General features: G+C 70.4%; 213 protein-coding genes, 3 tRNA genes, 1 other RNA gene, 1 pseudogene and 1 riboswitch (2 of these 219 only partly in view). Of the genes and pseudogenes, 95 read left to right on the forward strand and 123 right to left on the reverse strand.

All coding sequences use genetic code 11. The annotated features are described in order from the left end of the window. The 4 genes from glnA (NR112_RS01055) to NR112_RS01070 all read left to right on the forward strand — a co-directional run. Positions 1-1,297 carry the 3' portion of a type I glutamate--ammonia ligase gene (gene glnA / locus NR112_RS01055; protein ID WP_256792133.1) on the forward strand. It extends 128 nt beyond the left edge of the window, so 1,297 of the gene's 1,425 nt are visible here — the last part of the coding sequence; its start codon lies off the left edge, out of view; the stop codon is at positions 1,295-1,297. A gap of 205 nt (positions 1,298-1,502) precedes the next feature. Then, entirely contained in the window at positions 1,503-1,946 is a 444-nt protein-coding gene (locus NR112_RS01060; RefSeq protein WP_256792134.1) for a DUF1810 domain-containing protein, read from the forward strand. Further along, positions 1,943-3,454 carry an MFS transporter gene (locus tag NR112_RS01065; RefSeq protein ID WP_256792135.1) on the forward strand — a complete coding sequence of 504 codons (1,512 nt, stop codon included), beginning with the start codon at positions 1,943-1,945 and terminating at the stop codon, positions 3,452-3,454. The genes NR112_RS01060 and NR112_RS01065 overlap by 4 nt, the downstream gene beginning before the upstream one ends. A 271-nt stretch (positions 3,455-3,725) precedes the next feature. Then, entirely contained in the window at positions 3,726-4,715 is a 990-nt protein-coding gene (locus NR112_RS01070; protein ID WP_256792136.1) for a peptidoglycan-binding protein, read from the forward strand. Between the two features lie 66 nt (positions 4,716-4,781). Here the strand turns inward: NR112_RS01070 and NR112_RS01075 are convergent, their stop codons facing one another. The 4 genes from NR112_RS01075 to NR112_RS01090 all read right to left on the reverse strand — a co-directional run bounded on the left by NR112_RS01075 (position 4,782) and on the right by NR112_RS01090 (position 13,018). After that, positions 4,782-6,050 (reverse strand): MFS transporter, encoded by a 1,269-nt coding sequence (locus NR112_RS01075; RefSeq protein ID WP_256792137.1) that lies wholly within the window; start codon positions 6,048-6,050, stop codon positions 4,782-4,784. After that, on the reverse strand, positions 6,047-9,079 hold the full coding sequence (locus NR112_RS01080) for a bifunctional [glutamine synthetase] adenylyltransferase/[glutamine synthetase]-adenylyl-L-tyrosine phosphorylase (RefSeq protein WP_256792138.1): 3,033 nt from the start codon (positions 9,077-9,079) through the stop codon (positions 6,047-6,049). The genes NR112_RS01075 and NR112_RS01080 overlap by 4 nt, the downstream gene beginning before the upstream one ends. A 49-nt stretch (positions 9,080-9,128) precedes the next feature. Continuing rightward, positions 9,129-10,466: a type I glutamate--ammonia ligase gene (glnA, locus tag NR112_RS01085; RefSeq protein ID WP_056758289.1), complete on the reverse strand. Its 1,338-nt coding sequence runs from the start codon at positions 10,464-10,466 to the stop codon at positions 9,129-9,131. 161 nt (positions 10,467-10,627) lie between these two features. Continuing rightward, positions 10,628-13,018: an immune inhibitor A domain-containing protein gene (locus NR112_RS01090; protein WP_256792139.1), complete on the reverse strand. Its 2,391-nt coding sequence runs from the start codon at positions 13,016-13,018 to the stop codon at positions 10,628-10,630. 274 nt (positions 13,019-13,292) lie between these two features. Between NR112_RS01090 and panB the strand changes: the two genes are divergently transcribed. Beyond that, positions 13,293-14,183 (forward strand): 3-methyl-2-oxobutanoate hydroxymethyltransferase, encoded by an 891-nt coding sequence (panB, locus tag NR112_RS01095; RefSeq protein WP_256792140.1) that lies wholly within the window; start codon positions 13,293-13,295, stop codon positions 14,181-14,183. A gap of 60 nt (positions 14,184-14,243) precedes the next feature. Here panB and NR112_RS01100 read toward each other — a convergent pair whose 3' ends face one another. Then, positions 14,244-14,453, reverse strand: a complete 210-nt coding sequence (locus NR112_RS01100) for a methionine aminopeptidase (RefSeq protein WP_256792141.1) — start codon at positions 14,451-14,453, stop codon at positions 14,244-14,246. A 111-nt stretch (positions 14,454-14,564) separates the two neighbouring features. On the opposite strand from NR112_RS01100, the gene map reads away from it, so the two are divergent. Together map and ppgK are read left to right on the forward strand one after the other, a co-directional pair. Beyond that, entirely contained in the window at positions 14,565-15,443 is an 879-nt protein-coding gene (gene map / locus NR112_RS01105; protein WP_256792142.1) for a type I methionyl aminopeptidase, read from the forward strand. A 109-nt stretch (positions 15,444-15,552) separates the two neighbouring features. Next, entirely contained in the window at positions 15,553-16,311 is a 759-nt protein-coding gene (gene ppgK, locus NR112_RS01110; RefSeq protein WP_256792143.1) for a polyphosphate--glucose phosphotransferase, read from the forward strand. A gap of 80 nt (positions 16,312-16,391) precedes the next feature. Here the strand turns inward: ppgK and NR112_RS01115 are convergent, their stop codons facing one another. The 10 genes from NR112_RS01115 to NR112_RS01160 form a co-directional block, all read right to left on the reverse strand. Next, complete coding sequence (locus NR112_RS01115; RefSeq protein WP_256792144.1) at positions 16,392-17,324, reverse strand: hypothetical protein; 933 nt, start codon at positions 17,322-17,324, stop codon at positions 16,392-16,394. Continuing rightward, positions 17,321-18,064: a cytochrome b N-terminal domain-containing protein gene (locus NR112_RS01120; protein WP_256792145.1), complete on the reverse strand. Its 744-nt coding sequence runs from the start codon at positions 18,062-18,064 to the stop codon at positions 17,321-17,323. The genes NR112_RS01115 and NR112_RS01120 overlap by 4 nt, the downstream gene beginning before the upstream one ends. After that, positions 18,061-18,234, reverse strand: coding sequence for a hypothetical protein (locus tag NR112_RS01125; protein WP_256792146.1), 174 nt, complete (start codon positions 18,232-18,234; stop codon positions 18,061-18,063). The genes NR112_RS01120 and NR112_RS01125 overlap by 4 nt, the downstream gene beginning before the upstream one ends. Positions 18,235-18,358: 124 nt before the next feature. Next, positions 18,359-19,930: a hypothetical protein gene (locus NR112_RS01130; protein ID WP_256792147.1), complete on the reverse strand. Its 1,572-nt coding sequence runs from the start codon at positions 19,928-19,930 to the stop codon at positions 18,359-18,361. After that, a complete protein-coding gene (locus tag NR112_RS01135; RefSeq protein ID WP_256792148.1) occupies positions 19,906-20,712 on the reverse strand; it encodes an ABC transporter ATP-binding protein in 807 nt (268 codons plus the stop codon). Before NR112_RS01135 ends, NR112_RS01130 begins: the two co-directional genes overlap by 25 nt. Positions 20,713-20,734: 22 nt before the next feature. After that, a complete protein-coding gene (locus tag NR112_RS01140; protein ID WP_256792149.1) occupies positions 20,735-21,388 on the reverse strand; it encodes an MBL fold metallo-hydrolase in 654 nt (217 codons plus the stop codon). A gap of 113 nt (positions 21,389-21,501) precedes the next feature. Next, a complete protein-coding gene (locus NR112_RS01145; protein WP_256792150.1) occupies positions 21,502-22,539 on the reverse strand; it encodes an aldo/keto reductase in 1,038 nt (345 codons plus the stop codon). Between the two features lie 73 nt (positions 22,540-22,612). Continuing rightward, complete coding sequence (locus tag NR112_RS01150) at positions 22,613-23,008, reverse strand: MerR family transcriptional regulator (protein ID WP_256792151.1); 396 nt, start codon at positions 23,006-23,008, stop codon at positions 22,613-22,615. Positions 23,009-23,507: 499 nt separating this feature from the next. Next, a complete protein-coding gene (locus tag NR112_RS01155) occupies positions 23,508-24,722 on the reverse strand; it encodes an aromatic acid exporter family protein (RefSeq protein WP_256792152.1) in 1,215 nt (404 codons plus the stop codon). A gap of 82 nt (positions 24,723-24,804) precedes the next feature. Further along, a complete protein-coding gene (locus tag NR112_RS01160) occupies positions 24,805-25,881 on the reverse strand; it encodes a YihY/virulence factor BrkB family protein (RefSeq protein ID WP_256792153.1) in 1,077 nt (358 codons plus the stop codon). 203 nt (positions 25,882-26,084) lie between these two features. Between NR112_RS01160 and NR112_RS01165 the strand changes: the two genes are divergently transcribed. Next, positions 26,085-27,860 carry a serine/threonine-protein kinase gene (locus NR112_RS01165; RefSeq protein WP_256792154.1) on the forward strand — a complete coding sequence of 592 codons (1,776 nt, stop codon included), beginning with the start codon at positions 26,085-26,087 and terminating at the stop codon, positions 27,858-27,860. 142 nt (positions 27,861-28,002) lie between these two features. Here NR112_RS01165 and NR112_RS01170 read toward each other — a convergent pair whose 3' ends face one another. Then, the gene (locus NR112_RS01170; protein WP_256792155.1) at positions 28,003-28,185 is read right to left on the reverse strand and encodes a hypothetical protein; all 183 of its coding nucleotides are present in this window, start codon (positions 28,183-28,185) and stop codon (positions 28,003-28,005) included. Between the two features lie 436 nt (positions 28,186-28,621). Between NR112_RS01170 and NR112_RS01175 the strand changes: the two genes are divergently transcribed. Beyond that, complete coding sequence (locus NR112_RS01175) at positions 28,622-28,858, forward strand: hypothetical protein (RefSeq protein WP_256792156.1); 237 nt, start codon at positions 28,622-28,624, stop codon at positions 28,856-28,858. 51 nt (positions 28,859-28,909) lie between these two features. Here the strand turns inward: NR112_RS01175 and NR112_RS01180 are convergent, their stop codons facing one another. The 14 genes from NR112_RS01180 to NR112_RS01245 form a co-directional block, all read right to left on the reverse strand. Next, entirely contained in the window at positions 28,910-29,182 is a 273-nt protein-coding gene (locus tag NR112_RS01180) for an ANTAR domain-containing protein (RefSeq protein ID WP_256792157.1), read from the reverse strand. 172 nt (positions 29,183-29,354) lie between these two features. After that, positions 29,355-30,062 carry a VOC family protein gene (locus NR112_RS01185; RefSeq protein WP_256792158.1) on the reverse strand — a complete coding sequence of 236 codons (708 nt, stop codon included), beginning with the start codon at positions 30,060-30,062 and terminating at the stop codon, positions 29,355-29,357. Positions 30,063-30,213: 151 nt separating this feature from the next. Further along, a complete protein-coding gene (locus tag NR112_RS01190) occupies positions 30,214-30,786 on the reverse strand; it encodes a DUF664 domain-containing protein (protein ID WP_256792159.1) in 573 nt (190 codons plus the stop codon). Positions 30,787-30,948: 162 nt separating this feature from the next. Continuing rightward, complete coding sequence (locus tag NR112_RS01195) at positions 30,949-31,482, reverse strand: GNAT family N-acetyltransferase (RefSeq protein WP_256792160.1); 534 nt, start codon at positions 31,480-31,482, stop codon at positions 30,949-30,951. Between the two features lie 380 nt (positions 31,483-31,862). Continuing rightward, on the reverse strand, positions 31,863-32,423 hold the full coding sequence (locus tag NR112_RS01200; RefSeq protein WP_256792161.1) for a dihydrofolate reductase family protein: 561 nt from the start codon (positions 32,421-32,423) through the stop codon (positions 31,863-31,865). Positions 32,424-32,542: 119 nt separating this feature from the next. Beyond that, complete coding sequence (locus NR112_RS01205) at positions 32,543-33,196, reverse strand: VWA domain-containing protein (RefSeq protein WP_256792162.1); 654 nt, start codon at positions 33,194-33,196, stop codon at positions 32,543-32,545. A 36-nt stretch (positions 33,197-33,232) separates the two neighbouring features. Continuing rightward, positions 33,233-33,652: a hypothetical protein gene (locus NR112_RS01210; protein WP_256792163.1), complete on the reverse strand. Its 420-nt coding sequence runs from the start codon at positions 33,650-33,652 to the stop codon at positions 33,233-33,235. 110 nt (positions 33,653-33,762) lie between these two features. Continuing rightward, on the reverse strand, positions 33,763-34,293 hold the full coding sequence (locus NR112_RS01215) for a carbon-nitrogen hydrolase family protein (RefSeq protein WP_256792833.1): 531 nt from the start codon (positions 34,291-34,293) through the stop codon (positions 33,763-33,765). A gap of 220 nt (positions 34,294-34,513) precedes the next feature. Continuing rightward, on the reverse strand, positions 34,514-35,176 hold the full coding sequence (locus NR112_RS01220) for a Type 1 glutamine amidotransferase-like domain-containing protein (protein WP_256792164.1): 663 nt from the start codon (positions 35,174-35,176) through the stop codon (positions 34,514-34,516). Between the two features lie 236 nt (positions 35,177-35,412). Further along, positions 35,413-35,979: a cysteine dioxygenase family protein gene (locus NR112_RS01225; RefSeq protein ID WP_256792165.1), complete on the reverse strand. Its 567-nt coding sequence runs from the start codon at positions 35,977-35,979 to the stop codon at positions 35,413-35,415. A 247-nt stretch (positions 35,980-36,226) separates the two neighbouring features. Further along, positions 36,227-36,339: riboswitch (SAM riboswitch) on the reverse strand. Positions 36,340-36,508: 169 nt separating this feature from the next. Then, positions 36,509-37,438 (reverse strand): hypothetical protein, encoded by a 930-nt coding sequence (locus NR112_RS01230; RefSeq protein WP_256792166.1) that lies wholly within the window; start codon positions 37,436-37,438, stop codon positions 36,509-36,511. A gap of 139 nt (positions 37,439-37,577) precedes the next feature. Further along, positions 37,578-38,024, reverse strand: coding sequence for an SRPBCC family protein (locus NR112_RS01235; protein WP_256792167.1), 447 nt, complete (start codon positions 38,022-38,024; stop codon positions 37,578-37,580). Next, positions 38,021-39,619 (reverse strand): NAD(P)/FAD-dependent oxidoreductase, encoded by a 1,599-nt coding sequence (locus NR112_RS01240; protein ID WP_256792168.1) that lies wholly within the window; start codon positions 39,617-39,619, stop codon positions 38,021-38,023. Before NR112_RS01240 ends, NR112_RS01235 begins: the two co-directional genes overlap by 4 nt. A 67-nt stretch (positions 39,620-39,686) precedes the next feature. Beyond that, the gene (locus tag NR112_RS01245; RefSeq protein WP_256792169.1) at positions 39,687-39,809 is read right to left on the reverse strand and encodes a hypothetical protein; all 123 of its coding nucleotides are present in this window, start codon (positions 39,807-39,809) and stop codon (positions 39,687-39,689) included. A 69-nt stretch (positions 39,810-39,878) separates the two neighbouring features. Between NR112_RS01245 and NR112_RS01250 the strand changes: the two genes are divergently transcribed. The 3 genes from NR112_RS01250 to NR112_RS01260 all read left to right on the forward strand — a co-directional run bounded on the left by NR112_RS01250 (position 39,879) and on the right by NR112_RS01260 (position 41,640). After that, positions 39,879-40,298 carry a hypothetical protein gene (locus NR112_RS01250; protein WP_256792170.1) on the forward strand — a complete coding sequence of 140 codons (420 nt, stop codon included), beginning with the start codon at positions 39,879-39,881 and terminating at the stop codon, positions 40,296-40,298. Between the two features lie 177 nt (positions 40,299-40,475). Continuing rightward, entirely contained in the window at positions 40,476-40,973 is a 498-nt protein-coding gene (locus tag NR112_RS01255) for a pyridoxamine 5'-phosphate oxidase family protein (protein WP_256792171.1), read from the forward strand. Positions 40,974-41,025: 52 nt separating this feature from the next. Next, a complete protein-coding gene (locus tag NR112_RS01260) occupies positions 41,026-41,640 on the forward strand; it encodes a maleylpyruvate isomerase N-terminal domain-containing protein (protein WP_256792172.1) in 615 nt (204 codons plus the stop codon). A 238-nt stretch (positions 41,641-41,878) separates the two neighbouring features. On the opposite strand, the gene NR112_RS01265 is transcribed toward NR112_RS01260, so the two are convergent. Genes NR112_RS01265 through asnB form a run of 4 tightly spaced genes read right to left on the reverse strand, consistent with a single transcriptional unit; the run spans position 41,879 to position 47,701 of the window. Then, positions 41,879-43,171 (reverse strand): YncE family protein, encoded by a 1,293-nt coding sequence (locus NR112_RS01265; protein ID WP_256792173.1) that lies wholly within the window; start codon positions 43,169-43,171, stop codon positions 41,879-41,881. 23 nt (positions 43,172-43,194) lie between these two features. After that, positions 43,195-44,085, reverse strand: a complete 891-nt coding sequence (locus NR112_RS01270; protein ID WP_256792174.1) for a polysaccharide deacetylase family protein — start codon at positions 44,083-44,085, stop codon at positions 43,195-43,197. Beyond that, positions 44,082-44,801, reverse strand: coding sequence for a phosphatase PAP2 family protein (locus NR112_RS01275; protein ID WP_256792175.1), 720 nt, complete (start codon positions 44,799-44,801; stop codon positions 44,082-44,084). Before NR112_RS01275 ends, NR112_RS01270 begins: the two co-directional genes overlap by 4 nt. Then, a complete protein-coding gene (asnB, locus tag NR112_RS01280) occupies positions 44,798-47,701 on the reverse strand; it encodes an asparagine synthase (glutamine-hydrolyzing) (protein WP_256792176.1) in 2,904 nt (967 codons plus the stop codon). Before asnB ends, NR112_RS01275 begins: the two co-directional genes overlap by 4 nt. A gap of 171 nt (positions 47,702-47,872) precedes the next feature. Between asnB and NR112_RS01285 the strand changes: the two genes are divergently transcribed. Further along, positions 47,873-48,607, forward strand: a complete 735-nt coding sequence (locus tag NR112_RS01285; protein WP_256792177.1) for a response regulator transcription factor — start codon at positions 47,873-47,875, stop codon at positions 48,605-48,607. Here NR112_RS01285 and NR112_RS01290 read toward each other — a convergent pair. The 4 genes from NR112_RS01290 to NR112_RS01305 form a co-directional block, all read right to left on the reverse strand. Next, a complete protein-coding gene (locus NR112_RS01290) occupies positions 48,523-50,025 on the reverse strand; it encodes a cell wall metabolism sensor histidine kinase WalK (protein ID WP_256792178.1) in 1,503 nt (500 codons plus the stop codon). The two genes, NR112_RS01285 and NR112_RS01290, sit on opposite strands and share 85 nt — an antisense overlap. Positions 50,026-50,087: 62 nt before the next feature. Then, positions 50,088-51,389 (reverse strand): hypothetical protein, encoded by a 1,302-nt coding sequence (locus NR112_RS01295; protein WP_256792179.1) that lies wholly within the window; start codon positions 51,387-51,389, stop codon positions 50,088-50,090. Positions 51,390-51,625: 236 nt separating this feature from the next. Next, positions 51,626-52,789: an acyl-CoA desaturase gene (locus NR112_RS01300; RefSeq protein ID WP_256792180.1), complete on the reverse strand. Its 1,164-nt coding sequence runs from the start codon at positions 52,787-52,789 to the stop codon at positions 51,626-51,628. 42 nt (positions 52,790-52,831) lie between these two features. Beyond that, the gene (locus tag NR112_RS01305; protein WP_256792181.1) at positions 52,832-53,971 is read right to left on the reverse strand and encodes a ferredoxin reductase; all 1,140 of its coding nucleotides are present in this window, start codon (positions 53,969-53,971) and stop codon (positions 52,832-52,834) included. Between the two features lie 86 nt (positions 53,972-54,057). Here NR112_RS01305 and NR112_RS01310 point away from each other — a divergent pair, with 86 nt between their 5' ends. Then, a complete protein-coding gene (locus NR112_RS01310; RefSeq protein WP_256792182.1) occupies positions 54,058-55,293 on the forward strand; it encodes a helix-turn-helix domain-containing protein in 1,236 nt (411 codons plus the stop codon). Between the two features lie 179 nt (positions 55,294-55,472). Here the strand turns inward: NR112_RS01310 and serA are convergent, their stop codons facing one another. After that, complete coding sequence (gene serA / locus NR112_RS01315) at positions 55,473-56,672, reverse strand: phosphoglycerate dehydrogenase (protein WP_256792183.1); 1,200 nt, start codon at positions 56,670-56,672, stop codon at positions 55,473-55,475. Positions 56,673-56,888: 216 nt separating this feature from the next. Between serA and NR112_RS01320 the strand changes: the two genes are divergently transcribed. The 13 genes and pseudogenes from NR112_RS01320 (at position 56,889) to NR112_RS01380 (ending at position 65,280) form a co-directional block, all read left to right on the forward strand. Beyond that, positions 56,889-57,029 (forward strand): hypothetical protein, encoded by a 141-nt coding sequence (locus NR112_RS01320; RefSeq protein ID WP_256792184.1) that lies wholly within the window; start codon positions 56,889-56,891, stop codon positions 57,027-57,029. Positions 57,030-57,086: 57 nt separating this feature from the next. Further along, complete coding sequence (locus NR112_RS01325) at positions 57,087-57,356, forward strand: GNAT family N-acetyltransferase (protein ID WP_256792185.1); 270 nt, start codon at positions 57,087-57,089, stop codon at positions 57,354-57,356. A 602-nt stretch (positions 57,357-57,958) separates the two neighbouring features. Beyond that, positions 57,959-58,081 (forward strand): hypothetical protein, encoded by a 123-nt coding sequence (locus tag NR112_RS01330; RefSeq protein ID WP_256792186.1) that lies wholly within the window; start codon positions 57,959-57,961, stop codon positions 58,079-58,081. A 302-nt stretch (positions 58,082-58,383) separates the two neighbouring features. Beyond that, entirely contained in the window at positions 58,384-59,475 is a 1,092-nt protein-coding gene (locus NR112_RS01335; protein WP_256792187.1) for a sigma-70 family RNA polymerase sigma factor, read from the forward strand. Further along, positions 59,459-60,373: an STAS domain-containing protein gene (locus NR112_RS01340; RefSeq protein ID WP_256792188.1), complete on the forward strand. Its 915-nt coding sequence runs from the start codon at positions 59,459-59,461 to the stop codon at positions 60,371-60,373. The genes NR112_RS01335 and NR112_RS01340 overlap by 17 nt, the downstream gene beginning before the upstream one ends. Then, positions 60,370-60,768 carry an STAS domain-containing protein gene (locus NR112_RS01345; RefSeq protein WP_256792189.1) on the forward strand — a complete coding sequence of 133 codons (399 nt, stop codon included), beginning with the start codon at positions 60,370-60,372 and terminating at the stop codon, positions 60,766-60,768. Before NR112_RS01340 ends, NR112_RS01345 begins: the two co-directional genes overlap by 4 nt. Before the next feature lie 9 nt (positions 60,769-60,777). After that, positions 60,778-61,086, forward strand: a complete 309-nt coding sequence (locus NR112_RS01350) for a phosphatase RsbU N-terminal domain-containing protein (protein WP_256792190.1) — start codon at positions 60,778-60,780, stop codon at positions 61,084-61,086. A gap of 194 nt (positions 61,087-61,280) precedes the next feature. Beyond that, positions 61,281-61,838 (forward strand): ABC transporter substrate-binding protein, encoded by a 558-nt coding sequence (locus tag NR112_RS01355; protein WP_256792191.1) that lies wholly within the window; start codon positions 61,281-61,283, stop codon positions 61,836-61,838. Between the two features lie 603 nt (positions 61,839-62,441). Then, positions 62,442-62,663 carry a hypothetical protein gene (locus tag NR112_RS01360; protein WP_256792192.1) on the forward strand — a complete coding sequence of 74 codons (222 nt, stop codon included), beginning with the start codon at positions 62,442-62,444 and terminating at the stop codon, positions 62,661-62,663. A gap of 173 nt (positions 62,664-62,836) precedes the next feature. Then, positions 62,837-63,242: pseudogene (locus tag NR112_RS01365) on the forward strand (VOC family protein). Continuing rightward, on the forward strand, positions 63,239-63,520 hold the full coding sequence (locus tag NR112_RS01370; protein ID WP_256792193.1) for a helix-turn-helix domain-containing protein: 282 nt from the start codon (positions 63,239-63,241) through the stop codon (positions 63,518-63,520). The pseudogene NR112_RS01365 and the gene NR112_RS01370 overlap by 4 nt, the downstream one beginning before the upstream one ends. Positions 63,521-63,800: 280 nt before the next feature. Continuing rightward, entirely contained in the window at positions 63,801-64,745 is a 945-nt protein-coding gene (locus NR112_RS01375) for a cold shock domain-containing protein (RefSeq protein ID WP_256792194.1), read from the forward strand. 187 nt (positions 64,746-64,932) lie between these two features. Continuing rightward, positions 64,933-65,280: a YtxH domain-containing protein gene (locus tag NR112_RS01380; protein ID WP_256792195.1), complete on the forward strand. Its 348-nt coding sequence runs from the start codon at positions 64,933-64,935 to the stop codon at positions 65,278-65,280. A 509-nt stretch (positions 65,281-65,789) separates the two neighbouring features. Here the strand turns inward: NR112_RS01380 and NR112_RS01385 are convergent. Continuing rightward, positions 65,790-66,251 carry a GNAT family N-acetyltransferase gene (locus NR112_RS01385; protein ID WP_256792196.1) on the reverse strand — a complete coding sequence of 154 codons (462 nt, stop codon included), beginning with the start codon at positions 66,249-66,251 and terminating at the stop codon, positions 65,790-65,792. Between the two features lie 302 nt (positions 66,252-66,553). Here NR112_RS01385 and NR112_RS01390 point away from each other — a divergent pair, with 302 nt between their 5' ends. From NR112_RS01390 to NR112_RS01405, 4 genes are all read left to right on the forward strand, one after another. After that, positions 66,554-68,185, forward strand: a complete 1,632-nt coding sequence (locus NR112_RS01390) for a DUF6056 family protein (RefSeq protein ID WP_256792197.1) — start codon at positions 66,554-66,556, stop codon at positions 68,183-68,185. Positions 68,186-68,306: 121 nt separating this feature from the next. Next, the gene (locus NR112_RS01395; RefSeq protein ID WP_308335976.1) at positions 68,307-68,789 is read left to right on the forward strand and encodes a VOC family protein; all 483 of its coding nucleotides are present in this window, start codon (positions 68,307-68,309) and stop codon (positions 68,787-68,789) included. 245 nt (positions 68,790-69,034) lie between these two features. Then, positions 69,035-69,517, forward strand: a complete 483-nt coding sequence (locus tag NR112_RS01400) for a hypothetical protein (RefSeq protein ID WP_256792198.1) — start codon at positions 69,035-69,037, stop codon at positions 69,515-69,517. A 1,770-nt stretch (positions 69,518-71,287) separates the two neighbouring features. Further along, positions 71,288-72,880 carry an alkaline phosphatase family protein gene (locus tag NR112_RS01405; protein WP_256792199.1) on the forward strand — a complete coding sequence of 531 codons (1,593 nt, stop codon included), beginning with the start codon at positions 71,288-71,290 and terminating at the stop codon, positions 72,878-72,880. A 184-nt stretch (positions 72,881-73,064) separates the two neighbouring features. Here NR112_RS01405 and NR112_RS01410 read toward each other — a convergent pair whose 3' ends face one another. Further along, the gene (locus tag NR112_RS01410; RefSeq protein WP_256792200.1) at positions 73,065-73,412 is read right to left on the reverse strand and encodes a DUF6220 domain-containing protein; all 348 of its coding nucleotides are present in this window, start codon (positions 73,410-73,412) and stop codon (positions 73,065-73,067) included. A gap of 380 nt (positions 73,413-73,792) precedes the next feature. On the opposite strand from NR112_RS01410, the gene NR112_RS01415 reads away from it, so the two are divergent. Then, on the forward strand, positions 73,793-74,317 hold the full coding sequence (locus NR112_RS01415; RefSeq protein ID WP_256792201.1) for a DinB family protein: 525 nt from the start codon (positions 73,793-73,795) through the stop codon (positions 74,315-74,317). Positions 74,318-75,157: 840 nt separating this feature from the next. Here the strand turns inward: NR112_RS01415 and NR112_RS01420 are convergent. Beyond that, positions 75,158-75,790 carry a metalloregulator ArsR/SmtB family transcription factor gene (locus NR112_RS01420; protein ID WP_256792202.1) on the reverse strand — a complete coding sequence of 211 codons (633 nt, stop codon included), beginning with the start codon at positions 75,788-75,790 and terminating at the stop codon, positions 75,158-75,160. A 244-nt stretch (positions 75,791-76,034) separates the two neighbouring features. Between NR112_RS01420 and NR112_RS01425 the strand changes: the two genes are divergently transcribed. From NR112_RS01425 to NR112_RS01460, 8 genes are all read left to right on the forward strand, one after another. Next, the gene (locus NR112_RS01425; protein ID WP_256792203.1) at positions 76,035-76,358 is read left to right on the forward strand and encodes a DUF2249 domain-containing protein; all 324 of its coding nucleotides are present in this window, start codon (positions 76,035-76,037) and stop codon (positions 76,356-76,358) included. A 303-nt stretch (positions 76,359-76,661) separates the two neighbouring features. Then, positions 76,662-77,057: a hemerythrin domain-containing protein gene (locus NR112_RS01430; RefSeq protein WP_256792204.1), complete on the forward strand. Its 396-nt coding sequence runs from the start codon at positions 76,662-76,664 to the stop codon at positions 77,055-77,057. A 138-nt stretch (positions 77,058-77,195) separates the two neighbouring features. Then, positions 77,196-80,981: a nitrate reductase subunit alpha gene (locus NR112_RS01435; RefSeq protein ID WP_256792205.1), complete on the forward strand. Its 3,786-nt coding sequence runs from the start codon at positions 77,196-77,198 to the stop codon at positions 80,979-80,981. After that, the gene (gene narH / locus NR112_RS01440) at positions 80,981-82,672 is read left to right on the forward strand and encodes a nitrate reductase subunit beta (RefSeq protein WP_256792206.1); all 1,692 of its coding nucleotides are present in this window, start codon (positions 80,981-80,983) and stop codon (positions 82,670-82,672) included. Before NR112_RS01435 ends, narH begins: the two co-directional genes overlap by 1 nt. Continuing rightward, on the forward strand, positions 82,669-83,355 hold the full coding sequence (gene narJ / locus NR112_RS01445; RefSeq protein WP_256792207.1) for a nitrate reductase molybdenum cofactor assembly chaperone: 687 nt from the start codon (positions 82,669-82,671) through the stop codon (positions 83,353-83,355). Before narH ends, narJ begins: the two co-directional genes overlap by 4 nt. After that, on the forward strand, positions 83,352-84,101 hold the full coding sequence (narI, locus tag NR112_RS01450; protein WP_256792208.1) for a respiratory nitrate reductase subunit gamma: 750 nt from the start codon (positions 83,352-83,354) through the stop codon (positions 84,099-84,101). The genes narJ and narI overlap by 4 nt, the downstream gene beginning before the upstream one ends. 102 nt (positions 84,102-84,203) lie before the next feature. Beyond that, complete coding sequence (locus tag NR112_RS01455) at positions 84,204-85,448, forward strand: NarK/NasA family nitrate transporter (protein ID WP_306216585.1); 1,245 nt, start codon at positions 84,204-84,206, stop codon at positions 85,446-85,448. Positions 85,449-85,924: 476 nt separating this feature from the next. Next, positions 85,925-86,203, forward strand: coding sequence for an excalibur calcium-binding domain-containing protein (locus tag NR112_RS01460; protein WP_256792209.1), 279 nt, complete (start codon positions 85,925-85,927; stop codon positions 86,201-86,203). A 469-nt stretch (positions 86,204-86,672) separates the two neighbouring features. Here NR112_RS01460 and NR112_RS01465 read toward each other — a convergent pair whose 3' ends face one another. After that, the gene (locus NR112_RS01465) at positions 86,673-87,311 is read right to left on the reverse strand and encodes a hypothetical protein (protein ID WP_256792210.1); all 639 of its coding nucleotides are present in this window, start codon (positions 87,309-87,311) and stop codon (positions 86,673-86,675) included. Between the two features lie 443 nt (positions 87,312-87,754). On the opposite strand from NR112_RS01465, the gene NR112_RS01470 reads away from it, so the two are divergent. Then, positions 87,755-88,204, forward strand: coding sequence for a glyoxalase/bleomycin resistance/extradiol dioxygenase family protein (locus NR112_RS01470; RefSeq protein WP_256792211.1), 450 nt, complete (start codon positions 87,755-87,757; stop codon positions 88,202-88,204). Positions 88,205-88,459: 255 nt separating this feature from the next. Here NR112_RS01470 and NR112_RS01475 read toward each other — a convergent pair whose 3' ends face one another. Further along, complete coding sequence (locus NR112_RS01475; RefSeq protein WP_256792212.1) at positions 88,460-88,714, reverse strand: Smr/MutS family protein; 255 nt, start codon at positions 88,712-88,714, stop codon at positions 88,460-88,462. 447 nt (positions 88,715-89,161) lie between these two features. On the opposite strand from NR112_RS01475, the gene NR112_RS23145 reads away from it, so the two are divergent. Beyond that, a complete protein-coding gene (locus tag NR112_RS23145) occupies positions 89,162-89,686 on the forward strand; it encodes an RICIN domain-containing protein (protein WP_374510995.1) in 525 nt (174 codons plus the stop codon). A 283-nt stretch (positions 89,687-89,969) separates the two neighbouring features. Here the strand turns inward: NR112_RS23145 and NR112_RS01480 are convergent, their stop codons facing one another. The 4 genes from NR112_RS01480 to NR112_RS01495 all read right to left on the reverse strand — a co-directional run bounded on the left by NR112_RS01480 (position 89,970) and on the right by NR112_RS01495 (position 95,965). Further along, positions 89,970-90,608, reverse strand: coding sequence for a response regulator transcription factor (locus tag NR112_RS01480; RefSeq protein WP_256792213.1), 639 nt, complete (start codon positions 90,606-90,608; stop codon positions 89,970-89,972). Between the two features lie 41 nt (positions 90,609-90,649). Beyond that, a complete protein-coding gene (locus NR112_RS01485; protein WP_256792214.1) occupies positions 90,650-92,398 on the reverse strand; it encodes an ATP-binding protein in 1,749 nt (582 codons plus the stop codon). 468 nt (positions 92,399-92,866) lie between these two features. Beyond that, positions 92,867-95,443, reverse strand: coding sequence for a hypothetical protein (locus tag NR112_RS01490; protein ID WP_256792215.1), 2,577 nt, complete (start codon positions 95,441-95,443; stop codon positions 92,867-92,869). A gap of 162 nt (positions 95,444-95,605) precedes the next feature. Then, positions 95,606-95,965, reverse strand: coding sequence for a hypothetical protein (locus NR112_RS01495; RefSeq protein WP_256792216.1), 360 nt, complete (start codon positions 95,963-95,965; stop codon positions 95,606-95,608). Between the two features lie 1,849 nt (positions 95,966-97,814). Between NR112_RS01495 and NR112_RS01500 the strand changes: the two genes are divergently transcribed. From NR112_RS01500 to NR112_RS01510, 3 genes are all read left to right on the forward strand, one after another. Further along, positions 97,815-99,041, forward strand: a complete 1,227-nt coding sequence (locus tag NR112_RS01500) for a twin-arginine translocation signal domain-containing protein (RefSeq protein WP_256792217.1) — start codon at positions 97,815-97,817, stop codon at positions 99,039-99,041. 179 nt (positions 99,042-99,220) lie between these two features. Continuing rightward, positions 99,221-100,747, forward strand: coding sequence for a CYTH and CHAD domain-containing protein (locus NR112_RS01505; RefSeq protein ID WP_256792218.1), 1,527 nt, complete (start codon positions 99,221-99,223; stop codon positions 100,745-100,747). 131 nt (positions 100,748-100,878) lie between these two features. Continuing rightward, on the forward strand, positions 100,879-101,889 hold the full coding sequence (locus NR112_RS01510) for a chloride channel protein (RefSeq protein ID WP_256792219.1): 1,011 nt from the start codon (positions 100,879-100,881) through the stop codon (positions 101,887-101,889). Positions 101,890-102,141: 252 nt separating this feature from the next. On the opposite strand, the gene NR112_RS01515 is transcribed toward NR112_RS01510, so the two are convergent. From NR112_RS01515 to NR112_RS01535, 5 genes are all read right to left on the reverse strand, one after another. Beyond that, on the reverse strand, positions 102,142-102,939 hold the full coding sequence (locus NR112_RS01515) for a hypothetical protein (RefSeq protein WP_256792220.1): 798 nt from the start codon (positions 102,937-102,939) through the stop codon (positions 102,142-102,144). Positions 102,940-103,112: 173 nt separating this feature from the next. Next, the gene (locus NR112_RS01520; protein ID WP_256792221.1) at positions 103,113-103,445 is read right to left on the reverse strand and encodes a hypothetical protein; all 333 of its coding nucleotides are present in this window, start codon (positions 103,443-103,445) and stop codon (positions 103,113-103,115) included. Between the two features lie 357 nt (positions 103,446-103,802). After that, on the reverse strand, positions 103,803-104,825 hold the full coding sequence (locus NR112_RS01525; RefSeq protein WP_256792222.1) for an aldo/keto reductase: 1,023 nt from the start codon (positions 104,823-104,825) through the stop codon (positions 103,803-103,805). Positions 104,826-104,914: 89 nt separating this feature from the next. Next, complete coding sequence (locus NR112_RS01530) at positions 104,915-106,312, reverse strand: HAMP domain-containing sensor histidine kinase (RefSeq protein WP_256792223.1); 1,398 nt, start codon at positions 106,310-106,312, stop codon at positions 104,915-104,917. Further along, positions 106,309-106,959, reverse strand: coding sequence for a response regulator transcription factor (locus NR112_RS01535; protein WP_256792224.1), 651 nt, complete (start codon positions 106,957-106,959; stop codon positions 106,309-106,311). Before NR112_RS01535 ends, NR112_RS01530 begins: the two co-directional genes overlap by 4 nt. Before the next feature lie 94 nt (positions 106,960-107,053). On the opposite strand from NR112_RS01535, the gene NR112_RS01540 reads away from it, so the two are divergent. Genes NR112_RS01540 through NR112_RS01550 form a run of 3 tightly spaced genes read left to right on the forward strand, consistent with a single transcriptional unit; the run spans position 107,054 to position 110,101 of the window. Further along, positions 107,054-108,259, forward strand: coding sequence for a hypothetical protein (locus NR112_RS01540; protein ID WP_256792225.1), 1,206 nt, complete (start codon positions 107,054-107,056; stop codon positions 108,257-108,259). Further along, positions 108,256-109,227 (forward strand): ABC transporter ATP-binding protein, encoded by a 972-nt coding sequence (locus NR112_RS01545; protein ID WP_256792226.1) that lies wholly within the window; start codon positions 108,256-108,258, stop codon positions 109,225-109,227. The genes NR112_RS01540 and NR112_RS01545 overlap by 4 nt, the downstream gene beginning before the upstream one ends. Next, positions 109,214-110,101 carry an ABC transporter permease gene (locus tag NR112_RS01550; RefSeq protein ID WP_256792227.1) on the forward strand — a complete coding sequence of 296 codons (888 nt, stop codon included), beginning with the start codon at positions 109,214-109,216 and terminating at the stop codon, positions 110,099-110,101. Before NR112_RS01545 ends, NR112_RS01550 begins: the two co-directional genes overlap by 14 nt. A 559-nt stretch (positions 110,102-110,660) precedes the next feature. Here the strand turns inward: NR112_RS01550 and NR112_RS01555 are convergent. Next, positions 110,661-111,029 carry a VOC family protein gene (locus tag NR112_RS01555; protein WP_256792228.1) on the reverse strand — a complete coding sequence of 123 codons (369 nt, stop codon included), beginning with the start codon at positions 111,027-111,029 and terminating at the stop codon, positions 110,661-110,663. Positions 111,030-111,091: 62 nt separating this feature from the next. On the opposite strand from NR112_RS01555, the gene NR112_RS01560 reads away from it, so the two are divergent. Then, positions 111,092-111,550 carry a MarR family winged helix-turn-helix transcriptional regulator gene (locus NR112_RS01560; RefSeq protein WP_256792229.1) on the forward strand — a complete coding sequence of 153 codons (459 nt, stop codon included), beginning with the start codon at positions 111,092-111,094 and terminating at the stop codon, positions 111,548-111,550. 210 nt (positions 111,551-111,760) lie between these two features. On the opposite strand, the gene NR112_RS01565 is transcribed toward NR112_RS01560, so the two are convergent. Next, a complete protein-coding gene (locus NR112_RS01565) occupies positions 111,761-112,192 on the reverse strand; it encodes a hypothetical protein (RefSeq protein ID WP_256792230.1) in 432 nt (143 codons plus the stop codon). Between the two features lie 444 nt (positions 112,193-112,636). Here NR112_RS01565 and NR112_RS01570 point away from each other — a divergent pair, with 444 nt between their 5' ends. After that, the gene (locus NR112_RS01570; RefSeq protein WP_256792231.1) at positions 112,637-113,344 is read left to right on the forward strand and encodes a CPBP family intramembrane glutamic endopeptidase; all 708 of its coding nucleotides are present in this window, start codon (positions 112,637-112,639) and stop codon (positions 113,342-113,344) included. Between the two features lie 143 nt (positions 113,345-113,487). Here the strand turns inward: NR112_RS01570 and NR112_RS01575 are convergent, their stop codons facing one another. Next, positions 113,488-114,417 carry an LLM class flavin-dependent oxidoreductase gene (locus tag NR112_RS01575; protein ID WP_256792232.1) on the reverse strand — a complete coding sequence of 310 codons (930 nt, stop codon included), beginning with the start codon at positions 114,415-114,417 and terminating at the stop codon, positions 113,488-113,490. Positions 114,418-114,556: 139 nt separating this feature from the next. Continuing rightward, positions 114,557-115,420 (reverse strand): alpha/beta fold hydrolase, encoded by an 864-nt coding sequence (locus NR112_RS01580; RefSeq protein WP_256792233.1) that lies wholly within the window; start codon positions 115,418-115,420, stop codon positions 114,557-114,559. Positions 115,421-115,927: 507 nt separating this feature from the next. On the opposite strand from NR112_RS01580, the gene NR112_RS01585 reads away from it, so the two are divergent. Beyond that, positions 115,928-116,485: a tyrosine-type recombinase/integrase gene (locus tag NR112_RS01585; RefSeq protein WP_256792234.1), complete on the forward strand. Its 558-nt coding sequence runs from the start codon at positions 115,928-115,930 to the stop codon at positions 116,483-116,485. A gap of 3 nt (positions 116,486-116,488) precedes the next feature. Here NR112_RS01585 and rnpB read toward each other — a convergent pair. Further along, positions 116,489-116,884: RNase P RNA component class A (rnpB, locus tag NR112_RS01590), an RNA gene on the reverse strand. A gap of 92 nt (positions 116,885-116,976) precedes the next feature. Further along, a complete protein-coding gene (locus NR112_RS01595; protein WP_256792235.1) occupies positions 116,977-118,776 on the reverse strand; it encodes a PP2C family protein-serine/threonine phosphatase in 1,800 nt (599 codons plus the stop codon). 66 nt (positions 118,777-118,842) lie between these two features. Here NR112_RS01595 and NR112_RS01600 point away from each other — a divergent pair, with 66 nt between their 5' ends. Continuing rightward, a complete protein-coding gene (locus tag NR112_RS01600) occupies positions 118,843-119,241 on the forward strand; it encodes an ATP-binding protein (RefSeq protein WP_256792236.1) in 399 nt (132 codons plus the stop codon). Positions 119,242-119,280: 39 nt separating this feature from the next. On the opposite strand, the gene NR112_RS01605 is transcribed toward NR112_RS01600, so the two are convergent. From NR112_RS01605 to NR112_RS01615, 3 genes are all read right to left on the reverse strand, one after another. After that, a complete protein-coding gene (locus NR112_RS01605; RefSeq protein WP_256792237.1) occupies positions 119,281-119,658 on the reverse strand; it encodes an STAS domain-containing protein in 378 nt (125 codons plus the stop codon). A 74-nt stretch (positions 119,659-119,732) separates the two neighbouring features. Then, on the reverse strand, positions 119,733-120,479 hold the full coding sequence (locus NR112_RS01610) for a spermidine synthase (RefSeq protein ID WP_256792238.1): 747 nt from the start codon (positions 120,477-120,479) through the stop codon (positions 119,733-119,735). Positions 120,480-120,483: 4 nt separating this feature from the next. Next, complete coding sequence (locus tag NR112_RS01615; protein ID WP_256792239.1) at positions 120,484-122,121, reverse strand: peptide chain release factor 3; 1,638 nt, start codon at positions 122,119-122,121, stop codon at positions 120,484-120,486. 177 nt (positions 122,122-122,298) lie between these two features. Here NR112_RS01615 and NR112_RS01620 point away from each other — a divergent pair, with 177 nt between their 5' ends. Beyond that, positions 122,299-123,075, forward strand: a complete 777-nt coding sequence (locus NR112_RS01620; protein WP_256792240.1) for a hypothetical protein — start codon at positions 122,299-122,301, stop codon at positions 123,073-123,075. A 133-nt stretch (positions 123,076-123,208) separates the two neighbouring features. Here the strand turns inward: NR112_RS01620 and NR112_RS01625 are convergent, their stop codons facing one another. Further along, entirely contained in the window at positions 123,209-123,718 is a 510-nt protein-coding gene (locus NR112_RS01625) for a hypothetical protein (RefSeq protein ID WP_256792241.1), read from the reverse strand. An 84-nt stretch (positions 123,719-123,802) separates the two neighbouring features. Further along, complete coding sequence (locus tag NR112_RS01630; protein ID WP_256792242.1) at positions 123,803-125,239, reverse strand: RNB domain-containing ribonuclease; 1,437 nt, start codon at positions 125,237-125,239, stop codon at positions 123,803-123,805. A gap of 139 nt (positions 125,240-125,378) precedes the next feature. On the opposite strand from NR112_RS01630, the gene NR112_RS01635 reads away from it, so the two are divergent. Together NR112_RS01635 and NR112_RS01640 are read left to right on the forward strand one after the other, a co-directional pair. Beyond that, a complete protein-coding gene (locus NR112_RS01635) occupies positions 125,379-126,128 on the forward strand; it encodes a peroxide stress protein YaaA (RefSeq protein WP_256792243.1) in 750 nt (249 codons plus the stop codon). Position 126,129: 1 nt separating this feature from the next. Beyond that, the gene (locus NR112_RS01640; protein ID WP_256792244.1) at positions 126,130-127,221 is read left to right on the forward strand and encodes an SLC13 family permease; all 1,092 of its coding nucleotides are present in this window, start codon (positions 126,130-126,132) and stop codon (positions 127,219-127,221) included. A gap of 125 nt (positions 127,222-127,346) precedes the next feature. Here the strand turns inward: NR112_RS01640 and NR112_RS01645 are convergent, their stop codons facing one another. From NR112_RS01645 to NR112_RS01680, 8 genes are all read right to left on the reverse strand, one after another. After that, a complete protein-coding gene (locus NR112_RS01645; protein ID WP_256792245.1) occupies positions 127,347-128,528 on the reverse strand; it encodes an O-succinylhomoserine sulfhydrylase in 1,182 nt (393 codons plus the stop codon). Beyond that, positions 128,525-128,938, reverse strand: a complete 414-nt coding sequence (locus tag NR112_RS01650; RefSeq protein ID WP_256792246.1) for a rhodanese-like domain-containing protein — start codon at positions 128,936-128,938, stop codon at positions 128,525-128,527. Before NR112_RS01650 ends, NR112_RS01645 begins: the two co-directional genes overlap by 4 nt. Before the next feature lie 24 nt (positions 128,939-128,962). Beyond that, positions 128,963-129,961: a reverse transcriptase-like protein gene (locus tag NR112_RS01655; protein ID WP_256792247.1), complete on the reverse strand. Its 999-nt coding sequence runs from the start codon at positions 129,959-129,961 to the stop codon at positions 128,963-128,965. Further along, positions 129,958-130,767 (reverse strand): C4-type zinc ribbon domain-containing protein, encoded by an 810-nt coding sequence (locus NR112_RS01660; RefSeq protein WP_308336005.1) that lies wholly within the window; start codon positions 130,765-130,767, stop codon positions 129,958-129,960. The genes NR112_RS01655 and NR112_RS01660 overlap by 4 nt, the downstream gene beginning before the upstream one ends. Further along, the gene (locus NR112_RS01665) at positions 130,695-131,585 is read right to left on the reverse strand and encodes a Nif3-like dinuclear metal center hexameric protein (RefSeq protein WP_256792248.1); all 891 of its coding nucleotides are present in this window, start codon (positions 131,583-131,585) and stop codon (positions 130,695-130,697) included. Before NR112_RS01665 ends, NR112_RS01660 begins: the two co-directional genes overlap by 73 nt. Position 131,586: 1 nt before the next feature. Then, a tRNA-Val gene (locus NR112_RS01670) sits at positions 131,587-131,659 on the reverse strand. Between the two features lie 45 nt (positions 131,660-131,704). After that, positions 131,705-132,232 (reverse strand): peroxiredoxin, encoded by a 528-nt coding sequence (locus NR112_RS01675; RefSeq protein ID WP_256792249.1) that lies wholly within the window; start codon positions 132,230-132,232, stop codon positions 131,705-131,707. 98 nt (positions 132,233-132,330) lie between these two features. Next, on the reverse strand, positions 132,331-132,747 hold the full coding sequence (locus tag NR112_RS01680; protein ID WP_256792250.1) for a DUF3052 domain-containing protein: 417 nt from the start codon (positions 132,745-132,747) through the stop codon (positions 132,331-132,333). Positions 132,748-133,041: 294 nt separating this feature from the next. Between NR112_RS01680 and aceE the strand changes: the two genes are divergently transcribed. The 9 genes from aceE to fabF all read left to right on the forward strand — a co-directional run bounded on the left by aceE (position 133,042) and on the right by fabF (position 144,204). Then, the gene (aceE, locus tag NR112_RS01685; RefSeq protein ID WP_256792251.1) at positions 133,042-135,813 is read left to right on the forward strand and encodes a pyruvate dehydrogenase (acetyl-transferring), homodimeric type; all 2,772 of its coding nucleotides are present in this window, start codon (positions 133,042-133,044) and stop codon (positions 135,811-135,813) included. Between the two features lie 186 nt (positions 135,814-135,999). Further along, a complete protein-coding gene (argG, locus tag NR112_RS01690) occupies positions 136,000-137,424 on the forward strand; it encodes an argininosuccinate synthase (protein ID WP_256792252.1) in 1,425 nt (474 codons plus the stop codon). A gap of 128 nt (positions 137,425-137,552) precedes the next feature. Beyond that, entirely contained in the window at positions 137,553-138,017 is a 465-nt protein-coding gene (locus NR112_RS01695; protein WP_256792253.1) for an SRPBCC family protein, read from the forward strand. 59 nt (positions 138,018-138,076) lie between these two features. After that, positions 138,077-138,886, forward strand: a complete 810-nt coding sequence (locus tag NR112_RS01700) for a class I SAM-dependent methyltransferase (protein WP_256792254.1) — start codon at positions 138,077-138,079, stop codon at positions 138,884-138,886. Between the two features lie 9 nt (positions 138,887-138,895). Then, on the forward strand, positions 138,896-140,242 hold the full coding sequence (locus tag NR112_RS01705) for a helix-turn-helix domain-containing protein (RefSeq protein ID WP_256792255.1): 1,347 nt from the start codon (positions 138,896-138,898) through the stop codon (positions 140,240-140,242). Between the two features lie 46 nt (positions 140,243-140,288). After that, positions 140,289-141,239, forward strand: a complete 951-nt coding sequence (locus NR112_RS01710) for an ACP S-malonyltransferase (protein WP_256792256.1) — start codon at positions 140,289-140,291, stop codon at positions 141,237-141,239. A 126-nt stretch (positions 141,240-141,365) separates the two neighbouring features. Continuing rightward, positions 141,366-142,421 carry a beta-ketoacyl-ACP synthase III gene (locus tag NR112_RS01715; protein WP_256792257.1) on the forward strand — a complete coding sequence of 352 codons (1,056 nt, stop codon included), beginning with the start codon at positions 141,366-141,368 and terminating at the stop codon, positions 142,419-142,421. 138 nt (positions 142,422-142,559) lie between these two features. Continuing rightward, positions 142,560-142,808: an acyl carrier protein gene (locus NR112_RS01720; RefSeq protein WP_020145270.1), complete on the forward strand. Its 249-nt coding sequence runs from the start codon at positions 142,560-142,562 to the stop codon at positions 142,806-142,808. A 145-nt stretch (positions 142,809-142,953) separates the two neighbouring features. Next, complete coding sequence (gene fabF, locus NR112_RS01725; RefSeq protein WP_256792258.1) at positions 142,954-144,204, forward strand: beta-ketoacyl-ACP synthase II; 1,251 nt, start codon at positions 142,954-142,956, stop codon at positions 144,202-144,204. 78 nt (positions 144,205-144,282) lie between these two features. Here fabF and NR112_RS01730 read toward each other — a convergent pair whose 3' ends face one another. The 4 genes from NR112_RS01730 to NR112_RS01750 form a co-directional block, all read right to left on the reverse strand. Further along, a complete protein-coding gene (locus NR112_RS01730) occupies positions 144,283-145,491 on the reverse strand; it encodes an RtcB family protein (RefSeq protein ID WP_374511030.1) in 1,209 nt (402 codons plus the stop codon). Between the two features lie 142 nt (positions 145,492-145,633). Then, entirely contained in the window at positions 145,634-146,512 is an 879-nt protein-coding gene (locus NR112_RS22370; RefSeq protein ID WP_306216587.1) for a WhiB family transcriptional regulator, read from the reverse strand. Positions 146,513-147,007: 495 nt separating this feature from the next. Then, positions 147,008-147,523 carry a DUF3145 domain-containing protein gene (locus NR112_RS01745; RefSeq protein ID WP_256792260.1) on the reverse strand — a complete coding sequence of 172 codons (516 nt, stop codon included), beginning with the start codon at positions 147,521-147,523 and terminating at the stop codon, positions 147,008-147,010. A 175-nt stretch (positions 147,524-147,698) separates the two neighbouring features. Then, a complete protein-coding gene (locus NR112_RS01750; protein ID WP_256792261.1) occupies positions 147,699-148,040 on the reverse strand; it encodes a bifunctional 3-phenylpropionate/cinnamic acid dioxygenase ferredoxin subunit in 342 nt (113 codons plus the stop codon). Between the two features lie 209 nt (positions 148,041-148,249). Between NR112_RS01750 and NR112_RS01755 the strand changes: the two genes are divergently transcribed. Further along, a tRNA-Ile gene (locus NR112_RS01755) sits at positions 148,250-148,326 on the forward strand. 29 nt (positions 148,327-148,355) lie between these two features. Here NR112_RS01755 and NR112_RS23150 read toward each other — a convergent pair. After that, positions 148,356-148,916: a DDE-type integrase/transposase/recombinase gene (locus tag NR112_RS23150; RefSeq protein WP_374511034.1), complete on the reverse strand. Its 561-nt coding sequence runs from the start codon at positions 148,914-148,916 to the stop codon at positions 148,356-148,358. A 117-nt stretch (positions 148,917-149,033) separates the two neighbouring features. Next, a complete protein-coding gene (locus NR112_RS01760) occupies positions 149,034-149,381 on the reverse strand; it encodes a transposase (protein WP_256792262.1) in 348 nt (115 codons plus the stop codon). Positions 149,382-149,995: 614 nt separating this feature from the next. On the opposite strand from NR112_RS01760, the gene NR112_RS01765 reads away from it, so the two are divergent. Continuing rightward, a complete protein-coding gene (locus NR112_RS01765) occupies positions 149,996-152,839 on the forward strand; it encodes a PKD domain-containing protein (RefSeq protein ID WP_256792263.1) in 2,844 nt (947 codons plus the stop codon). Positions 152,840-154,769: 1,930 nt separating this feature from the next. On the opposite strand, the gene NR112_RS01770 is transcribed toward NR112_RS01765, so the two are convergent. Then, positions 154,770-155,576: a maleylpyruvate isomerase family mycothiol-dependent enzyme gene (locus NR112_RS01770; RefSeq protein WP_256792264.1), complete on the reverse strand. Its 807-nt coding sequence runs from the start codon at positions 155,574-155,576 to the stop codon at positions 154,770-154,772. A 343-nt stretch (positions 155,577-155,919) separates the two neighbouring features. Here NR112_RS01770 and NR112_RS01775 point away from each other — a divergent pair, with 343 nt between their 5' ends. From NR112_RS01775 to NR112_RS01795, 5 genes are all read left to right on the forward strand, one after another. Further along, a complete protein-coding gene (locus NR112_RS01775) occupies positions 155,920-157,272 on the forward strand; it encodes a M23 family metallopeptidase (protein ID WP_256792265.1) in 1,353 nt (450 codons plus the stop codon). A 222-nt stretch (positions 157,273-157,494) separates the two neighbouring features. Beyond that, complete coding sequence (locus NR112_RS01780) at positions 157,495-158,223, forward strand: amino acid ABC transporter ATP-binding protein (protein WP_256792838.1); 729 nt, start codon at positions 157,495-157,497, stop codon at positions 158,221-158,223. Positions 158,224-158,288: 65 nt separating this feature from the next. After that, positions 158,289-159,119 carry a glutamate ABC transporter substrate-binding protein gene (locus NR112_RS01785; RefSeq protein WP_256792266.1) on the forward strand — a complete coding sequence of 277 codons (831 nt, stop codon included), beginning with the start codon at positions 158,289-158,291 and terminating at the stop codon, positions 159,117-159,119. A gap of 82 nt (positions 159,120-159,201) precedes the next feature. Next, entirely contained in the window at positions 159,202-159,879 is a 678-nt protein-coding gene (locus NR112_RS01790; RefSeq protein ID WP_256792267.1) for an amino acid ABC transporter permease, read from the forward strand. Beyond that, entirely contained in the window at positions 159,876-160,802 is a 927-nt protein-coding gene (locus NR112_RS01795) for an amino acid ABC transporter permease (protein WP_256792268.1), read from the forward strand. Before NR112_RS01790 ends, NR112_RS01795 begins: the two co-directional genes overlap by 4 nt. A gap of 58 nt (positions 160,803-160,860) precedes the next feature. Here NR112_RS01795 and NR112_RS01800 read toward each other — a convergent pair. The 4 genes from NR112_RS01800 to NR112_RS01815 form a co-directional block, all read right to left on the reverse strand. Beyond that, positions 160,861-160,936: transfer RNA gene (locus NR112_RS01800), tRNA-Asn, on the reverse strand. A 105-nt stretch (positions 160,937-161,041) separates the two neighbouring features. Then, positions 161,042-161,560 (reverse strand): hypothetical protein, encoded by a 519-nt coding sequence (locus NR112_RS01805; protein ID WP_256792269.1) that lies wholly within the window; start codon positions 161,558-161,560, stop codon positions 161,042-161,044. Beyond that, positions 161,560-163,494, reverse strand: a complete 1,935-nt coding sequence (gene dnaG / locus NR112_RS01810) for a DNA primase (RefSeq protein ID WP_256792270.1) — start codon at positions 163,492-163,494, stop codon at positions 161,560-161,562. The genes NR112_RS01805 and dnaG overlap by 1 nt, the downstream gene beginning before the upstream one ends. 51 nt (positions 163,495-163,545) lie before the next feature. Further along, positions 163,546-164,775 (reverse strand): deoxyguanosinetriphosphate triphosphohydrolase, encoded by a 1,230-nt coding sequence (locus NR112_RS01815; RefSeq protein ID WP_256792271.1) that lies wholly within the window; start codon positions 164,773-164,775, stop codon positions 163,546-163,548. A 101-nt stretch (positions 164,776-164,876) separates the two neighbouring features. On the opposite strand from NR112_RS01815, the gene NR112_RS01820 reads away from it, so the two are divergent. Beyond that, positions 164,877-165,008: a hypothetical protein gene (locus NR112_RS01820; protein WP_020142547.1), complete on the forward strand. Its 132-nt coding sequence runs from the start codon at positions 164,877-164,879 to the stop codon at positions 165,006-165,008. 44 nt (positions 165,009-165,052) lie between these two features. Here the strand turns inward: NR112_RS01820 and NR112_RS01825 are convergent, their stop codons facing one another. Continuing rightward, positions 165,053-165,691, reverse strand: a complete 639-nt coding sequence (locus NR112_RS01825) for a YdeI family protein (RefSeq protein ID WP_256792272.1) — start codon at positions 165,689-165,691, stop codon at positions 165,053-165,055. A gap of 45 nt (positions 165,692-165,736) precedes the next feature. On the opposite strand from NR112_RS01825, the gene NR112_RS01830 reads away from it, so the two are divergent. Beyond that, positions 165,737-166,441: a hypothetical protein gene (locus NR112_RS01830; protein WP_256792273.1), complete on the forward strand. Its 705-nt coding sequence runs from the start codon at positions 165,737-165,739 to the stop codon at positions 166,439-166,441. A 3-nt stretch (positions 166,442-166,444) separates the two neighbouring features. Here the strand turns inward: NR112_RS01830 and dusB are convergent, their stop codons facing one another. Together dusB and NR112_RS01840 are read right to left on the reverse strand one after the other, a co-directional pair. Further along, positions 166,445-167,677 (reverse strand): tRNA dihydrouridine synthase DusB, encoded by a 1,233-nt coding sequence (dusB, locus tag NR112_RS01835; RefSeq protein ID WP_256792839.1) that lies wholly within the window; start codon positions 167,675-167,677, stop codon positions 166,445-166,447. A 30-nt stretch (positions 167,678-167,707) separates the two neighbouring features. Beyond that, positions 167,708-168,436 (reverse strand): alpha/beta fold hydrolase, encoded by a 729-nt coding sequence (locus tag NR112_RS01840; protein ID WP_256792274.1) that lies wholly within the window; start codon positions 168,434-168,436, stop codon positions 167,708-167,710. 25 nt (positions 168,437-168,461) lie between these two features. Between NR112_RS01840 and NR112_RS22825 the strand changes: the two genes are divergently transcribed. Continuing rightward, entirely contained in the window at positions 168,462-169,301 is an 840-nt protein-coding gene (locus NR112_RS22825) for a sulfurtransferase (RefSeq protein WP_256792275.1), read from the forward strand. Between the two features lie 273 nt (positions 169,302-169,574). Here NR112_RS22825 and NR112_RS01850 read toward each other — a convergent pair whose 3' ends face one another. Continuing rightward, the gene (locus tag NR112_RS01850) at positions 169,575-170,138 is read right to left on the reverse strand and encodes a HEAT repeat domain-containing protein (RefSeq protein WP_256792276.1); all 564 of its coding nucleotides are present in this window, start codon (positions 170,136-170,138) and stop codon (positions 169,575-169,577) included. 189 nt (positions 170,139-170,327) lie between these two features. Beyond that, positions 170,328-171,722 carry a glycine--tRNA ligase gene (locus NR112_RS01855; protein WP_256792277.1) on the reverse strand — a complete coding sequence of 465 codons (1,395 nt, stop codon included), beginning with the start codon at positions 171,720-171,722 and terminating at the stop codon, positions 170,328-170,330. Positions 171,723-171,800: 78 nt separating this feature from the next. Between NR112_RS01855 and NR112_RS01860 the strand changes: the two genes are divergently transcribed. The 5 genes from NR112_RS01860 to NR112_RS01880 all read left to right on the forward strand — a co-directional run bounded on the left by NR112_RS01860 (position 171,801) and on the right by NR112_RS01880 (position 175,475). Then, positions 171,801-172,091 carry a DUF6703 family protein gene (locus NR112_RS01860; protein WP_256792278.1) on the forward strand — a complete coding sequence of 97 codons (291 nt, stop codon included), beginning with the start codon at positions 171,801-171,803 and terminating at the stop codon, positions 172,089-172,091. Positions 172,092-172,154: 63 nt separating this feature from the next. Continuing rightward, positions 172,155-173,156, forward strand: coding sequence for a metal ABC transporter substrate-binding protein (locus tag NR112_RS01865; RefSeq protein ID WP_256792279.1), 1,002 nt, complete (start codon positions 172,155-172,157; stop codon positions 173,154-173,156). Next, entirely contained in the window at positions 173,153-173,998 is an 846-nt protein-coding gene (locus NR112_RS01870; RefSeq protein WP_256792280.1) for a metal ABC transporter ATP-binding protein, read from the forward strand. The genes NR112_RS01865 and NR112_RS01870 overlap by 4 nt, the downstream gene beginning before the upstream one ends. Further along, the gene (locus tag NR112_RS01875; RefSeq protein ID WP_256792281.1) at positions 173,995-175,050 is read left to right on the forward strand and encodes a metal ABC transporter permease; all 1,056 of its coding nucleotides are present in this window, start codon (positions 173,995-173,997) and stop codon (positions 175,048-175,050) included. The genes NR112_RS01870 and NR112_RS01875 overlap by 4 nt, the downstream gene beginning before the upstream one ends. After that, positions 175,047-175,475, forward strand: coding sequence for a Fur family transcriptional regulator (locus NR112_RS01880; protein ID WP_256792282.1), 429 nt, complete (start codon positions 175,047-175,049; stop codon positions 175,473-175,475). The genes NR112_RS01875 and NR112_RS01880 overlap by 4 nt, the downstream gene beginning before the upstream one ends. A 183-nt stretch (positions 175,476-175,658) precedes the next feature. On the opposite strand, the gene NR112_RS01885 is transcribed toward NR112_RS01880, so the two are convergent. Together NR112_RS01885 and recO are read right to left on the reverse strand one after the other, a co-directional pair. Continuing rightward, positions 175,659-176,438, reverse strand: a complete 780-nt coding sequence (locus NR112_RS01885; RefSeq protein ID WP_256792283.1) for an isoprenyl transferase — start codon at positions 176,436-176,438, stop codon at positions 175,659-175,661. 57 nt (positions 176,439-176,495) lie between these two features. Then, positions 176,496-177,224: a DNA repair protein RecO gene (gene recO / locus NR112_RS01890; protein WP_256792284.1), complete on the reverse strand. Its 729-nt coding sequence runs from the start codon at positions 177,222-177,224 to the stop codon at positions 176,496-176,498. Positions 177,225-177,343: 119 nt separating this feature from the next. Here recO and NR112_RS01895 point away from each other — a divergent pair, with 119 nt between their 5' ends. Together NR112_RS01895 and NR112_RS01900 are read left to right on the forward strand one after the other, a co-directional pair. After that, complete coding sequence (locus tag NR112_RS01895) at positions 177,344-177,994, forward strand: alpha-ketoglutarate-dependent dioxygenase AlkB (RefSeq protein ID WP_256792285.1); 651 nt, start codon at positions 177,344-177,346, stop codon at positions 177,992-177,994. Positions 177,995-178,008: 14 nt separating this feature from the next. Further along, positions 178,009-178,827, forward strand: a complete 819-nt coding sequence (locus NR112_RS01900; protein WP_256792286.1) for a maleylpyruvate isomerase family mycothiol-dependent enzyme — start codon at positions 178,009-178,011, stop codon at positions 178,825-178,827. Positions 178,828-178,844: 17 nt separating this feature from the next. Here the strand turns inward: NR112_RS01900 and NR112_RS01905 are convergent, their stop codons facing one another. From NR112_RS01905 to NR112_RS01950, 10 genes are all read right to left on the reverse strand, one after another. Beyond that, positions 178,845-180,383, reverse strand: coding sequence for a hypothetical protein (locus NR112_RS01905; RefSeq protein WP_256792287.1), 1,539 nt, complete (start codon positions 180,381-180,383; stop codon positions 178,845-178,847). 48 nt (positions 180,384-180,431) lie between these two features. Beyond that, positions 180,432-182,177 (reverse strand): 2-isopropylmalate synthase, encoded by a 1,746-nt coding sequence (gene leuA, locus NR112_RS01910; protein ID WP_256792288.1) that lies wholly within the window; start codon positions 182,175-182,177, stop codon positions 180,432-180,434. Between the two features lie 197 nt (positions 182,178-182,374). After that, complete coding sequence (locus NR112_RS01915) at positions 182,375-182,638, reverse strand: hypothetical protein (protein ID WP_256792289.1); 264 nt, start codon at positions 182,636-182,638, stop codon at positions 182,375-182,377. Beyond that, complete coding sequence (locus NR112_RS01920; RefSeq protein ID WP_256792290.1) at positions 182,635-182,778, reverse strand: hypothetical protein; 144 nt, start codon at positions 182,776-182,778, stop codon at positions 182,635-182,637. The genes NR112_RS01915 and NR112_RS01920 overlap by 4 nt, the downstream gene beginning before the upstream one ends. Before the next feature lie 155 nt (positions 182,779-182,933). Continuing rightward, positions 182,934-183,908 carry a GTPase Era gene (era, locus tag NR112_RS01925; protein ID WP_256792291.1) on the reverse strand — a complete coding sequence of 325 codons (975 nt, stop codon included), beginning with the start codon at positions 183,906-183,908 and terminating at the stop codon, positions 182,934-182,936. Continuing rightward, positions 183,889-185,202 carry a hemolysin family protein gene (locus NR112_RS01930; RefSeq protein ID WP_256792292.1) on the reverse strand — a complete coding sequence of 438 codons (1,314 nt, stop codon included), beginning with the start codon at positions 185,200-185,202 and terminating at the stop codon, positions 183,889-183,891. The genes era and NR112_RS01930 overlap by 20 nt, the downstream gene beginning before the upstream one ends. Before the next feature lie 19 nt (positions 185,203-185,221). Beyond that, complete coding sequence (gene ybeY / locus NR112_RS01935; RefSeq protein WP_256792293.1) at positions 185,222-185,689, reverse strand: rRNA maturation RNase YbeY; 468 nt, start codon at positions 185,687-185,689, stop codon at positions 185,222-185,224. Next, entirely contained in the window at positions 185,686-186,885 is a 1,200-nt protein-coding gene (locus tag NR112_RS01940; protein WP_256792294.1) for a PhoH family protein, read from the reverse strand. The genes ybeY and NR112_RS01940 overlap by 4 nt, the downstream gene beginning before the upstream one ends. 13 nt (positions 186,886-186,898) lie before the next feature. Further along, positions 186,899-188,431 carry a peptidase S10 gene (locus tag NR112_RS01945; RefSeq protein WP_256792295.1) on the reverse strand — a complete coding sequence of 511 codons (1,533 nt, stop codon included), beginning with the start codon at positions 188,429-188,431 and terminating at the stop codon, positions 186,899-186,901. After that, positions 188,428-188,787 (reverse strand): histidine triad nucleotide-binding protein, encoded by a 360-nt coding sequence (locus tag NR112_RS01950; RefSeq protein ID WP_256792296.1) that lies wholly within the window; start codon positions 188,785-188,787, stop codon positions 188,428-188,430. Before NR112_RS01950 ends, NR112_RS01945 begins: the two co-directional genes overlap by 4 nt. A 163-nt stretch (positions 188,788-188,950) precedes the next feature. On the opposite strand from NR112_RS01950, the gene NR112_RS01955 reads away from it, so the two are divergent. Together NR112_RS01955 and NR112_RS01960 are read left to right on the forward strand one after the other, a co-directional pair. Continuing rightward, on the forward strand, positions 188,951-189,598 hold the full coding sequence (locus NR112_RS01955; protein WP_256792297.1) for an RNA polymerase sigma factor: 648 nt from the start codon (positions 188,951-188,953) through the stop codon (positions 189,596-189,598). Next, a complete protein-coding gene (locus tag NR112_RS01960; protein WP_256792298.1) occupies positions 189,595-190,788 on the forward strand; it encodes a Gmad2 immunoglobulin-like domain-containing protein in 1,194 nt (397 codons plus the stop codon). The genes NR112_RS01955 and NR112_RS01960 overlap by 4 nt, the downstream gene beginning before the upstream one ends. Positions 190,789-190,936: 148 nt before the next feature. Here the strand turns inward: NR112_RS01960 and NR112_RS01965 are convergent, their stop codons facing one another. The 3 genes from NR112_RS01965 to hrcA form a co-directional block, all read right to left on the reverse strand. Next, entirely contained in the window at positions 190,937-191,680 is a 744-nt protein-coding gene (locus NR112_RS01965; protein WP_256792299.1) for a 16S rRNA (uracil(1498)-N(3))-methyltransferase, read from the reverse strand. 18 nt (positions 191,681-191,698) lie between these two features. Beyond that, positions 191,699-192,832: a molecular chaperone DnaJ gene (dnaJ, locus tag NR112_RS01970; RefSeq protein WP_020142578.1), complete on the reverse strand. Its 1,134-nt coding sequence runs from the start codon at positions 192,830-192,832 to the stop codon at positions 191,699-191,701. A gap of 82 nt (positions 192,833-192,914) precedes the next feature. Then, positions 192,915-193,958: a heat-inducible transcriptional repressor HrcA gene (gene hrcA / locus NR112_RS01975; RefSeq protein ID WP_256792300.1), complete on the reverse strand. Its 1,044-nt coding sequence runs from the start codon at positions 193,956-193,958 to the stop codon at positions 192,915-192,917. A gap of 167 nt (positions 193,959-194,125) precedes the next feature. Here hrcA and NR112_RS01980 point away from each other — a divergent pair, with 167 nt between their 5' ends. After that, positions 194,126-195,010 carry a DUF3097 domain-containing protein gene (locus tag NR112_RS01980; protein WP_256792301.1) on the forward strand — a complete coding sequence of 295 codons (885 nt, stop codon included), beginning with the start codon at positions 194,126-194,128 and terminating at the stop codon, positions 195,008-195,010. A 46-nt stretch (positions 195,011-195,056) separates the two neighbouring features. Here the strand turns inward: NR112_RS01980 and NR112_RS01985 are convergent, their stop codons facing one another. The 3 genes from NR112_RS01985 to hemW all read right to left on the reverse strand — a co-directional run bounded on the left by NR112_RS01985 (position 195,057) and on the right by hemW (position 199,674). Then, on the reverse strand, positions 195,057-196,775 hold the full coding sequence (locus NR112_RS01985) for a CHAP domain-containing protein (RefSeq protein ID WP_256792302.1): 1,719 nt from the start codon (positions 196,773-196,775) through the stop codon (positions 195,057-195,059). Positions 196,776-196,916: 141 nt separating this feature from the next. Continuing rightward, entirely contained in the window at positions 196,917-198,413 is a 1,497-nt protein-coding gene (locus NR112_RS01990; RefSeq protein ID WP_256792303.1) for an aldehyde dehydrogenase family protein, read from the reverse strand. Between the two features lie 25 nt (positions 198,414-198,438). Next, positions 198,439-199,674, reverse strand: a complete 1,236-nt coding sequence (gene hemW, locus NR112_RS01995; RefSeq protein ID WP_256792304.1) for a radical SAM family heme chaperone HemW — start codon at positions 199,672-199,674, stop codon at positions 198,439-198,441. 63 nt (positions 199,675-199,737) lie between these two features. Between hemW and NR112_RS02000 the strand changes: the two genes are divergently transcribed. Next, entirely contained in the window at positions 199,738-200,463 is a 726-nt protein-coding gene (locus NR112_RS02000) for a peptidylprolyl isomerase (RefSeq protein ID WP_256792305.1), read from the forward strand. Between the two features lie 7 nt (positions 200,464-200,470). Here the strand turns inward: NR112_RS02000 and NR112_RS02005 are convergent, their stop codons facing one another. From NR112_RS02005 to NR112_RS02015, 3 genes are all read right to left on the reverse strand, one after another. Continuing rightward, positions 200,471-200,629: a hypothetical protein gene (locus NR112_RS02005; RefSeq protein WP_256792306.1), complete on the reverse strand. Its 159-nt coding sequence runs from the start codon at positions 200,627-200,629 to the stop codon at positions 200,471-200,473. Further along, on the reverse strand, positions 200,613-202,406 hold the full coding sequence (locus NR112_RS02010; RefSeq protein WP_256792307.1) for a DUF563 domain-containing protein: 1,794 nt from the start codon (positions 202,404-202,406) through the stop codon (positions 200,613-200,615). The genes NR112_RS02005 and NR112_RS02010 overlap by 17 nt, the downstream gene beginning before the upstream one ends. A 66-nt stretch (positions 202,407-202,472) precedes the next feature. Further along, entirely contained in the window at positions 202,473-203,723 is a 1,251-nt protein-coding gene (locus tag NR112_RS02015) for an MFS transporter (protein WP_256792308.1), read from the reverse strand. 96 nt (positions 203,724-203,819) lie between these two features. Between NR112_RS02015 and NR112_RS02020 the strand changes: the two genes are divergently transcribed. Beyond that, positions 203,820-204,641, forward strand: coding sequence for a tyrosine-protein phosphatase (locus tag NR112_RS02020; protein WP_256792309.1), 822 nt, complete (start codon positions 203,820-203,822; stop codon positions 204,639-204,641). Between the two features lie 65 nt (positions 204,642-204,706). Here NR112_RS02020 and lepA read toward each other — a convergent pair whose 3' ends face one another. Further along, the gene (lepA, locus tag NR112_RS02025; protein ID WP_256792310.1) at positions 204,707-206,551 is read right to left on the reverse strand and encodes a translation elongation factor 4; all 1,845 of its coding nucleotides are present in this window, start codon (positions 206,549-206,551) and stop codon (positions 204,707-204,709) included. Positions 206,552-206,749: 198 nt separating this feature from the next. On the opposite strand from lepA, the gene NR112_RS02030 reads away from it, so the two are divergent. Both NR112_RS02030 and NR112_RS02035 read left to right on the forward strand, forming a co-directional pair. Continuing rightward, positions 206,750-207,853 carry a M48 family metallopeptidase gene (locus NR112_RS02030; RefSeq protein WP_256792311.1) on the forward strand — a complete coding sequence of 368 codons (1,104 nt, stop codon included), beginning with the start codon at positions 206,750-206,752 and terminating at the stop codon, positions 207,851-207,853. Further along, complete coding sequence (locus NR112_RS02035) at positions 207,841-208,182, forward strand: cupin domain-containing protein (protein WP_256792312.1); 342 nt, start codon at positions 207,841-207,843, stop codon at positions 208,180-208,182. The genes NR112_RS02030 and NR112_RS02035 overlap by 13 nt, the downstream gene beginning before the upstream one ends. 16 nt (positions 208,183-208,198) lie before the next feature. Here NR112_RS02035 and NR112_RS02040 read toward each other — a convergent pair whose 3' ends face one another. Next, the gene (locus tag NR112_RS02040) at positions 208,199-209,437 is read right to left on the reverse strand and encodes an MFS transporter (RefSeq protein WP_256792313.1); all 1,239 of its coding nucleotides are present in this window, start codon (positions 209,435-209,437) and stop codon (positions 208,199-208,201) included. Positions 209,438-209,562: 125 nt separating this feature from the next. Here NR112_RS02040 and NR112_RS02045 point away from each other — a divergent pair, with 125 nt between their 5' ends. Then, a complete protein-coding gene (locus NR112_RS02045) occupies positions 209,563-210,105 on the forward strand; it encodes a type II toxin-antitoxin system PemK/MazF family toxin (RefSeq protein ID WP_306216590.1) in 543 nt (180 codons plus the stop codon). A 60-nt stretch (positions 210,106-210,165) separates the two neighbouring features. Here the strand turns inward: NR112_RS02045 and rpsT are convergent, their stop codons facing one another. From rpsT to NR112_RS02065, 4 genes are all read right to left on the reverse strand, one after another. Next, entirely contained in the window at positions 210,166-210,426 is a 261-nt protein-coding gene (rpsT, locus tag NR112_RS02050; protein WP_256792315.1) for a 30S ribosomal protein S20, read from the reverse strand. A gap of 226 nt (positions 210,427-210,652) precedes the next feature. Beyond that, positions 210,653-211,612: a DNA polymerase III subunit delta gene (gene holA, locus NR112_RS02055; protein WP_256792316.1), complete on the reverse strand. Its 960-nt coding sequence runs from the start codon at positions 211,610-211,612 to the stop codon at positions 210,653-210,655. A gap of 70 nt (positions 211,613-211,682) precedes the next feature. After that, positions 211,683-213,923, reverse strand: coding sequence for an ATP-dependent DNA helicase (locus NR112_RS02060; RefSeq protein WP_256792317.1), 2,241 nt, complete (start codon positions 213,921-213,923; stop codon positions 211,683-211,685). Positions 213,924-214,023: 100 nt separating this feature from the next. Then, entirely contained in the window at positions 214,024-214,698 is a 675-nt protein-coding gene (locus tag NR112_RS02065) for a TetR family transcriptional regulator (RefSeq protein ID WP_256792318.1), read from the reverse strand. An 84-nt stretch (positions 214,699-214,782) separates the two neighbouring features. On the opposite strand from NR112_RS02065, the gene NR112_RS02070 reads away from it, so the two are divergent. The 3 genes from NR112_RS02070 to NR112_RS02080 all read left to right on the forward strand — a co-directional run bounded on the left by NR112_RS02070 (position 214,783) and on the right by NR112_RS02080 (position 219,144). After that, the gene (locus NR112_RS02070) at positions 214,783-215,376 is read left to right on the forward strand and encodes a TIGR03086 family metal-binding protein (protein WP_256792319.1); all 594 of its coding nucleotides are present in this window, start codon (positions 214,783-214,785) and stop codon (positions 215,374-215,376) included. 117 nt (positions 215,377-215,493) lie between these two features. After that, complete coding sequence (locus NR112_RS02075; RefSeq protein ID WP_256792320.1) at positions 215,494-217,197, forward strand: formate--tetrahydrofolate ligase; 1,704 nt, start codon at positions 215,494-215,496, stop codon at positions 217,195-217,197. A gap of 132 nt (positions 217,198-217,329) precedes the next feature. Continuing rightward, positions 217,330-219,144, forward strand: coding sequence for a hypothetical protein (locus NR112_RS02080; protein ID WP_256792321.1), 1,815 nt, complete (start codon positions 217,330-217,332; stop codon positions 219,142-219,144). Between the two features lie 128 nt (positions 219,145-219,272). On the opposite strand, the gene NR112_RS02085 is transcribed toward NR112_RS02080, so the two are convergent. The 3 genes from NR112_RS02085 to hflX all read right to left on the reverse strand — a co-directional run bounded on the left by NR112_RS02085 (position 219,273) and on the right by hflX (position 222,092). Further along, positions 219,273-220,343 (reverse strand): GNAT family N-acetyltransferase, encoded by a 1,071-nt coding sequence (locus NR112_RS02085; RefSeq protein WP_256792322.1) that lies wholly within the window; start codon positions 220,341-220,343, stop codon positions 219,273-219,275. Continuing rightward, entirely contained in the window at positions 220,340-220,495 is a 156-nt protein-coding gene (locus tag NR112_RS02090; protein ID WP_256792323.1) for a hypothetical protein, read from the reverse strand. Before NR112_RS02090 ends, NR112_RS02085 begins: the two co-directional genes overlap by 4 nt. Before the next feature lie 91 nt (positions 220,496-220,586). Continuing rightward, positions 220,587-222,092 carry a GTPase HflX gene (gene hflX, locus NR112_RS02095; RefSeq protein ID WP_256792324.1) on the reverse strand — a complete coding sequence of 502 codons (1,506 nt, stop codon included), beginning with the start codon at positions 222,090-222,092 and terminating at the stop codon, positions 220,587-220,589. Positions 222,093-222,213: 121 nt separating this feature from the next. On the opposite strand from hflX, the gene NR112_RS02100 reads away from it, so the two are divergent. Together NR112_RS02100 and NR112_RS02105 are read left to right on the forward strand one after the other, a co-directional pair. Then, positions 222,214-222,825, forward strand: coding sequence for a class I SAM-dependent methyltransferase (locus tag NR112_RS02100; RefSeq protein ID WP_256792325.1), 612 nt, complete (start codon positions 222,214-222,216; stop codon positions 222,823-222,825). Then, a complete protein-coding gene (locus tag NR112_RS02105; RefSeq protein WP_256792326.1) occupies positions 222,818-223,576 on the forward strand; it encodes a nucleotidyltransferase domain-containing protein in 759 nt (252 codons plus the stop codon). The genes NR112_RS02100 and NR112_RS02105 overlap by 8 nt, the downstream gene beginning before the upstream one ends. Before the next feature lie 49 nt (positions 223,577-223,625). On the opposite strand, the gene dapF is transcribed toward NR112_RS02105, so the two are convergent. Genes dapF through miaB form a run of 4 tightly spaced genes read right to left on the reverse strand, consistent with a single transcriptional unit; the run spans position 223,626 to position 227,718 of the window. Next, positions 223,626-224,477, reverse strand: coding sequence for a diaminopimelate epimerase (gene dapF / locus NR112_RS02110; RefSeq protein ID WP_256792327.1), 852 nt, complete (start codon positions 224,475-224,477; stop codon positions 223,626-223,628). A gap of 1 nt (position 224,478) precedes the next feature. Further along, positions 224,479-225,444, reverse strand: a complete 966-nt coding sequence (miaA, locus tag NR112_RS02115) for a tRNA (adenosine(37)-N6)-dimethylallyltransferase MiaA (RefSeq protein WP_256792328.1) — start codon at positions 225,442-225,444, stop codon at positions 224,479-224,481. 45 nt (positions 225,445-225,489) lie between these two features. After that, positions 225,490-226,104 (reverse strand): peptide deformylase, encoded by a 615-nt coding sequence (def, locus tag NR112_RS02120; protein WP_256792329.1) that lies wholly within the window; start codon positions 226,102-226,104, stop codon positions 225,490-225,492. Positions 226,105-226,146: 42 nt separating this feature from the next. Further along, positions 226,147-227,718, reverse strand: a complete 1,572-nt coding sequence (gene miaB, locus NR112_RS02125) for a tRNA (N6-isopentenyl adenosine(37)-C2)-methylthiotransferase MiaB (protein ID WP_256792330.1) — start codon at positions 227,716-227,718, stop codon at positions 226,147-226,149. A gap of 197 nt (positions 227,719-227,915) precedes the next feature. Between miaB and NR112_RS02130 the strand changes: the two genes are divergently transcribed. After that, entirely contained in the window at positions 227,916-228,521 is a 606-nt protein-coding gene (locus NR112_RS02130; RefSeq protein ID WP_256792331.1) for a YceI family protein, read from the forward strand. 99 nt (positions 228,522-228,620) lie between these two features. On the opposite strand, the gene NR112_RS02135 is transcribed toward NR112_RS02130, so the two are convergent. Next, positions 228,621-229,358, reverse strand: the 3' portion of a protein-coding gene (locus tag NR112_RS02135) for a regulatory protein RecX (protein WP_256792332.1). Its footprint extends 177 nt past the window's final position; 738 of the gene's 915 nt are visible here — the last part of the coding sequence; its start codon lies beyond the right edge, outside the window; its stop codon occupies positions 228,621-228,623.

A 229,358-nucleotide genomic window follows, 5' to 3' on the forward strand; every position in this document is an offset into this window, starting at 1 on the left:
GGACTTCTTCACCGTTGGTCAGATGTTCGACGGGTCCTCGATCCGCGGCTTCCAGGCGATCCACGAGTCCGACATGAAGCTCGTGCCGGACCCCGCCACGGCCTTCATCGACCCATACCGCGCCGAGAAGACGCTGGTCATGAACTTCTCGATCCTCGACCCCTTCACGGACGAGCGCTACAGCCGCGACCCGCGCAACATCGCGAGCAAGGCCGAGGAGTACCTCAAGTCCACCGGCATCGCCGACACCGCCTACTTCGGTGCCGAGGCCGAGTTCTACATCTTCGACGACGTCCGGTTCGAGACGAAGCAGAACGCGTCGTACTACTACCTCGACTCCATCGAGGCCGCGTGGAACACCGGTCGTGTCGAGGAGGGCGGCAACAAGGGCTACAAGACCCGCTACAAGGGTGGCTACTTCCCCGTCTCCCCCGTCGACCACTTCGCCGACTTCCGCGACAGGATCTGCCTCGACCTCAAGGAGGTCGGTCTCAACGTCGAGCGCAGCCACCACGAGGTCGGCACCGCGGGCCAGATGGAGATCAACTACCGCTTCAACACGCTGCTCCACTCCGGCGACGACCTCATGAAGTTCAAGTACGTCGTCAAGAACTCCGCGTGGAAGCAGGGCCACACCGCCACCTTCATGCCGAAGCCGCTCTTCGGTGACAACGGCTCCGGCATGCACACGCACCAGTCCCTCTGGAAGGACGGCGAGCCCCTCTTCTACGACGAGCGCGGCTACGGCGGTCTGTCCGACCTCGCGCGCTGGTACATCGGCGGCCTGCTCAAGCACGCCCCGTCGCTGCTCGCCTTCACGAACCCGACGGTGAACTCCTACCACCGGCTGGTCCCGGGCTACGAGGCACCGGTCAACCTCGTCTACTCCGCCCGCAACCGCTCGGCCTGCGTCCGCATCCCGATCACCGGCACGTCGCCGAAGGCCAAGCGCATCGAGTTCCGCGTTCCCGACCCGTCGGCGAACCCGTACCTCTGCTTCGCCGCCCAGCTCATGGCTGGTCTCGACGGCATCAAGAACCGCATCGAGCCGCCGGAGCCGGTCGACAAGGACCTCTACGAGCTGCCGCCGGAGGAGCACGCCGCGATCCAGCAGGTGCCCGGCTCGCTCCCCGAGGTGCTCGACGCGCTCGAGGCCGACCACGACTACCTCCTCGAGGGCGACGTGTTCACGCAGGACCTCATCGAGGCCTGGGTCGAGTACAAGCGCAAGAACGAGGTGGACCCGATCCGCTTCCGTCCGCACCCGCACGAGTTCGAGATGTACTTCGACATCTGAGTCGTCACACCAGCACCGGCTGATCCCCGAGGGAAGAGCCACCCCCGGAACGCGGGTCCCTACGGGGACCCGCGTTTCGCGTCTCCTGAGCTCGGGGTGACCGTCTCGAGCGGGCCCGATGGCGACGCCGACATCCGGGACGGGACCCCCCAGACCCTGGACAGCGGTGTGAGGTCGGGTCGGCCTCTCGGGTACGACTGGGTACATGACCGACGACTCCTTCGACCTCCAGCGCTTCGTCCGCGCCCAGGACGCGGGCGGCACCTACTCGGCCGCCCTGTCCGAGCTGCGGGCCGGCCACAAACGAGGTCACTGGATGTGGTTCGTCCTCCCGCAGGTCAGCGGGCTCGGCAGGAGCGAGACAGCCCGGGCGTATGCCGTCTCGGGACTTCCCGAGGCGCGTGCCTACCTGAGCCACCCGGTCCTCGGACCCCGACTGCGCGAGTGCGCGGAGGCCCTCGACGCGCTCGACACCGACGACCCCGTCCAGGTGCTCGGTGCCATCGACGCGACCAAGCTGCGCTCGTCGATGACCCTCTTCGAGCGGGCGGCACGCGACGCGAAGGACGCCGAGCCCTTCGCTCGCGTGCTCGAGCACTTCTTCGGAGGCCGCCGCGACGATGCGACGACGGGGATCCTCGGCTCGTGAAGGACGACCACACCGAGGCTCACGTCGCCACGCACGAGACCGGCCGCGTGCCGGCCCCCGAGGCGACGGGGCGCCCACCGGCCACCGAGCCCGACCCTCGGCGCTGGAAGGCCTTGTGGGTGTGCCTCGTGGCCGGGTTCATGACGCTTCTCGACGTCAGCATCGTCAATGTCGCCCTGCCCTCGATCCAGAGCGGGGTGCAGGCCACCCCCAGTGACCTGCAGTGGGTCGTCTCGGGCTACGCCCTCGCCTTCGGCCTGACCCTCGTCCCGGCGGGACGCCTCGGTGACGTCGTCGGTCGCCGCACCGTGTTCGTCGTGGGCGTCGTCCTCTTCGGGCTTGCGAGCCTCGCCTGCGGGATCGCCCCGAACAGCACCCTGCTCATCGTCGCCAGACTGGTCCAGGGTGCGGCCGGCGGCATCCTCAATCCGCAGGTCTCAGGTCTGATCCAGCAGCTGTTCCGTGGCGACGAGCGCGGCCGGGCCTTCGGTCTGCTCGGCGCGACGATCGGCATCTCGACGGCCGTGGGTCCCGTCGTCGGCGGGGTCATCCTCGACGGTCTGGGCGAGCAGCGCGGCTGGCGGTGGATCTTCTTCGTCAACCTGCCGATCGCCGTGGCAGCGGTGGCGCTCGCCCTGCGCTGGCTGCCCGATCCCCCGACGCGCGACCCCGACCGGCGTGTCGACGCGGACCCGCTCGGCATCGTGCTGCTCGGCGCCGGCGTGCTCGGCGTCCTGCTGCCCGTCGTCGAGACGGGGCGTGGAGGCGCGGGCGTCCCGGGGTGGGTGGCCCTCGTCGGTGCGGCTCTCCTCGTCGCCTTCCTCTGGTGGGAGCGCACGTACACACGGCGCGGCCGCAGCCCTCTCGTCGACCTCGCCCTCTTCCACGTGCCCGGATACGCCTCGGGTGCCGCGGTCGGCAGCATCTACTTCGGTGGCTTCACCGGCATCTTCTTCGTGCTGACCATCTTCTTCCAGCAACAGCTGGGCTACTCTCCCCTCCTTGCGGGGCTGGCCGTGACACCCTTCGCCGCCGGGTCGGCTCTGACGTCCGCGATCGGCGGCCGCCTCGTCAGCCGCTTCGGGCGATCGCTCGTGACGGGTGGGCTCACCGTGGTGCTCGGGGGTCTCGTCGCGGTGGACGTCGTCATCGCTGCGGTCCACGACACCTCGCTGGGCTGGTGGCTCGCCGGACCCCTGCTCGTGGCGGGTCTCGGCAGCGGTCTGGTCATCTCCCCCAACATCACGCTCACGGTCGCCCGGGTCCCGGTCGAGCGAGCCGGAACCGCTGGAGGCCTGCTCCAGACCGGGCAGCGCATCGGCACCGCAGCCGGGATCGCCCTCATCGGGGCCGTCTTCTACGCGGACGCTGCTCACGGCGGCTCGCTCGACGCGTCGAGCGCACTCCGCGTGGCTGCCGCTCTCGTCGCTGTCGCGCTGCTGGCCAGCGCCCTCGACCTGCGTGGGCGCCGGCGACGCGAACGCACGATGAGCCTTCCCGGGCGTTAGACCCCGCTCTCCGGCCCAGTCCGAGCGCGAGCGGCCGCGTCATATCGCACGCCGGACTGCTGTCTCGGGACCCGCACGGCGTGTCGCGGGAGCGACTTTCGGGTTGACTGGGCAGTAATCGGACAAATGGGTTAAATTGCCCACACCCGCGTTCGCAGGTCTCTGACGGCCTCTCTCCACGCGCACGGGATCACAACCCCACACCCCTCGCGCCCCACCACCATGCCTCGGCCCGGGTGGACCCCACCGATCCCCGTCTCGGAGAACCACCATGAACCACGTCCTTCCTCGACGCGTGCGGGCGCTCGGCCTGCTCATGGCAGCTGTCGCGTCGCTCGCCATCGTGTCCGCCGTGGCCCCGTCGGCCACGGCCGGCGGCGGCGCTGCCGTCGCGGTGCCCCCGACCCCGACCGGCCTTCCGGTCGCGATCGAGGGCCTGTCACCCTACGTCCCCCCGACCGGCTGCGACCTGCGCACCCGCACGGGCTCGGCGAAGCTCGCCACGTTGATCCAGGCGACCTACGGCAACACCTACGGCCTCTCGCGCCCCTGCACGTCGGCGACGACCCCCTCGTCGGAACACTTCGACGGACGCGCCGTCGACACCTTCTTCAACGTGCGCAACGCCAGTGAACGCGCCGAGGCCAGTGCCGTGCTGACCTGGCTCCTCGCCTACGACAAGGCCGGAAACCGCTACGCCAACGCGCGGCGGCTCGGCGTCATGTACATCATCTGGAACGACAAGATGTGGAGCTCCTACCGTCCCGCGGAGGGATGGCGCCCTTACAGCACCTGCGCCGACACGCCCTCCTCGGCGTACGACACCGCCTGTCACCGCAACCACATCCACCTCAGCCTCTCGTGGGAGGGCGCGAACGGTCGGACCTCCTTCTGGACCAAGACGGTCGCCCCCGTCGACTGGGGGCCCTGCCGCCCCGCTGACCTCAACTGGTCCGCCGGCCAGGCGACCCCCAACGCGACGCGGTGCCAGAGCTACCCCGTCGTCAAGGCCCCGGGCGGAGCGAGCACCCTGCTCAAGCAGCTCGTCCCCCGCTCGGGCATGGTCCTGCGTCCCGGCATGTCCGGACCGGCCGTGACCACGCTCCAGAACGCCATCGGCGTGTCACCGGCGACCGGCACCTTCGCGTCCGCGACGACGAGCCGCCTCAAGACGTGGCAGACCACGCACGGACTCGGAGCGACGGGCATCGCCTACCCGTCGACGTGGCGCGCCCTGCTCGCCGCCAACGGCATGCACTGACGCGGTCGGGCCCGGTCAGTGGGCCACCGCCGGACCCACACGGGAACGGATGTCCTCTCGGGTCGCTCAGGCGGCGCGGGAGGACGTCGTCGCGTAGGCGGTGTCGACGGCCGAACGGACCCTGCTGTGGGGCCACGTCGCGCCGATGAGAGCGACGAGGGCCAGACACACGCCGGCACAGATGCTGACGGCACGGTGGGGGCCTGAGTGCTGACCGACCCAGCCGGCCGCGAGGTACGACAGACCCGCGGCGGCGATCGAGACCGACCCGGCCAGGCTGAAGATGCGGCCTCGCAGGGCCGGCTCGGTCACGAGGGCGAAGGTCGCCTGCAACGGCACCATGAACGCCTGCAGCATCCCGGACACGAAGAACAGGGCCGCGACGAGCCAGATCGGCGGCTCGAGGGCGGTCAGCAGGAGCGGGATCGGCATGGCGAGGGCCAATGGCACGATGGACCGGTTCTGCTGGTGCACGTCCCGGCGACCGATGAGGATGATGCCGACGACGGCGCCCACGATCGGGGAGGCCATGAGCACGCCACCCCAGCCGTTCTGCCCGGCGATCGGCAGGGCCAGCGCCTCCGGCGCGACGATGCCGAGGCACGCGATCGCGCTCAGCGTCACGAGGCGGGCCAGGACCGGGTGCCGCGCCAGGTCGCCCGCGGCGGTCGTCAGGTCGCGCGCGAAGCCACGCAGACCACGGCCCCGCTCGCCCGAGACGGGCCGCAGCTCGACGACGAAGAGGGTCACCAGTGCCGCGACCACGAACGTCAGCAGGTCGAAGAGCAGCCCCGTCTGGGGACCGACGAGCACGATGAGGCCACCACCGAGGGCCAGTCCGATCGCCTGGTTGAACTGCTCGGACATCGCCCCCAGTCCCACGGCACGCGCGTAGAGATGCCGGTCCTCGAAGAGGTCGGTCACGAGCACCATGTAGGAGGCGGTCGATGCCCCGCCGACGAGCTCGAGCCCGAAGAGCACGAGGAACATCAGCCAGTAGCTCGCCCCCTGGAGGACGAGCCACATCAGACCCAGCACGCACGCGGCCCGCAGCAGGTGCGACCAGATGAGGACCCACTTGTAGGGGAACCGGTCGACGACCGGTCCGATGAGGCTGCGTCCGAAGAAGGTGGGCACGAGGCTGACCGCGAGCGTCGTGGCGGTCGCAAGCGGCGACTTGGTGCGCTCGTAGACGACGGCAGCGATCGTGACGCGCGCGATGTAGTCGCCCCACATCGACAGGGCGTTGGCCAGGAACACCGGCAGGTATCGCGGAACCCGAAGGACGGCGGCGTACGTCGGCGCGCTGTCGCCCTGCCCCTGGCTCGGATTCACGTGACGACGCTACCCCGAGGTGGGGTGTCGTAAAAGTTGAAATCAGTGGCGTGCCTGGAGCGTCGCGCGACCCGGCGCCACAGCTCGGCGAGCGCCGCTCCCTCGCCTGCGGACCGACCCATGATGCGGCCGATCCCGTCGAGGTCACGCAGGTCCGACGGGACGCTGTCGATGGGTCTTCCCCGCCACAGGACGCCGGCGTTGCGCATGAGTGCTCCGAGACGCCAGGCCTCGCGGAGCGCCTTGACGTCCTCGGTCGCGACGAACCCACCGGTCTCGAGCGCCGCGAGCCCCGCCATGGTGCCGGTGACCCGCAGCGCCGGGTGGGCGTGGGCGAGCTGGAGCTGGTGCAGCTGGACGACCCACTCCACGTCGGTCAGGCCACCGCGGCCCAGCTTGATGTGGGTGCGCGGGTCGGCACCGCGCGGGAGGCGTTCGCTCTCGACCCTGGCCTTGAGGGTCCGGATGTCGCGCACCCGGCTGTCGCTGATGCCGCCCTCGGGCCAGCGCAGCGGGTCGATGAGCTCGAGGAAGGCGTCGGCGAGGGACGACGGGCCGGCGATCGGGGTGGCCCGCAGCAGCGCCTGGAACTCCCAGGTGAGCGCCCAGCGCTCGTAGTAGGTGCGGAACGAGTCGACGCTGCGCACGAGCGGTCCGCCCTTGCCCTCGGGGCGAAGGTCGGCGTCGAGCCCCAGAGTCGGGTCGGGACCCGAGCCGGAGAGGAGCTTGCGCAGCTCCTGCACGACCATCGTCGCGCGGGCCTGGACATCCTTCTCCGACGAGCCGGGGTGCGGTTGGTGCACGAACATGACGTCGGCGTCGCTGGCGTAGCCGAGCTCCCGCCCACCGAGACTGCCCATCGCCACGACGAGGATGTCGCCGCCGACGGGTTCACCCTCGCGCCGCTCCACCTCACGGATGGCCTCCTCGAGGGCGACCTGGATCGTCGCACCGGTGAGGTCGGTCAGGGCCGCCCCGACCCCGGGAAGGTCGATGCCGCCGACGAGATCACCCATGACGATGCGGAGCAGCTCGTGGCGGCGGATCGCGCGCACCGCAGCCACCGCGTCGGCAGCCGAGTCGCGCCGTCCGGCCGCGGACTGCATCGTCGTCGTGATCGCCTCACGCGTGCGCGGCGTCAGACCGTGGTCGTCTCCGAGGATCGAGACGCTCTCGGGCGAGCGCACGAGCAGGTCCGCGGCATACCGGCTGCGCGCCAGGCAGTGCGCAAGGCGGTCGGCGGCGCGGCCCTCGTCGCGGAGCATCTTGAGGTACCAGTGCGTCGAGCCCAGCTCGTCGGAGACCCGGCGGAAGGACAGCAGCCCGGCGTCAGGGTCGGCCTCGTCGGCGAACCAGCCGAGCATGACCGGGAGCAGCGTGCGCTGGATCGCCGCGCGACGGCTGACGCCCGTCGTCAGCGCCTCGATGTGGCGCAGGGCGCCTGCCGGGTCGCGGAAGCCGAGGGCGAGGAGGCGCTGGCGGGCCGCCTCGGGGCTCAGACGTGCCTCGGTCGGGCTGAGCTTCGCGGCGGCAGCGAGCAGGGGCCGGTAGAAGAGTCGTTCGTGGAGCCGGCGCACCTCGCGGGCCGAGGCCTGACGGTCGGCCACGACCGCCCGCTCCGGGTGCGTCCGGTGTCCCATGGCACGACCTAGCCGGCGCAGGTCGACCTCGGTCACCGGCATGAGGTGCGTGCGCCGGAGGCGGTGGAGCTGGATGCGGTGCTCGAGGCAGCGCAGGTGGCGGTAGGCGCGGTCGAGGATGGCGGCGTCGTCGCGGCCGACGTAGCCTCCGCGGGCCAGCGCCGCCAGCGCCTCGAGGGTCGTCGCGGACCGCAGGCCCGGGTCGGTGCGGCCGTGCACGAGCTGGAGCAGCTGGACGCTGAACTCGACGTCGCGCAGGCCCCCCGGTCCGAGCTTGAGCTGGCGCGCCGCCTCATTGGCGGGCACGTGCTGCTCGACCCGGCGGCGCATCGCCTGGACGTCCTCGACGAACTTGTCCCGCCCGGCCGCCTCCCAGACCATCGGTGAGATCTCTGCCTTGTAGCGCAGCCCGATCTCCTTGTCCCCCGCCGAGACCCAGGCCTTGAGCAGCGCCTGGAACTCCCACGTCTTGGCCCAGCGCTCGTAGTACGCCTTGTGGCTGCTGATGCTCCGCACGAGCGGCCCCTGCTTGCCCTCGGGGCGCAGTGCGGCGTCGACGGGCCACAGGCTGCCCTCGGGCGTGGGGGTCGAGCACGCGCGCATGACGGCCGTCGCGAGCGCCGTGCCGACTCGCAGCGCGAGGTCCTCGTCGGCGCCGTCGGCCGGCTCGGCGACGAAGATGACGTCGACGTCGCTGACGTAGTTGAGCTCGCCGCCGCCCGTCTTGCCCATCCCGATGACGGCGAGACGGCATACCTCATGGCCCTCGCCGTACTCCTCCCGCGCGATGACGAGGGCGGCCTCGAGGGCCGCCTCCGCCAGCTCGGCGAGGGCCTCGCCGACAGCGGGCATCTCGGCGAGCGGGTCGGCGGACGTGACGTCGAGGGCGGCGATCCGCAACAGCCCCCGGCGGTACGCGATGCGCAGGGCGTCGAGCGGCGTGTGCTCCCCCCGCTCGTCGGTCACCGCGCGCACGAGGTCGCTGCGCACCTGCTCACCCGGGCGTCGCTCGGCACGCGCGGCGTCGACCCAGTGCTCGGGGTGCCGGACCAGCTCGTCGACGAGGGCCGTCGAGACACCGAGCACCCCGAGGACGCGCTCGCGCCCGACGCCCGGGGCCGCGAGCTCGGCCGCGAATGCGGAGATGCCCCAGTCGGGCGGGTCCCCGAGGCGGCCGAGGGACTCCGCCACCCGCACCAGACCGAGCAGGCACTGGTCGGGGTCCGCGGTGTCACCCATGACGGCGGCGAGGGGGTCGAGCTGGCCGTCCTCGACAGCCGCGCGGATCGGCAGCAGCGCGCGGTCGTCGATGAGCCCGACCGCGCGGTCGGGGTCGGCGAACCCGAGCCGGGCCAGGGCCCCCTCGGTCGTGCTGGTGCGTGATGACATCGGTGTCGAATCGCTCGGTGGTCGTCGGCCCCGGAAGGGTCGGGTCCGGTCAGAGCCGCGGCAGGTAGCGGTCGAGCTCGAAGCGGCTGACCTCGTGACGGTAGTCGAGCCACTCCTGGCGCTTGTTGCGAAGGAAGAAGTCGAAGACGTGCTCGCCGAGGACGTCGGCGACGAGCTCGCTCTCCTCCATGACCTCGAGCGCGCGGCCGAGCGATGACGGGAGCGGCTTGATGCCCATGGCCCGGCGCTCGGAGTCCGTCAGGCTCCAGACGTCGTCCTCGGTCTCGGGGGGCAGCTCGTAGCCTTCCTCGATGCCCTTGAGGCCGGCGCCGAGCAGGACGGCGAAGGCGAGGTAGGGGTTGCAGGCCGCGTCGAGCGAGCGGACCTCGACGCGCGTCGACTGTCCCTTGTTGGGCTTGTGCATCGGTACGCGGACGAGCGCCGAGCGGTTGTTGTGACCCCACGTGAGGTGGGCCGGGGCTTCTCCCCCGCCCCAGAGGCGCTTGTACGAGTTGACCCACTGGTTCGTCACGGCGGCGATCTCGGCGCCGTGGCGCAGCAGGCCCGCGATGAACTGCCGACCCACCTTGCTCAGCTGGTAGGGCGCACCGGCCTCGAAGAAGGCGTTGGAGTCGCCCTCGAAGAGCGAGAGGTGCGTGTGCATCCCCGACCCCGGGTGCTCGGAGAACGGCTTGGGCATGAAGGTCGCGTAGATCCCCTGCGTCAGGGCGACCTCCTTGACGACCGTCCGGAAGGTCTGGATGTTGTCGGCCGTGCTGAGCGCGTCGGCATAGCGAAGATCGATCTCGTTCTGGCCGGGCGCCCCCTCGTGGTGGCTGAACTCGACCGAGATGCCCATGTTCTCGAGCATCGTGATGGCGGCGCGACGGAAGTCGTGGCCCGTGCCGTGCGGCACGTGGTCGAAGTAGCCGGCGTCGTCGACGGGGACGGGTCGACCGTCGGGACCACGTCCCTGCTCGAGGAGGAAGAACTCGATCTCAGGGTGGGTGTAGAAGGTGAAGCCGAGGTCTGCGGCCTTGCCGAGGGCCCGCTGGAGCACGTGCCGCGGGTCGGCGAAGCTCGGTGTGCCGTCAGGCAGCTGGAGGTCGCAGAACATGCGTGCCGTGCCGGGCGGGTCACCGCGCCAGGGCAGGATCTGGAACGTCGACGGGTCGGGCTTGGCCAGCATGTCGGCCTCGTAGACGCGAGCGAATCCCTCGATCGCCGAACCGTCGAAGCCGATGCCCTCGGCGAAGGCGCCCTCGAGCTCGGCCGGCGCGACCGCAACCGACTTCAGGGTTCCGAGGACGTCCGTGAACCACAGACGGACGAACCGGATGTCTCGCTCTTCGATCGTGCGCAGCACGAACTCTTCCTGACGGTTCATGTGTCGATCCTGCCGCATGGCTGTTTCACGGATGTTGCGACACACGATCTTTGGGACGAGAGAGCCCTGTCGTATGCCGTCGGGTACGGAGACGGGCCCCCGGGAGGAGTCTCCCGGGGGCCCGTCGGTCGTGCTCGGGGTGTGTCAACCGAGGTGGCGCCTCACGGGGCCGGGTTGGTCACACGCACCGTCATGTTCTCGGCCTTGTTGCTCGTCGAGGTGACGGTCATCTTGACGCCCGCACCGGCGACCGCGGTCGACCCCATGGGGTTGGCCGAGTCCCAGTAGCGCAGCGGGTCGGAGTCGTCGAACGTCGGGATCGCCGGGCTCGACTTGATGTAGACGCCGTAGCCGTTGCGGTGGAAGGTCACGGCATCCGTGCGCTCCTGGCCGAACGTGGCATCGAAGGGCTGACGACGGTTGCCCAACAGGACGGCCGAGCCACCGGCGGTGCCGGGGAACTTGATCGCCTTCGGACGCGCGTCGACCGGGAGGATGAGACCCGCACCGGGGTGCGCCGACGTGTTGTTGTTGGTGTACTCACCGTTGCTGAACCACACGAGAAGACCGTTCTGGTACGGGAACTTCTCGACCCAGTCCGGGCGCGTGTTGGCCCAGCCGAAGTTGTACGGACCGGTCTTGAGCGTCTCGTCGTAACCGGTGTACGTGCGGTTCTCCGCGATGTAGTAGTCCTGCACCATGCGGGACGTCGTGCCGGAGGAGACCGAGAAGCCCTTGGCCGTCCACGAACCGGCGCCGGACTCGACGTCGTCGACCGCACTGGCAACGCCGTCCTTGGTCACCGTGATGTCGTCGATGAACGCCTCGCTGGAGACGCCACCGTCGGTGGACACGCGGAAGCGGAACTGGACGGACTGGCCCTTGTAGGCCGAGAGGTCCCACGACTTCTGCCCCCAGGCGAACTTGCCGTCGATCGGCGCGCCGACCTGCGTCCACGTGGCGCCACCGTCGGTGGACACCTCGCCGTAGAGGTAGTCGTAGCCCTTCTCGAGGTTGCCCTGGACCCAGGCGTCGACGGAGGCGGAGGTCGTCGCACCGCTGAGGTCGACGGTGCGAGCCAGCGTCGAGTTGAGGTTGTCGCCGAAGCCGCTCCACCACTCGGCGGTCCCCGAGTGGGGGGTGTTGCGCTTCGTGACCACCGGGCGCTCGGGCACCGGCACGATGGTTGCCTGCGGCTTGACGCCGTAGGAGGTGTCCCACGTGCTCGACTTGTCGAGGACGACCTTGGAGGCCGGGCCCATCTTGACGTTCTTCGTCTCACCGGGCTTGACCACGGCGTAGTCGAGCCAGCCGAGCTGCAGCTTCTCCCACGCACCCATGTACGACGGGCGGGTGCCGATGTCGGTCTTGCTCTTGCTCATCCACGAGCCACCGCTCATCAGCGTCCAGTAGCCGGTGCCGTTGTCGCCGCCCGCGGTGTCGTAGAGGTCGGGCAGACCGAGGTCGTGGCCGAACTCGTGCGAGAAGACGCCGAGGCCGCCGTTCTCGGGCTCGGTGGTGTAGTCACCGATCCAGATGCCCGACGTGCCGAGCTGCACGCCACCGGACTTGTTGCCGGTCGGGCCCGTCCTGCCGGCGTTGGTCGAGTAGGCGTACCAACGGTGCGACCAGATGGCGTCCTCGCCCTCGGCGCCGCCACCGGCCTCCTCGCCCTCACCGGCATGGATCGCCTGGAAGTGGTCGATGTAGCCGTCGGGCTCGTTGAAGTTGCCGTCGTTGTCGTAGTCGTAGCGGTCGACCTTGTCGAACTGCGCGAGGTACGTCTTGATCTGGGCGTCGGTCTGGCCCGCAGCCTTCTGCGAGTTGTACCAGGCCGTGGCGGTGTCCTGGATGTAGCTCCAGTAGCCGTCCGCCTCGCTCGTGCCGTCGCCCGCGACCGGGTTGTGGCCGTAGCGCGCCTCGTTGAACGGCACGGTCACCCAGTTCGAGACGTCACCCTTGGCGAGGAACCGACCGTTGGACTGCTTGAGGTAGAAGTCGCGGAACGAGTCCTTCTCGCCGAACATCATCTGGAGGTAGTGGTCTCGGTTGAAGTCCGCGAGCCAGTACGTCGAGTTGTTGTCGGTGGCGTTGCCGTCCCACGTGCGGTCGGGGGCGGGGATCTGGTTGTGCGCCGGACCCGCCGTGCCACCCTGGGGCTGCTTCGTCTGGGTGCCGAAGTCGGTGAGGATCGTGAAGATGTCCTCTTCCCGGTCGACGGGGTAGTTGACGTACTTGGACTTGGCGACCGATCGGCCGTTCCTGTCCTTGGCCTTCGACTTGACCTCGATGACACGGTTGCCATTGATGACCTTCGTGGACGCCTCACCGTTGACGAGCTTGGTGATGGCGTCCTGGCGCTCGGCGGACTGCGCCTCGGCGAGCGGGTTGGGAAGGTTGTCGTGGCGGGATGCCTGCGCGGCGGCGGGGTCACCGCTCACCGGCGCCTTGGCGACTGGCGTTGCCTGAGCCTGCATCGGAGCGGTGAGACCGGTGACGACGAGCGCCCCCACGGCCAGCCCCGATACAGCACTCCACTGACGCTTGTTCAAGTTGGGTCCTCCTGGTTCCTGAGCGCCGAAAGCGGCGCCTCGCGTATAACAGCACAGAACACAGACAATCTGGCGCTCAGTGCCAGACGAATCGAAAAAACTTGTGCTAGAAGGCATTTCGGCGCCAAGAACGTAAAATCTTCGTATAGAGAGGGCTGTCCACCCTTCCCAGACCGCCTGCTTTCGGGTAGAGAAGCCCATCTGTCTCAGAGGCATCCGCGAATGCGCCACCAGCCACCGGAGCGATCCCTCGGGGCGCCGATATGCTCCGGCCATGAGCACTGACGCCCCCGAGGAGCAGAGTCCCTACGGATCCGGGAGCCGTGCCCAGGACTCCCCCGCGGCCGCGAGCGCCGCTTCCTCCCCACGGAAGGTCCGCATCCCCCACCTGCACGCCCTCAAGGCGGAGGGACGTCGCTGGGCGATGCTCACGGCATACGACATGTATGCCGCCGAGATCTTCGACGAGGCGGGCATCCCCGTGCTCCTCGTCGGCGACTCGGCGGGCAACAACGTCTACGGCTACGAGACGACCGTGCCGGTCACCCTGGACGAGATGATCCCGCTCGTGCGGGCCGTGTCCTCGGCCGCGCGCCGCGCGCTCGTCGTGGCGGACCTCCCCTTCGGCTCATACGGCGGATCGGTGGAGCAGGGCTTCGCCAGCGCCGTCCGGCTGATGAAGGAAGGGCTCGCCCACGCCGTCAAGCTCGAGGGCGGCACGGCCATGGTCCCGCTCGTCAAGACCCTCACCGACGCCGGCATCCCCGTCATGGCGCACGTCGGCTTCACCCCGCAGAGCGAGCACCAGCTCGGCGGCTACCGCGTGCAGGGTCGGGGCGACGCCGCCGACGCGCTCGTCGACGAGGCGCGCGCCCTCCAGGACGCCGGCGCCTTCGCTGTCGTCCTCGAGATGGTCCCGGCGCCCGTCGCAGCTCGGGTCACCGAGGTCCTGAGCATCCCGACGATCGGCATCGGCGCCGGCAGCGGCACCGACGCCCAGGTGCTCGTGTGGAGCGACTTCGCGGGCCTGCGCGGCGGCAAGGCCCCGCGCTTCGTCAAGAAGTACGCCGACCTGCGCGGCACGCTGCTCGACGCCGCCCGGGCATACGCCGCTGACGTCGAGTCAGGTGCCTTCCCCGACGCCGAGCACTCCTTCGAGTCCTGAGACGCCGCCGCCCGACCGGTCGGACCGGTCGGGCGGGGCACTGCCTGTGGGCTGCGGAGGTCAGGCGTCGCTGTCGCCGCCGGCGGCCGAGCCGCCGCGCTGGTTCCAGTCGCGGTCCTCGGAGTCCCACTGCTCGGTCTTCTTGTGGGCGGTGTCGAGGGCCGCCTGGGCCTCCGCCTCGGTGGCGTACGGGCCGAGCACCTGCTCACCCCGGCTGCGGTTCTCGTCGGTCTCGACCCGACCAGTGTCGACGTTGTACCAGAAGCTCACGTGCGCACTCCTTCTCTCTTCGGACTCTGCGACCTACCATCCGGCTCGAGCGGGTCCGCGTCGTGAACGCCCCTCGTGGACGGCACGCGCTGACGACCTAGACTCCACCGTATGCCGTTGCTCCAGCCGCGGGTGTCAGCACACCCCCTCAGTCCGCGACGACCGGTGCCTGCCTCGATAGAGCGGCCGCACTACGTTGACGTGGCCAACCCGCGCGAGGACGGCGACCTGCGCATCAAGGACTCCGAGACCGTGGAGAAGATGCGCATCGCGTCGCGGATCGCGGCCACGGCCATGGTCGAGGCCTCGAAGGCGATCGCGCCCGGTGTGACGACCGACGAGCTCGACGCGGTCGCCCACGAGTACATGCTCGACCACGGCGCCTACCCCTCGCCGCTCGGCTACAAGGGCTTCCCGAAGTCGGTGTGCACGAGCGTCAACGAGGTCATCTGCCACGGCATCCCCGACGCGCGGCCGCTCGAGGACGGCGACATCGTCAACATCGACGTCACGGCCTACATCCACGGCGTGCACGGCGACACCGACGCCACCTACCTCGTCGGCGACGTCGACGAGGAGTCCCGCCTGCTCGTCGAACGCACGCACGAGGCGATGATGCGCGGTATCCGGGCTGCCCGCCCGGGTCGCGAGATCAACGTCATCGGCCGCGTCATCGAGAGCTACGCCAAGCGGTTCGGCTACGGGGTCGTCCGCGACTTCACGGGACACGGCATCGGGCTCGAGTTCCACTCCGGCCTCATCGTGCCGCACTACGACGCCGCTCCCCACTACGAGACCGTCATCGAGCCCGGCATGACCTTCACCATCGAGCCGATGCTCAACCTCGGCACCCCCGAGTGGGACATGTGGGACGACCGGTGGACCGTCGTCACCCGTGACCGCAGGCGCTCGGCCCAGTTCGAGCACACCATCCTCATCACCGATGACGGCCACGAGATCCTCACCCTCCCAGAGGGCGATGCTCCCTGAGCAGGGCGGGCCACCCACGTCGCCCTCTGCACGGCAGCGGCACCACCGCGTCACCCCGCAGCACCAGCTGACACCCCACGACCACGTCCTCGACAAGGAAGTACGGACCATGGCCAAGCACGGCAAGCCCCTCGGCATCGACATCGGCGGCAGCGGCATCAAGGGCGCCCCCGTCGACCTGAAGGCCGGCGACCTGGCCGGCAAGCGGCTGAAGATCCTGACGCCCAAGCCGGCCACGCCGGATGCCGTGGCCGAGGTCGTCGACCAGATCGTCGAGCACTTCGCCGACGTGACGGGCGACTCCCCCATCGGCGTGACCGTTCCGGCGGTCGTCATCCGCGGCACCGTGCTCTCGGCGGCCAACATCGACCCCTCGTGGATCGACACCGACGCCGAGGCCCTCATCGAGGAGCACACGGGCCGGGCCGTCACCGTCCTCAACGACGCCGACGCCGCCGGTCTCGCCGAGATGTACTACGGCGCCGCCAAGGGCGTGCAAGGCCTCGTCATCCTCACGACCCTCGGCACCGGCATCGGCACCGCGCTGATCCACGACGGGCGGCTCGTGCCGAACTCCGAGCTGGGTCACCTCGAGATCGACGGCTACGACGCCGAGGACCGGGCCGCGTCATCCGTCAAGGACGCCGAGCTCCTGTCGTGGGACGAGTACGCCGAACGTCTCCAGACCTACTACGACACCATCGAGAAGCTCTTCTCCCCCGACCTCATCATCGTCGGCGGCGGCATCTCCAAGGACAGCGACGACTTCCTGCCCAAGCTGAAGCTGCGCTGCCCGATCGTCCCGGCCCAGCTGCGCAACCAGGCCGGCATCATCGGCGCCGCGCACCTGGCCGCCGATCTCGCCTGAACACCGGTCCGAGCGCACCTGTCTGAGCAGCGGGAGGGGCTGCCCTGCGACCGCCGGGCAGCCCCTCCCGCTGTCCCGCCTCAGCGTCGGGTCCGCCACACGAGCCGGTGCACCCCGAGGTGCCGCGGCAGCGTCCGCAGACCGGGGATCCAGGGAATGCAGACGAAGCCGATGCTCAGCAGGATCATGAGGGACCAGACGGCGATGTCGGCGTTCTCCGACGTCGAGAACGGCGGGACCTGGTACCACAGCGAGTACAGCCAGAGCCACGGCTGCCCCGGGTAGTTGCCGGTCTCGTTCATGATCCCCCACTGGTCGCCCCCGAGGTTCTGGGCGCGGGCCGCGTCCTCGAGGTGCGTCCCGTCGGCGAGCAGGAGCAGCGCCCGCGTGCTGTCGACACCGAAGAAGGTCGTGCGCGAGGTCAGCAGGCCCTCGAGCGCGCCGGCGTCGGCCAGGCGCAGCTCGGCTGCCGCGATGATCGGGACCGGTCCGTAGTCACCGGTCGCGACCTTGGCCGGGTCGCCGTCCGGCGCGGCCGCCAGGGCGTCGCCGTAGGCCGCGGACCACGCCTGCTGACGGTCGGCCGACGCCGCGTCCCAGGCGTGGACCGCAGCGACGACGGCCGGGTCCGACGTGAGGCTGCGGACGGGGTCGAGGACGAGGTCCTTCGCGGAGTCGACGGGGACGGTGACCCCGGGCAGCGTCTGGAGGTTGACCGGGCCGAGGCTCTGCCCCTCGCCAGCGGTGTTGTAGGGCGGGCCGTAGCCGGCGCTGGTCGTCGTACCGGCGAGCTCACCCGTAGCGGTGGCGACGACGTCCGCCGGCGCCTGGCGCGCCCACTGCTGCAAGGAGATCGCGGGCTCGTCGGGAGACGAGAAGACGAGGGCGGCGACGACGGACAGCACCGAGACCACACCGAGCGCGATGACGAACTCCTTGACGAGGTCGTAGCGGCGCGTCGGGAAGGCGTGCGAGTCAGGCGTGGGACCCCAGCCACCCGTCCCCCGCTTCACGGCTCCACCCCGGTCCGGGTGGCGAGCGTCGCAGGGCTCTCGGTCGGCGCCGCGCGCGCCGCCGCGGCAGCACCGGGCGGCGACGGCTCCGTTGCACCGATCGGAGGGGCGACACCGCGTCGACGCACGAGGACGATGTGCACGACGACGATCGCGCCGACGACGAGCGGGAGCAGCGAGACGTGCCACAGCATCATCTGGCCGAGGTCCATGACGTTGAACCAGGCCCCGATGCCCGCGGCGTTGAGCCCGTCCTTGGCCTGCGTCGAGATCCACTGTGCGTCGAAGTTCGTCTGGATGAGGTAGCCGGTGAAGGCCGTCCCCAGGGACCCGAAGAAGGCGAGCGCCCCTGTCGCCCAGGTGAGTCCGCGGTCGCCGCGCCACGACGCCATGAAGAACTTGCCCCACAGGTGGATGACCATGGTGGCGAAGAAGAGCTCGACGCTCCAGAGGTGCACGGAGTTGACGAAGTGGCCGAGCGTGCTCACGTGCCACCAGGCCACCCCACCGAGGGACAGGACCAGGCCCGACACGATGATGACGACGAGGCTGGCGAGGCAGGCGACGCCGAAGACGTAGATCCACGAGGCCACGTAGACGGGCTGCCGTTCGGGCAGCCACTGCCCGCGGGGCACGAGGCCCTCGACCCAACGGGTGAGGGCGGCCGTCCACGTGTCGTGGGCGGGGCGCCTCCGCGGCTCGGTCGGTTCCGGACGCAATGACGTCGGGGCCCGGCTCATCGGTCCTCGTCCTCTCGGGGAGCAGGGAAGGGCAGCAGGAGCGCGAGCACGAAGACGACGACCATGAGCAGGATGACCAGGAGGTTGGCGACCGTGATCGTCAGCCATCCCCACTGGACGACAGGACCTGCAGGAACCGGCTGTGACGCGGCAAGGAGCTGGGTGATCATCTCTGGCCTCCGGGGAGTGCGAAGCTGTGAGTCCTCCTGCCCGGCGCAGATCTACTACACAACGTAAGAGTAGATCTGCGCGCCCTGCAGCGACGCCCGAATGTGATCTTCGGCGCCCCGGGGCCTACGACCGTCGCAGTGCCGAGAGCAGCTCGGGCGCCCGCTGCTCGTAGAGCCGGGCGCCGACGCCGACCCCGACGATCCCGACGACGATGCCGAGCAGCACCCCGACGATGCCCGCCCCCCAGCCGGCGCCGACGGAACCCTGCCAGGCCCACCAAGCGAGCAGGATCGTCGGCGAGGCGAGCAGCAGCGTGCCGAGACTCGCCATCGACTGCGCGGCGATGGTGATCCCGGCAGCCCCCGGCGGCGCGTTGAAGGGGCTCTCGCCCGACTCCGCCACGGGGTAGGGCAGCACGACACTCATGACGCTCGACACGGCATACCCCGCTCCGAGCAGGGACACGGAGAGTCCGAGTGCAGGCGGAAGCAGGTCCCAGCGGTCGGGCACCGCGACCCCGACGACGACGTAGAGCGGGACGAGGACGGTGGCGAGGAGGAGAGCGGGCAGGAGGCGCCCGCGACGGTCGTCCCGGCCGGACGTCCCGGACACCACGTGCAGCCACAGGGCGTCGGACTCGTAGGCGACGGCGTTGTGCTCGCTCCAGCCGAGGAGGAAGGCGACGAGCGGGCCCATGAGCAGCGGAGTCCACGCCACGTCGCCCGTGACGAACGGGATGAGGAGCGCGAGCGGGACGACCGGGGTCATGACCATGCTGATCTGGTAGCGGGGGTCACGACGCCAGTAGGTCAGCACGCGCGCCGCGATGGCGCCCAGCGGCGTACCGGGCAGCCGGGCCAGCAGGCCGAGGTCGTCCCCGGACGAGGTGCCCGAGTCGGAGCGCGAGACCGCGCGCGGGTTGTCGACCTCGTCACGCAGCACCCGGGACCACAGCAGGAAGACGACGACGAGCAGTCCCGCGGCCAGTGCCAGACGCACCAGCCCGGTGCCGAGGTCGCCCGCCGCCACGTCACCCGGAGCAGCCCAGGCCCAGCCGAGAGGCGACCATCCGACGACGGCGGCGGCTTCCGTGGCAACGTCGCGCAGGCTCGCTCCGAGGTTGGCCACGACGGAGATCGCCGGACCGATGATGACGAGCAGGAGCAGGCCCAGGACCGCGATGACGTCTCGACCGCGACGGCTGGAGATCGCCTGGGTCATCACCGCGGACACCCACCGGCTCGTCGTGATGGCCGTCAGCAGACCGATCGCCGTCGCGACGACGGCCACGACGGTCGAGCCGAACGTGTGGGACCAGGCGACGACCACCCCGGCCGACAGCACCATGGACGCGATCGCCGGCAGGCCGACGAGGGCGGCGGCCACGAGGCCGATCGTCAGGTCGCGGTGCGGGACGGCGAAGGTCGCGAAGCGACCCGGATCGAGGGTCGGGTCGGAGCCGAAGGAGAAGAGCGGCACGACGGTCCAGAGCACGATGCCGGCGGCGCCTGCGAGCGGGATGACGACGCGCGCCGCGTCGAGCGACTGGCGGAACGAGGCGAGGATGACGGCCAGCCCGGCCACGAGGACGGCGAAGTAGACGATGCCGACGACGGCGCCGATCGCCTGGGCCCGGCTGCGCCGGAAGATGTTGCGCAGCAGGGTGAGCTTCAGCCGGACGAGGTGCGCAACCACGAGAGCCCCACCACCTCGGTGGACCCGCCGACGAGGTCGACGAACCGCTCCTCCAGCGACCGGTCGCCCCGGACGTCCTCGAGACGGCCGGCGGCGAGGACGAGCCCGTCCGAGATGACGGCGACGTGCGTGCAGATGCGCTCGACGAGGTCCATGACGTGGCTCGAGAGGACGACCGTGCCTCCCGACTCGACGAAGCCGGAGAGGATCCGACGGATCGTCGCGGCCGAGATCGGGTCCACCGCCTCGAACGGCTCGTCGAGCACGAGGACGCGGGGACCGTGGACGAGCGCCGAGGCGAGCGTGACCTTCTTCGTCATGCCCGCCGAGTAGTCGACGACGAGCTTGCCCTGCGCCTCGGTGAGGCCGAGAGCGGCGACCAGCTCGGCAGCCCGCTCCGTCGCGAGCTCGCGGGACATCCCACGGAGCAGGCCGGCATACGTGATCAGCTGGAGCCCGGTCAGCCGGTCGAAGACCTTGAGACCGTCGGGGAGCACGCCGAGGAGCCGCTTGGTGGCGACGGGGTCGGCCCAGACGTCGCGACCCAGGACGAACGCCTGGCCGGCGTCGGGCCGCAGCAGTCCTGTCACCATCGACAGCGTCGTCGTCTTGCCGGCACCGTTGGGCCCGACGAGCCCGAAGAACGAGCCCCGCGGCACGTCCAGGTCGATCCCCTTGACCGCGATGAGGTCGCCGAAGCGCTTGCCCAGACCCCGCACCGCGATCGCCGGACCCTCTGTCGGATCGCCTTGTGGTGCAGGCAGATCGGTCACGTCGCTCATGTCCCTCGCCCGAGATCGAGCGTCAGAACGTCGCGGACTCGGCGTCGCGCAGCGGAGTGTACGTGAGGCCGTCGACACCGGAGAACTGCTCGATGTGGCCGGAGTACATCCGGTGCCCGACGTCGCTGAGCAGCGCGTCGTGGATGGGGATGAAGACCTTCGGGGCGATGCGCCCGACGAAGGCGATGGAGTCCCGGCTCGCGGCCCACGGGGCGCTGAGCGGGTGGGCGAGGACGTCGACCGGGCCGGGCTCGCCGTCGTAGGCGTCGCCCGGGTGGAAGAGGGAGGGCTCGCCGACGGCCCGAAGGACGACACCCACGTTGGGGATGCGCGGCATCGCCTCGTGGTTGAAGGCGTGCAGCTCGCCGACCGGGGTGACCGTGACGTCACCGACGCTGAAGTCCTCGCCCTGCTGGGACGGCACCGCTGCCAGGCCCTCGTCGCGCAGCTTCCCGGCCGTCAGGGGGTCGGTGTGCACCGTGGCCCCTGGGTTGGCGCGGATCAGGGCGCCGACCCGCGCCGGGTCGAAGTGGTCGGCGTGGTTGTGGGTCACGAGGACCGCGTCGAGGCCGGTCAGGTCCTCGAAGCCCGTCGAGAAGCTGCCCGGGTCGATGAGGATGCGGCGGTCAGCGGCCTCGACGAGGAGGCAGGCATGTCCGAGGTGAGTGACGCGCATGCCACCACCTAATCACGGTCCTGCTCGACCCCACCGCCGCCGCGCCCCGCCCGCCCCGGAACGCTGCTCCGACCAGGCGCACGTCTGCGCGGGAACGGCCGCCACGCAAGGACTCAGGAGTCGATGCTCGACATGTCGCCGTAGCGGGCACCCTGAACCGCTGCCCTCGGCACGGCCTCCTCGATCGCGGCCAGGTCCTCGTCGGTGAGCCGCACGGATGCCGCCCCGACGTTCTCCTCGAGGTAGCGGACCCGCTTCGTGCCGGGGATCGGCACGACGTCGTCGCCCTGGGAGAGGACCCAGGCGAGGGCGAGCTGTCCGGCGGTCGCCCCCTTCGAAGCGGCGATCTCGCGCACCCGCGCCACGAGGGCCAGGTTCGACTCGAGGGCCTGCCCCTGGAAGCGTGGGAAGTAGGCGGTCCGGCGTGAGTCGCCGTCCTCGAGGTCGTCGGGCGAGGTGATGGCTCCGGTGAGGATGCCGCGTCCGAGGGGCGAGTAGGGCACCAGCCCGATGCCGAGTCCGCGCAACGTCGGGAGGATCTCGTCCTCGACATCGCGGGTGAAGAGGGAGTACTCGGTCTGGAGCGCGGTGATCGGGTGCACGGCGTGGGCCCGTCGGATGGTCGAGGGCGACGCCTCCGAGAGACCGAGGTGGCCGACCTTGCCCGCCTCGACGAGCTGGGCCATCGCACCGACGGTCTCCTCGATCGGGACGGTCGGGTCCACGCGGTGCTGGTAGTAGAGGTCGAGGTGGTCGACTCCGAGCCGCTGGAGGGAGGCGTCCGCCGCGCGGCGGACGTAGTCAGGTCGGCCGTTGATGCCGAGCCGCGTGCCGTCCTGGGCCCGTTCGTTGCCGAACTTCGTGGCGAGGACGACGCCCTCACGGCGACCCTCGAGGGCCCGACCGACGAGCTTCTCGTTGGTGAACGGCCCATACATGTCGGCCGTGTCGAGGAAGGTGACGCCGACGTCGAGGGCGCGGCGGATCGTCGCGACGGCGGCGGCCTCGTCACCCGTGCCGTAGAACTCGGACATCCCCATGCAGCCGAGTCCGATGGTCGAGACGGTCAAGGGCGACGCCGTGCCGAGGGTGCGCGTGCCGAGCGGTGCCGGCGTGCCGGCGGGGGCGGTGGTCGCGGAGTTCTGGGTCATGCGATCGAGTCAAACCCTTCGAGCGTGCTCGAAGTCAAGCGGATCGCACACGAACGGCGCTGCCGCAGGAGCCTCAGGCGTCGGCGCGCTCGAGCGCGGACTGGTAGATCCCGATCTTGTTGTCGATGGCGCCGAGGTGCTCGGTGACCTCGGCGAGCTGCGCCAGCACCCGTGCCCGGTGGTTCTGGAGCAGCGCGAGCCGCTCGGTCTCGTTCCCGTCTCCCGAACGGCACAGGGCGGCATACGCCTTGACCTCGCGGATCGGCATCCCGGTGGCGCGCAGGCGCGTCAGCATCCGGACCCACGTGAGGTCGCGCTCGGTGTAGACGCGATGGCCCGAGCTCGTGCGGCCGACGCCGCGCAGCATCAGCCCGTCGCGCTCGTAGTAACGCAGCGTGTGCGTGGTCAGGCCGGTGCGCTCGGAGGCTTCGGCGATGGTCAGGCCCTGGGGCGGTGCGATGACGGTCACCGGACCATGCTGGCGCTTCGAGCGCACTCGAAGTCAAGCAGGCGGACGACTGTCGTGCTCGCGTCCACCCGACACGGGCCGGCACACGGCGACGCGGAGCAGACGTTGGCGACGACGGCCGACGCCGCGCGTCGGAGCGAGGCGTCGCTCCTGGGCTGCGGGCCACGTCCAGCACTCCCAGCCGGGGGCGCGGTGCGCGGCGCACCCCTCGTGGCTCACGTGGAACCCCTCGCGGTGCGGTGCGCGGCTGAGGGACGTGGCGGTATGCGTGGAGCATCCGCCCGGGTCACGGCGCGGTCGGGCGGGACGACGGTCTCGGATGCGACGGGTGCCGGCACGGGTCGCTCCTCTCTTCCTCGGCAGGCGACCGAACGGGGCGGGCCCGCCGGCCCCCTCACCGGCCCCCGCGGAACGACCGCGCTGGACGCGCACCTCGTGGCCGCGTGCTGTGGGAACGACGTGACACGCCCGAGGGTTACGCGTCGGTAGCCGGACGACGTCAGCGATGGGGCTGCCCGTGACGTCGGAGTCGGGACCACAGCCCTGCTGCGGGTGGCGGCGGCCGCAGCGATCCGGTGTCCCCCGGGACGACCGCCGCCTCGCGGGCGGACTCGAGCTCGGCGACGGCCCGCTGCGAGTCGCTGATGAGCGAGCCGTAGACGGGCCACTGCTCGGGGTCCTCGAGGGGCGTCGTGCGCACCTGCTCGCTCAGCGAGGCGAGGACCTCGCGAGCCCGGGCCGTGCCCTCGTCGAACCGCCGGGTCGCGTCGTGGTCGTGTCGGCCCAGCTGTGACACGGCCTGTGCCATCCCGTCGAGTGCGTCGGCGTACTCCGCGAGGAACGTGGCCGAGGGCGCGGGCCGTCGACGCCGCTCGTCAGCAGCATCGACGAGGGTGCGGCCGATGCCCGTGACCTCCCAGACGGTCCGTCGGAGCGTCGTGACGGTGCGCTCGTAGCCGTCCCAGTCGACGTCTGCGGGACGGATGTTGTCACGCAGGTTGAAGCGCATGCTCTCGCGACCGGTGCGGATGTCGTCGACGATGTACGGCGCCTTGTCGCCGATCTCGCCCCCACGGCGGTACCACCGACGCGCCGACTGGACGTCCCAGTCACCGCGGAGCCCGGAGGCCATCTCCTCGAGGAGCTCACGCACCTGTCGCGCGAGCGCCGACACCCGCTGACGCGGCTTGGTCAGGTGCAGCGGTGCCAGCACGATGGCGTTGGTCGCCACCCCGATGATGCCGCCGACCACCGTCTCGACGATCGTCAGGTAGGTGAAGTGCTCGTCGGTGCCACCGGCGGTGATGAGCGACAGGAGCACCATGGCCGGCACCTGGATGCCGTGCTCCCCCAGACGCGACCACCGTCCGATGACGAGCGCGACGAGGATGACCCCGAACATCGTCCACCACGTGACCCCGAAGACCGTGGCGACGACCCACGCGACGCTGAGCCCGAGCACGACGGCGGCGATGCGCTGGGCGCTGGCCGCCAGGGAACGCACCATCGTGCGGTCGACGACGAGGAGGGCGGCCATCGGCGCGTAGAACGGGACCGGGCTGTCGAGCACCCGCACCGCGAACTGCCACGCGAGGACGGTCGCGATCGCCGCCTTGACGAGGAGCAGCAGGGCGTCGCGCTCCGGCCCGGGCTGGTGCAGCGCCCGACGCAGGGCCCGCAGCCGCTGGTTGGCGTCGTCCTGCCACTGGCTCACGTGCGGACACCCGCCGTCGCATCCGGACGTCCGGCCACCACCGGTCCCCGTTCCCCCGCCCGCGGCATCCAGGCGGAGACGCTCACGAGGACCTGCGCTCCGACGCCTCTTCGACGGCACGCTTGTCGATGTCGTCCATGGCGCGGGTGTCCCGCGGTTCAGCGAACGGCTCGAGGTCCTCCGGGACACCCTCGGCGATTGCACGGCTCCGGTCGAGCTCGGCGTTGACCTCGGCGCCGAGCAGGATCGCGATGTTCGTCAGCCACAGCCAGACGAGGAAGATGACGACACCGGCCAGGGACCCGTAGGTCTTGTTGTACGACGAGAACAGTGCGACGTAGACGGCAAAGAGTCCCGAGACGACGAGCCAGATCAGCACGGCGATGACACCTCCGGGGCTGACCCACTTGACGCCTCCCTGCTTCGCGTTGGGACTGGCCCAGAAGAGCACGGCGAAGAGCACCGACACGAGGACCAGCAGCACGGGCCACTTGAGCACCCCCCACACGAGAAGGGCCGTGTCACCTGCCCCGATGAGGTTGCCGACCTGCTCGGCCACCGGCCCGCTGACGACGACGATCACCGCGCTGGCGACCATGACGACGACGGCGAACAAGGTCACCCCGACGCGGATGGGCACCGTCTTCCAGATCGGGCGACCCTCTGGGATGTCGTAGATGACGTTGGACGCCCGCATGAACGCCGAGACGTAGCCCGAGGCCGACCAGAGCGCCACGAGCAGTCCGAGGACCGCCCCGAAGCCGGCGCTCGTCCGGTTCGCCTGTGCCTGGACGATGAGCGTGCGCACGAAGTCCGCGCTCGACCCGGGCGCGATCGCCTGGACCTGGAGGACGACCTGCGCGGTGGCGTCGCGGCCGAGCAGTCCGAGCGCCGCGACGAGCACGGCGAGAGCCGGGGCGATCGAGAGCAGGCCGTAGTAGGTCAACGAGGCGGCGAGGTCGGTGAGGTTGTCCCGCTTGAACTCGACCCGGGCCCTCTTGAGGGCCGCGACGAGCGAGGACCGTGGCAGGTCGGACGGACTCTCGGGATTGTCGGGGGTGTCAGGCGTGTCGGGGGTGTCGGGGGTGTCGGGAGTGTCGGGAGTGTCGGACCGTGCGTGGCCACGGCTGCTGCGTGAGGGGTCGCTTGCTGGTGCCATTCCCTGCCCGTACCCAGTGGGTGCGACGGCCGCACGGGACGGGCCCGGTCTCGGCTCGTCGTCGGGCAATGGCAGCATGGGGCGCTGCTGTGGGTACGAAGCCCTACGCGTCGCCCGAGAGGGCAGGTGGTCGCCTTCGCACGGCGGGCACGACCGACCGCACGTCGGCACGAGCCGACACGAACCGGAGGGAGAGGCCGCGCATGGTGGACGTATCGCCTGACCTCATCGCCGGACGCTACCGGCTCATGAACCGGATCGGCTCCGGCGGCATGGGCCACGTGTGGCTGGCCTGGGACGAGCGACTGAGCCGCGCCGTGGCCCTCAAGCAGCTGCACTCGCCCGTCGGCCTCGACGAGGCCGATGCCCGCGTCGCCCACGCACGCGCGATGCGGGAGGCCCGCAACACGGCCCGCCTGCACCACCCCAACGCGGTGCCCGTCTTCGACGTCGTCGACCACGACGGCCAGCCGTGCCTCGTCATGCAGTATCTCCCGTCGCGCAGCCTGCACGCGGTGCTGGCCGAGCGCGGCCCCCTGCCGGTGCGTGACGTCGCCAAGCTCGGCGCAGAGCTCGCATCGGCCCTTGCGGCCGCGCACCGCGCCGACATCGTGCACCGCGACGTCAAGCCGGGCAACGTGCTCGTCGCCGAGGACGGCACGGCCCGCATCACCGACTTCGGGATCTCGCACGCCGTCGGCGACGTGTCCCTCACCTCGACCGGCATGGTGACCGGCACCCCGGCCTACCTTGCCCCGGAGGTCGCGCGCGGGGCACCGTCGAGCCCGGCCTCGGACGTCTTCTCCCTCGGCGCGACCCTCTATGCCGCCGTCGAGGGCTCGCCGCCGTTCGGCACCGGAAACAACCCGATGGCCCTGCTGCACCGGGTGGCCTCCGGCTCGATCACGCCGCCCGGGGACGGTCCGCTCGCCCCTGTCCTGCTCGCGATGCTCGCCGCGTCACCCGACGACCGTCCCTCGATGCAGGACGTCTCGGCCGACCTCGCCGAGGTCGCTGCCGGAGGTCCGCCTCGCAGCGGGTCGACGACCCCGTCAGGCGAGGGACCTGCCGACCGACCTGACCGGACCCGTGTCCTCCCCACGGGTGGGGCCATCGGGGCCGAACCCGGCGCGGCCGGAGCTGTGGCCGCGGACGCGAGCGACGACCTCGGCGGCCCCACCCCGGGCACGACCCGCTTGCCGTCGCCCGTTGCACCCGCCGCCGTCCGCTCGCCGGACCCGGCCCTCCCGGCTCCACCGTCCGCGGCGCCGCGGCCCGACGACCACGGTCGCGACAGCGGCGACCGTGGGGAGGCCGGCGATGACGTGGACCAGGACGGACGCGGCCCCGACCGCCGCCGGGTCGCCGTGCTCCTCCTCGTCGTCCTCGTCGTGCTCGGCGGGGCCGGTCTCGCCGTCTGGGGCCTGCAGCGCGACACGACAGACGCCGGCGGGCAGGCGGCGCCGCCCGTCGCGTCGAGCAGCCCGAGGACCACGACCGCCACGCGACCGACGACGCCTCCCACCACGTCCCGCGCCGAGACGCCCTCACCCACGACGACGACACCGCAGAGCCCCCGCCCCTCGACGCCGTCGACCCCGTCGAACCCGCCGGCCACGACCTCGACGGCCCCGTCGACACGCACAGGCGCCACGACGGACGGCGAGCTCGCCCGTGCCGTTCGCGACTACTACGCACTGCTCCCCGGGGACACGGACGCGGGGTGGGCACGCCTGACCGACCGCTACCGGTCCACGACTGCCGGCAGCCGTGCGACCTACGAGCGCTTCTGGGGCTCCGTCGCCTCGGTCGACGTCCGCCAGGCGACCGGGTCGGCACCGGGGTCGGTCGTCGCGACCTTGCGCTACGCCTTCGACGACGGGCGTCGCTTCGAGGAGCGGACGGCATACTCCCTCGTCGACGACGGCGGGATCCTCAAGATCGACCGCTCGTCGGTGCTCAGCAGCCGCCAGCTCTGACGGCAACGGTTCGGCGACGCGTGCGCCGAGGTGTGTCGAGCCCCCGCCGACCGCGTTCGGGTGGCCGTGCCTCAGTTCCGGGGCGGGGCGCCGCGGACGGCGGGGTGCTCGGGGTGTGGCCCGACGATGACGGGCGATCCCGTCAGGGGCAACGCCACATGACCAGTGAACGAGCGGAGTGCCCTGCTCGGTTCCGCGCCGCGCCGACCGGTGCGACCACGCTCGTCGTGCACACCTGCGCGAGACGCTCGAGCATCGCTGCCCGCTCGCTGCCGGTCATCACGGTCACGAACGTCTCGTCGTCGGCCGCCGTCACTGCGCTCATCGTGGTTCTCCCGGGTTCGCGGCACCCGGCTCTACCCTGTGGCCGGTGTCCAGGAGTAGGTGTACCAGCCGCAAAGGGCGGATACGTCCCTATTGCCCGATTTTCTGCAAGAAAGTCTCAAGGAACGTGCAAGGGATGGTGTGCCGACGGCCGCTGTCAGTGGCGCGCGGCCCTCGTGGGCCGTCGACCGACCGCTAGGCGACCTCCAGGCGGCGGCGCTACCTGCGCTCCGCCCGGTCCCGGATCGCCTTGCGGATGCGGGTGGAGGTGCCGCACCGACAGATGGTCGTCTCGGTGAAAAAGTGGGCGCTGCTCATCCTCGCGCTCCTGCTGAGCCGGCTCGTCGTGCGGCGGCTGCTCGAGCCTGTGCCTCGAATTCCTCGGCCGGCAGGCTGAGGCCCTCGACGTACCTCGGCGAGGCTGGGACAGTGGGCTCATGTCACTCGAGACGTGGTGGTCGGCGGTGCGACCCGAGACCCGGGACTGGATCGTCGCCCACAACGGCGAACCCCTCCCGCTCGACGTCGTCGCGGACATCACACGAGTCAGCGGTCCCGTCGACCCCGACGCCTGGTGGGTCGCCGACCGAGGGCCTGACGGACTGGAACTCTCGGACGCGGCCGTCGACTGGGTCGAGACCGTGGCCAACGGCGAGACTCCCCCGGAGCCCTAGCCGACATCGGCCGGCCACTCGCGGACGAGGGCGCGAGATCCGCGGTCGTCGTCAGCGCGGCAGGCGCGAGGTCCCGAGGTCGATGACGTCGCTCGCCACGGCCTCGAGGTCACGGCCGGTCGCCTCGGCGAGACCGCGCAGCAGCTCATGGGCCTCGTCGGCGGTCAGGCCGCGCTGCAGCATGACGAGGTCGACGGCCACGGCGAGGTCGAGGCCGTCGGCCGGTCCTGAGCGACTCGAGGATGCTGTGCTCAGGCCGATGCTGCCCTCCGACCGACCGTGACGGGATCCGGGTGCTGACGACGTGATCACGTCGATGTGCATACCCGACACCATCCGGTTCTCACCTCGGCGGCGACCCTGCAGGCCCTGACCCGCTCGGGTGACGTCGGGCCGGAAGCGCCCGGCCCCGACCGAACGTGGTCACGCGATCTCGGGTCCGCCAGTGGTGTCACCGGGCACGCGGGCCCAGGCCTGGCGCCGACTGCCAGGAGCTTCAGCCCTGCTTCACCGCGGCCACGTCGACGCAGAGGACTCCCCTGTTGCCGTCCTGGTCGGCGATCACGGTGAGCGCGGGCGCGTCGCTGTCGTCGACGACGGTCCCGCCCGCGGCCAGCACGGCGGCGATCCGTTGCTCGGCCGCCTCGGGCGCCACGTAGACCTCGACGTGGAACCGCTGACCCGTGGTCTGCTGCTCGTCAGCATCCCCGAACCACAGGTTGGGCACGCGCCCGGTGGCGTCCCGGATCTCGTCGCTGGGCGTCCCGCGTCCTTGGGACTCGGCGCTTCCTGTGAGGAGGGCGGCCCAGACCGGGGCGATCGTCGACGAGCGCGCGGTGTCGAGGCCGAGCTCGATGTCGCTGACCGACGCCGGGTCGGCCCGGAGCCCGTGGTCGGCGGCGATCTCGGTGATCCGTCGCGCGAGGTCGACGTCCTGCTGGGTCACCCATTCGACGACGTGCTCGGTGCCTTCGTCGTCGCGGTAGATGGCGTCGTCGCTGACGAGCTTGAGGTCGACACACTCCGTGCCGATCGACACGTGCGGGTGGTGCTCGAGCGCGTCACCCGCGTCGCCCACCGCGGCGACGAACCGGACGCCCGCGCCGAATCCGTCGACCAGATAGCGGGCGTGAAGGCCCTGGGCCAGCTTTCGCCACTCGCTCAGGTTGGCCTCGGCGATCTCTGCGCTCCTCAGCATGTCCATAGACGGGGACCATAGCTGCGATCACCACGGCTGACGCCTCTGAGACGTCGGTCCGTTTCCGTCGTCGTCGCCACGGTTCGCGATCGGGTCCCCTCGATGCCAGACGCCACCACCCTTGCTCTGACCGGTGGCCGACCGCGAACCGGCGGTATCAGGGCACCGGGAAGTCGCTCGGGGCACCTTCTCCCGTCGCTCCGTCGACCTGCTCGCGGAGCAGGTCGGCGTGTCCGGTGTGGCGGGCGTACTCCTCGACCATGTCAGCCAGCAAACGGCGCACGCTCATCCCCTCGTGGGTCGTCTGCTCCAGGCCGCCGCGCGACAGCGCCTCCGTCAGCGACTCCCGGGAGCGGTGCACGGTCTCGACCCAGAGCGCACGAAGGGCGTCAGGGGTGTCGTCGGCCGCTGTGGTCCAGGCCCAGTCGTCCCAGTCCTTCTCGAGATCCAGCGCGTCGAAGGGCGACCTGAACGCACGACCGGCGAGCCGGTGCTGGAAGTAGAGCTCCTCGACCCACGCCAGGTGTTTGAGCAGGCCGCCGAGCGTGACGGAGGACGCGCCCAGCCGAAGACTCATCCCTGCGGCAGCGACGTCCGCGCACTTCCACGCGAAGGTCAGCCGGTTGCGCTCCAGGGTGATCACGGCGGTGTCGACCTCGTCGCCCCTCATGAAGCGCTCGATGTCCCACTCCGGTGGCTGGCCGGGCGTGAAGCCGAAGGTGCTCGTCATGCGCTCACCCTAGAAACACATCCGGACGAGCGACGTCCGCAAACCCGATCATCCGCGAACTGGTCGACATCCCGCTGCTGCCGCGGCGGCACCGGTCGTGGCGTCACACGTCGGCATACCTCGTTGCGAGAGTTCGGCAACCACGTCCGGCGGCAGGAAGGCTCAACCGTCCTGGGTCAGCTCGAACAGCTCGCACGGCGTGTCCATGTAACGGGTGGTCGCGCCCACGTGGCGCATGCCGATGCGCCGGCAAACGGCTTGCGAGGCGTAGTTGCCAGGATGGGTCACGGCGATGATCCGGCGCTGACCGCGAACGAACGCGTCGATGGACACCGCCAGCGCTGCCTCGGTCGCGTATCCCTCGCCCCACGCGTCCGGATGGAGCTGCCAGCCGATCTCCACGTCCGCCGGGTGGGCTGGAACTTCGCCTGCGGACAATGGAATGGGTTTGAGCAGAAGGTTTCCCAGCCGGGCTCCGTCGCGGTCGGTGATGATCCAGATGCCGTGGACCGGGTGCCCGCTGATGGCGCGCCGGCGTTCGATCGAGGCGAGCGCCTGACTACGGGAGGTCATCGTCCTCGGGTGGGCCCCCAGGTAGCGCACGACCTCCCATCGGCCTTCGAGGTCGAGGAGGAAGTCGGCGTCGCCGGCCTCCCATGGCCTAAGAACCAGTCGCGCCGAGGTGATGGTCCGCATGGGCGCAACCTAGCGAACGACCCACTGCCTCATCAGTTCGTGGAACACCGGTTCCTCCCGAATCGGATCGAGGTCGGAGTCCGTCCGTACCGACGTCCTGAACTCATCCGACATCTCCCTGGCCTGCCGGAGATGGTCGAGGGCCTCGCTGGTCCGGCCGCAACTGGCTCTCGCAGCCCCGCAGCACGAGGAACAGCTCTTGGTCAGCGGTCAGCCCGCCTTCGTCGTGGTCGTCGACGAGGACGTCACCCTCCGTGCGGGCGGACCCGTCGGCAGTCGCGTCCGGTAGCGGCAGGACGAACTCGCGCGGCTGCCAACGTCCCTGGCGCTACCTGCTCGTCGTCGAGGTGGGCGACGGCTTCACCTCGAACGTCAGGTCGTCACGACCTGGGCCGGTATCGCAGGGCGACCGTCCCCGACCTGAACTCACGCCGATCCACGAGCTCGAGCCGGATGCGCTCGCGCAGACCGGCGAGCAACGTCGGCCCGTGTCCAGCCAGGACCGGCTGCACGAGGAACACGTACTCGTCGATCAGTCCCAGATCTGCCAACGCCAGCGGAAGGGTGACGCCGCCCACGAACAGGCCCTCACCCGGCTGGTCCTTGAGCCGCTGAACCGCCTGCCCCACGTCGCCGTGGACCAGCTCGGCATTCCAGTCGGCCTCGGTCAACGTGCTCGACACGACGTACTTGTCCGCCGCGTCGATGGTCTCGGCGAACGGGAGCTCCAACTCACCCATCCAGTCGGGCCACGTTCCCGTGGCCGGCCGCCTCCACGCCGACTCCATCATCTCGTAGGTCACCCTGCCGAACAGCAGGGCATCGGCTCGTTCCAGCTCAGCGGTCCAGTAGCGCATCGACTCCTCGTCGGGGGGCAGCCCCGCCTCGTGGTGGCAGCAGCCGTCGAGTGTGACGTTGATCGAGTACCGAAGCGGTCTCATCTCGTTGCTCTCCCTTGAAGCGCGCAGCGCGTTTCACCGGACGGTACTCGAACGACCGTCGGCGGTTGTCCCATCGGCGCCCGATTCCCTGGTCGACGCAGTGGCGGCCCGGCGACGCGTCACCCGGTGGCGGCTCGACGCTGCTCGTCGTCGAAAGCGAGGTGCACGGCCGCTTCCTGGGCGGAGGCGCCTGCGGCGACGGCCGAGCGGGTCAGCCCGATGTTGCGCGAGGTGGCCGCCATGGCGGCGGCGACCCGGCCGCGACCGTAGGTCATCGAGTTGGTGGCAGCGACGCCGATGCTCGACCCGACCTCGATGGCGTCCTGGTCAGCGCCCATGTACAGGAACTGCCACGCGAACTCGGAGGTCTGCCGCTCGATGAGCGCCTTGACCTGGGCGTGGGTGAGCTCGTGCGAGGAGTTCTCGTGGCCGTCGGTCATGATGCCGACGATGACGACGCCCGGACGCTCGTGCTCGGGCAGGGCGGCGAGGCGGCCGCCGGCCTCGCCGAGGAGGCGTCCGATGGAGTCGAGCAGGGCCGTGGAGCCCCGCGGTGACAGGGACAGCGGCGGCACGTCGGCCACGGGTACGTCCCGGTAGACCTCCTCGTACTGGTCGTCGAACTGCGCCAGGGTGACCAGGCACTCGCCGGGCTGGTTGCGCTGCTCGGCGACGAAGGCGTCGTAGCCGCCCTCGGTGTCGTCCTTGATCGACTGCATCGACCCGCTTCGGTCGAGCAGGAAGTAGAGGTGCGTGAGGTTCGGGTTCGTCATGGCGTCTCCTCCGTGGTCGGGCTGTGCTGGTGATCGTCAGGTGCTGCTGCGGCGGGCGCGGAAGCGCAGCGGACGGTGCGGCGGCTCGGGCGCAGTCCGGTGGCGTCCTTCTTCGAGGTCGTAGCGGGCACGCTCCACGCCGGCTGCCGTGACGCGTCCGGCCTCGGATCCGTAGGCGCCGAGCAGGCTGGTGCGGGCCAGGCGGGGCCCGACGGCGTTCTCCGACAGGCCGGCCAGGGCGCCGGCCGTCCGGATCGTGCCGCCCTCTGCCACGAGTACCGCCGCCATCGCCTCGTCGACAGCGGATGTCAGGTGCTCCTGAGCGGCTCGCAGGAGTGGCAACGCGTCGAGGGGGTGGGAGGCGTCGGTGCGGTCGAGCGCCTCACGCGCGGCGTCGACCGCCGTGCGCAGGGCCAGCTCCGTCTCGGCCGGGAGGGGCCGTCGTGCGTCGCTCATCCATCCAGAGTAGGCGCAGTAACTGCGGCCCCGCAAGAGTTGAGCCGATGCGGCCGGGGGCGTCGTCTCGCCGAGAGCCCAGAGCCACCAGGGGCCGGCAACCGAGGCCGTCAGGGCCTAGAACGCCGTGCGGGACTCACACTGCGAGGGTCGGTGACCCGATGGTCCCGGTAGACCTCTCCCGCGCGGGCCTGCGCTCTCCACGGTCGCTTGACGGTCAGGGCGTGGTGATTGACCGGCTCGTTCGGGTCGAGCTCTGCCACCCGCAGCTCGTCCGTCGCCTCGACCTCAGCGAGAACCTGGCCGTCCGGACCGATGAGCCCGGAGAGCAAGAGTCCGGTGCTCTGCGCCGGGATGGACAGGGCAACCCAGACGTTGTGGATCGCCGCGTAGGCGCGGGCCTTGGTCGCGAAGATCGAGTCGACGGGGTAGGCGGGAACCAAGAGGCAGTCCACGCCCAGCTGCTCGTACTCGATGAACAGGTCTGGGAAGTTGATCTCGACGCACACCGCGAGACCGAACCGGAAGCCGTCCACCTCGAACACCCCCGGCTCGAAGCCGGGGGCGTAGAAGCGCGTGACCTCGGTGTTGGACAGCAGGCGCTTGTCGTAGCGGTCGACCACGCGACCGTCGTCGGCGATGACCTACAGGACCATCCGTGCTCCTCGCGCCGCGGCGTCCCGCATGAGTCTCCGGACCGTTGCGCCGTTCTCGCGCGGATCCACTCGAATCTCGGTCTGGGCGACGGCGAGGAGAAGGGTCGACATGCGCACACGATGTCACCGGGGAGCGACAACGGGGCCACGAGTGCGTCGCACGCCTGCTCATGAGCGTGACAACCCCCCCAACGCAGGCGATGGGTTACAGCCCGAACGCGTGCCACTCGCCCTCGGAGACCACCTCGACGGAGTCGCCGACGACCTTGATGGCGGTCTGCTCGTCGATGACATAGGCCGGGCCACCGATCTCAGCGGCCCACCGCTCCGCGTCCGCAAGGGTGTTCGTCGGGAAGGCGTTCAGGTGAGGGAAGATCGCGAACTCGACGAGCCCCAAGGTCCGATCGTCGGTGGCCGCCGGCCATGTGACGAAGTCCGAACCGATCCGGGGCGCCATGACCATGCTCCCGGCGCTCACACCGACCCAGGTCGTGTCGGTCAGCGAGGAGAGGTGGTCGACCAGGCCGGATTGCCGCAGCCAGTGACACAGGTACGTGGCATCGCCACCGTCGACGAGCAGAACGTCGGCCTCATGGATCCACTCGACCCATCGCTCCGTGCCGATGGTGGGTAGGGCGGTCAGCTCGAGGACACCCACGGACTTCCATCCCAGCGAGGTCATGGCGTCTCCCGGGTCCCCGCCACCGACGAAGCGGTGAACCGATCGCGGCCCGCACCTGGGATGCCCCCACTGCGCGGTCGGGATGCAGAGCGCGGCCGACTCGGAGATCGGCTTGCCCAACATGCCGACGAGCGCATCGCGGATGCTCGTGTTCCTGATGCCGCCCGAGGTGAGAAGCAGCTTCATGGCCGGGGCTCCTTGGAATGGCTGGGACTCCGCGGCAACGGACGGGCCGGCGGAGGCGCCCGGGATGGGGCCGGGTGTTGACACCGTACACACAGACCATCCCGGCGACGCCGTGGGTGATCAGCCTTTCGCAGCTCCGAAGCCGGCCGCGCTCCGCCGCGGCGGTGTGATCGGCTCGGTAGCGTGGTGAAGAGGTCATCCGGTCGCACCCGGCGCGGCGTCCGGAGCCAGGCCAGTCACCAGTCGACTCCCTTCTGCTGCAGGTCGACCGGTCGGAGGCTCGTGCCGGTGAGCGCGTACGTGGTCATCTCGGTGAGGCGCGGGGAGTACACGTGCAGGCTGACCGCTGGGTCCGGACCCTCGTTGCTCACGTGGTGCACGTAGCGGCGTCCGAACGTGCGCTGTTGGCCGGCCCGCAGACGGCCGACGTCCTCACCGACCTGCGGCGTCCGGTCGGGAGCGGCCAGGTCCGCGACGCGCTCGCTCAGCTGCCCCTGCAGGACGACGAACGAGCCGGCGCTCTGCCCGTGGTCGTGCCACTCGGTCCCCTGGCCCGGGAGCCAGGTGAGCAGCCATGCCTCATGGTCGGGCTCAGCGGCGATCCGGGCGTAGTACCGGCTGATGGGGTCGAAGTCGACGAGACCGGCCCAGAGGGAGCGGTCGCCCGCGAGGCGCCGCGCGATCTCGGCGAGGTTGACCGTGGTCCGCGCTTCGAGCGTCGGCGACGCCCCGGCGCCAGGCGCAGTGAGGGTGGTGAGGGCGGTGAGGGTGGTGGCCCGGTCGGGGCGGGTGTGCAGAGGCATGGCAAGGCTCCTGAAGGTGTGGGGGTGGGTCGAGACGGACCATGGAGACGCCGCGCGCTCCGGCCGGACTCCATCCGTGCCGGCCACGCTGCGCGTGCTTTCGTCTGGTCGTCAGCCCCGACAGAGGGCGCTGCTCACCCGGGAGAGGTCGACGTGCCGGCGGCGGTGAGCCCACAGGGTGTGACCGCGGGAAGGCTGTTCGGTGGTGTGCGTCATGGGAACCCTTGTGTCCGTGGGGCCCTCGTCGAGCCCGCGCTTGCGTCGACCGAGGGGTCGACGCCTGGTCCTCACCCGGGGCACCCCACCGCGGAGGAGGGTTGCCGCCCAGCAAGCCGGGGCTTGTCGCTGGGACTCATGACCTACGGAGAAGTTAACATACTGATTTGGTAGGGATATTGCGGCGCCCACTTCATGAGATGCCACCCAGGCCACGGACCGTGGGGTCCATGGCCTCGGTGCGGGCAGGGGGCCCGCTGCTCGAGCACCTGTGCACGGAAGCAAGACCGCCGCGCTCCCGCTCCGGTCCCGGTCAGGGGGCCATCGCGGCATACCCGGTGGCGTCGTGGATCGCCAGCCCGGCGTACGTGGCGTACGCCCTCGCCCCGGCGTTCACCTGGGCCAGCTGGCCCTCCATGGCGGTGCGGGTCCAGCCGTAGAACGTCTGCTTCGTGTCGACGGACGTCGCGCCGAGATAGTTCGTCTCCTGACCGAGGCGCACGGGCTTGCCGAGCGCGGCGCCGGCGGCGAGGGCGGGGGTCGCGACGTCGAGCGTCCCGTCCGTGCCGGACGCAGTGTTGCGGTAGGACATCACGGTGACCCCCGCCGTGCGCTTCATGATCTCCCGGTCCAGGGTCGAGGCCGCGCCCGTGGAGGCGACGGCATGGATCGTGTTGAACCAGAAGGGGATGTCGGCCTCGATGGGGTAGGTGCCGGCGTTGGCCTTGAGCTTGTCGAGCAGCGTGAGGTACGTCCCGACGACGGCGGCCCGGTCGGCGCCCCAGGCGGGCGTCGAGTAGGGCTCGATGTCGACGTGGATGCCCGTGAAGAGGCCCGAGCTCTTGGCCGGCTTGAGCCAGTGGGTGACGACCCAGGTCGGGTTGTCGACCCAGCCGGGGTCGCCGCCGAGCGCGTCCACCCGGATGCCGGCAGCGCGGGCCCGGTCGCTCAGCGCCTTGATGTCGGGCAGCTGGCTCGACGTCGCGAGGTTCGCCGGGACGGCGACGAAGAGCTGGTCGATGCCGGTGCTCACGGCGAGGTCGACGGTGGCCGCGGGGGTGCTCGTGTCCCACACCCACAGGGCCCGGGTGTCCTGGGCCGAGGACGCGGCGGCGGTCACGGCCCTGCCCGTGGTCGCTGCCGCGGCGCCGGGAGCCATGCCGACCGATGCTGCAGCGGTGCCCGCCAGCGCAAGGACCCCGGCGACGAGGCGGGTGGTGCGGGCACGAGGGGTGCTGAACATGTGGGAGCTCCGGGACGAAGGGCGGGGACCAGCCCTCCGAATTGTCCGGATTGCCCAAGACTCGCGCAGGCGTTTCGCAAGATTGCCGCAAGGTTCGCACACCACCCGGCGGCGCTCGAGGCAGCGAGCCCTCGGACCGTCAGGCCGGGTCCGGCTGGGTGCGCTCGACGAGGATCGCCAGACGCCGGAGCGCCTCTCGGTTGCGGCGGTCGAGAACCACGTCGCGCAACGGCTTCGGGACGATCAGCGCGGGCCCCTTCGTCGCGTCCTCCTCCATCGTCACCTCGGTGTCGGCCCCGCTCGCGCGGCAGGTGATCCGCACGACGCCCTCACCGGACGGCCAGGCACGCACCGTCAGCTCGAGCAGCTCTGGCCGCTCGCAGCGGCGCACCGTCGTCGTGTCGTCGATGAGGAGCGGCCAGGCGCCGACGGAGTGGTGGATGTGCGTGTCCGGTGCCGGCCAGCCGGGAGTCACGTCGCGCACGCGAGAGGCCCCGACGACCCACTGGCTGTAGCTCCACCCGTCGGCGAGAACGTCGAAGACGGCCTCCGGTGTGCCGTGGACGGTCCGTGTCGTGGTGCTCATGTGCGCCTCCAAGGCAGTTGGATCGTGTGGTGCCACAGGGCGGCCCGTGCGGCATTGGCGCCACAGGCACCGTGGACGCCACCGCCCGGGTGCGCCGAGGCGGACGCGAGGTAGAGGCCCTTCACCGGTGTCTCGGCACGTCCGGAGCCGGCGACGGGTCTGAACACGAGCTGCTGCTGCAGTCCCGCCGTGCCGCCGTTGATGGCTCCGCCGACGAGGTTGCGGTCGCGGGCCTCCAGCTCGCGCGGACCCAGGACGCGTCGGGCCGTGATGCGGTCCCTGAACCCGGGGGCCCGGTCCTCGATGCGCTGCTCGATGCGTTCGGCCATGGCCTCGAGATCGCCCTCGTCCCACGAGCCGCGCACCTCGCGGACCCCGGATCGACCAGCTGCCGCGTCACCGCGAACCCGTTGGGGCACATGGGTGTACGCCCAGAGCGCCTCCCTCCCGGTCGGCACTCTCGAGGCGTCGGCCACCCCCATCTGGCCGACGAGGAGGAAGGGCTTGTCCGGGACGAGCCCGGCAGCCACCTGTCCCCCGGTCAAGGTCATCTCGTCCATCGAGTCGGCGACGTGGACCGTGCCGGGAGCCGCCGCAGGTGCGCCGTGCCACGGGACCGGCCCGTCGAGCGCCCAGTCGACCTTGACGGTGGACGGGTCCCACTCGAATCGCGCCATCCGGTGGCGCAGCCGTGACGGCAGGTCGTCCCAGGGCACGAGCCCGCCGTACAGGGCGGGCGCCGACACGTCGGCGAGGACGGCGCGGCGTACGTGGATCTCACGGGACGCGGTGCGCACGGCGACCGCGCGACCGCCCTCCACGCGTACGCCCTCGGCTCGCTCGCCGAGGCAGAGCTCGCCTCCCTGCGACTCGAGCCGACCCACCATGGCCGCCGCCAGGCGTCCGGCCCCACCGCGTGGGACGGGAAAGCCGACGGACTGGCCCAGCAGGGCGAGGAGCAGACCCATGGCCGCCGAACCCGGCGACTCCAGACCGATGTCGGCGTGTCCGGCGTTGCCGGCCACGAGCATCCGTGCCGCCTCCCCGCGGAAGAGCCGCTCGGTCAGGCTGCGGGCCGGCATCGTCATCTCCCGCAGCAGCTCCAGCCCACCCGGTCGGAGCACCTGACGGGCCAGACCGACGCCGCCGCGCACGGGTGGGAAGGGGCTGAGGAGTCCGCGCAGCACGTCGCCGCCGACGCGGTCCCACGTCTCGCAGAGGGCCAGCCACGCCTCGCCGTCGCCGGGTGCGTCCTCGTCGAGCCCGGAGGCGGTGACCGCCCGGTCCCGGTGCAGAACCCCCCACCGGCCGCCGCCGAAGGAGTGGCCGAGGACGGACGGGGCATGGGACCACTCGAGCCCGTGCTCGTCGAGACGGAGCCCACGGATCGTCGGCGACGCGGCAGCCAGGGGGTAGAAGGAGCTGAAGGTGTCGTGCACGTGCCCGGGCGCGACGGCGTCGTCGCTCGACACCGCTCCCCCCGGCTGGTCCTGCTCCTCGAGCACGAGGACCGACCACCCGGCGTCGACGAGGAGGTTGGCCGCCACGAGCCCGTTGGGTCCGCTGCCGATGACCACAGCATCCGTCGTCGTCACGATGTCCCTTCGTCCGTCTCCTGCTCGTCGTACCCCGTGCCGGGCCGGGCGAACCCGAGGGCCGTCGTCACGTCCGCACCGGCTCCGGGGCCGACGGGCGTCGGCGCTCAGGCCGCCCGACCTCGAGCACGTCGTCCTCGAGGACGTCGTCCTCCCGTCCCACGAGGAGCACCACCTGAGGCGATCTCATGCCGACCGGGTGAGGACGGCCCACCTCAGACCGGGCGACGATGAGTCATCGCCTAGCCCGGGAGGACGCATGACCAGCTCACCCATCACCGCTCCGACCCGCCCGCACGGTTGGAGGTACGGGACCGTGCTCTTCGCGGGGACGGTGTTGCTCATCGTCGGAATCCTGGAATTCCTCCGTGGGCTGTCGGCACTCTTCGACAACACGTTGTACGTCAACACGCCCCGGTACATCTTCGCCTTCGACGTCACGGCGTGGGGATGGATCCACCTCGTCTGGGGCATCGTCCTCGTCGTCATCGGAGGACTCATCCTCGCCGAGCGTCCCATCGGCCGGATCCTCGGTCTGGTCCCGGTCTCGATCTCGATGGTGCTCAACTTCGCCTCGCTCCCGGTCTACCCGCTGTGGTCCATCGTGCTGCTGACGCTCGATGCCCTCGTCATCTGGGCGCTGTGCACCGCCGGGTTCGCCGACGACGTCACCTACTGACGCCGGCGCACGTCGAGCGAGCATCCACCGGCGGTCGCCCCGGGTCGGGTCGACCGTCGGTGCGTCCGGCGCTCCCATCGAGCGAGCGACCGGTCGGATGTCGAGAAGCCGTTCCCGGCTCCGTCCCACAGGTGCAGGGCCCCCACCCGGAGGCCTACCCGATGACGGAGGACGACCGTGCAACCGAACGAGATCACCGAGGTCCTGAACCGGCCCGGGAGCCAGCAGATGCTCTTCCGCGACGTGGCCCGCCTGGCCTACGTCGCGATGGACGGCACACCGCGCGTCATCCCGATCGCCTTCACCTGGAACGGGACCCAGCTGGTCATGTGCACCACGAAGAACGCCCGGAAGCTGCCTGCCCTGCGTCGCGACCCGGTGGTCGCGCTCACCATCGACACCGAGGTGCACCCGCCGACGATGCTGCTCGTCCGCGGCACGGCCGAGCTCGAGGTCGTCGGCGGCATCCCGGAGGAGTACCTCCAGATGAGTGGGACGTACTCGATGACGCCTGAGCAGCGGGTCGTGTGGGAGGCGGAGGTCCGCTCGCTCTACGACGGGATGGTCCGGATCGTCGTGACCCCGACGTGGGCGAAGCTCATCGACTTCGAGACGACGCTGCCGAGCGCCGTCGAGGAGCTGGTCCTGGAGCGCGACCGCCGGCAGCGCGCCTGAGTCCGTGCCTTCCCGGTCGGGGACCGTCCGGATCCGGTGGCACGGTCAGGTCATGACCACCGCGACGAGTCCCGGGTCCCTCACCGATCCGCGCCCGATCACCGACCTCCTCCCGTCCGTGGCGGCGGAGTGCCGCCGCGTCCTCGACGCCGCCGTCGACCGCGACTGGCGCGCACCGGCAGGCGACCTCGACTGGTCGTGCCGGCACACCGCGGCCCACGTGGCCGACGTGCTCTTCTCGTATGCCGGCCAGGTCGTCGCGCAGCCGGACGCGGCCTACCTGCCGATGGAGCTCGTGGTCGAGGACGCCGCTGCGCCCGACCGTCTCGTCGCCTCGGTCGTCACGTGCGCAGAGCTGCTGCACCTGGCCTGCCGGGCCGCGCCGGCCGCGGTGCGGGCCTGGCACCCGGCCGGCGTCGCGGACGCGGAGGGCTTCGCGGCCATGGGCGTCGTCGAGGTGCTCGTGCACACCCACGACGTCACCCGCGGACTGGGGCTCGGGTGGATGCCGCCGCAGGCGCTCACGGCCGCTGTGCTGCTGCGGCTCTTCCCGCAGGCACCTGACGGCGACCCGACGGAGGTCCTGCTGTGGTGCTGCGGTCGCGGTGCCCTCGCGGGCCGGCCCCGTCTCGAGACCTGGCGCTGGGACCCGACGGTCCGGGGCTGAGCGGCGCCGCCGTGATCTGCCCGCGGGCCGCACAGAGCCCCCGCTCAGGTGGGCGAGCGGGGGCTCTGTCCGGTGCTGCCCGTCCCCGACGGGCCAGCCTGGGGTACCCCTCCACGAACACCCGAGGCTGTTGCCAGGACGCCCGGGGGCGTCCCTTCCCCCTGTAGACGATCAGCCCGCGTTTTCATGACACGGTTTTTCAGCAGATCTCCGGACCGCGCGACGTCCGGCCACGAGGTCATCGCATGTTGCCCGTGTGACCCAGCGAGAAGCGGCCCGGTTGCGGCCAGACGAGCAGGCCGTGCGGCCCCGGTCGCACCCGGATGCGGTGGGTGACACGGCCCGTCACGGTGTCGATGACGTAGACGCAGGAGTCGTAGCGACCGGAGAACCACAGCTCGCTCCCGTCGGCCGTCACCCCTCCCATGTCGGGGGATCCCCCGCCGGGGATCCGCCACGTCGCGAGCCGGCGCAGAGTGCCGCCGTCGAGGACGCTGACGCTCCCCTCGCCCCGGTTGCTCACGAAGACGCGTCGCGCGTCCCGGGCGGGATAGATGCCGTGCGCGCCCAGGCCCGTCCTGACGAACCGCGTCACGTGGAAGGTCGTCGCGTCGATGACCCAGATGCCGTTGCGCAGCATGTCGGCGACGAGGAAGGATCGGCCGTCCGGAGAGAGACGCACGTCCTGGGGCATCGACGTAGCGCCCGACGCGAGCATGGCCGCGGGACCGCCCATCGACCGGGCATCGGCCGCGCGGGTCGCTCCCGGGGTCCGGATGCGGTTGAGGTCGACGATCCGGACGACCCGAGTGGCGGACGCGTCGAGCTCGGCGAGGTCGCCGCTGAACTCGCAGCTGACGAGCATCCTCGTCAGGTCGGCGGTGAAGTCGGCGTGGTTCAGCCCAGCGCACGGCACCGGCAGGGAACGCCGCAGGGCCATGGTGCGAGCGTCACGGACGTCCACCCGACGGAGCCGCTCGGCCATGACGAGCGCGCTCCGTCCGTCCGGCGTGAAGTAGAGGTTGTACGGGTCGCGCACCGGCACGGGGGTGCCGACGGCACCCGTGCGCGGGTCGATGGGCGTCAGGGCGTTGCCCGCGTCGCTGTTCACCCAGAGGCGACGCAGGTCCGCGGACGGCACCACGTGCTCGGGTGAGCGCGGCACGCGTCGGGTGGCGATGACGGCATACGTCCTCGGATCGATGACCTGCACCGTCCCGGCGAGCTGCTCGGGCACGTAGACGAGCGGCCGCGCCCGACGGGCCTCCGCGGCGAGGCTCCCCGCGCCCGTGAACGCATACGGCTGCATCGTCCCGGCGTCCGGCGACGCGGGCCCGGACGGACGCGCCGAGGGTGAGCCCGAGGAGGTCGGCGCGGGGGCCGTACGGCCCGGCCCGAGGACGGCGACGCCCTGCGACGACGGACTCGGCGCACCGGCGGCGGCTGTCCGGGACGTCGAGCAGTCGGCCAGCAGGGCGCTCGTCGTGACCGTGAGGGCGAGCAGGACCACGACGCCGCGAAGCGGTCCCACGGCGGCACGAGCGCGGGAGGGTCTCACGCCAGGAGCTCGCTGACCGTGACCGCCCGGAGACCGCGGGCGGTCAGCCCCGCCAGGATGCCGGGTAGCGCAGCCACGGTGCCGGCGTGACCGAGGTGGAGGCTGACGATGCTCCCCGCCCGGACGTCTGCGAGCGTGCGCTCCCGCACGGCGGTCGTCCCGGGGTCGAGGTAGTCCTGGGGGTCGACGTCGTAGGAGATGCACCGGGCATAGCCGGAGGCGCGGGCGGCTGCCCGGATCACGGCGGTGCTCGTCGGAGTCCCCGACGGCCGGAAGAGCAGCCCGGCCGAGCCGCGCACGAGGGCCACCTCGGCCGCCCCTCGGCTCACCTCGGCGTCGGCCTCTGCGGCGGTGAGCCTGCGCATGGGTCGGTGGCTCCACGTGTGGTTGCCCAGGTCGTGGCCTCCCGCGAGGACGGCGCGGCCCAGGGCCGGGTTGGCGTGCAGCCACTGGCCCACGGCGAAGACGGTGACCCGGGCGCCGTGGGCGCGGGCGATGTCGAGGACGGTCGCCGTCAGGGAGGCGGGCCCGGCGCCATGGAAGGTCAGCGCCACCTCGTGCCGACCGGACGAGACCGACCGGATGTCGGGGCCGGCGGTCGCGAGGACCGTGTCGGCCTGCGTCGACGTGGTGGGAGCCGCCGATGGCCCGGTCGGAGCCGTGGGTGCCGAGGTCGGGACGCCGGAGGTCGGCGCTGCGGGTGCGCGGGTGGCCGGGAGCGTTCCCTGAGCCTTGGACGGCGGGACCTCCGGGGCTGCCGAGCACGCGGCGACACCGGCCGACCCCAGAGCGCCTGCGGCCGCGGCGAGCACAGCTCTCCGAGACGTGCCCCGTCGGACGGTGGGCACTGCGACGGGTCGCTCAGGGGCCGGCTCCCGTGGACTCATGCGTCTCTCGCCTCTGGCTCGCCGGCGCGAGGACCCAGCCGTCTCCGCAGCCACGGCAGTGCGGGCGTGGCGAGGGCCGTCACCACGAGAACCGACGCCCCGGCGAAGACGACCGAGGCGGCGACATCGGCGAGGTAGTGGACCCCGAGGTACAGCCGCGAGAGGGCGACGGCGGCCACGAAGGGCAGCCCGACGGCCCAGGCGACCCGCGGGGACCGCCCGGTCAGGACCAGTGCAGCCACGACCGCGAAGACCGTCGCCGCGGCGAACGCGGTGTGTCCGCTCGGGTAGCTGTCGGCGGCAGTCTCCGCGACGAGGGCGTGGACAGTGGTGGCCGGCGGCCGGGGGCGGTGGACAAGGACCTTGCCGACCTCGACCGAGAGCCAGCCGACCACGGTCAGGACGCCGATGGTCACGGCGGCGAACCGGTCTCTCGTCCAGACGAGTCCGCAGCCCACGAGCAACAGGACCGGGGCGACGCGCGTGCCGAGGCCGACGTCGACGAACTGGGCGGCCGCGGTCAGCAGACGGTCCCGGTGCCCGGAGATGAGCACGTCCAGCCCCAGCTCTCCGGTGCGGGATGCGCCGACAGCCGTCACGGCGAGGCCGACGGCGAGGCCGACGCCGAGGAGCGCGATCCCCCAGACCACCCAGACCCACCGACGCGCCCGCCGGCGCTTCGCCGTGTCCGGCTCGGAGGTCACGACGGTGGTCATGCGAACCGTCCGCTCGCCCCGGCGGGATCGGCGTATGCCGTCACGAGCGGCGTCGGGTCCGTGGCCCGGGTCGGGTGCGTGGCCCGGGTCGGGTCCGCGTCGGGGCCCGCGTCGGGGCCTGCGTCGGGGCCTGCGTCGGGGCCCGTGTCGGGAGCCCTCGCGGGCCTCGGGTCAGGGAGCCGGAGGTCGTCGAGGACCAGCGCCACCGGGGTGCGCTGCGCCCCCTGGCCCAGCGGGTTGTCGGCGAACATCTGCTCCATCCGGGCCCGGTCGCCCGCGGCGTCGGTCCCGAGGACGTTGCAGCCGAGGTCGTTCGCGTCGATGACGACGGTGCCACCGAAGGTGTCGGCAAGGCCCTGGGGCACTGCGGCGCGGATCGCCGCGGAGATCGTCGCAGACACACGGTCGGGATCCTCGGGGGCGAGCTTGGCCGACAGGTTGGCCGGGTGGACGGAGTACTCGGTCGGCCCGTCGATGGCGCGCACGTCGCCCCCGACGACGGTGTAGAAGAGGCCCCGCCGTCCGACGAGCTTGCCCGCGGCTCCCGCCGCCGCGGCAAGCAGCACCCGCGGAAGACCCGCCTCGTCGATCGCCAGCTGCATCGTGAACGGTGACCCGAGACCGATGCCCGCGGGAGTCCGCGTCACGTGACGGCTCAGCACGCGCGCGGCTCGGCTGACGGGGATGTCCCAGATGAAGAACGAGCGGTGCTGGGTGATCGCGACGACCTTCTCCGAGACGAAGACGTACCAGCGACTGAACCCCGTTCCCGCGACGGACCGGCCGTCACCGAGCGCGTCGAGGTGTGCGCGGACCCCGTCCACGACCATGGCCACGAGGTCGTCGGTGTCGGCCACCTGCGCGGTGCGCACCGGGAGGCGACGGACCCGGGTGCCGTCGGGCAGCTCGATGTCGAGGTCCTTCCCCTCGTTGGTGACGGGGGCCGTCGGGGAGCCTGCCCCACGGGCCGCTCCGCCCGCGGGGCCGGCCGCGCCCGACCTCGCGTCGGACGTGTCGTCGGCGGCGGGCTCGGCACGCACGTCGAAGAACTCGCGCAGCCAGAGCTCGACGTTGAGGATGCGCCAGAAGGCCATGGAGTCGAGCGAGCCCCGGCCACTCAGCCACTGCTCGAAGGCGTTGAGGACCTCGGTCCGGTCGAAGTAGGGCCGGCTCGCGAACGACTCGGAGAGGAACACCCGGTAGATGAACTCGCGCTGTTCGTGGAACCACTCGTTCTGCGGGGTCGTGAAGCCGATCTTGTTGCGCCGTCGGGTGATCGAGGCCGGAAGCACGTGCTCCTCGGCATCGCGCAGGACATGCTTGTTCCAACCGTCCCGGATGATCGCGTCGTCGGGCATCGCGAAGACCGTGCGCACGAGGTCCGGGTCGAGGAAGGGCACCCGACCCTCGACCGAGAAGCGCATCGAGTTGCGGTCCTCGTAGCGCAGCAGAGCTGGCAGCGAGGCCACGAAGAGGTCGTGGACGAGGCGCTGTCGCAGGGTCGCCCCCTCCACGGCGTAGGTGTCGTCCGCGTGGGCGGCCCTGAAGTCCCGTCGGAGGAGCTGGCTCACCGATCCCCCGCCCTGCAGCCGGGTCCGGAGCCGCGAGCGGACCTGACCGACGAGGATGTCGCGAGAGGCGACGATCTCCGAGAGACCGGCGCGTCGGTCCCGGGAGACCAGGCTGCGCAGGTGCGTGACGGTCTGGGGGACGTATCCCGCCAGCATCTCGTCCGCCCCCTGTCCGTCGAGCATCACGGTGACGTGCCGGCTCGCCTCCTTCATGACGCGGTACTGCGCGTACGGTCCGGTCGAGACGACGGGCTCCTCCTGGGTGCGCACGAAGTCGGTGAGGTCGGCGAGCAGGTCGTCGGAGGTCGGCCGGATCCGGTGCGACTGCACGGGACCCGAGCACGCGTCGACGGCGTCGTCCACCCAGCGCTCCTCATCGTTGCGGTAGCCGGGGAAGACCGCAGAGAAGGTCTGCTGCCGAGGCCCGACGGCCTCGGCCGACGTGTCGTGCGTGGTGAGCAGCCGGTCGATCCCGACGGCGATGGTCGAGCTGTCGAGCCCACCCGAGAGCGACGTGCCCACCGGCACGTCCGAGCGCAGCCGCAGCGCGATGGACTCGTTCAGCCCGTCGCGCAGGGCCGCGACCTCCTCCGCACCCGCACCGGTCGCGGCGGGACGAGCGCGCTCGAGGTCGTGCTGCAGGGTGCTGTAGCGCCGACGCTCGAACCCGTCAGCGTTGATCGTCGCCATCTCACCCGGCAGCAACCGCTCGATGCCGTCGAAGAAGGTCTCGGCACCGTCGTCGTGCACCCGATGGCGCAGATAGCGGAACAGGCTCCTCTCGTTGGGCGCCCGGTCGTGACGGCCGCTGACGAGGATCGGCCTGATCTCGCTGGAGAAGAGCCACGACCCTCCGGGGCCGCCTCGTCCTCCGTGCGCCTCAGACACCCGGCTCACGTGGAGCGGCTTGATGCCGAACTGGTCGCGGGCCAGGGTCAGTGTCTGCTCGTCGCGGTCCCAGACCGCGATCGCGAACATCCCGTTGAGGCGGTCGAACGCCTCACGTCCCCACGCGGCATACGCCTGCAGGACGACCTCGGTGTCGCTGTGCGTCACGAACGTCCGTGACGCCGAAGCGAGCTCGTCCCGGAGGGCGCGGTAGTTGTAGACCTCACCGTTGTACGCGAGGACGTACCTGCCGTCGGGCGTGGCCATCGGCTGCCCCCCGCCCTCGCGGTCGATGATCGACAGTCGCTGGTGGGCCAGCCCGACGGGGCCGTCGACGTGGGTACCCGAGTCGTCGGGCCCACGGTGACGCTGGGCCGCGCTCATCCGGGCCAGCAGCGCACGGTCCTCCTCGAGGCCGAAGTACCCAGCGATTCCACACATGCGCTTCCTTCCGACGACGGTCGTCTGATCCACCATCGTGCGACGACGCCGCTGAGAGGACCCTGAGGCCGGTTCTCAGCCACCGTTCAGGCGCGCCGACCTAGGCTCGGAGCCATGACCGACATGCGCGAACCTGCCGTCCCTGGCGTCGACGCTCGGCAGGTCTGATCGATGCGCGTGCTCGTGGTCGAGGACGAGACGTCCCTCGCGGAGGTCGTCCGACGTGGTCTGACGCGCGAGGGGTTCGTCGTCGACGTCATGCATGACGGCCAGGACGGGCTGTGGGCGGCCACCGAGTCCGCGTACGACGTCATCGTCCTCGACATCATGCTGCCCGGGCTCGACGGCTACCAGGTGATCGCACGACTGCGCGAGGCGGGAGTGTGGACGCCCGTGCTCATGCTGACCGCCGTCGACGGTGAGCACGACCAGGCCGAGGCGTTCAACCTCGGTGCGGACGACTACCTCACGAAGCCGTTCAGCTTCGTCGTGCTCGTCGCCCGGCTCAGGGCGCTCATCCGACGCGGCGCCCCGGAACGTCCCGTGGTCCTCACGAACGGCTCCCTGTCGCTCGACCCGGTGCGACGGCGCGTGCTGCGACACGGGTCGGAGATCGCTCTGACCCCCAAGGAGTTCGCACTCCTGACCTTCCTCATGATGCACGCGGGCGAGGTCGTCACGAAAGCCACCATCCTCGACGCCGTCTGGGATCCGGCCTACGACGGCGACGTCAACATCGTCGAGGTCTACGTCGGCTACCTCCGCCGCAAGATCGACACGCCCTTCGCGGAGGCGAGCATCGAGACCGTGCGGGGCGTGGGCTACCGGCTGCTCGAGGCGGGCCCTGCCGGACCTGCCGGACCTGCCGGACCAGCCGAGCCGGCAGAGCCGGCCGAGCCCGCCTGATCCACGGCTTCGGCTCCAAGAGCCGGCGGCTCCGGCACCGGGGGCAACGGCAGCGTCAGCTCGAAGCAGGCGCCGCCGGACGGTGACTCGCGCACCGAGAGTGTCCCACCGTGTGCCCCGGCGAGCTCCCGGGCGATGGCGAGACCCAGGCCGGCTCCCCCGGAGTGGCGTGAGCGGCTCTCGTCGAGCCGCACGAAGCGCTCGAACACGCGCTCTCGGTCCGCGACGGTGATGCCGGGTCCGTCGTCGTCCACCCGCACGACGGCGCGACGGCCCACCTGCTCGACGGTGACGTCTACAGCGGCCACGGCATGCCGGGCCGCGTTGTCGAGCAGGTTGCGCAGGACCTGCTCGAGCTGGTGCTCGTCGCCGCGGACCCGCACGGCGGCGTTCGTCAGACGGACGGTCAACGGAGTCAGCGGGCGAAGTCGCCGGACCTCTCGGTCGACGAGATCGTCGAGGTCGACGTCGCGGCTGCTCACCGTGAGCGCGTGGTCATCGGCCTGCGACAGCAGGAGCAGGTGGTCGACGAGCCGGCTCATCCGCTCGGTCTCGCCACGCAGGATCGGGTCGAGCTGCTCCCAGGAGGTCTCGGGATCGTCGGGGCTGACGACGTCGAGCGACGCCCGAATGGTTGCGAGGGGCGACCGCAGCTCGTGGCTGGCGTCGGAGACGAAGCGACGCTGGGCGCGCTGCGAGGCCTCGAGTCGGCTCAGCATCGAGTTCATCGTCACGGCCAGCTGCGCGATCTCGTCCTGGGTCGGTGGCACGGGCACGCGGTCCTGCAACCTGGAAGCGCTCGTGCGTTCGACGTGGGAGCGGATGGCCTCCACGGAGCTGAGGGCGCGCCCGACCCGCCACCAGGTGATCATCGCTGTGAGGGCCACGAGGAACGGCAGGGCGACCGCCAGGAGGATGGCCGTGGTCCGCACGGCCTGCTCGCGCGCCTCCTGGGACGCCTGGGCCGCGAGGACGTACGTGGCCCCGCCCACCTCGACCCCACGAGCGACCACGAGCGGGTCCTGCAGGTCGAGCGGCAGCGGGAGCGAGGAGCGGCCGGTCACCACGGTCTGGCCGGCCGGCGGTCGCGCGTCGGTGACCGGCTCTGTCCGCGACGCCTTCGAGGTGTAGACCACGTGGGGTGATCCCCCTTCGTGGCTGATGACCTGGACGAGGACGTTGTCGGGACCCTCGTCGCGCTCGCTTCGCGCGAGGCCCGCGGTCCCGTCGACGGACAGCACGGCGGCGTCCTCGTCGACGACGGAGGTCACACTGGCCTGGAGCGTCTGGGTCAGTGCGCCTTGCAGCACGAGGACGAGCACGGCGCTGCCGAGGAGCAGGGCGACGGCCACCACGGCTGCGGCGGCGACCGTCGCCTGTCCCCGGACTCCCGTGGGCAGTCGGAAGCGGGCCGTCATCGGGCTCCTTCCGGTCTGGGGAGGCACGGTCGGTGCCACCACGATTCTGCCCGATCGGCCTGCTAGGCCTTCTTCTCCAGCGAGCCGATCGTCGACTGGAGAGCCTTGAGCGCAGCGGCGCTGTCCGCCGTGGAGGGCGGTGTCGACCGCAGCGCCGTGAGCGCACCGTCGATCGCGGCGTCCATGGTGTGCCAGTCGTCGGGCGACGCCGGCTTCATCGCGGCCTCCCCGTCGTCCCAGGCGACCTCGAGGTCCTTGATCCGCGTCGTTGCTGCGGACAGGTCGCCCGACCGGGTCTTCGCCGCGACGTCGTCGACGATGACGGCGAACGGCCGCAGGTCCCCGATCGGCGACGTCGCGTCCGTCTCCAACGGGTTGGCCCGCGTGGCGGTGGCCCGGGTGCCGGACGATGCACCGGCGGTCGTGCCAGAGGGAGTGGCCGAGGCGGGAGCGGCAGTCGGCGCAAGAGCCGCGGCGGCGGCGATGACGGCCACCGAGCCTGCGGCCGCCCAGGCGTAGTCGCGGCGCGGGTGCACGGCCGGGGCCTCACCCTTGGCGCGGATGCCGTGGCGGTTGACGTTGACCTGCTCGCGAGTGACGAGCACGACGATGACGGCGAGGAAGACGAGGCTCGTCAGGCTGGCGCCGAGACCCAGACCTCCGAAGTCGCGGCTCTGCGTGAGCAGGTCGCCGAGCGAGGCCCCGAGCGGTCGCGTCAGGACGTAGGCGATCCAGAACGCGAGGACGGCGTTCAGTCCGGCGCGACGGGCGACCCAGACGGCGAGGATGAGCCCACCGAAGATGAGAACACCGTTCCGGAAGCCGAGCGACAGGGCCTCGGTGGCAAGGTCACCGCCGGCCGTACCGAGCGCGAAGGTCGTGAGGATCGCGCCCCAGTAGAACCGCTCGCGCCGCGGCGTGTCGATCGCGGTGATCGCCAGGGTGCGCTCCTGGCGCCACCACACCGTGAAGACCGCGGCCAGCACCAGGGCGAACACCGCGGTGCTGACGTAGAGGCTGACCCCGAGCGTGTCGGTGAAGAAGTCGGTGATCTGGGTGCCGACGATGCTGACCAGGATGACTGTCAGCCAGTAGAGCCACGGCACGAGGCGCCGCGTCCGCAGCTGGGCGACCAGGGCGATGACGAGGAGGGTCATCATGGCTGCGTCCGTGACGAGCGTCCCGAGGCCGACCTGCACGGCGAGGTAGTCGGCGAACGTCTCGCCGATCGTCGTCGACAGGATCTTGATGAGCCAGAAGGTGGCCGTGATGGCCGGCACCTTGTTGAGCAGCTGGGCAGACACGGGGCGGGGCACCTGATGAGCTGCCTTCCCTGCGACGGTCGACGTCAGGGCGTCAGACATGCGAAATCCTCCACGGAGAGAGCTGACTCGACGGTCCTGCCGGTCCGGGTGGCCACGGGGTCACGCCGTGGCCCATCCACGTGGAGCGCGTGACGCGGCCACCGGTGGCCGCGCGGGTCAGGACGTCGAGACGCCGGGAGGAGGTCTCCCGGCGTCTCGACGATCTCGTAGCGGCGCTGAGCGCACGCTGAGGAGGATCCACTCGTGCCAGCGCGCCGACACGCGCCGGTGGGTCCTCAGGCGGCCGCGTGCTCCCGCGCTGTCTCCGACGTCGGCAGGTCCGTGACGGACGCGCCCTTGTTGCGGCCCAGGAAGTCGTTCGGCAGGGACAGCCGGATGACCTTCTTCCAGGCCGAGGCGACCTGGCGCGGCAGCGACCCCGTCGTGTAGGTCAGGCCATAGCGCCGGAAGAGGTCCTGGACCTGCGGGGCGATCTCCTGGTAGCGGTTGCTCGGCAGGTCGGGAAAGAGGTGGTGCTCGATCTGGAAGCTGAGGTTGCCGGTCATGAAATGCATGGCCTTGCTGCCGCTGATGTTGGCCGAGCCGAGCATCTGGCGCAGGTACCACTCGCCGCGGGTCTCCCCCACGATCGACCGGCGCTCGAAGGTCTCGACGCCTTCGGGGAAGTGGCCGCACATGATGACCGAGTGCGTCCACAGGTTGCGGATGAGGTTGGCCGTGGCGTTCGCGGCGAGCGTGTTGAGGAACGACGGGCCCGAGAGCAGCGGGTGGATGACGTAGTCCTTCGTCATCTGGTTGCGGATCTTCTTCAGCGTCACCTTGGCACGCGCCCGGAAGTCGGGGTCCTGACGGCGCTCCTTGGTCGCGAGGTTCTTGCCGAGCTCGAGGTCGTAGGCCGCGATGCCGTACTCGAAGAAGCAGGCGTTGACGAAGTTCCACACCGGCTGCGCGGCATAGAGCGGCACCCAGCGCTGGTCCTCGTCGACGCGCATGATGCCGTAGCCGAGGTCGTTGTCCTTGCCGATGACGTTCGTGTACGTGTGGTGCAGCTCGTTGTGCGAGTGCTTCCACTGCTCCGACGGGCTGGCGTTGTCCCACTCCCACGTCGTCGAGTGGATCTTCGGGTCACGCATCCAGTCCCACTGGCCGTGCATGACGTTGTGCCCGATCTCCATGTTCTCGATGATCTTCGCGACCGCGAGGCCGGCGGTGCCCACGACCCAGGCGGGCGGGAACATGGAGACGAGCAGGACTGCGCGAGAACCGAGCTCGAGCTTGCGCTGGGTGGCGATCACCTTGCGGATGTAGGCCGCGTCGTCGGCGCCGCGGGTGTCGATGACGGACTGGCGGATCGCGTCGAGCTCGACGCCGATCTGCTCGACGTCCTCGGGCGTCAGGTGCCCGATCGGGTTGTGGGACTTCTTCTGCAGGACGGTCATGGTGACTCCTCTGGTCAGGGGGTCTGGGGTCTGTGGATCAGGTCAGTGGTCGATGACGCAGGCGCCGGCGGCTGCGGAGATGCAGGTCTGGATCGGGACGCCCTGGCCCTCGGTCTCGCCGGGGGTCGCGGTCGTGACGGCCCCGGTGCGCAGGTCGCGCACGGCTCCCTCGCGCAGGGGCAGGACGCAGCCGAAGCAGATGCCCATGCGGCACCCGGACGGCATGAGGACGCCGGCGGCCTCGGCGGCGTCGAGGATGGGGGTGGCACCGTCGGCGTCGACGGTCGTCCCCGAGCCGGTGAAGTCGACCGTGCCGCCCTCGCCGACGACGAGGGTCGTGGCGCGGAACTGCTCGGTGAGCAGGTCGAGCCCGCGCTCGTCGTGGTGGCGCTGGAGCGCGTCGAGCAACCCGCCGGGTCCGCACGCGAGCGTCGCCCGGTCGTGCAGGTCCGGAACGAGGGTCTCCAGGTCGGCGACGTCGAGGACGCCGTGCTCGTCGTCGTAGCGGGCGACGAGACGGATGAGCCCCGCATCGTCGAGGGCGCGGAGGTTGTCGATGAAGATCGAGTGAGGCTCGCTCGGGGCGACGTGCACGACGACGATGTCGTATGCCGCCGAGCGGGCCAGGCGCACGACGCCGTCGTCGGCCACGGGGAAGAGGTTGCGCAGCATGCCGATGACCGGGGTGACGCCGGACCCCGCCGTGACGAAGAGGAACTTCCCCCCGTCGGTGGGGAGCACGAACTCGCCCTGGGCCTGCTCGAGGTGCACGAGCGTGCCGGGTCGCGACTCGCGCACGAGGTGGGTGCTGACGAGCCCGTCAGGCACCGCCTTCACGGTGATGGAGATGTTGCCGTCGGCGCGCGGGCCGTGCGTCAGGGAGTAGGCCCGCCACTGGCGTATGCCGTCGACGTCGACACCGACGCGGACGTACTGTCCCGGCACGTGGCCGGCCCAGTCGGCGCCGGGGCGGATGACGATGGTGGCCGCGTCGGCCGTCTCGGGGTGGACGGCCACGATGCGCCCGCGCAGGTCGGCACCGGGGCGCAGCGGGTCGAAGAGGTCGAGGTAGTCCGCGGGCAGCAGCGGGGAGGTCGCGCGCTCGGCGAGCCGGAGGAACCGGCGTCGCAACGACGGTCGGGCGGCTCGGGTCGAGGGTTTCGAGGGCGCGGTCAGGCTCATGCCCCCAGCATGACTGACATCCAAGGGTAGGATCCTGACCGCAGGGCGTGAAGTTTTCGGGAACTCTTGTGCGGAGGGAACAGTCGATGGCCTCAGAAGCAAAGAGAGCCACGGTCCGTGGCGCGGCTGACCTGCAGCTGGACCACGCGGTGCTCCGGGTGCTGCGTGAGCGGCTCCCGGCCATCGCGTCCACGACGGTCACGGCCGTCGTCGACGAGGTCCCCGACTACCGCGGTGCCCTCGGTGGGGCCGCCGGCAACACGATCGAACGCGCCGTGCAGATGGCCATCGCCGGCTTCCTCAAGCTCGCGGGTGGCGGGAGCGACGTCGACCCGAGCACGCCGCTCGGCCCGACCCGCGAGGGGGCCTACGCGCTCGGACGCGGCGAGGCACGCGGGGGACGCTCGATGGACAGCCTCCTCGCGGCATACCGGGTCGGCGCCCGTGTGGCGTGGCGCGAGCTCGCCCGGGCCGCGGGAGACGCCGGGTTGCCGGCGGCGACGATGGCGAAGTTCGCCGAGCTGCTCTTCGCCTACATCGACGAGCTGTCGGCCGCGAGCGTCGCAGGCCACACCGACGAGCTGACGACGAGCGGGCGGGTGCGGGACCGCTACCGCGAACGGCTCGGTCAGCACCTGCTGGCCCGGGCCGGCATCGACACGCTGACCGTGGCAGCCGCCCGGGCCGAGTGGGCTCCCCCGGCCACGCTGACTGCCGTCCTGCTGCCGGCGGCGGAGGGACGCCGCGCCCTGGCCTCGCTCGGGGCCGGCACCCTCCAGGTCGGCGAGGACCTGCCGGGCGTCGACGACGTCGACCCGGACCACCCGCTGACGCTGCTGCTCGTGCCGGACGCCGACGGGCCGGGCCGCGTCCACGCGCTTCGCGTGCTCGCCGGCCGCCACGCCGTCGTCGGGCCGCCGCGCCCCTGGGACGACGTGCGCGCGTCCTACGACCGCGCCGCGCGCACGGCACGACTCGTCCGCCCGTCACGCAGCGGGGCCCCCGTCGACACGGAGCGGCACCTGACCGACCTCGTCCTCACCGCTGACCCGGACGCACTCGCCGACCTGCGCGACCACGCCCTCGCGCCCCTCGCCGACCTGCCTCCCGGCACCCGCGACCGGCTCGCCGAGACGCTCCTGTCGTGGCTGCTGCACCAAGGACGGCGGGACGCGGTCGCGGCCGAGCTGCACGTGCACGCCCAGACCGTCCGCTACCGGATGGGCCAGGTGCGCGAGCTCTACGGCGACCGGCTCCTCGACCCGTCCGCGGTGCGCGAGCTCGTCGTGGCGCTCTCGGCTCCCACTGCGGACCGGCCCTGAGCCCCGGTCAGCCCGTGCTCCCGTCGACGCGGAGGATCGGACACGTCGGCCCTGCGTCTCACGAATCCGCAGGTCAGAGTCTCAGACCGGGATGATTCGGGCAGCTCGGATGCTCGCAGGTTCCGACTCCGCGGATGCCGGGGCCGCGGAGCTCCGCGGCCCCGGCGCGGAGCCGTCCGTCAGGTCGCCCAGGTCCGGAGCCAGACGGTCTCCTCGAGCTGCCGCAGCCGCTCCAGGGTCTCGTCCGACAGGGCCACGTCGGTGTCGGTGATGACGTAGCCGAGCTCACCTCGGGTCGAGAGCGACTGCCCGGTGATGTTGGCACCGGCCTCGGAGAGCGTCTGGTTGATCGAGGCCAGCACGCCGCGTACGTTGTGGTGGAGGTACCCGGCCCGGAAGCCGCCGTCCGCCGGCGGCGCCGCGACGTCCGGCAGGTTCACCGACAGGGAGGTGACACCGGACTGCACGAAGCCGAGCAGCTTCGCCGCGACGAAGGACCCGATCTCCTCCTGCGCCTCCTGCGTCGAGCCCCCCACGTGGGGGGTGAGGATGACGTTGTCGAGGCCCCGCAACGGCGACTCGAACGGGTCGCCCTGGGCCTTGGGCTCGGACGGGAACACGTCGATGGCCGCACCGGAGAGGTGACCGGAGAGGATGTGCGCGCGCAGTGCCTGGTCGTCGACGACCATGCCGCGCGAGGCGTTGATGAACACCGAGCCGGGCTTCATGAGCGAGAACTGCTCGTCGCCGAAGAGGCCTGCATTGCCGGGTCGACCGTCGACGTGGAGGCTGACGATGTCGGACTCGGCGAGCAGCTGCTCCAGCGAGCCGAGGCGCCGGGCGTTCCCGTGCGCCAGCCGGTCCGCGGTGTCGTAGAAGACGACGTGGAGGCCGATGGCCTCGGCGACGTTGGACAGCTGGGTGCCGATGTTGCCGTAGCCGACGATCCCGAGGGTCTGGCCCCGCGTCTCGTGGCTCCCCCGCGCGGACTTGTCCCAGATCCCGTCGTGCATGCGCTGGGTCTTCTCGGGCAGACGACGGGCCAGGGCGAGCATCTCGCCGATGACCAGCTCGACCACGCTCCTCGTGTTCGAGAAGGGGGCGTTGAAGACCGGGACCCCGTGCGCGGCCGCGGCGGTGAGGTCGACCTGGTTGGTCCCGATGCAGAAGCACCCGATGGCGAGGAGGTCGCCGGCGGCTGCGAGCACACGCTGGGTGACCTTGGTGTTGGACCGGATCCCCAGCAGCGAGACTCCGGCCAGAGCGTCGATGAGCTCGCCCTCGGTCAGGGATCCGGACCGGACCTCGACGTCGTGGCCGTTGCTTCGAAAGGCTTCGACGGCAACGGGGTGCACGTTCTCCAGCAGCAGGACCTTCACGGGCGCCTCCTTGTCCGGGGCAGGACGGTTTTGTGGTGCTAGCGGGTCGGTGGGCTGCGGCTCGAGGGCGCCTGCCACACCGGGGTCGACCGACCCGATGGTGTCACGCATGCTCCGGTGGGGCTCACCTGGCCACCAGTTGGAAGGGTCACCCCTCGTGCCCCCGCCCCACGCACCGCGCCGGCCCCGCTCTCGTGCGCTAGCTAGGTTCGCCGCGTGGAGGTCACGCGCATCGGAGCAGACGACTGGGAGCGGTTCCGAGCGGTTCGGCTCATGTCGTTGTCCGACTATCCGGCCGCCTTCGCCTCGCGCCACGCCGACTGGGTCGACGCCCCTGTGGAGCGCTGGCGGTCCTGACTGACCCAGGTTCCACTGGCCCTCCCGGCGCACGACGGAACGACCGACGTCGGTGTCGTGAGCACACAACCCGCGGACCCGGACTGGGTCGAGTTGATCTCGATGTGGGTCGCACCGGCAGTGAGGGGCACGGGGCCGGTGGGACGGCTCGTCGGCGCGGTGGTGGGCTGGGCTGCTGGCGAGGGTAGGTCGACCTACCTCATGGTCCGCAGCGACAACGTCGGCGCGCGGACGGCGTATGAACGAGCGGGTTTCGTCGACACCGGAGTCCCGGAGAGGTGGCCGATCGATGAGCCGCCGGAGCGTCGGATGGAGCTGCGCAGCTGACAGCGACGTCCGCGCCGCGTCGACGAGGTGGGGTCCCAGGCGCCCCTCCATGAGCAGGCCCGGGACCCCTGACGCCGGCAACTCGGGGTGAACCGTCGTCATCAGGAAGACGATCGGGGCCCCGGTTCATGACGCGCTTTTCCCATCGGCGTGGCGTGCAGGATTCGCGCAGACTCCTATGGCACTCTCGCTCTCGCGCGCCCGTCGATGCTCCCCTGTCTCGACGGGCGCGCCCACGCCCCAGCGGCAACCCCCCTGCCGCTGGCGCACCCGGCGCGGCCCGCTCACCCCACCCGAGCGGGCTGCGCCCATCTGGTCTCGCGGGAGAGCCGCGCCCGTCCGAGGACGAGGCCCAGGGCCGCATCTCACGCGGCCTGTCAGCTGTACGGTCCGGCCTGCCCGAGCCCGACGGCTGAGCGACCGGCTGACCATCGAGGCCCACCCCGCCTACGCGTTTCGCATGAACCTCGGACTGCCCGCTCACAACAGGGGAATCCACCTACGGATGTCCCCGTCCGTGTGGTTCGGGGTACGTAGGGATCGGTCTGTGCTCTCGACGGAGCGAAGCACCCCGGACCACGTCTCGATGCTAGGAGCTCGCCGTGATCGCGTTGGCCCTGACGGCACCCTTGCTGGGATTCGGCCTCTTGTTGGTTCTCGAGTGGTTCGAGGAACGCGTCATGGCCTCCGAGACCGGCACGCTGCACGTCCGGACGCGTGGGTAGCGCGGCGGACACGCAGCCTCTCCGTGCGGCAGCAAGGAAGAGGTACGCCGCTGGCCGCGTCGCACCCGTTCGGGCGGTCTGGCATTGACGCGGTCCGTGCGCACCGCTGCACCTGTTCGTCGAGCCACGACTCCAGCTGCCCGAGCGACAGAAGTAGAGCGAGTCCTGCGAGGGGCCACCAACATCGTGAGCAGCGTCATGTCCAGTCCTTGTGCCGGTCGACCGCCGTGTCTGGTCGGTCTCAGACTGACGACGCCCACACCCCCAGACCATGACGAGAGCCCTTTGGGTACGGTCACCCCATGAGCGCGACCGAGCGCTCCGGGGACGCCCCCGGCCACACCGCGGACGACGTCGCGGACCTCATTCCGATGGTCCGCCGGATCGTCTACTCCAGGGTCGGGTCGCACCCTTCGGCCGAAGACCTCGTCCAGGAGACCTTGACCCGAGTCCTGTCCGCGGCGTCGACGGTCGAACCCGGCATGCTCGAGCCCTACGCGATCGTGACGGCCCGGAACGTCGTGTCCAGCCTGTGGCGGGACATCGATCGCAAGAACCGGAACCAGCACCGACTCGTCGACCTCAGCGCCCCGGAACCACCTGAGAAGCAGGTCGTTCTCGAGGAGGAGCAGTCGGCGATGGCCGCGGCACTCGCACGGCTCGATGAGCGGGAACGCCGGGCGCTGCTCGACCACGAGGTCGACGGGGCCGACACGCACGCCCTGGCGGCTCGCCATGGCACGACTGCAGGCGCCGTGGCCGCGCAGCTCAACCGGACGCGGGCCCGGTTGCGTGTCGAGTACCTGCTGGCGATCGAGCATGTCGATCCACCGACCGATCGTTGTCGGCCGGTGCTCATCGCCCTGAGCAGCGGGGACCAACGGCGTCAGCGTGAGGTGCAGGCGGCTCAGCACCTCCTCGAGTGCGAGCCGTGCGCCCGGCTCAGCCAGCCGCTGCTCGAGCGGGGCCAGCAGCGCAACGACTGCCTCCGGATCCCGGTGAGCTCCGACGCCGACATCGTGTCGGCCCGCCGCGCGGCGCGCGAGCTCGCCACGCGCCTGGCCTTCGGCGCCACAGACCTGACCGTGATCGCCACGGCCGTGTCCGAGGTGTGCCGCAACATCGTCCGCTTCGCCGGCAGCGGAGAGGTCGTCGTCGAGCTGCTCGAGGCGCCGACACGCGGGATCCAGATCGTCGCCCGCGACGGTGGACCCGGCATCACGGACGTCGATCGAGCGCTCGGCGACGGCTTCAGCACCTACGGCGGGCTGGGACTCGGGCTTCCTGGAGTCAGGCGATTGATGGACGAGTTCGCGATCGCGAGCGAGCCCGGCCACGGCACCACCGTGACGATGACCAAGTGGGAAGGAACTGACCATGAACGACCGACCTGAGGAGCTCCCACAGATGGAGCAGGCACCCGAGCACGACTCCGCACAGTCCGGTCCCGGCGGGCACCTCCTGTCCCAGCTCGTGGCCCATCTTCGAGAGCACCGGACGCGGCTCCAGGAGGAGTGGTCGCAGCGCATCCAGCAGACGCACCTCTTGACGGCAATGACTCCGCAAGAGATGGCGGCCGAGACGACCTCGGTCTACGACAACTACGTCGAGGTCCTCGAGACGGGCAACGTCGAGGCGCTGCAGCACTACGCGAAGGACCTCTCCGAGAGGATCATCCCGCGGGGGGTCGAGACTCACGAGGTCGTCGGTATCGTGCTGCTGCTGCGCGACGTTCTTGCTCGGTCGCTGTTCGAGAAGTACCAACGCGACTTCTCCATGCTCAACGAGGTCCTCGACGCCTACGAGCCTGCTGCAAACCGCATCGCCAACACGGTCGCCGTCAGCTTCGTCGACGAACGTGAACGCGTCATCCGCCAGCAGCAGGATGCCATCCGCGAGCTCTCCACTCCGGTGCTCCCGGTCCGCGAGCGCCTCCTGATCCTGCCCATCATCGGCGTGCTGGACAGCGAGCGCGCCCGCCAGCTCACCGAGCAGCTCCTCTCGGGGATCCGCAAGCATCGCGCCAAGGTCGTCGTCATCGACATCACGGGTTCGCCCGACGTCGACGAGTCGGTGGCGAACCACCTCGTGCAGACCGTCGACGCGTCACGTCTCATGGGCGCGAGCGTCATCATCACCGGGCTCTCCCCGAAGATCGCGCAGACCCTCGTGACCATCGGGGTGGATCTGAGCAAGATGAACACGATCGGGGACCTGCAAGGGGGCCTCGAGGAGGCCGAGCGACTCCTCGGCTACACCGTGACCCGGAAGGAGGTCAGCACCAGCTCGTGAACGGCGGACCGGCGCTCGTCTCCATCATGCGGCAGGGATCGACCCTGATCGCGTCGGTGCACACTGCCCTGAACGACTCCGAGCTCGTCCGGTTCGAGCACGACCTCGTCGACCAGATCGGTGAACACCGTTCCCGAGGCGTCATCATCGACGTCGCGGCACTGGACGTCATCGACTCCTTCGCCGCTCTCACCCTGCGCCGGATCGCGGACATGGCGCGCCTTCGCGGGGCACAGACGGTTCTCGTCGGCATCCAGCCCGAGGTGGCCTTCACCATGGTGCGCCTCGGCATGGGCACGGGCGCCGTCCCGACCGCCCTCGACCTCGAAGAGGGCCTCGCCCTCCTCGCCGAGCAGGGGTCGCACCATCCGCGCCCGGACGAACCCGAGGCGTGACGAACCACAGTGGCCGCACACGGGAGGGACACCCTCAGTCCCGAGGACTTCAGGCAGAACTACCGCCTGACGCTCCGCCGCTTCCTGCCCCGTCGAGACGAGGCCGCGCGGGAGGCGGCATACGACCTGGGGCGCCGTGCCTTCACCGCGGGCATCAGCCTCCTCGAGGTCTGCCGGGTACACCACGACTCGAGCCTCGAGCTCCTGAGCGAGTCCCACGCCGCCGACCACCGTGCGATCTTCGAGACGACGGGCGAGCTGCTGCTCGAGGTACTGGCGGCATACGACATGACTCACCGGAGCGTGCTCGACCCGTGACGCGTGCCCGGACGCCTTGAGCGGGGTGGCATGACGTGCGGGTCGCGGGTTTCCGGAGCGTCACGGCGCCAGCGGCCGTGCACCAGGAGGTGTGTCCTCGAGCCGACCCCGCGTCATCCGACCACGGCCAGGGACTCTTCAGGGGTGACCGACGGCCCACGAGGCCGCCCGACACCGATCAAGGAGTCCCACCCATGAAGTTCACCACCAAGCTCTGCGCCGCCGGCGCCACCCTGGCCACGACTGCCGCGCTCGGGCTCCTGCCCGCCACGGCCGCCACGGCGGCTCCCGCCGCTGCCCCTGCCGCTGCTGCCGCTGCCGCTCCGACGGGTGCGACAGCGACCGCCTCTTCGACGATCTCCCAGGTCATCGCCGGCGTCGGCACCTTCACCGGCACCTTCACGCCGACGCGCTTCGTCAGCCAGCGAGGGCAGCTCGGTGTCACGGGGGTCGTGACGGGCACGTTGACGACGCTGGCAGGTCAGGCGATCCCCGTGACGCAGACGGTGACGACGACCGTCGCCAGCGCCGCGACCGCCGGGTCCTGCGACATCCTCAACCTCGTGCTCGGGCCGCTGCACCTCAATGTCCTCGGACTGGTCGTCGACCTCAACCAGGTCGTCCTCAACATCACCGGCCAGACCGGTGCGGGCAACCTGCTGGGCAACCTCCTCTGCGGCATCGCCGGCCTGCTCGACGGCAACGGCATCTCGGGCTTGACGAACCTGCTCAACCGACTGCTCGGTCTCTGACCGACCTCGTCCCGCTGCGCACTCCGGGTCTGATCTCACCCGTAGTGTGGGGCGCCGGTCCTCAAGGGGACCGGCGCCCCAGCCGCTCGGCGCCCGCGTCACCGTTCTGTCGGCGTCGAGCAGCCCCGGCTCGGTCGCTCTCCATGAGATGAGGCGTGCCGCGCATCGTCAGTCGGCTGCGACGGAGAGCCGGCCGGCAGGGTCGAGACGACGCAGGAGCGCGGCCGCCTCTCGGGTCCTGACGTCATCCGCTCATGGCGCTCGAGGGACGGGAGGTCCGACACTGCCGCTCTCGCGATCCCTGGGGATGTGTTGTCGTCGTCGAAGCGTGAGCACCCTTCCACGTGAACTGCGAGTACCGGTGCTCATGGCCGCCGCCACCGTGCTGTGCTTTCCTGAAACATGGCATCCGATCAGGCGGCACGGAGCGCAGCACGACGCAGTGTCAGCGTCGGTCACCTCCTGGTAGGTGTCGCTGCACTTGTCTTTGCCGGGGCCATGATCGTTGCGGGGTCAGATCCAAACGCCGAACTGGGTGGAGTGCTTCTCCCGCTCGGGCTTGTCCTGGCACTAGCCGCAGCAGGCTTTACGTACACGGCAGTCATGGTCATCCGACGTGCACGGGAGGAAAGTCACAGCCTTTCGCTCGGCCTCAGCATCGTCGAACTTCTCCTCGGCGGCGCCTTGGTCGCAGGGTTGGTCGCCGCACTGCGCAGCTATGGCGAGCCGTGGCGCTCTCCGCTCTTGCTGCCGTCCGCGCTGCTTGTTGCTCTCGGCCTCGCCGGACTCCGTCTCGAGCTGTCTCGACGCGTGCCCACGCCGTGAACGCACCCGTTGCCGCTAGCCGCACCAGTAGCAGGTCGCGTGGCCACCTACGTCGATCGAAGGGTCGCTGCGGACTCTGGTCATGACAGCGGCGCTGGCGAGAAATCACTCGCCCGCCGTCCCCCGCTGAGGTCGGGCCTTGACGCGCCGCTTGCTTTTGCAAGTACGCCGACATGAGCCTCTTCATCACCTGCCCGGTCGAAAGCGTCGACCGCGCGACCGCCTTTTTACACCGCCCTTGGGTGGACTCTCCACGCCGAGATGTCCGATCACAACGTGTCGTGCTTCGCCATCGCGCCAGAGCAATACGTCATGCTCGGCAGCCGCGAGATGTACGCGAACGTCGGCGGCGTCGAGGACCGGGTCGGCGGACCGGACACCCCTTCGAAGGTCACGGTCTCCTTCGACCTCGGCAGCCGCGAGGCGGTCGACGAGCTCGTCGAGCGCGCCGGCGCCGCCGGCGGACGGATCGGCGACACCGACGACTACCCCTTCATGTACCAGCGCCAGTTCGATGACCCCGACGGCTACCACTACTCGCCGTTTTGGATGAAGCCGAACACCGATCCGACCGAGTGACCGACCTCGGCGCGGCACTCGAGGTCGTCGGCAGCCGGTGGGCCCTACTCATCGTGGAGCGCCTGCTCGAAGGGCCGCAGCGCTACGGCGACCTGCAGCGCGACCTCGGAGCGCCGACCAACATGCTCGCGACCCGTCTGCGCGAGCTCGAAGCGGCCGGCGTGCTGTCACGCCTCCCACTTCGGCACAACACACGAGCCTACGCGCTGACGGAGCGCGGGCTCGCACTGCGAGAGGCGATCGTCGCGCTCGGACGCTGGGGCGCCGACGGGGACTAGGCGCGCCTCGTGGTGCGGGTTCACGCCCCGAGCTCCATCGCGTGGCGACATCAAGCCGAGGTCGACGTTCGCCGCGCCAGACCCGACCGCGCAGAACGCCTTTCTATGCTGCGTGGAGGACCGGACGTCCGACTGTGCCGCTGTCGGCGCGGGGTGCCGTGTTTGTCGCCGTCGGGCACCTGCCACGGCAGTGCGAGCACGGTCTGGCGCCGGGCGCTTGTCTCAGACCCGTCGGGGACACTAGGGGAACACCGACCGAAACTTCGACAAGGAGTCAGCCGTGACCGAGGGAACCGTCCGCTGGTTCGATGCCGACCGGGGGTTTGGCTTCATCGCCCTCGGGCAGGATGCAGAGGACCTGTACGTGCATGCGTCCGAGATCGTCAGCGACGACGCGATGAAGCTGCTCCGGGAGGGGCAGGTGGTTGAGTTCGATATCGGCGAGGGGGACCGCGGCCCGCAGGCACGCCGCGTCCGGGTCACCGCCGACCAGGCCGCCGATACACCGCTGGGCGTGCTCGGCACCGTCGCCTGGTACGAGCCTGCCAAGGGGTACGGCTTCGTCACGCCCGATGGCGGTGGTGTCGAGATCTTCGTGCACAGTTCGGCCATCGTGGCCGGCGGTGTGGTCTCGGAGGCACAGCGGGTGGCGTTCCTCGTGGTCGACGGGGACAAGGGACCGCAGGCTGCCCATCTGCTGCCCTTGGGTGCCCAGACCGCCCAGGAGGTCGCGGCATCCGACGGGGCGGACGGCACCGTGTCCTGGTACGACGGGGACAAAGGCTTCGGGTTCATCTCCCCCGAGTCGGGCGGCCCCGATGTCTTCGTCCACGTCCGGGCGCTGGCCGACGGGCTCCCCGAGCTGGGCGAGGGCGACCGGGTGACATACGACGTCGTCGTGAGCGAGAGGGGCCCGCAGGCTCGCGACGTGCGCCTCGCACGCCGCTCGGCACCGCGCGGCGCACCCGTGGCGTCGACGACCCGCGCTCGGTCGGGACACCGAGAGGCGTCCGACGTCCCGGCGCGCGGCGGCGAGGGAGTGGTCACGCGCTACGACCCCGAGCGGGGGTTCGGCTTCATCGCCCCCGACGCGGGAGGCGCGGACCTGTTCGTGCACGTCTCTGTCCTCAGAGGCGCCGAGGCGCTGCACCAGGGCGATCGGGTCCGGTACCACGTGCGACAGAGCGATCGAGGACCACAGGCCGACCGCGTCGAACGGGTGTGAGGGCGACGCCGGTCCGGGCAGGGCGCTGCCTCTCGACGTCCAGGTGCCCAACAACGCAAGCCGAACCCGGCGAGAACGGGCCCGTGATCCGTCCGGGCGTTGATGACGGACGGGGTGGTGGGTATGGCAAAGGCAGATCGTCAGTCGCCCAGCCCAGGGCGACTGACCCCACACACGGAGGCTCCCCATGAAGAGACTGCTCATCGTCACCGCCGGCGCGGTCGGATTCCTGCTCGGATCGCGGGCCGGCCGGGAGCCCTACGAGCAGTTCATGCGCGCGATCGGCCAGTTGAAGGACGACCCCCGCGTCCAGGCGAAAGCGCACCAGGGTGCCCAGCTGGTGCGCGAACAGGCGCCGGTCGTGGCGGACAAGGTGGCCGACGCCGCTCGGACGGCGACCGACAAGGTCACCTCGGCGGTGTCGGGGTCTAGCGACGCCGACGCCGCGGACTCGCGCCAGAAGACCGCGGAGGAGCGGATCGAACAAGGCGTGCAGTTCCAGAAGGATCACGGGCCCAAGGGTCCGCTGCCCTGAGCCCCTGCTGCCTGCTCCATCCCGCGCACTCCGGGTCCGATTCATCGAGCCTCGTTGACGCCTATGACTCCGGCCGGGTTGATGGGACCTCGGCCAGACCCCGGCTTCGTGCGAACCGCGGATCCGCGCTGATATTGCCAGGAGGCGTTCGAAGCGACCACCCCTAGGAGCCGATGAGCTTGACGTCGAGAATCGCGCCAGCCCATCCGGGATTCATCGGCCCTGGGCCGGCACGCCACACCCGGTCCAGCTGATAGCCCGGTCCGCTCCTCAAGGAAAAACGTCGGCGCCATCGCCGCGAGCAGGTCATCACGTGAGGTGAAGTACTGATACACGCTTGAACGCGGGAGCTCGCGCCGTCGACGACCATTTCGAGACCCTGACAGCAGAGGCGCGGCGTGTCATCGACGGGCTCCTCGGGGACTGCAGCATGGCGGCCTGACCGAGACTGACGGCCGTCCGCGATCGCCGCGCCAAGCCGAGGACGCCGGACGAGCCGGCTGCTCGGATCAGAGGTCTGCCCCGAAGACGAGTGCCGGGCCGCCGTTCTTGTGGATCTCCCGCTCCAGGCGGAGTCCGATCTTGCTCGCCACGCCTTGGGAGGCCACGTTGTCCGGGCGGATGATGGCAATCAAGTGCTCAACGTTGCCCGCACGCGCGGCATCACGAACTGATCGCGCGGCCTCGGCGGCGTAACCCAGCCTTCGAAGTGGCGTACGCACGTGCCAGCCCGCCTCGACCATCCACTCGCCCTCGACCTCCTGAAGCGTCAAACCGCAGTCGCCGACGAACTCGCCAGAGTGGGTCTCGACCACCCAGAGCCCGAACCCGTGCTTCGCGTAGCTGGCCCTGGTCCACTCGATCCAACCGCGCGGACCCCGCGAGCCCCCGATCTCGAGAGTGGCGATGTCTGTGAGGTCCGACTCCTGCATCTCCCGGAATCGAAGCCTTTCGGTCGGTTGCGGAATCACAGGCCCACGCTAACGCGCTGGAGCACAGCGCTGATCTGGGGCGAACGGACCGGTGCCGCGTCGACGTCCAGTCCTTCGAGCAGGGCTGACGGGTCGGTGTCCTCCCGACCACGTCTTGCGTGACTGCCACGGCGGCGTCCTGGCGCGATCATCTGGCTCCGGGAACTGGGAGACAAGCCAGGTTCCGCGCCTGCCTTCACGACCCTTTCATCACCCCCTCAATCCGATGAGCCCATGTCGTTGAGGAGTAGCATGTCTGCCGAATCGTCCGTCACGTCGCGCTCAACGCCGCAAGTCCGTCGATGGGACCCGATCTGGTGACTTCTTCAGCCTCTGTCGGGACCGAGCGAGCCGCGGAAACGTCGGTCGCCCACGACGACCGGTCAACCGGCCAAAGCCGGCGGCGGCCGTGGCTGTGGGCGCTGCTGATGCTTCCGCCCGCCATCGTCGCGGTGCACTTGCTCGCGCTGGGCGCGTTCGCCAGCCCGGCCGTTCGCCTGGCGGCGGATGACTGGTGCGCGGCGGCACGGATCCGCGCATACGGCTCACTGGGGTTCATCGACTACTACTACTTCAAGGTGAACGGCCGGCTGGTCTACCATCTGGCCCAGGTGCTGGTCTTCGCCGACGGCCTCCGTGGCGCTCGCGTGCTGCCGTTCGTCCTGATCGTCACGTTGACGGTCGGGATCTTCATCGTGTTGTACCTGGCGCTACGCCACCTGCAGTGGCGCTGGGCCGCGGCGGCGGCTGGGTTCCTGGCGGTCGTCGTGTCGGCGCTCACGTTCTTCGCCGGCAACGTGGTTTACCAGATCCTCTTCTGGCCGGCTGCCACTGTCACGCACACGCTCCCCGCGATCCTGGCCATCTGGAACGTCATCCTCCTCATGGTCGCGGCCCGCAGCCCGCGGCGGTGGGTGCGGGTCACGGCGGTCGTACTCGCGTTGCTCATGGGCTTCGCGATCGGGTCGCTCGGCGAGGCGTTCTTCGTGGTGAGCGGCGTCTATGCGGGGACTGCCTTGCTGTTTGCCCTGCTGGCCCGCCGCGACCGCCGGGCGCGCTTCCCGATCACGTGGCTCGCGGTCTGGCTCGTGGGTATGCTCGCCGGATTCGCCGTCCTGTACCTCTCGCCCGGCCAGCGGTTTCGGACGGTGATCTCGTACACGCAGGAACAGTCGTCGCCCTTGTCGGTCGGCGGCCTCTCGGAGACCGTTGACGGATGGCTCAACTCCTGGGAGATGATCCTTTCCCAGCCCGCGTACTACACAGCGGTCGTCGCGGGGCTCCTGGTCGGCCTGCTCGCCAGCGGCGCGGCTCTGCGCAGGACGTCGCTGCCGTTCGCCGGCGGCTCGTGGACCCTTCCGCGCAGGCTGCTCGTGGCGGTGCTGCCGGCTGTGCTGGTGGCGATCGCATCGTTCGGCGTCATTGCCGGGTTGCGATATGGCTACGGACCCGGCGGCTGGGGGTACCAGCGCGCCTGGACGAGCTTCCTGATCCCCGCCATCGGGACCGCCGCCCTCTACGGTGCCGCGGCCGGATACTGGCTGGGCCGCCGCGTCAGCGGCTGGCAACGGAGCGTGGCGGTTCCGGTCACGGCGGCGCTACTCGGGGTAGCGGCCCTGTTCAGCACGGTGTTGTTGGGGTCCATCGTGCCGCGGAACACGGCGCTCGTACACGAGATGACGCTCCGCGCGGAGGCCTGGGACCAGAACACCGCAGCCGTCGAGCAACAGATCCGAGAGGGCAAGCGCATCGTGCGGTTCACGCCTACTCCGATCGCCACGTCGACCGAGCCGTTCCGCTACACCGCTACGCCCGACTGGGCCGGCAACTGCGCTGCGGTCTACTACGGCGTCGACAAACTGATCCCTTCCGAGGAATGGCTGTCGACACCGGCCTCCGCCGACTGGCGGGCGCAGCACCCTGGGGTGAGATAGGCCCGGCTCCCCAGAGGTAGGAGCGCGGGTTTCATCCGTGCGAATCCACCGGCTCGCTGGACCGTGTCCCAGCCTGCGCGTGCACCGACGAGGGGACGTCCGACCAGGCGACTCACCCCTCGTGCCGATCTGCCTGCTGAATGCCGAGGCCGAGATCTGGCGGCCCCGCCCGCGGGCTTCATATCGTCGCTTCATGAATCCCATACGAATGGTGGTCGTCTTCGACGCGGCTGACCTGCACGCTGAAAGCACCTTCTGGGCCGGATTGCTGGACGGGCACGTCTTCGTCGACGAGAGGTTCCACACCGTCATCGACGCCACTGGCCACTGGCGCATAGGGGTTCAGCTCGCGCCGCACTTCACTCCTCCTGACTGGCCCGACGGCGCGCCTCAGCAGGTGCATCTCGACCTCCACGTCAACGACCCGGTGAGGGCACACGAACAGGCGATGGGTCTCGGTGCCCGTCTGCTCCAGTCCGATGACCTGAACAGCGACGAGGGGCATCAGGTGTACGCGGATCCGGCAGGCCATCCGTTCTGCATCGGCTGGGGTCACCCCTCCCCTGAGGCCCTGGCCGCCTTCGTCAAGGAGAGACTCGGTTAGGGACACGTCCCACGACACCCCTGGTTCCTCCGCCGCCTCGACTGCGTGAAGTGGAGCTGCGCCGTGGTCCGGCGCCTGCACGCCGCCCTGGCGGGCGTTCGTCCGGCCCATGTTCGCGGCTCCAGACCCGCGCCACCAGGGGCGCAGCGAAACTCGCGACCTGCACGAGCGCTATCCGCTTGGCTCACCGGGCAGGATCGGGGGTGGGCGACCTCCGTCACCACCGCACCGAACAGGAGCCGACGATGACCGACACCACCTCCGCGCAGCCCTCCGAGCCGCCTGCGGGCGCTGCGAGCGGCACACCAACCCCGCAGGCCGCACCCCAGGACGCCACCGGGTTCACCGATGCCGAGCACCACACCCTGCGCTCGGCGGCGATGCTGGCCAGCGCATGGGTCTCCCGCGCCGAGAAGGGCATGTTCGACAGCCTCAAGGAGTCCTTCGCCGCCTCGAAGGCGATCGCGGGCTCACCCCCGGAGATCGCCGCCCTGGTCGGCAAGGGCGGGTTCCCCGAGATGCCGAAGGGCACCCCGGCGGACGTCGAGACCCGCACCCTGGCGCTGCTCGGCGAAGCGGTCGCACTGTTGCAGGCCAAGGCTCCCCAGCTCCTCGACGGCTACCGCGCGATGGTCCTCCAGAGCTGCCGGGACGCCGCAGCTGCAGCCGGCGACACCTCGGCCAACGAGACGGCTGTCATCGGCAAGGTAGAAGCCGCGCTGGCCTGACCACAGCCGCGGTTCGCGAGCTGCACATGGTCCGCGACGCGTGGCGACGGACGCCTGAGCGCCCTACCGTGACGGCGCGTCACGAGCCATCGATCTGGGAGCGGGAACGCTTTCGCCAGTTACGAGCCGTCATGCCGAAGTGCTCCGTGAACCATCGGTTGAACCCGCTCGGGGTCTCGAACCCCAGCAGTTGTGAGATCTCGGTCATCGACTGGGTCCGCTTCCAAGGTGGCGTTGTGCCAGAGCGGCCCGGGTGTCGTCCACGATGGCGCTGAGCGACGTCCCTTCCCTGGCGAGGTGTCGCCCGCAGGGTGCATGGATCGAGACGGAGAACGTTGGCGACAGCAGTCAGCGAGCACCGTCCGGCGGGCAGGATCAGCTCGATCAGCTCGATCAGCTCGGTGACGCGGACAGTGGTCCTCGGTCCCTTGCGGGTGACGGCCACCTCGAGGAACTGCTGCGCGTAGGGGCGTAGCAGCGGGTCGGGCAGCCGGTTCGGCGACGCAGGTCACGTGAGCTCAGGACCAGGCCGGTGAACGGCTGCTCGAACCGCAGGCCAGGTCCGAACGCAGCGCCGTAACGTCCGAAGTCGGCGGGCGCGGAGACGCGAAGTAGGCACCGAGAGGGCGCCACGAGTCGACGCACTCACGACTGACGCCGTTGATGGCGGCGACGCCGAGACCTGTCGTAAAGGTCTTGGTCGGTGCAGAAGAACTCGAGGACCGTTCGCTCGTGGACTCACCCTCCTGGCTCCCATAGCGGACCTCCTCGAACAACGAGCCCCGCTCGACCCGGACACGGCGCCCGACACACCTGCCGCTGACACCCTCGAGGCGCCGGCAGACCTGGTCGACGAGGCGGACCGTCTCGAACATCAGGTGGAGGTGCCCGCGAGGCCGAGGACGACTACCCACGCGCGTGACGGACGCTGCCGCAGATCAGCACCAGCGCTCGCCCGCCGACACGGTCAGGCCGGCAGCCCCGGTCGGCTCGAATCCCGTCGGAGATGCACCCCGCGCCCATCACAGGGAGTGCCGCAGCCGGTGCTTGGACCGTCTCCAGTGCCGGACGCACGTCATGCCCCGGGGCTTCGAGCGTCTACGAAGGTGACGACGGTGATTCCCCCCTCCCCCCGTACACCGTCGTCACGGGGCCCCGGGCTTGCCGTACCGCGCCCGGGGCCCTGCTCGCCCGGTCCCCGTCCCCGCTGGAAGCCTGATTGGGGGCTGGGCGCCGGCCACAATCCTGGGAGGGGACCGGAAGGTCCAACGCCATCCCGTCGTCCACCGCCTCTGGTCGCCGGCCCCGCGCGACGAGCCGTTCGGCGGCCAGTGGCGCCAGGCGCGCGACCCGACCGGGCACCCCCGCAGTTCCTGTCCCCGGCCGACGCGGCTACCTCTGGGTCAGGTGGGTGGTGCAGGCCTCGCACGACGACCGTTGGTGGTCGGTGCGTTCGCCGCTGCCGCTGCACGGAGCGATCGCCAGGCGGAGACCCGCCGGGCCGCTGCCGTGCAGGGAGGGCGCTCGCCGCGCTGCCGCGGGTGTGAGCCCCTACCCTGAAAGGGTAAGCACCGTTCATCTGACACATCCCCGGATGCATCGTCTCCGGGTTTCGTCCAGCGTTCACTCGAGTCCCAGGAGCAGTTGAGGAGTTCTCTCACTTCCGGACGAGAGCCTGCGCAAAGCCGTTTCCCCGGACACGGGCGTCCACCCTTCCCAGGAGCGCCGATGATGTCCCTCCCCCCGCGCCAAGCCCGTCCGCTACTGGTGGTGACAGTCAGCACCCTCGCCCTGCTGGCAGCCTCCGTCCCTGCGATCGCAGCGCACTCCGCCGCCACGTCCACCATGTCGCCCGCCGCCGCCGCCGCGAAGTCTGTCGCCGCGAAGTCTGCCGCGGTGGAGTCGGCCTCGTCACCGTGGCGTCCTTCGGCGGCCACCGCCACCCCGATCAAGCACCTCGTCGTGATCTACCAGGAGAACGTCTCCTTCGACCACTACTTCGCCACCTACCCGCACGCGGCGAACACCGCCGGCGAACCCGTCTTCCGGCCGCGACCGGACACTCCTGCGGTCAACGGCCTCAATGTCTCGCTGCAAGCCCCGAACAACCCCAACTCGGTGCAGCCGTTCCGGCTGGCTCGAACACAGTCGCAGACCTGCGACCAGGACCACACCTACACCAATGAGCAGAAGGCGTTCGATCACGGGCTCATGGACAAGTTCGTCGAGACCGTCGGCCGGGGCGCCGGCACCTGCGCGGACTACGGCCACGGCAAGGGCCTGGTCATGGGCTACTACGACGGCAACACGGTCACCGGCCTCTGGAACTACGCCCAGCACTTCGCGATGAGCGACAACTCCTTCAGCAGCACCTTCGGGCCCTCGACGCCCGGCGCGATCAACCTCGTCTCCGGCCAGACCCACGGGTTCACACCCGATGGCACGGCGGTACCCGCTAGCAGCAACACCATGATCGGGGACCCCCAGCCGGCGGGCGACAGCTGTGACACCCGGGACACCAGCACGTCCGTGGACCCCAAGAACAAGAACGTCGGCGACCTGCTGACCGCCAAAGGTGTCAGCTGGGGCTGGTTCCAGGGCGGGTTTGCCGACTGCACCGCCAGCCACGCTGACGTCGGCGGCGTGGTGAGCAAGGACTACATCCCGCACCATGAGCCCTTCCAGTACTACGCCAGCACCGCCAACCCCACGCACACCCGCCCGGCCTCCACGGCCGAGATCGGGCACGCGGGCCCGGCGAACCACCAGTACGACCTGACCGACTTCTGGTCAGCCGTTGACGCACGGAGTATGCCGTCGGTGAGCTTCCTCAAGGCGGCCGCCTATCAGGATGGCCACGCCGGATACTCCACGCCTCTGGACGAGCAGCGCTTCCTCGTCGAGACGATCAACCGGCTGCAGCGGACGCCACAGTGGAAGGACACCGCGGTGGTCATCGCCTACGACGACAGCGACGGCTGGTACGACCACCAGATGTCCCCGATCGTCAACCAGTCCCAGGAGGCGAACGATGCCCTGACCGGTCCCGGTACCTGCGGCAGCAACCCGGCCCGGGTGGCCGGGGGCTACCAGGACCGTTGTGGCTACGGGCCCCGACAGCCCCTGCTGGTCATCTCTGCGTATGCGAAGAAGAACTTCGTCGACCACACCATCACCGACCAGACCTCGATCCTCAAGTTCATCGAAGACAACTGGACCACCGGCCGGGTCGGGAACTTCTCCTTCGATGAGAAGGCGGGCCCCCTGACCAACCTGTTCAGCTTCTCGACCCACGGTGACGGCGATGGCCGCGCGCCGCGCCTCTTCCTCGACCCGGCGACGGGTCAGCCTGCCAAGCGCTGAGCCCACCCGCAGCCGCAGACCGCCCTACCGGCACCAGAGGGACACCTGACCTACGTCGCGCGTCGGTCAGGTGCCCTCGCTCTGCCCGGGGCAGGTGATCAACCGGACCGCCCTCCGTGCGTCGTGCAAGGTGCGTGACTCGCCGCGAGTAGACCCATCACGACTGACGATTTCGATGGCCCCGTCAGGGCTGCGCCGAGGCGCGGGCGCCCCTCCCGATGAGCGAGCCGTCGAGCCCGGCGATCGCGACGGCAACGGCCGCATGCAGGACCCCGTACCAGGGGTTGGTGTCGGCGCCGAGGCCTGCGAGCAGCGGCTGCAGGATCCCGAGGACCACGAGCACGACCGCGCGGACGATGGTGTCGCGTCCCTGCCGGGTGACGAGGGAGACGACGAGGACGGCGATGAGCGACAAGATCGTGAGGTAGCCGACCGCCTGGTGCGGCTCAAACCACCCGTCGTCCGCCTTGTGGAACTGCCGTTCGAAGATGCCGTAACCGGCGAGCACGAACTGCAGGGCGATCAAGGCCATCGCGACACCCGCAACGATCACGAGCGGACGGCCGGGTGCGGCTCTCGACGTGCGTATCGGACCTGCTGCCTCGGACATCCCACTTCCTCCTGGTCAGGGTCGGTCGCCGAACCACCCGTCCCGTGGTGGACGACATCGTGCCCCCCGAGTCACTGTCGCAGCCCGTCCTGCGCAGCCGATGGCTGCGATCCGCGGCGCAGACCGATCCTAGGCGCGTCCCGTGCGATCCCACTAGCACTGGCGCGCACGCAGACGCGCCTGGACCTGCGGCCGCGGCGAGATCTTCGACTTCACCGTCGATCGCCTCGACCTCGAGCGCCGGACCGGACAGTGCCGGGGCCTAGCGTGGAACCCAGGTTGCACATCTCCGGAGGCGAGAAATGGACCAGCAACAGATCTGCGCAGAGATGGACCGCGTCCGCGACGACTACCGGGATCTTCTCGACAACGCCACGGTCGCTGAACTTCGCAAGCCATCCGACGGCACCAAGTGGAACAACGAACAGTTGCTATTCCATATGCTCTTCGGCTATCTGCTGGTGCGGAACCTGAGGATCCTCGTCTGGGGCTTCTCCCGTCTGCCCGAGGGTACATCCAGGCGGTTCGCCGGGCTTCTCAACGCTGGCACCCGGCCGTTCCACGTTGTCAACTACGTCGGCTCCCTGTTCGGTGCTCGCACCCTGGGATTTGCCCGCATGGAGCGACTCATGGACCGCGTGCTCAGCGACCTACAGCAGTCCGTTCGAGCGCAGTCGGAGCGCGCGCTAGACCGGGGCATGCACTTCCCGTCCGGCTGGGACCCGTACTTCAAGGACTACATGACACTGCGCGACATCTACCACTACCCGACCCAGCACTACCAGCACCACCGGCGGCAACTGACCCTTGAGCGAGCGCGGGGATAGCTCACGGATGTGCCGCTCGGAGGACGTTCGTCCGGCCATGCCCCCGAGCAGCAGTGCCCCACCTCGCGGAGTGGATCAGGACCGTTCCAGATCGCGCCCGAGGTGCAAAGGCGTGCGTAACCAGCGGGCGCGCCAGCTCAATCGCTGAGGCAGCACGTGGACCAGGGCTGCGCACCACAGTTCGTGAGCCCAAAGTCATGGGCGCCCGAGCCCCCGAGGGCGTATGCCGCCGGGCGGGTCAGCGCGGCGGCCCGTCGACCGCGCGGTGGCGGGTGAAGCCCTTGTAGCGCGTACCCTGGTGGACGCACAAGCCCAACGGGTTGCCCGGTGCGCGATAGCCATACCAACTCTTTACCGTCGCGCAGGACTTGTCCTGATTTCCCCTCCGAGACCCAGAGAGTCGTCGCCTGTCACCGCAGGAGGGCGCGCAGTGCCCGCGCTGCGCGCACGAGGCTCGGGCCGACGGAGCGCACGTCGAGGGGGCCAAGCGACACGACGCCAAGCGAGGCCTCCACCGGGGCCGTCGTCTCGGGGCGACAATGGGCTACTAGACGATTGTCGGTAGGGCCCGTGTCTGGCCAGACTCGCCAGGCGATCGGCGGGCGGCCGCCTTTGCGGCTGCCCACCAGCGTCACCGGTGTGGCTCTCTATCGGTCTGCGGCCCGCCGGTCGCCGTGAAGGGGCGTGGCTCAAGCAGGGACTGCCCCGCTCGTGGTAGCATTGTCCACCTCGGCGTCCCCGTCGGAGGCGAAGGCACGCGCCAGAGCGCGACCAAGCACTCCGGGCCCGTATGACGTCCGCCGCTCCCAGGTGGCACCGTGACCGCCCCGGCAGGTCGGCTCAGCGGACGCTGGGCGACGAGAGCTGGACGAGGCAGGCGCCCTCGCGGGCGAAGGGCACGAGGCGTACCTCCGTGTCGGCGGCGCTCGACCGCTCCAGGGTGGCGCGCAGCATCTCCTCGTGCATCGTGCACACGACACCAGGATGGGCGCGGGCCGATGAGAGCACCGGGCACGTGCGCAGTGCGACGTCGCCGTCCGGCTCGACCTGCGGCGAAAAGCCCGCTGTTGTCAGAAGCCCGACGACGAGGTCGAGGGGTGGCGTCGCTCGTGCGCCCGGCGACGGCAGCGCGCCAAGTTGGCCGGCCCAGCGGCGTCCGATGGCGCGGGCATGGACCTCGGGGTCACGGGTACCAGCGAGGTGCTCGGCCATTGCCGTGACGAGCTCGTCGGTCGAGACGGGCCGCGACACGCGCAGCGCCTGGACGACGAGCTGTCCCCGGTCGGTCAGGTGGTGGCCGAGGGCGGGACGGCCCCGCGTGCCGGCCTCGACGGTCGTGCGCCCGACAAGACCGTCGGCGACCAGCCGGGCGAGGTGGGCGCGGGTCGTGTTGGGGTGCCCGCCGAGGGTCTCGACGAGCGCGCCGATCGTCCCCGGTCGCTCCGGCTCGTAGCCCGCCAGTGCCTCTAGCACGCGCTCGCGCGCCGCAGGGACCTCGGGCAGGGCCTCCGGGCCACGAGGGCCCGGCTCCGCCCAAGGCCGCCCGCCGGAGTCCGGACCGGATGGCCGGACCTGCTCGGAAGCCGGCCCGAGGGCCCGGGTTGGCGCGGCATCGTCAGATCGGCTACTTTTCACATGGGGAGTGTAATAAATAGTCGACCTCGGCGCATCCCGGCCGAGACGGCACCCCAACCTCGCCCCAATCCCAGGAGCCACCGTGAGCGTCCACGAGTCCCTTCCCGTCTGCGACATCAGATCGACCGGCGGCGCCTGCGGGTGCTCCGACGACGGCGAGCCGGAGCTCGACGTCCGCGCGATCCCGCACGCGATCCGCCAAGCGACCGTCTTCAGCGCCTTGGCAGCCGTGCCGGCCGGTGGGTCGCTGCGGCTTATCGCACCCCATGAGCAGGAGCCCCTGCTCGCCCAGATCGAGGATCGCGAAGGCGGCACCATCGGGGCCGACTACCTGGTGCGCGGCCCGCATGCCTGGACCCTGCGCCTCACCCGTCAGCCTGACCTCAGCTCCGACGCCACGTTCTGACAGACGCCCCGACAGACGCCGCGATGAGCATGCGCCAGCTCGAGCGCTCCTTCGCCGCTGCCCTGCCGGAGCGAGGGGTATGGCCGCTGCGCGATCACCGCCCGACGGTGTCGTCTTCCACTCCGCCGCTCGCAGCCACGTCCGAGACCACGCCCAAGACCACGACCACGCCCCAGGGAGATCCTCGCCGTGGTCGAGGGGCTCATGAACGACCTGCGGTCGCAGCGTGAACACCACCGACGACGGGAACCGATGATGTGCAGCTACTGCGGATGTGCCGACCTGGAGGTGGTCGGCCGGTTCATGGCCGAGCACGAGCACATCATCAACCACCTCAGCGCCCTGCGGAGCTCGCTCGACGACGAGCCGCGCCGGCGAGCAGCGGCCCGCGAGCTCGAGGCCCACCTGACGCCGCACGTCGTGGCCGAGGAGGCGGGGTTGTTCACGGTCATGGCTCGTGACGAGCTCTTCACCGACCACATCGCCCGGCTATGCGGCGAGCACCACGAGCTCGACGAGCTGCTCGCGGCGGTCGCGGGCGGTGACGTGGCCCTCTTTCCCCGCTTCGAGGACGCCCTGCGCGACCACATCGACCGCGAGGACAACGGACTCTTCCCGGCCGCAGCCATCCACCTCGGCGGCCCCGAGTGGGACGAGGTCGAGCATCTCACCCCGACGGCAGAAGGAGCACACCCATGACAACGAGCGGGGCACAGGAGACACCAACTACAGGGGGTCGTAGGTCTGGTCACTCCGGTCTCACCCGTGACAGGGTGCTGGGCATGGCAACCCTCGAGGTGACCCGGCCGCGCAACGAGGCACGGAAGGGGGTGCGTCGTGGCTGAACGGTCATCGACGAAATCGGCTGGCCAAGCTCGCACGGCAGGAGCTCCTGGCCTCGACGGATCGGCGACGGCGGCGCTGCTCAAGGCCGGCCGCTTCTTCACCCGGTGGGACGAGTCCGCTGACGGACGAGCCGTCTTCCGCGAGGGTGGGCGGGCCGGCGACGTCTTCTACCGCGACCGGTGGAGCCACGACAAGGTGGTCCGTTCGACGCATGGCGTCAACTGCACCGGCTCCTGCTCGTGGAAGGTCTACGTCAAGGACGGGATCATCACGTGGGAGACACAGCAGACCGACTACCCGTCCGTCGGCCCCGACCGCCCGGAGTACGAGCCCCGCGGCTGCCCGCGCGGGGCCGCGTTCTCCTGGTACACCTACTCCCCCACGCGCGTGCGCTACCCCTACGTCCGCGGTGTCCTGCTCGAGATGTACCGCGAGGCCAAGGCCCGCCTCGGCGACCCCGTCGACGCCTGGCACGAGATCACGACCGATCCCGAGAAGCGCCGGCGCTACCAAAGCGCCCGCGGCAAGGGCGGCCTCCTGCGCGCGTCGTGGGGTGAGGCCGTCGAAATCGCGGCAGCGGCTCATGTCCACACGATCAAGGAGTACGGCCCCGACCGCGTCGCCGGCTTCTCGCCGATCCCCGCGATGTCGATGGTGTCGCACTGCGTCGGCACCCGCTTCATCCAGCTCATTGGCGGCGTCATGACGAGCTTCTACGACTGGTACGCCGACCTGCCCGTCGCGAGCCCTCAGGTCTTCGGCGACCAGACCGACGTGCCGGAGTCGGGCGACTGGTGGGATGCGACCTACCTCATGATGTGGGGCTCCAACGTCCCGGTCACCCGCACGCCGGACGCGCACTGGATGGCCGAGGTCCGCTACCGCGGCACGAAGGTCGTCACCATCAGCCCCGACTACGCCGACAACACGAAGTTCGCCGACGAGTGGATGCCCGCCCAGGCCGGCACCGACGCCGCGCTCGCGATGGCGATGGGCCACGTGCTCCTGAAGGAGTTCTTCATCGACCGCGAGGTCTCCTTCTTCACCGACTACGTGCGCACCTACAGCGACCTCCCCTTCCTCATCCGCCTCGACCCACCGGAGGAGGGGTATGCCGCTCCGTCGGGTGAGGGTGCCACCGCTCCCCTCGTGCCCGGCAAGTTCCTCACCGCGGCCGACATCGCCGACGAGGGCACGACCGTGCCCGACGAGGACGCTTGGAAGACAGTGCTGCTCGATGACTCAACGGGCCAGCCCGTCGTGCCGAACGGCTCGATGGGTTTCCGCTACGCCGACTCGGGCAAGGGGCGGTGGAATCTCGACCTCGACGGTGTCAGCCCCGCGCTGACGATGGCGGGTGAGGCTGCCGAGCCGGTCGAGGTGCTGCTGCCGGCCTTCGTCGAGCCCGACGGCACTGGATCGGTGCTGCGACGCGGCGTGCCGGCCAGGCGCGTCGGCGGCCACCTCGTGACGACCGTCTACGACCTCATGCTCGCCCACTACGGGGTCGAGCGAGCGGGGCTGCCCGGCAGCTGGCCCACGGGCTACGACGACGTTACCGCGCCCTACACCCCGGCATGGCAGGCCGAGATCACCGGCGTGCCCGCAGAGCAGTGCATCCGCATCGCTCGTGAGTTTGCGACGAACTCGGAGCAGTCGCAAGGGCGCTCGATGATCATCATGGGCGCGGGCATCTGCCAGTGGTTCCACGGCGACGCGACCTACCGCGCGATCCTCTCGCTGCTCGTCCTCACCGGCTGCATGGGCCGCAACGGTGGTGGCTGGGCGCACTACGTCGGCCAGGAGAAGTGCCGACCCATCACCGGCTGGATCTCGCTCGCCAACGCCCTCGACTGGGGCCGCCCGCCGCGCACCATGACGGGCACGTCGTACTGGTACATGCACACCGACCAGTGGCGCAACGACGGCTACTCCGCCGACTCGCTCAACTCGCCTCTCGCCAAAGGACATCTGGCCGGCAAGCACACGGCCGACACCATCGCGCAGTCCGCCCGGATGGGGTGGATGCCGTTCTACCCGCAGTTCGGCACGAACCCGCTCCAGGTGGCGGAGGACGCCCAGGCCGCCGTCGACGCGGGCACCGCCCCCAGCCCGGCGGCCTACGTCGCCGGCGCCCTGCACGACGGCACGCTGACCTCGGCGATCGAGGACGTCGACGCTCCGGAGAACTGGCCGCGCACGCTCGTGCTGTGGCGAAGCAACCTCATGGGGTCCTCGGCCAAGGGCAACGAGTACTTCCTGCGCAACCTGCTCGGCACGCACCACAACGTCCTCGGCAGCGAGAACCCTTTGGCACCAAGGCCGTCCGAAGTGAAATGGCATGAGGAGGCGCCGGAGGGCAAGCTCGACCTGCTGCTCTCGGCAGACTTCCGCATGACGTCAACGACGCTGCTCTCCGACATCGTCCTGCCCGCAGCGACGTGGTACGAGAAGCACGACCTCAGCTCGACCGACATGCACCCCTTCGTGCACGCCTTCACGCCCGCCATCGACCCGCCGTGGGAGGCCAAGAGCGACTTCGAGCTCTTCCACCTCCTCGCCGAGAAGCTCTCGGACCTCGCGCGCAACCACCTCGGAGTCCGCAAGGACCTCGTCAGCGTGCCGCTCATGCACGACACACCCGGCGAGACGGCCCAACCCGGTGGGCGCGCGGTCGACTGGCGGGCCACGGGGCACCCTGGCGTGCCGGGCAGGACGATGCCGGTCTTCCAGCTCGTCGAGCGCGACTACACCGCGATCAGCGAGAAGCTCGCCACCGTGGGCCCGCTCGCCGAGAGCCTCGGCTTCACGGTCAAGAACGTCACCTACCGGGTCGACGAGGAGGTGGCCCGGCTCGCCGCCAAGAACGGCGTCATGCTCGGGGGCGCCGGTGACGGCCGTCCCGCGATCGACACTGACGCGAAGATGGCCGAGGCGATCCTCACCTTCTCCGGCACGACGAACGGCCACCTCGCCGTGCAGGGCTTCCGCACCCTCGAGGAGCGGGTCGGCAAGAAGCTCGCCGACCTCGCCGAGGGCTCCGAGGAGAAGCACGTCACCTTTGCCGACACGCAGAGCGCGCCGGTCGCCGTCATCACCTCGCCCGAGTGGTCGGGATCCGAGACCGGCGGGCGACGCTACGCGCCCTTCACCGTCAACATCGAGCGGCTCAAGCCCTTCCACACCCTCACCGGTCGCATGCACTTCTACCTCGACCACGACTGGATGCAGGACCTCGGCGAGGCCTTGCCCATCTACCGGCCACCCCTCGACATGCACCGCCTCTTCGGCGAGCCCAAGCTCGGGCCCGACGGCTCGAAGCAGGTGACCGTCCGCTACCTGACGCCGCACTCGAAGTGGTCGATCCACTCGGAGTACCAGGACAACCTGCTCATGCTGTCGCTCTCGCGTGGCGGCCCGACGGTGTGGATGAGCCCGCAGGACGCCGCCTCGATCGAGGTCAAGGACAACGAGTGGGTGGAGTGCCTCAACACCAACGGGGTGCTCGTCGGCCGGGCGATCGTCAGCCCCCGGATGCCCGAGGGCGTCGTCTACGTCCACCACGCCCAGGAGCGCACCATCGACGTGCCGAAGTCGGAGGCTACCGGTCGCCGCGGCGGCATCCACAACTCGGTGACGCGGCTGCTCGTCAAGCCGACCCACCTCATCGGCGGCTACGCCCAGCTGTCCTACACGTTCAACTACCTCGGGCCGACGGGCAACCAACGCGACATGGTCTCGACGGTGCGCAGGCGCTCGCAGGAGGTGACGTACTGATGCGTGTCATGGCTCAGATGGGCATGGTGATGAACCTCGACAAGTGCATCGGGTGCCACACGTGCTCGGTCACGTGCAAGCAGGCCTGGACCAACCGCGCCGGCACGGAGTACGTCTGGTTCAACAACGTGGAGACGCGGCCGGGACAAGGGTATCCGCGCCGCTACGAGGACCAAGAGACGTGGAAGGGCGGCTGGACGCTCACCCACCGCGGCAGCCTCAAGCTCAAGGGCGGAGGTCGGGTGCAGAAGCTGCTCGGCATCTTCGCGAGCCCCGTGCAGCCCAAGCTCGCCGACTACTACGAGCCGTGGACCTACGACTACCAGACCCTCATCGAGGCACCGCTCGGCGACGACTTCCCTGTCGCCCGGCCGAAGTCGCTCATCACCGGCGAGAACACGAAGATCACGTGGTCGGCCAACTGGGACGACAACCTCGGCGGCGCGAGCGAGATGGGCCACCTCGACCCGATCGTCGCCAAGCTCAACGCCTCGGTGCGGCGAGAGTCCGAGGAGAAGGTCCGCCTCGATCTCGAGAAGACCTTCATGTTCTACCTCCCCCGAATCTGCGAGCACTGCCTCAACCCCTCCTGCATGGCGTCGTGCCCCTCCGGTGCGATCTACAAGCGCGAGGAGGACGGCATCGTCCTCGTCGACCAGGACCGGTGCCGCGGCTGGCGGCAGTGCATCACCGGCTGCCCGTACAAGAAGATCTACTTCAACCACAAGAGCGGCAAGGCCGAGAAGTGCACTTTCTGCTACCCGCGTGTCGAGGTGGGCCTGCCGACGGTGTGCTCCGAGACGTGCGTCGGACGGCTGCGCTACCTCGGGCTCTTCCTCTACGACGCCGACCGGGTCACGGCCGCGGCCGCGACTCCGGAGGAGGGCGACCTCTACGAGGCCCAGCTCGACCTCCTGCTCGACCCGAGCGACCCCGCGGTCATCGCGGCGGCCCGGCGCGACGGCATACCCGACGACTGGATGGACGCGGCGCGGCGCTCGCCCGTCTACGCGCTGGCCAAGACCTACCGTGTAGCGCTGCCGCTCCACCCGGAGTACCGCACGATGCCGATGGTCTGGTACGTCCCGCCGCTCTCGCCGATCGTCGACGTGCTGTCGTCGCAGGGGCACGACGCCGAGGACCGCACCGTCCTCTTCGGCGCCATCGAGGCGCTGCGCATCCCCGTCGACTACCTCGCCGAGCTCTTCACCGCGGGGCGCACCGACATCGTCACGGGAGTGCTGCAGAAGCTCGCGGCGATGCGGGCGTACATGCGCGACGTGTCGCTCGGGCGTGACGGTGACCCCGCGATCCCGGAGGCCGTCGGCATGAGCGAGGAGACGCTCTACGAGATGTACCGCCTCATGGCGATCGCGAAGTATGCCGACCGCTACGTCATCCCGACCGCCCACGTCGAGCGCGCCCACGAGCTCGAGGAGATCGGCTGCTCGCTCGACTTCGACGAGGGTCCGGGGATGTACGAGTCCGGACCCTTCGGCGAGGCCAGCGGCCGGCCCGCGCCGGTGGCCGTCGAGACGTTCAACGCGCTCAAGCAGCGGCAGACGTCCGACGCGGCCATGGCGACGACCGAGTCCGGCTCCCTGACCGGTCGGGTCAACCTGCTCAACTGGGACGGCAACGGCGCTCCCCCCGGGCTCTTCCCGGGCCGCTCGGACGGGGACGCACCGTGATCGGGCTGCGCCGGCGCGCGACACCACGGGACCACCGCGTCGTGCACCTCGTGGCCGGTCGCTGCCTCGACTACCCCTCGGCCGAGCTCGTCACCACCCTCCCCTCGATGCGCGATGCCCTCGCGGAGCAAGGCGACTCGGCCGCCGCCACCGGACTGACGAGTCTCGTCGCCTACCTCGGCGGAACCGACCTGCCGGAGCTCCAGCAGGCGTACGTCGACACGTTCGACCTCAGCCGCAAGCACGCGCTCTACCTGTCGTACTGGACCGACGGCGACACCCGCCGACGGGGGGAGGTGCTGGGACGGTTCAAGACGGCATACCGCAGCAGTGGTGCGGTCGTCGACACGCACGGGGAACTGCCCGACTACCTCCCGATGGTGCTCGAGTTCGCGGCGCGAGTCGATCCGGAGGCCGGCGTCGCGCTGCTCCAGGAGTACCGCGCAAGCCTCGAGCTGCTGCGGATCGCCCTGCAGGAGAAGAAGAGCGCGTACGCGGCCGCGGTCGTCGCCGTGTGCGCGACCCTCCCCGGCGAGTCGCCTCCCGACCGCGCCGCGGTCATGGAGATGGTCGGCCTCAGCGGGCCGCACCCGACCGAGTCGGTCGGGCTAGAGCCCTACGACCCGAGACTCCTTCCGCTGCAGACGGCCTCGTCCTTCGAACCGACCGGGGCCCGCCCGTGAGCACCTTCCTCTGGGGCGTGCTGCCCTACCTCTGCATCGCGAGCCTCGTCGGCGGCACCGTCTGGCGCTACCGCTACGACAAGTTCGGGTGGACGACCCGCTCGTCGCAGCTCTACGAGTCGCGCCTGCTCCGCATCGGGTCCCCGCTCTTCCACTTCGGCATCCTGCTCGTGTTCTTCGGGCACGTCGGCGGACTCGTCATCCCCGAGTCGTGGACCGAGGCCGTCGGTGTCAGCGAGGGCCTCTACCACTTCAACGCGCTGCTCTTCGGCGGCATCGCAGGCCTCTGCACCCTCGTCGGCATCCTCATCCTCGTCTACCGCCGTCGCACGACCGGGCCGGTCTTCATGGCGACGACGAAGAACGACAAGCTGATGTACGTCCTCCTCGTCGCAGCGATCGTGCTCGGGCTCTGGACGACGCTCGTCAGCGTCGGTGCCGGCAGCGAGGCGCACAACTACCGCGAGACGGTGTCGCCGTGGTTCCGGTCGGTCCTGCTCCTCCGGCCCGACGTCGCCGCGATGGCGGCAGCGCCCGTCCAGTTCCACATCCACGCCATCGTCGGCATGCTGCTCTTCGCCCTGTGGCCTTTCACCCGACTCGTGCATGCCTTCACGGCGCCGCTGCACTACCTCTTCCGGCCCTACATCGTCTACCGCTCGCGAGACCGCCAGGTCTCCGGAGCGAGGCAAGCCCGCCCCGGCTGGAGCGGCATCGGCACCACCGACCGCGACCGGCAGCGATGAGGCGCACCTGCGGCACCTGATGGCCAACCGTGCGACGCGGCATACGCCCGGCGGACGTCGAACGATGAGACCTGACAACGACAACGCACAGATGAGGACATCATGAGCAGGACCGCACCGACCGCGCCCTCGCCGAGCGCGGACCTGAGCGGGCAGGGGAAGAACCTCGCCCTGGCGACCTGGGCCTTCGCCATCACCTTCTGGGCCTGGAACATCATCGGCCCGCTGGGCGTGAGGTACACCGGCGAAATGGGCCTCAGCAGCAGCCAGAAGGCGCTGCTCGTCGCGACGCCCGTACTCGTCGGCGCGGTGGGCCGCATCCCGGTGGGCGCGCTGACCGACCGCTACGGCGGCCGGGTCATGTTCCCGATCCTCACACTGGTGACTGTCCCCTTCGTCCTGCTCGTGGCGCTGGCCGGCAACCTGAAGTCGTTCCCGCTGATGCTGGTCTTCGGCTTCTTCCTCGGCATCGCCGGCACGACCTTCGCCGTCGGCGTGCCCTTCGTCAACGCGTGGTACCAAGCTGACCGGCGCGGCTTCGCCACCGGCGTCTTCGGCGCCGGCATGGGCGGCACCGCCCTGTCGTCCGCCCTGACCCCGCGGATGGTGACGTGGTTCGGCTACACGATGACCCACATCATCATCGCGCTGATGCTCGTCGCGACGGCCGCCCTGTGCTGGACCGCGATGCGCAACTCCCCCGCGTGGAACCCCAACACCGATCCGGTCGTGCCGAAGTTGAAGGCGGCGATCAAGCTTCCCGTGACGTGGCAGATGTCGCTGCTCTATGCCGTGGCCTTCGGCGGCTTCGTCGCCTTCTCGACCTACCTGCCCACCCTGCTGAAGGACGTCTACTCCTTCGACCTGACCGCAGCCGGCACGCGGACGGCCGGCTTCGCGATCGCCGCCGTCATCGCCCGTCCCATCGGTGGGTCCCTGTCCGACCGCATCGGCCCGCGCGCCGTGGTCGGCATCTCCATGGCCGGCACCGCGGTGCTCGCGGCCGTCCTGGCGTTCGAGCCGCCGCTCGAGGTGCCTGCAGGCGCGGCGTTCGTCGCCATCGCGTTCTTCCTCGGGCTCGGCACGGGCGGTGTCTTCGCGTGGGTGGCGCGCCTCGCGCCCCCGGAGCGGGTCGGCAGCGTCACGGGACTCGTCGGTGCGGCCGGCGGCCTCGGCGGTTACTTCCCGCCGCTGGTGCTCGGGGCGACCTACGGCAAGGTCTTCGACCACTACGGCTTCGGTTTGATGCTGCTCTGTCTCGTCGCAGTTGCCGCTCTGGTGTTCGCGCTCGTCGGCGTGAAGGACGCCCGCGGCAAGCAGGCTCGGACGGCGGCCGCCACGGTGTGAGCCGGCTTGTTCGGGAGGCTCCCCAGCGAGATCGCTTCAATCCACGCCACACGCGACAGCGCACGCCAGACGCCTGGGCCGCTCTGGCCGGATGCATGGTCAGGGCCACTCCGGCGGACGTACGCGCGCTGCCAGTTGCCCTCTGGGAAGCCGAACGAGCAACAGCGGAAGTGGCAAAAACTTGTTGCCCAACCCTTTTCAGATCACCGATGCAGCTCCCAGGTTCAGCCGCCCGCAACTCTGACTGGGGCTGCAGAGGCTCGGCGCCAACAGGTTCACCACGAGCCCGAGACGCCCATCCCGCCCACTGTGGGCGGCCCACTACGGCCAGTTGGATGAAGGCAGATCGAGCCGCAAGGATGCGCGCTTAAGTCAGCGATCCGTGGGTCGGGCCAGCCGCGAAGGATCCTGCCACAGCCTGCTAATATTGCCCTATCAGCCTTTTATTACTTCCCTATCGACCCTAGGACGGATCCATGAAGAATTCTGTACTGCGCGGCCTCGCCGTCGGCGCCGTCGCCGCGCTCGCCGTCGCCACCGCCGCCGCGAACGCGCAGGCTGCCGTCTCGTGGAAGAACTGCACGAGCGTCAACAAGACCTACCCGCACGGCGTGGGCCGGACCAACGCCAGGGACCACACGTCGGGGCGAGCGGTGACAAACTTCAAGAAGAGCAACACGCTGTACGCGGCTGCGATGAGGGCCAACAAGGGCCTTGACCGCGACAAGGACGGCATCGCCTGCGAGAAGCGCTGACACCACGATGAAGAGGATCGCGCTAGCCTCGCTCCTGCTCGACGCGAACGGCACCGCCAATACAGGCTTTGGTTCCGCGGCCGCTGCAGGGTGTCTAGTCCGAAAGTGAACGGTGACCGGGCACCAGGGGTATTCAAGCGCTCCGCATGGCTCGAGCGGCGTCAGGCCGCGGGTTCGAAGGTGACCCGGTAGCCGAGGGCTTCGAGCTGTCGGATGGGTTGCGTTTACTGGTCTCGGTGTTGATGGTGCGGGCGTAGTGCTCGTCGCTCAGGTCGTGGAACCGGGCGGCTGGGCCGCGACTACGCGATGGACGCAGCTCGCGCCGGCATCGTCACGGACGGCAACCTGACCCTCCGCTGACCCACGGCACCGCCACCGGTCCCTGAGTGGCACCTGGCGGCGCACACCGGTCCTGAGGGCATCGTCTAGTAGCCACGAGTGGAAGGACGAGCGGAAGCCACCCACCTGTTCAGTCGGATGCGCGACTCCGCCTGACGCCGACGACCACTTGTGCGTCCTTGGATACCAACCACGTGAATCCTCCGTGGAGGATGGCGACGACAGCCACTCTGTCCGCGGCGCCAAGTTCTCCATCCGCTTTCGCGACAGCCAACGCAGCGCGGATATCAACCTCGAGGGACGCATCGTCGAGGTCCCTCAGACCATGCAGTTTGGAGAACGCGGTGAGCGTCCGCGAACTGAGGAAGGCCGCTCCCGGGTTGAGGGTCGCGAGAACAACCCTGGCTGGAAGATCAGGACCCCTCTCGGGCGCTGGGCCGGTGGATTCTCTGGACTTATGACCAAATCGGGACAGGACTCCGGCCTTGACCTGCTCCCATGTCCGTTCCTTGTGGGCTGTTGAGTAGTTCGTGATGACGGACATCGAGGGGTCCACAACGAGCTCGTACCCCTCTCGGGACAACGTCACGTAGCCGCTGCGGTGCACGTCACGCGCGCTCTTGAGGATGAAGTCCTCCAGCATCATCCGGAGCTGCTCCTCTGCCTCCACATCAGGCCCGCCGTGATGGAAGCGGAACGACTCGCGGGCTGTCAGTGACACCCGAACGTCGTCTACCTCATCAACCTCGACCGAGAGTGGAACTGACATCGTCGAGGCAACGTGGGACATCGTCCCGCGAGGCTTGCGATCCTTGTGTCCGTCGGGCGCCGTGGGTCTGGAGCGCGTAAACCCCGGACACTCAGGCTGGTGGCACCAACCATCGGCGAGCCGTCCCCCGTTTGGTGCATCGTGCCCCGTCCCGCCGGAAGCGACGGCAGCGATCTGCAAAGCCGTCCCCTTGCTCCGGCGGCGGCTCCCGCGTCCCAGCGTCCATTCCTGCCCCCGGTCTCACATTCGGTGGACTGTCATCGTCCCAGACTCTGTCTGACCGAGCCGCCCGGACGCATACGTCCACCGGGGGTCACCGATCGCATGGAGCTGTACCCGCGACTCCGACCCATGGCCTTTGGGGTGCGTCTCGGCGCCGCCTGCCGGGCGACCCTACGGGCACGGTTTGAGCGCACGTGACCGTACCGATCTACTGTGGCTGGATGCTCAACAACCGGTCGGCGCCGCATGCGCGGGTGACACCCGTTCTGACCGTGGCCGATGTTCGGGCGGCGGTGGCGTGGTACGCCGATGTCTTCGGGTTCGTCGAACACGTCCGGATCGGCGAGGGGCACCGCTCGCAGCTCGGGCTGCCGGACGGGCCGCCGGCCGAGCTCGTGGTGGCCGAGGTTCGGCCCGGGCGGCGAACGCCCCAAGAGGGGCGTTCTCACCAGGTCATGCTCAAGGTCGCCGACGTCGCGCGCGTGGTCGGGACAGCGACGGCTCGAGGCGCCGTCGTCGTCGACCCACCGCACGACTGGGAGTACGGCGAGCGACAGGCCACGCTCGATGACCCGTTCGGGCACCAGTGGGTCCTCAACCAGACGATCGACGACGTCGCGCCCGAGCAGTGGGGCGGTCAGACCGTCACCCCGCGCCCTGGATCCCAGTAGCCCCGGGGGCCTGGTCGCCGCCGGCCATCCCAGCCGCATGCCGCCCCCGCAGACCTCGGCCCGTACGCAGCCTTGGTCGACGATCCCGATGGCAACGTCGTCCTCCCGACGTCCGAGGAGGCGGCGCGGGTCGACAAGAACGACGCGTAGCATCCCACTGCGAGCGGGGAGTCTCCGATCTTGTCGAGATACTGCTGGGGTACGCCTCGATCCACTGTCTCGGGATCTGCGGCTGGCCCGCAGCAGGGCGGGTTCCTACTTCCACCTGAAGTGGACGAAGACGCGGCCGAAGTTGTCGGAGTCCTTTTCGGCCCGGTGGTAAAGGCCCTTGATGTCCCTGCGGTCCAGGAAGCGCAGCACCCGCTTCTTGAGCTGACCCGAGCCCTTCCCCGGGATGATCTCAACCAGGGGCGCCTTCTTCTCGATCGCTTCGTCGATGACGGCTCGGAGCGCTCGCTCGATCTCATCGCCCCTGTTGTAGATGTCGTGCAAGTCGAGCTTGAGCCTCACAACACGATCCTCCAGCCACCCGCACGGACAGCGCCAGGTGCACAGCGCCCCTCTTCGTTCCCCAGCCGTGACCACCGTATGCAGCACCGGCATCGTTGAGCCCCTTTCCCGGCCGGGTCAGCAGCCCGACCGTCGACTTGCGTCACACCGCCGCCTTGGACTGCCAGACCCAGGCTGCTGCCGCTCCACTCACGCCCGCGGATCCCTGCGAGCGACGTCGGAACGGGTGGGCCACCGAACTGGGCATCCGGTGGCGTAACGGTCTCGTTGTCTCCGACGACCACCGCAGTCAGTACTCGTGTCACGCCTTCGGCCGAGGGCAAGGCGGCCTGGAGGGGGCTAACACGGACCGACGACGAGTGCCAGCCCGGATCACACCTGCTGCAAGCCCAGGGACGGTTGATGTCATCCGGTCCCGTCCCGGGGCCTCGGAAGGGAGAATCAGAAATGAACACAAGTATTGTGCCCGCCCGTCGTGTCGCGTCTAGCTTGGCCATCGCTGCCGCGGCTGCGGCTCTGGCGTTGCCAAGCGCCCATTCAGCGCCGATCAGTGGGCTGTCGAGCCCAGGATTGACTGCAAGTTCGGTGTCCCTCCCGTCGGTGACGTATCTCCGGTCGCTCGCAACCGGGTTCGCGCTCGACAGCAACTACAACGGGGATGTCTACGCCATCCCGAGCAACAACGGCGGTTTCCAGCGGTGGATCGTAGGGCCTGGCGCCTATGGAGGTGTGACGCTTCGGAACTGGCAGACCGGTCGATGCCTGGACAGCAACACAGCGCGCAAGGTGTACACGTTGCCGTGTAACGGTGGCTCCTTCCAGAGCTGGGCGCTGGAGCAGTCGAGGTACGGGACCTTGATCCTGCGTGATGTCGCGACTGGGTTTGTGCTCGACGGGAACGCCGCCCATTCCGTGTACACGGGCCCGTGGAACGGTGGTTCGTACCAAAGCTGGATGCCCGCAGGAGCTTGAGCAGTCCCGTCGAAGGTCAGTCGCGCCGCGAGCAGTGTCGGCCAAGACCAGTTCCCTGAGTGACCTCGCGGGAGGCGAACAGGGTGGCGGGTCCCGGGCGCAAGTCCCGGGCCCCGCCATCTGGTGTTCGGGGCAGTCCAGTGCCCGAGCACGAACGGTGAAAAGCTCATCAGCCCGGGGACGCCGTGTGGGCGTTAGCTCGCGGGAGCGGTGATGACGCGAGTCGGGCACGAAGCGAGGTCTTGTGTGACCACGCCTGTGATGGGGCCGCACCGCTGGCGGCTTACGGGTGGTCGTCCAGGTAGGTCAGGACGGCCAGAACCCGGCGGTTGAGCGCCTTGTCGTCGCTGTCGAGGGGAAGCTTCTCGAAGATCGCTGCGATGTGCGTTTCAATGGTTCGTGGCGACAGGAAGAGCGCCTCGCCGATCCCGCGATTGGAGCGTCCCTCGGCCATGAGCTTAAGAACGGCTCGTTCGCGCTCGGTCAGTCGCGACACTGCAGAGGTCTGCCCTCCGGTCTCCATGAGGTGGACGACGACCTCAGGGTCCATCACTGTTCCGCCGGCGGCAATCCTGCGCAAGGCCTCGACCAGGGACCCGACGTCGTCGACGCGGTCTTTCAGAAGGTAGCCCAGCCCGTGCGAGCCAGACGAGAAGAGATCTCGTGCCCAACGAGTCTCCACGTAAGTGCTCAGCACCAAGGCGGCGACGGGTGGCTGTGCAGTGTGCAGCTGCAGTGCCACGCGGACTCCCTCATCGGTGTGGGTGGGCGGCATACGAACGTCGAGGATCACGGCATCCGGTCTCGTCGACGTCACCAACGCCATGAGCGCTTCGGGTGACGAGAGCTCGCCCACGACGTCGACGCCGGCTCGCTCCAGCAGTGCTGCGACCCCGCGCCTGAACAGTGCTGAGTCGTCCACGAGGACCACCCTCAGGGGTGCGCGGCGCGGCTCCGGACCCGTCATTTCGGTGTCACCCGCTCGCGCGGAAGCCACACGGTCACATTCGTGCCCTGACTTGCCTCCGCAATGTCGAGCTGTCCTCCCATTGCCTCCACGCGATCCCGAAGCCCTGTGAGGCCCCCATGCGTGGTCAGCGTGGCTCCGCCCCGACCAGCATCGGACACGCTCAGGGTGATGCCGTCCCGTTCCGCACGAGCGGTCAGGACCGCTTGGTGCACGCCCGAGTGGCGCGCCGCGTTGGTCAAAAGCTCGGCAACGACGAAGTAGGCGGTCGAGGACACGTCCGCCCCGACGTGGTCGACCTGGGGGTCGAGCTGACACGTCACGTCAAGTGGGGAGCGGTGAGCCACGTTGGACAGTGCGGCCGTGAGGCCACCGTCCTGCAGGTGCGGGGGGTGGATGCCACGTGCGAGCGCTCGCAGTTCCGTCAGCCCCTCTCGAAGGCCGGTTCGGGCGTCCCTGACCAGCGCGCGCACGTCGGCGTCACCCACGAAGTCGGCTTGCGCAAGTGTCGCGGCCACGGCGAGGAATTGTTGTTGAGCGCCGTCGTGGAGGTTGCGCTCAACGCGTCGGCGTTCCTCGAGTCCGGCCGCCACGATGCGTTCTCGCGAGGCCCGGAGCTCCGAGAGGCTGGCCACCAGGTCGGCGTGTAGGCGGTGGTTGCTGGCGCCGGCGCGCACGGCGGAAACGCAGGAGGCGATCAGCTGCTCGTCGTCCACGGCGCGCGGGTCGAAGGTCAGGCGCATCAACAGGATGCCGTCATCGTCTCGGATCTCGACTCGCCCGTGCCTTGGATCCTCCGCGCCGAGGCTGGACTGCAACGTGCCGGTAGCTGAGCTCCAGCCGCCCGCTGGGGTCGGAACCTGGACTGCGGCGCTGGGGTCGGCAAGGACGTCTCGGATCACCTCTTGGACACGCTCGAGGCTTCCTGTGCGGGACGTTTCGTACACATGGCGAGCGACTGCTGCGCCCGCTGCCCTTCGTCTGAGTAGATCTGCAAGCAGCGCGAAGGGGAGAATCGCGGCGGTGAGGTTGCGCACGATCGCTCCCGGCAGGTCGATGAGATCTGGGCCGACGGCCCAGACAAGTTGATCTGCGGCGGCCCCAACGGCGCAGAGACCTCCGATGAGGAGCACCGGGGCGCGGGCCTGTCGGGCAAGGCCGCGAGTCCGCTGGAATCGGACGGTCAGGATCCCTGTGACCGCCAGAAGGAGCACACACACGACGGCGCGTCCCACGCGGACGAAAGCCAGGTCGTGCCACAGACTTGGCAGGTCCACATATGGAGCGCCCTCCGGACGGTAGAAGTCGTCCGCCGCTGGGCCGATCGTCATGGCTGCACCGAGTCGGGTAAGGAAACCAACAGCAAGGAGCGCTCCCACAACGAGACGAGCCGGCCGGGTCAATGTCGGTTGGGGGTAGCGCAGGACGAGTGCAGCCGCAGCAGCCAGATAGACCGGCTCCAGCACGAACCCCACACCAGATAGCCCCGTTCCCACATAGTGTGGGTCGTTGAGGTCACCGGGCACGCTGGCCAGCGCCACGAGCAGGCAACCCCAGGCGTTGACCGGGGGCACGTCGGTAAACAGCAGTAGCCCCCCGACCACAATGAACGCGAGCGTGACCAACACCGTGATCGACACCCAGGCAACCGCACCGTCGAACTGGGGTGACGACGCAGCGATCTTGAGCGCGAACGTCGCTGCCCCTGCCGCTGCATAGACGGCCCGAAGGTGGTGAGGCGCCATGACGACATCTTCCCGCGTCCCCTGGGGATAGGAGTCCAAACCACCTCAATATGGCCGCACCGTTACGGGTTGTAGGCGAATGGAGCCCTGGCTCTCGCCGGCCCGCTCCGTGCTGGGCCTCGAACACCCCGAAGTGCCTAAGGTGGCGGTCGGTCGGTCACGGACCGATTGACCGGGCGACCTGGTAGCGCCGGGATCGCCTCGGCCGCTGATGACCTCGGAAGTAGGCACTACTTCCGCGCGGCTCCCTCCCGCGGGGCCACCTCAAAGTCGAGGTCTTCTTGGTCTCGCATACGTCGATGCCAGGGTTTCATGGATATCTCGCCTATAGCCCCGCGCTCCAAAACGTGCTCCAAAACGTGCTCCAAAACGTGCTCCAGGATGGGGGCAACGGCACCCGCGGCCCGCGCCTTTAGCGCCGGGGTCAGCTGCTCGATCTTCGCCCGCCCGGTGACGTCGATTCCGTTGTCAACTGTCGCGTTCCCGCGTTGACGTCGTTGACGTCGTTGAACGAGCGTCGACGGCGAGTGGCGCGGGTAGGTCTTTGGGAGCCGAGGGGCGCAGCGCGGCGCGGCGAATCACCTCGTACCCCAAGTGGTGGAAGGCCTCGAAGTCGAACTCGTCGTACATCTCTAGTGAGCTCGAGGTAGCCGGAAAGTCTTTGTGTTCCAAGCGATACGCCTCGAGGTCCCACGGCATTCTCGGCGGCAGGACACATTTGATGTAGTCGATCCGGCATGTGTGTCCCCCCTCGAACTCGGCATATGCCACGACGTGCGCCTGCTGGGGCCGCTCGCCCTTCCCGCGCATCATGACCGATGGGTCGAAGTCGATGTTCACGCCGAGATCCATTCGCGCGGTCGCGATCGCTCGGCCGATGGTGGGGAATCGGTCCTCGGCGTCGCCAGAGCCGTCGAGGACGATGACCCTGTCCGGCCTGTCCCGGAGGGCCTCGACCAGTCCCAGGTTGTCGTAGTGTCCGCCATCGCTGACGTACAGGTACGGGTCTGTGAGCCCGATACGCGAAAAGGCCTCGGCAAGCACCTGCAAACCGGAGGGGGCGGAGAGCTTCCGGTCAACCGACATGACCCACCTGTCCAGCCCGCGGTAGTCACGACTGTGGTTCCAGTAAGGGTTCGGCAACCACACGCCGAGCCGGACGTTGACCAGAGCGAACAGGATCCGAAACGGTCGCATACGTCCCTCCCGGCCGGCCACCGGCGCGACAGCGGCGCCGGAGATCGCCATGGCCTGGGCCACGGTGACGTCTCGGCCGACCCGCTTGCGGTACTGGCTCATCGTCAGGGAGCCGCCGGGAGGCAGCTGCCGGGGTGCCTGAGTCTGCACTCCACGGTTGGGTGCGAGGTCCTGCGGCATCCGACAGGCGCTGAGTCCGACTTCATCCGCAGACATGAGAAAGGACGTGCCGTTGCGACCTGTGGGAACCAAGTCGTCATCCAAGAGGTTCGCGGTGCCGCACAGGACGAGACGCGGCCCGCGCGAACAGTCTCTGTGGGGCGTCGGTAGGCAGTCAAAGCCAAGGCCAAGACCACGCTGCTTACCTTCAGGTGGTGATGGTTCGTTGAGGTACGCGTAGGCCAGCCGGTCCCGGTAGAAGATGTGCATGCTCGTGTGGTTGGCCAGGGTGCAAAAGCCCACCAGGACGAAGACCCCCATCGCGAGTGCGATGACCGTCCAGCTTTCCGAACCGGCCCACTGAGGCTCGACGGCTCCCCTCACGACGGGCGTCGTCATGGCGTAGGCGCCATAGGCGGCAGCGCATCCGAGAACGAGCACCAAAATTAGCCCAAGCGCGAAAAGCGGCGCGATCGAAGAGCGAATACCGGCCAGTACCGACCCCCAGAAAGTGGACCGGTCTGGTCTGCGTCGCAGGCCCTTGATCGCCGATCTGACAAACGCCCAGATGCTCCCCACCGTTAGTCCCCCGAGGACGACTTTGTGCTCGTCGAGAATCGCGCCGACGGGTAGTGCCGGGTTCAACGACGTGTTGTGCGCAGCGATGGACAACCAGAGCAGACCGGGCACCACCAGCAGCCACACGAGAGCCGCGGACACAAGGGTGTTGGGAGTATTGCTCCACCAGTTGTCCGGCGCTCGACCACTCAGGGCTAGCGTCCAGGGCTTCTCGGCTCCCGTCCGGTCCCAAATGAATAGGCAAACTGCCAAGCCGCCGAGCACGACGGTCGGCGCCAGCGCCCACCACCAGCGTGAGGGGTCGCCGTAGGTCCACGGGCAGTGAGCCGCCAGCGGAGCGTGCGCGGCAATCTCCACCGCGCAGACGTCCCCCGGCGGATGCGGTGCCGCAGTGGCAACCAGGCCGAGGGCGGACGAGTAGTTGACGATGAGCCAGACGAGAGCAACCCCCGTGGCGGCCAGCATCAACACGTTCAACACCAGCCCCGCGAGCAGGGAAGTCGTCATCTCGAACCGCGCCCGAGAACTTCCGGCGAGGTAATTCGTTCGGTTGCGAAGACGCAAAAGCTCTTCACTGGTGGGCAGGAACGGCTTCTCTTTGTCAGCAGCCAAAGCACTGAACGCCGACGCCGCATAGCCGCCACCACTTACGGCCACGAGTGCCTTCGCGTCACGGTAGATCTTCGCGTCGTCCAGTGCCGCGAGCGCGCCCAGGCAGAACGAGGCTGACTTGATCCCCCCTCCCGAGCAGGTGATCACCGTGCCACCTGCCGTCGGGAGACGGCTCGGTTCGCGACCAAGGTCGGGCCCGGTGCTGTCCTGATCCTGCGGCCCGCCCTCTCTGGCCTTCGCCTCTGCCTCGGCCTCCCCCACTCTCGCTGCCCTCACTGCCCACGAGCGAATCGCCAATATGGACATGCACACGACAAGGGCCGCGCCGAAAACGATGACCATACGCGCCTCGAGGCCACTCGAGGTGGCCACAGAGACGGACAGGGCGGCGTACCCAAAGACGAGGAGAACTTCAACTAACAACACTGTGGCTTGGCGCCGCCGCATCACCCTTCCGTGCGCCTCGACCCCCCAGGCGTTGGCGAAACGTGTAGTCACGATGACCTCCTTGTGCCGTCTCTCGATCGTGGATCGAACCGCCCCATCAGGTGAGCAAATCGCCCAAATTGGGTAGACCGGCGGTCGATCAGGTGGGACTCGACCGCCGGTCTGGTCATGCGCATTGCCGTGTCGGCAAGGACACCGACTCCCCGGCATCTCTCACGGACCGATGGGGAACGTGACCTTGAGTGGGGAGTATCCCCAGTTGTGCATCCCGATGCGGATGCCGGCGAAACTCTTCGTCATGCAGTACGTGGAGCCCGGCCGGATGCCCTCGACGTTTCCCGTGCTAGTTCCGGACCACCACTGAAATTTGCCCTCGCCCGAAGAACCGGTGTTCGTCAGGCAAACCTGCGTGCGGCCAAAGAACCACGTGGCGTAGTCCTTCGTCTGGCCGACATACAGCACGTCGCTCTGCGTGGCGGATGCTGCGCCCTCGCTGGCGATCATCACAGCAAGCGCGGCACCGAGGGCGGCCGTGGCGCGGCGAAGCTTCTTGGTTGATACAGGTGAAGTCATGGCTTCAGCTCTTTCTCTTTGGACTTCCACTCACGGGATGTGAGCCACAACAAGAGAGTGCTGGAGTCCTCTAGCCACGACCTCCGTGTTAGCCCGCGAAACGGATGAGGAAAGCCCGCGTGACGCGCTCCTGACCAAGCCCAGCGCGACCGTCTACCAGCGCGCACAGATTGTGCGGAGCCAGGTCGAATCCCTCCCCAAGCCGTCTCCAGATTCCCTCGAAATGACGCAGCCCGCTCATCCACCGTCGATGCCGGGCGCGTCTCTCCGCCGCCTGCAGACCGGGCCGAAACGTTGGCACGTGGCTAGCCTCGACAGGTCCACCCCCTGGCCGCCGGCAGCGGGCAGGGTGTGGGTCAGTGAAGCATCGCCGCGCGAGGTGACTTCATGTCCGGCCCGTCCACCCTTCTACCGTTCCAGCCCGCGACCATGTCGAGGGCCCAACTCGCCGCCGTGTCCTTTCTGGCGCGCTACGTCGGGCGCACCCAACTCCCTCTGCGCGTTCCAGCTGCGGGAGTGGTTCGCCTGTGCGAGATCAGCGGACTCGACCCGCTCCTCGGAATCCAACGAGCACACATCGAGCTCTACATCCGTCACCTCGGCGAGCGGAGCCGCCGTCCGCGGCTACGTCCGCTTCGCCCCACATCGATGGCCTCATCACCGCCGACCCAGCCGTCTATGCGCGGCTACTCAAGATCCACTGCGACGAGTCGCGCACCCAAGGACTCGACCGCCTCGAGCTGATCCGTTTCCTCCATGTCGCCCAGACCATCACCGTGCACCACGGCGCGCTCGCCTACCTGCTCGGCATCAACGCCCTGCGCGCCTCAGAAGCCGCCGCCGTGCGGATCGGGACTACGCCGACACCCTCCGCGGACACCGCGTCCTGGACCTGGTCGGCAAGGGCAACAAGCCCGCCACCATGCCACCGTCACTGTCACTGTCAGCGTCACCGTCACAGTCCCCCTTGCTCCGAGCGCTTGAGGCTTGCCGTGGCCAGCGCACCACGGGACCGCCTCCCAAGAGGGCCTCGGCGTTCTCCTCGACGCGTTCAGGGTCGGGGAGGTCCATCCGGCTGGACCGGACCGATCGTCTTGTCGTGCAGGGCCACGACGACGATGGACTGCCGCGGCTCGAAGCCCTCGTGAACTCTTCCCAGGGGGTTTCCAGTCCGCGGGTGGACGTGGTGTCCCCATGCCACATGGTACACGTGCCATAGCGAATCCTCTTGCGGCAGAATGGGATCGAGCGGCAGGAGCGGTCGGTTCGGAACTGTCGCATCCGTCCTGCACGGCCTTGGTGGCCCTCCGGGACCATTCACGACAGCGGCGCACCCCTGCGGGCGGTTGGGCGTCATCGTGGCTCTTGGGGGCCGCAGCGCCCCAACCTGGGCAGGTCTGCAGTCGGCGGGCGGGAGGGTGCGCTCCGCCGTCGGCGGACCGCCGGGAGCGTGAAGACCGTCCCGACGACACTGTGCTGCTGACCTGTCGTCGCTGCGGGCAGGCCGTCGTCGTCGAGGGCGGGTCCGGCGTCTGGCCACGGGAGAGCGGGTTCTTCGGCTACCTCGGGGCAGGCGAGTTCGGCGGGGACGTCGGCGCGGGCGATGACGGATCGAACGGAGGGAGCTCCTGGTCGACCTCACAGCTGGCGAACGCGACGAAAAGAGACATGGCCAAAAGGGGTGTTTCCTAGCGAAAGCGGGGAGGTCGGACCACCATGGAAGTGACCGTGGTCAACGGAGGAGGTGCCCTGCGAGCGGGCCGGCGTTCTCGCCCCTGCATCGCCACCGCTGTACCCAGCTACGCGCCGACCAGCTCGTCAGTGCCGAGACCACCAGAAAGAGGAAACCATGGACCTTCCCACCACCCGTCGCAACGTCTTGACCGGTGCCGCCGCAGCGGTGGCCGCGGTCGGCGTTGCCGGTGTCGCCCCCAACGTGGCCCAAGCCGCCCGGCCGCCGATCCCCGGAGGGCGGGGCGCTGGCGACGTTGACCGAACCCGGTTCCTCGACGAGTTCCACGGTCAGACCGACGACGAGAAGTTGACGGCGGCCATGCAGTGGCAGCAGTCCACTCCCGGTCAACCAGCGTTGCGCCTGTTGCCTCGGGCCTACAACTTCAACCAGCCCCGCCAGCTCTACTCGGGGCTGAAGCTGGTGGGCACCCCCGCCGGTCCTCGGAACCTGGAGATCAACGACACCGCCCACGTCCCCTCCCGCTGCTTCCTCGGCAACGGCATAGGCTCAGGCACCAGTTCCTGGTGGAACGGGGCCGGAAACCTGTTCGACGTCTACATGGCCGACTTCGGCGTCCAGGGCGACCAGGGCTCGTCCCGTCAGCAGTTCATGGACGTGCCCGTGACGGCCGGCACCCTCTACGCCTGCCAGTTCCAGGCCCTTTCCTTCGACTTCATGCGTTCCGTCTTCGGCCGCAAGGACCGGGTGTGCGCCTTCACCCAGGTCGTGCTGTCGGGCCACTGGACGGCCAACAACCTCTGGGACACCCAGTTCACGATCGGCGGCTCGGACAACAGCCTGTGGATGGGTGGCTACGTCAACATCGGCACCTCACAATCCCCGGTGCAGACCGGCACGTACGCCGACAACGACTACCAGATCATCCTGTCGTCACTGTCCAAGACCGACATCGGCTACGTGTACTGCACCGCCCTGAACGGCTGGCGCGGCATCAAGGTCACCGGCTCCAGCCACGGCGGCCTCAACTTCTTCGGCGGGGTGTACGAGGGCTACAACGGCACAAACCTGCGCGCCCCCGGCACCGTCATCCGGCTCGAAGGAGGCAACGGCACCTTCCACGGTCCCCGCATCGGCCAGGCCATGGCCAACCCCGACCCGGCCGAAGGCGGTTACGTCCACATGACCGACGGCCAGTGGAACTTCATCGGCCCCAGCTTCTTCCGGGGCGACACCCCGGCCAACGTCCCGGCCATCCATCAGAGCGGAGGTCGTCTCATCATCATGGGCGCCACGGTCGCCAACGACGAGAACTGGCCCACAGAGCCCATCCTGTCCACGGTCGGCGGTAGAGCCATCGTCCTCGACGGCTCGATGGGCTAGCCCAGATCGCGTCGCCGGACACCCCGGTCGCTCCGTGTAGCCCCCTGCGCTTTCCTCCGTGGATCACGAAGCAATCCGCGCCGGCGTCCTCGACAGACAGGGACTGTCCGGTGAATGGTCTCCGAGCAGGGCCAGCGCCAGCCTCCCCAAGGCAACCGAGAATGCGCCAAGATCGTGACATGGCCGCTTCGCACCATGACGAGACAGAGCGAAAGTTCGACGTCGAAACACGAACCGTCTTGCCGAACCTCACCTCCGCTGAGGGGGTGGTCTCGGTCGACCAACCCAGCGAGTTCCAGCTCGAGGCCGTCTACTTCGACACCCCGGACTACGACCTCGCCCGCAACCACATCACGTTACGGCGCCGCACCGGTGGCCCGGACGACGGATGGCATCTAAAGCTGCCCGCTGGCCCAGACACCAGGACCGAGGTTCGCGAGCAACTCGGCCCTGCAGGAGGTGACGTCCCTGACCCACTACGGACACGGGTGCGTGCCATCGTCCGGGATCGACCGCTCGCGCCGATCGTCATCGTGAACACGACGCGGCGTGAGTACGCCCTGCGTGATGCCGAGGGAGCAGTCCTCGCCCGCGTCTGCGACGACTCGGTGCTCGGTCAGCTGCTCGGCGACGACGAGCCGGACCAGACCTGGAGGGAATGGGAGGTCGAGCTCGATGTAGGCCCTGCCTCAGTGCTTGACGCCGTCACCGCGGTCCTGCTCGCCGCGGGCGCCGCCCCTGCGAGCGCCGGGTCGAAGCTGGGTCGCGTCGTGGGCGAGATCCCAGTCATCGAGGTGCGGCCATCGAAGAAGCAGCTTGCCAGGGGCAGCGCCGGCCAACTGCTGTCTGCGCACCTGACCGAACAGACTGCTCGGCTGAACGAGCACGACGCCGGGGTGCGGGCCGGCCAACCCGAGTCGGTGCACCGCCTACGGATCGCCGCCCGGCGGTTGCGGTCCGCGCTCAGCACCTTCCGACCGATCCTCGATCGAACCCTCACCGATCCCGTTCAGGAGGAGCTGCGCTGGCTCGGCCAGTCGCTCGCGCCGGCGCGGGACGCGCAGGTGCTACGTGAGCACCTGCTCGCCCTGGCCTCGTCGGAGCCGGATGAGCTGATCATCGGCTCTGCCGTGACGCGCATCGACGACCAACTGCGCGCTGATCACCAGACCGGGCTCGTGGGGGCCCGCGAAGCACTCGACAGTGAACGCTATCGGCGCCTGCTCGACGCCCTCGACACTCTCGTCGCCAGCCCACCGCTGCGACAGCACGCGGACACGTCGGCCCGCACCTTGATGCCGCGTCTGCTCGCCCGTGACGTGAAGCGGCTTCGTCGCGCGGTGCGAGCGATCGAGGCAGCCCCGGACGCCGCCCACCGCGACGTGGCGTTCCACGAGACCCGGAAGAAGGCCAAGCGCCTGCGCTACGCCGCCGAGGTCGCAGCACCCCCGCTGGGCAAGCGGGCTCGTTCACTCGCGACGTCCGCCAAGCGGGCGCAGAAGGTGCTCGGCGCGCACCAGGACTCGGTCAATGCGCGCGGTCGTCTGCGCGAGCTGGGAGTGCAGGCGCACCTGGCCGGGGACAACAGCTTCACCTTTGGTCGGCTCCACGCTCTGGAGCAGGTTCGCGCCGAACGTGCCGAGGCCGAGTTCGAGACGGTCTGGAACAGGTTCAGCCACAAGCAGATCCCGCGCTGGACCGCGTAGCAGGGACCCGTCGACGGCCCAACTCGATACACGTCTCATCCGCCACATCTGTGCCGCATTCAGGTGCAACCACGAGCCACGTCGTCTGAGACTGCTACGCCAACAACAGGGCTGACCGCCGCCGCCAACACGTGGGGACTACCGGAACGGCTTCCGCCCCGCGGGACGCATGGGCGTCTTCGTCCCCCCGTGACGGGAGAGAGCTCCATCAGCGAGGCGCGAGCATCCATTCGCTCATACCGGGCAGCATGCTGCGCCGTAGTCGTTCAGACGTGCGGCTCCTCGTCGCAGCCGGCGCCGCAGCCGGCCTCGCGACCGCGTTCAACGCACCGATCGCCGGCGGCGTCTTCGTCCTGGAAGAGCTGGTCAGGCGGTTCGACCCACGGACAACCCTTGCCACCCTGGTGGCCTCTGGGGCGGGCTTCGCCAGCGCTCATCTGCTTCTGCACCACTCCACCGCATCCAACTTCCACGTACCTCCCCTGGCCGACCCCTCCTTGAGGCAGGCCCCTCTGGTGGTCGCCGTCGGCGTGTTCTGCGGCTTGCTCGGCGTCCCCTACAACGCAGCCGTGATGAAGAGCCTGCGGGTCGTCGACACGAGCCGGTGGCCAGTGGTGGCGCGTGCCGCACTCATCGGGGCAATCGTCGGAGCGATCGGCTGGATCGCCCCGACGGTGGTCGGCGGTGGAGACAACCTCTCCCAGCAGGCCCTGTTGGGCGCGGGCACCGTCGCTGGGGTGACGGGCTTGCTCGTGCTCCGCTTCGGGCTCGGTGTGCTCTCGTACGCTGCCTGCACGCCCGGGGGTCTCTTCGCGCCGATGCTCGTCCTCGGCTCGCACCTCGGGCTGCTCGTCGGGCTGGTCGGCCAGCTGGTGGCGCCCCACCAGACCCCGGACCCCGCGGCGCTGGCGCTCATCGGGATGGCGGCATTCTTCACCGCGACGGTGCGCGCGCCCGTCACCGGCATCGTGCTGGCCACCGAACTGACGGGATCGACGACCCAGCTGGCGCCGATGCTCGGCGCCTGCGCGATCGCGATGCTGACCGCCACCGCGTTGCGGTCCGCGCCGATCTACGACCAGCTCACCCAACGAGCGGTCTCGGCGTTCAAGGTGAATGCCGCCGAAGCGCACGAGACCTGACCACACCAGACCTTCAGAGACCCGGCCAGGCGATCGCGGCCGCCGCGCTGCACCGCGCACGTGCCGCCAGCCGCCCGCCCGCAGCAAGCTTGCGGCGTCTCTCGGAAGCGGCTTCGGCGGTGAACGAGCCTATTGACTGGAGCTGGGAATAGAGGTTGCTGGGCCACCATGCCTGCATGCGACTGGGCCCGGTGGACTGGGCCTTTCCGGAGGACGCCGCCTGGACTGGCCTCCCGTTATCGCCGCCTCTCCTCACATGGCCGGCGATGCGCGGCCAAGCAGGGCCGTCGCTGCGAAGGCTAGGCCCCACGCAATCAACACGATGCCTCCGAACACCCCCAAGCTTCCGGCCAGGTCGGGGTAGAGCGCACACACGGATCCGAACCAGATGGCCGAGACCGAGGCCGGAAGCACACTGAGTCGAGAGCCTCTCGCCCCGACCGCTCTCGCGACCACAGCAATGAATGCCGCTGCAGCGACCGCGAACCCGAACGCCGCCTGCATGGGGAGGTGCATCAGCCCCCACGTGTTGTCGTCCACCGCGTCCGACCGGATGGCCGCCACGACCGCCGCCGCATGACCGACGCTCCCGATCCCGGCGACCATCGCCAAGACGAGGGGTAGCGCGGGACAGGCCCGAAGCCTGGGTCGCGCGGCGGGCCACAGAGTGCGCATGGACATCACGAGCGGGCCTGTGGCCGAGAGGACGACCAAGCCTCCCGCGACAGCCTGCCCGGGGATACGTCCGACCAATCCGACGATGAGGACGGCGCAGCCCGACGCGCCGGCGATGTGGAGAAAGATCCACCATCGGGCACGCACCGCGAACATCATGAGAGGCCAAGCCACGAGAGCGGTGTACAGAAGCCCCCACGAGGTCTCCACCACGTAGTGCGCGCTGAAGCCCGCATCCTGAAGGGGGACGACCAGAAGGTCGACGAGCCCGAAGAATGGGACTGACCAGAGTAGAGCGGTGATGGCAGCCACCGTCCTGGCCAGCCAGTGCGACGCCGCGGCCTGAGGCGCGACCTCCCTCGCGTGCGCTGTCATCTCCGACAATCCTTTCCTTCAGTCGATTGTCGGCGTCAGAGCGCTTCGCGTCCGGTGTTGAGCAAAAGGAGGATCTGGTTCTCGGTCCGCCCCTTGCCAGCCGGTGAGTCCGTGTTCCACGCGCCACAGAAGCGGGAACATGGCGCCTCGTTCTGCCGCATCCAGCGGCACTCTCAGGGCACAATCCCCTCGTTCAAGCTCAGAGGTGCCTCCCACCGCCGCGAACTGGCCGTGGCCGCGACGCGGCGCACACGGCACTTCAGGACCTCCAGCTCGGTTAATAGCCTGAGTGAATGCTCGAACTGAGCGACGTCGACGTCGTCGAGATCGCAACCGCACTCGCGGATCAGACGGGCTACGACCACCGATGGCTGCTCGACCCGCGAACAGGTCAGGTGGCGTTCTGGACCAGCGACACCGGCATCGACGGCGAGAACCCCGTCGAAATCGACGAGCTCGACCTCATCCCAAGTAGACCCCATCCCGCCGTACGCCTGGTACAGCACCGGCAACAACGTCGCCGTCTACCGGGTACCGATCCGGTGAGCAAGCTCCTGCGAGCAGGTACCCACCACCGCCGTCTGCACTGGCTTGCGGGCAGCCGCCCGGCCCGTCGCCACGGGCGCAGGACCCTACCCCTGAGTCGCATAATCCTGTGCACACGGCTCGGCCACCACCGGGACGGCACGGCTCCTCCCGCCGTCCCGAGACCGGCGGGTGCCCCAGGTGCAGCACCTGAGCCATCGAACAACTGCCCGATCTGCATGGGGAGTGCACACCATCGTGGCCACCAGGTCCGCCGGGCGCGATCCCAGTTTGGCTGCGATCGCCCGAGTGAGGACGCGGCCGCTCGCCGCGGGCGCTCACCCGATGACGCGGTGGCGCTGGGCGATACCGGCGGCGCCGTAGGGGTAGTCGTCCATGCGCGGGCTGCTGACCGCGCTGAGGTGGGAAAGCTGGTCTGCCGCCAGATCGAGGTCGGCGGCGGCGAGGTTGTCGGTGAGCTGCTCGACGGTGCGGGCACCGAGGATCACCGACGTGACCGCCGGCTGCGCCGCGACCCAGGCGAGGGCCACCGCTGCGGAGGTGACGCCCTGCTCCTTCGCGACCTCAGCCACGGCGTCGATGACCGCCCAAGTGCGCTCGTCCGAGTTGCGGGGCCCGTAGGCCTCCATACCGCGCTCCGGGTCCTCGCCGAGGCGCGAGGCTCCGGTCGGGGTGGTGTTGCGCTGGTACTTGCCGGTGAGCCACCCGCCCGCGAGGGGCGACCAGGGCAGGAGGCCGAGTCCGCCATCGAGACAGGCCGGCACGACCTCGTGCTCGATGTCGCGAACGAGGAGGTTGTACTGCGGCTGCAACGTCACCGGCGGCGTCCAGCCGTGCTCACGGGCCGTGTGCACTGCCTTGGTGACCTGGTAGCCGAGGTAGTTGGAGAAGCCGTAGTAGCCGATCTTGCCCGCTGCAACGGCGTCGTCGAGGAAGCGCAGCGTCTCCTCGAGCGGCGTGACGGCGTCCCACGCGTGCATCTGGTACAGGTCGATGTGCTCGACCCCGAGCCGGGTCAGCGACGCGTCGAGCGCCTGCCGGAGGTGGCGTCGTGAGAGACCGACGTCGTTGTGACCCTCGCCCATCGGGAAGCGGCCCTTCGTCGCCACGACCATCCGGGCCGCGTCCTCGGGGTGGGACCTAAGCCACCGGCCGGTGATCTCCTCGGAGACGCCCTTGCTGTAGACGTCCGCCGTGTCGAGGAAAGTGCCTCCAGCCTCCGCGAAGGCGTCGAGGATGGACCCGGAAGCCTCCTCATCGGCCTCCGCACCGAAGGTCATCGTGCCGAGGCACTGGGTGGAGACGATGGTGCCGCTGGTGCCAAGAGTGGTGTATCGCATGAGTGCCACCGTATGCCGGATGAGCCTGAGCCCAGGTTTGGTTGCGTGCCAGCTTGGCGTCATGCGGAACACTTGTGCGCCAAGCAGGATCAGTGGTCCGTGGGCAGGCGGACCACGACTCGCAGGCCCGGGGCGGCGTCCTCGAGTCTCACGTCGCCTCCGCTGCGCCGCAGCAGCGCCTGGGTGATCGGCAGGCCAAGTCCGCTGCCTCCGCTGTCCCTGTCCCGGGCCTCGTCGAGCCTCGTGAAGCGGTCGAAGACCCCGTCGCGGTCCTCGACGGAGATGCCGTGGCCGTCGTCGGTGACGGTGACTTCGACTTGGTGGCCCACCGCGGTGGCGTCGAGGACGACGGCGGTGCGGGCGTGTCGGACCGCGTTGTCGACGAGGTTCGTCAGGGCTCGGGTCAGTTCGCCCCTCGGTGCTCTCGTCTGCAGTCGGCGTCCGGCGAGGCCAGGCGCGGTGTGCACCGGTACGCGGGCGCTGGCGTAGCGGCCGGCGACGTCCGAGAGCAGTGCGGTGACATCGACCGCGGAGGACGTGCGTGTCGCCGCGGCGTCATCGGCACGCGCCAAGATGAGAAGGTCGTCCACGAGCACGGTCAAACGGTCCACCTCAGCGAGCAGCTCCGCCGGCAGGTCCCCGCCCTCGCCGAGGCGCTCTGCCACCTCGAGCTGGGTGCGCAGACTGGCGAGCGGGCTGCGCAGCTCGTGGGCCGCGTCCGCGATGAAGGCGCGCTGCTTGCGCCGAGCGGCCGTGATCCGGTCGAGCATCGCATTGAGGGTCGTCGCCAGGGCGCTGACCTCGTCGCGGGTAGGTGGCACGGGCAGGCGCTCGCCCTCCGATGACGACTCGTCAATGCGCTCGGCACCCTGTCGGAGCGCCTCGACCGGAGCGAGGGCCGCTCCGATCACGCGCCACGCGATGACTGCCAGGACGGCGAGCAGCAGCGGGAAGATCCACAGCAGCAGCGCGCGAAGCGTCCTGGCGCTCTGCTCGACGTCCCCGGTGGGCGCCGCTGCGACCACCGAGTACTCGCGGCCCCTCGGCACGGCTGCTCCCGCCGGGACCGCCACGACCTGCAGCCGGCCCGAAAGTCCGGAACGGCTGCCCGGCACGATCACCTGCTCCCCCGCGAGGGCGCGGCGCAGCTCGTCCGGTGTGACGAGGGAGGTCAGCCGGTCGGCAGCCACCGACCCGGTGACCACTCGTCCTTGCGCCTCGAGGACCTGGACGACCTGGGAGCCGGAGACCGGGACCGGGTCGGGCATACGGCCCGAGTCGACGAGCAGGGCCACCTGTTGGGCGCTGGCCCGGGCCGTGCCCTCGATGGAGCGACCGAGCGAGGCTGTGAGGACGGCGTAGAGCAGGAGGCCACCGATGAGGAGCGCACCGGCGAGTCCTGCGAGGCCGATGAGCAGCAGCCGGGCCCGGATGCTCAGCCGGGCGAACCTGTTTCGCACGGACCGCCGGCGTGGGTGGTCGGTCACGACGCCATCCGGTAGCCGACTCCGCGAACGGTCTCGATTCGCGTCCTGCCCAGCTTGCGACGCAGGTAGGCGATGTAGACCTCGACCACGTTGGCATCGTCGAGGTCCCCCCAGACCTTTTCGAGGAGGTCCTCCTTCGGGACGGCCGCGGGATGGGCGCGAAGGAGGTGCTCGAGCAGGACGAACTCTCGGGGGGCGAGCGCCACCTCCGAGCCGTCGACCTCCACGCGGTGGGCCGCCGGGTCGAGCATCACCCCGGCGGCCTTGAGGACCGCTGGACGCGGCGCGGGGTCGCGGCGGAGCAGGGCCCGGAGCCGAGCCACGAGGACGACGAAGGAGAACGGCTTGGTCAGGTAGTCGTCCGCGCCGTAGTCGAGTCCGTCGGCCTCGTCGTACTCCCCGTCCTTCGCCGTCAGGAGCAGCACCGGCACCCAGTTCTGCTCGGCCCGAAGCGTTTTGACGACCGTGTAGCCGGACACACGCGGCAGCATGATGTCGAGGACGACGACGTCGTAGGCGCCGAAGCGTGCGGCCTCGAGCCCCGCCTGACCATCCCCGACGTGATTGACGACGAACCCCTCAGCCGTCAGCCCGCGCACGATCGCAGCAGCCATTCGGGCCTCGTCCTCCACCAGCAGCACGCGCACACTGCCACGATGCCACGGGGTGACGGCGGGGCGCGGCTCCTCGCTGCGGCAGGGTCTCAGGCGGCTCTAAGCAAGCGGGGCGCACGATGGGGACATGAGCTTCTTCATCGACCACCCCAAGGCCCGCTGGATGCTCCCCGTCGCGGCGATCGGAGTCATCGGCGCCACGGCCCTGACCGTCACCCAGACGGCGAACGCCGACAGCGGACTACAGGCACGCACCGCGGCCCAGCTGCTTGCCGACGTCCGCTCGGCGAACGTCTCGAGCCTCTCCGGGACCGTCGTACAGACCTCGGACCTGGGCCTGCCCGAGATCCCCGGCCTGGGCAGCTCGGGACGACCCGGTTTGGCGAGCAGCTCCCTGACCTCACTCATCTCCGGCACGCACACCTGGCGGGTCTGGCTCGGCGGTCCCACACGTCAGCGGCTCGCCCTGATCGGCAGCAACGGCGAGTCCGACGTCATCCACAACGGCATGGACGTCTGGCTATGGTCCAGCGCGGACAAGACGGCGGTGCACCACAAGCTGAGCGCCGACCAGGTGCGTGCCGGCTCGGCCGACAAGCGCCTGCCGAGCGGGCTGCCGAGCGGAGTCCCGAGCACGCTGCCGTCCGGCGCTCCCCGCACGCCGGACGAGGCGGCCCGCGCGGTCCTGGGTCTGATGGGCAAGGACACCACGGTGACCACCTCGGGTACGGCCTCGGTCGCGGGCCGGTCCGCGTACGAACTAGTGCTCACCCCGAACGACAAGACCACCCTCGTCGGGTCGGTCCGGATCGCCATCGACAGCCAGGAACACGTCCCTCTGCGCGTGCAGGTCTTCTCTACGAAGCTGGCGAACCCTGCGTTCGAGGTCGCCTTCACGGCCGTGGACTTCGCGCAGCCCGACGCTCGGCAGTTCGCGTTCACACCGCCGGCCGGTACCACGGTCACCGAGTCCGGCGACCTGACCACGCCCAAGGCTGGCGCCAGCGCCGACCCCGCGCCGGTCAAGACGTCGGCCGACCCGTCGGCCAAGGTGCAGGGAGCGCCCACGATCGTCGGATCCGGGTGGAGCACGGTCGTTGTGGCCCCGTACACCCTCCCGAGCCCGCAGAACGGCGGCGCGGGGGGGTCCGCGGCCGACAGCGCGGCCCAGCTGGGCGGCATCCTCAAGGCCCTTCCAACCACGTCGGGTGCCTGGGGCAGCGGGCACGTCCTCCAAGGCACCCTGTTCTCGCTCGTCCTGACGAACGACGGCCGGGTCGCCATCGGAGCTGTCCCGCCGACCCAGCTGTACAGCGCCCTGGCAGCGAAGTGACCCATCGACTCGACCACCTGCAGACGTCAGTCCCCGGGGGCGATCTCGCGATCGCGACCCGGGGTCTGACGAAGCGATTCGGCGCGCGGGCCGCAGTGGACGACCTCGACCTCGTCGTGCCGCGGGGCTCGGTGTATGGCTTCCTCGGGCCGAACGGCTCGGGCAAGACGACGACGATACGGATGCTGCTCGGTCTCGTGCGACCGTCCGCCGGCACCAGCAGCCTCCTCGGGCAGCCGATTCCACAGGGGGCCCAAGTCGTGCTGCCCCGGGTCGGATCCCTCGTTGAGGGTCCCGCCTTCCATCCCTACCTGTCAGGCCGGGCCAACCTGCAGCGGCTCGACGCAGCCGACCTGACCGCAGACCCGCGTACCTCGAGGCAACGGATCGACGCCGCCCTCGACCGGGTGGGCCTCTTGGCGACCGCGGGCAAGCGTTACCGCGCATACTCCTTGGGGATGCGCCAGCGGCTCGCCATCGCCGCCGCACTGCTCATGCCCCGGGAGCTGCTGGTGCTCGACGAGCCGACGAACGGCCTTGACCCGCAAGGAACTCGCGAGGTTCGCCACCTCGTCGCGTCGTTGGCGTCGGACGGGACGACGGTCTTCGTGTCGAGCCACCTGCTGTCGGAGGTGGAGCAGATGTGCACTCACCTCGGCGTCATGAGTGACGGTCGACTCGTCGCCCAAGGCTCCACCACCGAGGTCCGCGGAGGTTCGGAGCCAACGGCCCGGGTCCTCACGGAGCAGCCCACTGCGGCCGTGCGGATCATGACCGAGCTCGGGCTGGGCGGTGTCGAGGCGGTGCCCGGCGGGGTCCGCGGGACGCCCATCGGTGTCGCGCCGGAGGAGATCGTCGCGGCGCTCGTCGAGGGCGGCGTCGGCGTCAAGGAGTTCACCGTGACCAGTCCCAGCCTCGAGGACCTGTTCGTCGCGCTCACCGGGGAGGGTTTCGATGTCAGCGGCTGAGTCGGTCCTCACCGACGGTCCCCAGCGGGTTGCGGGCAGCGACGGGGTGCCCCTGTCGCGGCGGCTCTCCACCCGCCTGCTGCGATCGGAGCTGAGGCTGATCGCCGGCCGCCGACGCAACCAGATGGGACTGCTCGTCCTCGCCGCGGTGCCGGTGTTCATCGCGGTCGCGGTGCGGATCTCGTCGCCACGCGAAGGTCGCGGGCCCGACTTCCTCTCCTCGATCACCTCGAACGGGCTGTTCGTGCCGATCGCCGCGCTCAGCGTCGAGCTGGGACTATTCCTCCCCCTCGCCATCGCGATGCTCGCCGGTGACGCGGTGGCCGGTGAGGCGAACCTCGGGACGCTCCGCTACCTGCTGACCGTGCCGGTGGGGCGGACCCGGCTGCTCGTCACGAAGTACGTCTCTCTCCTGATCGGCGCTGTGTGGGGGGTCGCCGTGGTGGTCCTCGCCGGCGCGATCGCCGGGATCGCCCTCTTCGGCACCGGACCGATGCTGACGCTCTCCGGCACCGAGATCTCATTCGGCTCGGCAGTCTGGCGGGTCGTGCTCGTCAGCCTCTACATCGCTGTGGGGTTGGCCGCCCTCGGCGCCGTGGGGCTGTTCATCTCGACGCTCACCGAGCAACCGCTCGCCGCCACCGTCGCGCTCATGATCTTCACCATCCTCTCCTGGATCGCGGACTCGGTGCCACAGATCTCGTGGCTGCACCCGTGGCTCCTCGTCGACCAGTGGATGGCGTTCGGAGACCTGCTCCGCGACCCACCCTTCTGGGACAACATCGCCCAAGGCCTCCGGGTGGACTTGGCCTATGTCGTCGTGTTCTGGTTGCTCGCCTGGGCACGGTTCGCAGGCAAGGACATCACGAGCTGACTCCGCCCCCTCATCCGTTCCAGGCCCATTGAGCGAACCGCCCGGACTGCTGACCGCGCCGTGCTGCGTCTGGCGCTCGTGGCGCCCCGGAGCAGACCCGAGCCTTGCAAGCTGCCGTGTCCGGCCGCATCGGGTGGGCTTGCCGGTCATCTGTCTGCCTCTGTCACGACGTTCCCCGCCGCACGCGTGTCCCGTACTGACGGCCGGGACAGTACGCCGAAGGAATCGTCGTGGCCGATGCCCTCACATGGCACCATGCGCGCCCGGACCCTCCGCGCGGCCGTCGGCGTGCCCGTCGAGGCGGCATCACTCGGACTGCTCTTTCCAATCCACACCGCAAACCCTTCTCGGCGGCAGCGAGGGGGACGACCAAGCGACCCGCACGAAGACCACCCAGTGCGCCGCCAGCGCTGACGCCTTGGGACTTGAGCAGACGCACCGGCGCGCTCGCCGGGCCCCACCCGGGCAGCAAAGCATCTCCTTGGGTGTGTCCTTTCGCCGCGATCCGGCCACCGTCATGGCGGCGGGTCCGCTGAGATCGTCGGGCGGCATTGGCCTCTCAGGCGCGGTCGTGAAGAGTGACCTGGTAGCCGTCGGGGTCGGCGAAGGTGAATGTCCGACCGAAGGGGCCGTCGATCGGTGCGGACACGATGGTGTGACCGTCGGCGACGAGAGCATCGTGGATGGTCTGGACGTCTGTGGCGTGGAGCCAGATCGCTGCACCGATGCCGGGCTGAGCCACGGATGCGAGATCGGTGCCGGGAACCACGTCTCGGAGTGCGAAAGCGATCGGCTTCGTCTCGAAGACGACGGCGTGCGGAGGTCCGGCCTGCGAGCGGACGAGGCCGAGGTACTGCTCGTAGAAGGCCTGCGAAACGTCGAGGTCGCGAGCTTGGAGCGAGATGAAGTCGGGGCCGGTGGCGGGCATGATGTTGCTCCTCGTCTAGTGTCAGTTTGCTGACACGCCGCAATCTATGTCAGAATGCTGACATGAGTCAAGAGGGTGTCGGCGTCGACCTGGAGACGTCACTCGGCTACCTGCTGAAGGAGGCGTCGAGCGCCCTCCGCGCAGCCATGGAGGAGGTTCTGCGACCGCTCGGGATGAGCGTGACGCACTACTCCTGCCTCGAACTGCTGGCTCAACGACCGGGCTTGTCGAACTCCGAGCTCGCGCGGGGCGCGTTCGTGACCCGGCAGTCGATGAACGTGCTGCTCCAGGCCCTGGAACGAGAGGGCTACGTGACCAGACCTGCGGAGGCGCCCGTCGGGAGAGTTCTTCCCACGCGGCTCACGCCACGCGGCCGAGCGAGCCTCGAGACGGCGACCGTAGCGGTCCGGTCCGTCGAGATCAGGATGTTGGCTGGCATGACCGAGACCGAGCAGTCGGACGCGTTCCGGCTCCTGCGGAGCATGACCCTCTCCCTGCGTGGTGGCGACGACGGTGCCTAGCCCGCGTCCCGGAGCACGTCTCGTCGCGTCCGGATAGAAGTACAGCCGAGCGCGAAGATCCGTGCCGGACACCTCGAAAGCCGACAGCCACGACCACACCCACTGGTGCGACGAGCCCGTTGTGACCCGTCCGCACATGCCCCAGTGGGTGCGTCTAACCGCGGCGTCCGGGCGCCGGAAAGGTACGGGGACCGACGCCGGGCCCGTACATCATTCGGGACGAAGGTAAGCCTCGATGTCCTCCGCACGTCTCCTTCGCGCCGCCCGTCCCCAACCCGTGGCGTGGGCGTATTCCTCGTTGGCCGCGCGGATACCGAGGCTGCCCATCTCCAGGTACCAGCGGGTGTCATTCGCCCTCACCGCGTACCTGTGGCCAGCAGGGATCTCGTCGCTCTCTGCTTGGCTGAAGGCGGCGATGAACTTCTCTTCCACCAGCGAGCCGATCGTCGCGTCCGTCTCGTCGGTGGTTACCAAGATCGAACCGATGAAAGTGGTCAATGCGGCCGTGAGCGCCGCGAGCATCTGCTTGGTCTTGTCATCGCTGACGTCGTCAACCCACGCGAACTCGACCAACAGGATGATGGAGACGGCAGCGACAACGGCGGTGAGCCCGATGTAGACCCAAGCAAATCGGTTGTACAAGGCGACAGCGCGCTCGGGGTGCTGGTGCGCGCACCAACGTGCCGGGCCCCTGTCTCTCAACGGCAGGCGAAGCAGCGAGTGCCGACGGCGAGGCCCACCGCCGCCACTCGACCGCCGCGGTGGGCCCAAGAGATAGCGCTGGCTGCAGCGAAGTCGGTCAAGGTGGCGGGACCGGGCCCACATCTGGGTAGTGTGCGCCCCTCGCGCGAAGGCCGGATGAACCCCGAGTCCGGGGAGCTCGGGGTTTACGGCCGACTGGGTGGCAGCTCAGGGTTGGTTCGGGATCGACGTCAGGGTCATGCCGGATGTGGAGCGGTGGCCGCGGGGCGCATTCTGCGGAACATGCACGATGTCGACCGAACGTTGAAGCGCATGGCCGTCCCGTCTGAGGGCAGGTCCCCGTCAGCAGCGAGGGCCGCGCCACCTCAGTACAGCCTGCGCCAGGTGCTGGGCGTGTGGGCGTTGGCGGCACTGCCGATGGCGGTGCTGGCTTGGCTGGTCACCCCGGCGTTGGCGGATCGGCTGAGTGGTCCTGCCGCTTGGCCGAAAGCACTGCTGGCATGTCTGACGGTGGGCCTGATGTGGCAAGGCGTCGTGGTCCTGGTTCTGCTGCGACGCGAGATCGGTCCCCTTCACTGGGGCGCCGTCAAGGACGCACTGTGGTTGCGTCCGCCACATAGCCCGCGCACCGGCCGCATTGGCGGACGGCTGTGGTGGGTGCTGGTCCCGGCGATGCTCGTCGTCGGCATCGAACAGCTCCTCCCCTCGCTGCCGGTCCCGGCCGATCGAGACCTCGGGGTTCTCCTCCGGTCCTCGGAGGGGCACGACTTCCTGTCGGGGAACTGGCCGTGGTTCGCGGCGATCGTTGTGATGGCCGTCTTCAACACGATTCTCGGAGAGGAGCTGCTCTTCCGCGGGCTCCTGCTGCCCAGGATGCACGGCGTCTTCGGCCGCGCCGACTGGCTGGCAAACGGGGTCCTGTTCGCGGCTTATCACCTGCACATGCCGTGGGCCATCCCCAAGATCCTGTTGGACAGTCTGGCGCTGGCCTATCCCGCCCGCCGGTACACCAGCGCCTGGCTGGCCATCATCGTGCACAGTCTGCAGTCGGTGCTCATCGTGGCGGCGTCACTCGCGCTCGTTCTTCATTGACCGCATGATTCACCCCTTGGCCGACCAAGCGGCTAGACAACCCTGCCCCTTCCGCCGCCAGTCGACCCATGGCGGATGCCAGTCTGACGGAGGCCGGACTCCTGCTCGCGTCCTTGAGGATGTTCCTTGGGTGGGTCACAGCATCACAGCGACTCGGAAAGCCGATCCATCAGTGTTTGAGGCTCGCGGTTGTAGAGCGCGATCGGCCACGCGCCGGCGTCGAGGTACTTCTGGATCCGAGCACTGCATTGTGTGGCCGACCCAGCTGCGACCCTCGCCTCCACGAGGTCATACGTTACGGCGGCCTCAGGCGACAGATGCATCTCGGCGCGAAGCACGGCAGTGCTCTCGATGAGTGAGCGCATCTGCTCGACGGCTCGGTGTTGGTCATCATCGGCCAGCACGATCAGGGCGATGGGGAACTTCAGCGTGCCGGGTTCGCGACCCGCTGCGGTGGCCGCTGACGTCACGAGCTCAATGATCTCGCGGACTCGCTCAACAGGGGTCAGGTAGTTGATCATTACGCCGTCAATCAGGCCTGTGGCCGCGAGCTCGGCTGCGGCAGCGACCATCCGCGGACCGTTGGCCCCCCATAGCAGTGGCACCTCAGCCACGCCGGTTCGGCCGGGCATGGCCAGGTCGTCAACCGCGTACACGCGTCCCGCATGCGTCACGGTCTCACCACGCAGCAGGCCGCGGACGATGATCGTCGTGTCCCGCATGGCATCGATCAAGTGATGCCGTCGCACGCCCGCGTAGGTCGCCGCCGGCTCGTGCCACGGTCCGAGAACGACCCAATGGCGGCCGGCCGCCAAGGCAGAAACGTTTGCCACGGTGGTCGCCAGAGACGCGGGCAGCTGCCTCCAGACATTGACCAGGCCGACGCCGACGACAAGCGACTTGCTCAACACCGATGCCGCGGCGGCGTGCACGATCGGGTCGCGGACCAGGTCGGTCTCGGTGAACCACACGCTGTGATACTGCTCGTCCTCAAGACGCCGGATCGCTGCGGCGAGGGCCGCTCGGTCGATCGTCGCCGGAAGGTGGACCCCCAGATCGCTCCGCCGCACCACAGCCGCTCCTGCTCGCTCACCTGCAGTAACTCTGACAGAGCCGCCGGTTCACGCGCACGACTCCAGCGAGCATTTGTGCGGCTGCATCACGTCAAGGGCGATGACACATGACCCACTTCGCCGCAACGGGTCCGTTTGGCTAATCGACGACGAAGTCGTGGATGGCGTTGGATAGAGCCAGCCGGTCGGGGCCCACCCAGTAGAAGTGACTGGGCGCGTTGGTGTCGAAGAGGTGGGTCCTGGGTACCGTGTGCACGAAGTCCTTGGCGTGTTCGAAAGTCACGCCACGATCATGTGGGGACGCCGTCACGAGGGTTGGGCAGGGAACCGACCGCAGAACCGCGCGGCGATAGCACGCCCGGTCTGCGACGCCTTGGCGAAGGTCCGTGACAAACCCCGATCCGGAACCCATGGCCGCGAAGGTCGCCCGAGCGGAGGCTCGGTCCGCAGGCGTCCACGTGTGCCACCACGCGTCGACCGGTAGCGTCGACAACGTCGACATCATCAGACGCAGACCCCTGTCCGACGACGTCATCGCGCGGATGGCCCGCCAGGTGAGTCGTTGCGTCCCCGGAGAGAATCCCAGCGGGCCCGCCGCCGCCTCCAGCCTGCTGTCGGGGTAGGGCAACGTCGACGGAGCGCAGCTGTGCAGTACCAGCCGAGGCGCCAGGTGCCCCAGCGCGACAGCGACGTGCACCGCCTGGAGTCCCCCGAAGCTGATTCCCACGGTTGCGGCGGCTTCGCTGATCCCAAGCCCGTCGCAGACCTCCGCCACAGCAGAGACGAACTCGGCCGCCATCAGCGGACCCACGCGGGTGCGGCCATAGCCAGGCCGGGAGAAGGCCAAGACCCGAAACCCCAGGTTGGTGTAAAGGTCTGAACCGAGCGGGGTGGCCGCCGAGGAGTGTCCACCGGGAAAAGCGAGCACGACGGCTCCGCCGACGGGACCGGCCAAGGACACTTCCACAGGACCGAGTGACGTCGACACCACCTGCGTCTTCACAGCCCGAGCATGCCACCGCCTGGAACGCAACACAGGTGGCGACTCGACAAGCTCCGAAGCGGGACCTGAGCGCCGACCCCCCTGCGTCGTTCTGCCGCGTCGTGGCGCTCAAGCCGCAGTCCCCCATCGGGCGAGGCAGGACTGCTGAAGAAGAGGCACCAACAGATCGAGCAGCTCCTGAGGCTTTTCTTGCACCTACCAGGCCATGACGTCCCGCGCGGCGGTCGGGAAGAGCAGGAAGCACATCAGGAGATTGCCGTGAGTTCGCGTAATCGATGCGTGTGCCCTTCGTGTCGCTACGCGTACGCGGTCGCCGGGCTTTGACGCTGTCGAGCCACAGCAGCGCCGCATCGAGGTTCGGGATCGAAGACGCCGCATGCTGAGTCGATACGCAGCCGGCTTGGGGAGAGTTGGCGTACGACATGGCTCCGTTCTGGACGCTCACCGCCATGGGCGCCGTTGGCAGTCTGTCGGTACTCCCTTCAGGCAGTCACACCTGGTATTCCGGTGCTGCCGATCACCGAGGACCAGCTCGCCGCGATCGTTGCGCACATGCCCCGGAGGCATCAGGCGCTCGTGATCCTCGCCGCCGGCACCGGACTTCAACAGGGCGAGATCTTCGGCCTCACCGTCGACCGCCTCGATCTCGAGCGGCGCAACGTCCTCGTCGACCGCCAGCTCATCAACTTCAACGGCCGCGAGCTTTCTTCGGCCACCCAAGTCCCAGGCCAGCCTCCGCGTCGTCCGCTACCGGGCGTCGTCGCAGACGCGCTCCAGGCGCACCTCGAGGCCTACCCCGCGACCGCCCTCGTCTTCACGAACAACGTCGGCGCCCCGCTGCGTCGGTCAGCCTTCTGGACCGAGTGGAACCGAGCCCTCAAGCAGGCCGGCATCCCAGCCATCGGCTTCCACGAGCTGAGGCACTACTACGCCTCACTGCTCGTCCGTCATGGCGAGTCCGTCAAGACCGTCCAGGGCGCCGTCGACGGAGTCCTCCGAGATTTTGCGGACTCAGTGCGGACCAACGGGGGTGACCAAACACATCACCGCAGTTCAGAGGCCTGAAAGTGGATGAGTCGGCCGATACGCCGGGTTCTGTTCCGCGTCCCCGTTACCGGTGACGTGGCGACGGCCATCCATCTAGGCCGACCATTGCTGGTCGGCTCGAGCGTCCTACCCGCGCACTCGACCGGGCCGGTCTCCTCGGCGCCCGAGGGCGCCGTGCATACGCTGTCTGGACTTGCTCCGGGTGGGGTTTACCGAGCCGCTCCAGTCACCTGGAGCGCTGGTGGTCTCTTACACCACCGTTTCACCCTTACCGGCTGCCGAAGCGGCCGGCGGTCTGTTCTCTGTGGCACTGTCCCGCGGGTCACCCCGGGTGGCTGTTGGCCACCACCCTGCCCTGTGGAGCCCGGACGTTCCTCGGCAGGGCCGAGGCCCTGACGCGACCGTCTGGCCGACTCATCCGCGCACCAGCATAGGGGCGTATGCCGTCCGCTGCGCCCGCGCCCACCGGCGAGCCACTCCCCCGGCACGGACGAAAACCGGGCGTCCGCTCAGACGACCCGGCGGAACGCCAGGACGGCGACGTCGTCGTGCCGGTCGGGGTCGGAGACCGCCTCGGTCAGCCCGTCGAGGACCTCGTCGAGGTCGGTGTCGTCATTGACGCCGGTGAGGAGCTCATCGGCGGCAGCCTGCAGGCGCTTGAGCCCGATGTCGATGCTCTCTCCGCGGCGCTCGACGAGGCCGTCGGTGTAGAGCAGGAGCAGGTCCCCGACGGCGAAGGGCACCCGGGCCGAGGCTCGGGGGACCTCACCGAGGCCGTGGACCGGCGAGCCGTCCTCGCTGACGAACCGGGTGCGACCGCCCTGGACGAGCAGCGGCGGCGGGTGCCCGGCGACGACGACGGCGAGGTCGTCTCGCTCCGGCTCGAAGAGCAGGTAGACCGAGGACGCCATCTGGGTCGGCGGCTCGGTCGCCATGAAGCGGTCCATCGCGCCGGCGAGCGCCGCGGGCTCCGGGTCCTGGGTCGCCAGCACCCTTGCAGCAGAACGCATCCGTGAGCCCGCGACAGCCGCGTCGACTCCTCGACCCATGACGTCACCGAGGACCACCGTGACACGACCGCCGTCGAGCCCGCTGACGTCGTAGTAGTCACCACCCACGTCGGTGCGGCCCGCCTGTCGGTAGACCGTCCCGATCTGCCAGCCGGGGATCTCGGGAAGGTCCTGGGGCAGCAGCGTCGCCTGGAGCACCGACGCGACACGGCGGGTCTGGGAGTAGAGGTCGGCGTTGTCGATGGCCAGGCCGGCCCGCCGGGCGAGGTCCTCTGCGAAAGCGACGTCATCGCGCGTGTAGCGGCGCCCGGACTCGGCCGCGACGAAGGTCAGCACCCCGAGCATCCGGTCCTTGGCCATGAGCGGCACCGTCATGGCGCTTCGCAGTCCGAGCTCTCGCGCCACCCTGAGGTGCTCCTCGTCGCGGGCCGCGGCGACGAGCATCTCGTCGGTGACGGTGTCGACGAGCAGGCTCTTTCCGGTGCGCGCGACCTGGGCCGCCCCGCCGGGCCGCTCGGGGTCGGGGGGCCATCGGGTCTCGAGCTCCTTGGCGAGCTGCACCTTGTCGGGATCGACGTGCGCGACGGCGAGCGTCCGCAGGACACCGTCGTCGACCATCTGGACCGAGCACCAGTCGGCGTGCGTCGGCACGGCGAGCGAGGCGACCTGGCGCAGCGTCTGTCTGTAGTCGAGGGTGGTCGCGAGCGCCTGCGACGCATCGGCCAGGAACTCCAGCTGGGCCGCCCGGGTCGCGATCTGCTCCTCGGCCCGCAGGCGGAGCACCGTCTGCGCGCACATGTCCGCGAGCACCCCCAGCACCCACACCAGATCCGGGTCGATCGGTCCGGCGAGCCCGTCGAAGCGGAAACCCACCGCCCCGATGGCCGAGCCGTCGGCTCGGGAGATGAGCGGCAGCGTCACCGACGATCGCTCCGTGTCGTCGTCGAGGTCCGGGTAGCGCTCGAGGAGCTCGGCCCGACCGGTGACCGACACGATCTGGGTGGTCCGGACGGCGTCGGTGAGCGGCGACCGGGCATCGAGCTCGAGGCTGGCCCACTGCCGTGCCTCGGACTGGGTGAGGCCGTGGGTGGCGATGGTGCGCAGACGGGTCGGGCCGTCCTGGACCGCCAGCACGGCCCGCGAGGCGCCCATGACCGTCGACGCGCGCTCGGTGATGGTCTCGGTGAGCTCCTCCAGCGTCGTGGCCGCCGCGACCTGGGCCGCAATGCCTGCCAACGCCGCCAGCCTCGGGGCGACCGACGCACGGCTCGCCGCCGGGCTCTGCCATGGCGCGTTCATGGGGCCATCCTGACAGTCGAAGGGCTTGGGCACCCACGGATGCCGCAGAAGTGGGAGCATGCAGAGGTGACGGGTCAAGGGGTGGCCAGGGGACGCGAGCTCCGTCGAATGGAGTTCGGCCCCGACGACCTGCGTCGCGTGCGTGAGATCGTGCGGGCCATCGCGGGCGAACGCATCCCCGACCGGGCCGACAACGCCGTGCTGGCCGTGCACGAGATCGCGGTCAACAGCATCGTCCACGGCGGCGGTCACGGCGTCCTGCTCATCGACGAGACCGCCGACTCGCTCGTCTTCACGGTCGAGGACGACGACGGCACGGGGTCGGTGCCGGAGGTCCTCCCGCTCGACGACCACTCGACGAGCGGCCGCGGTCTGTGGATCGCGCAGCGGCTCAGCGACCGGCTCACCATCGAGGCCCGCCCCACGCGTACGCGCATCGGCGTGCACCTCAGACTGGCGTCCTGAGCCATCCAGGTCCCGGACGGGCCGAACCGCCAGGTCAGGTCAGGATCGTTCCGCGTCGACCCGGCCCGCCGACTCGGCGGGAGCAACCTCGAGCGGCGCGACGTCGACGTCGGGCGCCTCGACGACGTCGATGACCTGGTCGAGGTGCATCAGCCTGACGAGCCGCAGGGTGATGTCGCCGCAGACGAGCTGGAGCCGAGCGCCTGCCGCCACGACGCGGTCGTAGAGCCCGATGATCGCCCCGAGACCCGAGGAGTCGAGGAACGTGACGTCTCGTAGGTCGACGACCACCAGGGCGTCCGGTGCCACGGCGATCTCCTCGAACGTCGACCGTACGTTCGGCACGGTGTACGTGTCGATCTCGCCCGCGAGCCGGGCAGTGGTGACGGCGCCGTTGACCGAGACCGTGACGCTCATCGGACCTCCTGTGGACGTCGGTGTTCCCGCCCTTACGGTAAGGCGACTTCGGCCGGTGTGGGAGCAGATGTGGCTCAGGCGCTGGGCTGACTGTCGAGCTCCGTGGTCGCGACGTAGACGCTGTTGGACGAGGTGCCTCCCGTGAGGGGGTTCGGGAAGGACACCTCGTGCGCGGCGACGTCGGCGAAGACCTCTGCCAGCAGGCCCGTGAAGGCGTCCTCGGGCGGGTCGTCGGACCACAGCGCGAAGACCCCACCGGGGTGCAGCGTCGCCGCCAGACGCGAGAGGCCGTCCCGGGTGTAGAGGTCGGCGTGGCTGGGGTGGAGCACGTGGTGGGGCGTGTGGTCGATGTCGAGCAGCACGGCGTGCAGCAGGGCCGGAGCGTCCCCGAAGCCGTGGCCCTGACGCGCCAGGGCGAAGAAGTCGCCCTCGAGCAGGGTGGTCCTGGGGTCGACGGTGAGGGACACGGTGTCGGGGAGCAGCTGCCGCTCGTGCCACGAGATGACGGGTCCGAGCGCCTCGACGACGGTCAGGGAGCGCACCCGGGCGTCCTCGAGAGCGGCCACGGCCGTGTAACCGAGACCGAGCCCGCCGACGACGACGTCGAGGCTCGCACTGTCGCCACCGCCCTCCCCCACGGCGGCGAGCCCGAGGCGGGCCAGCTCGACCTCCGCGACCGTGAAGAGGCTCGACATGAGGAACTCCTCGCCGAGCTTCACCTCGTAGACGTCGACGAGCAGCGACGGCTCGAGTCGCCGACGGAGGCTGATCTCGCCCATCGGCGTCTGCTGCCAGTCGATCTCCTCGAAGCGTCGGCTCACGAGGTCAGCCGAAGATCGGGGTGAGCGAGCCGGCGGGCAGGTCCTTCTCGACGGAGGCGAGCCGCCACTTGTCGGCGAACACGGCGACGTGCAGGCCGTCCTCCCGCGTCAGCGACTCCGCCCCGGGCCGGCTGTCGACGATCGGCATCGCGGCCGCCGTGACGGCGCGCGCCACGGAGTAGGCGAGCGGCTCGAGGCGGATCGGCGAGCCGAACTCGTGCTCCATCCGGTGCTTGGCGACGTCGAACTGCATCGGACCGACCGCCGCGAGCACCGGGGCCTGCGCACCGCGTCGGTCCGAGTGCAGCACCTGGACGACGCCCTCCTCGCCGAGCTGCTCGATGCCCTTGCGGAACTGCTTCTGCTTGCCGGTGACCGCCGCACGGGCGACGGCGAAGTGCTCGGGAGCGAAGAGCGGGATGCGGGGGAAGGCGACCTTCTCGTCGGCGAAGAGGGTGTCGCCGACCCGGAGGGCGTTGGCGTTGACGAGACCGATGACGTCGCCGGGGAAGGCCTCGTCGAGCGTCGACCGGTCGCGCCCGAAGACGCTCTGCGCGTACTTCGTCGCGAAGGGACGGCCCGTGTCGGCATGCGTCACGACCATCCCGCGCGTGAAGCGGCCCGAGCACACCCGGACGAATGCGAGCCGGTCGCGGTGCGCCTTGTCCATGCCCGCCTGGATCTTGAAGACGAAGCCCGAGAACGGTGCCGACACGGCGCGCGGGTCGCCGGAGCGGTCGGGGCGCGCACCCGGGGCCGGAGCGAGGGTGACGAGCGTGTCGAGCAGCTGGCGTACCCCGAAGTTGAGGACGGCCGAGCCGAAGAGCACGGGCGAGGCGGCGCCCGACAGGAACAGCTCGAGGTCGAGGTCGTGGCCCGAGGAGCGGAGCAGGTCGTACTCCTCGACCGCGTCGGTCCAGACCGAGCCGAGCAGCTGCTCGGCCTCGTCGGCGGGCATCCGGGTCGTGATGGCCTCGGTGGCGCCGCCGGGCGTACGCGTGAACTGGACGAAGTCGCCCGTCGCACAGTCGAGCACGCCGTGGAAGTCACCCGCGACACCGACCGGCCAGGTGAGCGGCATCGGGTGCAGGTCGATCCGGGTCGTCAGTTCGTCCATGATCGCGAGCGCGTCCAGGCCGGGCCGGTCCCACTTGTTGACGACGGTGATGACGGGCACGCCGCGCGCCCGGCAGACCTCGAAGAGCTTGAACGTCTGGGGTTCGATGCCCTTGGCGGCGTCGACGAGCATGACGGCGGCGTCGACCGCTGCGAGCACGCGATAGGTGTCCTCGGAGAAATCGGCGTGACCCGGGGTGTCGAGCAGGTTGATGACCGTGCCGTCGTAGGCGAACTGGAGCACGGCGGAGGTGATCGAGATGCCTCGGTCCTTCTCCATCTCCATCCAGTCGGACACGACGCCCCGCCGGTTGCCCTTGCCGTGCACCGCTCCGGCCTCGCCGATGGCGCGCGCGTGCAGCGCGAGGGCCTCGGTCAGGGTCGACTTGCCGGCGTCGGGGTGCGAGATGACGGCGAACGTGCGGCGTCGGGCCGCCTCCTCGGCGACGGCTCCCCCGTGGTGGTCCCCACCGTCGGGGTCTCGGCGGTCCGCGAGCTCGCGGTCGTGCAGGGCGGTGGCGTCCATGGTCCTCCAGTGATCGCCCCGAGTCTGTCACCGTCGGGCCCGATCGCCCGAATCGGCACCGCCCCTCGGAGCGCGCTGCCGGGAGTGACCCGAGTCACACCTCGCCGGTCCCGTCAACGATCCGGGCCTGTCGTTCGTCGTGCAGGGGAGATGACGATCGCAACCGACCCCAGGACCATGACGGAATCGCTGACCGACGACCTGCCCGACACCCGACCCGGCGGCCCCCCAGACGCGGAGCCCGCCGCACGGCCCAGAGCGAAGCTGCTCGATCTCTCCCTGACCCAGCTGCTCGGGGGGTCGATGGCCGCCGCCACGGCAGCGGCCCTCGGCTCGCGCCTCGGCGTGGTCGGCACCATCGCCGGGGCCGCGGTGCTCAGCGTCATCTCGGCGATCGCGGCCAGCCTCTACACGAACTCCATGGCACGCGCCAAGGAGGCCGTCGTGCTCGTGCGTTCGCGCCGGGGGCCTGACGGCGTGGACGTCGAGGTCGTGCGGGAGACGTGGTGGCGCCGTCCCGATCGCCTGACCACGCGACGGGTCCTCGTCACCACGGGTGCCGTCTTCGCCATCGCCGCGGCCTTCCTCACCGGCCTCCAGCTCGCCACCGGCGCCCAGGTGACCGGCACCCACCTCGGAGGCCGCACGAGCGCGGGCGCCGTGGTCGACCGCCCCACAGGCACCACGGGTGAGAAGCCTTCCACCGACAAGGGCGCGCTCGACCCGGCGCCCACCGCGCCCGCGACTCCGACCGGCGCGGCGACCGCACCCGCGGGGTCCGGGTCTGGTCAGGCGACCTCCACCGGGACACCGTCCGCGACGACCCCCGTGACGCCGGCCACCCCGGCCGCTCCCGGCGGGGCGACGGGGTCGACCGAACCGGCCGCGCCCACGGCGCCGCCCGCGCAGGACCCGGGCACGAGCACCCCGAGCGCCCCCGTCACCGCTCCCTGAGCGTCCGAGCCACCTGCTGACGTACGCCGTCCGCCCCGCCGGGCGTGACGGCATACCTCGTCTCCGGCCGGTTTGGGGTGTGCAGGCAGTGGGGTCCTGACGCCGCTGGCTGCACACAAGGCGGTCCCGCCGTTCAGCGTCGCTCGGGCCAGGGCCAGTCGACGTCGACGGACTCGCCGACCGCGAGGCCGGACCACTGCGCCGACAGCCGGTCGAGGTCGGTGAACACCTCGCCGAGCTGGCGGGCGCCGAGATCGGTGGCTGCTCCCCCGGTCGGATCGTGGTGGAGGTCGGGCGTCATCCCCCGGTGTCGGAGCCACGCCGGGTAGACGGCAGCGGCGAGCTGCTCCGACCGAGCGATCTGCGTGCCCCGAGACTGGTTCCGGCGTTCGACGCGACGGGCCCACGCCTTCGTGCGGGTCTCCTGCGTGGGCACGAAGGTGCCCGCGTTCCCGCCCGCGGCGATCTGGCCGAAGATGCCGTCGCGCAGGCCGAAGCGGTGCTCGACGACGAGGTGGACGAGGTCGTGCGGCGCGAGGTCGCTCCACCCCGGCGCCGGGCTCATGACGAGGTCCGTCGCGAGGTCACGCTCCACGCGCACCTCGTAGCGCCGTTCACCCGTCCTCACGAAGCGCACCCGCATGCCGACGAGGCTAGGAGCGCTGCACAGCGCCGGGCCAGTGGTTTTCGGCGGGCTCCGTCGCACCCGCCGCGCCCCCACGTGGCCTCAGGCGACCGAGAGTGTGATCGTGCCGGTCCCGATGTCGGCGGCGTCGACCCGCAGGGTCACCGTCTCGCCGGCCTTCGCCGACCCGCTCGCCTTGGCCACGACGGCGAGGTCGATGAGCTGGACGATGACGCCCTTGTCGTTCTCGTCGACGACGACGCCCTGGACGGTGCTCCCGATGAGCGGGTGCACCTCGGCGGCCTCGACGGCGTCGGTGCACGCACGCTCGACCCCGTTGGTGCGCCGGTCCGAGGTCGACATGATCTCGGGAAGGGTGGGCAGCGCCTCCCGGACCCAGCCCGGCACCTCCGCCCCCGCCGAGAGCGCCTCGCACACGACGAGGCCGAAGCGGTCGACGAGGCGCCGGAGCGGAGCCGTCACGTGCGCGTACGGGTTGGCGACGGCCGCGTGCGTCGCCTGCGCAGGCAGCGCACCGTCGAAGGGGGTGTAGCCGGCGCCGCGGAAGAGCGACGTCGCCTCGTGGATGAGCGCGAGGTGCCGCGGGTTGCTCCGGTCCAGCGTGCGCAGCAGCTCGCCGTACGACAGGTCCTTCGGCCAGTCGACACCGGCGGCCGCCGCCTGCCGGCGGAAGCGTGCCTGGTCGCGCGGGTCCGGCGGCGGCATGGTGCGCAGGATGCCGATCTTGCCCCGGATCATGAGGTCGGCCCCGCCCATGCCGGTGAGCAGCGAGATCTGGGCGTTCCAGTCCTCCGCGGCGAGCAGCGGCCGGAACGAGATCCGGAAGCCGCCGTGCTCGTCCTCCTCGACCTCCTGCTCGGGCATCGGCAGAGTCGCCCCGCCCCGCTGGCGCTCGAGCAGGACGCGCTTCTCCCCGACCTCCTTGAGCAGGACGAGGCACTCCTCGGCGGTGCCGGCGTCGACCTCCTTCTGCACCTGCTCGTAGTCGTAGCGTCGGACGCTGCGCACCATGGCGCGGTAGACCTCGACCGCTGTGCCCTCGCCGTCGGCGGCGAGGGTCATGTCCCAGACGAAGGCGGGGCGCACCTGGTCGGGCAGCAGGCTCGCGGCCCCTTCGCTCAGCTCCGGGGGGTGGAGCTGGACGCGCTCGTCGGGGCAGTAGACCGTCTGGCCACGGCGGCGCGCCTCGGTGTCGACGGCACCACCGGCGCGGACGAAGGCGGGGACGTCGGCGATGGCATAGCGCACTCGGTAGCCGTCGCCGCTGCGCCCGATCCACATGGCCTGGTCGAGATCCATCGACGTCGGCGGGTCGATGGTGATGAACGGGACGGCAGTCTCGTCCCGCTCCGGCAGCGTTGCGGCGCCGGCGGCCGCAGCGGCCTCGGCCAGCACCTCGGGCGGGAACCGGTCCGGCACCTCGAACTCCCGGCGCACTGCCTCGAAGCGCGCCGTCAGCTGTCGTGCCACGTCGCCGGGCTTCGTCGCCGGGCGGAAGACGATGTGTCGCTGGGCCATGGCGTCACCCTACGCACCACGACGCGATCCCGGACGTGGCGCACCCGGGCCACTGCGCTGCCGGCCGGGGCGATCCTTCGTCGACCACGACACGCGCGGGGATGAGACATCGCTGTCCCGTTTGCCTAGGCTGACCCCCGTGCTCATCCTGCTCCCCCCGTCCGAGGGCAAGACCTCACCCCGGCGGGGGCGGTCGCTCGACCTCGGCAGCCTCTCGTTCCCCGAGCTGACACCACTGCGCGAGTCGGTCGTCGAGACGGTGGAGCGCCTGAGCGGCGAGCCCGACGCAGCGCGCGTCCTCGAGATCAACCCGAACCTCGTGGCCGACCTCGAGCGCAACACGCTCCTGCGCAGCGCCCCCACGGCGACCGCCTCGCACGTCTACACCGGCGTGCTCTACCAGGCCCTCGACGTCGACTCGCTCGACGCGGCCTCCAAGCGACGCGCCAACCGCTGGGTCGTCGTCGTGTCGGCCCTCTTCGGTGCGCTCCGGCTCGGTGACCGCGTGCCGGCCTACCGCGTCAACATCTGCAGCACCCTCCCGGGCATCGGCTACCTGTCGCACGAGTGGCGCCAGGAGCTGCCGTCGGCGCTCGACGCGGCGGTGAAGCCGCGCGAGCTCGTCGTCGACTGCCGGTCGAGCACGTATGCCGCCGTGTGGCGTCCCACGGGCGAGCGCGCCGAGCGCTGGGTGCACGTCACCGTCCCCGGCGCCTCGCACATGGCCAAGCACACCCGCGGCCTCGTGACGCGCGAGCTCGTGCAGGCCGTGGCGCCGGGCACGCCGCAGGCCCTGGCCGAGCGGCTCTCGGAGCGCTTCGACGTCGAGCTGACGCCCCCTCCGCGTCCGGGCCGTCCGTGGCAGCTGGCCACGACCCCGAGGGCCTGACGTGCTCGACCTCAGCCTGCTCGTCGAGCGCGTGGCGCCGATCCTCGTCTTTCTCGTCGCGATCACCCTCCTGGCCGAGATCTGCGACCTGTCGGGGCTCTTCGACGTCATGGCGCACCGCGCCGCGCGCGTCGCCAGGGGACGCGTGCTCGTGCTCTGGCTGCTCATCGTCGGGATCGCCGTCGTGTGCACCGTCGTGCTCAGCCTCGACACGACCGCGGTGCTGCTGACCCCCGTGGCCATCACCGTGGCCCGTCAGGTCGGCGCTCCCCCGCTGCCGTTCGCCATGACGACGCTTTGGCTGGCCAACACGGCGTCCCTGCTCCTTCCCGTGTCCAACCTCACCAACCTGCTGGCCCTGCACCCGTTCGCGGCGCTCGGCGTCGGGACCTTGGGCTACATCAAGCTGATGGCCGTGCCGGCCGTCGTCGCGATCGTCGCGACCGTCGTGGTGCTCTGGCTGCTGCACCGGCGCGACCTCGGCAGCACCTACGACACTCCACCGGCCGCCGAGCCGCACGACCGGGTGCTCATGCAGGTCGCCGGCGGGGTCTGCGTGCTCCTCGCCCCGGCGTTCGTCCTCGGCGTCCAGCCGGCCCTGGCGTCCGTGCCGGCCGCCCTCGTCCTGCTCGCCGCGACCTACTGGCGAGCGCCCGAGCTGCTGCGCCGGATCAAGATGCCGTGGCTCACGGTCATGGGCATCTGCATCCTCTTCGTCGTCATCGACGCCGCGCTGCGCCTGGGGCTCGAGGCGTGGCTGCGCACCATCGTCGGGCACGGCACCGGTATCGGCGACCTCTTCAGGGTCAGCGGTCTCGGCGTGCTGACCTCCAACGGCATCAACAACCTGCCGGCCTACCTCGCGCTCGAGCCGACGGTCGCGGACGCGCCCTCCCGCCTGGCCGCCCTGCTCATCGGGGTCAACGCCGGGCCCATCATCACGATGTGGGGCTCGGTCGCGACGCTGCTCTGGGCCTCACGCTGCCGGTCCGCCGAACTCTCCGTCGACGTCGGTCGCATCGCGCGCACGGGCGCCCTGTGCGCGGTCACGGTCGTGACCGCCGCGACCCTGGCCCTGGCCGCCACCACCTGAGCGGCTCACCACCTGACCGGCTGACCGGGCCGACGGCATACGCCATGTCGTCGACCAGACACCCTCGGGCCGGGCGCACGCCGTACGCGGGGTGCGGCCGACCGCGGGGTGGGTCGACGCTGGACTCAGCCGAGAGCGCGCCGGAGGTCGTCGACGAGGTCCCGGACGTCCTCGAGACCCACCGAGACCCGCAGCACGCCGTCGGTGATGCCCACCACGGCTCGCGCCTCGGGCGTCAGGCGGCGGTGCGTCGTCGTCGCGGGGTGCGTGATGAGCGACTTGGAGTCCCCGAGGTTGTTGGAGATGTCGATGACCTGCAGGGCGTTCATGAGCGCGAACGCCTCGTCCTTGCCCCCGTCGAGCTCGAAGGTCACGACGGTGCCCCCGGCGAGCATCTGGCGCTTGGCCAGGTCGTGCTGGGGGTGCGACTCGAGGAAGGGGTGCACGACGCGCCGGACGCTCGGGTGGCCCTCGAGGAATCGCGCCACCTCGAGGGCGCTGTCGGCCATCCGCTCGACGCGCAGCGACATCGTCTCGAGCCCCTTGACGAGCACCCAGGCGTTGAAGGGCGACATCGACGGTCCCGTGTGCCGCATGAGGTTCTGGACCGGCCCGTCGATGAACTCCTTGGGCCCGAGCACCGCGCCGCCCAAGGTGCGCCCCTGGCCGTCGATGTGCTTCGTGGCGGAGTAGACGATGATGTCGGCCCCGAGGTCGAGCGGCTTGGAGAAGACCGGCGTGCCGAAGACGTTGTCGACGACGACCTTCGCGCCGGCGGCGTGGGCCAGCTCGGTCACGGCGGCGATGTCGACGAGCTCCTGCATCGGGTTGCTCGGTGTCTCGAAGAAGACGGCGGTCGTGGGCTCGGCGAGCGCCTCACGCCACTGGTCGAGGTCGGCGCCGTCGACGAAGACCGTCTCCACGCCCCAGCGCGGCAGGATCTCGTCGAGGATGACGAAGCACGACCCGAAGAGAGCCCGCGACGAGACGACGCGGTCGCCCTGGCCGAGGAGCGCGGCGAGCGCGACGAAGACGGCGGACATGCCCGACCCGGTGGCGAAGCACGCCTCGGCGCCCTCGATCTGGCGCAGTCGCTCCTCGAACATCGCCACGGTCGGGTTGCCGTAGCGGGAGTAGACGAAGCGGTCGACGTCACCCTTGAAGGCCGCCTCGGCGTCCTCCGCGGTGTCGTAGACGAAGCCGGACGTCAGGTAGAGCGCCTCTGAGGTCTCCTCGAAACCACTGCGGGACAGGCCTCCCCGCACGGCAAGGGTGTCGGGGCGCCACTGCTGGCTCGCGTCGCTCATCCCTGCACCCACGGCAGCCCCGCGACCTTCCACCCGGACACCGCGCGGTGGCGCTGCTCGTCGTGCGGTCCCTCGAAGCCCTCGAGGACGTTGTGCGATCGAGACCACCCGCTGCGCGCGGCCGCCTCGGCCGCGGCGACCGAGCGCACCCCGGATCGGCAGAGGAAGTAGACGGGAGCGTCCTTGGGCACGCCGGCGGCCTCGAGGTCGGCGGTGAACCGCTCGTTGACCGCGCCGTCGGGATAGGTCTGCCACTCCACGAGGACGACGTCCTTGCCGATCTCGCCGAGGTCGGGGAGCCCGACGTAGGACCACTCCGCCCTCGTGCGCACGTCGACGAGCGCCGCACCGGGCTCGTCGCGCAGGACCGTCCAGGCCTGCTCGGGGGTCACGTCACCGGCATAGCTCATGCCCCGAATATCGCACAGCGTCCGTCAGGCGAGATGGTCGGTCCGATTGGTGAAAGCCACCGACGCGGACCCGTCCTCCCAGACCTCCACCGCGGTGAGGCTGCCTGCCGCCGTGGCCAGGGCCCAGAAGCGCCCGACCGGCGTGCCGAGCACGTCGCTGAGCACCGAGAGCACGCCTCGCCGGCTCGTCACCGCGACGACGGTGCCGCCGGTCGCGGCGAGCGAGTGGTATGCCGTCCGCACCCTCTCGTCGGCACCCTCGCCGGGTGCCTGGCCGGACCAGTCCCCCGACGTCTCCGCCTCGACGTCGAGGGCTGCACCGAGGTCGGCCGCCAGACGCGTCGCGAGCTCGTCGTCGGCGCCGACGACCCGCGTGCCCGCGACGACGAGGCGACGCACCGCCGTGACGATGCGAGGCGCTGCGCCTGCGTCGTGCGGCTCCTGGACGAGCAGGAGACGCAGCGGGCGGGCTCCGGGCGCGGGAGTGGACACCTCGGAGACGTCCTGAGCCACAGGCGATCCCGCGTCGGCCACCGAGTCTGTCCCGCCGTCAGCCTCGGCGATGACGACCCGGTGGACGCTCTTGCCGTCCATCGCGTCGTTGCTGAGCGCGTCGGCGTCCTTGTTCTTCTCCCGCGGGATCCACTCGAAGTCGACGCTGCCACCGGCGTCGGAGATCTCGGCGCACAGGTCCCGGGCCTCCAGCGCGAGACGGCGCATGTCCTCGTGCTTGATCTTCCAGCGCCCGGACATCTGCTCGACGACGAGCTTGGAGTCCATCTTGACGCGGACCGACGCCTTGGGGTCGAGGTCGAGCACGGCGCGCAGGCCGGCGAGCAGGCCGGAGTACTCGGCGACGTTGTTGCTGGCCTTGCCGAGCGGCTCGGCGAGCTCGACGAGGACCTGGCCGGTCGCGGGGTCGCGCACGAGGGCGCCGTAGCCGGCCACCCCCGGGTTGCCCCGGGACCCGCCGTCGGCCTCGATGACGAGCCGGCGTCCCGACCCGCGAGACGCAGCGGTCACAGACCGGACTCGCCCGTGCGGATCATGATGCGGCGGCACTCCTCGCACCGCACGACCTCGTCCTCGGGGGCGTTGCGGATGCGGGAGAGGTCCACGTTGCCGAGCTCGAGCCGGCACCCGCCGCACCGGCGGTGGCGCAGCTCGGCGGCGGCCATGCCACCGCTGCTCGCGCGGATCTTCTCGTAGAGGGCGATGAGCTCGTCACCGACGCCCGCGACGATGTCGGCGCGTCCGGAGGCGACCTTCTCAGCCTCGGCATCGAGCGTCGTCAGGGCCGCGGTGCGCTCGGACTCGAGGGTCTCGACACGTGCGGCGAGCTCGACGTGGCGCGCCTCGAGCTCGGCGACCCGGGCTGTGAGCGACTCCGACCGCTCCATGACCTCGAGCTCGACGTCCTCGAGCTCGGCCTGGCGGCGCGCCAACGACGTCAGCTCGTGCTGGAGCGCCTGGAGGTCCTTGGCGCTGCCCTGGCCGGCGTCGAGCCGGGCCTGGTTGCGGGCGGCCCGGTCACGCACGAGCTGGACGTCCTGGTCGGACTTCGTCAGCTCGCGCTGCACGTCCCCGGCAGCCGTGCGGGCGTTGACGATCTCCGTCTCGAGCGCGCCCAGCTCGCGCCGGGCCGCCTCGACCGCGGGGGTCTGCGGCAGTGTCGCCTTCGCGTGCGCGATCTGGTCGAGGCGCGTGTCGATGGCCTGCAGGTCGAGCAGGCGCCACTGGCGGGACGGGTCGGCTTTCAGGGCACACCTCCGGTTTCGGGAGCCGCGCGGTCGACCCGGGCGGCGTTCGCACCGACGACGAACGTCCACGGCTCGGTGCGGATGGCTGAGACTCTGGACTCGACCCTAGTCGCTCCGGGGACCTGTTCCAGCGCCGTCATCAGACGCTCGCGGCCGCTGGCGAGCCACAGCGACTCCGTCGCCCAGTGACCCGCGTCGATGAGGTAGGGCGGCCCGCCCCGCGCCTCTTCGCGCGCCTCGAGCACCGGATGGTGGCGCAGGTCGGCCGTGACGTACACGTCGGCGCCGCTCGCGCGCACCTCCTCGAAGCGGTCGTCGCCCGAGCCGCCCATGACCGCAACGGTCCTCACGTCCCCGTCGGGGTCGCCGCTGACCCGGATCCCCCCGGCCGTGTCGGGCAGGGCTGCGGCCACGGCGGCAGCGAAGTCAGCGAGGCTCACGGAGGTGGCGAGCTCGCCGACCCGACCGATCGCGTTCGCACCCTCGGTCGACAGGGGACGCTGGTCGATCAGCCCGAGGGCGTCGGCGAGCACCGTGGAGACCCCCGGGTCGGCGACGTCGGCGTTCGTGTGGCCCACCCAGAGTGCGACACCGGCGCGGACCAGGGCCGTCACCGAGGCGCCCTTGGCCGAGGACGTCGCGACGGAGTGAACCCCGCGCAGGAGCAGCGGGTGGTGCGTCACGAGCAGGTCGGCGCCCCACTCCCGCGCCTCGGCGATGACCGCGAGCGTCGGGTCGAGGGCGAAGAGGACGCGGCGTACCGGCTGGTCGAGGTCGCCGACCACGAGGCCGACCCGGTCCCAGTCGGCCGCGCTCTCGAGGGGGTAGAGCGACTCGAGCGCCGCGACGACGTCACGGAGGCTGAGGGTCGGGGCGAGGTCGTCCACGTGGGCCCGGCCGGGCTCGAACCGACGACACCCGCGGTGTAAACGCGGTGCTCTACCAACTGAGCTACAGGCCCTCACGTGCCCGGCGGTGACACGTGGGGCTCACCGGCAGGCGGCGGTCAGCCTACGGCATCGGACCGGGCAGCGCGGAGCGCCGCGAGCGCCGCGCGGTAGGCCACGAAGTCGCGTCCCTGACCGATGCCCCGCACCTCGGTCCAGACGATGTGTCCCGTGCGGTCGACGAGGAACGTGCCCCGCAGCGCGAAGCCGTCCTCGTCGTTCAGGATGCCGTAACGCCGCGCCACCTCGCCGTGGGGCCAGAAGTCGGACAGGAGCGGGAAGAAGTGCCCCTCGGCGTCGGCCCACGCGCGCAGCGTGTACATGGAGTCGCACGAGATGGCGAAGACCTGGATGTCGTCGTCCTGGAAGTCCTCGAGCCCGTCGCGGATCTCGCGCAGCTCGCCGCGGCAGATGCCCGAGAACGCAGCCGGGTAGAAGACGACGACGGCGTTCTTGACGTCGCGAACGGCAGAGAGGCTGACGTCGACGCCGTACTGGTCGACGAGGGTGAAGTCGGGCGCCAGAGCGCCGACGCCCAGCGGGGCAGACGCCTGGACCGGGGACTCGGTCGGGTGCGCGTTCGTCATGGCGGCAAGTGTGACACCACTGCCAGAGTGTCGCCGCCACCCTCGACAGCGGGACGCCCCGGACCGTCGGACCCGTCCGGACGGACGTCAGTCGTGGGTCAGCGGCGCGGACCCTTCGGGGGCATGAGTCGGGTGGCCGCCCAGTCGGCAGCGACGTTGACCTGTCCGCCGGTCGTCAGGCCCGCGGTGGACGCGGCCTCCTCGACCTCGCTCGCGTCGACGTGGCCGGCCCGTCCGGACTTCGGCGTCAGCAGCACGATGAAGCCCTGGTCGAAGAGCTTCGTCAGCCCGTCGACCATGAGGTCGACGAGGTCGTCGTCGCCGTCGCGGTACCAGATCAGCACCCCGTCCGCGCCGTCGTTGAAGTCCTCGTCCTCGAGCTCGGTCCCGATGGCGTCCTCGAGCTCGAACCGCAGGTCGTCGTCGACGTCGTCGTCATAGCCGAACTCCTGGATGACCTGCCCCTTGGCAAATCCGAGCTTGCTGAAGGACGCCGCTCCCGCGGTCTCGCTCACTGTCACCGGTCCTTTCGATCGTTCGCACCTCGTGTCGTGGCATGGGTGCCACGACATCAGTGCACTGGCTCCGACGCTATCGCGCAAGCCCGACCCGGTGGGTGCGCAACGCGCATGCCGCGCCCGAGGGAGCACACGGCATACCACCGGCTGGGACGGCGGGGTCGCCGAAGCGGCCGTCCCGGGGCTGGACCCGAGTGTGACGGCCACCACGGTTTGGTAGAGGATGGGTGGGTGCAGCGCCGTGGCCGACCGGCCGCGGGCGCCGCCTCGCGACGAGAAAGGACCCACGACGTGGCATCCGAGGCCGGACCGATCCTCAACGGCATCCCCAGTCAGCTCCCGGACATCGACCCGGACGAGACGCAGGAGTGGATCGACTCGCTCGACGCCGTCCTCGACGAGAAGGGCCGGACGCGGGCGCGCTACATCATGCTCAAGCTCATCGAGCGCGCGCGCCAGCAGCAGGTGGGCGTCCCCTCCCTGACGGCGACCGACTACATCAACACGATCCCGCCGGAGCGCGAGCCGTGGTTCCCCGGCGACGAGGACGTCGAGCGCGAGATGCGCCGCTACATCCGCTGGAACGCCGCGATCATGGTGCACCGCGCGCAGCGGCCCGGCATCGGCGTCGGCGGGCACATCTCGACGTACGCGTCCGCGGCGACGCTCTACGAGGTGGGCATGAACCACTTCTTCCGCGGCAAGGACCACCCCGGCGGCGGCGACCAGATCTACTTCCAGGGCCACGCCTCCCCCGGCATGTACGCCCGCAGCTTCCTCGAGGGCCACCTCACCGAGGCGCAGCTCGACGGCTTCCGGCAGGAGAAGAGCCACCGCGTCGACGGCACCGTCGAGGCGGTCCCGTCCTACCCCCACCCGCGGCTGCTCCCGAACTACTGGGAGTTCCCGACGGTGTCGATGGGCATCGGCCCGATGAACGCGATCTACCAGGCGCAGTTCAACAAGTACCTCCACAACCGCGGCATCAAGGACACCAGCCAGCAGGACGTGTGGGCCTTCCTCGGCGACGGCGAGATGGACGAGCCCGAGTCGCGCGGCCTGCTCCAGCTCGCGGCCAACGAGGAGCTCGACAACCTCAACTTCGTCATCAACTGCAACCTGCAGCGCCTCGACGGACCGGTCCGCGGCAACGGCAAGATCATCCAGGAGCTCGAGGCGTTCTTCCGCGGCGCCGGCTGGAACGTCATCAAGGTCGTCTGGGGCCGCGGGTGGGACCCGCTGCTCGCCGCCGACCGCGACGGCGCGCTCGTGCACATCATGAACCAGACGAGCGACGGCGACTACCAGACCTTCCGCGCCAACGACGGCAAGTACGTCCGCGACCACTTCTTCGGTCGCGACCCGCGCACCGCCAAGATGGTCGAGGGCTGGAGCGACGACCAGGTGTGGTGGGACCTCAAGCGCGGCGGCCACGACTACCGCAAGGTCTACGCGGCCTACAAGGCGGCCCGTGAGCACACCGGCCAGCCGACCGTCATCCTCGCCAAGACGATCAAGGGCTACGGCCTCGGCTCGCACTTCGCCGGCCGCAACGCCACGCACCAGATGAAGAAGATGACGCTGGACGACCTCAAGGCCTTCCGCGACAGCCTCCGCATCCCGATCACCGACGAGCAGCTCGAGGCCGACCCCTACCAGCCGCCGTACTACCACCCCGGTGCGGACAGCGACGTCATCAAGTACTCCGTGGACCGGCGCCAGAAGCTCGGTGGCACGCTGCCCAGCCGCCGCGTCGACTTCGAACCCGTCAAGCTGCCCGGTGACGAGGCGTACGCCCAGGTCAAGAAGGGCTCGGGCAAGCAGGAGGTCGCCACGACGATGGCCTTCGTCCGACTCCTCAAGGACCTGCTGCGCGACAAGGAGTTCGGTCCGCGCATCGTGCCGATCATCCCCGACGAGGCGCGCACGTTCGGCATGGACGCGTTCTTCCCGACGATCAAGATCTACAACCCCAACGGGCAGAACTACACGCCGGTCGACGCCGAGCTGATGCTCGCCTACCGCGAGAACGTCAGCGGTCAGATCCTGCACCTCGGCATCAACGAGGCGGGCTCGCTCGCGGCGTTCACGGCGGCCGGCACGTCCTACGCGACGCACGGCAAGCCGATGATCCCGATCTACGTCTTCTACTCGATGTTCGGCTTCCAGCGCACGGGTGACTCGATCTGGGCGGCCGCCGACCAGATGACGCGCGGCTTCCTCATCGGCGCCACCGCCGGCCGCACCACCCTGACCGGTGAGGGTCTCCAGCACGCCGACGGCCACAGCCCGCTCCTGGCCGCGACCAACCCGGCCGTCGTGCACTACGACCCGGCCTACGCGTACGAGATCGCGCACATCATGCAGGCCGGCCTCAAGCGGATGTACGGCGAGGGCAACACGCCCGAGGAGTCGAACGTCATCTACTACCTCACCGTCTACAACGAGCCGATCCAGCAGCCGAAGGAGCCCGAGGCCGTCGACGTCGAGGGCATCCTGCGCGGCATGCACCGCATCTCGGTCGCCGACACCGAGGGCTGGACGCACGAGGCGCCGCGGGCGCAGCTGCTCGGGTCCGGCGTCGGCGTGCCGTGGGCGCTCGAGGCACAGCAGCTGCTCGCCGACGACTGGGGTGTGGCCGCCGACGTCTGGTCGGTCACCTCGTGGAACGAGCTGCGTCGTGACGGACTCGCAGCCGACGAGCAGGAGTTCCTCTCCCCCGACGGCCCGCCGATCAAGCCGTGGGTCACCCAGTGCCTCGAGGGCACCGAGGGTCCGGTCGTGGGCGTGTCCGACTACATGCGCGCCGTCCAGGACCAGATCCGCGAGTGGGTCCCGGGCACGTATGCCACGCTCGGCGCCGACGGCTTCGGCTTCTCCGACACCCGCGCCGCGGCCCGCCGCTTCTTCCACATCGACGGCCCGTCGGTCGCCGTGCGGACGCTGCAGCTGCTCGCCAAGGAGGGCAAGGTCGACGCCGACGTCCCCCGTCGCGCGGCGGAGAAGTACCAGCTCGACGACGTCACGGCCGGCACGTCGGGCAACGCGGGCGGCGAGAGCTGACGCCCCTCGCTCACGCATGCCGTGTGGCCCGGTCCCTGCCCAGGGACCGGGCCACACACGCGTACGGGGTCGATCCGCCGACGCCGGTTGCTTCACCGGCCGGCCCCGCGGCCCTCCAGTCGCGACGCCCTGCCCACGGCATCCGCGATTGGATAGGTATGCGCGGCTGTGCATATACTTACATCCATGTCCAAGGTCCTGACCTCGCTCCCCGTCGGTGAACGTGTCGGCATCGCCTTCTCCGGCGGCCTCGACACCTCTGTGGCTGTTGCCTGGATGCGCGAGAAGGGGGCCGTGCCGTGCACCTACACGGCCGATCTCGGTCAGTACGACGAGCCCGACATTGACTCCGTCCCCGGCCGCGCCGGCCAGTACGGCGCCGAGATCAGCCGCCTCGTCGACTGCAAGGCCGCCCTCGTGGAGGAGGGCCTGTCCGCCATCGCGTGCGGCGCCTTCCACATCCGTAGCGGCGGCAAGACGTACTTCAACACGACCCCGCTCGGCCGCGTCGTCACCGGCACGCTGCTCGTGCGGGCCATGCAGGACGACGGCGTCTCGATCTGGGGCGACGGCTCGACCTTCAAGGGCAACGACATCGAGCGGTTCTACCGCTACGGCCTCCTGGCCAACCCCAGCCTGCGCATCTACAAGCCGTGGCTCGACGCCGACTTCGTCACCGAGCTCGGCGGTCGGCACGAGATGTCCGAGTGGCTGACCGCGCGCGAGCTGCCCTACCGCGCCTCCGCCGAGAAGGCGTACTCCACCGACGCGAACATCTGGGGCGCGACGCACGAGGCCAAGACCCTCGAGTTCCTCGACGAGTCGATCGAGGTCGTCGAGCCGATCATGGGCGTCAAGTTCTGGGACCCCACGGTCACCATCGAGACCGAGGACGTCACGGTGCGCTGGGAGCGCGGGCGCCCCGTCGCCATCAACGGCACGGAGTACGCCGACCCGGTCGCCCTCGTCGACGCCGCCAACACCATCGGTGGCCGTCACGGCCTCGGCATGAGCGACCAGATCGAGAACCGCATCATCGAGGCGAAGTCGCGCGGCATCTACGAGGCACCGGCCATGGCCCTGCTCCACATCACGTACGAGCGGCTCGTCGCAGCGATCCACAACGAGGACACGATCGCCAACTACCACGCTGAGGGCCGCAAGCTGGGCCGCCTTCTCTACGAAGGCCGCTGGCTCGACCCTCAGGCGCTCATGGTTCGTGAGTCGATCCAGCGCTGGATCGCCTCGGCCGTCACGGGTGAGGTCACGGTCCGCCTGCGCCGTGGCGACGACTGGTCGATCGTGGGCACCGCCGGGCCGGCCTTCAGCTACCACCCCGAGAAGCTCTCGATGGAGCGCACCGAGGACGCCGCGTTCGGTCCCGTCGACCGCATCGGGCAGCTGACGATGCGCAACCTCGACATCGCCGACTCCCGCGCCAAGCTCGAGCTGTACGCCGCCCAGGGCCTCCTCGGCGCCGACGCGCGCGACCTCGTGGGCGAGCTGACGCCGGGTGGCGCGGCCGCGATCTCGGCCAACCCGGCCGCCCTGGGCGTGGACAACGAGGACGACGCCCTCGACCGCGCCGCCATGGAGTTCGGCACCGACTGACGCCGCGACGCCGGCCACCCCGCCGGCCCACTGCTTCGAGGTGATCCCGGTAGCCGCCCGACAGCGGGATCACCTCGACCCGGTGAGGAGACGGTCCCGCGAGCACACCGATCGGGTAGGGGCCCTGCATGAGCGACAACGGAAGCATCACCGTCCAGCGCACCATCGACGCCCCGGCCGCCGAGATCTTCGACGTGCTCAGCAACCCGAAGCGCCACCCCCAGCTCGACGGGTCCGGCTTCGTGCGGTCCGACGAGAAGGCCGAGCGCCTCCAGAAGGTCGGCGACGTGTTCCGGATGAACATGGCCGGCGACCACATGGGTGGCGAGTACCAGACCGACAACACGGTCACGGGCTACTCCCACAACTCCCTGCTCGCGTGGAAGACGGCACCGGCCGACACCCCGCCGCCCGGCTGGGAGTGGATGTGGGAGCTGTCACCCGAGGGCCCGAACGCCACGCGCGTGACGCTGACCTATGACTGGAGCCACGTCACCGACAAGGAGATCCCCTCGAAGGTCAGCTTCCCGCTCGTCGCGAGGAGCCAGCTCGAGGACAGCCTCGGCAACCTCGCCTCAGCCGTCGCGAGCTGACCGACGAACCCCGCGGCGGTCATGGGATCTGCCCGTGGCCGCCGCTAGGGTGCCCCTTCATGGACTCGACGACCCACCTCACCGAGGGCGACCACGTCGCCCGCCAGTACGCCTCCGCCGACAACCTCCGCACGCGGCGTGGCGTATGGGGCCCCGGGCCCGAGGGCGTGTCCCCGGTGGACGTGCTGCGTACGCTCGTGGTGTCCTCCGAGCCGAAGCAGCTGGTCGAGATCGGCTGCGGCACAGGTCAGTTCGCTCGCTCGGTGCTCGACGAGGCGCCTGGCCTCGACTATCTCGCGACCGACCTCTCACCCGGGATGGTGGAGGCCACACGCGCGCTGGGCGTCCCGGCCGAGGTCGCCTCCTCGGACGTCCTGCCCGTCGGTGACGGCTCGCGCGACGCCGCCGTCGCGGCCTGGATGCTCTACCACGTGCCCGACCTCGACGGCACGCTCCGCGAGGTGCGCCGCGTCCTGCGCGACGGGGGCACGCTCTTCGTCGCGACCAACGGCCGCGAGCACCTCGCGGGCCTGCTGCGTGAGGCCGGCGGTGAGCCGCTCGCGACCCAGTTCATGTCGGAGAACGCCGCCGAGGTGCTCGGTCGACACTTCGAGCGCGTCGTCCAGCGCGACGTCGAGACCCGCGCGACTTCGCCGACCACGCAGCCGCGAGCGCCTACCTCGCAAGCTTCTCCCCGAGGCTCGCGGAGGCCCTCCCCCACTTCGAGGGCCCACGGACGTATGCCGGCCACACTGCCGTCCTGTCGGCCCGCTGACGCACCCGGTCGCCTCCGCACCCCAGCCGCGACGGTCAGGTGCGCACCGATGGTTTGTGAGCGGCATACAAAGTCCGGGTGGCCGCAGACCTAGGCTGGGCCCGTGAGCGGACCGCGCCAGCACCCGAGCGAGGCGACGTCGCGCGCCGTCGAGCGCAGCGCCGGCGAGCTCTCGACCCTCGCCTCGCAGCGCATGGAGGAGCACCTGCGGTGGTACCGCGACCTCTCGGCCGAGGAGCGGTCGCAGGTCGGGCTCGTCGCCCAGGCCGGCATCTCGCAGTTCATCGCGTGGTTCCACCAGGAGGAGAGCCACCCGCCGTCCGCCATCTCGATCTTCGCGAACGCGCCGCAGGAGCTGACCCGGTCGGTCAGCCTGCGCCAGACGCTCGACCTCGTGCGCACCGTCGTCGACGTCGTCGAGTCACGGGTCGAGGGCCTCGCGGCGCCGGGCGACGAGCAGCTGCTGCGCGAGTCGGTGCTGCGCTTCTCCCGTGAGATCGCCTTCGCCGCCGCCGAGGTCTACGCCGGCGCGGCCGAGGCCCGTGGCGCGTGGGACGCACGGCTCGAGGCGCTCGTCGTCGACGCCGTCCTGCGCGGTGAGGCCGACGACTCCATGCAGTCCCGTGCCAGTGCGCTCGGGTGGGGAGAGCTCGCAGACGTGACCTTCGTCGTCGGCAGCACCCCGACCGCGAGCGGCGGAGCGGTACCGGCCGTCGATGACCTGCGCCGGGCGGTCCGGCAGCGCGGGGTGGAGGCGCTCGCCATCGTCCAGCGCTCGCGGCTCATCGCGATCCTCGGTGGCACGCGTGAGGCGCCGCAGGTGGTCGAGGCCGTCGCGGACCGCTTCGGGCCCGGACCGATCGTGCTCGGGCCGACCGTCCCGCACCTCTTCGCGGCCGGGCGCTCTGCACGCGCGGCGCTGAGCGGGCTGGCTGCCGCCCCCGCCTGGCCCGACGCGCCGCGGGTGCTCGAGTCGGACGCGGTGCTGCCCGAGCGCGCCCTCGCCGGCGACCCCCCGGCCCGCCGCATCCTCGTCGACCGCATCCACCGACCGCTGTCCGCGGCCGGTCACGCACCCCTCCTCCAGACGGCGACCGCCTACCTCGAGCACGGAGGGTCGCTCGAGGCGACGGCGCGGGTCCTCTTCGTGCACCCCAACACCGTGCGCTACCGGCTGGGGCGCATCTCCGACGTGACGGGCTACGACCTCACGACCCCACGCGAGGGCTGGGCCGTGCGGATCGCGCTCGCCCTAGGGCGCCTCGCGGCGACCCCGGGCTCTGCCGCAGCCGGACCCGCCGGGTCGTCCGGGCCCGTCGTCGTCGGCGCCCACGACAGCGCGGGCGACGGTGGCGCGACCGAGACCTCGCGGGTGCCCCGACTGCGGCCCCGCACGACCGATCGTTCTCCCTTGGAGGAAACCTCCAAACTATCGCCGACGACTTCGTGACATTCGGTGGCGAGGTCCTCACCGGTAACCCGGAAAGGTTGAGCACGTGCTAGCGATCGTCTGCCCTGGACAGGGCTCCCAGACCCCCGGCTTCCTCGCCCCGTGGCTCGAGCTCGACGGCGTGCGCGAGCAGCTGTCCGCCCTCGGCCGCGCCGCCGGTCACGACCTCGTCGTGCACGGCACCGAGTCCGACGCCGAGACGATCAAGGACACCGCCGTCGCGCAGCCGCTCATCGTCGCCGCCGGCCTCGTGACGGCCTCGGCGCTCTTCTCCTCGCGCGCCGAGCTGGCCGGCACGGGCGCCGTCCTCGCTGGACACTCCGTCGGGGAGCTGACCGCCACCGCCCTCGCAGGGGTCATCACCGACGACCAGGCGATCGCCCTCGTCGCGACCCGCGGCCGCGCCATGGCCGAGGCCAGCGCCGCCACCCCGACCGGCATGGCGGCCGTGCTCGGCGGCGACCCGGAGGAGGTCCTCGCTGCCCTCGAGACCCACGGCCTGACTCCGGCCAACATCAACGGCGCCGGCCAGGTCGTCGCTGCCGGCACCCTCGACCAGGTCGAGGCGCTCCGGGGGGCGGCGCCCGCCAAGGCTCGGGTCATCCCACTCCAGGTCGCCGGGGCGTTCCACACCAACCACATGTCCCCTGCCGTCGACGCGCTCGCCGCCGCCGCGGCTGACGTGACGCCGTCGGCGCCGACCGTCCGCCTGCTCTCGAACGCCGATGGCGCCACCGTGGCCGATGGACCCGACGCCCTCGACCGACTCGTGCACCAGGTCAGCAACCCCGTCAGATGGGACCGCTGCATGGAGACGATGCTCGCGCTCGGCGTCACCGGGCTCCTCGAGCTCGCGCCCGCCGGCACGCTGGTGGGACTCGCCAAACGTGCCATGCCGGGCGTGGAGACCCTGGCCGTCAAGACGCCCGACGACCTGGAGGCGGCGCGCACGCTCGTCGCCGCCCACGCGACCCCTGACGACACCGACGTCCCATGACTGGCGCACCGACCCCGACAGGGGCACGCTCGTGGAGAGGTCCCCGTCCCGCGGCGACCCCGCCTCACCAGGACCTCCCCGCCGCACCACGACCCACCTGAACCCTCACCCTCGAGAAGGCCTCACGTGACATCCCCCAGCGCCACAGCGCCCACGCCCAAGGGCACCGGCACCCTCGTCGACACCGGCGCCGCGCGCCACTCGCGGATCCTGGGTGTGGGCGCCTACCGCCCCTCCCGCGTCGTCATGAACTCCGAGATCGTCGACAAGATCGACTCGAGCGACGAGTGGATCCGGGAGCGGTCCGGCATCATCAGCCGCCACTACGCCGCCCACGACGAGAGCGTCATCGACATGGCCGAGGCCGCCTCCCGCCAGGCCCTCGAGCACGCCGGCGTCACACCGGAGCAGATCGGCTTCGTCCTCGTCGCCACCGTCACGCACCCCTACCAGACGCCGGCCGCGGCGCCCGAGCTCGCCTCTCGGCTCGGCTCGACGGCCCCGGCCCTCGACATCTCGGCCGCGTGCGCCGGCTACTGCTACGGCGTCGCGATGGCGAGCGACATGGTCAAGGGCGGCTCGGCCGACTACGTCCTCGTCGTCGGCGTCGAGAAGCTCAGCGACTTCACCGACCCCTACGACCGCGGGAGCGCCTTCATCTTCGGTGACGGCGCCGGCGCCTGCGTCATCGGCCCGAGCGACACCCCGGGCATCGGCCCGACGGTCTGGGGCTCCGACGGCACCCAGCGTGACGCCATCACCCAGAGGCAGGCCTGGACCGACGTCCGCGAGTCGTGGCAGTCCGCGCAGGCCGACAAGAACGTCTGGCCCGCGATCGGCATGGCCGGTCAGACCGTCTTCCGCTGGGCCGTCTGGGGCATGGCCCCGGTGGCGCAGCAGGCCATCGACAAGGCGGGCATCAAGGCCGACGACCTCGACGCCTTCATCCCGCACCAGGCGAACATCCGCATCATCGACGCCATGGTCAAGCAGCTCAAGCTGCCGGCCGACATCCCCGTGGCCCGCGACATCGTCACCACGGCCAACACCTCCGCCGCCTCGGTGCCGCTCGCGATGACCCGCATGCTCGCCGAGAAGGAGATCCCCAGCGGCGGCCTCGCGCTCCAGATCGGCTTCGGTGCCGGTCTGGTGTATGCCGCGCAGGTCGTCGTGCTGCCCTGAGCACTCCCAGCACGGGCAGTCCCAGCACTCCCGCCGGTCCCGACGGGTCATTCGGGCCACGGAATGCCATCCACGACGGATGACAGCCCCGAGCACCACCGCAAGCACGAACCGCCAACACGAACAAGGAGCAGACAGATGGCTCAGTCCGAGCAGGAGATCCTCGAGGGTCTTGCCGAGATCGTCAACGAGGAGACCGGCCTCGACACCGCGTCCGTCGAGATGGACAAGTCCTTCACCGAGGACCTCGACATCGACTCCCTCTCGATGATGACGATCGTCGTCAACGCCGAGGAGAAGTTCGGCGTACGCATCCCGGACAGCGAGGTCAAGAACCTCAAGACCGTCCGCGACGCCGTCACCTTCATCGCCGGCGCGCAGTCCTGATGCAGCCGGTCGGCGCCCGGCACCACCGGGCGCCGACCGAGCCGCACGGGCCGCTCTCGCCACCCAGGCACCACCGCAGCAGCCTCGACAGACCCAGCACCCCTCGCACCACCCCACCCCACTCGACTCAGAGGAGCACGTCACCATGACGTCCAATCGCGACCGACGCATCGTGGTCACCGGTCTCGGCGCCACGACGCCCTTGGGCGGCACCGCCACGGAGACGTGGGAGGCCCTGCTCGCCGGCCGGTCCGGCGCCCGCACGATGGACTTCGACTGGGTCGCCAAGTACGAGCTCCCGGTCACCTTCGCCGCGACGATCGCCACGCCCCCCATCGACGTCCTCGCCAAGGTCGAGACCCGCCGCCTCGACCCCTCGAGCCAGTACGCCCTCATCGCCGCCCGGGAGGCCTGGGCCGACGCCGGTGCCCCCGAGATCGACCCCGAGCGCCTCGGCGCCGCGATCGGCTCCGGGATCGGCGGCGTCTGGACCCTGCTCGACCAGTGGGACGTGCTCAAGGAGAAGGGACCGCGGCGCGTCTACCCGCTCGCCGTCCCGATGCTCATGCCGAACGGCCCCGCCGCAGCCGTGTCGCTCGACCTCGGCGCCCGAGCCGGGGCGCACACGACGGTCAGCGCCTGCGCGTCCGGCGCGGAGAGCATGGGCTACGCCATCGACATGATCCGCACCGGTCGGGCTGACGTCGTCGTCGCCGGCGGCACCGAGGCGGCCGTCCACCCGCTGCCGATCTCCGGCTTCGCCGCGATGCAGGCGCTGTCGACGCGCAACGACGACCCCGAGCGGGCCTCGCGGCCGTACGACACCGGCCGCGACGGCTTCGTGCTTGGCGAGGGCGCGGCCGTCATCGTCCTCGAGTCGGAGGAGCACGCGCGCGCCCGCGGTGCCCGCATCTACGCCGAGCTCGCGAGCGTGGGCATGTCGGCCGATGCCCACCACATCACCGCCCCCGAGCCCAACGGCTCCGGCGCGTCGCGGGCGATGCTGTATGCCGTCGAGCGGGCCGATCTGTCACCGACCGACATCATCCACATCAACGCGCACGCCACCTCGACCCCTGTCGGTGACGTGGCCGAGTACAACGCGATCAAGCGGGCGTTCGGCGACCACACGGACAACATGTCGGTGACGGCCACGAAGTCGATGACCGGGCACCTGCTCGGCGCGGCCGGCGCGCTCGAGGCCGTCATCACGATCCAGTCGATCTACCACCGGCTCGTCCCGGCGACGATCAACCTCGACGACCAGGACCCCGAGATCCCGCTCAACGTCGTCACGGGCGAGCACCAGAAGCTGCCCGACGGCGACATCGCCGCCCTGAACAACTCGTTCGGATTCGGCGGCCACAACGTCGCCCTGGCGATCCGCAGCATCTGACGCACCCGCTTCACGGAGTGCCCACCCGACGTGTTCGTCGGGTGGGCACTGCGTGTTCCGGCGCTCTGCGTCCGCGGGTCAGCCCTTGACGCAGAGCAGGGTGTTCAGCCTCGCGACGACCTCGACGAGAGGGCTCGGCCCCGTCGCCTGCGCCGCGATGACCGACTCGAGGTCCTTGTAGGCAGAGGGGATCTCGTCGATGACTCCAGCGTCCTTACGGCACTCCACCCCGGCCGTCTGGGCCTCGAGGTCCTCGACGGTGAACTGCCGCTTGGCCGCGTTGCGCGACATCCGACGACCAGCACCGTGGCTGGCCGAGTTGAAGGACGCCTCGTTGCCGAGCCCGCGGACGACGTAGGACCCGGTGCCCATCGAGCCGGGGATGAGCCCCAGGTCGCCCGCGCCGGCGCGGATCGCGCCCTTGCGGGTCACGACGACGTCCACCCCGTCATACGTCTCCTCCGAGACGTAGTTGTGGTGGCAGCGCACCGGCTCGTCGAACACGGCGTGCGGGAAGTGCCGCAGCACGACCTCGCGCGTCGTCGCCATCATCACCTCACGGTTGAGCAGCGCGTACTCCTGGGCCCAGTAGAGGTCGTGGAGGTACGCCGTGATCTCGGTCGTCCCGGCGAGGAACACCGCGAGGTCCCGGTCGGGTAGCCCGAGGTTGTGCTCGAGCGTCTTGGCCGTGGCGATGTGCCGCTCCGCGAGCTCCTTGCCGATGTTGCGCGACCCGGAGTGCAGCATCAGCCACAGGTGCCCGTCGTCGCCCTCGCACACCTCCCAGAAGTGGTTCCCAGATCCCAGCGAACCGCACTGCGCCAGCGCCCGACCGCGGCGGTCGGCGATCTGCGGCGCGCGCAGCTCGCCGAAGCGCGCCACGAGTCGGTCGAACCGCATCCCCAACGCCCGGTCACGCCCCAGCACCGGAGCCGTGCCGTCGTGCGCGTTCCAGCCGACCGGCAGAACGGCCTCGATCGCCGAACGCAGCGGGCCGAGGTCGTCCGCCAGGTCTGCAGCGGTCAGGTTCGTGCGCACGCCGGTCATGCCGCAGCCGATGTCGACGCCGACGGCGGCCGGCGACACGGCATCGCGCATGGCGATGACCGAGCCGACGGTCGCCCCCTTGCCGAGGTGCACGTCCGGCATGACGCGCAGGCCGTGCACCCACGGCAGCCGGCTGATGCTGCGCAGCTGCTCCAGGGCTGCGGGCTCGACGTGCGCCGGGTCGGCCCACATGAGCGTGCGGGCCTGCGCGCCTGGGAGCGCGACAGGGAAGGTGGTCATGGTCGTCATCCTTTCGCGGTGCCGGGCGGTGGCCCGGACTCGTGGTCCTCGTGTGGTCCTCGTGTGGTCGTCGGTCGGGTGAGGGCGTATGCCGGGTGGTGGCGTCCGTGTGGACCCCGCCACCCGGCATACGTCGTCGGTGTCAGGCGCTGCGCGCGGTGTCGTGCGTCGAGGGGCGCACGTTGCCGGGGAGCTCGGTGGTCGGGCGACCCTTGGCGAGCAGCTGCCCGCCCCACACGCCCCACTCGAGCCGCTGCTGCGCCACGGTCAGGCAGGCCTCCCTGAGCGGGCAGGCCCGGCATACCGTCCTGGCCTGCTCGGCCTCGGGCTCGGTGGCCGGCCAGAAGAGGTCCGGATCCTCCTCCGCGCAGAGCGGCAGCGCGTCGCCCAGCTCGAAGGGATGCTCCGACGCCGCGCGGAAGATCCACGCGTCGAGCGCCTGGCCGCCCCGGGAGGCCGGGCGGAGACCGACCTGTCCGAGGGACTGGGTGCGAAGGGTCGTGCGGTGCCTCGTCATCTGGCGGGCTCCTTCCCGGGATCGGGTGACGCGCGGCGCGGTGGATGTGGTGGCTCGGGCGAAGTGCAGCTGCACGCGGGTCGGGACGTAGGGCTCCCAGCGCAACGGCATCCGTACCTCGTCCGGGGTGCGGTCGCCCTTGCGGAGATTGCACCCCTCACACGCCGACACCGCGTTGGTCCACGACGTCGCGCCGCCACGCGATCGCGGCAGGACGTGGTCCATGGTCGTGGCCGTGAAGCGGCCGCAGTAGGCGCACTGGTGCCGGTCGCGAAGCAGCACGCCCTCACGGGAGTAGGGGGCCCGGGTGCGCGAGTAGAGCCACTTCTGCTCCACGTAGCGCACCAGCCGCACGACGATCGGCACCTGGTAGGGACCGAACCGTGCTGTCTCGTGGACCTCGACGGGGGTTGCGACGCCACGCCAGATCATCCGCACGGCGTGCCGCACCGAGACGCGGTGCAGCAGCGTCTCGTCGGCGTTCCACACCTCCACCTGGGTCATGGTCGGTCCTCCTCTCCGTGGTCTCGTCGTGTCGTCGTGTGTCGTCGTGTGTCGTCGTATGTCGTCAGGTCGACGGGCGGCACGAGAAGAGCCGCCCGGTCCGGGGTCATCCCGGGGGGCGGCTCGACGATGGGAGCGGGTGGGGCTCGTCGCGTCAGCGAGGTCGCAGGCGGGGATGCCGTGGCTGGGGGTGCCGGATGCCGCACTCCCCGTAGAACGGGTAGGCCACATCGGCGAGGCACAGGCTGCGCTTCGCTTTCATGGTGGGTCCCGTTGTCATGACAGGCCTTTCGTCCGCGGACGGTGAGAAGTGTCGGGGCACAGCGGTCACGGCGCCCCGGTCGATGATGACAGGCGACACCGCTGCTCGGCCAACGGTTTTGCGAGGACCGGTCGATGCGCCACGCATGACGAGGGCCCGGGAGCACGAACCGCCCGGGCCCTCGTCATCTCGTGCGCCGCGCTGGAGGCCGCGGCGGGCGAGACGTCTGGTGGTCAGCCCACCTTGTGCAGCCAGCGCACGGCGGCGCCGTCACCGGCGTAGCGGAAGACCTCGAGCTCCTCGTCCCACGGGACTCCGAGCAACAGGTCGATCTCGTCCTGGAGCGCGTCGACGTCGCCGCGTGTGCGCAGGATCGCCTCCCGGAGGCGGTCCTCCTGGACGACGGCATCTCCGGACGCCGACGTCATGGCGTGGTGGATACCGAGCCGCGGCGTGTAGGACCATCGAGCCCCGTCGCAGCCGGGGGACGGCTCCTCCGTCACCTCGTAGCGCAGCCCGTCCCAGCCGCGCAGCGCGCTGGCCAGCTCCGCCCCGGTGCCAGGGGCACCGGTCCAGGTCAGCTCGGTCCGCACCATGCGAGGCGCGGCCGGCTGGGGGATCCAGTCGAATGTCAGCGGCTGGTCGAGGACGGCCTCGATCGCCCACGTGATGTGCGGGCAGAGCGCAGCCGGGGCTCCGTGTACGAACAGAACCCCGCGTGTCGTGGTGCGCGGCGTCGCGACAGCCATCCGAACCTCCTGAAGTTGCAGGGACGTCTTCCCCAACGCCTGCTGCTTCACGTGCCGGTGGACTGACTCGGTGGTGCCGGACGAACGTGCTCGACGGCGAGCACTCGCCCATTGTGCACCATGAGGCACATCGGCACCAGCAGTCTCAGGGACCGATATGCGGCTTTCGCTCCGCTCAGGCGCCTGCGGGAACGCCTGGGAAGACGATGATCTCGTCGCCACGGAGCTCCACCTTGTGGGTGCGCACCGGCTTCGTGGCCGGCAGGCACATCGGCTTGCCGTCGCTGAGGCAGAACCGGGTGGCATGGAGCGGGCACTCGACCTCGCCGGCCTCGACCCACCCGTCGGCCAGGGAGGCGTCCTCGTGCGAGCACGTGTCGTCGAGGGCGTAGTACGTGCCGTCGTCGTCGCGGAAGAGCGAGATCGGCTCGTCCGTGCCCGTGACGGCCGTGTCGAGGACGAGTGCCTCACCGGGCTCGACGTCGTCGACCGCTGCCACGCGGATGCCGTCACTCATGCTCGTCGTCTCCTCACGTGCCCGGGGTCGGTGGTCACGGCGAGCCTAGAGGTTCCGCGTCCCTCGGCTGCGGCCACCCTCGCGGCGCCCCGCGGGGCGCCGCCGCGCCAAGCGGCCGTCCTTCGCCCGCCACGCGCCCGCCTCCACGACGGTCGCCGACCGGTCGCTAGACTCCGACCGATCTCAGCGGCCCGGCCGCTGACGGTCCCGGGGCAGTAGCTCAGCCGGTCAGAGCAGCGGACTCATAATCCGTCGGTCGTGGGTTCAAGCCCCACCTGCCCCACCATGAATCCCCTTGCGGCACAAGTGGATCAATCATCGATCGGACGACCGCAACGCGATGACCGTCGCGTCCATGCACACTCCATGCACACGCGCGGCATCGAGCCGACCATGCCGTGACGCTGGAGTTGGTGGACCAGCTTCCTGGACCGGAACTGCGACCCTGCCGACACCGCGGTCGGTGTGTAGGACGCAGCCGGCCACGTCGGCGCCGTCAGCGTGGCGCCGGGCGACGGCGTTGTCCAGGGCCGCGACAGCGAGGGAAGACTTCATCCGTGAGTCGATGGAGTAGCCGACGATCCGGTTGGAGTACAGGTCCTTGACGGCACACCGGTAGAGCTTGCCCTCGCCGGTCCAGTGCTCGGTGATGTCGCTGAGCCACAGTCGGTTCGGGGCGGGCGCGGTGAAGTCGCGCTCGACCAGGTCGTCGTGGACCGGAGGGCCCGGCGTCTTTCCGTTGCGTCCGGGCTTCTTGCCGAACGACGGACCACGAGCCCAGCTGCGAGCAGAGCTTCCACGCGGTCCGCTCGGCCATCGCCTCGCCGGCGTCGCGGGCCTCGCCGACCAAGAACCAGTACCCGAACTCCGGGTCATCGCGGTGGGCGTCGAACAACGCGTTCGCCCGGTACGCCGCCGTCAGCTCAGCAGCCGTGACCGGCCCGGCGAGCCAGCGGTAGTGGGGCTGGCGAGCGATCTTCAGCACCCGGCACGTCACCGTGACGAGGATCCCGTCCCGTCGATCAGCTGGCCAGCTCGCGGACGAGCGGATACATCATTTTCCCGGCAGGTGCGCCTGCGAAAGATAGGCGGCCGCAGGACCTCGTTCTCCTGCTCGAGCAGCTTGATCCGCTTGTTCGCCTCCCGCAGCGCATCGGACTCGCTGGAGGCCCGGGCCGGGACCGACGCACTGGCAGAGCGTCGCTCATCGATCGTCAGCCACCGCCTCAGACACGACGGCGAGATGCCGAAGTCCTTCGCGACCTGGGCTACGGAGGCATCCGTCTCCTTGAAGACCCGGATCACGTCCTCGCGGAACTCGGTGGGGAACGCCTTGGGCATGGTGCACATCCTTCCGGCGCCGACACACATCGACGCAGATCAGATGTCACCCGTCCGTGCAGCAGACCCGGATGGCGCAAGAACCCGACCGGACCGCACGTCGGCATCTGGCAGCCGGTCGATGGTCACCATGACGAGACCGGTGGTCGAGGTGCGTTGAAACCATACGGTCGTTCACGTTCGGTCCTCGGTCCATCGCCGCCCTGGGCAAGGGTCAGTCAGCGGTCCGTGGGGCAGGATGCCCACGAGCGAGCAGAAACCGACAGAGGCCGCTGGAACGATCCGCAAGCCAGCCACCGCGTTCCGGCCGGTCCTCAGGCCAGCGAACGGGCTGAAACGCGCGCCTGCCCACCCAGCATGCAAGAAGCATTGGATGTTCGCCGACGATCGACGATATGAGCAATTCGCACCGATTCAGCGCCGGTCTCCAAGAGATCGGCTGTGCGACTTCGAGGCATTCCCTGTGCTGCAACGCTTTCGGGTCTAGATTGGCACCCTCGGCGCCTTACAACGAAGGACCCGCCATGCAGCCGCGAAGACTCGTCGTGTCCGGGCTCACGAGTGCGGCCCTTATGGCGGGCACCGTCATGGCCGCACCGGCAGCTCGAGCCTCGGTGACCACCGTGCCTCGTCCTGACCACGTCGTGGTGCTGATTCTGGAGAACCATTCGTCAGGCGAGGTCCTGGGGAATCCGGCCGCCCCGTACATCAACTCCCTGGCGGCCTCGGGGGCGAACATGACCTCCTCGTTCGCTCTCACCCACCCCAGCCAACCGAACTACGTCGCGCTGTTCTCCGGCTCGGTGAATGGAGTCACCGACGACTCCTGCCCGAACACCCTGAGCGCGGACAACCTCGGTGCCCAGCTCACCAACTCCGGGCAGGGCTTTGCCGGCTATGCCGAGGACCTGCCCAGTGTGGGCTACACCGGATGCACGAGTGGGTCGTACGCACGCAAGCACAGCCCGTGGGTGAACTTCACCAACGTGCCGGCCTCGGCCAACCGACCGCTGACCCAGTTCCCCGCCGACTACTCCACCCTGCCGGCGGTGTCCATCGTGATCCCGAATCTGCAGCACGACATGCACGACGGATCGATAGCCCAAGGAGACGCGTGGGTCCAGGCGCAGCTGGACGGCTACGTGCAGTGGGCCAAGCAGCACAACAGCGTCTTCCTGCTGACCTTCGACGAGGACGACAACACCGCGAACAACCAGATCCCGACCATCTTCCAGGGGCAGAACGTCCAGCCCGGGCAGTACTCCGAACACATCGACCACTACAACATCCTTCGCACCCTTCAGGATGCCTACGGCCTTGCCCCGATCGGCAACAGTGCAACGGCTTCGCCCATCCTCGACATCTGGAAGCCAGACCTGAACGCGCCCCAGGCAAGTTTCACCACAACGTGCGTAGGGCTGACCTGCTCCGCGGACGGCTCGGGCTCCACTGCTGCGACGGGTTCGCTCACCGGCTGGCGATGGACCTGGGGGGACGGCAGCGTAACAACGGAACCCACGCGAGCCAGCCATACCTACGCGGCATCGGGCGACTTCACGGTGACCCTGCAGGTCACTGACGACCAAGGTCGGACCGGACAGACGACACGATCGGTCTCCCCTCGTACGCCTGGTCCGGTGGTCTTCGCCTCTGACGCCTTCAACCGCACCGTGACCGCGGGGTTGGGATCCGCCGACGTGGGCGGCGCCTGGGCGCTGGTCGGAAGCGCCAGCACCTTCTCCGTCACACCGGGAGCCGCGTCTCTCGTCCAGTCCAAGGCGGGCGCTGGGCTGACCGCTTACCTGCCCTCCGCCAAGAGCACCGACACCGACGTCCAGATGGCCGTGGCCACCAACCCGCTGCCCAACTCCAACGGTCTCTACCTCACCATGCTCGGCCGCCGGGTCGGCACGAACATGGAGTACGAGGGCAAGGCTCGGGTTCGGGGGGACGGCTCCGTGGTGATCAGCCTCAGCATGCTGACCGGCACCGCGACGGCCGTGACTCTGAAGAGTGAAGTGGTGGCGGCGGGAGTGTCGCTATCCGCGGGTATGCCGCTCAACACCCGACTGCAGGTCACCGGTACCTCTCCGACCACCCTCCGATGGAAGGTGTGGTCGGGCGCTTCAGAACCGGCCACCTGGCAACTCACCGCAACCGACAGCACTGCGGTCCTTCAGGCCGCCGGAGCCGTGGGCATCACGACCTACCTGTCCAGCAGCAGCACGATCGCGCCGGTCACCGCGAAGCTCAGCGCATTCAGTGCCCGAGGAACGGCCCCACCGGTGAACCAGCCGCCGACGGCGGCGTTCACCGCTACCGCGGCGAATCTGGTGGCGACGTTCGACGCGACGGCTTCGAGTGACCCCGACGGGACGGTCACCGGCTATGCCTGGGACTTCGGGGACACCGGCAGCGGCACCGGCAGCAGGCCGACTCACACGTACGGCAGCGCCGGCAGCTACCCGGTCAAGCTGACCGTGACCGACGACCAGGGCGCGACCAACTCGGTCACCAAGACGGTCACGGTGACGGCCCCACCGGTGAACCAGCCGCCGACGGCGGCGTTCACCGCTACCGCGGCGAATCTGGTGGCGACGTTCGACGCGACGGCTTCGAGTGACCCCGACGGGACGGTCACCGGCTATGCCTGGGACTTCGGGGACACCGGCAGCGGCACCGGCAGCAGGCCGACTCACACGTACGGCAGCGCCGGCAGCTACCCGGTCAAGCTGACCGTGACCGACGACCAGGGCGCGACCAACTCGGTCACCAAGACGGTCACGGTGACGGCCCCACCGGAGGCGCCGATCGCCGCGGACGACTTTGGCAGGACGGTTGCCATCGGCTGGGGTTCGGCTGACGTCGGCGGAGCGTGGACGACCTCGAGTGGGAGCAACTTCGCTGTCTCCAACGGAACAGGGTCGCTGACCATGAAGACCGCCGGGTCCGGTCCCGCGATATATCTGAACTCGGCGTCGGCCAGCGACGCCGATCTGCAGTTCACCTTCGCGCCGGACAAGGCCGCCACCGGCGGTGGCTACTACCTCACGGCAGTCGGGCGCCGGGTCGCCAACATCGGCGAGTACCGGGCGAAGGTGCACGTGTTGGCCGGTGGCTCCGTCCGAGTGGCCCTCACCTTCTCGAGCTCGACCAACGTCGAGTCGACCATGGTGGCCGAGGCCGTCGTCCCGAATCTGACCGTGAGCCCCGGAGACGTTGTCCAGGTACGTTTCCAAGCGTCCGGTACGAGCAGCACGACCCTGCGCGCCAAGGTCTGGAAGGTGGGTAGCGCCGAACCGGGGACCTGGATCGTCTCGACCGTCGATGCACGAGCGGGGATGCAAACATCGGGTGGCGTGGGACTGTGGACCTATCTCTCCTCCACAGCAACGAACGCCCCGCTCGTCCTCCGCATCGACAATCTACGCCTCGTCCGGCCGTCCACCACTCCCTGAGGCTGAGGCCGCCTCGCGACGCCACTGGCGGGGTGCCGCGCTCGGACCGCCCTATGCGGAGACAGTCGACCACCCGAGTGCGAGCGACCTCACCTCAGCCCAGCGCCACGACCGACGTTGGCGCACAGGTCGATGCCGGCCACGGTGTGTGGGTTGTGGCGCCTCCCAGCGCCCATGGGTGCCCCCCGGGGTCCCTCTGGCTGTCAAGGCCCCTCTGTGGCCCGTCTAGCAAGCCAGGGGTTCAAGACTCACGAGAATGTGGGCCCTGCGGCGCTCGGTCGTTGAAGCGCGAGGCGGGCTCGGCGGGGGTTCTCGTTCGCGAAGCCGAACCACCGCACCGGAACGGGCCCAGCGTGCTGATCTGATCGGAGCAGCTTCACCCAGCAGCGCGCCACCCTAGTGCTCGACCTCGCCGTGGAAGGGTTGTTCCAGCGCCGTTCGTTCGTGCTGCGGGATGCCCCAGGACCCGGCGGACCGCACTCCGTGACAGCGCAAGGAAGTGACGCAACGGCGGCCGGTTTGCAGACGGCTCAGGCTGTCGTTTGCCTAGGGCCCTGCTCCCCAGTGGGCGATCAGTGGGCTGATGCGGGAGTTGATGGCAATAGGCGGTTCCTGGCTGCTAACAAGGCAAGCGGCAGACGTCACGAGGTGGGCATGGTACGAGTGTACGAACTCATAATCCGTCGGCCCAGGGCTCAAGCCCCTGCTGCCCCACGGGACACCCGGTCGCACCGGCCGGGGCCACGGTGGGGCTGACCGGCGGAGTGCGACCACCGCCGGCCAGTCCTGCACCGAGTGGTCCGCTCGCGGACCACTCGGCACCCGGACGGTTTGAGGGGTGAGCACGGACCCGGGGGTGGGAGTCGGGCCGGGTGCTCCTCGGCCACGAGGGCCGCGCCGTCCGCTGGGCCACGCCGACCCTTCTCCCGAGAAGGGGCCCTGCGGGCCTGTTCCCAGTGTCCCCCGCCCACCCGCGTCCCGTGAGGAAACCGCACAGATCGGGCCAGTGAGGACACCGGCCCACCCCGGCCCAGACGTCACCGGACAGCGGTCGGGGCGGGTCCCGCCGACTCCCCCGGCAGAACCCACCCCGTCCTCACCCCCCGGCGGCTCCCCACCGGTCCTTCCCCGACCCGTCCCCCCACGGTTCTGGTCGGGCTTCCTCCCCCACAACGACCACTGTGCCGTGCGGACTGCAAGATCGAAACCCCCAAATGCCGTCGTTTCCGCAAGATTGCCGCAAGCCGGCCACGGGATCTGTCGCGTCACGTTGCTCGGGCCGATCCTTCCGCCGGTCGCCTTCGTGACCTGCCCAGGCGACGCGGCGGGCCCGCGTTCAGCGTCGTCGCCGGGTCCTCCAGCGCGACGGCCAGCGACGCCCGTTCGGTGCCCCCGACCACGCGCTCTCGGTCACCGAGAAGTCACGATGGCAGCGGCTCATCACCGCGCAGATCACGGTGCTCGACGACTCGTACGGCGGCAGGACGGCGCCCGACGCCGCCGACTCGCTCGAGGAGTCCATGCCGGGCGGACGGCCGGCACGTACGCCGATGGCGAGGCGCTGACCCACGAGCTCTACCACCGGCTCATGCTGAGCACACCTTCAAGGGTGCCTGCTCCGCGAGCGGCGACCTCGTGGCCGACACCTCGCGAGAAGCCGTCCCGCAGTTCGACTGCCCCACGCGCGCCGACACGGGCAGCGCGCCGGAGCTCGACCCGATCCACAACGTCACGGACTCCACGCAGGACTCGTGCATGAACATGTTCACCCGGGCCAGGTCGAGCGATGAACGACGCTCGGGTCGCCTTCCGCAAGGTCCCGACCACCTGACCGTGGCTGCCCCGCACCGCAGATGGCGTATGCCGTGTGCTGCAGACGTCCGAGCCCGCCGGCCTCGTGGCCGGCGGGCTCTGATGCGTTCCGTTCCGGTCAGAAGCCCGGGAAGATCGCACGAAGGGCCGGTAGGTGCTCGGCGCCGGTGACGTCGTCGGGAGTGTGCTCGGCATCGAGCCGGCCGTACACGAGGCGAACGAGCGACTCTGCGGGCAGCACGACGTCGGTGGTGCCGGCAGAGGACTCTCCGCCGGACGCCGTCGCGGCGGCCGCGTCGACGGGCTCCAGGCGGATCGCGTCCGCGTCGACGTCGAGCCGGAAGCGGCGCTCGGTCTCGTGCGTCTCGAGAACGACCGAGGTGGGGGCGACGTCCGCCGACGGTCGGCCGGCGAAGGCGACCGTGCCCGGCAGCCGGTCGACGAGCAGGTCCACCGCCTCAGGCCCCACGGTCGCGGCAGGGTCGAGGACGACCTCGACGTCCCACGTGTGCACGGCGTGCTCGGCCAGCCGGGCGGCGGCGACTCCCGAGAGGTCGGACGGTCCTCCGAAGAGCTCCACCTCGAACGGCGCACCGGACGACGCGACCTCCTCCAGCCGCGCGACGAAACGGTCGTTGGCGACGACGCTCTCGCTGACCTGGTCGGCCGGCGCCATGGCGTCCCACCGCGCCCACACGGCCTTGAAGTCGTCACCGTCCGGGGCGGTGCCGGCGGCGAGACCCGCGTCGAGGAAGAGGCCGAAGATCTCGGCCTGGCTCCCGAGGTGGGACGCGACCTGGGCGATGCTCCAGTCGGCGGGGTAGGCCCGATGGCCGTACTGCGTCGGCTCGACGCGGTCGAGGACGTCGCGGAACCTCTCGTGAGACGTGCGGACGGCGTCGATCCAGGCTGCCTGCGGGGTCATGCTGGCTCCATCTGCTCCACGGGATACGGTCTCAATCGCCAACCGCCCGACGGCGTCCCTGATTCCCGCCCGGCCGAGAGACGGACATCGTGCCCATCAGTCACATGCGTCACATGCGTCACATGCGTCACGGATTCCCGACGCATGTTGGCGGGAACCGCCCCGTGCGCAACGGCTCGACCTATGGTGGTCGAGACCGGCCGGTCAGGACGTGGGGGCCATCCGGTTGCGGCGGCATGACCGCCGGGACAGTGTCGATGGTGACAGCGGACGTGCCTCGAGGGGTGGCTTGACGGTGACAGATGCCAATGAGCACGGTGGTCCGTTCGTCCTGAACATCAGGATGAGCGGTCGTCTCGTGCCCTTCGCGACGTTGCTGCTGATCTTCGCCCTGCTGCCTTTTCTCGGGGGCAGCGCCCCTACGACCCCGACGGCGTCGGTCGTGCTCGCGGCCGGCTCACCCGCCGCGGTCCAGGATGCCGTCGCCGCAGTCGGCCAGGCCCGCAAGGAGCTGACGGGATCAGTGGCCAGCTCGCAGACGGTCGCGCTGGCCCCGGTCGACTCCGCGTTCAGCGCCGCCATCGGAGGCGGCCTTTTCATGTTCCCGGCCATCAGTCTGGCGCCCGCCACGGCTGAGGCCATCGCCGCCCCGATCATCGGCGGTCCGCTGTTCATCCACCCGGTCCCCGGCGGCGAGACCTCGCCCTTCGGACCGCGCATCCACCCGCTCCTCGGCCGTCCGATGTTCCACACCGGCATCGACCTCGCTGCCGCCTGTGGGACCCCGATCCACGCAGCCGCCGACGGCACCGTCATCTACGCCCGTGTCTCCGCGTCGTGGGGTGGACGCACGATCATCCAGCACACCCCGACGCTCAAGACGGCCTACGGCCACCAGTCGAAGTTCCTCGTCACCGAGGGCCAGCACGTCAAGCAGGGCCAGGTCATCGGCCTGAGCGGCACCACGGGATGGTCGACCGGCTGCCACCTGCACTTCGACGTCATCGTCAACGACCGCTACGTCGACCCTGCGCCGTACCTCGGCTTCCCGCCGTCAGACACCGCTTCCGTGCCGTATGCCGTCGTCCCGCACCTCGTGCTCGACCCGGGCGGCCGCGTGATCCGGACCGTCGCCGACGGCGATGTGCCGATCCCGCAGGCGACGCAGGCCCCGACCGACACGAGGAGCACGGGCGGTCGGCCGCCGACCACGACCCCCACCACGTCGCAGCCCGGGACCACGACGGGCACGCCGACGACGCGTCCCTCGACGACGACGAGCGCCCCGAGCCCGACGACCACGTCGAAGCCCACGATGACCAAGCCGTCGCCCACCACGACGACGAGCTCGCCGTCGACGACGGTCCCGCCGACGACGCCTGCTCCGAGTACGACCACGACGACGACGGTCCCGCCGAGCACGACGACGACGGCCCCGCCGAGCACGACCCCGACGACGAGCGACCCGTCGAGCACGACCCCGAGCGACCCGCCGCCGCCGTCGTCGGTGTCTCCGAGCGATCCCACGGACGCCCCCGTCGTGGTGGACCCGACGTCGACGGGGACTGTCACCGCGACGGCGACCCAGGTGCTCAAGACGGCGACGGAGGTCGCGACCGCGATCGCCTCGGCCGGCGACACCTCGACCAGCCAGCCGACCGCCTCCTCGACGACAGCGGCCGAGGGCGGCGCCTGAGTCGTCCTCAGGCGTGGCGCGGGGCCACCCGGCGACGGTTGCCGGTCCTGTTTCGGCAGACGATCGGGTGCGCGTGCGTCCTCGGCACTCCTCACGATTCGGGCACGCTCGGCGCGGAGGGTGCTCCGCGGTCCCCGGAGCCGATAGGTTTCCGGGATGGACGACGTGAACCCCGACACCGCGGCGCCGAGCGATCGCACCCCGGACCCGCCCCGCGACCCTATGGTCGTCATCGACGGCGTCAACAAGCACTTCGGCGACCTGCACGTGCTGCGCGACATCAACCTCACCGTCGGCAAGGGCGAGGTGGTCGTCGTCCTCGGGCCGTCCGGCTCGGGCAAGTCGACGCTGTGCCGCGCCATCAACCGCCTCGAGACCATCGAGTCGGGCACCATCTCGATCGACGGCACGGCACTGCCCGAGGAGGGCAAACCGCTCGCGCAGCTGCGTGCCGACGTCGGCATGGTCTTCCAGTCCTTCAACCTGTTCGCGCACAAGACGATCCGCGACAATGTGACGCTCGGACCGATGAAGGTCCGCAAGAAGTCCAAGTCCGACGCGGACCAGCAGGCGACCGACCTGCTCAAGCGCGTCGGCGTCGAGGCGCAGGCCGACAAGTACCCCGCCCAGCTCTCCGGCGGACAGCAGCAGCGGGTCGCCATCGCGCGCTCCCTCGCCATGGGGCCCAAGGTCATGCTCTTCGACGAGCCCACCTCGGCCCTCGACCCGGAGATGGTCAACGAGGTCCTCGACGTCATGGTCGGGCTCGCCAAGGAGGGCATGACGATGATCGTCGTCACCCACGAGATGGGCTTCGCCCGCAAGGCGGCCGACCGGGTCGTCTTCATGGCCGACGGCCAGATCGTCGAGGTCGGCACGCCGCAGGAGTTCTTCACCCACCCGAAGAGCGAGCGCGCCAAGGACTTCCTCGGCAAGATCCTCACCCACTGAACCAACCAAGACAGGGCACGTCCGGCACGTGGCGGGACGTGAGCAACCACCAGGGAGGAACCCAGATGAAGGCACGACTCGGAGCAGTGGCCGCGGCTGCGGCACTGGCTCTCACGCTCGCCGCGTGCGGATCAGGTCAGCCCAGCGCCACCGGCGGCGGCGGCGACAGCGGGCTCAAGATCGGCATCAAGTTCGATCAGCCGGGCATGGGCCTGAAGAAGGGCAGCGAGTACAGCGGCTTCGATGTCGACGTCGCCAAGTACGTCGCCAAGGCGCTCGGCACGAGCGAGGACAAGATCACCTGGGTGCAGGCACCGAGCGCCCAGCGCGAGACGCTCATCCAGACGGGTCAGGTCGACTTCGTCGTCGCGACCTACTCGATCACCGACGCCCGCAAGGAGAAGGTCTCCTTCGCCGGTCCGTACTTCATCGCCGGTCAGGACCTCCTCGTCCGCGCCGACGACTCGTCGATCACCGGCCCGGACAGTCTCGACGGCAAGAAGCTCTGCTCGGTCACCGGCTCCACCTCGGCCCAGAAGGTCAAGGACAAGTACCCCGGTGTGCAGCTGCAGGAGTTCGGCACGTACTCCGAGTGCCTGCCCGCTCTCCAGACCGGCGGTGTCGACGCCCTGACGACCGATGACACGATCCTCGCCGGCTACGCCGCGCAGGAGCAGTACAAGGGCAAGTTCAAGGTCGTCGGCAAGCCCTTCTCCCAGGAGAACTACGGCATCGGCCTCAAGAAGGGCGACACCGCTCTCTGCCAGAAGGTCACGGACGCCATCAAGAAGATGGTCAGCGACGGCTCGTGGCAGAAGGCGCTCGACGCCAACCTCGGACCGGCCGGCTACAAGCCCGGCGCGGGCAACCCGCCCACCCCGGCTGCCTGCTCCTGACTCCTTCCTCGCGCGAGCCGCGGCGCCCCACGCCGGCGCCGCGGCTCGCGCGGGCCAGATCCCTTGTGCGTGAAGGAGGGACATGCTCGACATTCTCGAGAAATACAACATCCTCGAAGCCTTCTGGATGACCATCCGGCTGACGTTCTTCTCGGCGATCGGTGCACTGGTCATCGGCACGGTCCTTGCGATCATGCGGGTGTCCCCGGTCGCGGTGCTCCGCCGGCTCGGCGCCTTCTACGTCAACATCGTGCGCAACACCCCCCTGACACTCATCATGTTCTTCTCGCTCGCGGGGGTGGGGATCGTCCTCGAGGTGAGCCTCGTCGACCCCAGCTCGCCCACGTCACTGCGCGACAACGCGATCCGCTGGGCCATCGTGGCCCTGGCGGTCTACCACGCGGCTTTCGTCTGCGAGGCGATCCGCAGTGGGTTCAACACGGTGCCACTCGGCCAGGCCGAGGCGGCCCGCTCGATCGGGTTGACCTTCGGCCAGAGCCTGCGTGAGGTGATCCTCCCCCAGGCGTTCCGCGGCGCCATCGCGCCGCTCGGCTCGGTGCTCATCGCTCTGACCAAGAACACCACGGTCGCCTCCGTCATCGGCGTCGCCGAGGCCTCGGCCCTCATGAAGGTCATCATCGAGAACGAGACCGCGAGCGTGGCCGTCTTCCTCGTCTTCGCGCTCGGCTTCGTCATCCTGACGTTGCCCGTCGGCGTGTTCTTCACGTCCCTCTCGCGTCGACTGGCGGTGAAGCGATGAGTGCCCAGAACGTCCTCTTCGACGCCCCCGGCCCACGTGCCCGTCGTCGCCACGCGATCCTGACGGCGTTCGGAGTCGTCCTCCTCGTCGCGACGCTCGCGCTCGTGCTGTGGAAGCTCAATGCCCAGGGTCAGCTGACCGCCGAGCTGTGGTCGCCGCTCGTCGACCCCGAGGTATGGACCTCGTACGTCGTGCCAGGCCTGCTCAACACCCTCAAGGCGGCCGCGGTCTCCATCGTCGCCGCAATGGTGTTCGGCATCCTGTTCGGCATGGGACGGCTGTCCCAGAACGCCGCGATCCGCTGGGTCAGCGGGATCATCGTCGAGTTCTTCCGGGCCGTCCCGGTGCTGCTGATGATGTACTTCCTCTTCCAGCTCTTCGCCTTCAACAACATCTTCGCCGCAAGCCTGAACTCGTTCATGGCGGTCGTCATCGCCCTGACGCTCTACAACGGCTCCGTCATCGCCGAGCTCGTCCGCTCGGGCGTGTACTCACTGCCGAGCGGTCAGTCCGAGGCCGGCCTCTCGATCGGTCTCACGGCCCCGCAGACAATGCGTTCGATCCAGCTGCCACAGGCGCTGACGGCCATGCTGCCGGCCCTCGTGAGCCAGGTCGTCGTCATCCTCAAGGACAGCGCGCTCGGTGCGGCGATCACCTATCCGGAGCTGCTCCAGAGCATGCGGGACATGGGCACGGCCTACGCCACGGTCCTCCCCGCCTACGTCCTGGCCGCAGCCATCTTCATCGCGCTCAACTTCGGTCTCAGCACCTTGGCCGGTCGCGTCGAGAGCCGGCTCAACCGTCGGGGTCGCGGTCCGCGCAAGGCAGCACCGGCGACCGGTGTCACCGGGGCCGGCACCGTGGACACCCCCACCGACGGCATCGGTGGTGCAGGCGTCCACACCGGCGACGCCCGGCGCTGAGCCGATCGGCATACGAGAAGGGCCCCGACACCGGTGGTGTCGGGGCCCTTCTCCGTGCTGGCTCCCCCGATTGGACTCGAACCAATAACCTGCCGGTTAACAGCCGGCTGCTCTGCCAATTGAGCTACAGGGGAATGCTGCTGCGCAACCATAGCAAAGCATCTGGGCGGACAAGAAATCGGGTTCGGCGCGTTGACGCCAGCCTCTCGAAGCGTGTCAGACCGCGCCGCCGGGAGCCCTCAGAGACCCACTTCGGAACGCAGCCGTGCCATGCGTTGAGCGGCCTCGCGGGCCACGTGCGGGTCGCCGAGATCGGCACCCTTGCCCGGGATCGTCTGCTCGAGCAGGGCACCGCTGGCGAGGTCCTGACGGATCACGACCCGAACCGTGCGGCGCCCGGCGGTGCGGAACTCGTCGGCGAGCACGACGCTCGCCTGGAGCCGCTCACGCAGAGCCTGCTGGATCAGCGAGGGCTCCGTCAGGTGCCAGTGCGCCGGGACGCTCCGGTCGACCCACGTGACCGTGAGCCGGGAGGACTCGCCCTGCCACGTGCCGGACTCCGCCTCGTGCCAGGGTCGGCGCCAGACGAGGCGGACCTCGGCGTCGACGAGTGCCAGGTGGTAGGTCGTGGCGACGACGTGCGCGCCGGTCGTCTCGTCGCGCGCCCAGGCGAGCACCTGCTCGCCCGGGTCGAGTGCGACGACCGCGCGGACGGCCGCGGGCAGGGCCGGCCGACGCCGCCGTTCGAAGAGTGCCATCAGCCCATTCCCGCCTTGATCGCCGCGAGCTCGCGCTGGAGCGTCTGCAGCTGGATGCCGAGCTCACGCGTGCGCTCGGGCGACGGTGTCTCGGCGTGGTCGAGCCGGCGCATCTCGCTCATCGAGTCGGCGATCTGTCGGGTCAGGGCGATGGTGCGCACCCGGTCGAAGAGCTCGTCGACGTAGCGCGAGGTGGGCAGGCCGGTCGAGGCGTCCATCCGGGTTGGCAGGGTGTCGACGGCGAGCTCGCTGACGAGTCCGGCGACGGGCGACGGCGCGGCCTCGGTGACGGCCGAGGTCCAGGCGCGGGCGTTGCCCTGGTCGCCGCTGTGGTGGGCGATGCGGATGCCGTCGAAGACCGCTCGGTGCGCCGGCGCCGAGAAGGCCTCGGGGGTCAGCAGGTCGATGGCCCCCGGCTTGAAGACCGCCGGGAACTGGAGCAGAACCTGGAGCAGCTGCCGCTCGGCGTGGATGACGGGGTCGCGGCGGTCGGGCACCGGCATGCCTCCGCCGTCGGCCACGTGCGGTTCGGCGTCGTCCCGGCCGTCGCCACGGTCCCCGCGGTCGCTCCGTTCCGTTCGGGCGTCCTCGTCGACCTTGATCTTGCCGGCCCGGGACACCTCGGTCGCCACCTGCTCGACGTCGAGCCCGAGCATCCCGGACACCTCGCGGGTGTACTCCGGCCGGAGCGACTGGTCACGGATCGAGGCGATGATGGGGGCGACGGCGCGCACGGCCTGGATGCGCCCCTCGGCCGTCCCGACGTCGAAGCGCTTGATCGTCGTGCGCACCGCGAACTCGAACATCGGCACGGCGTCCTCGATGAGTGCCTGGACGGCCGGGTCTCCCCCGGCCTGACGCAGCTCGCACGGGTCCTTGCCCGACTTCTCGACGGCGACGAACGACTGCGAGGTCCACTTCTCGTCGTCGGCGAAGGCGCGCATGGCCGCCTTCTGGCCGGCGGCGTCGCCGTCGAAGGTGAAGATCACCCTGGCCGGGGCGAGACCGGCCTCGTCACGCATGAGGCGACGCAGGGTCTTGATGTGGTCCGCACCGAAGGCCGTGCCACACGTGGCGACGGCCGTCTCGACGCCGGCGAGGTGGCAGGCCATGACGTCGGTGTAGCCCTCGACGACAACGGCCCGACGGCCCTGCGAGATCTTCTTCTTGGCGAGGTCGAGACCGTAGAGCACGGTCGACTTCTTGTAGATCGGCGTCTCGGACGTGTTGAGGTACTTCGCGTCGATGCGGTCGTCGTCGAAGATGCGGCGCGCGCCGAAACCGACGGTGTCGCCCGTGATGTCGCGGATCGGCCAGACGAGACGCCCGCGGAAGCGGTCGTAGAGCCCGCGCGCACCGCGCCCGGCGATGCCGCCGGTGACGAGCTCGTCGTCGGTGAAGCCCTTGGCACGCAGGTGGCGCACGAGGTCCTCTCCCCCGCGCGGCGCGAAACCCACCCCGAACTGCTTGACGTGCTCGCTGTTGAAGTCCCGGGCGCGGAGGAAGTCACGGGCCTGACGGGCGGCCGGGCTGCCGAGGAGCAGCTCGGTGTAGTACTCCTCCGCGACGCGGTGGGCCTCGACGAGCCGGCTGCGCCGGCCGAGCCCCTCCTCGCGCGGTCGGTCGCCGTTCTCGTAGCGCAGCTCCATGCCGAGCTTCTGGGCGAGCCGCTCGACGGCCTCGGAGAAGCTGAGGTGGTCGACCTTCTGGACGAAGGAGATGACGTCGCCGCCCTCGCCGCAGCCGAAGCAGTGCCACGCCTCGACGGCCGGGCGGATGTTGAAGGACGGCGACTTCTCGTCGTGGAAGGGACACAGGCCCTTGAGCGACCCGGGACCGGCGGAGCGGAGCGTCACGTGCTCGCGCACGACGTCCTCGATGGACGACCGCGCCTTGACCGCCGCGATGTCCTCGCTGTTGATCAGCCCCGCCATCTGCCTCCTGTCGCCATCCGTGATTCTAGGTGCTCGCCCGGGTGCGGCCGGTCACCGGCACCACCGGCTGTGGAGGGACAGAGCGCGCACGTCGGTCAGCGAGGCCACCTGGTCGATGACGACGCGCAGCCGCTCCCCGTCGTCGGCGGCCGCCTCGTGGTCGAGCCGGAAGGCCACGTCGAGCCGCTCCTCGGGCGCGGCGGCATACGCCTCGACGACGGCGCGCACGACATCGCGCTGCCCCGACATGATCGCGAGGCGCTCGTCGGTGGTCATGACGAAGTGGTTCGCGATCGCCTTGAGCACGGAGCACTCGGCGCGAGTGTCGTCGGGCACGACGAGGTCGGCCTCGAAGCGGCACAGCTCTCCCGGGCCGTGCCGCTCGCGCGTGGCCTGCTCGACGACGAGCACGAAGTGCCCGATGAGCCTGCTCGTCATGTCCTTGAGGCGCGCGAGGTCGCCCCGCGAGCCGTCGTATGCCGTCGGCACGGCTCCCGACGCGAGGATGCGTTCCAGCGCGGCCCCGAGCGCGTCGGCGCCGAGGTCTGGCGCGTAGGTGCGGCCCGCGACGTCGATGACGTCGGCCATGTCGCGGGCGTGGAGCAGCCGGGGGTCGATCCAGCCCGAGGCGATGGCGTCCTCGACGTCGTGGACGGAGTAGGCGACGTCGTCGGACCAGTCCATGACCTCGGCCTCGAGGCACCGCCGCTGCTCCTGCGCGCCGTCGCGGATCCACTCGAAGACCGGCAGGTCGGACGGGTAGACGCCGAACTTGTGCGTCTCGTGAGGGCCCTCGCCGCGAGCCCAGGGGTACTTCGTCGTCGCGTCCAGGCTCGCCCGCGTCAGGTTCAGCCCGGCAGACGTGCCGTCGGGGTGCGCGCGTTTGGCCTCGAGTCTCGTCAGGAGTCGCAGTGTCTGCGCGTTGCCCTCGAAGCCGCCGATCCCCGAAGCGATCTCGTCGAGGACCATCTCTCCGTTGTGCCCGAAGGGCGGGTGGCCGAGGTCGTGGGCCAGGCAGGCGGTGTCCACGACATCGGCGTTGCAGCCGAGGGCGGCCCCGAACTCGCGGCCGATCTGTGCGACCTCGAGCGAGTGGGTCAGCCGGTTGCGGACGAAGTCGTCGTGCCCGGGGGCGAGCACCTGGGTCTTGGCGGCGAGCCGCCGCAGCGACGACGAGTGCACGACTCGCGCCCGGTCGCGGGCGAAGTCGTCACGGTCGGCGCGCTTCTGGGCAGGGTCCTCCGCGACCCAGCGCTCCCGGTCCCGACCCTCGTAGCCCACACCGGAACTCTATGCGGCGCGGCGCGGCCGACCACGGCGCCGCTCCCGGGCGCATACTTCAGGGATGGAGCCGCTCAGGCTTCCGAACTCAGGAGCGCGCCATGGGCGACAAGTCACCGAAGTCCCACATGTCCACGAAGGCCAGATCGCTCAAGGAGAAGCGTGCCGACAAGCACGCGAAGTCCGCCGCCAAGGACCACACCGAGATCATCCCGCCCAAGGCCAAGCGCTGACCCGGGTCTGACGCGGCACGGACCCGATCCCACCTCGCCGCGGTTCAGCCGAGCTCGGCCTGCATGCGTCGCACCCAGGCCGGCTCGGTGCCGTAGCGCTGTGTCTTGATGAGGCGCAGCTGTGAGCAGTCGTCGACGAGCTCGGCCATGCGCTTGTCGCGAGTCGCCTCCTGCTTGGCCGTGAGCACCCAGTTCGTCGCGAGCTTGCGGTAGGAAGGCGTGGCGCCGTCCCAGAAGGCCGAGGCGCGGAGGTCGGCGCGCAGCATCGCCTCGTAGTCGTCGGACCAGGTGAGCGCGCGGTTCTCGTAGGCGTAGACGCCGGAGCGGTCCTCGCGCCGCTTGGCGAATGCAGCGAGGCCCGCCGGACGCATGCGCCCGGCGGCCGTGAGCTCCGCGACGGCGTTGATGTTGATGGCGCTCCAGTTGCTGCCCGGCTTGCGCGGCGTCCACCGCTGGCGCACCGTGTCCTCGTCGATGCGCTGGGCCATCGAGTCGATCCAGCCGAAGCAGAGGGCCTCGCGCACGGCCTCGGCCCACTGCAGCCCGCGGGGCTCGACGTGCTTCTTGTTGAGGCCCATCCACAGCTCGCTGGCGCTCTCGTGGTGGACCTGCAGCCAGGCCCGGAAGTCCTCGGCGTCGTCGAAGAAGATCGCGGGCCGCTCGCCCGATCCGCCCTGTCGCATGCCCCGATCCTGCCACCGGCCACCGACGCTGGGAGGATCGTTGCCGTGACCGACCGGATCCTGCTCGCCGCCCGCAACAACGCCCTCTGGTGCGACGCCGTGGCTCGTTCCCACGGTGTCGCGTGCACGCTCGACGACGTGGGGTGGACGGCGTCCACGCGCACGCCGCCCTACTACCCCGACGCCGTGACGCTGTCTCCGGACACCGGCGAGTACGACGTCCTCGCGCGCGTCGACGACTCGGACGGCTGCTCCGTCAAGGACTCGTGGTCGCGTCTGGACCTGTCGATGGAGGACTTCGCGCGGCTCGTCGTGGGCGAGTGGGTCTGGCTCGACCCCTCCGGACCGGCGATGCCCGCTCCTTCCGGCCGGTGGCAACGCGTGACGACGCCCGACGCGATGGCGGCATGGGTGCGCGCGTGGGCGAGCGACCCCGACGCCGAGGCGATCCTGCGACCCTCGCTCCTCGAGGTGCCCGGTGTCACGTTCCTGGCGCAGCGCGCGTCCGACGACCCGCAGTCTCCCGTGGCCGCGGGGGCGATCGTCAACGTGACGGGTGACGTCGCCGGCCTCGGCAACGTCTTCACGCTCGACGGCGACGTGGAGCGGGCCTGGGGCGCGGCCGCTGCCGCTGCACGTGACGTCGTGGGCGGCATACCCCTCGTCGGCTGGGAGGCCGGCGCGAGCGTCGCTGCGGCGGTCGCGGCCGGCTGCGAGCGGATCGGCCCGCTCAGCGTCTGGCTGAAGTGAGGCTCAACCGCCGCTGACGGACAGCTCGGCCTCGGCGATGGTTCGGCGGTGCTCCTCGGACAGCTCGCGCGACTCGAGCCAGCGGTCGGGCAGCGCCACGGTGCGCGACGACCCGGCTCGCCCGCGCTGGCCCTCGGCGGCCTCACCGGGCCACGGCAGGTCGGGGTCGAGGGTCGCGAGCAAGCGGTCGAGTGCTGCCATCGAGTCGACGAGCGCGAGCGAGTTGCGGATCGTCGAGCCGGCCGGGAATCCCTTGAGGTACCACGCGATGTGCTTGCGGATGTCGCGGCAGGCCCGATCCTCCTCGCCGTAGAAGTCGCAGAGGTATGCCGTGTGCTTGCGCAACGTCTCCGAGACCTCTCCCAGCGTGGGCGTCACTCGTGCCGAGGTGCCGGCAAACGCCGCCGCGAGGTCGGTGAAGAGCCACGGCCGACCGAGGCAGCCGCGACCGACGACGACGCCGTCGCAGCCGGTCTCGCGGACCATGCGCACGGCGTCCTCGGCCGACCAGATGTCGCCGTTGCCGAGGACGGGGATGCTCGTCACGGTCTCCTTGAGCATCCGGATGGCGCTCCAGTCGGCCGTGCCCGAGTACGCCTGTGCGGCGGTACGACCGTGCAGGGCGACGGCCGCGACGCCCTCGGCCTCGGCGGTCAGGCCCGCGTCGAGGTAGGTGAGGTGGACGTCGTCGATGCCCTTGCGCATCTTGACGGTGACCGGGATGTCGCGCTTGGCGCCCTCCTCGACGACGGCGCCGACGATGGCCTTGAAGAGGTCCTTCTTCCACGGCAGGGCGGAACCGCCACCCTTGCGGGTGACCTTCGGGACGGGGCAGCCGAAGTTGAGGTCGATGTGGTCGGCCCGGTCCTCGCTGACGAGCATCCGGGCGGCGGCGCGCGCGGTGGCCGGGTCGACGCTGTAGAGCTGGATGGAGCGGGGGTTCTCGTCGGGGTCGTGCTCGATGAGGCGCATCGACTCGGGGGTGCGCTCGACGAGGGCGCGAGAGGTGATCATCTCGCTGACGTAGAGGCTCGTCGCGCCGCTGGCGCCGCCGATCGCGCGGCCCTCGTTGCCGTACTCGCGGCACAGCCGGCGGAAGGCACGGTTCGTGATGCCGGCCATCGGCGCGAGCACGACGGGTGACTCGATGACGTGGCGGCCGATGCGCAGCGGGGGCAGCACGGCGCCGTTCGTGTCGGTGCGGGCGGCCTCACCAGCCTGCGTCACGGGGGTCATCACGTCGGTCACGGGCTCGATTGTCCCCGATCAGGCGCGCTCGGCCGAATCGGTGACCCTGCGCGTGAAGCGGAGCAGGGCGTCGGCGAAGGCCACGGGCTGGTCGAGGCCGGACAGGTGCCCGGCCCTGCGGACGATCTCCTCGCGCGCGCTCGGGCACGCGCGCAGGTAGGCCCGGGCCCCGATCCGCAGCTGGTCGAACTGGCCGTTGAGGAGCAGCACCGGACAGTGCACGTGCTCGAGCATCGAGGGCCGGCACAGCGCCATGACCTCGCGCCACGCCGCTGCCGTCGGGGCGAAGAAGTAGCCACCGGCGATGACCGGGTCGATGCGATCGGGTGGGTAGAGGCGATGCAGGACGCGGTCGTTGACGCGCGTCATCCGCTCGGGGCCGAGTCGGTCCGTCAGCGCCGCCACCCCGCGGTAGACGGCGGCTCCGGGACCGGTCGGGACCGCGCTGGACCCGGCGAGGACGAGGCCGCCGAGCGTGTCGGGCCGGGCGGCGGCATACGCCATCGCGGCGTAGCCGCCGAGCGAGTGGCCGACGAGCACGACCGGGCTCCCGGCGGGGACGGCTCCCACCGCCTCGCCGATGACGTCCACGCACCGCGCGAGCGTGAAGTCCTCGTCCGCGCGGGCGCCGTGCCCGGGCAGGTCGACGAGGCTCAGGTCGACGTGGTCGCGCAGGAGCGGCACCTGGGGCGCCCACTGGGTGCTCGACAGGCGCGACCCGTGCACGAGGACCAGGTGAGCACGCACACGGTGAGGATGCCACGATGGCCCGGTGACCCACCTCATCACCGCCACCGAGCTCGCCCACGAGATCGAGGACGTCGTCGTGCTCGACGTGCGCTGGGCCCTGACGACGGCGAACACGCCCGCGGGCCGGGCGGACTACGACACCGGCCACGTGCCCGGCGCCTACTTCGTCGACCTCGACACCGAGCTCGCCGCTCCCCCCGGGGACGGCGGGCGCCACCCGCTCCCGGACCCCGGTGTCGTCGAGGCGCTGCTCCGCCGCGCCGGCATCACGGCGCACACCCGCGTCGTCACCTACGACGGCAAGGAGTCGTATGCCTCCGCGCGCGCCTGGTGGGTGCTTCGCTGGGTGGGCATCCCCGACGTCCGCGTGCTCGACGGGGGGTACGCCGCGTGGCTGGCGGCCGGACTTCCCGTCTCGACCCAGGAACCCGCCGACCGGCACGGCGACGTCGTGGTGCGGCCGGGGCACCTGCCGACGCTCGACGCCACCGGTGCGGCCGCCGTGGCCCGCGACGGGCTGCTCCTCGACGCGCGCGCCCCGGAACGCTATGCCGGCGACACCGAGCCGATCGACCCCGTCGCCGGGCACGTGCCGGGAGCGGTCAACAGCCCCACGACCGCCTGGGTCACGGCCGACGGCACGTTCCGGCGCGACCTGGCCGAGCACTGGGGCCGGGTGCGTGCGGGTCACGACGGGGGCGACGGTCTCGTCGGTGTCTACTGCGGCTCGGGAGTGACCGCGGCCCACGAGATGCTCGCGCTCGCCGAGCTCGGCGTCGACACGGTGCTCTACCCCGGCTCCTGGAGCGAGTGGATCCGCGACCCTGCACGCCCGGTCGCCACCGGCCACTCCCCCGGCTGACCAGCTCGCGACCTGCTCCGTTTTCGGGAGCAGGATCCGAGTCCCCGCCGGATGAGTCCGGGAGCTCGCCTATCGGATCCTGCTCCGTTTTCGGGAGCAGGATCCGAGTCCCCGCCGGATGGTCCGGGAGCTCGCCTATCGGAACCTGCTCCGTTTTCGGGAGCAGGATCCGAGTCCCCGCCGGATAGGTCCCGGAGCCTCCCTATCGGATCCTGCTCCGTTTTCGGGAGCAGGATCCGACGAGATGACAGGCTTGCCGTCCGCCCCCGTGGTTCACAGATGGCGATCGAGGCGGCGTTCGAGGGTGGTGAGTGCTCGGGCGGCCGCCACGCGCACGGACTCGTCCTGGTCGTCCACGGCCTCGTGCAGCGCCTCGGCGTCCTCGGCCTCCCCCACGGCGCCGAGCACCCGCGCGGCCGCGGCTCGAACCCTTGGCACGTCATCGGTCGTGACGAGGTCCGCGCAGGTCTCGGCTGCGGGGCCGACCTCCCAGCGGGCGGCCACCTTGGCGCACATCTCACGGACCCGCCATGCCGGATCATCCAGTCCTGCAACGACATCCGGGGTGCATCGGTCCGACCAGACGTAGAGCAAGGTGCGTGCCGCCCACACCCGGGACCAGTAGCGGGTGGCGTCGTCGAGGTGGTCGGGCGACCCCCAGCCGAACGCGATACGGCCGCCGACCCAGCCGATGTCGGGCAGATCGGGGTCGCCCCAGGCCGCACGTCCGGCGAGCAGGTCGGCGCACCATGACGTCAGCACTTCGTCGCCGAGCGCGTCAGCCGCCGCCCGCGCCCGGTCACCGGGCGTCGCGCGCAGCACCTCGGGCTCGACCATGCCAGCAGTATGCCGCCGATCCCGGACGGGGGGCGCCCGGGTCGGACCCGGTGAGGCATGGAGGTCGACGGCGCCGGGGCCGGTCCCGCTCGACGTCAGGTCGAGCGGCGGTCACGTCGCCCCGGGACGGACGTGTGCCGCCCGCCCGGGTGGGCGGACGGCATACGTCGGCGGTGCCGTGGGGCGGCGTCAGCAGCCGATGAGGCGCTGCGCGAGGTAGCCCTCGACCTGGTCCAGGGCGACGCGCTCCTGGGCCATCGAGTCGCGCTCGCGGATCGTCACGGCGTGGTCCTCGAGCGTGTCGAAGTCGACGGTGATGCAGAACGGCGTGCCGATCTCGTCGTGGCGGCGGTAGCGCTTGCCGATGGCCCCGGCGTCGTCGAAGTCGATGTTCCAGTGCTTGCGCAGCGTGGCCGCGAGGTCGCGGGCCTTGGGCGAGAGGTCGGCGTTCCGCGAGAGGGGCAGCACCGCGGCCTTGACCGGCGCGAGGCGCGGGTCGAGGCGCAGCACGACGCGCTTGTCGACGCCGCCCTTGGTGTTGGGCGCCTCGTCCTCGTGGTACGCGTCGACGAGGAACGTCATCAGCGAGCGCGACAGACCGGCCGCCGGCTCGATGACGTACGGGGTGTACTTCTCGCCCGTCTGCTGGTCGAAGTAGACGAGGTCGGTGCCCGAGTGCTGACTGTGCGTCGACAGGTCGAAGTCGGTGCGGTTGGCGATGCCCTCGAGCTCGCCCCACTCCGAGCCGACGAAGTTGAAGCGGTACTCGATGTCGACGGTGCGCTTCGAGTAGTGCGAGAGCTTGTCGGCGGGGTGCTCGAAGTGACGCAGGTTGTCGGGGTTGATGCCGAGGTCGACGTACCAGCGGGTGCGCTCCTCGAGCCAGTACTGGAGCCACTCGTCGTCCTCGCCCGGCTTGACGAAGAACTCCATCTCCATCTGCTCGAACTCGCGGGTCCGGAAGATGAAGTTGCCCGGCGTGATCTCGTTGCGGAAGCTCTTGCCGGTCTGGGCGATGCCGAACGGCGGCTTCTTGCGCGAGGCCTGCATGACGTTGTTGAAGTTGACGAAGATCCCCTGGGCGGTCTCGGGGCGCAGGTAGTGCAGGCCCGACTCGTCCTCGATGACGCCGAGGTAGGTCTTGAGCATCATGTTGAACTCGCGCGGCGCGGTCCACTGGCCCTTGGTGCCGCAGTCGGGGCACACGATGTCGGACATCGGGATCGAGTCGGGATCCTCGATGCCCTTCTTCTCGGCGAGCGCCTCCTGGAGGTGGTCCTGGCGGCGGCGCTTGTGGCAGCTGAGGCACTCGACGAGCGGGTCGGTGAAGGTGCCGACGTGGCCCGAGGCGACCCACGTCTCGCGCGGGAGGATGATCGAGGAGTCGAGGCCGACGACGTCGTCGCGGCTCGTCACCATCGACTTCCACCACTGCCGGCGGATGTTCTCCTTGAGCTCGACGCCGAGCGGGCCGTAGTCCCAGGCAGACCGCGTGCCTCCGTAGATGTCGCCGCTCGGGAAGACGAAGCCCCTGCGCTTGCAGAGGCTGACGACGGTGTCCACGATGGATGTCTGCTTGGCCATGCGGGACAGGTTATCGGGCCGGCGCCACTGCTTTGCCACGCGGCCGGGGTATGCCGTCGCGTCCCCTAGGCTCGTCGCGTGGCCCTGAGCTTCCGTTCCCGTCTCGAGCACGCCTCCTACCCGTGGGTGGAGCGGCTCAACGCCGTCCCGCGTCCGGTCGCGTTCGGCGCCCTCGTCGTCCTGCTGGCGCTCGGTATCCTCGCTCCCCGCCCGTGGGGTGGCATCGCCTTCCTCGTCGTCGCAGCCTTCGTCGGCTGGCTGCTCTTCCTCACGTGGCAGCGACTGACCCTGCCAGAGCGACTGATGCGGATGGCGGTGCTCGTGCTGGCCGTGGCTGTCGCGGTGGTGAGGATCGTCCCGGCCGGCTGACCGGTCAGCCCCTTCACGAGAACGGTTTTGACAATCATTCTCACTTTGAGAATGATGGGTGCCATGCCCTCCGCTCCCCCACGCCGAGCCGTGTCCGCGATCCTCACCGCGACGGCACTGGCGCTCACGACGGCCGCCTGCCAGAGCGGTTCGGACACCGGTTCCGGCGCCGGCTCCGCGGACGGCTCGATCGTCACGTCCTTCTACCCCATCCAGTTCGCGACGCAGCAGATCACCAGCGGCAGGCTCCCCGTGACCGTCCTGACGAAGCCCGGCGCCGAACCGCACGACCTCGAGCTCGCGCCCCAGGACATCGGCGGCATGACGAAGGCGCGCCTCGTCGTCTACGCCGACGGTTTCCAGCCGGCGGTCGACGAGGCCGTCGGGCTCGTCGACGCCGCCAAGGTGCTCGACGTCGCCGACGTCGCGAGGCTCATGCCCGCGTCGACGGACGACAGCGACCACGCCGACGAGTCGGGCACCGAGACCGACCCCAACGGCCCCAGCGAGGCCGGCGACGGGCACGACGGGCACGACCACGGGGCGGACGACCCCCACTTCTGGCTGGACCCGTCGCGCTACGCGGCCGTGGCGCAGGCCATCAGCGCGCGCCTGTCCGCGGACGACCCGGAGAACGCCGCGACCTACGCGAAGAACACCGCGGTCTTCGTCGAGAAGCTCTCCGAGCTGGACGACGAGATGCGGACGGGCCTGCGCCAGTGCACGGTCAAGGAGCTCGTCACGAGCCACGCCGCCTTCGGCTACCTCGCGGCGCGCTACGGCTTCCACCAGCGCGGCATCACCGGCGTCTCGCCCGAGGCCGAGCCGAGCGCGGCAGCCCTCAAGGCCGTCGGTGACCTCGTGAGGTCTGCCGGCGTGACGACCATCTACCAGGAGACGCTCGTCGAGCCGCACTTCGCGCAGACGGTCGCGGAGTCGACCGGAGCGAAGGTCGCGACGCTCGACCCCATCGAGGGGATCACGAGCGCGTCGGTCGGCACCGACTACTTCGAGGTCATGCGGAGCAACCTCGTGGCCCTGCGTGACGGTCAGGAGTGCTCATGAGGTCCGCACCGCTCGTGTCCCGGGATGTCGCACCGTCGGACGCGGTGCTCACCCTGCGGGGCGCCAGCTTCGGCTACGGAGACGGCGCCGTGCTCAGCGACGTCGACCTGTCCATCCGCAAGGGTGAGATCGTGGCGATCGTCGGACCGAACGGGTCGGGCAAGTCGACGCTCATGAAGGGCGTGCTCGGCCTCAACGAGCGGGTGGGCGGCACCGTGACGCTCTTCGGGACCGACAGTGCCGAGTTCCACGACCGGGCCCGGCTCGGCTACGTGCCGCAACGGCACACCCTCTCGGCGTCGGTCCGGGCGACCGCCGAGGAGATCGTCGCGACGGGACGACTCCCCCGCATCGGCTGGCTCGGCCGGCTCCGCGCCACCGATCGGCAGATCGTGGCCCGCTCGCTCGACGTCGTCGGCCTCGCCGACCGCGCCGCGACCGAGGTGAGCACGCTGTCGGGCGGCCAGCAGCGCCGGGTCCTCATCGCACGCGCCCTCGCCGGGCAGCCCGAGGTCCTCATCATGGACGAGCCCACCGCCGGGGTCGATGCGGCGAACCAGCACGTGCTCGCCGACGTCCTCGACCGCCTCGTCGAGCGAGACGTCACCATGGTCATCGTCACGCACGAGCTCGGGGCCCTCGAGCGACTGCTGACCCGCATCGTCGTCATCGACGGCGGACGCATCCGCTTCGACGGGACACCGAAGGCGTACTCCGCAGCGCGCGACACCGTGCACCACGACCACGACAGCCACCACCACGACCTCGAGCTCGACGGGCACCACCCGTCGCTGGGCCACGGCCCGCTCGACGTCGACCACACCGACAGGAGCCGTCCGTGATCGACCTGCTCTCCGTCGACTTCATGCAGCGGGCGCTCATCGCCGCGCTCCTCGTGGGCACCGTCGCCCCCATGGTCGGGATCTTCCTCGTCCAGCGCCGGCTCTCGCTCATCGGTGACGGCATGGGGCACGTCGCCCTCGCCGGCGTCGCGATCGGCCTGGTCTCCGGGACCGCGCCCGTGCTGACGGCGCTCCTGGCCGCCGTGGTCGCCGCCGTCGTCATCGAGCTGCTCCGGGCCCGCGGCCGCACCAACGGTGACGTGGCGCTCGCGGTCATCTTCTACGGCGGCATCGCCGGCGGCGTCGTCATCATCAGCAAGTCCCCGAGCGGCACTCCCGCGAACCTCATGAAGTACCTCTTCGGGTCGATCCTGACGACCCAACGCACCGACCTCTACGTCTTCGCCGGACTGGCCCTGCTCATCTCCGTCACCACGTGGGCACTTCGCCCGCGCCTCTTCGCGGTGGCCAACGACGAGGAGTACGCCCGCGCCGTGGGCCTGCCCGTGCTCACGCTCAACATCGTGCTGGCCGTGCTCACCGCGACCACGGTGGTCGTCGCCATGCGCGTCGTCGGGCTGCTGCTCATCAGTGCGCTCATGATCGTGCCCAACGCGGCGAGCCAGCTCGTCGCACGGTCGTTCAGCGGTGGCGTCCGGTGGGCCATCGCCTTCGGTCTCGTCTCCTCGGTCGGCGGCGTCGCGCTCTCCTACCCGCTCGACACGCCGTCCGGTGGCACCATCGTCCTGCTCGCCGTGGCGCTCTTCGTCGTCACCGCCGTCGTCACCAGCGTGATGGCCAGAGTCGGCGGGAGGAAGCACGACGTCGCCGAGACCCACGAGCACGAGCACGGCGCCGAGTGCGGGCATCCCGCGGTGACCCACGGCGACCACGTCGACTACGTCCACGACGGGCACCTGCACGCCGCCCACGAGGGCCACTACGACGAGCACGGCGTCCACCAGGACCACCCCGCACCGCGAGGCCCGGAGACGGCGAGCACGGGCCCGGCCGGCACGACCTCCGGCCCGACGACAGGATCGAGAACATGATCAGCGGCACCAACACCTCGAGCTCCGCGGCGACCTCACGCAAGCCGACCCGGCAGCAGGTGGCCGTTGCCGAGCTGCTCGAGCGCTCCGACGACTTCACCTCCGCCCAGACGGTGCACGCCCGGCTCCGCGACGCGGGGGCCGGCGTCGGGCTGGCGACGGTCTACCGGACGCTCCAGTCGATGGTCGAGGCGGGCACCGTCGACGTGCTGCGCACCGACGACGGCGAGGCTGTCTACCGGGCCTGTTCGACCCACCACCACCATCATCTCGTGTGCCGCGCCTGCGGTCGCACCGTCGAGGTGGAGGGTCCCGCCGTCGAGAGATGGGCCGACAAGGTCGCGAGCGACCACGGCTTCAGCGGCGTGACGCACACCCTCGAGATCTTCGGCACCTGCGCCGACTGCACGGCCGCCGGCAGCTGACGCCATCCTCGACGCCCGACGCCACCTTGGCGGTGGCGAGCCACCGGCAGGCGGATGGCTCCGTGCCACGAGGGCGGCCCAGCCCGACGGTGCGGAGCCGTACACACCCCCCACGCGTCTGCGGCCCGCGTCGAGGGCACCAGGATGGCGTCGACCCGACAGGGTGGCTCCTGCCGTCGTGGATCAGGGGGCGGTCGTCGGGATGTCGACGGCTCCGCCGTAGCGGCGGTCGCGGTCGACGTACTCCTCGATGGCGGCCCAGAGGTCGCGACGGTCGTAGTCGGGCCACAGCCGGTTCTGGAAGACCATCTCGGCGTAGGCCGACTGCCACAGCAGGAAGTTGCTCGTGCGCTGCTCGCCGGAGCTGCGCACGAAGAGGTCGACGTCGGGCATCGTCGGTTCGTCGAGGTAGCGCTTGATCGTCTTCTCGTCGACCGAGCCCGGTCGGAGGCGACCGTCCTTGACGTCGTGGGCGATCCGCTGCACGGCGTCGGCGATCTCGGCACGACCGCCGTAGTTGACGCAGAAGTAGAGGGTGAGCCCGGTGTTGTGCTGCGTCAGCTCCTGGGCGATCTCCAGCTCCTTGATCACCGAGCGCCACAGGCGCGGCGCGCGTCCGACCCAACGCATCCGCACGCCCCACTCGTGGAGCTGGTCGCGTCGGCGGCGGATGACGTCGCGGTTGAAGCCCATGAGGAAGCGCACCTCGTCAGGAGAACGCCGCCAATTCTCCGTCGAGAACGCGTAGGCCGACAGGTGGGTCACGCCGATGTCGATGGCTCCGGCGACGACGTCGAGCAGCGACGCCTCCCCCGCCTCGTGGCCCTTGGTCCGCGGGAGTCCTCGCGCGTTGGCCCAGCGGCCGTTGCCGTCCATCACGATCGCGACGTGCTTGGGCAGCAGGCCGGCCGCGATGGCGGGCGGGGTGGCGCCGGACGGGTGCGGGAAGGGCTTGGCGTACATGGGTCTCCGGTCGGTCGGGATCGGGTTCGCTGCTGGCTCGGGCGCGTTCGGACTGGGTCAGGCACGCTCTACGAGGCGCAGCGACCGCAGCCCTCGCTCGATGTGCCACTGGAGGAAGGCGGAGACGAGACCGTTGCCCTGTCGACGGCAGCGCTCGTCGCTGGCGTCCGCGACGTCCCAGTCGCCGGTCAGCAGTGACGCGAGCAGCTCGAAGGTCTCGGGGGCAGGAGCGCTCGAGCCGGGCGGACGGCATACGGAGCACACGGCGCCGCCGGCCTGGACGTTGAAGGCCCGGTGGGGGCCCGGGGCTCCGCACTTCGCGCAGTCGACGAAGCTCGGCGCCCAGCCGGCGACGGCAAGGGAGCGCAGCAGGTAGGCGTCGAGGACGAGCCCGGCGTCGTGGGTGCGCTCGGCGAGCGAGCGCAGCGCGCCGGCGAGCAGGAGGTACTGCTGCGTCTGGGGCTCGTGCTCCTCGGTGAGCTGCAGCGCCGTCTCGAGCATCGAGGTGGCGCACGTGTAGGCGATGTAGTCGCGGGCGATGGCGTCGCCGTAGGGCGCCAGGGTCTCGACCTGCGTGACGGTGTCGAGGTTGCGACCCTCGTAGCACTGCACGTCGATGACCATGCCGGGCTCGAGGCGCGACCCGAAGCGCGACTTCGTACGTCGCACCCCCTTGGCGACGGCGCGGACCCGACCGCGCGTGCGGGTCAGCATCGTGATGATGCGGTCGGCCTCGCCCAGCTTGTGGGTGCGCAGGACGATCGCCTCGTCACGGTAGAGGGGCATGCGCCCATTCTCTCCCCCGCCGGGCCTCGGCGGCACCGCACGCGCCGGTGTCCACGGGGTCGACACGAAACACCTCCACCATTCGAACACCCGTTCGACGGTTGGGCTATCGTGGGGCCATGGACCTCTCTCTCCAGGGTTCGCTCCTCGACCTCACCGACGCGATGACGCTGCGCGACGTGGGCACGGGGAAGACCCGCCACCACCTGGCCCACGGCGCGTGGGTCGATGTCCGACCCGGCTGGCTCGCGGCCGGCGACGAGCTCCTCACGGCCCTGCTGCGAGACGTGCCCTGGCACGCCGAGCGCCGGCAGATGTACGACTCCGTCGTCGACGTACCCCGGCTGACGAAGTTCTACGGCGGCGACGAGAGGCTGCCCCACCCGATGCTCGTCGAGGCCCGCGACGCCCTGAGCCGGCACTACGCGCCCGAGCTCGGCGAGCCGTTCGTCACGGCCGGTTTGTGCCTCTACCGCGACGGTCGCGACAGCGTCGCCTGGCACGGCGACCGCGTCGGGCGCTCGCGCGACAGCGACACGATGATCGCGATCCTCTCGCTCGGTTCCGCTCGCACCCTCGCCCTGCGTCCCCGTGACGGCGGGCCGATCCCCGGCTCGACGACAAAGAGCTTGCGCTATCCCCTGGGACATGGTGACCTCGTCGTGATGGGCGGCACGTGCCAGCGGACGTGGGACCACGCGGTCCCGAAGACGTCCGAACCGATGGGGCCGCGCATCTCGGTGCAGTTCCGCGTAGCCGGCGTTCGCTGACAGGAGACCCACGTATGCCGTCCAGCCGTTCAGGTGGCCCCCTGCCGTTCCTCGACCACCTCGCGGCCGACTCGGCCCGCTTCCGGACGGTGCTCGCGTCGGCACCAGCCGAGGCCCGGGTGCCGACGTGTCCCGACTGGGACGCCGACGACCTGCTGTGGCACCTCGGTGAGGTGCAGTGGTTCTGGGGCGAGATCGCCGAGCGCGGGCTCACCGACCCAGCCGAGCTCGACGGGATGAACGCGACCCGTGAGGAGCGTCCGGGCGACCGCGCCGGGCTGCTCGCCTTCTTCGACCGCTCGAGCGAGCGGCTGCACCGGGTGCTCGGCGAGCTCGCGCCCGAGACCCCGCTCTGGATGTGGTACGACGACGACAGGACCGCCGGCTACATCCGCCGACGTCAGGCCCACGAGGCGATGGTGCATCGCGTCGACGCCGAGCTCACGGTCGGTGAACGGACACCGCTCGACTGCCGGCTCGCCGCCGACGGCATCGACGAGGCCCTGCGGATCATGCGCGGCCACGAGCCCGAGCCCGACCTGACGCACGTGCCGGTCTCGGCGCCGGTGACGATCGCGACGGTCGATGCCATGCACGCCTGGACGGTCACCCCCGTGCGCATCACCGGCACGTGGCACGGCGACGAGATCGACGTGCAGCGCTTCCTCGTCAGCGACGGACCGGACGATGCCGCAGCAGCCGAGATCAGCGGGTCCGCGGCCGACATCGACTGCTGGCTCTGGAACCGTCCGGTCGAGAGCGAGATCACGCGCGACGGCGACGCGGCGGCGCTGGCCGCCGTCGACGCCGTCCTCGCCGACTCGATCGACTGACCGACAGGGCGGACGGCTCAGCCAGTTCGGCGACCGAGGCGTCGCGCTCGCCTCGGGACCGGGAGCCAGGCGTGGACCATCGCGGCCAGCACCACGACGAGGGGGACGAACGCGAAGAGGTAGCGCGACCGTCCCTGGAGCACGAGCGTGAAGGCAGCGATGCCGAGCACCGAGGCCGCGACGAGGAGCGTCTCCCGCCGGTAGGGCGCCCGAAGCAGCCCGATGCCGGCCACGAGCAGCACGGCCAGCCACAGCGCCTGGCTCACGTCGGCCCGAAGCTGGTAGGCCGCCCCGTGGAAGCCGTTGAGGTCGTGGACGATCCCGGTCACGCCGGTCGCCGGCGCGAGCGTGCCGGGCAGCGAGTCGGGGCCCTCGCCCCACGCCCAGAACATCCCGTCGCCCCAGTTCCAGGCCGCCTTGCTGCCGTAGAAGGCGAGCGTGCCGCCGAGACCTCGCTCGGCCCACCTGTCTGCGAGGACGCCTGCCGCATACGCCTTCATCTCGGCCTGGCTGCGCCCCGCCAGGGCGTGGACCATCTCCCGTGAGTACGCCCCGTAGGCGACCGCCCCGGTGCGCGAGTGCTGCTCGTCGGCGCCGAGCGCGACCCACCAGAGGATCGGGGGCGAGACCGCGGTGTCGATGCGCGTGGAGTCGACGCCGGAGGCCGTCGTGGCCGCAGCGCCCAGGCCCACCCCGAGGACGACGAACGCGAGGGCGGAGGCCGCGCAGGCGACGATGACGCGCGCGCGGCGGGCGGGGAGGAGGTCGTGGTCGAAGATCGCCACGACGGCCGTCAGGACCGCCGCGATGGCGATGACGACCGGCGTGGTCTTGATGGAGTAGGCCACCGTGACCGACGCGACCGCGAGCAGCCACAGGACGACTCGTCCGGTGCGCGGCCGCGGGGTCATGGCCCGGACGGCCAGGGCCACTCCCCCGACGACGAACGGCATCGCGTAGAAGTCCGTGTAGGGCACCGCCAGCCACGGGCTCGTGCCGACGAGAACGAGGGTCGCGAGCTGGGCCCCGACGGAAGGACCTCGACCCGCCACGCGCACGACGAGGTCATGGACGGCGTACAGCGTCAGGCCCACACAGATCCCGTTGAGCGTGATGAGGACGGCGTCGGGTGCGAGCGAGAATGCCTGTCCCACAGCGACGCCCATCTTGTCGATGGCGAGCAGTGGGAGGTTGTTGGGGTAGAGGGAGAGGTAGTCGTACTCCCCCTGGCTGAGCGGTTGCCCTGCCTGGAGGCGGCGCGCCATGCCCATCACGAGCCGCGCATCCCAGCCGTAGCGGTAGCGCGTCATGAGGCCGACGAGCGTCGCCACGACGCCTCCGCCGACCGCGATCACCAGAGGCACCCAGCGCCGCTTCGCCCACCCGGGAAAGCGGACGACCGCAGCGAGCAGCAGCAGCCCGAGCGTGACGGGCACCACCACCTGCCAGCGGTGCTCGACGTTGACGGGTCGGGGCGCGACGAGACCGACGACGGCGACCGCTACGAGAGAGACCCCGGCCAGTCGAAGCAGTGCTCGACCGACCGGGGACTCCATGGCGCCAGACGCTACCCCACCCGCATGGGCGTCCGATCAGGCGTCCGATCAGGCGGCCGGGACGGCGTCACGGTGGGCGCGGTTGACGGCCGAGACGATCGCCTTGATGGACGCCGTGACGATCGACGGGTCGACGCCGACGCCCCAGAGGACGCGGTCGCCGACGGCGCACTCGACGTAGGCCGCGGCGCGGGCGTCCCCACCAGCAGAGAGGGCGTGCTCGGCGTAGTCGAGGACGCGGACGTCAGGGGTGCCCTCGACGGTCGAGAGGGCGTCGACGAACGCCGCGATCGGGCCGTTCCCCGTGCCGGTGACGGTCAGGGACCCGCCGCCGTCGCGGACCGTCGCCTCGATCGTGCTCGCCCCGTCGACGGTCGAGTCGGTGACGACGTTGACGAGCTCGAAGCGACCCCACGCGCGAGTCGGGTCGGGGAGGTACTCGTCCTGGAACCTCGCCCACAAGTCGGCGGGTGCGACCTCTCCGCCGTCCTGGTCGACACCGCGCTGGACGACACCCGAGAACTCGATCTGCAGCCGGCGCGGCAGGTCCATCTGGTGCTCGGTCTTCATGATGTACGCGACGCCGCCCTTGCCGGACTGGCTGTTGACGCGGACGACGGCCTCGTAGGAGCGGCCGAGGTCGTGCGGGTCGATCGGGAGGTAGGGCACGCCCCAGACGAGGTCGTCGATGCCCGTGCCCTTCTCCTTGGCCTCGGACGCCATGGCCTCGAAGCCCTTCTTGATGGCGTCCTGGTGCGAGCCGGAGAAGGCGGTGAAGACGAGGTCGCCGCCGTAGGGGTGGCGCTCGCCCACGGGCAGCTGGTTGCAGTACTCGACGGTGCGGCGTACCTCGTCGATGTCGCTGAAGTCGATCTGCGGGTCGATGCCCTGGCCGAAGAGGTTCATCCCGAGCGTGACGAGGCAGACGTTGCCGGTGCGCTCACCGTTGCCGAAGAGGCAGCCCTCGATACGGTCGGCGCCGGCGAGGTAGCCGAGCTCGGCCGCGGCCACACCGGTGCCGCGGTCGTTGTGAGGGTGCAGGCTCACGACGATGGACTCTCGGCGCTCGAGGTGGCGGATCATCCACTCGATGGAGTCGGCATAGACGTTGGGCGTCGCCATCTCGACGGTCGCCGGCAGGTTGACGATGATCTTGTGGTCGGGCGTCGGGTCGATGACGTCGACGACGGCGTTGCAGATCCGCATCGCGAAGTCGAGCTCGGTCCCGGTGTAGGACTCCGGCGAGTACTCGTAGTAGATCGTCGTGTCGGGGATCGTCTCCTCGAGCTTCCTGCACAGGCGCGCGGCCTGGACCGCGATGTCGATGATGCCGTCCTGGTCGAGGCCGAAGACGACCTTGCGCTGCAGTGCCGACGTCGAGTTGTAGAAGTGGACGATGGCCTGCTTGCTGCCCCGGATCGCGTCGTAGGTGCGTTCGATGAGGTGGTCGCGACACTGCGTCAGCACCTGGATCGTCACGTCGTCGGGGATGTGTCCGCCCTCGATGAGCTCGCGGCAGAAGTCGAAGTCGGTCTGGCTCGCCGACGGGAAGCCGACCTCGATCTCCTTGTAGCCCATCTTCACGAGCAGCTGGAACATCCGGAGCTTGCGCTCGGAGTTCATCGGGTCGATGAGCGCCTGGTTGCCGTCGCGCAGGTCGACGGCACACCAGCGCGGGGCCGACTCGATGCGTTTCGTCGGCCACGTGCGGTCCGGGAGCTCGAACGGGATCTGCTCGTGGAAGGGGACGTACTTCTGGAACGGCATTCCCGACGTCTGTTGGGGGTGGATCATCGCGTCACTCTCTCGTCTGCGTTTCGCTCGGTGTCCGGCCGGACACGGGAAACTCCGCGACGAGGAGGGCCGGGGTCAGGCCTCGCCGCGGCAGAGAAGAAGGAGGCTCACCGCTCGCACCTGTTCACCGTATGCCGGGTGCTCCGTTCGCGTCCACCCCTCGGGACCGCTGCCCGGATCGTGAGACACGGGTCTCGTCAGGGATACGGGATGCCGTCCGGACCGGTGTGCGCCACACCTCCGCGTGTGCCGGGCGGGTCCACGACGCCGTAGTTGACGTCGTCGCGGTCCGAGCCCATCGCCGCCCATCCGGGCGCGTCGAGGTGCCCCAGTTCGGGGGCGGGCAGCCGGTCACCTGAGTCGAGCGCCTGAGGGATCTCGGTAAGGACCCCGGGAAGCGGCTCGAGGTCCGCCTCGGCGGTGGCAGGTGGCTCGTGGAGTCCCCAGGGGTCCTCCGTCACGGCGCGGAGGTGGGGTCAGATGCGTCGGCTTCGGGGGCTTCCTCGCGGGCGTCCGCGATCTGCTCCTCCGGACGTGGGGGCACCGTCTGGTCCTCCTCGAGGACCTCGAGCTCGTGGTCGTGCGCAGCCGTCTCAGACATGTCGGCCTCCTTGCCGGGAGTCTAGGACCGCACGCCGGCCTACAGGCGGACTCGTGCCAGCCCGGTGCGCCGGCGTCGCCACGCACGCACTCCACTCGGCTGAGCGGGCACCGCAGCGTTGGGCTCAGCAACGTGCGCGGTCGACGTCCGTTGGATCAGAAGCCGAGGCGCTGGAGCTGCTTGGGGTCGCGCTGCCAGTCCTTGGCCACCTTGACGTGGAGGTCGAGATAGACCTTCTGCCCGAGAAGGGCCTCGATGCCCTTGCGGGCGTTCGTGCCGACCTCGCGCAGCCGGGACCCGCCGCGTCCGATGACGATGGCCTTCTGGCTGGGGCGCTCGACGAAGACGTTGACGCGCACGTCGAGCAGCGGCTTGTCGTCGGGCCGGCCCTCGCGCTGCACCATCTCCTCGACGACGACGGCGAGCGAGTGCGGCAGCTCGTCGCGCACGCCCTCGAGCGCCGCCTCGCGCACGAGCTCGGCGATCATGACCATCTCGGGCTCGTCCGTGAGCATCCCGTCGGGGTACAGCTGCGGCGAGCGGGGCAGGAAGGACGCGAGGACGTCGCGCACCTCCTCGACCTGGCTCCCGGAGACGGCGGAGCACGGGATGATCGCGTCCCACTCCCCCAGCTGGTCGATCGCGATGAGGTGCTCGGCGAGCCGTTCGCGGTCGACGGCGTCGGCCTTGGTCGCGATGGCGACGACCGGGCGGCGCCGGACCGAGCGCAGCTCGGCGAGCTCGTGGGCGATGAAGGTGTCGCCGGGACCGATGCGCTGGTCGGCCGGCAGGCAGAAGCCGATGACGTCGACCTCGAGCAGGGTCTCGCGGACGAGGTCGTTGAGGCGCTGGCCGAGGAGGGTCCGCGGCTTGTGGAGACCGGGGGTGTCGACGAGGATCAGCTGGGCGGTGGCGGTCGTCGTGACGCCCCGGATCGTGTGGCGGGTCGTCTGCGGCTTGGAGCTCGTGATGGCGACCTTCTGGCCCACGAGCGCGTTCGTCAGCGTCGACTTGCCCGCGTTGGGCCGCCCCACGAGGCAGGCGAATCCGGCCCGGTAGTCGGCGGATCGGTCGGTCGTCCCGGAGGCCGAGGTGTCGCCGTGCGTCGGGTCAGCGTCCTGGGTGCCCATGGGCGTCCTCCGTCTCGGTGTACGCCGCGTCGTCCTCCGGCACCGAGGCCCGGTGCACGATGACCGACGCGACGCGGTGGCGGCGTCCGGCCATGCGTTCGGCCGTCAGCTCCAGCCCAGCGACCGTACCGGACGACCCGACGATCGGGACCCGTCCGATCACCTTCGTGAGGAGGCCACCGACGGTGTCGACGTCCTCCTCGTCGATGGTGACGTCGAAGAGCTCGGCGAGGTCGTCGATGTCCATCGACGCCGGCACCCGCAGGGTGCCGTCCTCGAGCTGCTCGACGCCGGGAGCCTCACGGTCGTGCTCGTCGGCGATCTCACCGACGATCTCCTCGATGATGTCCTCGATCGTGATGAGGCCGGCGGTGCCGCCGTACTCGTCGACGACTATGGCGAAGTGGTTCTGGTCGCGCTGCATCTCGCGCAGCAGGTCGTCGACGGGCTTGCTCTCGGGCACGAAGTGCATGGGCCGCATGACCTCGGTGGCGGGGTGGCGGCCGTCCTCCGGGGCGGCGTTGAGCCTGCGGGCGACGTCCTTGAAGTAGAGCAGGCCACGGACGTCGTCACTGTCCTCGCCGACGACCGGGATGCGGGAGAAGCCTGAGCGCAGGAAGAGCGACATCGCGCTGCGCAGCGTCTTGTCCGCGTCGAGGACGACCATGTCGGTGCGCGGCACCATCACCGCGCGGGCCAGGGTGTCGCCGAGCTCGAAGACCGAGTGGATCATCTCGCGCTCGTCGGCCTCGATGACGTCGGAGTCACCGGCCATGTCGACGAGGTCGCGCAGCTCGGACTCGGTCTGGAACGGGCCGTCGGTGTATCCCTTGCCGGGCGTGACCGCGTTGCCGAGGACGACGAGGAGCTTGGCCACCGGCCCGAGCACGCGGCGCAGGCCGACGGCGAAGGGGGCGCTCCACAGCGCGACCGTGTCGTAGTTCTGCCGGCCGAGGGTGCGCGGCGAGACGCCGACGACGACGAACGACACGACGGCCATGATCGTGATGCTGATGAGGGCGCGGCTCCACGTCGACTCAAACCGCCCGGCGACGGCCAGGGTGACGAGGACCGCCGCGGTGGCCTCGGCGACGACGCGCAGGAAAGCGATGACCGAGAGGTATGCCGGTGAGTCACCGACCACGGTGATCAGCGACTTGGCGCCCGACCGCCCTTCCTCGAACAGCTCATGGGCGCGCACGCGGGACATGCGGAAGATGGCTGCCTCTGCGGCCGACAGCAGGAACGCCACGACGATGCTGATGAGGGCCGGGAGCGCGAACTGCGGGAACATCTCGGTCTCTCGTCCGCGGTCAGGCGCTCGGGCGGTTGCGCGTCGCGAGGAAGGTGAGCAGCAGCTGACGTTGGAGCTCGAACATCTCGCGCTCCTCGTCCGGCTCGGCGTGGTCGTAGCCGAGGAGATGGAGGATGCCGTGCGTCGTGAGCAGCAGCATCTCCTCCATCGGCGCGTGACCGGCATCGAGCGCCTGCTTCGTCGCGACGGACGGGCAGAGCACGATGTCGCCGAGCGTGCCCTCCTCGGGCTCCTGGCCCTCGCGACCGGGTCTCAGCTCGTCCATCGGGAAGCTCATGACGTCGGTGGGCCCGGGCAGGTCCATCCACTGCACGTGGAGGACCTCCATGGCGTCCTCGTCGACGAGCTTGATGCAGAGGTCGGCCTGCGCGTGGACACGCATCTGCGCCATGACGTAGCCGGCGCAGGCCAGCAGCTCGAGCTCGTCGACGTCGTGGTCGGTCTCGTTGAGGACGTCGATGCTCACGCGCCGGCCTCCGTGGCGTTACGACGGCCGCCGTGGTCATCGCGGTCGTCGCGGTCGGACCCCCGGTCAGGGGAACGCTCGGAGGGACGTCGCGACCCGCGATGGTCACGATGGTCGCCCGACGCGGCTCGGGCCCGCGCCCGACGCTCGGCACGCACCTCGTCGCGCTCGTAGGCGTCGACGATGGCGCTGACGAGTCGGTGGCGCACGACGTCGTGCGAGGTCAGCTCGGCGAAGTGGACGTCCTCGACGCCCTCGAGGATGTCGCGCACGACGCGCAGACCCGACCGGGTGCCACCGGGGAGGTCGACCTGGGTGATGTCGCCCGTGACGACCATCTTCGAGCCGAAGCCGAGACGTGTGAGGAACATCTTCATCTGCTCGCTCGAGGTGTTCTGGGCCTCGTCGAGGATGATGAACGCGTCGTTGAGCGTGCGACCGCGCATGTAGGCGAGCGGGGCCACCTCGATCGTGCCCGACGCCATGAGCCGCGGGATCGTCTCGGGCGAGACCATGTCGTGCAGCGCGTCGTAGAGCGGGCGCAGGTAGGGGTCGATCTTGTCGTTGAGCGTGCCGGGCAGGAAGCCGAGACGCTCACCGGCCTCGACGGCGGGACGGGTCAGGATGATGCGGTTGACCTGCTTGGCCTGCAGCGCCGCGACCGCCTTGGCCATCGCGAGGTAGGTCTTGCCGGTACCGGCGGGGCCGATGCCGAAGACGACGGTGTGCTCGTCGATGGCGTCGACATAGCGCTTCTGGTTCAGCGTCTTGGGGCGGATCGTGCGACCGCGGCTGCTGACGATGTTCATCGTCAGCACGTCGGCCGGCCGCTCGGAGGTCTGTCCGCGCAGCATCGAGATCGACCGCTCGACGGCGTCGCGGTTGAGCGGCTGGCCGGTCGCGACGATCGTCAGCAGCTCGTCGAGGAGGGTGTCGATGATCTCGAGCTCCCCGGCCGGCCCCGCGAAGGTCATCTCGTTGCCGCGCACGTGCGTGTCGACGAGGGGGAACTGGCGCTCCATGGTGCGCAGCAGCTCGTCCCGGGGGCCGAGGAGCGTCACCATCTCGATCGGCGGCGGGATCTGCCGGGTCAGCACCGGCGCGTCTCCGCCGCTCTCGGCTCCCGTGGGGAGCTGCGTGCCGTCAGGGGCGTCAGGGCCGTCGCTGTAGGATGGTCGAGGTTGCGCGTCATTCATCGTGGTGACGAGTCTACGTGTCGCGGCCCGAGCTCCTCACCACGAATTCCGCCAGGTCCTTGCTCTGCTGCACGCGTGACGGCTCGTGGACGTACATCATGTGGCCCGCCTCGTAGTAGGCGTGCTCGACGTTCGCGAGCAGGTCGGCAGGCAGCTGCAGGTGGGCCACGACGTCCTCCGCGGCGAAGTGCGGCGTGGCGCCGTCGTAGTAGCCGTAGGCGATGTGGACCTTGAGGTGCGGGTTCTGGCGCATCGCGCGTTCGAGCTTCGGGGACACGTCGATGGGCCGCCCCTCGAAGTCCTTGAAGCTCCACGGGTGCACGAGACGCGAGATCTGCTCGTAGTGCAGGTCGCTGACGTAGCCGAGCTCGTCGCGGACGTAGTGGTTCCAGGCCGCGGCGTAGGGGCCGGCGATGGCGTCGTGCGACGGGTCGGCGTCCATGTTCTCGGCGATGGCTGCGGCGGCCGGTCCGGTGAACCGGGCGTCCAGGCGACCCACCGACAGGCGCTCGTCGCGCAGCAGCTCGGTGAAGTAGCGCCAGTGCTCGATGCGCAGGTCGGCTCGGTCGACATAGTCCTCGGTCAGCCCGGAGAGCCGGGCCAGGGTCGAGACCGCCTCGGCGCGCTCGGCCTTCGTCAACCGGTGGCCACGCGAGAGCACCCACGGGTAGTCGCGGCCGGCATACGCCTCGGCCTCGTCGAGGACGGACCGCAGCGAGCGGCGGCCGTGCTTGCCGTGGTAGTGGGCCACGGCGGCATACGTCGGCAGGTAGAGCGCGTGCGCGCGGTCGTTGCGCTGGTTCTCGAAGTCGACCGAGCTGAGGTCGAGGACGCTGCTGATGAGGACGATCCCGTTGACGTACATCCCGTAGCGGGACTGGAGGTGCTCGGCGAGCGCCGCGCCGCGGAGGGTGCCGTAGGACTCACCTGCGACGAACTTCGGCGACATCCAGCGGCCGTGGCGCGAGGTCCAGAGCCGGATCAGCTCGCCGACGGACTCGATGTCCTTCTGGTAGCCGTGGTAGTCCCCCGGTTTGCCGCCCTCCACGGCTCGCGAGTAGCCGGTGGACATGGGGTCGATGAAGACGAGGTCGCTCACCGCGAGGAGGGACTCGGGGTTGTCGACGAGGTCGTAGGGCGGCGGCTCGAGAGCACCGACGTCACCGCTGACGACGCGGCGCGGGCCGAGCAGGCCGAGGTGGAGCCAGACGCTCGAGCTGCCGGGACCACCGTTGAAGGCGAAGGTGACCGGACGTGAGCGCGCATCGGCGTCGTCGAGGACGTAGCTCGTCATGGACAGCTCCGCGCGCGCCTTGTGGCCGCCGAAGGTGCCGTCCTTGTGCTCCTCCTCGCGGAGCACGACCCGCCCTGTCGTCGCGGTGTAGCGCAGCCGGCGTCGGCCGACCTTGAGCGTGTGGTGGGTCGTCACGAGGTCGTCGACGGGGTCGACCGGCTTCGCCTCGGCGTCAGCGGCCTTGGGCTCGGTGTCCGCCGATCCCTTTGTCGCGGAGGTCTTCTCGTCGGTGGTGGGGCTCTCTTCGCTCACACCATCCTCCCCTCGGTGAAGGCCGCGCCCCCGAGCACGTGGACGTGCGCGTGGAAGACGGTCTGGCCGGCGCCGCTGCCGGTGTTGACGATCATCCGGTGGGCGTCGGCCACGCCCTCCTGCTCGGCCACGCGGGCCGCGAGCCGGAAGACGTCGGTGAGGTCGTCAGCGGAGGCCGCTGCCAGGGCCCCGACCGTCGGCTCGTGGCGCCTCGGCACGACGAGGACGTGGACCGGGGCGGCTGGGCTGATGTCGCGGAAGGCGATCGACCGCTCGCTCTCGGCGACCCGGTCGGACGGGATCTCACCGGCGACGATCTTGCAGAAGAGGCAGTCACTGGGGGTCTGCGAGGTCATGACTGCACCCTAGGCAGGACGTGGTCGGCGCGCACCCGTCCGGCCCGGCGCGGCGCTGCACGACGCGGTCGCGGAGCACGGCCGGACATCTGGGACATTTCTGTCGCCGACGTGTCAACCCTGTGCTCCCGTTGCGCGTCATCTGTCCGTGAGAACGTTGGGTATGCCGGCCGGCCAGCTCAGCGACCCCGCGGCCTCCGGGGCCGCTGGTCGTCCCGCCACGGGCGGTGGTGGGGCTCCCGCCCCGGACGCCGCGGGGGTGGTCACCCCCGGCGGGTCCGAGCTGCCGACCGACCCCGACGTGGCCATCACCGAGCTGTACCACGCGCACTGGCACCGCCTCGTCCGTCTCGCCTGGCTGCTGCTGCGCGACCAGCTCGCTGCGGAGGACGTCGTGCAGGACGCGTTCGTCGCGACGCACCGCAGCTGGTCGGCGATCCGGGACGGCGGCCGCGTCGTCGGCTACCTCCAGACCGCTGTCGTCAACGGGTGCCGGTCGGTGCAGCGGCACACCGTCGTCGTCGACCGCCAGAACGTCCGCGACGCGGCCGCTGCCGACGCCCCCGGACGGGGCAGCCACGGCAGCGCCGAGACCCAGGTGCTGCACACGGCCGACCGCGACGCCGTCCTGGACGCGCTGCGCACCCTGCCGTCCCGCCAGCGGGAGGTGCTGGTGCTGCGCTACTACTCCGATCTCTCCGAGGCCCAGATCGCCCACGCCCTCGAGATCTCCCCCGGCGCCGTGAAGACCCACGCCCACCGCGGCCTGACAGCCCTGCGCCGCACCATCGACCCCCTGGAGCTGTCATGAACACCGACCCGACGCGACCGGGCGAGACCCCCGACGAGGAGCCGACCCTCATCGGTGCCGGCCTGCGCCCCGTCGAGGACCGGGTGCGCCGCGCTCTCGATGCCGAGGCGCGGTCGATCACCCCGACCGACCGCCTCGGCGCGATCCTCGCCGACGCCCACGCGTCGGACGAGTCTTCTCGGGGCACCGGCACCGGCCACGGCTCGGGGTCCCGGCGCCACCGGTGGCTCGTGCCAGCGGTGGCGGCGGCCGCGGCCGTCCTCGTCGCCGGCACCGTCTGGGCCGTGAACCGGCCGCCTGCGCCGACGCCGCCGGTCGCCGGGACCCCGACCGCCGTGGCCACGTCGACCGCGCGGGCGTCGTCCCCGACGTCGTCCGGCGCACCGTCGAGCGTGCCGACGCAGACCGCGCAGCCGCCGACCTCCCCGGCGACGACCGCGGTCCCGCCTCCGGCCACCACGATCGCGACCGTGCCGGTCTACTACCTCGGCCCCGTCGTGGCCGGCAGCGACCAGCTCCGCCTCTTCCGCGAGTTCGTGTCGACCAGCGTCCCGTCGCCGTCGGTCGTCGGCGGGAAGGGGCTGTCCGCGCTACGCCTGGCGATGGGACCGGCACCGGCCGGGAGCAGCTACCAGACCGCGTGGTCCGGCGTGACCGCCGAGTCGGTGGCGCTCACCTCGGGGGCCATCACCGTCCGGCTCTCGTCCGGCACGACCTCCTCCGCGTCGCTCGCGACCGAACAGCTCGTCTGGACCGTCCAGGCCGCACTCGGCACGGTGCTGCCCGTCCGCTTCGAGCTCGCGGACGGCGGCAGCGAGGTCTCACCTGGCCACCCGGTCTCGGCGTCCTTCACGCGGCCCACCGACCCGATGACGGTCCTCGAGCAGGTCGCACCCGTCTGGGTCGACGAGCCGGCCCGGGGCTCCGCCGTCAGGGCCGGCGCACGGCTCACCGTCACGGGCGTCGCCAGCACGTTCGAGGCCACCGTCGAGTGGGAGCTCCTCCGCGACGGCCAGCGCGTCGACCACGGCTTCACGACGGCCTCGGCAGGTGCCCCGGACCGCGGCACGTACCGGTTCACCACGAAGACGTCGCTGACGCCGGGCGCCTACGTCGTCCGTGTCTTCGCCAGCAGCGCGAAGGACGGGTCGCCGGTCGCGGAGCAGCTCGTCCCCGTCACCGCTCGCTGACGGGATCCGCTACTTCCCGGTTCGAGGTGATCTCGGCACCGACGCCCCTGACGACATCACCTCGAACCGGGAACGGATTCGGCCGGTTCGAGGTGATCTCGGCATCCACCCCGTGACGAGATCACCTCGCACCAGGGCGCGTATGCCGTCAGGTCCAGCGGGTGCGTGCGCTGAGGACGGCGAGGGCGGCGGGCCCGGCGGACGACGCCCGCAGGATCGTCGACCCGAGCCGGACCGGACGCGCCCCGGCGACCGTGAGGGCCTCGATCTCGCGGTCCGTGATGCCACCCTCCGGGCCGACGACCACGAGCACGTCGCCCGACGCGGGCAGCTCGACGGAGGCGAGCGGCTCGGTGGCGCCCTCGTGGAGCACGAGCGTGAGGGCCGCCTCCCCGACACGGGCCACGAGCGGAGCGAGCCCGACAGCAGGGGACGTCACCGGCATACGCGACCGGCGCGACTGCTTGGTCGCCCGCGCCACGACCGCGGCCCACTTGGCGAGCGACTTGGCGGCGCGGTCTCCGCGCCAGACCACGACGGATCGCTCCGCCTGCCAGGGCACGACCTCGTCGACACCGAGCTCGGTGGCGGCCTCGACGGCCTGCTCGTCACGGTCGCCCTTGGCGAGCGCCTGGACGAGGACGAGGCGTGGGGCGGGCTCGGCCTCCTCGCTGACCTCGACCACGCGTCCGCGGACCCACCCCCGGTCGACGTCGGTGGCCTCGAGCAGGACGCGCCGGCCCGCCCCGTCGGCGACGAAGTAGTGCTCACCCGGGCGGATGCGCACGACCGTCGCGGCGTGGCGCCCCTCGTCACCCTCGAGGAGCACGGACGCCCCCACTTCAGCCCCGGCGACCGCGGAGGGCTCGCCGAGGAAGAGCTGGTGGGTCACCGGGCACTCACGTGGGGGTCACTTCTCCTTGAAGGCGTCGCGCAGCTTGCCGAACAGCCCCTTGTTGGCCGGGGTGAGACGACCCTCGTGCCGCTCCTCGCCGCGCAGGGTCGCGAACTGGTGCAGCAGCTCCCGCTGCTCCTCGGTGAGGCGGGTGGGCGTCTGCACCGTGGCGTGCACGAGCAGGTCGCCGCGACCCCCGTGGCGCAGGTGGGTGACGCCGAGACCGCGCAGGGTCAGCACGTCACCGCTCTGCGTGCCGGGCTTGATCTCGAGGTCCTGCATGCCGTCGAAGGTCGACAGCTTGAAGCTCGTGCCGAGCGCGGCGGCGGCCATGGGCAGCTCGACGTTGCAGTGCAGGTCGTCACCGCGACGGGTGTAGGTGTCGTGGTTGACGACACGGATCTCGACGTAGAGGTCGGCCTTGGGTCCGTTGCCGGGGCCGACCTCGCCCTCTCCGGTCAGCTGGATGCGGGTGCCGGTGTCGACGCCCGCGGGCACCTTCAGCTTGAGGGAGCGACGGGTGCGCACGCGACCGTCACCCGAGCAGTCGTGGCACGGGTCGGTGAGGGTCGAGCCGTAGCCCTGGCAGTTGACGCACGGGCGCGAGGTCATGACCTGGCCGAGGAAGCTCCGCTGGATCTGCTGCACCTCACCGGCACCCTTGCAGATCTGGCAGGTCTGGCGACCGGTGCCGGGCTCGGCGCCGTCGCCGTCGCAGCGCTTGCAGCCGACCGCGGTGTCGAGCGTCAGCTCCTCCTCGGAGCCGAAGACAGCCTTGGACAGGTCGATGTCGAGGCGGACGAGCGCGTCCTGGCCGCGCTGCACGCGCGCCCGGGGTCCGCGCGTGCCGGCCTGGGCGCCCGCGCCGAAGAAGGCGTCCATGACGTCGCTGAACGAGAAGCCCTGTCCTGCACCGAAACCGGCACCGCCACCCGAGGCGAACGGGTCGGCGCCCATGTCGAAGGACTGGCGCTTCTGCGGGTCGGAGAGCACGTCGTAGGCCTGCGAGACCCGCTTGAACTCCTCCTCGGCCTCGGCGCCGGGGTTCACGTCCGGGTGCAGCTTGCGGGCGAGTCGACGGTAGGCCTTCTTGATCTCCTCCTGGCTCGCGTCGCGCGAGACCCCGAGGACGGCGTAGTAGTCGTTCAAGCTGAGATTCCTTTTGGTACGTGGTGCTTTCGGTTCCGGCGCGGCGCTGCGCCGGCGGACTGGCCGCTGTGCTGCAGGTGGGTCAGGTGGCCTGGTTCTCGTCGAGGATCTCGGAGACGTACCGCGCGACGGCGCGGACCGAGGCCATGGTCGTGGGGTAGTCCATGCGGGTCGGCCCGAGCACTCCGAGGCTCGCGACTCGCTCGGCGCCGGAGCCGTAGCCCATCGACACGAGGGACGTCGACTGGAGGCCGGTCACGGGGTTCTCGGAGCCGATGCGTACGGAGACGAGCTCGGGGTCGTCGCCGAGCTGTCCGAGCAGCCGCAGCAGGGTCACGTGCTCCTCGAGTGCCTCGAGGATCGGGCCGATGGTGCGGGGGAAGTCGGTGCCGGCGCGCGCGAGGTTCGACTGCCCTGCGAGGACGACGCGCTCCTCCCGCTCCTCGACGAGCGCGTCGCCGAGCGCCGACACCACGGCCTCCATGGCGGCGCGGTCGGCCTCGTCGGCCTCGTCGACGAGGCGGCGAAGGCGGGTCGCGGCCACGGTGAACGGGACGCCGGCCGCCACCTCGTTGATGCGCGCGCGGATCGTGGCGACGAGCGACTCGCCCGTGCCGTCGGAGAGCACGCGGCCCGTGTCGACGACACGCTGCTCGACGCGACCGGTGTTGACGATGAGCACGATCATCAGGTGCGAGGACCCCATCGGCACGAGCTCGATGTGGCGCACCGTCGACCGCGTGAGCGAGGGGTACTGCACGACGGCGACCTGGCGGGTCAGGCTCGCGAGCAGGCGCACCGTGCGGTCGACGACGTCGTCGAGGTCGACGGCGCCCTCGAGGAACTGGCCGATGGCCCGGCGCTCGCCCGACCCGAGGGGCTTGACGGCGCTGAGCCGGTCGACGAAGACGCGGTAGCCGGCGTCGGTCGGTACGCGCCCGGCCGACGTGTGCGGCGCGTGGATGAGGCCCTCCTCCTCGAGCAGGGCCATGTCGTTGCGCACGGTCGCGGCGCTGACGCCGAGGTGGTGGCGCTCGACGAGCGCGCGGCTCCCCACGGGCTCGGAGGTCTGGACGTAGTCCTGCACGATCGCGCGCAGCACCATCAGCCTGCGGTCCTCGCTCATCGCGTCCCCTCCTTCACGGGTCTGGCACTCTCGATCGACGAGTGCCAAGTCTACGACGTGCCTCGCGGATCTCCGATTTCATCCAACCGTATGCCGTCGGGGGACCTCCGCCCCCGCCCGCGTGGCGGCTGCGTCCGACCCCACCCGGCGGCATACCCTCCCTAGTCGTGCCCCCCAACGATCGCTACGGATCCGACGTGCTCAGCGGCGACTGGCGTGCCCCGCGGCGCGGCCGGTCGACCCCGACACCGGCGGAGCCCGACCTCGTCGTCGAGGAGGTCGAGACCGGCTGGGTCGGCGCCGTCGTGCGGGTCGAGAAGGCGGGCGGGATGCACGTCGTCCACCTCGAGGACCGCCGCGGACGCACCAAGGCCTTCCCCCTCGGCCCGGGCTTCCTCCTCGACGGCGCCCCGGTGACGCTCACTCCCCCGCAGGCCGCCGCGGGCGCCGCCCTCGCCGGCGCACGCCGGGCCGCGTCCCGGACCGCGAGCGGCTCGGTCGCCGTCGAGGGCGCGCGAGCGCGCGTCGCGAGCGGGTCGCGGATCTACGTCGAGGGTCGTCACGACGCCGAGCTCGTCGAGAAGGTCTGGGGCGACGACCTGCGCGTCGAGGGCGTCGTCGTCGAGCTCATGGACGGCGTCGACGACCTCGCCGGCATCATCGCCGACTTCCAGCCGGGACCCGGACGGCGCCTCGGGGTGCTCGTCGACCACCTCGTCCCCGGCACCAAGGAGGCCCGGATCGTCGCGCAGGCCCAGGCCCTCCCGGGCCTGTCCCAGCACGTGCGCATCCTCGGCCACCCCTACGTCGACGTCTGGCAGTCCGTGCGGCCCGAGCGGCTCGGCTGGCAGCAGTGGCCGGTCATCCCGCGCGGCACGTCGTGGAAGCACGGCATCTGCGCCGAGCTCGGCTGGGCCCACACGAGCCAGGCGGACATCGCCAACGCGTGGAAGCGGATCCTCGGCACGGTGCGCACGTACGCCGACCTCGAGCCCACGCTGCTCGCCAGTGTCGAGGAGCTCATCGACTTCGTCACCGAGCCCGGCGCCTGAGCCTCGGCGGCCCCGCTGGGCGCCCTGGGCGTCCTGGGCTCCCGGGTCACTTCTTGAGGTAGCCCTGGACGTCGACGACGAGGTAGGACGCCGCACTCGTGTGCACCGTGATCGAGCCGTCGGCGCCGACCGGGACGACGACGGCGTTGACCCGGGTTCGGCCCGAGGCCACCGTGACGTTGGCGGGGGTCGGTCGGGTCGTGCCCGAGGCATACGCCGTCACGGCGGTCGTCGCCGTCGGTGCGATGGGGGTCAGGGTGATCGACACCGCCGCCACCCCGACGGTGGGCACCCCTGCCCGGCCGAGGACGGGCACCGAGACGGTCGAGCCCGCCGCGACGCGCCCCGTCGGGGCACCGAGCCCGATGCGGGTGTCGAGCACTCGCGACGGGGCGAGCGCCACGTGGTCACCGCCCGTCCTGAACCAGCCGACCACGTCGACGAGCAGGTCGGTCTCGGCCGTGGACTGGATGGTCACCTTGCCGCCGGTGCCCATCCGCGACACGACGACACCCGTCATGGCGGCGTCCGCGTCGTAGCGCACGTGCGCCGTCGTCGGTCGGGTCGTCCCCGTCGGGTATGCCGTCAGCCAGCCGCCGGCGCTGGGCGCGACCGCCGAGACGGCGAGGACGACGGCCGACGCCCCCGTGCTGGGGACGATGCCGGCGCCGGCCACCGGCAGGTCGACGCTGCCGTTCGCGGGCACGCGCACCTGGGGCGTGCCGAGAGCGGTGCGCGTGTCGAGGACACGGGTCGGTGTGACGGAGACGAGGTGCCCCGTCGTGGGGTACCACCCGACGACCTCCGCGACGAGGTGCGCCGCCGCCGAGGTGTAGAGCCGGACCTTGCCGTCGGTGCCGAGTCGGGCCGGGACGAGCTCGCTGATCGTGCCGGCGGCCGGGTAGGTGACGCTGCGGGATCCGGGGCGGGTCGCACCGGACGGGTAGCTCGTGAGGTAGCCGGCCGCGGCGGGCGCGGTGACCGTGACGTTGAGGATCGCGGTGCCGACGCCGCCGCTCGGGACGCCGGCTCGGCCGCTGACCTGCAGGGCGAGCGACGCACCGGCCGCGACCTTGGCCGCCGGGGCCCCGAGGCCGGTGCGGGTGTCGAGCAGCCGGGTGGGGGTCAGAGGGCGGTAGACGTCGGTGTCGATGACCGTCGCGCCCTGGTCCCGCAGGTGGATGAAGCCGTTGGGCCACTTGCCTCCGGCCCTCGTGACCTTGCGCCACCTGAAGTCGCCACCCCAGTTGTCCTCGGACACGAGGACCTCATCGGCCGACACCACCTTCTCGACGTAGGCGACGTGTCCCGTCGAGGAGAAGGAGGTGTTCCACCAGGCGACCGAGCCGACGGCAGGGTCGTCGTTCGTCTGGCCCGGAAAGGCCGGACCCCAGTTGTACGCGTTGCCGGACAGGGTGGCGGGCCTGGTGTTGGGCAGGCCGTTCTTGACCAGGCGGTAGGCGACGTAGTTCGTGCAGTTGTGCCCCGACGACTGGCGCCAGTAGCTCGTGGCGCTGTTGTCCTTGTAGCCCGAGTTCGGGTAGCCGGCCGCCTGGCACGGGTCGTAGCCGGTGCACAGCACGATCCACTCGGCGGAGCGGGCCGGTCCGGCCAGACCGACCGTCCCGACCGCCCCGAGCAGGAGCGCGACCACCGCGAGGAGCACGGCGCCGGTGCGCGTCCCTGCGGCACGAGAGTCCCGACCGGAGGCGGTGCCGGGTCCGGAGAGACGGGGCACGGCCCCGAGGTCGCGCTCGCGTGGCATAGGTGTCTCCCGTGGTCGCCGTGGGTGCACTCGGCAATCTAGGACAATCGGGCCACACGATCACTGGTTTCCCAAAAATCCCAGGCGACACGCGAGAGATCTACGTGACCTCCGGCCACTCCTGTGTTAACGACACCACTGTCATTTGTCCCGTGGTCGCACCGAGCGGTCCCCGCTTCGCCGGCGGCCGGGGACGGCCACGCGGGCGATGACCTGCTCCTTGAGCGAGGTGAAGGGCGGCCGCACCCAGACCGTGGTGTCGGGTCGGGTGGGCAGGGCGAGCACGGCCTTGTCGTGCGAGAAGAGCGCGACGGAGCGCTCACCGTGGTACGCGCCCATGCCACTGGGTCCCACCCCACCGAAGGGAAGGCCGGGGACGGCGAGGTGCGCGAGGGGGATGTTGAAGCCGAGCGCGCCGGACGAGGTGTCGCGCACGAAGCGCTGACGCACCTCGTCGGAGCGTGTGAAGACGTAGAGCGCCAGTGGCTTGTCACGCCGGTTGACGACGTCGATCGCCGCGTCGAGCCCGTCGACGGCGACGAGGGGTAGGACGGGACCGAAGATCTCCTCACGCATGACGAGCTCACGCGGGTCGTCCGCGTCGTCGACCTCGACGAGGGTCGGCTCGAGGTAGCGCGTGGAGGCGTCGGACCGACCGCCGGCAACGACCCTGGCCGGGTCGACGAGAGCGGTGAGCCGCTCGAAGTGGCGCGCGTTGACGATCCGGCCGTAGTCGGCGCACGTGGACGGGTCAGCACCGAATGCCTCCCGGATCGCTTGCCCGAGAAGGGGTTTGAGGGCATCGAGCGTCGAGCGGCTCGCGAGCACGTAGTCGGGCGCCACACACGTCTGGCCGGCGTTGGTGAACTTGCCCCAGACGAGCCGGCGCGCGGTCACCTCGAGGTCGGCATCGTCGGCGACGTAGGCCGGGGACTTGCCCCCGAGCTCGAGCGTCACCGGCGTCAGGTGCCGGGCGGCGGCCTCGAGGACGACCCGACCGACGGCTCCGTTGCCGGTGTAGAAGATGTGGTCGAACCGCTCGGCGAGCAGCGCGGTCGTCTCCGGGACCGCCCCCTCGACGACGTGGACCGCCGAGTCGTCGAGGAGCTGCGGAACCAGGCGCGCGAGCACCCGTGAGGTGGCCGGGGCGAGCTCGCTCGGCTTGAGGACGACGGCGTTGCCGGCAGCGAGCGCGCCGACGAGCGGGGCGAGGCACAGCTGGACCGGGTAGTTCCACGGCGCGATGACGAGGACGACGCCGAGCGGCTCACGCACGACCTTGGCGCGGCCGGGTGCGAGCGAGAGCGGCACCGGCACGCGGCGCGGGGCGGTCCACGACCGGAGGTGTCGCAGCGTGTGGTCGATCTCGCGCACGACGAAGCCGGTCTCGGTGACCCAGGCCTCGGTGGCGCTCTTGCCGAGGTCGGCGTGCAGCGCCTCGGCGAGCTCGTCCTCGTGGTCGACGAGCAGCGAGCGCAGGGCCCGCAGCTGGGCGACCCGCCAGTCCCGGGGCTTGGTGACCCCGTCGTCGAAGGCGCGTCGGGCCGCGGCGACGACCTCCGCCGCGTGCGAGACCGCTCCGCGGCTCGCGTGGGAGTCCGCCGCGTCACCGGTGGTCGTCGACAGGGTCTCGCTCATCGGGGCCTTCCTCGTCGGGGGCCCCTCAGGAGGCGAGGAGCCGGTGCACCACCGTGTCCGCGAGCAGGCGCCCGCGCCGGGTCAGCACGAGGCGCGAGTCCCGCAGGACGGCCGTGCCGTCGAGCAGACCGTCGGCGATGAGGCCGGCCACGGCGGTGCGACCCGATCCTCGCAGATCGGAGACCGGCAGTCCCTCGACGAGGCGTGTGCCGAGCAGCACACGCTCGTCGTAACGCTGGTCGTCGGTGAGCAGCTCGCGCGCCTGGGCGGGCGACTCCCCCGCACCCAGCCGGGCGGCATACGCACTCGGGTGCTTGACGTTCCACCAGCGGAGGCCGCCGACGTGGCTGTGCGCGCCCGGCCCGACGCCCCACCAGTTCGTCCCCGACCAGTACGCGACGTTGTGGCGGCACCGGGTCTGCTCCGTGCGCGCCCAGTTGCTCACTTCGTACCACCCGAACCCCGCGGCGGAGAGCAGCTCGTCGGCGAGCTCGTACTTGTCGGCCTCGTCGTCGTCCTCCGGCGCGGGTACGACTCCGCGGCGCACCTGGGCCGCGAGCTTGGTGCCGTCCTCGACGACGAGCGCGTAGGCCGAGACGTGGTCGGGCTCGAGGGCGACGGCGGCCTCGAGGCTGCGGCGCCAGTCCTCGAGCGACTCCCCCGGCGTTCCGTAGATGAGATCGACGCTGACCTGCATCCCGGCGGCCTTCGTGGCGGCGACGGCTCGCGCGACGTTGTCGGGGTCGTGCGTGCGCTCGAGGGTGCGCAGCACGTGCGGCACGGCCGACTGCATCCCGACGGAGACGCGGGTGAAGCCGCCGGCGGCGAGCTCCCGGAGCGAGTCGGGCGTCACGGAGTCGGGGTTGGCCTCGGTCGTGACCTCCGCGTCGGGGGCCAGCCCGAACCGCGTGCGTATGCCGTCCAGCACCGTCACGAGGTCGGCGGACCTCAGCATCGTGGGAGTGCCACCGCCGACGAACACCGTCGACACCGGGGGCGCTTCGTCGCCCAGCACCGAACGGGCGAGGTCGAGCTCACGCAGGGCCGCATCGGCGTACGTGTCGATCCCGATGCTCGCCCCCGGGCCGCCGAGCTCGGTCAGCGTGTAGGTGTTGAAGTCGCAGTAGCCGCAGCGGACCGTGCAGAACGGCACGTGCACGTAGACGCCGAGGTCGGTGCCCGGGAGGTCGACCAGCGCCGCGGCGGGCAGCTCACCCGTGCTGGGAGCGGGGTCGCCGTCGGGGAGGGCGGAGGGCGGCATACGTCCATTGTCCCAGCCCGGTGGGCATGTCCCGTCCACTCCCCGCGGTCGTACGCTGCCCCCATGCCCCAGTCGCCGTCGTCGCGGCGCAGGAACGTGCCGTTCCTCGCGACGCTCGCGCTGGTCATCGCCGCACTGGCGGTCGTGCTGTACGTCGCCGTCGTCGCACAGCGCGGCGGGGAGCAGGCATCCGCGCCCGCCGCGGACGACGTCTCGTGCACGGCTCCCCCGCTGCCGCCCACGGCGTTCCCGACCTTCACGGCGGCTCCGGACGCGTCCGTGGCAGCAGGCTCGATCTGGACCGCCCACGTCCGCACGACGTGCGGCGACCTGACGCTCCGCCTCGACGGAAGGCGCGCCCCCAGGAGCGTCGCCTCGTTCGTCACGCTGGCTCGGGCGGGCTACTGGACCGACAGCGTCTGCCACCGGCTCACCACGGACCCGGCGCCGACCGCCTTTCTCCAGTGCGGTGACCCGTCGGGCCGCAGCACGGCCGAGCCCGGCTACGACCTGCCCCTCGAGAACGTGCCCGCGGACCGCACCTACCGGGTCGGCGACGTCGGACTGGCCCGGGGAGACGGCTTCCCCGGCACCGCAGGCGAGTTCTTCGTCGTCCACCGCGACTTCACGGTGCCGGCCGGGGCACCCGTCTACTCCCTCATCGGCAGCGTCACGTCGGGTCAGCAGATCGTGCGGCACATCGTGAGTCTCGGCGGCGAGGACTTCCGGTCGGACGGGCCACCCTTCACCTCCATCAGCGTGCTCACCGTCGAGGTGCGCCGCGGCTGAGCCGTGATCAGCCGCGGCGCCGGGACAACGGCCCCAGGGCCTCCGCCCGGTCGAGCCGATCGGCGAGGAAGCGCCCTTCGTCGGCGAAGTCGAAGGTGAAGCTCGATGCGAAGGCCTGCTGGGTCCACGAGCCGTCAGGGTGCTCGAGGTCAGACCTGCTGCGCACCGCGGTGAGGTCGTGACCGCGCAGGGCCGCGATGAGGAACTCGTTGCGGGCCGTGTAGGCGTCGGGCCCGAGGGCGAAGACACGCTTCGGCGTGCGGCAGAACGCGAGCGAGAAGAGACCGCTCCCCGCGAATCCGGCGATCGTCTCGGCGGCGCGGGAAGAGCGCCACTTGCTCGGCGAGCGGGTGGTCCTCGGGGTGGACGATCGCGAACCCCCGTTCGACGAAGAACGCCTCGACCTCGGCGACGTTGTGGCACGAGCGCTTGAGCGAGGGCCGACGGGACACGAAGATCCGGCGGGGTCGCTCGCGCTTCTCGGCCGAGGCGACGACGTGGTCGCCGACGCGGTCCCAGATGCTCGCCATCGAGGGGTGGACGAAGCGAGGGAGTGAGAACATGCCCGTCGAGGTGTAGAGCCGCTCGGGCCGACACGGGGCCATGAAGACGTGGACGTCGTCTGGCGTGATCCCGAAGGCGCCGAGGATGTCGATCTCGAAGGGTGCGAGGACGGCCGGCTCACGGTCGTGCTGGAGCGTCAGGAGCACTTTGACGTCGGGCTCGAGCTCGCGGACCCGCTCCCAGGCCCACATGCGGCCCAGCTGCTCGGTCATCAGGTGGCCGAAGTGCCCCGGCCACTCCGAGTCGAGGTGAAACCAGGCGCCGGGCAGCTCGTCGGGCGCGCTGATGTCTCGGCGCACCGTCCCGAACCGGGGCGCGCGCTCGACGACGTAGACGTTGGCGATCCGTTCCATCCAGCTCTGCCGGAACGTCTCGGGGAAGAGGAGGTCGTCTCGGGTCACGATCTGCCCCCGCGAGCATGTCGGGCCGTCGTAGCGACGCAGCACCATCTCCGGCACGGTCAACCGGGACTGGACGTAGGGATCGGCTACCCGGTTGACGTCGTAGGCGCAGGTCGCGGTCCACGTGACGGCCGCCAAGGCATCGAGCCGCTCCCCCAGCTCCGGTCGACCCGCGAGGACGGTGTCGACCTCCTCCTCGCGCAACTTGGGTGCGACGCGCACGCCGTTGACGACGCGGAGCACCTTGCTGTGCACGTGGACCTGCTCGAGCGAGCGCCCGAGCCCCTCGACGTCCCGGTAGGCGGGCGCATCGATCCGGTCGTCCTGGAAGTCGCGGGTGCGAGCCTCCTGGGCTCTGGCGACGAGTCCCCACAGGTCGCCGGCAAAGGGGGCATCCGGAGGCAGGTTCTCGTTGGGCAGGGCGTCGTCGACGGCGATCCGGGAGCCGCCGTCCGAGGCGGTCAGCGCTGCCGCCTGTCGTTCGGCGAGGGACTCCGTCGGGCACGAGGCGGGCGCTGGCGCCTCGAGCGCCAGCGGGACGAGACGTCGGGCGACGTACTCGCCGCCCCGGCGCAGGTGCATGAAGACCCGCTCGAAGAGCAGGGCCTGCTCGTTGCCGTTCTCGTCGGATGCATCGACGACCAGGTCGAAGGGCCCTTCGACGGTGAGCCGCGCATGGGTCGTCGAGGCGTCGTCGGGCAGCTGCACCGTCGACACGCGAAGGCTCGGCCACTGGTCCGCGAGGATCGCCGACCACGGCGCGGCGTCGCGGCCGCCCACGACGAGCACGGCGCCGTCGGTGCGCCCCTGCAGCGCGTCGACGACGACCTCCATGGCGGCGAGGTGCGGCCGCACGTCGGCCCACCGCTGCTGGTCGGCGCGCCTGACCAGCTCGCTCGCCGGGTGCGTCGCCGGCTCCCCCACGGCGGGGTCGGCGGCATCACCGTCCGTGGGTCGCGTGGCTGGCACAGGGGACATCCAAGCACGCCCTCGCCACCGGGAGCGTCAGGACGGGGCGGTTGCCGGAGAGCTCACAGGGCGGGCTCAGCCCGAGTGTGTCGTGACGCCGTAGCGGCCCCGGGAGGCCAGCGCCCAGCGGGCCGCGGGCACCGACACGAGCGCGATGACGACCATGAAGGCTGCCAGGACCAGCCAGCCGGTTTCGCCGAGGTCGACGCAGAGGTAGGTGACGACCGGCGGTGCGACGACCGCGAGGACGCTGAACCCGAGGCCGGCGAAGCCTTGGTACTGCCCCTGCCGCTCGTGAGGCGCGAGACCCATCTGCAGTCCCCACTGCCCACCCGAGCCGATCATCTCGCCGACCACGTGCACGAGAGAGCCGGCGACCAGGGCGGCGACGGCGAGCCACATCGACCCCCGGTCGGCGACGGCGACGATCGCGAAGCCCGCAGCGATCCACCACGCCCCGCGCACGAGGGCCCGGGCGCCGGCCACGACGGAGTCGGCGCGACGTGAGAGCCGGACCTGGAAGAGCGCGACGGCGGCGGTGTTGATGATGAGCAGGACGGCCACCATGACCGTGGGCGCGGCCGTGTGGGCCGAGACGTAGAGCGCCAGGCCGAGCTCCATGACGAAGAAGTGGAGCGAGAAGAGCCCCGTGATGACGGTGATGACGACGTAGGGCCAGTCGCGGATCACCGCGAGCCGCGGCTCGCCGACGGCCCGGGCATGAGGGGCGATCTCGGGCAGCCGCGTCGAGTTCCAGGCGGCGAACCCTGTGAACACGGCGTTGAGGACGAAGACGCTGACGTAGGCCCACCGCTGGTCGAGGATGAGCGCCGCACCGCCGAAGACCGATCCGAGGCCGAGCGCCGTGTTCGTGACGGCCCGGAGATACGCCTTGAAGAGCACCCCTCGACCGCCGGTGGCGAGCTGGGCGATGACGCCCTGGTTGACCGCGCCGGCTCCGCGCTCGAAGAACGCGAGGACGCCGAGCAGGAGCGCCAGCATCCATGGGGTCGTCGCGAGCACCGGCGGCGCGCTGAAGACAGCCGCGCCGACCATGAACGCCGTGAGCACCCGCCGCGGGCCACGCGTGTCGCCGAGGTGCCCGGCCGGCACCTGGACGACGATGCCGACCACCGCCGACACCGACATCGCGAGCGCCACCTCGGTGGCGCTGAAGCCGACCTGGCGAGTGAAGTAGAGGGCGCTGGTCGTCAGGACGGCGCCGGCCCCGAAACGATTGGCGAACGACCCCAACGCGAGGATGCGCAGGTCGCGGTCCACCGGGATGCCCCGGCTGGTCAGCGGTTGGGTCGTCGTCGCCGTCATGACACTCTCCTCGTCACGCATTTCTCTCGACGTCAAGATATCTGGCGGTGGGCACATCGGTGCAAGTCGTTGTGGAGAGTCGCATATGGTGCTGGGGTGTACAGCCCGAACTGGATCGAGCTCGACGGCGTCGTCAACATGCGTGACGTGGGCGGCATGGTGACCGCCGACGGCGACACCCTCCGACCGCGTCGGCTGCTGCGCTCCGACAACCTCCAGGACCTCACACCCGGCTCCGTCGACGCCCTCGTCAACCGCTACGGCGTCAGTGACGTCGTGGACCTGCGCACCGATGTCGAGGTCGCGAAGGAGGGCGACGGCCCGCTCCGCGCGCTGGACGGCATACGACACCACCACCACACGCTCTACCGCGAGGACACGACCGAGTCGGGCATCCCGGCCGCCGAGCGCGCCCTCCCCTGGGAGACCGACGAGCGTCAAGACGCCGCGGCTGCCGAGAGGAACGGTGGCCACTCTCCGAGCCACGACCAGTTCTGGTCGGAGCACTACCTCGGCTACCTCGCGAGACGGCCCGACTCGGTCGTTGCCGCTCTGCACGCCATCGCCGCGAGCGAGGGTGCCGCGATCGTGCACTGCGCCGCCGGCAAGGACCGCACCGGCACGGTCGTCGGACTCGCACTCAAGGTCGTGGGCGTGCCCGACGACCTCGTCGTGGCCGACTACGCGGCGTCGGCCGAGCGCGTCGCCGCGATCATGGACCGGCTGCGCGCCAAGGAGGCGTACGCCGCGAACCTCAAGGACAAGACCGTGGCGCAGCAGTCGCCGACCACCGACACGATGCGCCTGCTGCTCGCCGCACTCGACGAGCGCTACGGCGGCCCGCTGGGCTGGCTCGACTCCCAAGGCTGGACGGCGGCCGACACGGAGCGCCTGCGGCGCAAGCTGCTCGAGGCCTGAGTCGCCACGGCCCGTAGCATTGGGGGCGACAGCCCCGACCGAATCACAGAGGGCTGCGGCTGTGGCTACTTCTTCTTGTCGCCCTTGTCGCCGTCGCTCGACAGCGCAGCGACGAAGGCCTCCTGCGGCACCTCGACCCGACCGACCATCTTCATCCGCTTCTTGCCCTCCTTCTGCTTCTCGAGGAGCTTGCGCTTGCGGCTGATGTCGCCGCCGTAGCACTTGGCGAGCACGTCCTTGCGGATGGCGCGGATGTTCTCTCGGGCGATGATCCGCGAGCCGATGGCGGCCTGGATCGGGACCTCGAACTGCTGACGCGGGATGAGGTCCTTGAGCTTGCTCGCCATCATGACGCCGTAGGCGTAGGCCTTGTCCTTGTGCACGATGGCCGAGAACGCGTCGACGGTCTCGCCCTGGAGCAGGATCTCGACCTTGACGAGGTCGGCGACCTGCTCGCCGTCGGGCTCGTAGTCGAGCGAGGCGTAGCCGCGGGTGCGGGACTTCAGCTGGTCGAAGAAGTCGAAGACGATCTCGGCGAGCGGCAGCGTGTAGCGCATCTCGACGCGGTCCTCGGAGAGGTAGTCCATCCCGCGCAGGTTGCCGCGCTTCTGCTGGCACAGCTCCATGATCGCGCCGACGAACTCCGACGGCGCGAGGATCGTGGCGCGCACGACGGGCTCGCTCACCTCGCGGATCTTGCCGTCGGGGTACTCGCTCGGGTTGGTCACGTGCACGGACTTGCCGTCGTCCATCGTGACGTCGTAGACGACGTTGGGCTGGGTCGAGATGAGGTCGAGGTCGAACTCGCGCTCGAGCCGCTCCCGGACGATCTCGAGGTGCAGCAGTCCGAGGAAGCCGACACGGAAGCCGAAACCGAGAGCCGCGGACGTCTCGGGCTCGTAGACGAGTGCGGCGTCGTTCAGCTTGAGCTTGTCGAGCGCGTCGCGCAGCGCGGGGTAGTCGGACCCGTCGATGGGATACAGGCCCGAGAAGACCATCGGCTTCGGGTCCCGGTAGCCGCCGAGGTCCTTCGTCGCGGGCTTGCTCGCGTTGGTCACCGTGTCACCGACGCGCGACTGACGCACGTCCTTGACGCCGGTGATGAGGTAGCCGACCTCGCCCACACCGAGCCCCTTGCCGGGGACCGGCTCGGGGCTGATGACGCCGATCTCGAGCAGCTCGTGGGTCGCCCGGGTCGACATCATGACGATCTTCTCGCGCGGGCTGAGGTTGCCGTCGACGACGCGGACGTAGGTCACGACACCGCGGTAGGTGTCGTAGACCGAGTCGAAGATCATGGCGCGAGCCGGGGCGTCCGGGTCGCCCACGGGGGCCGGCAGGGTGCCGACGATCTTGTCGAGCAGCGGCTCGACGCCCGCACCGGTCTTGCCGGAGACCCGGAGGCAGTCCTCGGGCTCGCAGCCGATGAGCTTGGCCAGCTCCTCGGCGTACTTCTCCGGCTGGGCGGCCGGCAGGTCGATCTTGTTGAGGACCGGGATGATCGTGAGGTCGTTCTCCATCGCGAGGTAGAGGTTCGCGAGGGTCTGTGCCTCGATGCCCTGGGCTGCGTCGACGAGGAGGACCGCGCCCTCGCAGGCGGCCAGCGACCGGGACACTTCATAGGTGAAGTCGACGTGCCCCGGGGTGTCGATCATGTTGAGGGCGTACGTCGTGCCGTCGAGCTCCCAGGGCATCCGCACGGCCTGGCTCTTGATCGTGATGCCGCGCTCGCGCTCGATGTCCATCCGGTCGAGGTACTGCGCGCGCATCGCGCGCGCGTCGACGACGCCGGTCAGCTGCAGCATGCGGTCGGCCAGGGTGGACTTGCCGTGGTCGATGTGCGCGATGATGCAGAAGTTGCGGATCAGGTCCGGCGGCGTTGCGTTGGGTGCCAACGCGGAGCGGGCCATGGGCGACACGTGGGACGAACCTCGCAGAGTCAGGGTGACGGGGATGGTGCTGGTCGGTGGGCGGGCGGCGCTCGAGTCACTCGAGCCGCTCGGAGAGCCCCGCAGCCACCACAGTCTCCCATGCTTTGGGGATCCGCTGCTCACGCCCTCGTGGCCCGCGCCCACCACCGACCCGAGTCGTGACGCACAATGGCGGCCATGCGCGCCCAACCCATGCAGGTCCTGCCCGTGGCCCCCGGGTCGCACCTGCCGCTGCGGCGTCACGTGCGGCACCCGCGGGAGATCCTGACGCTCGTCGTCGCGATCATCGCCTCGTTGCTCCTGCTCCTGGCCGCCTTCGCGGAGGTGTCGGCCGCCATCCACGAGCAGCGCACGCCCGACGTCTACGCGCTGGCGCTCGTGTTCGCCCCGCTGCTCGTCTGGTTCGCACGCGGGCAGCTGTGGGCACAGCAGCGCCTGACCGGCATCAAGCTGACCCCCGAGCAGTTCCCCGAGGCGTACGCGATGCTCGTCGACGCCGCGGGACGTTCCGGCCTCTCCTACGTGCCCGACGCGTACGTCGTGCTCGGCAACGGTGTCATCAACGCGGCGGCGTCCGGACACGGCCTCCGGCGGTTCGTGTTCGTCAACAGCGACCTCCTCGAGGTCGGTGGGGCGGCGCGCGAGCCCGATGCGCTCCGGTTCGTCATCGCCCACGAGGTCGGGCACATCGCCGCGGGTCACGTCAGCTACTGGCGCGTCCTCGGCACGTTCGCCTCGCAGTGGATCCCGCTCGTCGGCTCGACGCTGAGCCGGGCCCAGGAGTACACCGCCGACAACTACGGCCACGCTCTCGCGCCCCAGGGCGCCCGGTCGGCGATGGCGACGCTCGCCGGGGGCAAGTACCTCGGGCGGTCGGTCGACGTCGACGCGATGGCAGACCGCGCCGTCACCGAGCCGGGCTTCTTCGTGTGGGTGACCAACGCGGCTGCGAGCCACCCGGTGCTGCTGTGGCGCATGCACGCCCTGCGCGACCGGCGGCGTCCGGGGCGGCTGCTCTGGCGCCCGCGGGAGCCGTGGCTGTGGGGCGCCCCGGCCGCGCCCGGCGCGTACGCCCTCCCGGCGATGGTCGGCTTCTCGCCCACTCCACTCCCCGCGACGGTGCCGAGCCGCGAGGTGACCCAGGGCGTCCCGGTCGACGCCGTGTCGAACGGCGTTCCCGCCGTTCGACGAGGGAGTGAGGGCGTCCCCGCGCCCTACCCCGACGCGACGGCCCCGACGACGGCGCCGACGGACCGAGAGGACGAGCGATGGAGACCCTGATCGAGCGGGCCGACGGCCGCGACGACGGCGAGGACTGGACCGAGAACTACGAGGTGCTGCCCGGAGGTGCGGGCATCAGCATCATCCTCGAGTCCACGACGCGAGAGGGCGTGGGTCCCCGCCTGCACCGGCATCCCTACGCCGAGACCTTCATCATCCGGCGCGGGTCGGCGACCTTCACGGTCGGGGCGGACGAAGTCCTCGGACACGCCGGTCAGGTGCTCGTCGTCCCGGCCGGCACGCCGCACCGGTTCCGCACGGGGCCGGGCGGCTACGAAGCGGTCCACATCCACGCCAACGACCGCTTCGTCACCGACTGGCTCGAGTGAGCGACGCGCCCGGCCGTCAGGCGTTCGTCGTGGCCGAGACGGTGGGGGCCGGCTCGACCTGACGGTCGGCTTGGGTTGCTGCGACCCGGGAACGCCTCTCGAGCACCGCTGACAGCACCGCGACGCCGACGCCCATCACGGCGAGACCCGCACCGACGAGACTCGGGGCACCGTAGCCCCAGCCCGCGGCGAGCACGATCGAGCCGAGCCATGCGCCGAGGGCGTTCGCGGTGTTGAGCGTCGAGTGGTTGAGCGCGGCGGCCAGCGACTGGCCCTCGTGCGCGACGTCCATCAGGCGCGTCTGGAGCAGCGGCACGACGATCGAGGGCAGCAGGCCCAGGACGAAGACCATGAGCACCGCGAGCCAGAGGATCTGGGCGGCCCACCCGAAGAGGGCGAGGAGCACGGCGATGGCGGCGAGCGCTCCGATGATCCCCTTGAGCACGCCGACGCGGTTGGCGACCCGGCCGCTCAGCACCATGCCGACGACCATGCCGACGCCGTAGACAGCGAGCACCCACGGGATGTAGCCCTCGTCGAGCCCGGCGAGCTCGGTCATGGTCGGCGTGATGAAGGAGTACATCGCGAACATGCCGCCGAAGCCGACGACGCCGATGAGGAGCGCGAGCCAGACCTGGGGCCGGCGCAGTGCCTGCACCTCGGCCCGCATCGACTCCTCGCCGCTCGGCGGCTGGTGCGGCAGGAACACCGCGATGGCGGCGACGGTCACGGCCGCGATGACACCGACGAGGACGTAGGGCAGGTGCCACGAGAAACGCTGTCCGAGCAGGGTCGCGAGCGGCACGCCGACGACGTTGGCGACGCCGAGGCCACCGAGGATGGCAGCGACGGCCGCCGTGCGGCGCCGGTGCGACACGAGGGACGCAGCCACGACCGAGCCGATGCCGAAGAAGGCACCGTGCGGCATACCTGCGAGGAAGCGGGCGGCCATGACGGTCGGGTACGTGTTCGCCGCGAGGATCGCGAGGTGCGCGACGGCGAAGAAGGCCATGAGCCCCATGAGCAGACCCTTGCGCGGCGCCTTGGCGAACGCGATGGCGATGAGCGGCGCACCGACCACGACGCCGAGGGCGTAGGCGGAGACGTAGTGACCAGCGGTGGCGATGCCGACACCGGTCCCGTCGGCGACCTGCGGCAGCAGGCCCATCGTCACGAACTCCGTCGTGCCGATGGCGAAGCCGCCGACCGCGATGGCGAGGATGGCGAGGGTCGTGCGGCGTGCGGCGGGACTCACAGGGTTCTCCGGGTTCGGTCGTTCGTCGACATCCACGATGGGGGCGGGGTGCATGAGTGGTGCGGATCGCCGTCGACCCGGTTTCGGACCCCAACGGTAACGGTGACGCGGCTACGGTGATTCCCATGCCCAGCACCTTCGAACGCCTGGTCGGCCGCCTGCGCGGCCTCGTGCGAGCCTCGCCCTCCACGACCCACACCCGTTCGTCCGCGCCCAGCGCGCCGGAGCGTCCGCGTGCCGCGACCTGGTCCGCAACTGCGACGCCGTACCCCGGTGACGCGACGAGCCTGCCGGACACGACGTATGCGCCGCGACCCGACGGCCGCCCCGATCCCGGCGAGATCGTCTGGACCTGGGTGCCCTACGAGGAGGACCACAGCCAGGGCAAGGACCGGCCGGTGCTCGTCATCGGGCGCGAGGGCGACTGGCTCGTGGCGCTGCCCCTGACGAGCAAGGACCACGACCGTGACGAGCAGCAGGAGCGACGCTCGGGCCGCGAGTGGGTCGACATCGGCACCGGCGCGTGGGACGGCCGAGGACGCCCGAGCGAGGTCCGGGTCAACCGGCTCGTTCGGGTCGACCCCGACAGGGTGCGCCGTGAGGGTGCCGTGCTCCCCCGCGACCGCTACGACGAGGTCGTGGCCGCCGCGCGCGGCCACCACGGCTGAGACGCAGATCGGGCCCGTCACCACGAGGTGACGGGCCCGTTCAGACGAATGGGTGGTGCGTCAGAGCGACGCGACCTTCTTCGCCAGCGTCGACTTCTTGTTGGCAGCCTGGTTCTGGTGGATGACACCCTTGCTGACAGCCTTGTCGAGCTTCTTCGAGGCGGTCTTGAGGGCGTCGGCAGCAGCGTCCTTGTCGCCGGAGGCCGTGGCCTCGCGGACCTTGCGGACCCACGTGCGAAGCTCGCTCTTGACGGCCTTGTTGCGCTCGGTGCGCGTCGCGTTCGTCTTGATGCGCTTGAGCTGCGACTTGATGTTTGCCACGTTGATGGTTTCTTTCGTTCGGTCGGATGGTTGCCGTTAGAGGGCGGCAAAGCTGCTCGGGACCGGGCGTGGGGACACCCTGCGTGAGCGGCTCTGGATGGTGCATGCATGCGCGCACGACCTGAGCGCGCACGCAAGGGTCAAAGTTACCAGCGGGCGGGGCGCTCGACCAAACCGGAGGTATGCCGTCCGCCGCGGTCCGCGCGGTCGTCCGGTGCGCTCGGCCTCAGCGGGCCGCTCGCGCGCGGGAGATGGTCAGGATCGCCCGCTCGACGGCATACACGGGGTCGCGGCCGCCGCCCTTGACCTCGAAGTCCGCTGCGGCCACGGCCTGGACGGCGACCGCGAGCCCGTCGGCGGTCCAGTGGCCGACGGCGCGGCGAGCCTTGTCGACCTGCCACGGGGCCATGCCGAGGCTCTTGGCGAGCTGGGCCGAGCTGCCCCGGCCGGCCGCGCCGACCTTGATGAGCTGGCGCAGCTGCGAGGCGATGACGGCGACGATCGGGACGGGGTCGACCCCGGTGGCGATGGCGTGTCGGAGCAGGCGCAGCGCCTCTGCGGAGTGCCCGGCGATCGTCGCGTCGGCGACCCGGAATCCCGTGGCCTCGACCTTGCCCCCGTGGTAGGTGTCGACGACGGCGTCGTCGACGGTGCCCTCGGTGTCGGAGACGAGCTGGGAGCAGGCGGCGGCGAGCTCGCGGACGTCCTTGCCCACGGCCTCGATGAGCGCGCGCACGCCCTCGCTCGTGATCTTGCGCCGAGCGGCCGAGAACTCCTTCATGACGAAGTCGGTCTTGTCGCGGTCGGTCTTGATGGCGGGGCACTCGATGACGCGGGCACCAGCCTTCTTCATCGTGTCGAGGACCTTCTTGCCCTTCATCCCTCCCCCGTGTGCGACGACGAGACCGACGTCGGGGTCAGGCGCCGCCAGGAGCGCCAGCAGGTCGAGCTGGAGCTCGTCGGGTGACTCGTGCAGGTCGCGCACGACGATCGTCTTGGTGCCGCCGAAGAGCGAAGGGCTGGCGTGCATCTGCAGGGCGCCGGACTCGTAGGTCGCGGCCTCGATGCGGATGACCTCGACGTCGGCCTCCTTGGCGCCGGCGAGGACGCCCGCGACGGCCCGCTCGACGAGGACGCCCTCGGGGCCGGTCACGAGCACGAAGGGAAGGATGGCCGGGTCGGTCATGGCGGCAACTCTGCCATGGGACGCCGACACCCCGGGACCCCCGGGATCCCGGCAAGCCCGGTGACGCGTGTCAGTCGAAGAGGGCGCCCGACGCGAGGGTGAGCCCGAGCTGCTCGACGCGAGCGACGATCGTCTCCTCGGGCAGCTCGAAGTGGTCGACGAGCTCGTCGAGCTGCATGCCGGTCTCCGCCGCGTCGCGCAGCTCCTCGTCCTGCTCGTCGGTCCACGCGTGCCCGGACGTGACCGCGCTGCGCGAGGAGATCGGAGCCGGCGGGGCCACCGCGACCGGCCTCGGGTGCTCCGTGCCGTCGGCGTCGGAGCGCGCCCCGGTCAGGGACCGCAGGGCCGGCTCCTCGACGGGGACGGGCGGCGGTGCCATGGCGTCGAGCCGGGACAGCGCGGACAGCACCATCTTCTGGTCGGTCGTCGGGTAGAAGGGCGGCAGCGAGCGCTGGAGGAAGCCGGCATACCTCGCCGTCATCATCCGGGAGTCGAGGAAGGCCACGACGCCCCGGTCGTCGGCGCGGCGCACGAGACGCCCGGCGCCCTGGGCGAGGCGCAGCGCCGCGTGGGTGGCCGAGACGGCCATGAAGCCATTGCCGCCCATCCGCGCGATCGCCTGCGACCGGGCGGAGGCGAGCGGGTCGTCGGGTCGCGGGAAGGGGATGCGGTCGATGATGACGAGCTGGCACGACGAGCCCGGCACGTCGACGCCCTGCCACAGGGTCAGCGTTCCGAACAGACAGGTGCGGGGGTCGCGCGCGAACTGGCGCACGAGGGTCGTGATCTGGTCCTCGCCCTGGCAGAGGACCGGGATGTCGTCGCCGAACCGCGCGCGCATGACCTCGGCGGCCGTCTGGGCCGCGCGCATCGACGAGAAGAGGCCGAGGGTGCGGCCGCCGGCGGCACGCACGAGCTCCTCGATCTCGTCGAGCGTGTCGTCGCCGGCGCCGTCACGTCCGGGCGGCGGCAGGTGGGCGGCGACGTAGGCGATGGCCTGCTTCGGGTAGTCGAAGGGGCTGCCGACGTCCAGGCCCTGCCACCTCGGGGCGCCCTCACCGCGCAGCCCGATGGTGCCGGCCACGGCGTCGAACGTGCCGCCGAGCTCGAGCGTCGCGGACGTGAGGACGACGGTGCGCTCCTCGAAGACCTTGTCGCGCACGAGCATCGCGACGCTCATCGGAGCGACGCGCAGGACCGGCCCGCGGCGCTGGTCGCGGCTGAGCCAGACGACGTCGAGCTCGCGCTCCTCGAGGATCCGCTCGGCGTTCTCGTGGATCTCGTCGACGGCCGCGCGGGCCACCTGACGGGCGCCGTCGGCCTCCTGCCCGGCTGGTGGCTTGAGGTCGCTCTGGACGGTGCGGGCCGTGTCGCGCACGCGGGCCAGCGCGAGCCCGACGGAGTCGGGGATGCCGAGCATCCGCCCCTCCTCGAGCGGCTCGAGCGCCTGGGCGAGCATCTCCCCGGCCTCGTCCATGGCCGCAGTGTTCTCGGACATGCGGCCGGCCTTCTTCGCGGCCGTCATGACCATGGTGCCGGTCAGCTCGTCGGTGATCGTCGCGGTGACGCGGTCGACGAGCTCGTGGGCCTCGTCGACGACGAGCACGTCGTGCTCGGGCAGCATCTGCCGGCCCTCGAAGGAGTCGATGGCCATGAAGGAGTGGTTGGTGACGATGACGTCGACGTCCTTGGCGGCCTCGCGGGCGCGCTCGACGAAGCACTCGGCGACGAGGGGGCACTTGCCGCCCATGCACTCGTGCGCCGACACCGAGACCTGCCGCCACGCGCGCTCCGAGACGCCGGGCACGAGCTCGTCGCGGTCACCGGACTCGGTCGTGCTCGCCCACTCCCGCAGCCGGACGACCTCCTGGCCGAGACGGCCGACGGCGGCGTCGACCTGCCCGACCGACAGCAGGCCGTCCTCGTCGTCGGGGAAGCCGCCCTCGAGCTTGTTGAGGCACACGTAGTTGCGCCGCCCCTTGACGAGGGCGTAGGTCGGTCGTCGCCCGAGCACGGGCGCGAGCGCGTCGGCGACCCGCGGCATGTCGCGGTCGACGATCTGCGCCTGCAGCGCCAGGGTCGCGGTCGCGACGACTGCGGGCTTGCCCGCCTCGAAGGCGTGCGCGACGGCAGGCACGAGGTAGGCGAGCGACTTGCCGGTGCCGGTCCCGGCCTGCACGAGCAGGTGCTCGCCGCCGTCGATGGCGTGCGCGACGGCCTTGGCCATCTCGACCTGCCCGGGGCGCTCGACACCTCCGACCCCCGACACCGCGGCGTGGAGGAGGTCGTCGAGCGCGGGTCGCTGAGGCATTGGATCAGCGTATGCCGCGGGGCCGACTCGCCGTGCCACCCGTCCCCCGCGTCGCGTGACCCGCGGTCCGGTCTGCCCGCAGTGGCTGTGGCGCGGAGGCTCAGTGACTCCGCGCCCATCGTTCGCCGAGCTCGGTGCCCGTCGGCGCGGTGGCGTCGAGCGTCGAGGGCTCGGGCGTGCGCAGCGCGTCGAGCTGAAGGGCGAGGTAGCGGCGCCGGAGGGCGACGGTCCGCGCGGGGTCGTCGACGCGTACGGCGGTCAGCTGCTCGAGCAGCATGGGGACGTCTGCTGCCTCGACGTCGCGGCGCAGGCGACCGGTGGCCTGCGCTCGCCGCACCAGGTCGTCGACGAGGTCGCCGCCGCGGACGGCGAGCTCACGCAGCTCGACCGTCGACCGGAACGTGCCGCCCAACCGGACGGTCAGGGCGTGGACGTCGGCGTCGACCACGTGGCCGAGAAAGGCCTCGAAGGCGGACCACGCGTCACGGTCGTCGGCGAGCGCCTGCTCGGCCAGCTCGACGAAACGACGCAGCCCGTCGCCACACACCCGCTGCAGCAGCTCGTCGCGGCCGGCATACCGACGGTAGAGACCACCGACACCGACTCGCGCCGCCTGGGCGATCGCGGCCATCGAGGCCTCCGGGTCGCGCAGCAGCACCTCCCGCGCGGCCTCGACGATGGCAGTGTCGTTGCGCGTCGCCTCGGCGTGGCGACCGCGTCGCGGGCGGTCCCGGGCCTCGTCGGTCGTGGGCTCTCCTGACGTGCGGCTGGGCATGGACCGACCGTACCACTTGAACGGAACGTTCCATTCCGATAATGTTTTTTCGGAACGAACCATTCCGTAAAGAGAGGCACCCTGATGGAGACGACGCCGACCACCTGGACGATCCTCGACGGGGCGCACACCGCCTTGCGCGAGACCGTGACCAGGGTGGGCACCGACCAGTGGGACGGTCCCACGCCCTGCTCCGACTGGACCGTGGCGCAGGTGCTCCAGCACGCAACCGGCGACCAGCAGGCCTACGCCGCGCTGCTCGGCGAAGGAGACTTCCCGGCCTACGACCCCTTCTCCCCCACGGGCATCCTGGAGACGAGCGCGCTCGAGCTGCTCGACGCGCCGCTCGCGGCCGCCCGGGTCGCCTTCTCGCGCGTCGACGCCGCCGACCCCGCCGTCCCCGTGCCGCTGCCGCAGGGACGGCTTGCCGCCCCGGTCGCCGTGGGTGGGGCCGCGCTGGACGCAGCGGTGCACGCCTGGGACATGGCCGTCGCGACCGGCCAGCCGTCCCCCCTGGACGCCGCGCTCGCCGAGCAGCTGTATGCCGTGGCTCTCGAGATCGTCGAACCCCTCCGCGGATTCGCTTATGCAGCAGCCCTTCCCGGGGTCGGCTCAGACGGCGTCGATCGGCTGCTGCGCTACCTCGGACGCGATCCCCGCTGGTCACCGAAGGCCTGAGCGACGCTCCCCCGTCGTCCTCGACCCTCCCCCCGGTCATCCCCTCTGGGACGCACGTCACGCCACCGTTTCGCCGATCTCGTTGTGCCGAGGCAGGTCCGGGAGTTGTATCGAGGCATGAGCGCACCCCTGCCCACCGACCTCGACATCGCGAACGCGGCGACCCTGCGTCCGCTCGCCGACGTCGCAGCCGATCTCGGCGTCACGTCCGACCACCTCGAGCCGTGGGGTCGTGACGTCGCGAAGATCGACCTCGCCGTCCTCGACGAGCCACGCCGCCAGCCCGACGCGAAGTACGTCGTCGTCACCGCGATCACCCCGACGCCGCTCGGCGAGGGCAAGACGACGACCTCGGTCGGGCTCGCCCAGGCGCTGCAGCGGCTCGACAAGCGTGCCGTCGTCGCGCTGCGCCAGCCGTCGATGGGGCCGACGTTCGGGATCAAGGGCGGTGCGGCCGGCGGCGGCTACAGCCAGGTCGTCCCGATGGAGCGGCTCAACCTGCACCTGACGGGCGACTTCCACGCCGTCACGTCGGCCCACAACCTGCTCGCCGCGATGATCGACAACCACCTGCACCACGGCAACACGCTCGGCCTCGACGTCCGCAACATCACGTGGCGCCGGGTGCTCGACGTCAACGACCGGGCCCTGCGCAACGTCGTCATCGGGCTCGGTGCACGTCAGGACGGCGTGGCCCGCGAAACGGGGTTCGACATCACGGCCGCGAGCGAGGTCATGGTGCTGCTCACCCTCGCGACCTCGTTGCACGACCTGCGCGAGCGCCTCGGCCGGATCGTCGTCGGCTACACGACGGAGGGCAAGGGCGTCAGCGCCGACGACCTGCACGCCGCCGGGGCGATGACGGCGGTCCTCGCGGACGCCCTCAAGCCCAACCTGCTCCAGACGCTCGAGGGCGGACCGGCCATCATCCACTGCGGGCCGTTCGGCAACATCGCGACGGGGACGTCGTCCGTCACGGCTGACCTCATCGCCATGCGCGGCAGCGACTACGCCATCACCGAGGCCGGCTTCGGGGCCGACATGGGGGCCGAGCGCTTCTTCGACGTCAAGTGTCGCGTCAGCGGGCTCAAGCCCGACGTCGCCGTGATCGTGGCGACGGTCCGCGCGCTCAAGACCCACTCGGGGAGGTATGCCGTCAAGGCCGGGAAGCCGCTGCCCGCGGGCCTGCTCAAGGAGAGTCCCAAGGACGTCGAGGCCGGGTTGGCCAACCTGCGCAAGCACGTCGAGATCGTGCGGCGCTTCGGCGTGCAGCCCGTCGTCGCGATCAACGCGTTCCCGGACGACCACGACTCCGAGCACGCCGTCATCCGCCGCTTCTGCAACAGTCTCGGAGTGCGTTCGGCAGTGACCCGTCACGTCGCCGAGGGCGGGGCGGGGGCACTGGAGCTCGCCCAGGTCGTCATCGAGGCCGCGCACGAGCCGACGAGCTTCGAGTTCCTCTATCCCCTCGACCTGCCGCTCGAGCAGAAGATCGAGGCCATCGCCACACAGATCTACGGCGCCGACGGCATCGACGTGAGCCCGGCGGCGGCCAGGGCGCTCAAGGACTACGAGCGCCTCGGCTACGGCGGCCTACCCGTCGTCATCGCCAAGACGCACCTGTCCATCTCGTCCGACCCCTCGCTGCGCGGGGCGCCGCGCGGATGGCGGATGCCGGTCCGCGAGGTCAGGGCTGCGGTCGGCGCCGGCTACGTCTACGCGATCTGCGGAGACATGCGGACCATGCCGGGCCTGCCGACCTCCCCCAACGCCGAACGCATCGACATCGACGAGGACGGCTCCGTCACCGGCTTGTCCTGACGACGACCGCGACGCTGAGGACGTGCACGAACCTGCACGCCGGACCTCCTCCGTACGTCGCCCCGCGGCGCTACAGTCTGCTCGTCAGTCCGCGCCGCTTCGCCGAACACCGCACGACACAGGGGCCTTCCGTTGATCTCGTCTCGCTCTTGCACGCCTGCCCACCCACCCGGTGACACCCGGTTCCGCCGGGGCCTGCGCGCACGACCACAGCTGCGCGGACGCGCGCTCGTCGGTGGCGTCGCCGCCGCCGTGGCGACGACGCTGCTGACGGCGTCCCCCGGTCTCACGGCGCCGCAGTCGGCCACGGTCGACCTCCTCACCTCCGTGACGTTGGCGGGAACACCGACGATCGGTGGCACGCTCAAGGCCGTCACGACGCCGGCGCTCGACGGAGCCGACCCGAGCGTGCGCTACCGCTTCGTCTGGAAGGACGGCGACGTACCGCTCACCGGCTACACGGGTTCGACGATGTACCTCAACTGGCTGCAGTACGGGTCGACGCTGAGCCTCACGGTCACCGCGACCGGCCCCGACGGCGTCGAGCAGTCCGCGACGTCGACACCCGTCGGTCCGATCACTGCGGTGGGCACACCGTCGGCCGTCACGCTCGGGTCGACGGGCGACGACGTCACGGCCGCCGGAACCCCGACCGTCGCGGCGACGACCGTCAGCACGAGGCACGGGGATGTCTCCCTCGAGCGCACGTGGCTCCGGGACGGGGTCCCGGTCGCGGCGACCGGGCAGACCGAGAAGCACGTCTTCGGGCAGGGCGACAGCGGGCACCGACTCAGCTTCCGACTGACCGCACGACAGCCCGCCTCCGGATACACCGGATCGCTGGCGAGCCCCAGCACCCCAGTGGTGGGGACGATCACTCCGGCACCGTTCCGTCTCACACCGACCACCAGCGTCAAGCAGCTCGAGACCATCGACATCGACCTGGCATCCGTGTCACGCACGCTCTATCCGCCCACGGACGCGGACTGCACGTGGACCCCCACGTGGTATCGCGACGGGCAGGCGATCCCGAACTTCCCCTACGTGTACAAGCAGGTCCAGACGACCGAAGGTGGGGCTCGCATCACGGCCACGATCCGCACCACCTGCAAGACCCTGGGTGGGGTGACGTTCACCCCGTCGGTCAAAGCGGCCTCGAACACCGTGACCGTGACCGGCCGCCCCGTGACCTGGACTCCCTGGGGCCCCGACTCGTACCGCGACGTCGTCGTCCGTCGCTCCCAGCAGAAGCACTACCAGGCCTTCTACGGCAACAAGGACTACGGCCCCTATCAGCTCGACTACGTCGAGGAGCTACCAGAGTTCGACGGCATGACGCGTGTCGTCACCGGCGGCGACCTCAACGGCGACAGCGAGGGCGACGCACTGGCCCAGACCTCCACGGGCGACCTCTACCTCTACACCGTCGGGGGCGACACGTCCCGGCGCCTCTGGAAGGTCGGCAGCGGCTGGGGCTCGATGAACCTCGTCTTCCTCGCCGGCGACCTCGACGGCAACCACGCGGGCGACATCCTCGCGCGGCGGGCCAGCGACGGGGCGCTGCTCCTCTACAGCGGCAACGGCGCGCGGGTGCTCCCTGGACGGGTCGTGGGCACCGGTTTCCGCACCGCGACGAAGATCGCGGTGAGCCCCGACGTCACGGGCGACTCGATCCCCGACCTCTACGCCACCTGGCCCGACGGCTCTCTGCGGATGTACCCGGGCACGGGACGCGGTGGCTTCAGGTCCGGTGTCGTCGTCGGCTGGAGCGGCTGGAACTCCATGGCGTTCATCACCGATGGGGGTGATGCCAACGGCGACGGCAAGGGTGACCTCTACGCCGTCGACCGGAGCAACCGGGCCTGGGTCTACTACGGCAAGGGCAACGGCACGCTCGGCTCGCGTGCCGTCATCGCGAACGGCTGGTACTTCACCGCCTTTCGCTGACCTCGCGCTACCTGCGCCGCTGCTTCCATCCCCGGCGGCCGTCCCGTCGCCGTGGCCTCGGCATGGCGACCTGCCCAGTCGTGACCGTCTCGCAGCCGCGCTGAGGGCGACGAGCGGTGCGTCGACGCTCACGACAGCGGAGTCCCGTCCACGCGCCGCGCCATCGCGACGTCGTCGCGGTAGTCGGTGGCACTGAGGCGAAGGCCGCGCGGCACCCGACCGACCTCGCTCCAGCCCGCCCGGGCGTAGAAGTCTCCCAGCCCCAGACCGTCGCGGTAGTCGAGGCGCAGCAGCTCGACCCACGGCAGCTCTCGTCGGGCGATGCCGACCATGCCACCGAGGAGGATGCGCCCGAGGTTGCGGCCCTGGGCGGCCGGGTCGACCATGAGGCGTTTGAGGCCTGCCACGTGGTCGTAGGGAAAACCTCTCGAGTGCTCCCAGAAGCCGAGGCCGAGCAGGGACCCGTCAGGCTCCCTGAGCACGCAGAGCTGCGAGCGCCGCTCGTGGACGTCGGCGAGGTGCCGGTCGAGCGCGGCCGCTACGTCGCGTCGTGCGGCGCCGGGTAGGAAGCCGACCGACCCACCGGCGTCGTTGACCCGCACCCAGAGGTCGACGGCATCCTCACCGAGCTCGGCGCCGAGGCCTTCACGAGGCACGGAGGCGACGCTCGGCGCCTCGAAGTACGGCATCGGCTCGCCGTCCGGCTCGTCCTTCATCCGGCGCGAGCCGACCTGGACGAGTCCCGCCGACACCGCCGTTCGCATCGACGCCGTGTTGACGGCGTCGACCATCGCCGTCACGAGCGCGTCCGGGCGGTGCTCGACGCCCCACGCCACGACCGCGCGCGAGATCTCCCGCCCGAGTCCCGCACCCAGGCGGTCGTGCGCGAGTCGGTAGTAGAGGTTGAGACTCGAGGCGTCGGAGTCCTTGTGCCGCAGGCCCGCCCACCCGATGACCGCACCGGTCGCGCGGTCGACGGCGGCGGCATACCCCAGCTCGTCCCGCTCCCAGTCAGCGATGTCGTCCGCGAGACGCTCACGGCAGCGCTCGGGGCTCGGCATGCTCGACGGCGAGTGGGCATAGGTGCGCGGGTCGCTGTGGAGGCGCACGTAGTCGTCGAGGTCGTCGGCCCGCGGACGCCGCAGCTCGAGGCGCTCGGTCGTCAGCCAGACCCCACCCCGGTCATCCGCCGCGGTCACGGCGCCTGTCGCTGGGGCGCGCGCGTCTCGCAGACGCCCAGGGGTGCGCCGTCGCAGCAGGGCTCGATGTAGAGGCACTTCGGGCAGCGGTTGTGCGCCTGCTCGGCATACATCTGGGTGCCGCAGTAGGGGCACGGGATCTCGAGGGCCATGGCCCTCATCCTCCCCGACAGCCCCGACGCCAGGACACCGACATGCCGAAGGACCCCCCGGTGGAGGGGTCCTTCGACGGTGCCTTCGACGTCAGCTGGCGACGACGGTGTATGCCGCGAGGTCGGGCTCCATGCTCGGCGTGACCTTGGCGCGCAGCCGGGTCCCCTCGGCCACGTGCTCGCTCTCGAGGATCTCGCCCTCCTCGTGGAGCCGCGAGATGAGGTCCCCGCGCTCGTAGGGCACGAGCACCTCGACCTCGATGTCGGGCTTCGGCAGCTCGTGGTCGATGAGGGCACGCAGCTCGTCGAGCCCGGCGCCGGTACGAGCCGAGACGGTGATGCAGTGCTTCTCGTGGCGGCGCAGCCGGTCGAGCACCTCCGGGTCGGCGATGTCCGCCTTGTTGACGACGATGATCTCCTTGATCTGGTCGCCGCCGACCTCCGCGAGCACCTCGCGCACGGCCGAGATCTGGCCTTCGGGATCGGGGTGCGAGCCGTCGACGACGTGCAGGAGCAGGTCCGAGTCGCCGACCTCCTCGAGCGTCGAGCGGAACGCCTCGACGAGCTGGTGGGGCAGGCTGCGCACGAAGCCGACGGTGTCGGCGAGCGTGTAGACGCGCCCGTCCTCGGTCTCGGTGCGGCGCACCGTCGGGTCGAGGGTCGCGAAGAGCTGGTTCTCGACGAGGACGCCGGCGCCCGTGAGGCGGTTGAGCAGCGAGCTCTTGCCCGCGTTGGTGTAGCCGGCGATGGCGACCGACGGGACGCCGCCAGCGCGGCGCGAGTGGCGACGCGTGTCACGGCTCGTCTTCATGCCCTTGATGTCGCGGCGCAGCTTGGCGATCTTCGTGTTGATGCGGCGGCGGTCGAGCTCGATCTTCGTCTCACCGGGTCCACGCGAGCCGATGCCCTCACCGCCGGCGACACGGCCACCGGCCTGACGGGACATCGACTCACCCCAGCCACGCAGGCGCGGCAGGAGGTACTGGAGCTGGGCCAGCTCGACCTGGGCGCGACCTTCGCGGCTCTTGGCGTGCTGGGCGAAGATGTCGAGGATCAGCGCCGTGCGGTCGATGACCTTGACCTTGACGACGTCCTCGAGGGCGCGCCGCTGGCTCGGGGCCAGCTCGCCGTCGCAGATGACGGTGTCGGCGCCCTCCTCGACGACGATGTCGCGCAGCTCGATCGCCTTGCCCTTGCCGAGCCAGGTCGCCGGGTCGGGCTTCTGACGACGCTGGACGACGCCCTCGAGCACGGTCGAGCCGGCGGTCTCGGCGAGCGCAGCGAGCTCACGGATGGAGTTCTCGGCATCGTCGGCGGTGCCCTCGGTCCAGACACCGGCCAGCACGACGCGTTCGAGGCGCAGCTGGCGGTACTCGACCTCGGTGATGTCCTCGAGCTCGGTCGAGAGGCCCTGGACGCGGCGGAGCGCGGCGCGCTCCTCGCGGTCGAGCTGGTCGCCGTCGTAGAGCGGGTACGCCGTCTCGTCGGTCTCGTTGAGCTCGTCGGCCAGCGCGTCGGCGCGGGTGGCGAAAAGGGTGCGCTCGCGCTGCGCGGCGCGGTCGGTGTCGCTGGTGTGGTTCGTGTGGTTGCTCGTCATGTTCTCCCTATGGTCCCACTCGTCCAACGCCACGAGCCACTCGTTTGTGCCCGAACCGGAGTGCAGGGCACCACGATCAGGGTTCCGCAGAGGACGGCTCGGGGCCGATACCGTGACCGTGATGAGCGAGCCGACCGACCACTACTTCACCGCCGAGCCGGCCACCCCGGACGAGCGTCGCACCATCGAGGTCACCCTCGACGGGCAGCGGTTCACGCTGACGACGGCCCGGGGCGTCTACTCCCCCGACCGCCTCGACCCGGGCACGGCCGTGCTGCTCCACGGTGCTCCCGCCCCGAGCCCGACCGGCGACCTGCTCGACATCGGCTGCGGGTGGGGCCCGATCTCTTTGACCCTCGCGCTCCGCTCCCCCGGCGCCAGGGTCTGGGGTGTCGACGTCAACCGCCGGTCGCTCGACCTGGCCCGCACCAACGCCGCGGCGGTGGGGGTCGACAACACGACCTTCTGCGAGCCGGACGACGTGCCGGACGACGTGCGCTTCACGACGATCTGGTCCAACCCGCCCATCCACGTCGGCAAGGCCGCCCTCCACGCCCTTCTCGAGCGGTGGCTCCCCCGCCTGGCCGACGACGGCGTCGCGCACCTCGTCGTCCAGAAGCACCTCGGCTCCGACTCGCTCCAGCGGTGGATCACCGAGCAGGACTGGGGCCTCAGATGCACTCGCCTGTCCTCCGCCAAGGCGTTCCGCATCCTCGAGGTGCGTCGTGCCTGACGTGGACCTCGCCGTCGACGACGCGCGGGACCTCGTGGCGCGCTGGTTTCCCGAGGCGCGGGCTGCCTGGCTCGGCGGCAGCGTCGTCCTCGGCTCCGCCACCCCGGGCTCCGACCTCGACGTGACGGTGCTCCTGCCCGGACCACCAGCGCCGTATCGCGATGCCCGGCGCTTCCGCGACTGGCCGGTCGAGCTCTTCGTGCACACCGAGACGTCGCTGGGCCACTACGTGCGGCGCGACGTCGCCGCAGGACGGCCCACCATGGTGCGGCTCCTCGGGCGCTCGGTCGTCCTCCTCGACCGCGACGGCTCCGGTGCCCAGTGGCAGCTCACGGCGCAGCAGCTGCTCGCTGCAGGACCTCCCCGGCTCACCGGCGACGACCTCGACACCATGAGGTATGCCGTCACCGACCTGCTCGACGACGTCACCCACGCGCACGACGCCCACGAGCGGCTCGTCTGCGCCGTGCTGCTCGCCGACGAGGCCGCCCACCTGCTCCTGCACGGATCCGGTCACTGGTGGGGCCGCGGCAAGTGGGTGTCGCGCGAGCTGGCCGACTTCGACCAGCGCGAGGGCGGCACCTGGCGGGAGCGACACGAGCAGGCACTCGTCACCGCGGCTGCCGGCGACGTGTCGCTGCTGCTCGGCTTCGCCGACGACGTGCTCGCCCGCAACGGTGGACCGCTGTTCGAGGGCCATCGGCTCGCGGGCACCGACCCTGCTGCGCCAGCGGCTCCCGGTTCGACCTGATCCCGAGCCGCGGGTGGCTGCCGCCACCACCCGAACTGGGCGACGGTCGTCAGAGCGGGAAGTCCCCGTCGGCGACGAGGACCGCGGGTCCTGCGAGCTCGACCCGCTGGCCTGCCAGGGGCGTCACCGTCAGGCGCCCACCCGGCACGTCGACCGTCCACGGGGTGAGGTCCTCCACGCCCGACCAGAAGCGCGTCGCGAGGGCGGCCGCAGCAGCGCCCGTGCCGCACGACCGCGTCTCGCCGACCCCACGCTCGTGGACGCGCATGGCGATGTGACCGGGTCCGACGGCCCGGACGAACTCGACGTTGGACCCGTCGGCCGGCTCCGGATGGAGCTCCGGGGCCTCACCGAGGTCGAGGTTCTCCAGGGCGATGCCCTCGGGCAGCATGACGACGGCGTGCGGATTGCCGAGGTCGAGGGTCAGCGCCGGCACGGGCTTGCCATGGCGCGGCTTCACCATGACGTCGAAGCCGTCGCGGCGGGCACCCTCCTCGTCGCCGAGACGCCACGGCCCGAGGTCGACGGCATACCCGTCCTCGACGACGCGCACCGTCTTGACGCCGGCGCGCGTGGCGATGCTGAAGGTCGAGCCGAAGGCGAGCCCCTCCCGGCGCAGGTACTCGGCGAAGACGCGCGTGCCGTTGCCGCACATCTCGGCGAGCGACCCGTCGGCGTTGCGGTAGTCCATGAACCATTCGGCCTCGCGCGACTGGGCGCGGACGGTCTCGTCGGTCGACAGCGCCGTGCGCACGACCCTGATGACGCCGTCGGCGCCGAGCCCGGCGTGCCGGTCGGCGATGCGCTGCACCTGGGCGGGGGTGAGCTCGAGCGAGCCCTCGAGGTCGGGGACGAGCACGAAGTCGTTCTCGGTGCCGTGGCCCTTGGTGAAGCGCGTCATGTCAGTCATTCTCCGGTATGCCGTCGCGCACCCGCGCATCCGCCTCGCGAACCGCCGAGAGGGCCCGGTCGAGCAGGTCCGGGCTCGTGGCGTCGAGCCACTCGATCCGCGGGTCGGGCCGGAACCACGACTCCTGCCGACGCGCGTAGCGGCGCGTCGCCTGGGCCGTGTCGCTGCGCGCCGTGGCCTCGTCCAGGGTGCCGTCGACGACGGCGATGGCCTGGCTGTAGCCGATGGCCCGGCTCGCGGTGACTCCCTCGCGCAGACCCTGCGCGAGGAGGGCCTCGGTCTCGGCACGCAGCCCCTCCTCCCACATGCGCTCGACACGCCGCTCGATGCGTTCCACGAGGAGGTCGCGGTCGACGCGGAGGCCCAGGACCACTGCCGGAGAGACGAACTCGCGCGTCGGCATCGACGCACTGAACGGGCGGCCGGTGAGCTCGATGACCTCGAGGGCCCGGATCACGCGTCGGCGGTTGCCGGGCAGGATCGCGGCGGCGGCCTGTGGGTCGAGAGCGAGCAGCCGGGCGTGCATCGCGTCTCCGCCGACCGCCTCGGCCTCGGCCTCGAGGCGCCCGCGCACGGCGGCGTCGGTGGGCGGGATCTCGAGCCGGTCGAGGGCGGCCCGGACGTAGAGTCCCGAACCGCCGACGAGGAGTGGCCGGTGGCCCCGGCTGCGGATCGCGGCGATGTCGGCGCGCGCTGCCGCCTGGTAGCCGGCGACGCTGGCCTCCTCGGTCACGTCGAGGACGTCGAGCTGGTGGTGCGCGATGCCGCGCCGCTGGACGGCGGGGAGCTTGGCCGTGCCGATGTCCATACCACGGTAGAACTGCATGGCGTCGGCGTTGACGACCTCGCCAGCGAGCCGCGCGGCGAGGTCGAGGGCCAGGTCGGACTTGCCCGTCGCCGTCGGGCCGACGACCGCGACCACCGGGGCGGCCACCGTCGGCGCGCTCTCAGGCGTCACGACGGTCCGGGCGCGAGCAGGTCGGTGCTGTCACGAGGCCGGTGCTCAGCCGATGAGGTCGTCGGCGTACTCGTCAGCCTCGTCCTCGTCGTGACCGAACGGGTCCTTGTCGACGCCCGGGTGCCACGAGCTGCCGGGCTTGCCCCAGCCGTTGCGCTTGACGGCCTTGCGGGCCTTCTTGGACTGACGGTCGTCGAGACGGTCGACGTAGAGCGTGCCGTTGAGGTGGTCGTACTCGTGCTGCATGCACCGCGCGAACCATCCGGTCGCGTCGAACTCGACGCGGTCGCCGTCGACGTCGAAGCCGATGACGTGGGCGCGGTCGGCCCGCTTGAGGGGGAAGGCCTCGCCGGGCACCGAGAGACAGCCCTCGGTCTCCTCGTCGGGGTTCGGGCGCTCCTGCGGGATCTTCGAGGTGGTGACGGTGGGGTTGATGACGTGCCCCTGCTCGGGCACGCCGTCCTCGTTGGCCATCTTCCAGATGAAGACCCGCAGCCCGACCCCGATCTGGGGTGCCGCGAGGCCGACGCCGTTGGCCGCGACGTTCGTCTCGTACATGTCCTCGACGAGGGTGCGGAGCTCGTCGTCGAAGTCCGTGACGAGGGCCGCGGCCCGGTGCAGGACGGGTTCGCCGGTGATGACGATGGGGCGCACACTCATGCGCCAAGTCAAGCACGTGGGGACGTGCTGGCCCGAATCGGCTCAGACGACAGAGCAGCCCGGGGCCACCGGGGTGACGGCCGGTCGCCCGATGGACGGCATGCCGAGGCTGACGGCCGGCTTGCCCGTCCCCTGCGGCGCGTCCTGGAGCGCCGCCCAGGCGTCGCCGCCGGGAGTGCGCCGGACGGCATACGTCCCGCCTCCGAGACCCGAGTCCGCCACGAGGTGGTGCGGCGCGCCGTAGGTGACCTCCACGGTGACCATGTCGCCGGGCCGGGGCACCTCCGCGCCCTCGGGGACGGCGAAGTGGACGAGCCGGTTGTCGCGGGCCCGCCCGGACAGCCGCTTCGTCTCGACGTCCTTGCGACCCTCGGACGGCGCTACGAGCACCTCGACCTCACGGCCCTCGACGGCCCGGTTGCCGGCCCAGCTGACCTCCTCCTGCACGGCGATGAGTCGCTCGAAGCGCTCCTGCACGACGGCCTTGGGGACCTGGTCGTCCATCGTCGCCGCGGGAGTGCCGGGGCGGATGGAGTACTGGAAGGTGAAGGCGCTGGAGAAGCGTGACTCGCGCACGACGTCGAGCGTGCCCTGGAAGTCCTCCTCGGTCTCGCCGGGGAAGCCGACGATGATGTCGGTCGTGATCGCCGCGTCCGGGATGTGCCGGCGGACGTTCTCGATGATCCCGAGGAACTTCGTGCTCCGGTAGGAGCGGCGCATGTCCTTGAGCACCTTGTCCGAGCCGGACTGGAGCGGCATGTGCAGGCTCGGCATGACGTTGGGCGTCTCGGCCATGGCGAGGATGACGTCCTCGGTGAAGGCGGCCGGGTGCGGGCTGGTGAAGCGGACGCGCTCGAGGCCCTCGATCTCGCCGCACGCACGCAGCAGCTTGCCGAAGGCGAGCCGGTCGCCGAACTCCACGCCGTAGGTGTTGACGTTCTGACCGAGCAGGGTCACCTCGACGACGCCCTGGGCCACGAGTGCCTCGATCTCGGCGAGGATCTCACCCGGGCGACGGTCCTGCTCCTTGCCGCGCAGGCTCGGCACGATGCAGAAGGTGCACGTGTTGTTGCAGCCGACCGAGATGGAGACCCAGGCGCTGTAGGCGGAGTCACGACGGGTCGGCAGGGTCGAGGGGAAGACCTCGAGGCTCTCGAGGATCTCGACCTCGGCGCGCTTGTTGTGGGCCGCCCGGTCGAGCAGGGCCGGCAACGAGCCGATGTTGTGCGTGCCGAAGACGACGTCGACCCACGGCGCGCGCTGGACGATGGTGCCGCGGTCCTTCTGGGCCATGCAGCCGCCGACGGCGATCTGCATGCCCGGGTTCTTCTGCTTCGCCGGGCGCAGCTGCCCGAGGTTGCCGTAGAGCTTGTTGTCGGCGTTCTCGCGCACGGCGCACGTGTTGAAGACGACGACGTCGGCGACCTCCGGCCGCTCTCCCGTCGGCAGGCTCGCGAGGTCGACGTAGCCCGCCGTCTCGAGCAGCCCGGCGAGTCGCTCACTGTCGTGGACGTTCATCTGACACCCGTGCGTGCGTACGTCGTAGGTGCGGGGCGAGCCGGCGGGCGCGGTGGTGGCGGCCCTGGGCGTGGGCGCGAAGTTCTGCGTTGTCATGGCACCGACAAGGGTACGTCGTGCAGCCGGCTCCCACGTGCGGGCGCGGTCGACGCTCCGGTCCGGCCTCGATCCCAGCGCGCGAGACGAAGGAATAGGGGCGGTGGTGGACCCGTTGAAGCCATTGCTTGACAGTTCAACAACTTGGAGGCATCATAGTTGTTGAAGATTCAATAACCTACTCCGAAGGACACATCATGGGCCTGTTCAACCGCACCAAGGACGAGACCGTCTCCGAGACCCCCTCGGTCGCTGTCGAGAACATCTCCGGCGACTACACCCTCGACCCGAGCCACACGCGCGTCGGCTTCTCCGCCCGCCACGCGATGGTCACGAAGGTCCGCGGCCACTTCGACGAGTTCGAGGGCTCGGCCCACGTCGACACCGTGACGCCGGCGAACTCTTCGGTCACCGTGACGATCCAGGCCGCCAGCGTCACCACCGGCAACGAGCAGCGCGATGGTCACCTCAAGACCCCCGACTTCTTCGACATCGCCAACTACCCGCAGATCACGTTCGTCTCGACGAACGTCGAGCGCGACGGTGCCGAGTGGGACATCACCGGCGACCTGACCATCAACGGCGTCACCAAGTCCGTGACGATCCCCTTCGAGGAGACCGGCTCGGCCAAGGACCCGTTCGGCAACACGCGCGTCGGCTTCGAGGGTGACGTCACCATCGACCGCACCGAGTGGAACCTCTCCTTCAACGCGGCCCTCGAGACCGGTGGCGTCCTCGTGAGCGAGAAGGTCAAGCTCGAGTTCGACGTCTCCGCGATCGCCAACGTGCCCGCCGAGGTCTGAGCAGCACCGCACCGCAGCACGCCCAAGGGGGTGAGGACCACACGGTCCTCACCCCCTCGTGGTGTCCTCAGAGCGTGGCGTGAAGGACCGCGCCGCCCCTCAGTCGCGACGGTGCTCGGGCAGCCCGTCGACCGCGTCGCGGATGATCGGCCACGCGACCTCCCCCGAGTAACCCTTGCGAGCGAGCAGCCCGGCCAGACGTCGGGTCTGGACCTCGGGAGCCAGCCCGCGCATCGAGCGCAGCTTCTTGGCCACGAGCTGCTCGGCCCGCAGCCTCTCGTCCCCGGCACCCACCTGACCGAGCGCCTCGTCGGCGATCTCCTGGTCGATGCCCTGCTTGCGCAGCTCGTGCGCGAGCGCGCGCCGGGCCAGGCCCTTGTCCGACTGCTTCGAGCGGACGAGCATCTGGGCGTAGGCCTCGTCGTCGATGAGACCGACCTCGGTCATCCGGTCGAGGACCTTCGCCGCCACGTCGTCCTCGCAGCCGCGCTGTCGCAGCCTCTTCTCGAGCTGGGCACGGCTGCGCGGCGCCATGCTCAGCTGGCGCAGGACGATCGCGCGCGCCACCGACTCGGCATCGGCCTCGGGCACCGCCGTCTCGACGTCCTCCGGCGGAGGCGCCCAGTCGGGTCGCTCCCCCACGTCATCGGAACCCCAGCCCGAGCGCGGCGTGGCAGACCGGCGCCCCCGACGGCCGGAGGCGCCGGAGCTGCCCGACCGCCCGGAACGCCCGCCGCCGACGCCTCGCCACGAGCCCGACCCGCCGGATCGGGTCGCGTGCGTGCTCGCGGGACGACCCTTCTCAGGCCCGGTCGGCTCGACGCGGGCAGACACGGA

It is taken from the genome of Terrabacter sp. Ter38 (assembly GCF_024519435.1).
Taxonomy (GTDB): Bacteria; Actinomycetota; Actinomycetes; order Actinomycetales; family Dermatophilaceae; genus Terrabacter.

Excerpts from the sequence above, each read along its gene's own strand:
- NR112_RS01060 (WP_256792134.1), top strand. The coding sequence starts at position 1,503 with ATGACCGACGACTCCTTCGACCTCCAGCGCTTCGTCCGCGCCCAGGAC.
- NR112_RS01070 (WP_256792136.1), top strand. The coding sequence starts at position 3,726 with ATGAACCACGTCCTTCCTCGACGCGTGCGGGCGCTCGGCCTGCTCATG.
- NR112_RS01080 (WP_256792138.1), bottom strand. The coding sequence starts at position 9,079 with ATGTCATCACGCACCAGCACGACCGAGGGGGCCCTGGCCCGGCTCGGG.
- glnA (WP_056758289.1), bottom strand. The coding sequence starts at position 10,466 with ATGAACCGTCAGGAAGAGTTCGTGCTGCGCACGATCGAAGAGCGAGAC.
- panB (WP_256792140.1), top strand. The coding sequence starts at position 13,293 with ATGAGCACTGACGCCCCCGAGGAGCAGAGTCCCTACGGATCCGGGAGC.
- map (WP_256792142.1), top strand. The coding sequence starts at position 14,565 with ATGCCGTTGCTCCAGCCGCGGGTGTCAGCACACCCCCTCAGTCCGCGA.
- ppgK (WP_256792143.1), top strand. The coding sequence starts at position 15,553 with ATGGCCAAGCACGGCAAGCCCCTCGGCATCGACATCGGCGGCAGCGGC.
- NR112_RS01120 (WP_256792145.1), bottom strand. The coding sequence starts at position 18,064 with ATGAGCCGGGCCCCGACGTCATTGCGTCCGGAACCGACCGAGCCGCGG.
- NR112_RS01125 (WP_256792146.1), bottom strand. The coding sequence starts at position 18,234 with ATGATCACCCAGCTCCTTGCCGCGTCACAGCCGGTTCCTGCAGGTCCT.
- NR112_RS01135 (WP_256792148.1), bottom strand. The coding sequence starts at position 20,712 with ATGAGCGACGTGACCGATCTGCCTGCACCACAAGGCGATCCGACAGAG.
- NR112_RS01140 (WP_256792149.1), bottom strand. The coding sequence starts at position 21,388 with ATGCGCGTCACTCACCTCGGACATGCCTGCCTCCTCGTCGAGGCCGCT.
- NR112_RS01145 (WP_256792150.1), bottom strand. The coding sequence starts at position 22,539 with ATGACCCAGAACTCCGCGACCACCGCCCCCGCCGGCACGCCGGCACCG.
- NR112_RS01160 (WP_256792153.1), bottom strand. The coding sequence starts at position 25,881 with ATGGCACCAGCAAGCGACCCCTCACGCAGCAGCCGTGGCCACGCACGG.
- NR112_RS01165 (WP_256792154.1), top strand. The coding sequence starts at position 26,085 with ATGGTGGACGTATCGCCTGACCTCATCGCCGGACGCTACCGGCTCATG.
- NR112_RS01170 (WP_256792155.1), bottom strand. The coding sequence starts at position 28,185 with ATGAGCGCAGTGACGGCGGCCGACGACGAGACGTTCGTGACCGTGATG.
- NR112_RS01175 (WP_256792156.1), top strand. The coding sequence starts at position 28,622 with ATGTCACTCGAGACGTGGTGGTCGGCGGTGCGACCCGAGACCCGGGAC.
- NR112_RS01180 (WP_256792157.1), bottom strand. The coding sequence starts at position 29,182 with ATGCACATCGACGTGATCACGTCGTCAGCACCCGGATCCCGTCACGGT.
- NR112_RS01185 (WP_256792158.1), bottom strand. The coding sequence starts at position 30,062 with ATGGACATGCTGAGGAGCGCAGAGATCGCCGAGGCCAACCTGAGCGAG.
- NR112_RS01190 (WP_256792159.1), bottom strand. The coding sequence starts at position 30,786 with ATGACGAGCACCTTCGGCTTCACGCCCGGCCAGCCACCGGAGTGGGAC.
- NR112_RS01195 (WP_256792160.1), bottom strand. The coding sequence starts at position 31,482 with ATGCGGACCATCACCTCGGCGCGACTGGTTCTTAGGCCATGGGAGGCC.
- NR112_RS01200 (WP_256792161.1), bottom strand. The coding sequence starts at position 32,423 with ATGAGACCGCTTCGGTACTCGATCAACGTCACACTCGACGGCTGCTGC.
- NR112_RS01205 (WP_256792162.1), bottom strand. The coding sequence starts at position 33,196 with ATGACGAACCCGAACCTCACGCACCTCTACTTCCTGCTCGACCGAAGC.
- NR112_RS01210 (WP_256792163.1), bottom strand. The coding sequence starts at position 33,652 with ATGAGCGACGCACGACGGCCCCTCCCGGCCGAGACGGAGCTGGCCCTG.
- NR112_RS01220 (WP_256792164.1), bottom strand. The coding sequence starts at position 35,176 with ATGAAGCTGCTTCTCACCTCGGGCGGCATCAGGAACACGAGCATCCGC.
- NR112_RS01225 (WP_256792165.1), bottom strand. The coding sequence starts at position 35,979 with ATGCCTCTGCACACCCGCCCCGACCGGGCCACCACCCTCACCGCCCTC.
- NR112_RS01230 (WP_256792166.1), bottom strand. The coding sequence starts at position 37,438 with ATGTTCAGCACCCCTCGTGCCCGCACCACCCGCCTCGTCGCCGGGGTC.
- NR112_RS01235 (WP_256792167.1), bottom strand. The coding sequence starts at position 38,024 with ATGAGCACCACGACACGGACCGTCCACGGCACACCGGAGGCCGTCTTC.
- NR112_RS01245 (WP_256792169.1), bottom strand. The coding sequence starts at position 39,809 with ATGAGATCGCCTCAGGTGGTGCTCCTCGTGGGACGGGAGGACGACGTC.
- NR112_RS01250 (WP_256792170.1), top strand. The coding sequence starts at position 39,879 with ATGACCAGCTCACCCATCACCGCTCCGACCCGCCCGCACGGTTGGAGG.
- NR112_RS01260 (WP_256792172.1), top strand. The coding sequence starts at position 41,026 with ATGACCACCGCGACGAGTCCCGGGTCCCTCACCGATCCGCGCCCGATC.
- NR112_RS01270 (WP_256792174.1), bottom strand. The coding sequence starts at position 44,085 with ATGAGTCCACGGGAGCCGGCCCCTGAGCGACCCGTCGCAGTGCCCACC.
- NR112_RS01275 (WP_256792175.1), bottom strand. The coding sequence starts at position 44,801 with ATGACCACCGTCGTGACCTCCGAGCCGGACACGGCGAAGCGCCGGCGG.
- asnB (WP_256792176.1), bottom strand. The coding sequence starts at position 47,701 with ATGTGTGGAATCGCTGGGTACTTCGGCCTCGAGGAGGACCGTGCGCTG.
- NR112_RS01285 (WP_256792177.1), top strand. The coding sequence starts at position 47,873 with ATGCGCGTGCTCGTGGTCGAGGACGAGACGTCCCTCGCGGAGGTCGTC.
- NR112_RS01290 (WP_256792178.1), bottom strand. The coding sequence starts at position 50,025 with ATGACGGCCCGCTTCCGACTGCCCACGGGAGTCCGGGGACAGGCGACG.
- NR112_RS01295 (WP_256792179.1), bottom strand. The coding sequence starts at position 51,389 with ATGTCTGACGCCCTGACGTCGACCGTCGCAGGGAAGGCAGCTCATCAG.
- NR112_RS01300 (WP_256792180.1), bottom strand. The coding sequence starts at position 52,789 with ATGACCGTCCTGCAGAAGAAGTCCCACAACCCGATCGGGCACCTGACG.
- NR112_RS01305 (WP_256792181.1), bottom strand. The coding sequence starts at position 53,971 with ATGAGCCTGACCGCGCCCTCGAAACCCTCGACCCGAGCCGCCCGACCG.
- NR112_RS01310 (WP_256792182.1), top strand. The coding sequence starts at position 54,058 with ATGGCCTCAGAAGCAAAGAGAGCCACGGTCCGTGGCGCGGCTGACCTG.
- NR112_RS01335 (WP_256792187.1), top strand. The coding sequence starts at position 58,384 with ATGAGCGCGACCGAGCGCTCCGGGGACGCCCCCGGCCACACCGCGGAC.
- NR112_RS01340 (WP_256792188.1), top strand. The coding sequence starts at position 59,459 with ATGAACGACCGACCTGAGGAGCTCCCACAGATGGAGCAGGCACCCGAG.
- NR112_RS01355 (WP_256792191.1), top strand. The coding sequence starts at position 61,281 with ATGAAGTTCACCACCAAGCTCTGCGCCGCCGGCGCCACCCTGGCCACG.
- NR112_RS01360 (WP_256792192.1), top strand. The coding sequence starts at position 62,442 with ATGGTCATCCGACGTGCACGGGAGGAAAGTCACAGCCTTTCGCTCGGC.
- NR112_RS01380 (WP_256792195.1), top strand. The coding sequence starts at position 64,933 with ATGAAGAGACTGCTCATCGTCACCGCCGGCGCGGTCGGATTCCTGCTC.
- NR112_RS01390 (WP_256792197.1), top strand. The coding sequence starts at position 66,554 with ATGGGACCCGATCTGGTGACTTCTTCAGCCTCTGTCGGGACCGAGCGA.
- NR112_RS01400 (WP_256792198.1), top strand. The coding sequence starts at position 69,035 with ATGACCGACACCACCTCCGCGCAGCCCTCCGAGCCGCCTGCGGGCGCT.
- NR112_RS01410 (WP_256792200.1), bottom strand. The coding sequence starts at position 73,412 with ATGGCCTTGATCGCCCTGCAGTTCGTGCTCGCCGGTTACGGCATCTTC.
- NR112_RS01415 (WP_256792201.1), top strand. The coding sequence starts at position 73,793 with ATGGACCAGCAACAGATCTGCGCAGAGATGGACCGCGTCCGCGACGAC.
- NR112_RS01430 (WP_256792204.1), top strand. The coding sequence starts at position 76,662 with ATGGCCGAGCACGAGCACATCATCAACCACCTCAGCGCCCTGCGGAGC.
- narH (WP_256792206.1), top strand. The coding sequence starts at position 80,981 with ATGCGTGTCATGGCTCAGATGGGCATGGTGATGAACCTCGACAAGTGC.
- NR112_RS01455 (WP_306216585.1), top strand. The coding sequence starts at position 84,204 with ATGAGCAGGACCGCACCGACCGCGCCCTCGCCGAGCGCGGACCTGAGC.
- NR112_RS01460 (WP_256792209.1), top strand. The coding sequence starts at position 85,925 with ATGAAGAATTCTGTACTGCGCGGCCTCGCCGTCGGCGCCGTCGCCGCG.
- NR112_RS01465 (WP_256792210.1), bottom strand. The coding sequence starts at position 87,311 with ATGTCAGTTCCACTCTCGGTCGAGGTTGATGAGGTAGACGACGTTCGG.
- NR112_RS01470 (WP_256792211.1), top strand. The coding sequence starts at position 87,755 with ATGCTCAACAACCGGTCGGCGCCGCATGCGCGGGTGACACCCGTTCTG.
- NR112_RS23145 (WP_374510995.1), top strand. The coding sequence starts at position 89,162 with ATGAACACAAGTATTGTGCCCGCCCGTCGTGTCGCGTCTAGCTTGGCC.
- NR112_RS01485 (WP_256792214.1), bottom strand. The coding sequence starts at position 92,398 with ATGGCGCCTCACCACCTTCGGGCCGTCTATGCAGCGGCAGGGGCAGCG.
- NR112_RS01495 (WP_256792216.1), bottom strand. The coding sequence starts at position 95,965 with ATGACTTCACCTGTATCAACCAAGAAGCTTCGCCGCGCCACGGCCGCC.
- NR112_RS01500 (WP_256792217.1), top strand. The coding sequence starts at position 97,815 with ATGGACCTTCCCACCACCCGTCGCAACGTCTTGACCGGTGCCGCCGCA.
- NR112_RS01505 (WP_256792218.1), top strand. The coding sequence starts at position 99,221 with ATGGCCGCTTCGCACCATGACGAGACAGAGCGAAAGTTCGACGTCGAA.
- NR112_RS01515 (WP_256792220.1), bottom strand. The coding sequence starts at position 102,939 with ATGACAGCGCACGCGAGGGAGGTCGCGCCTCAGGCCGCGGCGTCGCAC.
- NR112_RS01525 (WP_256792222.1), bottom strand. The coding sequence starts at position 104,825 with ATGCGATACACCACTCTTGGCACCAGCGGCACCATCGTCTCCACCCAG.
- NR112_RS01540 (WP_256792225.1), top strand. The coding sequence starts at position 107,054 with ATGAGCTTCTTCATCGACCACCCCAAGGCCCGCTGGATGCTCCCCGTC.
- NR112_RS01550 (WP_256792227.1), top strand. The coding sequence starts at position 109,214 with ATGTCAGCGGCTGAGTCGGTCCTCACCGACGGTCCCCAGCGGGTTGCG.
- NR112_RS01555 (WP_256792228.1), bottom strand. The coding sequence starts at position 111,029 with ATGCCCGCCACCGGCCCCGACTTCATCTCGCTCCAAGCTCGCGACCTC.
- NR112_RS01560 (WP_256792229.1), top strand. The coding sequence starts at position 111,092 with ATGAGTCAAGAGGGTGTCGGCGTCGACCTGGAGACGTCACTCGGCTAC.
- NR112_RS01595 (WP_256792235.1), bottom strand. The coding sequence starts at position 118,776 with ATGAACGCGCCATGGCAGAGCCCGGCGGCGAGCCGTGCGTCGGTCGCC.
- NR112_RS01605 (WP_256792237.1), bottom strand. The coding sequence starts at position 119,658 with ATGAGCGTCACGGTCTCGGTCAACGGCGCCGTCACCACTGCCCGGCTC.
- NR112_RS01615 (WP_256792239.1), bottom strand. The coding sequence starts at position 122,121 with ATGGACGCCACCGCCCTGCACGACCGCGAGCTCGCGGACCGCCGAGAC.
- NR112_RS01620 (WP_256792240.1), top strand. The coding sequence starts at position 122,299 with ATGACGGAATCGCTGACCGACGACCTGCCCGACACCCGACCCGGCGGC.
- NR112_RS01625 (WP_256792241.1), bottom strand. The coding sequence starts at position 123,718 with ATGCGGGTGCGCTTCGTGAGGACGGGTGAACGGCGCTACGAGGTGCGC.
- NR112_RS01630 (WP_256792242.1), bottom strand. The coding sequence starts at position 125,239 with ATGGCCCAGCGACACATCGTCTTCCGCCCGGCGACGAAGCCCGGCGAC.
- NR112_RS01645 (WP_256792245.1), bottom strand. The coding sequence starts at position 128,528 with ATGAGCGACGCGAGCCAGCAGTGGCGCCCCGACACCCTTGCCGTGCGG.
- NR112_RS01650 (WP_256792246.1), bottom strand. The coding sequence starts at position 128,938 with ATGAGCTATGCCGGTGACGTGACCCCCGAGCAGGCCTGGACGGTCCTG.
- NR112_RS01675 (WP_256792249.1), bottom strand. The coding sequence starts at position 132,232 with ATGACGAACGCGCACCCGACCGAGTCCCCGGTCCAGGCGTCTGCCCCG.
- argG (WP_256792252.1), top strand. The coding sequence starts at position 136,000 with ATGTCCAAGGTCCTGACCTCGCTCCCCGTCGGTGAACGTGTCGGCATC.
- NR112_RS01695 (WP_256792253.1), top strand. The coding sequence starts at position 137,553 with ATGAGCGACAACGGAAGCATCACCGTCCAGCGCACCATCGACGCCCCG.
- NR112_RS01700 (WP_256792254.1), top strand. The coding sequence starts at position 138,077 with ATGGACTCGACGACCCACCTCACCGAGGGCGACCACGTCGCCCGCCAG.
- NR112_RS01720 (WP_020145270.1), top strand. The coding sequence starts at position 142,560 with ATGGCTCAGTCCGAGCAGGAGATCCTCGAGGGTCTTGCCGAGATCGTC.
- fabF (WP_256792258.1), top strand. The coding sequence starts at position 142,954 with ATGACGTCCAATCGCGACCGACGCATCGTGGTCACCGGTCTCGGCGCC.
- NR112_RS01730 (WP_374511030.1), bottom strand. The coding sequence starts at position 145,491 with ATGACCACCTTCCCTGTCGCGCTCCCAGGCGCGCAGGCCCGCACGCTC.
- NR112_RS22370 (WP_306216587.1), bottom strand. The coding sequence starts at position 146,512 with ATGACCCAGGTGGAGGTGTGGAACGCCGACGAGACGCTGCTGCACCGC.
- NR112_RS01745 (WP_256792260.1), bottom strand. The coding sequence starts at position 147,523 with ATGGCTGTCGCGACGCCGCGCACCACGACACGCGGGGTTCTGTTCGTA.
- NR112_RS01750 (WP_256792261.1), bottom strand. The coding sequence starts at position 148,040 with ATGAGTGACGGCATCCGCGTGGCAGCGGTCGACGACGTCGAGCCCGGT.
- NR112_RS23150 (WP_374511034.1), bottom strand. The coding sequence starts at position 148,916 with ATGACCCGGAGTTCGGGTACTGGTTCTTGGTCGGCGAGGCCCGCGACG.
- NR112_RS01760 (WP_256792262.1), bottom strand. The coding sequence starts at position 149,381 with ATGCCCAAGGCGTTCCCCACCGAGTTCCGCGAGGACGTGATCCGGGTC.
- NR112_RS01770 (WP_256792264.1), bottom strand. The coding sequence starts at position 155,576 with ATGACCCCGCAGGCAGCCTGGATCGACGCCGTCCGCACGTCTCACGAG.
- NR112_RS01775 (WP_256792265.1), top strand. The coding sequence starts at position 155,920 with ATGAGCGGTCGTCTCGTGCCCTTCGCGACGTTGCTGCTGATCTTCGCC.
- NR112_RS01780 (WP_256792838.1), top strand. The coding sequence starts at position 157,495 with ATGGTCGTCATCGACGGCGTCAACAAGCACTTCGGCGACCTGCACGTG.
- NR112_RS01785 (WP_256792266.1), top strand. The coding sequence starts at position 158,289 with ATGAAGGCACGACTCGGAGCAGTGGCCGCGGCTGCGGCACTGGCTCTC.
- NR112_RS01790 (WP_256792267.1), top strand. The coding sequence starts at position 159,202 with ATGCTCGACATTCTCGAGAAATACAACATCCTCGAAGCCTTCTGGATG.
- NR112_RS01795 (WP_256792268.1), top strand. The coding sequence starts at position 159,876 with ATGAGTGCCCAGAACGTCCTCTTCGACGCCCCCGGCCCACGTGCCCGT.
- NR112_RS01805 (WP_256792269.1), bottom strand. The coding sequence starts at position 161,560 with ATGGCACTCTTCGAACGGCGGCGTCGGCCGGCCCTGCCCGCGGCCGTC.
- dnaG (WP_256792270.1), bottom strand. The coding sequence starts at position 163,494 with ATGGCGGGGCTGATCAACAGCGAGGACATCGCGGCGGTCAAGGCGCGG.
- NR112_RS01820 (WP_020142547.1), top strand. The coding sequence starts at position 164,877 with ATGGGCGACAAGTCACCGAAGTCCCACATGTCCACGAAGGCCAGATCG.
- NR112_RS01825 (WP_256792272.1), bottom strand. The coding sequence starts at position 165,691 with ATGCGACAGGGCGGATCGGGCGAGCGGCCCGCGATCTTCTTCGACGAC.
- dusB (WP_256792839.1), bottom strand. The coding sequence starts at position 167,677 with ATGACCCCCGTGACGCAGGCTGGTGAGGCCGCCCGCACCGACACGAAC.
- NR112_RS01850 (WP_256792276.1), bottom strand. The coding sequence starts at position 170,138 with ATGGTCGAGCCCGAGGTGCTGCGCGCGACGCCCGGTGACCGGGCGCGG.
- NR112_RS01855 (WP_256792277.1), bottom strand. The coding sequence starts at position 171,722 with ATGGCCAAGCAGACATCCATCGTGGACACCGTCGTCAGCCTCTGCAAG.
- NR112_RS01865 (WP_256792279.1), top strand. The coding sequence starts at position 172,155 with ATGCCCTCCGCTCCCCCACGCCGAGCCGTGTCCGCGATCCTCACCGCG.
- NR112_RS01870 (WP_256792280.1), top strand. The coding sequence starts at position 173,153 with ATGAGGTCCGCACCGCTCGTGTCCCGGGATGTCGCACCGTCGGACGCG.
- NR112_RS01880 (WP_256792282.1), top strand. The coding sequence starts at position 175,047 with ATGATCAGCGGCACCAACACCTCGAGCTCCGCGGCGACCTCACGCAAG.
- NR112_RS01885 (WP_256792283.1), bottom strand. The coding sequence starts at position 176,438 with ATGTACGCCAAGCCCTTCCCGCACCCGTCCGGCGCCACCCCGCCCGCC.
- recO (WP_256792284.1), bottom strand. The coding sequence starts at position 177,224 with ATGCCCCTCTACCGTGACGAGGCGATCGTCCTGCGCACCCACAAGCTG.
- NR112_RS01895 (WP_256792285.1), top strand. The coding sequence starts at position 177,344 with ATGGACCTCTCTCTCCAGGGTTCGCTCCTCGACCTCACCGACGCGATG.
- NR112_RS01900 (WP_256792286.1), top strand. The coding sequence starts at position 178,009 with ATGCCGTCCAGCCGTTCAGGTGGCCCCCTGCCGTTCCTCGACCACCTC.
- NR112_RS01905 (WP_256792287.1), bottom strand. The coding sequence starts at position 180,383 with ATGGAGTCCCCGGTCGGTCGAGCACTGCTTCGACTGGCCGGGGTCTCT.
- leuA (WP_256792288.1), bottom strand. The coding sequence starts at position 182,177 with ATGATCCACCCCCAACAGACGTCGGGAATGCCGTTCCAGAAGTACGTC.
- NR112_RS01920 (WP_256792290.1), bottom strand. The coding sequence starts at position 182,778 with ATGTCTGAGACGGCTGCGCACGACCACGAGCTCGAGGTCCTCGAGGAG.
- era (WP_256792291.1), bottom strand. The coding sequence starts at position 183,908 with ATGGGCACCCAGGACGCTGACCCGACGCACGGCGACACCTCGGCCTCC.
- NR112_RS01930 (WP_256792292.1), bottom strand. The coding sequence starts at position 185,202 with ATGTTCCCGCAGTTCGCGCTCCCGGCCCTCATCAGCATCGTCGTGGCG.
- NR112_RS01940 (WP_256792294.1), bottom strand. The coding sequence starts at position 186,885 with ATGAATGACGCGCAACCTCGACCATCCTACAGCGACGGCCCTGACGCC.
- NR112_RS01950 (WP_256792296.1), bottom strand. The coding sequence starts at position 188,787 with ATGACCTCGCAGACCCCCAGTGACTGCCTCTTCTGCAAGATCGTCGCC.
- NR112_RS01955 (WP_256792297.1), top strand. The coding sequence starts at position 188,951 with ATGCCGGCCGGCCAGCTCAGCGACCCCGCGGCCTCCGGGGCCGCTGGT.
- NR112_RS01960 (WP_256792298.1), top strand. The coding sequence starts at position 189,595 with ATGAACACCGACCCGACGCGACCGGGCGAGACCCCCGACGAGGAGCCG.
- hrcA (WP_256792300.1), bottom strand. The coding sequence starts at position 193,958 with ATGAGCGAGGACCGCAGGCTGATGGTGCTGCGCGCGATCGTGCAGGAC.
- NR112_RS01985 (WP_256792302.1), bottom strand. The coding sequence starts at position 196,775 with ATGCCACGCGAGCGCGACCTCGGGGCCGTGCCCCGTCTCTCCGGACCC.
- NR112_RS01990 (WP_256792303.1), bottom strand. The coding sequence starts at position 198,413 with ATGAGCGAGACCCTGTCGACGACCACCGGTGACGCGGCGGACTCCCAC.
- hemW (WP_256792304.1), bottom strand. The coding sequence starts at position 199,674 with ATGCCGCCCTCCGCCCTCCCCGACGGCGACCCCGCTCCCAGCACGGGT.
- NR112_RS02000 (WP_256792305.1), top strand. The coding sequence starts at position 199,738 with ATGCCCCAGTCGCCGTCGTCGCGGCGCAGGAACGTGCCGTTCCTCGCG.
- NR112_RS02010 (WP_256792307.1), bottom strand. The coding sequence starts at position 202,406 with ATGTCCCCTGTGCCAGCCACGCGACCCACGGACGGTGATGCCGCCGAC.
- NR112_RS02015 (WP_256792308.1), bottom strand. The coding sequence starts at position 203,723 with ATGACGGCGACGACGACCCAACCGCTGACCAGCCGGGGCATCCCGGTG.
- lepA (WP_256792310.1), bottom strand. The coding sequence starts at position 206,551 with ATGGCCCGCTCCGCGTTGGCACCCAACGCAACGCCGCCGGACCTGATC.
- NR112_RS02030 (WP_256792311.1), top strand. The coding sequence starts at position 206,750 with ATGCGCGCCCAACCCATGCAGGTCCTGCCCGTGGCCCCCGGGTCGCAC.
- NR112_RS02035 (WP_256792312.1), top strand. The coding sequence starts at position 207,841 with ATGGAGACCCTGATCGAGCGGGCCGACGGCCGCGACGACGGCGAGGAC.
- NR112_RS02045 (WP_306216590.1), top strand. The coding sequence starts at position 209,563 with ATGCCCAGCACCTTCGAACGCCTGGTCGGCCGCCTGCGCGGCCTCGTG.
- holA (WP_256792316.1), bottom strand. The coding sequence starts at position 211,612 with ATGACCGACCCGGCCATCCTTCCCTTCGTGCTCGTGACCGGCCCCGAG.
- NR112_RS02060 (WP_256792317.1), bottom strand. The coding sequence starts at position 213,923 with ATGCCTCAGCGACCCGCGCTCGACGACCTCCTCCACGCCGCGGTGTCG.
- NR112_RS02065 (WP_256792318.1), bottom strand. The coding sequence starts at position 214,698 with ATGCCCAGCCGCACGTCAGGAGAGCCCACGACCGACGAGGCCCGGGAC.
- NR112_RS02070 (WP_256792319.1), top strand. The coding sequence starts at position 214,783 with ATGGAGACGACGCCGACCACCTGGACGATCCTCGACGGGGCGCACACC.
- NR112_RS02075 (WP_256792320.1), top strand. The coding sequence starts at position 215,494 with ATGAGCGCACCCCTGCCCACCGACCTCGACATCGCGAACGCGGCGACC.
- NR112_RS02090 (WP_256792323.1), bottom strand. The coding sequence starts at position 220,495 with ATGGCCCTCGAGATCCCGTGCCCCTACTGCGGCACCCAGATGTATGCC.
- hflX (WP_256792324.1), bottom strand. The coding sequence starts at position 222,092 with ATGACGAGCAACCACACGAACCACACCAGCGACACCGACCGCGCCGCG.
- NR112_RS02100 (WP_256792325.1), top strand. The coding sequence starts at position 222,214 with ATGAGCGAGCCGACCGACCACTACTTCACCGCCGAGCCGGCCACCCCG.
- dapF (WP_256792327.1), bottom strand. The coding sequence starts at position 224,477 with ATGACGCGCTTCACCAAGGGCCACGGCACCGAGAACGACTTCGTGCTC.
- def (WP_256792329.1), bottom strand. The coding sequence starts at position 226,104 with ATGAGTGTGCGCCCCATCGTCATCACCGGCGAACCCGTCCTGCACCGG.
- miaB (WP_256792330.1), bottom strand. The coding sequence starts at position 227,718 with ATGACAACGCAGAACTTCGCGCCCACGCCCAGGGCCGCCACCACCGCG.
- NR112_RS02130 (WP_256792331.1), top strand. The coding sequence starts at position 227,916 with ATGGGCCTGTTCAACCGCACCAAGGACGAGACCGTCTCCGAGACCCCC.